Source organism: Phenylobacterium sp., from assembly GCF_965229015.1.
In the GTDB taxonomy this organism is placed as follows: Bacteria; Pseudomonadota; Alphaproteobacteria; order Caulobacterales; family Caulobacteraceae; genus Phenylobacterium.
In genome coordinates this window covers 1-222114 of the sequence record NZ_CBDDIM010000001.1, presented here as the reverse complement: position 1 = coordinate 222114, position 222114 = coordinate 1, and the positions used below count along the sequence as shown (strand labels likewise).

At 69.8% G+C, this 222114-nt stretch carries 213 protein-coding genes, 1 tRNA gene and 1 pseudogene (1 of these 215 only partly in view); 85 read left to right on the top strand and 130 right to left on the bottom strand.

All coding sequences use genetic code 11. The features are described 5' to 3' along the window. Positions 1–1268: the 3' portion of an alpha/beta hydrolase family protein gene (locus ACO06I_RS01075; RefSeq protein ID WP_421930789.1), read on the top strand. 1156 nt of this gene lie to the left of the window's left edge; only the last 1268 of its 2424 coding nucleotides appear in the window; its start codon lies beyond the left edge, outside the window; it ends in the stop codon at positions 1266–1268. Here ACO06I_RS01075 and ACO06I_RS01070 read toward each other — a convergent pair. The 3 genes from ACO06I_RS01070 to ACO06I_RS01060 all read right to left on the bottom strand — a co-directional run bounded on the left by ACO06I_RS01070 (position 1234) and on the right by ACO06I_RS01060 (position 4550). After that, a complete protein-coding gene (locus tag ACO06I_RS01070; RefSeq protein WP_421930788.1) occupies positions 1234–3012 on the bottom strand; it encodes an asparagine synthase-related protein in 1779 nt (592 codons plus the stop codon). The two genes, ACO06I_RS01075 and ACO06I_RS01070, sit on opposite strands and share 35 nt — an antisense overlap. Before the next feature lies 1 nt (position 3013). Continuing rightward, positions 3014–3673, bottom strand: a complete 660-nt coding sequence (locus ACO06I_RS01065) for a lasso peptide biosynthesis B2 protein (RefSeq protein WP_421930787.1) — start codon at positions 3671–3673, stop codon at positions 3014–3016. Between the two features lie 229 nt (positions 3674–3902). After that, entirely contained in the window at positions 3903–4550 is a 648-nt protein-coding gene (locus tag ACO06I_RS01060; protein WP_421930786.1) for a GntR family transcriptional regulator, read from the bottom strand. Positions 4551–4870: 320 nt separating this feature from the next. On the opposite strand from ACO06I_RS01060, the gene ACO06I_RS01055 reads away from it, so the two are divergent. Continuing rightward, positions 4871–5344 (top strand): XRE family transcriptional regulator, encoded by a 474-nt coding sequence (locus ACO06I_RS01055; protein WP_421930785.1) that lies wholly within the window; start codon positions 4871–4873, stop codon positions 5342–5344. Between the two features lie 680 nt (positions 5345–6024). Here the strand turns inward: ACO06I_RS01055 and ACO06I_RS01050 are convergent. The 9 genes from ACO06I_RS01050 to ACO06I_RS01010 form a co-directional block, all read right to left on the bottom strand. Then, the gene (locus tag ACO06I_RS01050) at positions 6025–7725 is read right to left on the bottom strand and encodes an aspartyl protease family protein (RefSeq protein ID WP_421930784.1); all 1701 of its coding nucleotides are present in this window, start codon (positions 7723–7725) and stop codon (positions 6025–6027) included. A gap of 134 nt (positions 7726–7859) precedes the next feature. Then, on the bottom strand, positions 7860–8930 hold the full coding sequence (locus tag ACO06I_RS01045) for an alkene reductase (protein WP_421930783.1): 1071 nt from the start codon (positions 8928–8930) through the stop codon (positions 7860–7862). A 102-nt stretch (positions 8931–9032) separates the two neighbouring features. Beyond that, on the bottom strand, positions 9033–10010 hold the full coding sequence (locus ACO06I_RS01040; protein ID WP_421930782.1) for a TerC family protein: 978 nt from the start codon (positions 10008–10010) through the stop codon (positions 9033–9035). 176 nt (positions 10011–10186) lie between these two features. After that, positions 10187–10378, bottom strand: a complete 192-nt coding sequence (locus ACO06I_RS01035; RefSeq protein WP_421930781.1) for a hypothetical protein — start codon at positions 10376–10378, stop codon at positions 10187–10189. Continuing rightward, the gene (locus ACO06I_RS01030; protein WP_421930780.1) at positions 10375–10842 is read right to left on the bottom strand and encodes a tellurite resistance TerB family protein; all 468 of its coding nucleotides are present in this window, start codon (positions 10840–10842) and stop codon (positions 10375–10377) included. Before ACO06I_RS01030 ends, ACO06I_RS01035 begins: the two co-directional genes overlap by 4 nt. Positions 10843–11076: 234 nt before the next feature. Then, the gene (locus ACO06I_RS01025) at positions 11077–11547 is read right to left on the bottom strand and encodes an SRPBCC family protein (protein WP_421930779.1); all 471 of its coding nucleotides are present in this window, start codon (positions 11545–11547) and stop codon (positions 11077–11079) included. Beyond that, a complete protein-coding gene (locus tag ACO06I_RS01020) occupies positions 11544–11882 on the bottom strand; it encodes an ArsR/SmtB family transcription factor (protein WP_421930778.1) in 339 nt (112 codons plus the stop codon). Before ACO06I_RS01020 ends, ACO06I_RS01025 begins: the two co-directional genes overlap by 4 nt. A 125-nt stretch (positions 11883–12007) precedes the next feature. Continuing rightward, positions 12008–12460 (bottom strand): DUF805 domain-containing protein, encoded by a 453-nt coding sequence (locus ACO06I_RS01015; RefSeq protein WP_421930777.1) that lies wholly within the window; start codon positions 12458–12460, stop codon positions 12008–12010. Between the two features lie 30 nt (positions 12461–12490). Continuing rightward, entirely contained in the window at positions 12491–13126 is a 636-nt protein-coding gene (locus ACO06I_RS01010; protein ID WP_421930776.1) for a hypothetical protein, read from the bottom strand. A gap of 305 nt (positions 13127–13431) precedes the next feature. On the opposite strand from ACO06I_RS01010, the gene ACO06I_RS01005 reads away from it, so the two are divergent. After that, positions 13432–14580: a pyridoxal phosphate-dependent aminotransferase gene (locus ACO06I_RS01005; RefSeq protein WP_421930775.1), complete on the top strand. Its 1149-nt coding sequence runs from the start codon at positions 13432–13434 to the stop codon at positions 14578–14580. On the opposite strand, the gene ACO06I_RS01000 is transcribed toward ACO06I_RS01005, so the two are convergent. The 4 genes and pseudogenes from ACO06I_RS01000 to ACO06I_RS00985 form a co-directional block, all read right to left on the bottom strand. Beyond that, positions 14577–15188, bottom strand: coding sequence for a TetR/AcrR family transcriptional regulator (locus ACO06I_RS01000; RefSeq protein WP_421930774.1), 612 nt, complete (start codon positions 15186–15188; stop codon positions 14577–14579). The genes ACO06I_RS01005 and ACO06I_RS01000 overlap by 4 nt on opposite strands. A 2-nt stretch (positions 15189–15190) precedes the next feature. Further along, on the bottom strand, positions 15191–15613 hold the full coding sequence (locus ACO06I_RS00995; protein ID WP_421930773.1) for an ester cyclase: 423 nt from the start codon (positions 15611–15613) through the stop codon (positions 15191–15193). Positions 15614–15740: 127 nt separating this feature from the next. Beyond that, entirely contained in the window at positions 15741–16193 is a 453-nt protein-coding gene (locus ACO06I_RS00990) for a fatty acid desaturase (RefSeq protein ID WP_421930772.1), read from the bottom strand. A gap of 34 nt (positions 16194–16227) precedes the next feature. After that, positions 16228–16554, bottom strand: a pseudogene (locus tag ACO06I_RS00985) (fatty acid desaturase); the annotation flags it as partial. Between ACO06I_RS00985 and ACO06I_RS00980 the strand changes: the two are divergent. After that, a complete protein-coding gene (locus tag ACO06I_RS00980) occupies positions 16553–16717 on the top strand; it encodes a hypothetical protein (RefSeq protein WP_421930771.1) in 165 nt (54 codons plus the stop codon). The pseudogene ACO06I_RS00985 and the gene ACO06I_RS00980 overlap by 2 nt on opposite strands. 207 nt (positions 16718–16924) lie before the next feature. Next, entirely contained in the window at positions 16925–17701 is a 777-nt protein-coding gene (locus ACO06I_RS00975; RefSeq protein WP_421930770.1) for a hypothetical protein, read from the top strand. A 159-nt stretch (positions 17702–17860) separates the two neighbouring features. Here the strand turns inward: ACO06I_RS00975 and ACO06I_RS00970 are convergent, their stop codons facing one another. The 3 genes from ACO06I_RS00970 to ACO06I_RS00960 form a co-directional block, all read right to left on the bottom strand. After that, positions 17861–19066: an acyl-CoA dehydrogenase family protein gene (locus ACO06I_RS00970; RefSeq protein ID WP_421930769.1), complete on the bottom strand. Its 1206-nt coding sequence runs from the start codon at positions 19064–19066 to the stop codon at positions 17861–17863. 149 nt (positions 19067–19215) lie between these two features. Then, complete coding sequence (locus ACO06I_RS00965) at positions 19216–19728, bottom strand: hypothetical protein (protein WP_421930768.1); 513 nt, start codon at positions 19726–19728, stop codon at positions 19216–19218. 340 nt (positions 19729–20068) lie between these two features. After that, a complete protein-coding gene (locus tag ACO06I_RS00960; RefSeq protein ID WP_421930767.1) occupies positions 20069–20671 on the bottom strand; it encodes a carbonic anhydrase in 603 nt (200 codons plus the stop codon). A 170-nt stretch (positions 20672–20841) separates the two neighbouring features. On the opposite strand from ACO06I_RS00960, the gene ACO06I_RS00955 reads away from it, so the two are divergent. Further along, positions 20842–21858, top strand: coding sequence for a radical SAM protein (locus ACO06I_RS00955; RefSeq protein ID WP_421930766.1), 1017 nt, complete (start codon positions 20842–20844; stop codon positions 21856–21858). A gap of 54 nt (positions 21859–21912) precedes the next feature. On the opposite strand, the gene ACO06I_RS00950 is transcribed toward ACO06I_RS00955, so the two are convergent. The 3 genes from ACO06I_RS00950 to ACO06I_RS00940 form a co-directional block, all read right to left on the bottom strand. Then, positions 21913–22305 (bottom strand): GFA family protein, encoded by a 393-nt coding sequence (locus ACO06I_RS00950; RefSeq protein ID WP_421930765.1) that lies wholly within the window; start codon positions 22303–22305, stop codon positions 21913–21915. A 49-nt stretch (positions 22306–22354) separates the two neighbouring features. Beyond that, positions 22355–22750 carry an MAPEG family protein gene (locus ACO06I_RS00945; protein WP_421930764.1) on the bottom strand — a complete coding sequence of 132 codons (396 nt, stop codon included), beginning with the start codon at positions 22748–22750 and terminating at the stop codon, positions 22355–22357. A 70-nt stretch (positions 22751–22820) separates the two neighbouring features. Beyond that, the gene (locus ACO06I_RS00940) at positions 22821–23639 is read right to left on the bottom strand and encodes a polysaccharide deacetylase (protein WP_421930763.1); all 819 of its coding nucleotides are present in this window, start codon (positions 23637–23639) and stop codon (positions 22821–22823) included. A gap of 108 nt (positions 23640–23747) precedes the next feature. Between ACO06I_RS00940 and ACO06I_RS00935 the strand changes: the two genes are divergently transcribed. From ACO06I_RS00935 to ACO06I_RS00915, 5 genes are all read left to right on the top strand, one after another. After that, complete coding sequence (locus ACO06I_RS00935; protein WP_421930762.1) at positions 23748–24296, top strand: RNA polymerase sigma factor; 549 nt, start codon at positions 23748–23750, stop codon at positions 24294–24296. Positions 24297–24408: 112 nt separating this feature from the next. Then, entirely contained in the window at positions 24409–25398 is a 990-nt protein-coding gene (locus ACO06I_RS00930) for a FecR family protein (RefSeq protein WP_421930761.1), read from the top strand. Continuing rightward, the gene (locus tag ACO06I_RS00925; RefSeq protein ID WP_421930760.1) at positions 25334–27838 is read left to right on the top strand and encodes a TonB-dependent receptor; all 2505 of its coding nucleotides are present in this window, start codon (positions 25334–25336) and stop codon (positions 27836–27838) included. Before ACO06I_RS00930 ends, ACO06I_RS00925 begins: the two co-directional genes overlap by 65 nt. Positions 27839–27992: 154 nt before the next feature. Beyond that, complete coding sequence (locus ACO06I_RS00920; RefSeq protein WP_421930759.1) at positions 27993–28841, top strand: glycosyltransferase family 2 protein; 849 nt, start codon at positions 27993–27995, stop codon at positions 28839–28841. Between the two features lie 72 nt (positions 28842–28913). Beyond that, positions 28914–30239, top strand: a complete 1326-nt coding sequence (locus ACO06I_RS00915; RefSeq protein WP_421930758.1) for a PQQ-dependent sugar dehydrogenase — start codon at positions 28914–28916, stop codon at positions 30237–30239. Here ACO06I_RS00915 and ACO06I_RS00910 read toward each other — a convergent pair. The 3 genes from ACO06I_RS00910 to ACO06I_RS00900 all read right to left on the bottom strand — a co-directional run bounded on the left by ACO06I_RS00910 (position 30236) and on the right by ACO06I_RS00900 (position 34367). Then, entirely contained in the window at positions 30236–32305 is a 2070-nt protein-coding gene (locus ACO06I_RS00910) for a TonB-dependent receptor plug domain-containing protein (protein ID WP_421930757.1), read from the bottom strand. The genes ACO06I_RS00915 and ACO06I_RS00910 overlap by 4 nt on opposite strands. Before the next feature lie 121 nt (positions 32306–32426). Then, entirely contained in the window at positions 32427–33125 is a 699-nt protein-coding gene (locus tag ACO06I_RS00905; RefSeq protein WP_421930756.1) for an SDR family NAD(P)-dependent oxidoreductase, read from the bottom strand. 69 nt (positions 33126–33194) lie between these two features. Then, on the bottom strand, positions 33195–34367 hold the full coding sequence (locus tag ACO06I_RS00900; RefSeq protein ID WP_421930754.1) for an acetyl-CoA C-acetyltransferase: 1173 nt from the start codon (positions 34365–34367) through the stop codon (positions 33195–33197). 153 nt (positions 34368–34520) lie between these two features. Here ACO06I_RS00900 and ACO06I_RS00895 point away from each other — a divergent pair, with 153 nt between their 5' ends. Next, positions 34521–35225: an FkbM family methyltransferase gene (locus ACO06I_RS00895; RefSeq protein WP_421930753.1), complete on the top strand. Its 705-nt coding sequence runs from the start codon at positions 34521–34523 to the stop codon at positions 35223–35225. On the opposite strand, the gene ACO06I_RS00890 is transcribed toward ACO06I_RS00895, so the two are convergent. The 7 genes from ACO06I_RS00890 to ACO06I_RS00860 all read right to left on the bottom strand — a co-directional run bounded on the left by ACO06I_RS00890 (position 35222) and on the right by ACO06I_RS00860 (position 41523). Continuing rightward, positions 35222–36139: a hypothetical protein gene (locus ACO06I_RS00890; protein ID WP_421930752.1), complete on the bottom strand. Its 918-nt coding sequence runs from the start codon at positions 36137–36139 to the stop codon at positions 35222–35224. The genes ACO06I_RS00895 and ACO06I_RS00890 overlap by 4 nt on opposite strands. Then, the gene (locus ACO06I_RS00885; RefSeq protein ID WP_421930751.1) at positions 36136–37071 is read right to left on the bottom strand and encodes a glycosyltransferase family 2 protein; all 936 of its coding nucleotides are present in this window, start codon (positions 37069–37071) and stop codon (positions 36136–36138) included. Before ACO06I_RS00885 ends, ACO06I_RS00890 begins: the two co-directional genes overlap by 4 nt. 4 nt (positions 37072–37075) lie before the next feature. Then, entirely contained in the window at positions 37076–38218 is a 1143-nt protein-coding gene (locus tag ACO06I_RS00880; protein ID WP_421930750.1) for a GNAT family N-acetyltransferase, read from the bottom strand. Positions 38219–38362: 144 nt separating this feature from the next. Beyond that, positions 38363–38857 carry a GAF domain-containing protein gene (locus ACO06I_RS00875; protein ID WP_421930749.1) on the bottom strand — a complete coding sequence of 165 codons (495 nt, stop codon included), beginning with the start codon at positions 38855–38857 and terminating at the stop codon, positions 38363–38365. Positions 38858–38876: 19 nt separating this feature from the next. Next, complete coding sequence (locus ACO06I_RS00870; protein ID WP_421930748.1) at positions 38877–39806, bottom strand: response regulator; 930 nt, start codon at positions 39804–39806, stop codon at positions 38877–38879. A gap of 74 nt (positions 39807–39880) precedes the next feature. Next, positions 39881–40618 carry a hypothetical protein gene (locus ACO06I_RS00865; protein ID WP_421930747.1) on the bottom strand — a complete coding sequence of 246 codons (738 nt, stop codon included), beginning with the start codon at positions 40616–40618 and terminating at the stop codon, positions 39881–39883. Continuing rightward, on the bottom strand, positions 40615–41523 hold the full coding sequence (locus ACO06I_RS00860) for an aminotransferase class IV (RefSeq protein ID WP_421930746.1): 909 nt from the start codon (positions 41521–41523) through the stop codon (positions 40615–40617). Before ACO06I_RS00860 ends, ACO06I_RS00865 begins: the two co-directional genes overlap by 4 nt. Before the next feature lie 52 nt (positions 41524–41575). Between ACO06I_RS00860 and ACO06I_RS00855 the strand changes: the two genes are divergently transcribed. Next, positions 41576–42778, top strand: coding sequence for a M24 family metallopeptidase (locus tag ACO06I_RS00855; protein WP_421930745.1), 1203 nt, complete (start codon positions 41576–41578; stop codon positions 42776–42778). Here the strand turns inward: ACO06I_RS00855 and ACO06I_RS00850 are convergent. The 4 genes from ACO06I_RS00850 to ACO06I_RS00835 form a co-directional block, all read right to left on the bottom strand. Then, positions 42775–43500, bottom strand: a complete 726-nt coding sequence (locus ACO06I_RS00850) for a winged helix-turn-helix transcriptional regulator (protein WP_421930744.1) — start codon at positions 43498–43500, stop codon at positions 42775–42777. The two genes, ACO06I_RS00855 and ACO06I_RS00850, sit on opposite strands and share 4 nt — an antisense overlap. A gap of 129 nt (positions 43501–43629) precedes the next feature. Then, complete coding sequence (locus tag ACO06I_RS00845) at positions 43630–46533, bottom strand: TonB-dependent receptor plug domain-containing protein (protein ID WP_421930743.1); 2904 nt, start codon at positions 46531–46533, stop codon at positions 43630–43632. 336 nt (positions 46534–46869) lie between these two features. Then, complete coding sequence (locus tag ACO06I_RS00840; protein ID WP_421930741.1) at positions 46870–48504, bottom strand: carboxylesterase/lipase family protein; 1635 nt, start codon at positions 48502–48504, stop codon at positions 46870–46872. Positions 48505–48533: 29 nt separating this feature from the next. Further along, positions 48534–50192: a carboxylesterase/lipase family protein gene (locus tag ACO06I_RS00835; protein ID WP_421930740.1), complete on the bottom strand. Its 1659-nt coding sequence runs from the start codon at positions 50190–50192 to the stop codon at positions 48534–48536. Between the two features lie 146 nt (positions 50193–50338). On the opposite strand from ACO06I_RS00835, the gene ACO06I_RS00830 reads away from it, so the two are divergent. Together ACO06I_RS00830 and ACO06I_RS00825 are read left to right on the top strand one after the other, a co-directional pair. Further along, the gene (locus ACO06I_RS00830; RefSeq protein ID WP_421930739.1) at positions 50339–50875 is read left to right on the top strand and encodes a GNAT family N-acetyltransferase; all 537 of its coding nucleotides are present in this window, start codon (positions 50339–50341) and stop codon (positions 50873–50875) included. Positions 50876–50981: 106 nt separating this feature from the next. Continuing rightward, positions 50982–52931 (top strand): MATE family efflux transporter, encoded by a 1950-nt coding sequence (locus ACO06I_RS00825; protein WP_421930738.1) that lies wholly within the window; start codon positions 50982–50984, stop codon positions 52929–52931. Here ACO06I_RS00825 and ACO06I_RS00820 read toward each other — a convergent pair. Together ACO06I_RS00820 and ACO06I_RS00815 are read right to left on the bottom strand one after the other, a co-directional pair. Continuing rightward, positions 52873–53793 carry a ThuA domain-containing protein gene (locus ACO06I_RS00820; protein WP_421930737.1) on the bottom strand — a complete coding sequence of 307 codons (921 nt, stop codon included), beginning with the start codon at positions 53791–53793 and terminating at the stop codon, positions 52873–52875. The two genes, ACO06I_RS00825 and ACO06I_RS00820, sit on opposite strands and share 59 nt — an antisense overlap. Positions 53794–53806: 13 nt before the next feature. Further along, entirely contained in the window at positions 53807–55765 is a 1959-nt protein-coding gene (locus tag ACO06I_RS00815) for a pyrroloquinoline quinone-dependent dehydrogenase (RefSeq protein WP_421930736.1), read from the bottom strand. Positions 55766–55896: 131 nt separating this feature from the next. Here ACO06I_RS00815 and ACO06I_RS00810 point away from each other — a divergent pair, with 131 nt between their 5' ends. After that, positions 55897–56343, top strand: a complete 447-nt coding sequence (locus ACO06I_RS00810; RefSeq protein WP_421930735.1) for a type II 3-dehydroquinate dehydratase — start codon at positions 55897–55899, stop codon at positions 56341–56343. A 4-nt stretch (positions 56344–56347) separates the two neighbouring features. Continuing rightward, the gene (locus tag ACO06I_RS00805) at positions 56348–57649 is read left to right on the top strand and encodes an MFS transporter (RefSeq protein WP_421930734.1); all 1302 of its coding nucleotides are present in this window, start codon (positions 56348–56350) and stop codon (positions 57647–57649) included. A 53-nt stretch (positions 57650–57702) separates the two neighbouring features. On the opposite strand, the gene ACO06I_RS00800 is transcribed toward ACO06I_RS00805, so the two are convergent. Further along, positions 57703–58578 (bottom strand): shikimate dehydrogenase, encoded by an 876-nt coding sequence (locus ACO06I_RS00800; RefSeq protein ID WP_421930733.1) that lies wholly within the window; start codon positions 58576–58578, stop codon positions 57703–57705. A gap of 268 nt (positions 58579–58846) precedes the next feature. Between ACO06I_RS00800 and ACO06I_RS00795 the strand changes: the two genes are divergently transcribed. Both ACO06I_RS00795 and ACO06I_RS00790 read left to right on the top strand, forming a co-directional pair. Further along, complete coding sequence (locus ACO06I_RS00795) at positions 58847–59542, top strand: TetR/AcrR family transcriptional regulator (RefSeq protein ID WP_421930732.1); 696 nt, start codon at positions 58847–58849, stop codon at positions 59540–59542. An 88-nt stretch (positions 59543–59630) separates the two neighbouring features. Further along, on the top strand, positions 59631–61520 hold the full coding sequence (locus tag ACO06I_RS00790; protein ID WP_421930731.1) for a bifunctional sugar phosphate isomerase/epimerase/4-hydroxyphenylpyruvate dioxygenase family protein: 1890 nt from the start codon (positions 59631–59633) through the stop codon (positions 61518–61520). Here the strand turns inward: ACO06I_RS00790 and ACO06I_RS00785 are convergent. Beyond that, positions 61517–61798 (bottom strand): helix-turn-helix domain-containing protein, encoded by a 282-nt coding sequence (locus ACO06I_RS00785; protein WP_421930730.1) that lies wholly within the window; start codon positions 61796–61798, stop codon positions 61517–61519. The two genes, ACO06I_RS00790 and ACO06I_RS00785, sit on opposite strands and share 4 nt — an antisense overlap. Before the next feature lie 136 nt (positions 61799–61934). Here ACO06I_RS00785 and ACO06I_RS00780 point away from each other — a divergent pair, with 136 nt between their 5' ends. Beyond that, a complete protein-coding gene (locus tag ACO06I_RS00780; protein WP_421930729.1) occupies positions 61935–62945 on the top strand; it encodes an alpha/beta fold hydrolase in 1011 nt (336 codons plus the stop codon). Between the two features lie 4 nt (positions 62946–62949). Here the strand turns inward: ACO06I_RS00780 and ACO06I_RS00775 are convergent, their stop codons facing one another. The 4 genes from ACO06I_RS00775 to ACO06I_RS00760 all read right to left on the bottom strand — a co-directional run bounded on the left by ACO06I_RS00775 (position 62950) and on the right by ACO06I_RS00760 (position 67693). After that, positions 62950–63894 (bottom strand): retroviral-like aspartic protease family protein, encoded by a 945-nt coding sequence (locus ACO06I_RS00775; protein ID WP_421930728.1) that lies wholly within the window; start codon positions 63892–63894, stop codon positions 62950–62952. Positions 63895–63896: 2 nt separating this feature from the next. After that, positions 63897–65030, bottom strand: a complete 1134-nt coding sequence (locus ACO06I_RS00770; protein WP_421930727.1) for a zinc-binding dehydrogenase — start codon at positions 65028–65030, stop codon at positions 63897–63899. A gap of 99 nt (positions 65031–65129) precedes the next feature. Further along, positions 65130–66074, bottom strand: coding sequence for an alginate O-acetyltransferase AlgX-related protein (locus ACO06I_RS00765; protein ID WP_421930726.1), 945 nt, complete (start codon positions 66072–66074; stop codon positions 65130–65132). Next, positions 66071–67693 carry a GMC family oxidoreductase gene (locus ACO06I_RS00760; RefSeq protein ID WP_421930725.1) on the bottom strand — a complete coding sequence of 541 codons (1623 nt, stop codon included), beginning with the start codon at positions 67691–67693 and terminating at the stop codon, positions 66071–66073. Before ACO06I_RS00760 ends, ACO06I_RS00765 begins: the two co-directional genes overlap by 4 nt. A gap of 172 nt (positions 67694–67865) precedes the next feature. Between ACO06I_RS00760 and ACO06I_RS00755 the strand changes: the two genes are divergently transcribed. Then, entirely contained in the window at positions 67866–68567 is a 702-nt protein-coding gene (locus ACO06I_RS00755; RefSeq protein WP_421930724.1) for an alternative oxidase, read from the top strand. 34 nt (positions 68568–68601) lie between these two features. Here the strand turns inward: ACO06I_RS00755 and ACO06I_RS00750 are convergent, their stop codons facing one another. The 6 genes from ACO06I_RS00750 to ACO06I_RS00725 form a co-directional block, all read right to left on the bottom strand. Continuing rightward, positions 68602–69018: a group III truncated hemoglobin gene (locus ACO06I_RS00750; protein WP_421930723.1), complete on the bottom strand. Its 417-nt coding sequence runs from the start codon at positions 69016–69018 to the stop codon at positions 68602–68604. Beyond that, a complete protein-coding gene (locus ACO06I_RS00745) occupies positions 69015–70022 on the bottom strand; it encodes a zinc-dependent alcohol dehydrogenase family protein (protein ID WP_421930722.1) in 1008 nt (335 codons plus the stop codon). The genes ACO06I_RS00750 and ACO06I_RS00745 overlap by 4 nt, the downstream gene beginning before the upstream one ends. A 9-nt stretch (positions 70023–70031) precedes the next feature. Continuing rightward, a complete protein-coding gene (locus ACO06I_RS00740) occupies positions 70032–72560 on the bottom strand; it encodes a cation-translocating P-type ATPase (protein WP_421930721.1) in 2529 nt (842 codons plus the stop codon). A 3-nt stretch (positions 72561–72563) separates the two neighbouring features. Next, on the bottom strand, positions 72564–73721 hold the full coding sequence (locus ACO06I_RS00735) for a site-2 protease family protein (RefSeq protein WP_421930720.1): 1158 nt from the start codon (positions 73719–73721) through the stop codon (positions 72564–72566). A gap of 83 nt (positions 73722–73804) precedes the next feature. Beyond that, the gene (locus ACO06I_RS00730; protein WP_421930719.1) at positions 73805–73960 is read right to left on the bottom strand and encodes a hypothetical protein; all 156 of its coding nucleotides are present in this window, start codon (positions 73958–73960) and stop codon (positions 73805–73807) included. 26 nt (positions 73961–73986) lie between these two features. Beyond that, positions 73987–74691, bottom strand: coding sequence for a phosphoribosyltransferase (locus ACO06I_RS00725; RefSeq protein WP_421930718.1), 705 nt, complete (start codon positions 74689–74691; stop codon positions 73987–73989). 59 nt (positions 74692–74750) lie between these two features. Here ACO06I_RS00725 and ACO06I_RS00720 point away from each other — a divergent pair, with 59 nt between their 5' ends. Further along, positions 74751–76247 carry an AAA family ATPase gene (locus tag ACO06I_RS00720; RefSeq protein ID WP_421930717.1) on the top strand — a complete coding sequence of 499 codons (1497 nt, stop codon included), beginning with the start codon at positions 74751–74753 and terminating at the stop codon, positions 76245–76247. Between the two features lies 1 nt (position 76248). On the opposite strand, the gene ACO06I_RS00715 is transcribed toward ACO06I_RS00720, so the two are convergent. Next, complete coding sequence (locus ACO06I_RS00715) at positions 76249–76860, bottom strand: TetR/AcrR family transcriptional regulator (protein WP_421930716.1); 612 nt, start codon at positions 76858–76860, stop codon at positions 76249–76251. A gap of 147 nt (positions 76861–77007) precedes the next feature. Then, a complete protein-coding gene (locus ACO06I_RS00710; RefSeq protein WP_421930715.1) occupies positions 77008–77397 on the bottom strand; it encodes a hypothetical protein in 390 nt (129 codons plus the stop codon). A 226-nt stretch (positions 77398–77623) separates the two neighbouring features. Here ACO06I_RS00710 and ACO06I_RS00705 point away from each other — a divergent pair, with 226 nt between their 5' ends. The 5 genes from ACO06I_RS00705 (at position 77624) to ACO06I_RS00685 (ending at position 82733) form a co-directional block, all read left to right on the top strand. Beyond that, entirely contained in the window at positions 77624–78994 is a 1371-nt protein-coding gene (locus ACO06I_RS00705; protein ID WP_421930714.1) for an FAD-binding oxidoreductase, read from the top strand. 107 nt (positions 78995–79101) lie between these two features. Continuing rightward, complete coding sequence (ubiT, locus tag ACO06I_RS00700) at positions 79102–79626, top strand: ubiquinone anaerobic biosynthesis accessory factor UbiT (RefSeq protein WP_421930713.1); 525 nt, start codon at positions 79102–79104, stop codon at positions 79624–79626. Between the two features lies 1 nt (position 79627). Next, positions 79628–80620 carry a ubiquinone anaerobic biosynthesis protein UbiU gene (gene ubiU, locus ACO06I_RS00695; RefSeq protein ID WP_421930712.1) on the top strand — a complete coding sequence of 331 codons (993 nt, stop codon included), beginning with the start codon at positions 79628–79630 and terminating at the stop codon, positions 80618–80620. After that, complete coding sequence (gene ubiV / locus ACO06I_RS00690) at positions 80617–81525, top strand: ubiquinone anaerobic biosynthesis protein UbiV (RefSeq protein ID WP_421930711.1); 909 nt, start codon at positions 80617–80619, stop codon at positions 81523–81525. The genes ubiU and ubiV overlap by 4 nt, the downstream gene beginning before the upstream one ends. Continuing rightward, positions 81522–82733 carry an NAD(P)/FAD-dependent oxidoreductase gene (locus tag ACO06I_RS00685; protein WP_421930710.1) on the top strand — a complete coding sequence of 404 codons (1212 nt, stop codon included), beginning with the start codon at positions 81522–81524 and terminating at the stop codon, positions 82731–82733. Before ubiV ends, ACO06I_RS00685 begins: the two co-directional genes overlap by 4 nt. Here the strand turns inward: ACO06I_RS00685 and ACO06I_RS00680 are convergent. From ACO06I_RS00680 to ACO06I_RS00630, 11 genes are read right to left on the bottom strand one after another with little or no spacing between them, the layout of a single operon-like run. After that, complete coding sequence (locus ACO06I_RS00680) at positions 82669–83271, bottom strand: molybdenum cofactor guanylyltransferase (RefSeq protein WP_421930709.1); 603 nt, start codon at positions 83269–83271, stop codon at positions 82669–82671. The two genes, ACO06I_RS00685 and ACO06I_RS00680, sit on opposite strands and share 65 nt — an antisense overlap. Next, positions 83268–83933 (bottom strand): carbonic anhydrase, encoded by a 666-nt coding sequence (locus tag ACO06I_RS00675; RefSeq protein WP_421930708.1) that lies wholly within the window; start codon positions 83931–83933, stop codon positions 83268–83270. The genes ACO06I_RS00680 and ACO06I_RS00675 overlap by 4 nt, the downstream gene beginning before the upstream one ends. Continuing rightward, a complete protein-coding gene (locus ACO06I_RS00670; RefSeq protein ID WP_421930707.1) occupies positions 83930–84478 on the bottom strand; it encodes a hemerythrin domain-containing protein in 549 nt (182 codons plus the stop codon). The genes ACO06I_RS00675 and ACO06I_RS00670 overlap by 4 nt, the downstream gene beginning before the upstream one ends. Positions 84479–84501: 23 nt before the next feature. Further along, positions 84502–85689, bottom strand: a complete 1188-nt coding sequence (locus ACO06I_RS00665) for a hypothetical protein (protein ID WP_421930706.1) — start codon at positions 85687–85689, stop codon at positions 84502–84504. Positions 85690–85692: 3 nt separating this feature from the next. After that, positions 85693–86817: a peptidylprolyl isomerase gene (locus ACO06I_RS00660; RefSeq protein ID WP_421930705.1), complete on the bottom strand. Its 1125-nt coding sequence runs from the start codon at positions 86815–86817 to the stop codon at positions 85693–85695. Between the two features lie 5 nt (positions 86818–86822). Continuing rightward, positions 86823–87626, bottom strand: coding sequence for a respiratory nitrate reductase subunit gamma (gene narI, locus ACO06I_RS00655; RefSeq protein ID WP_421930704.1), 804 nt, complete (start codon positions 87624–87626; stop codon positions 86823–86825). 13 nt (positions 87627–87639) lie between these two features. After that, positions 87640–88347 (bottom strand): nitrate reductase molybdenum cofactor assembly chaperone, encoded by a 708-nt coding sequence (gene narJ, locus ACO06I_RS00650; RefSeq protein WP_421930703.1) that lies wholly within the window; start codon positions 88345–88347, stop codon positions 87640–87642. A 3-nt stretch (positions 88348–88350) separates the two neighbouring features. Beyond that, entirely contained in the window at positions 88351–89874 is a 1524-nt protein-coding gene (gene narH / locus ACO06I_RS00645) for a nitrate reductase subunit beta (RefSeq protein WP_421930702.1), read from the bottom strand. Beyond that, entirely contained in the window at positions 89871–93602 is a 3732-nt protein-coding gene (locus ACO06I_RS00640; protein ID WP_421930701.1) for a nitrate reductase subunit alpha, read from the bottom strand. Before ACO06I_RS00640 ends, narH begins: the two co-directional genes overlap by 4 nt. Continuing rightward, positions 93599–95023 carry an MFS transporter gene (locus tag ACO06I_RS00635; protein WP_421930700.1) on the bottom strand — a complete coding sequence of 475 codons (1425 nt, stop codon included), beginning with the start codon at positions 95021–95023 and terminating at the stop codon, positions 93599–93601. The genes ACO06I_RS00640 and ACO06I_RS00635 overlap by 4 nt, the downstream gene beginning before the upstream one ends. After that, entirely contained in the window at positions 95023–96414 is a 1392-nt protein-coding gene (locus tag ACO06I_RS00630; RefSeq protein WP_421930699.1) for an MFS transporter, read from the bottom strand. Before ACO06I_RS00630 ends, ACO06I_RS00635 begins: the two co-directional genes overlap by 1 nt. 315 nt (positions 96415–96729) lie before the next feature. Here ACO06I_RS00630 and ACO06I_RS00625 point away from each other — a divergent pair, with 315 nt between their 5' ends. Further along, positions 96730–97488: a cyclic nucleotide-binding domain-containing protein gene (locus ACO06I_RS00625; RefSeq protein WP_421933583.1), complete on the top strand. Its 759-nt coding sequence runs from the start codon at positions 96730–96732 to the stop codon at positions 97486–97488. Between the two features lie 106 nt (positions 97489–97594). On the opposite strand, the gene moaA is transcribed toward ACO06I_RS00625, so the two are convergent. The 3 genes from moaA to ACO06I_RS00610 all read right to left on the bottom strand — a co-directional run bounded on the left by moaA (position 97595) and on the right by ACO06I_RS00610 (position 102287). Beyond that, positions 97595–98584 (bottom strand): GTP 3',8-cyclase MoaA, encoded by a 990-nt coding sequence (moaA, locus tag ACO06I_RS00620; protein ID WP_421930698.1) that lies wholly within the window; start codon positions 98582–98584, stop codon positions 97595–97597. Positions 98585–98781: 197 nt separating this feature from the next. After that, complete coding sequence (locus ACO06I_RS00615) at positions 98782–99981, bottom strand: NnrS family protein (protein ID WP_421930697.1); 1200 nt, start codon at positions 99979–99981, stop codon at positions 98782–98784. A gap of 89 nt (positions 99982–100070) precedes the next feature. Then, complete coding sequence (locus tag ACO06I_RS00610) at positions 100071–102287, bottom strand: adenosylcobalamin-dependent ribonucleoside-diphosphate reductase (RefSeq protein WP_421930696.1); 2217 nt, start codon at positions 102285–102287, stop codon at positions 100071–100073. A gap of 185 nt (positions 102288–102472) precedes the next feature. On the opposite strand from ACO06I_RS00610, the gene ACO06I_RS00605 reads away from it, so the two are divergent. Next, positions 102473–103081 carry a hemerythrin domain-containing protein gene (locus tag ACO06I_RS00605; RefSeq protein ID WP_421930695.1) on the top strand — a complete coding sequence of 203 codons (609 nt, stop codon included), beginning with the start codon at positions 102473–102475 and terminating at the stop codon, positions 103079–103081. 9 nt (positions 103082–103090) lie between these two features. On the opposite strand, the gene ACO06I_RS00600 is transcribed toward ACO06I_RS00605, so the two are convergent. The 9 genes from ACO06I_RS00600 to ACO06I_RS00560 form a co-directional block, all read right to left on the bottom strand. Next, the gene (locus ACO06I_RS00600) at positions 103091–104278 is read right to left on the bottom strand and encodes a molybdopterin molybdotransferase MoeA (RefSeq protein ID WP_421930694.1); all 1188 of its coding nucleotides are present in this window, start codon (positions 104276–104278) and stop codon (positions 103091–103093) included. Further along, the gene (gene moaB, locus ACO06I_RS00595; RefSeq protein WP_421930693.1) at positions 104275–104814 is read right to left on the bottom strand and encodes a molybdenum cofactor biosynthesis protein B; all 540 of its coding nucleotides are present in this window, start codon (positions 104812–104814) and stop codon (positions 104275–104277) included. Before moaB ends, ACO06I_RS00600 begins: the two co-directional genes overlap by 4 nt. A gap of 27 nt (positions 104815–104841) precedes the next feature. Beyond that, the gene (locus ACO06I_RS00590; RefSeq protein ID WP_421930692.1) at positions 104842–106131 is read right to left on the bottom strand and encodes an acyl-CoA dehydrogenase family protein; all 1290 of its coding nucleotides are present in this window, start codon (positions 106129–106131) and stop codon (positions 104842–104844) included. Positions 106132–106272: 141 nt separating this feature from the next. After that, positions 106273–106440 carry a hypothetical protein gene (locus tag ACO06I_RS00585; protein WP_421930691.1) on the bottom strand — a complete coding sequence of 56 codons (168 nt, stop codon included), beginning with the start codon at positions 106438–106440 and terminating at the stop codon, positions 106273–106275. Positions 106441–106481: 41 nt separating this feature from the next. Continuing rightward, entirely contained in the window at positions 106482–107138 is a 657-nt protein-coding gene (locus ACO06I_RS00580; protein ID WP_421930690.1) for a tetratricopeptide repeat protein, read from the bottom strand. Positions 107139–107152: 14 nt separating this feature from the next. After that, positions 107153–107908 (bottom strand): SDR family oxidoreductase, encoded by a 756-nt coding sequence (locus ACO06I_RS00575; RefSeq protein WP_421930689.1) that lies wholly within the window; start codon positions 107906–107908, stop codon positions 107153–107155. Beyond that, positions 107898–108569 carry a TenA family transcriptional regulator gene (locus ACO06I_RS00570; RefSeq protein ID WP_421930688.1) on the bottom strand — a complete coding sequence of 224 codons (672 nt, stop codon included), beginning with the start codon at positions 108567–108569 and terminating at the stop codon, positions 107898–107900. The genes ACO06I_RS00575 and ACO06I_RS00570 overlap by 11 nt, the downstream gene beginning before the upstream one ends. Positions 108570–108579: 10 nt before the next feature. Further along, entirely contained in the window at positions 108580–110025 is a 1446-nt protein-coding gene (locus ACO06I_RS00565; protein ID WP_421930687.1) for an AMP-binding protein, read from the bottom strand. After that, entirely contained in the window at positions 110025–110741 is a 717-nt protein-coding gene (locus ACO06I_RS00560) for a thermostable hemolysin (RefSeq protein ID WP_421930686.1), read from the bottom strand. Before ACO06I_RS00560 ends, ACO06I_RS00565 begins: the two co-directional genes overlap by 1 nt. A 184-nt stretch (positions 110742–110925) precedes the next feature. On the opposite strand from ACO06I_RS00560, the gene ACO06I_RS00555 reads away from it, so the two are divergent. From ACO06I_RS00555 to ACO06I_RS00545, 3 genes are all read left to right on the top strand, one after another. Beyond that, positions 110926–111441 carry an RNA polymerase sigma factor gene (locus ACO06I_RS00555; protein ID WP_421930685.1) on the top strand — a complete coding sequence of 172 codons (516 nt, stop codon included), beginning with the start codon at positions 110926–110928 and terminating at the stop codon, positions 111439–111441. 88 nt (positions 111442–111529) lie between these two features. Then, entirely contained in the window at positions 111530–112513 is a 984-nt protein-coding gene (locus ACO06I_RS00550) for a FecR family protein (RefSeq protein ID WP_421930684.1), read from the top strand. A 54-nt stretch (positions 112514–112567) separates the two neighbouring features. Then, positions 112568–114961 (top strand): TonB-dependent receptor domain-containing protein, encoded by a 2394-nt coding sequence (locus ACO06I_RS00545; protein ID WP_421930683.1) that lies wholly within the window; start codon positions 112568–112570, stop codon positions 114959–114961. Between the two features lie 6 nt (positions 114962–114967). On the opposite strand, the gene ACO06I_RS00540 is transcribed toward ACO06I_RS00545, so the two are convergent. Genes ACO06I_RS00540 through ACO06I_RS00525 form a run of 4 tightly spaced genes read right to left on the bottom strand, consistent with a single transcriptional unit; the run spans position 114968 to position 118279 of the window. Further along, the gene (locus ACO06I_RS00540) at positions 114968–115420 is read right to left on the bottom strand and encodes an OsmC family protein (protein ID WP_421930682.1); all 453 of its coding nucleotides are present in this window, start codon (positions 115418–115420) and stop codon (positions 114968–114970) included. After that, positions 115413–115532 (bottom strand): cytochrome bd-I oxidase subunit CydX, encoded by a 120-nt coding sequence (gene cydX / locus ACO06I_RS00535; RefSeq protein ID WP_421930681.1) that lies wholly within the window; start codon positions 115530–115532, stop codon positions 115413–115415. The genes ACO06I_RS00540 and cydX overlap by 8 nt, the downstream gene beginning before the upstream one ends. Positions 115533–115549: 17 nt before the next feature. Beyond that, positions 115550–116698, bottom strand: coding sequence for a cytochrome d ubiquinol oxidase subunit II (cydB, locus tag ACO06I_RS00530; protein WP_421930680.1), 1149 nt, complete (start codon positions 116696–116698; stop codon positions 115550–115552). A 12-nt stretch (positions 116699–116710) separates the two neighbouring features. After that, positions 116711–118279 carry a cytochrome ubiquinol oxidase subunit I gene (locus ACO06I_RS00525; RefSeq protein ID WP_421930679.1) on the bottom strand — a complete coding sequence of 523 codons (1569 nt, stop codon included), beginning with the start codon at positions 118277–118279 and terminating at the stop codon, positions 116711–116713. Between the two features lie 189 nt (positions 118280–118468). Here ACO06I_RS00525 and ACO06I_RS00520 point away from each other — a divergent pair, with 189 nt between their 5' ends. Together ACO06I_RS00520 and ACO06I_RS00515 are read left to right on the top strand one after the other, a co-directional pair. After that, entirely contained in the window at positions 118469–119998 is a 1530-nt protein-coding gene (locus tag ACO06I_RS00520; RefSeq protein ID WP_421930678.1) for an ATP-binding cassette domain-containing protein, read from the top strand. Next, positions 119995–121587 (top strand): amino acid ABC transporter ATP-binding/permease protein, encoded by a 1593-nt coding sequence (locus tag ACO06I_RS00515; RefSeq protein WP_421930677.1) that lies wholly within the window; start codon positions 119995–119997, stop codon positions 121585–121587. The genes ACO06I_RS00520 and ACO06I_RS00515 overlap by 4 nt, the downstream gene beginning before the upstream one ends. Here ACO06I_RS00515 and phnN read toward each other — a convergent pair. Both phnN and ACO06I_RS00505 read right to left on the bottom strand, forming a co-directional pair. After that, positions 121568–122149: a phosphonate metabolism protein/1,5-bisphosphokinase (PRPP-forming) PhnN gene (phnN, locus tag ACO06I_RS00510; RefSeq protein WP_421930676.1), complete on the bottom strand. Its 582-nt coding sequence runs from the start codon at positions 122147–122149 to the stop codon at positions 121568–121570. The two genes, ACO06I_RS00515 and phnN, sit on opposite strands and share 20 nt — an antisense overlap. Before the next feature lie 76 nt (positions 122150–122225). Then, a tRNA-Ile gene (locus tag ACO06I_RS00505) sits at positions 122226–122301 on the bottom strand. 145 nt (positions 122302–122446) lie between these two features. Here ACO06I_RS00505 and ACO06I_RS00500 point away from each other — a divergent pair. Further along, positions 122447–123184: an SIMPL domain-containing protein gene (locus tag ACO06I_RS00500; protein WP_421930675.1), complete on the top strand. Its 738-nt coding sequence runs from the start codon at positions 122447–122449 to the stop codon at positions 123182–123184. A gap of 52 nt (positions 123185–123236) precedes the next feature. On the opposite strand, the gene ACO06I_RS00495 is transcribed toward ACO06I_RS00500, so the two are convergent. Then, on the bottom strand, positions 123237–123698 hold the full coding sequence (locus tag ACO06I_RS00495) for a hypothetical protein (protein WP_421930674.1): 462 nt from the start codon (positions 123696–123698) through the stop codon (positions 123237–123239). Then, positions 123698–124054: an aspartate 1-decarboxylase gene (panD, locus tag ACO06I_RS00490; RefSeq protein ID WP_421930673.1), complete on the bottom strand. Its 357-nt coding sequence runs from the start codon at positions 124052–124054 to the stop codon at positions 123698–123700. Before panD ends, ACO06I_RS00495 begins: the two co-directional genes overlap by 1 nt. Before the next feature lie 270 nt (positions 124055–124324). Here panD and ACO06I_RS00485 point away from each other — a divergent pair, with 270 nt between their 5' ends. Continuing rightward, a complete protein-coding gene (locus ACO06I_RS00485) occupies positions 124325–124993 on the top strand; it encodes a hypothetical protein (protein ID WP_421930672.1) in 669 nt (222 codons plus the stop codon). Beyond that, entirely contained in the window at positions 124994–125914 is a 921-nt protein-coding gene (locus ACO06I_RS00480) for a peptidoglycan DD-metalloendopeptidase family protein (RefSeq protein ID WP_421930671.1), read from the top strand. Positions 125915–126109: 195 nt separating this feature from the next. Here the strand turns inward: ACO06I_RS00480 and ACO06I_RS00475 are convergent, their stop codons facing one another. From ACO06I_RS00475 to ACO06I_RS00460, 4 genes are all read right to left on the bottom strand, one after another. Continuing rightward, positions 126110–126682: a chloramphenicol phosphotransferase CPT family protein gene (locus ACO06I_RS00475; protein WP_421930670.1), complete on the bottom strand. Its 573-nt coding sequence runs from the start codon at positions 126680–126682 to the stop codon at positions 126110–126112. Positions 126683–126714: 32 nt separating this feature from the next. Next, positions 126715–127155: a hypothetical protein gene (locus ACO06I_RS00470; RefSeq protein ID WP_421930669.1), complete on the bottom strand. Its 441-nt coding sequence runs from the start codon at positions 127153–127155 to the stop codon at positions 126715–126717. A gap of 200 nt (positions 127156–127355) precedes the next feature. After that, positions 127356–128240, bottom strand: a complete 885-nt coding sequence (locus tag ACO06I_RS00465) for an alpha/beta hydrolase (RefSeq protein ID WP_421930668.1) — start codon at positions 128238–128240, stop codon at positions 127356–127358. 80 nt (positions 128241–128320) lie between these two features. Then, positions 128321–128677 (bottom strand): hypothetical protein, encoded by a 357-nt coding sequence (locus ACO06I_RS00460; protein WP_421930667.1) that lies wholly within the window; start codon positions 128675–128677, stop codon positions 128321–128323. A gap of 102 nt (positions 128678–128779) precedes the next feature. Between ACO06I_RS00460 and ACO06I_RS00455 the strand changes: the two genes are divergently transcribed. Continuing rightward, positions 128780–130030 carry a serine hydrolase domain-containing protein gene (locus ACO06I_RS00455; RefSeq protein ID WP_421930666.1) on the top strand — a complete coding sequence of 417 codons (1251 nt, stop codon included), beginning with the start codon at positions 128780–128782 and terminating at the stop codon, positions 130028–130030. Positions 130031–130032: 2 nt separating this feature from the next. Here the strand turns inward: ACO06I_RS00455 and ACO06I_RS00450 are convergent, their stop codons facing one another. Next, positions 130033–130395 (bottom strand): hypothetical protein, encoded by a 363-nt coding sequence (locus ACO06I_RS00450; RefSeq protein WP_421930665.1) that lies wholly within the window; start codon positions 130393–130395, stop codon positions 130033–130035. Between the two features lie 197 nt (positions 130396–130592). Between ACO06I_RS00450 and ACO06I_RS00445 the strand changes: the two genes are divergently transcribed. From ACO06I_RS00445 to ACO06I_RS00435, 3 genes are all read left to right on the top strand, one after another. Next, on the top strand, positions 130593–130814 hold the full coding sequence (locus ACO06I_RS00445; protein ID WP_421930664.1) for a flagellar basal body rod C-terminal domain-containing protein: 222 nt from the start codon (positions 130593–130595) through the stop codon (positions 130812–130814). A 127-nt stretch (positions 130815–130941) separates the two neighbouring features. Continuing rightward, positions 130942–131208, top strand: coding sequence for a hypothetical protein (locus tag ACO06I_RS00440; RefSeq protein ID WP_421930663.1), 267 nt, complete (start codon positions 130942–130944; stop codon positions 131206–131208). Between the two features lie 32 nt (positions 131209–131240). After that, a complete protein-coding gene (locus ACO06I_RS00435; RefSeq protein ID WP_421930662.1) occupies positions 131241–131861 on the top strand; it encodes a TIGR02466 family protein in 621 nt (206 codons plus the stop codon). Positions 131862–131970: 109 nt separating this feature from the next. On the opposite strand, the gene ACO06I_RS00430 is transcribed toward ACO06I_RS00435, so the two are convergent. Then, positions 131971–133605: a M28 family metallopeptidase gene (locus ACO06I_RS00430; protein ID WP_421930661.1), complete on the bottom strand. Its 1635-nt coding sequence runs from the start codon at positions 133603–133605 to the stop codon at positions 131971–131973. Between the two features lie 134 nt (positions 133606–133739). Between ACO06I_RS00430 and ACO06I_RS00425 the strand changes: the two genes are divergently transcribed. Beyond that, positions 133740–134555 (top strand): RMD1 family protein, encoded by an 816-nt coding sequence (locus ACO06I_RS00425; RefSeq protein ID WP_421930660.1) that lies wholly within the window; start codon positions 133740–133742, stop codon positions 134553–134555. Positions 134556–134622: 67 nt separating this feature from the next. Here ACO06I_RS00425 and rpoD read toward each other — a convergent pair whose 3' ends face one another. The 7 genes from rpoD to ACO06I_RS00390 all read right to left on the bottom strand — a co-directional run bounded on the left by rpoD (position 134623) and on the right by ACO06I_RS00390 (position 141619). Next, positions 134623–136581 (bottom strand): RNA polymerase sigma factor RpoD, encoded by a 1959-nt coding sequence (rpoD, locus tag ACO06I_RS00420; protein WP_421930659.1) that lies wholly within the window; start codon positions 136579–136581, stop codon positions 134623–134625. Positions 136582–136683: 102 nt separating this feature from the next. After that, complete coding sequence (gene dnaG, locus ACO06I_RS00415) at positions 136684–138561, bottom strand: DNA primase (protein WP_421930658.1); 1878 nt, start codon at positions 138559–138561, stop codon at positions 136684–136686. Positions 138562–138590: 29 nt separating this feature from the next. Next, positions 138591–139001 (bottom strand): DUF805 domain-containing protein, encoded by a 411-nt coding sequence (locus ACO06I_RS00410; protein WP_421930657.1) that lies wholly within the window; start codon positions 138999–139001, stop codon positions 138591–138593. 50 nt (positions 139002–139051) lie between these two features. Next, the gene (gene sigJ, locus ACO06I_RS00405) at positions 139052–139924 is read right to left on the bottom strand and encodes an RNA polymerase sigma factor SigJ (RefSeq protein ID WP_421930656.1); all 873 of its coding nucleotides are present in this window, start codon (positions 139922–139924) and stop codon (positions 139052–139054) included. A 3-nt stretch (positions 139925–139927) separates the two neighbouring features. Next, positions 139928–140476 carry a hypothetical protein gene (locus ACO06I_RS00400; RefSeq protein WP_421930655.1) on the bottom strand — a complete coding sequence of 183 codons (549 nt, stop codon included), beginning with the start codon at positions 140474–140476 and terminating at the stop codon, positions 139928–139930. Between the two features lies 1 nt (position 140477). Further along, entirely contained in the window at positions 140478–140861 is a 384-nt protein-coding gene (locus ACO06I_RS00395; RefSeq protein WP_421930654.1) for a hypothetical protein, read from the bottom strand. Between the two features lie 59 nt (positions 140862–140920). Continuing rightward, positions 140921–141619, bottom strand: a complete 699-nt coding sequence (locus ACO06I_RS00390) for an HAD family hydrolase (RefSeq protein WP_421930653.1) — start codon at positions 141617–141619, stop codon at positions 140921–140923. A gap of 194 nt (positions 141620–141813) precedes the next feature. On the opposite strand from ACO06I_RS00390, the gene ACO06I_RS00385 reads away from it, so the two are divergent. Continuing rightward, positions 141814–142956, top strand: a complete 1143-nt coding sequence (locus ACO06I_RS00385; RefSeq protein WP_421930652.1) for a response regulator — start codon at positions 141814–141816, stop codon at positions 142954–142956. On the opposite strand, the gene ACO06I_RS00380 is transcribed toward ACO06I_RS00385, so the two are convergent. Both ACO06I_RS00380 and ACO06I_RS00375 read right to left on the bottom strand, forming a co-directional pair. After that, positions 142953–143186, bottom strand: a complete 234-nt coding sequence (locus tag ACO06I_RS00380) for a DUF1272 domain-containing protein (RefSeq protein WP_421930651.1) — start codon at positions 143184–143186, stop codon at positions 142953–142955. The two genes, ACO06I_RS00385 and ACO06I_RS00380, sit on opposite strands and share 4 nt — an antisense overlap. Positions 143187–143265: 79 nt before the next feature. Beyond that, positions 143266–143700: a DUF1330 domain-containing protein gene (locus tag ACO06I_RS00375; protein WP_421930650.1), complete on the bottom strand. Its 435-nt coding sequence runs from the start codon at positions 143698–143700 to the stop codon at positions 143266–143268. A gap of 137 nt (positions 143701–143837) precedes the next feature. On the opposite strand from ACO06I_RS00375, the gene carA reads away from it, so the two are divergent. After that, positions 143838–145007 carry a glutamine-hydrolyzing carbamoyl-phosphate synthase small subunit gene (gene carA, locus ACO06I_RS00370; RefSeq protein WP_421930649.1) on the top strand — a complete coding sequence of 390 codons (1170 nt, stop codon included), beginning with the start codon at positions 143838–143840 and terminating at the stop codon, positions 145005–145007. A 2-nt stretch (positions 145008–145009) separates the two neighbouring features. Here the strand turns inward: carA and ACO06I_RS00365 are convergent, their stop codons facing one another. The 5 genes from ACO06I_RS00365 to ACO06I_RS00345 all read right to left on the bottom strand — a co-directional run bounded on the left by ACO06I_RS00365 (position 145010) and on the right by ACO06I_RS00345 (position 151444). Then, complete coding sequence (locus ACO06I_RS00365) at positions 145010–145729, bottom strand: anti-sigma factor (RefSeq protein WP_421930648.1); 720 nt, start codon at positions 145727–145729, stop codon at positions 145010–145012. Next, on the bottom strand, positions 145726–146280 hold the full coding sequence (locus ACO06I_RS00360; protein ID WP_421930647.1) for a sigma-70 family RNA polymerase sigma factor: 555 nt from the start codon (positions 146278–146280) through the stop codon (positions 145726–145728). Before ACO06I_RS00360 ends, ACO06I_RS00365 begins: the two co-directional genes overlap by 4 nt. 23 nt (positions 146281–146303) lie before the next feature. Beyond that, positions 146304–147806, bottom strand: a complete 1503-nt coding sequence (locus ACO06I_RS00355) for a tetratricopeptide repeat protein (protein WP_421930646.1) — start codon at positions 147804–147806, stop codon at positions 146304–146306. A 115-nt stretch (positions 147807–147921) separates the two neighbouring features. Then, positions 147922–150849, bottom strand: a complete 2928-nt coding sequence (locus ACO06I_RS00350) for a TonB-dependent receptor domain-containing protein (RefSeq protein WP_421930645.1) — start codon at positions 150847–150849, stop codon at positions 147922–147924. A 172-nt stretch (positions 150850–151021) separates the two neighbouring features. Beyond that, entirely contained in the window at positions 151022–151444 is a 423-nt protein-coding gene (locus ACO06I_RS00345) for a cupin domain-containing protein (protein WP_421930644.1), read from the bottom strand. 248 nt (positions 151445–151692) lie between these two features. On the opposite strand from ACO06I_RS00345, the gene ACO06I_RS00340 reads away from it, so the two are divergent. Both ACO06I_RS00340 and carB read left to right on the top strand, forming a co-directional pair. Beyond that, entirely contained in the window at positions 151693–151899 is a 207-nt protein-coding gene (locus ACO06I_RS00340; protein ID WP_421930643.1) for a cold-shock protein, read from the top strand. Between the two features lie 218 nt (positions 151900–152117). Then, positions 152118–155408, top strand: coding sequence for a carbamoyl-phosphate synthase large subunit (gene carB / locus ACO06I_RS00335; protein WP_421930642.1), 3291 nt, complete (start codon positions 152118–152120; stop codon positions 155406–155408). Positions 155409–155412: 4 nt separating this feature from the next. Here carB and ACO06I_RS00330 read toward each other — a convergent pair whose 3' ends face one another. Continuing rightward, positions 155413–156750, bottom strand: a complete 1338-nt coding sequence (locus ACO06I_RS00330; RefSeq protein ID WP_421930641.1) for an NRAMP family divalent metal transporter — start codon at positions 156748–156750, stop codon at positions 155413–155415. Positions 156751–156978: 228 nt separating this feature from the next. Between ACO06I_RS00330 and ACO06I_RS00325 the strand changes: the two genes are divergently transcribed. Beyond that, positions 156979–157158 carry a hypothetical protein gene (locus tag ACO06I_RS00325; protein ID WP_421930640.1) on the top strand — a complete coding sequence of 60 codons (180 nt, stop codon included), beginning with the start codon at positions 156979–156981 and terminating at the stop codon, positions 157156–157158. A gap of 37 nt (positions 157159–157195) precedes the next feature. Here ACO06I_RS00325 and ACO06I_RS00320 read toward each other — a convergent pair whose 3' ends face one another. Then, complete coding sequence (locus tag ACO06I_RS00320) at positions 157196–157714, bottom strand: GNAT family N-acetyltransferase (RefSeq protein WP_421930639.1); 519 nt, start codon at positions 157712–157714, stop codon at positions 157196–157198. A gap of 101 nt (positions 157715–157815) precedes the next feature. Here ACO06I_RS00320 and ACO06I_RS00315 point away from each other — a divergent pair, with 101 nt between their 5' ends. Then, complete coding sequence (locus ACO06I_RS00315) at positions 157816–158616, top strand: SDR family NAD(P)-dependent oxidoreductase (protein ID WP_421930638.1); 801 nt, start codon at positions 157816–157818, stop codon at positions 158614–158616. 10 nt (positions 158617–158626) lie between these two features. Beyond that, on the top strand, positions 158627–159127 hold the full coding sequence (locus tag ACO06I_RS00310) for an AAA family ATPase (protein ID WP_421930637.1): 501 nt from the start codon (positions 158627–158629) through the stop codon (positions 159125–159127). 6 nt (positions 159128–159133) lie between these two features. Here the strand turns inward: ACO06I_RS00310 and ACO06I_RS00305 are convergent, their stop codons facing one another. Further along, entirely contained in the window at positions 159134–159766 is a 633-nt protein-coding gene (locus ACO06I_RS00305; protein WP_421930636.1) for a glutathione S-transferase family protein, read from the bottom strand. A gap of 227 nt (positions 159767–159993) precedes the next feature. Here ACO06I_RS00305 and greA point away from each other — a divergent pair, with 227 nt between their 5' ends. The 6 genes from greA to ACO06I_RS00275 all read left to right on the top strand — a co-directional run bounded on the left by greA (position 159994) and on the right by ACO06I_RS00275 (position 165370). Continuing rightward, positions 159994–160467, top strand: coding sequence for a transcription elongation factor GreA (gene greA / locus ACO06I_RS00300; protein WP_421930635.1), 474 nt, complete (start codon positions 159994–159996; stop codon positions 160465–160467). Between the two features lie 87 nt (positions 160468–160554). Then, positions 160555–161547, top strand: coding sequence for a mitochondrial fission ELM1 family protein (locus ACO06I_RS00295; protein WP_421930634.1), 993 nt, complete (start codon positions 160555–160557; stop codon positions 161545–161547). Further along, on the top strand, positions 161544–162005 hold the full coding sequence (locus ACO06I_RS00290; protein WP_421930633.1) for a GNAT family N-acetyltransferase: 462 nt from the start codon (positions 161544–161546) through the stop codon (positions 162003–162005). Before ACO06I_RS00295 ends, ACO06I_RS00290 begins: the two co-directional genes overlap by 4 nt. 105 nt (positions 162006–162110) lie before the next feature. Continuing rightward, positions 162111–162875 carry an SDR family oxidoreductase gene (locus ACO06I_RS00285; protein WP_421930632.1) on the top strand — a complete coding sequence of 255 codons (765 nt, stop codon included), beginning with the start codon at positions 162111–162113 and terminating at the stop codon, positions 162873–162875. Positions 162876–162941: 66 nt separating this feature from the next. After that, positions 162942–164009 (top strand): UDP-2,4-diacetamido-2,4,6-trideoxy-beta-L-altropyranose hydrolase, encoded by a 1068-nt coding sequence (gene pseG, locus ACO06I_RS00280; protein ID WP_421930631.1) that lies wholly within the window; start codon positions 162942–162944, stop codon positions 164007–164009. Between the two features lie 74 nt (positions 164010–164083). Then, a complete protein-coding gene (locus ACO06I_RS00275) occupies positions 164084–165370 on the top strand; it encodes a flagellin modification protein FlmF (RefSeq protein WP_421930630.1) in 1287 nt (428 codons plus the stop codon). On the opposite strand, the gene pseI is transcribed toward ACO06I_RS00275, so the two are convergent. From pseI to ACO06I_RS00260, 3 genes are all read right to left on the bottom strand, one after another. Further along, positions 165367–166422 carry a pseudaminic acid synthase gene (gene pseI, locus ACO06I_RS00270; RefSeq protein ID WP_421930629.1) on the bottom strand — a complete coding sequence of 352 codons (1056 nt, stop codon included), beginning with the start codon at positions 166420–166422 and terminating at the stop codon, positions 165367–165369. The genes ACO06I_RS00275 and pseI overlap by 4 nt on opposite strands. Positions 166423–166495: 73 nt before the next feature. Continuing rightward, positions 166496–167707 (bottom strand): calcium-binding protein, encoded by a 1212-nt coding sequence (locus tag ACO06I_RS00265; RefSeq protein ID WP_421930628.1) that lies wholly within the window; start codon positions 167705–167707, stop codon positions 166496–166498. 100 nt (positions 167708–167807) lie between these two features. Then, positions 167808–169331 carry an MFS transporter gene (locus tag ACO06I_RS00260; protein ID WP_421930627.1) on the bottom strand — a complete coding sequence of 508 codons (1524 nt, stop codon included), beginning with the start codon at positions 169329–169331 and terminating at the stop codon, positions 167808–167810. Between the two features lie 197 nt (positions 169332–169528). On the opposite strand from ACO06I_RS00260, the gene trxB reads away from it, so the two are divergent. Continuing rightward, entirely contained in the window at positions 169529–170539 is a 1011-nt protein-coding gene (trxB, locus tag ACO06I_RS00255) for a thioredoxin-disulfide reductase (RefSeq protein ID WP_421930626.1), read from the top strand. A gap of 64 nt (positions 170540–170603) precedes the next feature. Further along, positions 170604–171902 carry a UDP-N-acetylglucosamine 1-carboxyvinyltransferase gene (locus ACO06I_RS00250; protein WP_421930625.1) on the top strand — a complete coding sequence of 433 codons (1299 nt, stop codon included), beginning with the start codon at positions 170604–170606 and terminating at the stop codon, positions 171900–171902. A 6-nt stretch (positions 171903–171908) separates the two neighbouring features. Here ACO06I_RS00250 and ACO06I_RS00245 read toward each other — a convergent pair whose 3' ends face one another. Further along, positions 171909–172100, bottom strand: coding sequence for a YgaP family membrane protein (locus ACO06I_RS00245; protein WP_421930624.1), 192 nt, complete (start codon positions 172098–172100; stop codon positions 171909–171911). 156 nt (positions 172101–172256) lie between these two features. Between ACO06I_RS00245 and ACO06I_RS00240 the strand changes: the two genes are divergently transcribed. Both ACO06I_RS00240 and ACO06I_RS00235 read left to right on the top strand, forming a co-directional pair. Continuing rightward, entirely contained in the window at positions 172257–173084 is an 828-nt protein-coding gene (locus ACO06I_RS00240; protein ID WP_421930623.1) for an AraC family transcriptional regulator, read from the top strand. Between the two features lie 17 nt (positions 173085–173101). Then, entirely contained in the window at positions 173102–173584 is a 483-nt protein-coding gene (locus tag ACO06I_RS00235) for a GNAT family N-acetyltransferase (RefSeq protein WP_421930622.1), read from the top strand. Positions 173585–173587: 3 nt separating this feature from the next. Here the strand turns inward: ACO06I_RS00235 and ACO06I_RS00230 are convergent, their stop codons facing one another. Next, positions 173588–174748, bottom strand: a complete 1161-nt coding sequence (locus ACO06I_RS00230) for a cell wall hydrolase (protein ID WP_421930621.1) — start codon at positions 174746–174748, stop codon at positions 173588–173590. 168 nt (positions 174749–174916) lie between these two features. Here ACO06I_RS00230 and ACO06I_RS00225 point away from each other — a divergent pair, with 168 nt between their 5' ends. The 6 genes from ACO06I_RS00225 to ACO06I_RS00200 all read left to right on the top strand — a co-directional run bounded on the left by ACO06I_RS00225 (position 174917) and on the right by ACO06I_RS00200 (position 182227). Next, the gene (locus tag ACO06I_RS00225; RefSeq protein ID WP_421930620.1) at positions 174917–177295 is read left to right on the top strand and encodes a PAS domain-containing protein; all 2379 of its coding nucleotides are present in this window, start codon (positions 174917–174919) and stop codon (positions 177293–177295) included. 155 nt (positions 177296–177450) lie between these two features. Continuing rightward, positions 177451–178533: a quinolinate synthase NadA gene (gene nadA, locus ACO06I_RS00220; protein ID WP_421930619.1), complete on the top strand. Its 1083-nt coding sequence runs from the start codon at positions 177451–177453 to the stop codon at positions 178531–178533. Position 178534: 1 nt separating this feature from the next. Next, positions 178535–180061, top strand: a complete 1527-nt coding sequence (locus ACO06I_RS00215; protein ID WP_421930618.1) for an L-aspartate oxidase — start codon at positions 178535–178537, stop codon at positions 180059–180061. Continuing rightward, positions 180058–180903, top strand: coding sequence for a carboxylating nicotinate-nucleotide diphosphorylase (nadC, locus tag ACO06I_RS00210; RefSeq protein ID WP_421930617.1), 846 nt, complete (start codon positions 180058–180060; stop codon positions 180901–180903). Before ACO06I_RS00215 ends, nadC begins: the two co-directional genes overlap by 4 nt. A 59-nt stretch (positions 180904–180962) precedes the next feature. After that, positions 180963–181160, top strand: coding sequence for a hypothetical protein (locus tag ACO06I_RS00205; RefSeq protein ID WP_421930616.1), 198 nt, complete (start codon positions 180963–180965; stop codon positions 181158–181160). An 83-nt stretch (positions 181161–181243) separates the two neighbouring features. Further along, positions 181244–182227: an NADP-dependent oxidoreductase gene (locus tag ACO06I_RS00200; protein WP_421930615.1), complete on the top strand. Its 984-nt coding sequence runs from the start codon at positions 181244–181246 to the stop codon at positions 182225–182227. Positions 182228–182251: 24 nt separating this feature from the next. Here ACO06I_RS00200 and ACO06I_RS00195 read toward each other — a convergent pair whose 3' ends face one another. Continuing rightward, positions 182252–182887, bottom strand: a complete 636-nt coding sequence (locus ACO06I_RS00195; RefSeq protein WP_421930614.1) for a TetR/AcrR family transcriptional regulator — start codon at positions 182885–182887, stop codon at positions 182252–182254. Positions 182888–182997: 110 nt separating this feature from the next. Here ACO06I_RS00195 and ACO06I_RS00190 point away from each other — a divergent pair, with 110 nt between their 5' ends. The 3 genes from ACO06I_RS00190 to ACO06I_RS00180 are packed head-to-tail and all read left to right on the top strand — an operon-like array spanning position 182998 to position 187164. Then, on the top strand, positions 182998–184461 hold the full coding sequence (locus tag ACO06I_RS00190; protein WP_421930613.1) for an efflux transporter outer membrane subunit: 1464 nt from the start codon (positions 182998–183000) through the stop codon (positions 184459–184461). 38 nt (positions 184462–184499) lie between these two features. After that, positions 184500–185612 (top strand): HlyD family efflux transporter periplasmic adaptor subunit, encoded by a 1113-nt coding sequence (locus ACO06I_RS00185; protein ID WP_421930612.1) that lies wholly within the window; start codon positions 184500–184502, stop codon positions 185610–185612. Between the two features lie 13 nt (positions 185613–185625). Next, the gene (locus ACO06I_RS00180) at positions 185626–187164 is read left to right on the top strand and encodes a DHA2 family efflux MFS transporter permease subunit (protein WP_421930611.1); all 1539 of its coding nucleotides are present in this window, start codon (positions 185626–185628) and stop codon (positions 187162–187164) included. On the opposite strand, the gene ACO06I_RS00175 is transcribed toward ACO06I_RS00180, so the two are convergent. After that, positions 187161–187853: a DJ-1/PfpI family protein gene (locus tag ACO06I_RS00175; protein ID WP_421930610.1), complete on the bottom strand. Its 693-nt coding sequence runs from the start codon at positions 187851–187853 to the stop codon at positions 187161–187163. The two genes, ACO06I_RS00180 and ACO06I_RS00175, sit on opposite strands and share 4 nt — an antisense overlap. Before the next feature lie 84 nt (positions 187854–187937). Between ACO06I_RS00175 and ACO06I_RS00170 the strand changes: the two genes are divergently transcribed. Then, positions 187938–188876 (top strand): GlxA family transcriptional regulator, encoded by a 939-nt coding sequence (locus ACO06I_RS00170; protein ID WP_421930609.1) that lies wholly within the window; start codon positions 187938–187940, stop codon positions 188874–188876. Here the strand turns inward: ACO06I_RS00170 and ACO06I_RS00165 are convergent. Together ACO06I_RS00165 and ACO06I_RS00160 are read right to left on the bottom strand one after the other, a co-directional pair. Continuing rightward, positions 188873–189430 (bottom strand): DUF1003 domain-containing protein, encoded by a 558-nt coding sequence (locus tag ACO06I_RS00165; protein WP_421930608.1) that lies wholly within the window; start codon positions 189428–189430, stop codon positions 188873–188875. The genes ACO06I_RS00170 and ACO06I_RS00165 overlap by 4 nt on opposite strands. A 115-nt stretch (positions 189431–189545) precedes the next feature. Next, positions 189546–190628 (bottom strand): cell wall hydrolase, encoded by a 1083-nt coding sequence (locus ACO06I_RS00160; protein ID WP_421930607.1) that lies wholly within the window; start codon positions 190626–190628, stop codon positions 189546–189548. 337 nt (positions 190629–190965) lie between these two features. Here ACO06I_RS00160 and ACO06I_RS00155 point away from each other — a divergent pair, with 337 nt between their 5' ends. From ACO06I_RS00155 to ACO06I_RS00140, 4 genes are all read left to right on the top strand, one after another. Next, entirely contained in the window at positions 190966–191148 is a 183-nt protein-coding gene (locus ACO06I_RS00155) for a hypothetical protein (RefSeq protein ID WP_421930606.1), read from the top strand. A gap of 186 nt (positions 191149–191334) precedes the next feature. Then, the gene (locus ACO06I_RS00150; RefSeq protein ID WP_421930605.1) at positions 191335–191733 is read left to right on the top strand and encodes a hypothetical protein; all 399 of its coding nucleotides are present in this window, start codon (positions 191335–191337) and stop codon (positions 191731–191733) included. A 179-nt stretch (positions 191734–191912) separates the two neighbouring features. Beyond that, the gene (locus tag ACO06I_RS00145) at positions 191913–192284 is read left to right on the top strand and encodes a hypothetical protein (protein ID WP_421930604.1); all 372 of its coding nucleotides are present in this window, start codon (positions 191913–191915) and stop codon (positions 192282–192284) included. A 238-nt stretch (positions 192285–192522) separates the two neighbouring features. Further along, complete coding sequence (locus ACO06I_RS00140) at positions 192523–193011, top strand: hypothetical protein (RefSeq protein WP_421930603.1); 489 nt, start codon at positions 192523–192525, stop codon at positions 193009–193011. Here the strand turns inward: ACO06I_RS00140 and ACO06I_RS00135 are convergent. The 4 genes from ACO06I_RS00135 to ACO06I_RS00120 form a co-directional block, all read right to left on the bottom strand. Further along, a complete protein-coding gene (locus tag ACO06I_RS00135) occupies positions 193008–195212 on the bottom strand; it encodes a CHASE2 domain-containing protein (protein WP_421930602.1) in 2205 nt (734 codons plus the stop codon). The genes ACO06I_RS00140 and ACO06I_RS00135 overlap by 4 nt on opposite strands. A 3-nt stretch (positions 195213–195215) precedes the next feature. After that, positions 195216–196523, bottom strand: a complete 1308-nt coding sequence (locus ACO06I_RS00130) for a FecR domain-containing protein (protein WP_421930601.1) — start codon at positions 196521–196523, stop codon at positions 195216–195218. After that, a complete protein-coding gene (locus tag ACO06I_RS00125; protein WP_421930600.1) occupies positions 196520–197227 on the bottom strand; it encodes a response regulator transcription factor in 708 nt (235 codons plus the stop codon). The genes ACO06I_RS00130 and ACO06I_RS00125 overlap by 4 nt, the downstream gene beginning before the upstream one ends. Positions 197228–197318: 91 nt before the next feature. Then, positions 197319–198191, bottom strand: a complete 873-nt coding sequence (locus tag ACO06I_RS00120; protein ID WP_421930599.1) for an alpha/beta fold hydrolase — start codon at positions 198189–198191, stop codon at positions 197319–197321. A gap of 161 nt (positions 198192–198352) precedes the next feature. Between ACO06I_RS00120 and ACO06I_RS00115 the strand changes: the two genes are divergently transcribed. Continuing rightward, on the top strand, positions 198353–198940 hold the full coding sequence (locus ACO06I_RS00115) for a thioredoxin domain-containing protein (RefSeq protein WP_421930598.1): 588 nt from the start codon (positions 198353–198355) through the stop codon (positions 198938–198940). Between the two features lie 2 nt (positions 198941–198942). On the opposite strand, the gene ACO06I_RS00110 is transcribed toward ACO06I_RS00115, so the two are convergent. Then, entirely contained in the window at positions 198943–199533 is a 591-nt protein-coding gene (locus ACO06I_RS00110; protein WP_421930597.1) for a TetR/AcrR family transcriptional regulator, read from the bottom strand. 57 nt (positions 199534–199590) lie between these two features. On the opposite strand from ACO06I_RS00110, the gene ACO06I_RS00105 reads away from it, so the two are divergent. From ACO06I_RS00105 to uvrB, 3 genes are all read left to right on the top strand, one after another. Next, positions 199591–200583, top strand: a complete 993-nt coding sequence (locus ACO06I_RS00105) for an alpha/beta fold hydrolase (protein WP_421930596.1) — start codon at positions 199591–199593, stop codon at positions 200581–200583. Further along, positions 200580–201632 (top strand): alpha/beta fold hydrolase, encoded by a 1053-nt coding sequence (locus ACO06I_RS00100; RefSeq protein WP_421930595.1) that lies wholly within the window; start codon positions 200580–200582, stop codon positions 201630–201632. The genes ACO06I_RS00105 and ACO06I_RS00100 overlap by 4 nt, the downstream gene beginning before the upstream one ends. A gap of 321 nt (positions 201633–201953) precedes the next feature. Beyond that, the gene (uvrB, locus tag ACO06I_RS00095; RefSeq protein WP_421930594.1) at positions 201954–204206 is read left to right on the top strand and encodes an excinuclease ABC subunit UvrB; all 2253 of its coding nucleotides are present in this window, start codon (positions 201954–201956) and stop codon (positions 204204–204206) included. Here the strand turns inward: uvrB and ACO06I_RS00090 are convergent, their stop codons facing one another. Beyond that, complete coding sequence (locus ACO06I_RS00090; RefSeq protein ID WP_421930593.1) at positions 204207–206663, bottom strand: SIR2 family protein; 2457 nt, start codon at positions 206661–206663, stop codon at positions 204207–204209. 283 nt (positions 206664–206946) lie between these two features. On the opposite strand from ACO06I_RS00090, the gene ACO06I_RS00085 reads away from it, so the two are divergent. Continuing rightward, positions 206947–207462 (top strand): hypothetical protein, encoded by a 516-nt coding sequence (locus ACO06I_RS00085; protein WP_421930592.1) that lies wholly within the window; start codon positions 206947–206949, stop codon positions 207460–207462. Positions 207463–207516: 54 nt separating this feature from the next. Next, complete coding sequence (locus ACO06I_RS00080; RefSeq protein ID WP_421930591.1) at positions 207517–207705, top strand: type II toxin-antitoxin system VapB family antitoxin; 189 nt, start codon at positions 207517–207519, stop codon at positions 207703–207705. A 9-nt stretch (positions 207706–207714) separates the two neighbouring features. On the opposite strand, the gene ACO06I_RS00075 is transcribed toward ACO06I_RS00080, so the two are convergent. The 3 genes from ACO06I_RS00075 to ACO06I_RS00065 form a co-directional block, all read right to left on the bottom strand. Further along, on the bottom strand, positions 207715–208596 hold the full coding sequence (locus tag ACO06I_RS00075; protein WP_421930590.1) for an alpha/beta hydrolase family protein: 882 nt from the start codon (positions 208594–208596) through the stop codon (positions 207715–207717). Positions 208597–208785: 189 nt separating this feature from the next. Then, positions 208786–209160 carry a hypothetical protein gene (locus tag ACO06I_RS00070; RefSeq protein ID WP_421930589.1) on the bottom strand — a complete coding sequence of 125 codons (375 nt, stop codon included), beginning with the start codon at positions 209158–209160 and terminating at the stop codon, positions 208786–208788. Between the two features lie 229 nt (positions 209161–209389). Then, positions 209390–210796, bottom strand: a complete 1407-nt coding sequence (locus ACO06I_RS00065) for an aldehyde dehydrogenase family protein (RefSeq protein WP_421930588.1) — start codon at positions 210794–210796, stop codon at positions 209390–209392. 237 nt (positions 210797–211033) lie between these two features. Between ACO06I_RS00065 and ACO06I_RS00060 the strand changes: the two genes are divergently transcribed. The 3 genes from ACO06I_RS00060 to ACO06I_RS00050 all read left to right on the top strand — a co-directional run bounded on the left by ACO06I_RS00060 (position 211034) and on the right by ACO06I_RS00050 (position 211933). Beyond that, the gene (locus ACO06I_RS00060; protein ID WP_421930587.1) at positions 211034–211303 is read left to right on the top strand and encodes a hypothetical protein; all 270 of its coding nucleotides are present in this window, start codon (positions 211034–211036) and stop codon (positions 211301–211303) included. 55 nt (positions 211304–211358) lie between these two features. Further along, positions 211359–211703 (top strand): hypothetical protein, encoded by a 345-nt coding sequence (locus tag ACO06I_RS00055; RefSeq protein WP_421930586.1) that lies wholly within the window; start codon positions 211359–211361, stop codon positions 211701–211703. An 86-nt stretch (positions 211704–211789) separates the two neighbouring features. Further along, positions 211790–211933 carry a hypothetical protein gene (locus ACO06I_RS00050; RefSeq protein ID WP_421930585.1) on the top strand — a complete coding sequence of 48 codons (144 nt, stop codon included), beginning with the start codon at positions 211790–211792 and terminating at the stop codon, positions 211931–211933. Here ACO06I_RS00050 and ACO06I_RS00045 read toward each other — a convergent pair. Both ACO06I_RS00045 and ACO06I_RS00040 read right to left on the bottom strand, forming a co-directional pair. Then, positions 211930–214341 carry an ATP-binding protein gene (locus tag ACO06I_RS00045; protein WP_421930584.1) on the bottom strand — a complete coding sequence of 804 codons (2412 nt, stop codon included), beginning with the start codon at positions 214339–214341 and terminating at the stop codon, positions 211930–211932. The two genes, ACO06I_RS00050 and ACO06I_RS00045, sit on opposite strands and share 4 nt — an antisense overlap. 214 nt (positions 214342–214555) lie before the next feature. Next, positions 214556–214822, bottom strand: coding sequence for a GNAT family N-acetyltransferase (locus tag ACO06I_RS00040; RefSeq protein ID WP_421930583.1), 267 nt, complete (start codon positions 214820–214822; stop codon positions 214556–214558). Positions 214823–214896: 74 nt separating this feature from the next. On the opposite strand from ACO06I_RS00040, the gene ACO06I_RS00035 reads away from it, so the two are divergent. Continuing rightward, positions 214897–215460, top strand: a complete 564-nt coding sequence (locus ACO06I_RS00035) for a DUF3617 domain-containing protein (RefSeq protein WP_421930582.1) — start codon at positions 214897–214899, stop codon at positions 215458–215460. 9 nt (positions 215461–215469) lie between these two features. Here ACO06I_RS00035 and ACO06I_RS00030 read toward each other — a convergent pair whose 3' ends face one another. Then, positions 215470–216660 (bottom strand): acetyl-CoA C-acyltransferase, encoded by a 1191-nt coding sequence (locus ACO06I_RS00030; RefSeq protein ID WP_421930581.1) that lies wholly within the window; start codon positions 216658–216660, stop codon positions 215470–215472. 42 nt (positions 216661–216702) lie between these two features. Then, positions 216703–217869: a tRNA 2-thiouridine(34) synthase MnmA gene (gene mnmA / locus ACO06I_RS00025; RefSeq protein WP_421930580.1), complete on the bottom strand. Its 1167-nt coding sequence runs from the start codon at positions 217867–217869 to the stop codon at positions 216703–216705. 212 nt (positions 217870–218081) lie between these two features. Between mnmA and ACO06I_RS00020 the strand changes: the two genes are divergently transcribed. Continuing rightward, positions 218082–218267 (top strand): hypothetical protein, encoded by a 186-nt coding sequence (locus ACO06I_RS00020; RefSeq protein ID WP_421930579.1) that lies wholly within the window; start codon positions 218082–218084, stop codon positions 218265–218267. Positions 218268–218283: 16 nt separating this feature from the next. Here ACO06I_RS00020 and ACO06I_RS00015 read toward each other — a convergent pair whose 3' ends face one another. Together ACO06I_RS00015 and flgK are read right to left on the bottom strand one after the other, a co-directional pair. After that, entirely contained in the window at positions 218284–219213 is a 930-nt protein-coding gene (locus ACO06I_RS00015) for a flagellin (RefSeq protein WP_421930578.1), read from the bottom strand. A gap of 16 nt (positions 219214–219229) precedes the next feature. Further along, on the bottom strand, positions 219230–221311 hold the full coding sequence (flgK, locus tag ACO06I_RS00010) for a flagellar hook-associated protein FlgK (protein ID WP_421930577.1): 2082 nt from the start codon (positions 221309–221311) through the stop codon (positions 219230–219232). Between the two features lie 409 nt (positions 221312–221720). Here flgK and ACO06I_RS00005 point away from each other — a divergent pair. Beyond that, positions 221721–222114, top strand: a 394-nt coding sequence (locus tag ACO06I_RS00005) for a hypothetical protein (protein WP_421930576.1), incomplete at its 3' end; no start/stop codon positions are given.

Here is a 222114-nt window from a genome sequence, read left to right as displayed (position 1 = left end):
ACCTGACGGCCCGCTTCCCGACCCCGCCGCGGCAGATCGCGGCGCGCGCCACGGCGGGCCTGTGGTTCGAGGGCGTGGATGGGGTTTGGGGCGTGGCGCCGGCCGGCCACTCAGTACGCTTCACGCAGCGGGCGGGTATCAGCCTGCTCCGCGCCGGGACCTTCGGCCAAGGACAACGCTTCGACGTCAACGCGCCACCGCCCGCGAGCGCCGTCGCGGTCATCGACCGCACCCAGTCCGAGGTACGGGTATCGCCGGGGCTGGACCTGCTGGCTCCCGGATCGGTGTCGGTGACCGACCCTACCGAGACGCTCGAAGTCGTGTCGCCGCACGGGGTGGTGACGCGTCGCCGCGACGCGAGCGGATACGATCGGTTCGCGTTTGTTGGCGATGACGGAAGGCACACCGCTCTGCTCAACATCAATCCGCAGCTCCAAACCTTCGACTTCGCAACGGTTTCGCCGGTCCGGCACGCGGGAGGGGCCGGCCAGCCAGTCGTTGGTTGGCTCTATCTGCCGGCTGGCCATAGGCCAGGCGTGCGCTTGCCGTTGGTGGTGATCCCCTATCCCGGCGACGCCTATACGAGGCCACCCAGTTCAGGCGAACCGGGCTGGTTTGGCCCGTTCCCCAACATCCAGGTCTTGGCCGCCCAAGGCTACGCGGTCCTGGTCCCCAGCCTGCCCCGCGCCCCCGGCGAAGAGCCGGCCAGCGGTTTGACCGGTCAGATTCTTGACACCGTGGACGCCGCGATCGCCGGGGGCGACATCGACCCCAAACGCGTGGCGCTCTGGGGACACAGCTTTGGCGGATTTGCCGCCCTGGTTGCCGCCACTCAGACGGATCGCTTCATGGCGATCATCGCATCAGCCGGAACGTCCGACATGCTGAGCCAATGGGCCGGGGTCGATCCGGCCCGGCGGTTCCGGCCCAGTGACGGCGTTGGCGGTTTCGGCTCGATGCGCTGGAGCGAGAGCGGCCAGGGTGCCATGGCCGCGCCGCCTTGGCGCGAACCCGACCGCTACCTGCGCAATAGCCCGCTGTTCGCAGCGGACAAGGTCAACACGCCGGTGCTGCTGATCCACGGCGACCAGGATGAAAACCCGGTCGGTCAGTCCGAGGAGATGTTCTATGCGCTCTGGCGGCAGAACAAGGACGCCCAGTTGCTGATATACTGGGGCGAACATCACACCCCCACCAGCCCCGGCAACCTGCGCGACCTCTATGGACGGGTCTTCAAATGGCTGCGGATGACGATGCCCCCAACCTGAGCCGGGAAATCCGATTTTCCCAGTTGCGCACCCAGGACTCCAGGAAGGCTGCATAGCGAAGAGCCGCATAGCCGCCATCCCAGACTAACCGCTCGGGGACGAGAATCTGGTCCAGCAACTCGCGGTCCACCAAGCCCTCGGCCGCCAGCCGCCCCTCCATCAGGTGCTCACGCAGGCCCGCCAGACCGGCGGCCAGTCGCCGGCCATAGGGTGCGGTCAGGTCGCCCTTCGACCAGCGGGACACGACGGCAGCCGGCAGGCGATCGGCGAAGACCTGACGCGCCAGGGCGCGATCGCGTACGCCCAAGGTCAGGGTGCCCGCCGAGACGGCCAGGCAGTGCTCGATCAATGGCTGCGAGAGCAAGGGATGGACGACATCGACGGCGCGGGCGCGTCGGCAATCACCAAAATAGATGCTGCAGCCGATCAGTTCGCGGGCTTGCAGACGCTTTGCCGGCGGCAGGCCCTCCAGGCCTTCATGCCAAGGATGCTCGCTCCGCCAGGACGGATCGATGGGCTTGATGAAAGCCGACGCGCCCGGCGCCTCAACATCATGCCCACGCCCGGCGCGCCGCATGGCGGCAAGCACCGACCAGACCGACACCTTGCGCCAGCGCGCGACGGTAAGAACGTGGGACGAGACATAGGCCCGCGGCCCCAGGGTGCGCAGGGCGTCGACCGCGACCTTGAGCGTCGGGAGCTGGAAAAAGAGGACGTCCCCGCCCTGCCCGGTCAGCATCATCTCCGCGCCGTCGGCTTCGCAGCGGGCCACCACGTCGCGATCATAGCCGGGGTCCAGACCGCAAAGCGACGGGCGGTGCGCGGTTGCGGCCGGCCCAAAATCGAAGGGATCGAAGGCTTCGTCAGAAGTGGGCGCCTCTGTGAGTCTCACCTCCAGTCGTTCGGCGATCGCGCGCGCATAGGCGCGCTCGTCACCCCAGGGCTCCGGTCCAAAGTAGTTCAGCCAGGTCCGCGGCTGCGCGCCAGACGTCTGGTGCAGCGCCGCCGCGACGATGGCGGAATCCAGCCCTCCCGAGACTTCGGTCAGCAGCGGCCGGCCCTGACCGGCATAGGCCGCCACACAGAGATCGACAGCCTTTCGCAGACCCGAGGCGGCGGCATCAGGGTCGATGATCGGGTTGGCTGCAAAATCCGCGGGCCGCCAGAGTGTGGTCATCCTCCCCTCGTGGCGGAGCACGCCGGGGGCGACGCTCTCCACTCCCGTCAGGGCCAGACGACCGCCGACGTCGCCAGCATCGGCAAGCAGCTCCGCGAGACGTTCCCAATCCAGGGCGAGCTGTGGCATCGCCTCCGCCGGCAGATCTTCCGGCAGATGCGAGGCGGCGAACCGCACCGGTCCGATCACCCAGGTAATGCAATCTAAGGCGCCGGACGGATCGCGAAACATGGCGGGAGAATTTCGCGGCCCCGGCAGCAGGGCCACATATCGCCCCCAGTACCCGCGCACCAGCAGGCGCGAGAGTTCGGTCGGGGCGATGTCGGGCAAGTCGCGCAGGCCGCCGGCGGGGAGAACGGCGCTGGAGTGGTTGCGGAATAGGTCGCCGACCACCAGTCCTTCACCGTCTGCCAGGGCGCGCACCGGCACGCCCGGCGATGTGGCCACCCGCCACGGCCCGCCGTCATCGGTGACCGGCCAACCAAGGGCCTGGACCACTCGGTCCCACAGAGCAGTCCCGACCCTGTCAGCCGCAACGGGCCAATGAGCGGCGAGGAAGGCGCGCATCTCAGACCACCAGGATCGGCGTGTAGCCCGCCACGTGATCGAGATGGTCGTCGAGCACCAGGTCCCCGGCCTGCAGCCAGCAATGCGCCTCGAACGGCCACGTCCGCACGCCGAAGGCCCAGACAGCATCCAGGCCCGCGTGGCGAAGCAGATTCAGCAAAAGGAAGCTGCGGTAGAGGCAGACGCCCTGGAACGGCGCCCAGGGCAGCAAGGCCCGGAACACGCCGACCTGATGCGCAAGCGCATGAACGTCGGCCGCACCTTGTACCGGGCGCCTCCGACGCGCCGTTGCGATCAGATGCGCAAAGCTGCGACCATGATAGTGCGCGGCGACATCAATGAGCGCCTGTCCCATGTGCCAGACATCTTGACCCGACGCGTGCCCGGCTTCGATGGACAAACCTTGGGCGGGGCGGGGAAGGACCGGACGTGGCTGCGCCGCAAATCCAGGGGCTATCCAGCCAGCCTCAGCCAGGCCTTCGGCAAAGATGATATCGGAAATCTCAAGGGCGAAATGCTCGCCTACGTCCTGGACCAATCCGCCTCCGCCAGGGATGCAGGCATAGCGTCCGGCCGCCACGTCGAGAAGCACGAGGTCATCGCCGCAGACGGCGACGTGACCGTCAGGGGCGAGCCGCCAGGAGGAAAGGGAACTGCGCATGGCAGGCGATCTGGCGCCGGCTTGCGCCGGCGCCAGCCGCGTTCAGCCGGCCGGGTTATAGGGCCGTTCGTCCAACTCGTTCTTGGTGCCGGACTGTTGACCGCGGGTCAGCACCTTGGCGGCGCCGAGGCGGATGAGCTTCAGGGTCTTGGACATGGAAGTCTCCGTTCCTGTTTTTGAGACCGCCTCATAGGCGGCTTCCCAAGGAGGTTCCCGGCCTGCCGCATATTCAAACTATATCCGGAATATATCCTCGGGGGCGGGGTGAGCGGAGGGCCTTTACCAGTTCCGAGGCGGCTTGCCGCCGTGGCTCGTAATAGGCGCCCAACAGCTCCGCCAAGCCTGCCTGGTCGCCAACTCTCAGGCGGTCCGTCATTTTGGCCACAAGCGCCAAGTCTTGCAGGCCGACCCGGACCTCCACGCGCCCGATAGGCGCCAGACGCTCAGCGATCCTCTGATAGGCGATGCTCAGCGTGTCGTTGCGCGCCCTCCCCACCAAGCATGCAAACAGGCGGAGAGCCGCGTCACCGACCTGAAGCTCAAGTCCATCCTCCCCGGCGCCGAGATCCTCAGAGCTTTCGACCGGGCGCCAAGGCGCCGCGAGCGCCGCGCTCACATAGAGCCGATGCAGATCGAACATCTCGACGAGTCGCTCGCTATCCAGGTGCGGACTGAAAAACCCCTGACCCCGACGTTCCTCGGCCAGGCCCTCCCCCGCCAGATGAGCCAGAGCTTCGCGAACTGGCGTCTGGCTCAGCTTCAATTCCCGAGCAAGCTCGGTGATGGACAGCGACGCGCCGGGCCCGTGTTGACCGGTGATCAGCTGGCGCCTGATCGCGGCCAGGGCTGAACCAAAGGGATCGCGTCTCTGCGGCACGACAACTCCAGCGGCCACAACCTATTGTCGCGGCTTTGTGAGTAAATTTCAGACATGACGCAATCTCGATCCGCTGTACTTCCAATAGTTTTCAGATTTTCGCAAAGTATTTCGTGCTCTTCCGCTAAATCATTACGCTATTCCCGCAAATTGTTTGCGGACCTTCGATCCAACTCAACTGCACCGAAACTCACCCATCTCTCGCAACCTTGGCCCCATGCGGATCACACCCTTGCGTCAAGCCTCACCTTCCTGCACACCACGTCTTTCGGCACGTCAAAGTTGTTTCTCGCCGGTGTGTCTGCATGACCCGAACCTCCGTGAGCGCTTCGAAATCATCGAACGGGTTGGCCTCGGCCCTACGAGCCATCCGCCGTCACCGCCAGAGGCGGCCCGGCGATCTCGCAGAAGCCCTGCGCCTGCCGCGGCGATCGTACGAGCACTTTGAAGCCGGCGCCGGCCGCCTCAACCCCGATCGCGTGCAGGCCTTCGCCGAGGCGACCCAGTCCGACGCCTATGCGATTTTCGCCAGCCTTTGGATCGCCTCGCCGGAGTTCGCCGTTCGCTGCGCCGACAACAAGCTGATGACGATCCTGATTATGGCCTTGCAGGACTTCGACGCCGCCGCGGGAGACGATCTCGCCCGCCTGGACGCGCGCACCCTGATCACTGCCTTCGACACGCTCTTTCAGACGCTCACCGCCGAAGCCCAACGGCGAAATGTGACCACGGACACCGAGATCGTCGAGCGTCTTCGCCGACTTGCTCCTTCGCCGAAATCGACCGACGAGTAGGTGCGTCAGCCTGGGTCGGCTGTTCCCGGCTGGTCCAGGTGCTCGCGGGTCACGCGATGCGCAACACCCCTTCGGGCCGGAACGCTCCAGCGGGTTACCGGTCCGCCGCTACGGTCGCGAGGATCTGGCGGCCTTTCTCTTGGAAGCCTTCGAGGTTGTCGAAAGTTTCGAGTTCGACCACGTGACCGCGCAGCAGAACATCCAGCGCTTCCATGTCGGCCGGCTACGGAGGCGTTCGGCGCCGACGTAGATCTTTCGTCTCCCGCCGGAGCGCGCCGTTCACCGGAAGGCGGACTCAGCCGCCTGAGAATGCTGTCGAGCGCTTCACTGTGAGCCTGCGCATGACTCTCGAATACGCGCCCGAGCGTGGGCACTGCGGCGCTCTCGAAAAGTAAGAAACTTGGGCGGATCTTCGATCGTCACCGGAGACAAAACACAACGCGCGCGGGCTGTGGCGAGCGAACGGATACTAAAGGAAACGAGAAAATCGGTGCACCATATTTGCACTCAATGACTTATAACTAATTGTTTTATTTAGATTATCCGTCCAGTCCATCATCGGGGCCACGGACAGGCGGTGGGAGGACGGAGACGGCAAGAGGTGACGGGCTCTGGGGTTGGGGCGGCGCAGGCGGGCTCTTACGCGATCGCGACGGATTTTTCCCGGTTTTTCGGCGCCCTCAGCCGCCGGAGGCCACCACCGGATCGGTCAGGCCGTAACGCTTGCCCGCCTTGGCGAGGTCCGGCGACAGGGCCAGGGCCGCGGCGATGTCGCCAGCGCCGGCCGCCGTCGCCCCGGCCTTCTGCCTGGCCAGGCCCCGGCCATAGAGCGACCAGGCCGACTTCGGCTGCAGCTTCAGCGCCGCGTCATAGTCGGCGATGGCCTCCTGCAACTCGCCGCGCCGCAGATGCACCAGGCCGCGGCTGTCGAGCACCGCGGAGTTGCGCAGGCCCTGCTTGATCGCCGCGTTGCAGTCGCTCAGGGCCAGGTCCAGCTGCCGGCCCCACAGGGCGCGGGTCCAGCAGCGGGCGTTATAGGCCTCCGCCAGCCGGTCGTGCTTGGGCAGGGCCGCGGCGATCCAGGCGTCGTAGTGGACCAGGGCAGGCTCGAACAGGTCGGCGCGCTGATAGGCGGCGGCCACCCGCAGGCGGATGGCGTCCTTCGGCGCGGTCTTGGCGGCGGCCTCCAGGTCGGCCCGCGCCCGCTCGGTGTCGCCGCCGGCCAGCAGCAGCTCGCCCCGCAGCACCCGGCTCGGTCCGTCCTCGGGCTTCAGCTTCAGGGCCTGATCCAGGTCGCCCATGGCGGGGATCGGCTGCTGGGCGCCCAACCGGGCGAGGGCGCGGTCGTAATAGTGTTGCGCCACCGTCGGCTCCAGCTTGATGGCCGCCGTCAGGTCGGCGATGGCGGCGGGGAAGTCGCGACGCGCGCTGTAGGCGGCCGCGCGGCGGCCGAACCCCGCGGCGTCGGTGGGCTCGCCGTCCACGGCCTTGGCCGGCGGGGCCGCCGCGGCGACCACCGGCGTCTCCCGGTCCAGCTTGAACACCGGACCGCCGTTATAGGTGAAGTAGAGCCGCCGCCGGGTCCGCGAGATGTAGATGCGGTGGGACAGGAAGAAGTCGGCCCCGATCAGCATGTCGGCGCCGTCCAGGGTGATGTCGCCGACCCGCAGCCGGGTGTTGTGGACCTGCTCCTCGCCGATCACGAAGCTGTCCACCGGAGAGATCCAGGATTCCACCCCCCGCCGCCCCAGGCCGTAGCCGATCCCCGCGCCGCGCACCGCCTCGTCGTCCCGCGAGATCCCCGCCCGCTCGGCCGCCGAGAGCTTGAGGACGGAGGTGGAGGCGCCGGTGTCGAACAGCACCCGGATCGGCTTGCCGTTGACGCTGGCCGAGGCCGTGATGTGCGGCTCGGCCAGGGTCGTGGGCGCGAGGACCAGGGCCGAGGCCACCTTGCCGCCCGCCCAATAGGCCAGGTTGGCCTTGTCGGGGCAGTCCTTGGGCTTGAACAGCCGGATGACCCCGTTGGCCAGGTCATATTCCACGTCGGCGGCGCCCAGGATGTTCTGGCCCAGCAGGCCGGCGGCCTCGTCGGACACGTCGCGGCCGCCCACCAGGAAGTCGACATTCTTCAAGGGAACCTCGGCCAGGGTGAAATCCTTGGCCGTGTAGATCTGGACCGAGGCGGCGCCGTTGACGCCGCGCACCAGCAGGCCGGGCGGCGTCGTGCCGCGCTTCAGGCCGAACCGCGCCGCGGCGCTCTCGCTCATCAGGCTGTAGAAAGCCCCGCTGTCGGCCATGAACAGGGCGTCCTGGCCGTTGACCTTGGCCGACACCATGGGCCGCAGCCCCCTCATCTTGACCGGCAGCTCTGCGATCTTCATCAGCGAACAGCCCGGCGCGGCCTGCGCGCCCGTCCCCAAGCCCCAGAGAGCCACCGCAAGCAGCAAGATCACTCTACCCATGGCGGCAGAGTAGACCGAAGCTTCGCCACACGGGAAGCCCCCGGAACGGCGCCTCAGCCGACGGGGGCCAGCTCCGCCAGGGACGGGTAGTCGGTGTAGCCCTCCGCGCCGGGCGAATAGAAGGTCTCGGGGATCCACTTGTTCAGGGGCGCGTCGGTGCGCAGGCGCTCCACCAGGTCGGGATTGGCCAGATAGGCCTTGCCCCAGGCCACGGCGTCGGCCCAGCCGGCGTCGAGGGCGGCCTGGGCGCTCTGCTTGGTGAACCTCTCGTTGGCGATATAGACCCCGCCGAACGCCTTCTTGAGTTGCGGCCCCAGGCTGTCGGGGCCCTCGGCTTCACGGGCGCAGAGGAAGGCCAGCTTGCGCCGGCCCAGCTCGGTGGCGACGTGGGTGAAGGTGGCCGCCAGGTCGCTGTCGCCCATGCTGTGGGCGTCGCCGCGGGGCGCCAGGTGCATGCCCACGCGGTCAGAGCCCCAGACCGAGACGGCGGCGTCGGCGCATTCCAGCATCAGCCGGGCGCGGTTGGCGATGGAGCCGCCGTACTGGTCGGTGCGCTGGTTGGAGCCGTCCTGCAGGAACTGGTCGAGCAGGTAGCCATTGGCGCCGTGCAACTCCACCCCGTCGAAGCCGGCCTTCTGGGCGTTCTGCGCGCCCAGGCGGAAGGCCTCGACCACGTCCTGAACCTCGTTGGTCTCGAGGGCGCGCGGGGTCGGATAGGGCCGTTCGGGGCGAAGCAGGCTGACATGGCCCTTGGCGGCGATGGCGCTGGGCCCCACCGGCGCGCGACCGTCGAGGAAGCTCGGATCGGAGATCCGGCCCACATGCCAGATCTGCATGAAGATGCGGCCACCGGCGGCGTGGACCGCCTCGGTCACCTGCAGCCAGGCCTGGGTCTGCTCGGCCGACCATATCCCCGGGACGCCGGCATAACCGACCCCCATGGGATCCACCGGCACGCCTTCGGAGATGATCAGGCCGGCGGTGGCGCGCTGCTCGTAATACTTCGCCATCAGGGGGTTGGGGATGCGGCTGTCGCCCGCCCGGCTGCGGGTCAGGGGCGCCATGATCACCCGGTTGGGCAGGGTCAGGTCGCCGATGACGAGCGGATCGAAGAGCGAGGGCATGGGCGGTCCTTGGACTGGCGCGCGGATTGGCGGCTCTCCCACATAGGGGGGCCGACACCGCCTGCCCAGGGGACGACGCCGCTTTCGCCGCGCGCCCTCGCATCAGGCGACGTCAGCCGCCGGCCGCCGGGTGCGCCAGACGGAATAGCCGATCCCCCCCGCCAGCAGGGCCGCGGTGACCCCCAGCGACACCGGCGCCGGGAACTTCTCCCACCCCATGGCCTCGGCCACGAAGACCTTGCCGCCGATGAACACCAGCAGGGCGGCCAGGGCCTGCTTCAGATAGGCGAAGCGATCCACCACCGCGGCCAGGGCGAAGTAGAGCGCCCGCAGGCCCAGGATGGCGAAGATGTTGGAGGTGTAGACGAGGTAGGGGTCGGTGGTGATGGCGAAGATCGCCGGCACCGAGTCGACGGCGAAGATCAGGTCCGCCAGTTCGATGATCACCAGAACCATCAGCAGCGGGGTGGCGAACAGCACCTGCCGCCCGCCCGGCCCCGGCTCGCGCACCACGAAACGTGAGCCACGGAAGCCGTCGGTCAGGCGCAGATGGGAGGCGGCCCAGCGATAGACGAGATTGTCGCGCGGATCCTTGGCCTCGCCCTTGGCCAGGAACATCTTGGCGCCCATCAGGATCAGGAAGCCCGCGAACACCAGCAGGGCCCAATCGAACCGCGCCACAAGGGCCGCGCCGAACCCAATCATCAGGCCCCGCAGCAGGATCACCCCCAGCACGCCCCAGAACAGCACCCGATGCTGATAGGCCGTGGGCACGGCGAAGGCGGCGAAGATGCTGGCGATGACGAACACATTGTCCAGGGCCAGGCTCTTCTCCACGAGGAAGCCGGTCAGGTACTCGACCCCGGCCTGGCTCCCCAGCTCCGCCCAGACCCAGACCCCGAAGCCCAGGCCCAACAAGATGTAGCCCGCCGACAGGGCGAGGCTCTCGCGTACCCCGATCGTCCTCTGTTTCCGGTGCAGCACGCCCAGGTCCAGCACCAGCAGGACCGTGACGACGGCGGCGAAGATCAGCCACATCCAGAGCGGCTTGCCCAGCAAGGGCGAGAGAAGCGTGTCCAAGATCGTGTTCCCCGGAACAGGGGCGCGCAGCGCGCCCCAAGGCGGTCCGACATCACGATCAGCACGATCGTCAGAGGGGCCCGGTCCGCTCAAGGATTGATGGGTCGCCGGCGCATGTCGCCACGCGCCGGCGTAAGGAAGTCGTGTCGGCCCGCGGTGGCCCTAGCTCGTCCGCCTCAGACGCGGATGTCCAGGGTGTGGCCGGTGGCCCGGCGCGGCGCCAGGTTGGAGGCCAGCGGCGCGGGCCCCTCCACCGGCCGATCGGTGGGGGAACTGGCGTGGGAGGCCGCCAAGGTGCTGGCCTGGGCCAGGACCAGGGGCTCCAGCCGTCGCCACATCACCGGAGTCGCAAAGGTCGAGACCCTCATCGCCGGCCCCTGGCGGCCACCAGGTCGAAGGCGTCGGCATCCAGGTCCAGGAGATCGCAGATCCGCAGGATCGCCGCCCGCTCCTCGGCGTCGAAGCCCCCGTCGGCGGCGGCGATCGAGCACGCCGCGGCCACCAGCAGGTAGGCGGGACCGGGCCGCCCGCGCAGCCGCAAGATCGCCGCCTCGGCCACCGTCTCACCATCGTCGGGATCCCGGTCGAAGCGATCGATCAGGGCCTCGAAGGCCTGCACCGCCTCATCCACACCGAACAGTCCCAGGGCTGGAAGGCCCTGGACCCGGACCACTAGGCGCCGTCGTTCCTCGGCGGTCACCCAGCCGTCGGCATGGGCCACCAGGGCGCAGGCCCCCACCAGGGCGTCCAGTTGCAGCTTGTCGCCCGGGGTCCAGGCCTCGGTCTTCAGGCTGGCGCTCGTGGGCCGCCTGTTGGAGAGTTTGTGGGACATGTCGCATACCTCCTCTGTTGAGAGGATGCGCCCGGCGCCGGGGGCTGGAGATGGACCCGGCATCGGGCGCACCCGATGCGGTCCGACATCACGATCACGGCGATCGTCAGAGGGGCCCGGCCCGCGCCAGGGATATGGGACGGCGTGCGACGGTCTCAAGTCCCGCGGCGATGATTTCTGCAAATGGGTGGGATCGTATTCTCAGGTCGGCCTCGACTGACCCGCGGCGGCGCGTCAACCGCCGCCGACGCGCGACGCCAGGTCGGCCACCAGGTCTTCCAGCTGGTCCAGCCCGGAATTGGTGCCCGCCTCGAAGCCGCCGCCGATATGCATCTTCGCCATCTCGTCGGTGGCGAACACCGTGTGCATGGTCAGCCTGGTCTTCCCGCTCTCCAGCTCGTCGAAGGTGACAGTGACCACCATCATCTTCTCGAAGTTGAAGCCGTTGTCGTAGACGATCCTCCGGTCCGGAACGATCTCCAGATAGGTCCCGCCGAAGGGCTCGTTCTGCACCCCGCTGGGCCCGGTCATGGCGAACTTGAACGTGCCGCCCACCCGAAAGTCGATCTCGGCCAGGGTCACGGGCCAGCCCACGGGGCCGAACCACTTCATGATGTGCTCGGGCCGGGAATAGGCCTCGAACAGCAGGGACGCCGGGGCGTCGATCACGCGGGTGAGGGTGATCTCGCGGTCGGCTTGGCTCATGACGGCTCTCCCTTGGCCTGAAGGTCTTTCACGTAGGCTTCGAGCTGATCGAGGCTCTCGTCCCAGAACCGGCGGTAATCGCCGATCCAGCGGGCGGCCTCGGCCAGCGGCTTGGCGTTCAGCCGAACCGGCCGGAACTGGGCGTTGCGGCCCCGCGACACGAGGCCCGCGCCCTCCAGGACCTTGAGATGCTTGGAGATGGTGGGCTGCGCCAGGCCGAAGGGCGCGACCAGCTCATTCACCGTCGCCTCCCCGTCGGCCAGACGCGCCAGGATCGCCCGCCGCGTCGGGTCGGCGAGCGCGCCGAATACGAGGTCCATCTGGGCCATCTGCATATATCGCCATCCATCTATATTGCCGGATCGCTATTCAATGGATCGGTCGGCGTCAAGGACCTTCGATGGGATCGGAGAACCGAGGCGGCAGCGATTTGGCCTGGGTGGGTCTCAGGCGCGCGACATCAGGGTTCCGCCGCACGAGAGCTGGACGGGGCCAGTTCAGGACCGAACTGGTTTTCCCCCGCCTGTCCCCGCCTGGCGATCAGCATCAGAAACAGGCCCAGGACGGCGCCGACCGCCAGGATCTCCAGACCGAGCCGCACCCGGTCGTCAGGGATGTGACCCATCGCGATCCGGAACAATTTGACCGCGAACCCCAGGGCGAACAGCCAGCCCGCGCTGAACCCCAGATCATGCAGCCGTCGGGCGATGGCTGGAATGATCAGACCAAAGGGCGCCACGAAAAGAAAGAAGGTGGCGAGCATCCAGCCCAGGTTCTTGATCCCGTTCGGGGCGAAGGTCTCAAGGGTGAAGCCCAACAACAAGACCCAGGCGAGAAGCGGCAAGCACACCAGATTGAATTCCCGGCGGCCGCTCCGGCCCTCGAGGCTGAACCATCTCATGAGCCCCATCATGTCCAATCTCCCGGGGCGACGGTCACCTGCTCAGCGCCGATCATCCTCAGCCGCCTCCTTCGCCGCCACGGCGGGATGGCCAACCGCCGATCCTGTTCCAACCTTCGACCAGGCTGGCGTGCCATACCAATATCTCTGCGCCGGGTTGAACCGGGGTTTGCCGCGGTAAGGGCCGTGAATGCGGCCATGCACCTCCGGGCTCGGCATGGGCTTGATGTTCCAAGGCTGGTTCTTGATGGCGTCGGGGACATACTTTCCCAGGCCTTCATTCCGCGAGATGGCCCAGTGGTGGCCGGGTTGGCCGGGCTTCAGATAGCCCTGCTTCCCCATCCAGGGGCGGACAACCTCCTTCCATGCATAGGGCGCCTTCTTGGCCGTGCCCCGCGCGACGTATAGCCCGCCCTTGGCGACGCCCTTGGTCAGGGAGCCGGCCAGGAAGAGGTCCGACACCGCCAGGGCGCCGTTCAACCCCGCACCGACCAGGTCGCCGTCCTCATAGTCCGCCAAGGCCTCGCGACCAGAGCCCCATACGGGGATGAGCGACTCCAGTTCACCGGGATGACCGAACCGGCCACCATCTCTCGGTCGCTCAGCCGGCTCACCCGCCGCTCGCGCATTGTTGGCGCGCTGTCGGCGGATCATTTCGTCGTAGTCTTCGTCCTTCACGTCGGAAACCGAACGCGGCTCCCCACTTGGCATACGCGCCATGCAAACTCACCTTTCCTGACCTGGAAACGCCAATCCCCACACGCAATCGGGCCTCAGGCGCCGATCTGTTCCGCGCCACAACCCTAGCCTGCAAGCTCCACCTTGTAAAGAACAAAACCGGAACTTTGCGCGTTACCGGCGGTGGACGCCCAACAAGCGGGCAGGCGGGTGTGCCGTCACGCCCTGGGAGGCGGCTCCCATTGCCATCTCACCTCTCCCGCCTAGGGTCGTGAGACGACGGCCAAGGGATCGGGGACTTCAGCATGACCGCGCGCACCGAGCTTTCCGACGAGGCCCTCTCCGACCTCACCCGCCGCGGATATTCCCGGCGCGGCATCGGCAAGGTGCTCAGCCTGTTCGCGGTCGCCCCGGCCCTGGGCTCGGCCCTGGCCGCGCCCGCCGTCGCCCAGGAGGCCAAGGGCATGGTGATGATCGGCGCCAACGAGTGCTGGACCGGGCCGCTCGCGCCCGGCGCGGCGGCGGCGGCCGCGGCCATCGCCACCGGCAACCGCTACACCGGCGCCCAGCGCGAGGCCTTCGCCAAGGCGGTGGCCTCGGTGGAGGGCGTGCCCCCAAGCCACGTCATGGCCTGGCCAGGCTCCAGCGATCCCATGGCCCGGATCATCGTCACCTATTGCTCGCCGACCCGGGGCCTGGTGGTCGCCAACCCCACCTTCGAGCTGGCCGAGAGCGTCGCCCGCTACATGGGGGTCAAGGTGGCCAAGGTCCCGCTGAAGGCCGACTACGGCCATGACGTGAAGGCCATGCTGGCGGCCGATCCCAACGCCGGGGTCTACTACATCTGCACCCCCAACAATCCGAGCGCGACCCTCACCAGCCTGCCCGACGTGGAGTGGCTGATCGCCAACAAGCCGGCCGGCTCCATCGTCCTGCTGGACGAGGCCTATATCCACTTCTCGGAGGCGAGGCCCGGCGCCTATCTGGCGGCCCAGGACAAGGAGGTGATCGTCCTGCGCACCTTCTCCAAGCTGTTCGGCATGGCCGGCATGCGCCTGGGGGCGACCATCGCGCGGCCCGACCTGATGGCCAAGACCATGCGCTATGACGGGCTGATGGCCAGCTACGCCCTGCCCAACCCGTCCCTGGTCTGCGGCACGGCCAGCCTGACGGAGGCCGGGCTGATCAAGGCGCGGCGCGACGAGATGATCGCCGTCCGCTCAAAGACCCTGGCCCTGCTGGACAAGCGCGGGATCGAGCACCTGCCCGCCGAGGCCAACTTCTTCATGGTGGACTGGAAGAAGCCGGCCAAGGAGGTCCAGGCCGCCTTCGCCAGGGAGAGCATCGCCATCGGTCGCTCCTGGCCCATCTGGCCCACCCGCTCGCGCATCACCGTCGGCTCCGCCACCGAGATGGCCGCCTTCGACGCCGCCGTGGTGAAGCTGAACCTCTAGGCGTCCTTGCGCCGCGCCGCGGCCACCAGGGCCTCGATAGCCCAGGACTTCACGGCCTGGGCCTCGGCGTCGTCGACCCGCAGGACGTCCTTGAACACCACCATGGCCTCGGTGCCGACGATGAGGGCCAGGGCCGCCTCCAGCCGGGCCAGGGCCGTAGGGTCGAACTGGTCCCGGGCCGGCGCCAGGGCCGCCTGGATCAGGGGGGTGCGGCGGTTCTGGCGGGCCGGGGTGTCGGCGTCGCTCTCCCGCAGGGAACGCTCCAGGGCGTTGATCAGCATCATCCGCAACGGCCCCTCATTGGCCGCCATCATCTGGTGCAGGGCCTGGTTGACCCGCTCGACGCGGGCCTCCGGCCCCTCCCCCTCCGCGCCTCGGAACAGCACCTCCGGCTCGGGGGTGGCGACGTCGAGAGCCGCTTCGAGCAGCAGGGCCTCCACCCCGGGGAAATAGCGGTAGGCCGTCGCCCGCGAGACCTGGGCCTCGGCGGCGATCTCCTCCAGGTCTGGCTTGCGGCCCGCGGCCATCAGCCGGGCGGCGGCCTGCAGCAGGTCCTTGCGGGTGCGGTTGCGCTGGTTGGGGCGGCCGGTCTTGGCGGGGGCGGCCATCCTCAGCCCTGCGGCAGTTGCTGGAGGATGGCGCCCATGTCGAGCCAGACGTTCTCGCGCTTGATGTCGCCGCTCCCGGCGAACTCGATCACGTGCAACAGACGGAAGGCCAGCGGACGGCCCCGCCCCTCCAGGCCGAAGGGCCGCCCCACCGCCCGGCCGGACCACAGGGATTCGTCCACCAGGAAGTCCTCGCCATAGAGCCGCTTGAGGACCTTGACCTGTCCGTCGGCGAGGTCGCCGAACAGGCCCTCATAGAAGGGCCGCGCACCCTCCGGCCCGTGGGTCGGGCCGGTCGGGGAGCCGACGATGTCGTGCTCGACGTCGGGCGCCAGGGTGGAGAGCACCCCCTCCACGTCGTCGGCCGCCTCGAAGGCGAAGTGTTCGTCGATCTTCCGATCCATCTCCTGACGGGTCAGCGCCATCTCTCGTGCTCCTTGCTGGGCGTTGGTGCGGCGACCTCTAATGAGACTTCCGTCTCATTGCAAGATTACAATCTCGACAGATGGCGCGAAGGGATCCGCACCGCCTGCCCAGCAGGACGCGACGGCTCTAGGCGGCGCGCGCGGCGCGGTCGGCGCGGGCCAGCTGACGGAAGGAGATCAGCCGCTCGCTGGCCTCGTCCCACAGCGACAGCGGTATGGCCTTCAGGCTCTGGGGCACGCTCAGGCGGCTGACCGCGCTGAGTTCCGGATGGTCCCGCAGCACGGCGGGCAGCCGGTAGAAGGGGATGCGGCTGGCGATGTGGTGCACGTGATGCACCCCGATATTGGCGGTCATCCAGCGCAGGGGCGCGGGCAGGTGATAGTGCGAGGCGCCCCTCAGCGCCGCCTCGGTCAGGTCCCACTCGCCGCGGCGGGCCCAGTAGGTGCCCTCGAACTGGTGCTGCACATAGAACAGCCAGACCCCGATGGAGGCGGCGATCACCAGGGTCGGCAGGTTCACCAGCAGGGGCCTGCCAGCCGGCCAGCAGGCCCACCACCAGCAGGAAGGCGGCGATGGCAAGGTTGGTGCCCATGGCGCTGAGCCAGGGCCGCCAGCCGCCCTTCATCAGGCCGCTGGGCAGGCGCTGCTCCAACAGGAAGACATAGGCCGGCCCGACCCCGAACAGCACCACCGGGTGGCGATAGAGGCGATAGCCCAGCCGGCGCCAGAACGGCAGGGCGCGGTACTCGGCCACGGTCAGGGTCATGATGTCCCCCAGGCCCCTGCGGTCGAGGTCGCCGGAGGTGGCGTGGTGGATGGCGTGGGTCTGGCGCCAGCAGTCGTAGGGGGTCACGGTCAGCACCCCGATCACCCGCCCGATCCAGTCGTTGGCCGCCCGATTTCGGAAGAAGGACCGGTGGCTGCAGTCATGCTGCACCATGAACAGCCGCACCAGGAACGCCGCCGCCGGGGCGGCCAGCAATAGGGCCAGCCACCAGAGTCCGAAGGCCGCCGCCACCCAGGCGCCGCCCCAGATCGCCGCCAGGGGCACGGCGCTCAGGAGGATTTCGAGGATGGAGCGGGCGGCGCTGGGCTGCTGGTAGGCCGCCAGGCGCTTGCGCCAGGGGCGCGTGTCGGGGGTCGGCAAGGGGCGGGGTCTCGCAAAGTATGAGCCCCGACATAGCACGCCGATTAAGTCGGAATGACGAACGACCTCGTGATCAGGCGCCGTCCGCCGCCGTGCGCCGGGGGGTCTATTCAGCCTATCCGATTGGTCTAGGATGTCGCCATTCAGGGTTGGGGGACATCCTATGGATTGGGGCTTGGTATGGGCGGCGGCCGGCGTCGTGCTCGCCGCCCTTTCTGCGCTCATCGCGCTTATTCGCTGGTGGCAAGAGCGCGAGGCTAAGAAGGGCCGAGCAAGTGAGTTCACTATCGAAGGCAGCAGTTGGGTGTTCGAGCGAGGCTTGAGCTACGAAGGCCTGCTTCAGCGGCTCATCGGCCTTGATCATGCTGCGCTGGCGGGTTTGGGTGACAAGACCGAAGGCTCAGCAGAGCAATGGGCGCCGGTGTTTGAAAAAAGCCCGGAAACCTGGGGCCTCGTCGTGTTCAGGGGCAGCTTCATCGTCGGATATTGGTCGCTTTTCTCGATCTCTCAGAAGCTGGTGGGCGCACTCAAGCGTGGCCAATTGTATGATTCAAAGATTGTCAGCCAGGAGGTTCGGCAAGTCAGCGAACCCGGGCCACACTCGCTGTACTTCGTTATGATTGCTCGGCATCCGGACTTCAGCCGAGCAGGCGGGGAAATCTTCCGCCTAATGATGCGATCCATGGCGCAGGCGATGGCCTCACTACGGAAGGACCGCGTACATATCGACGCGATCTATGCGAACGCGACCTCCGCTGAAGGCGAAAGCCTATGTCGCACGCTGGGATTGGAAGCCTTTTCAACCTCAGTGCAAGGCGGCCAAGTCTACAAGATCGAGAAGTTCGATCTCCTGGAGCAAAGGCTAGCGCGGCTTGGGCGCCTTGCCGGGCCAAGAGCGCCCAAGGAGCTAACCGAGGCGGAATTCGCGACGACCCCGTGAACTCGCGGGTGGCAGCGTACCAGATCGTCTAACGCCCGACTGAATGGCCGGGATCGGGGTCGCCGGTCAGGCTGGGCAGCTCCCTGCTCAGCGCTTCCTTGCGGCCTTTCCCCCAAGGGCGCGCCGAACGCCGCCCCCCGCCAAGCCGTGCGTAATCCGTCAGGTTGACTGGGTGGTGTCGGGCAGGTTGAGGATGCGCTTGGAGATGATGTTGTTCTGGATCTCGAAGGAGCCGCCATAGATCGACATGGCCTTGCCTGACAGCCAGCCGCGCACGGTCTCGATCTCCTCACTGGTGAAGTCGTCGCCGGCCCAGCCGAGGCCCTGGTGGCCCATGATCTCCAGGGTCAGCTCGGCCCGGGTCTGGGAGACAGCCGTGGCGGAGTTCTTCAGCACCGAGGCGCCGTTGGTGGCCCCCGAGGCCTCCTTGGACTCCGCCATCACCCGGGCCAGGGTCAGGCCGTGGATCTTGCTGTCCATCAGGTGGCGGGTCAGGCGGGTGCGCAGGTCGCTGTCGGCCAGGCGTCCGGCGGCGTCAATGCCGACATAGCGTTTGGCGATGTCCTGCAGGGGCGTGGCCCGACCGCCGTTGGAGGCGCCGGTCTGGCTGGCGCGCTCGTGCTGCAGCAGGCGCTTGCCCACGGTCCAACCGCCGTTCAGCGGGCCCAGCAGTCCGTCCTTCTCGGCGCGCGCGTCGGTGAAGAAGGTCTCGCAGAAGGGCGAGGCCCCGGCGATCAGGGCGATGGGCCGCGGATCGATGGCCTTCTGGTGCATGTCGATCAGCATGAAACTGATCCCCTCATGCTTCTTGGCCGAGAAGTCGGTGCGCACCAGCGCCCCGCACCAGTCTGAGTACTGGGCCCCGCTGGTCCACGTCTTCTGGCCGTTGATGACGTAGTGGTCGCCGGCGTCCTCGCACCTCATCTGCAGGGAGGCCAGGTCCGACCCGGCGCCGGGCTCGGAATAGCCGACGCACCACTGGACCTCTCCACGCACGATGGGCGGGATGTGCTGCTTCTTCTGGGCCTCGGTGCCGTAGTCCAGGATCGTCGGGCCGATCATGGTCACGCCCATCCCGAACATCAGCGGATTGAAGGCGCCGATCTTGCCCATCTCCTGGCTCAGGACTCGGGCCTGTTGCGGCGACAGACCGCCGCCGCCGTATTCCGTCGGCCAGGTCGGCGTGGCCCAGCCCTTCAGGCCGATGGCCTTGCGCCAGGCCTTGAGCTCTGCGTGGGTAGTCGTCACCTCGGTGGCGGCAAGGAAGGCCTTGCCCTTCAGCGAAGCCGGGAAGTTGGCCTCCAGCCAGGCGCGCGCCTCGCCGCGGAATTCCTCGACCTCAAGGTCGCTTCCGAAATCGGCCATGTCGGTTCCTCCCGTGGGTCTCAGTTGACCCCAGTCTAAGCCTCGTGGCGGACAGGCCAAGTGTGACGTGGCGGCAGGGGCGCGCCCAAAGGAAAACCGCCGGCGCTGGGGACAGCGCCGGCGGTTCGAAGGCTCGGAAGTCTCTGATCCTAGCGCGAGGCGACCTGGGTCGGACGCTCGGCCTGGGCCAGCTGGCGCAGCTGGAACTTCGCCGAGCGCACCGCGCCGGAGACGCAGGCGCGATAGTCGGGGGCCGAGTCGTTGGTGGCCTTGCAGACGGTGTCGGCCGCGGCGTTGATGTCGGCCTCGATCTGGGCGGGCGAGCGGCCCACCAGGGCGACGCGGACGCTGGCGACGGCGGCGCGGCCGTCTTCCAGCTTGGCGGTGCGGGTCGGGGTCTCGGCCGCCGCACGCTTGCGGGTGATGGCGTTGAACTGGGCGTTGGCCTTGCGCATCGAGGTCGTCACGCAATCGCCGGCGCTCGCGCCGCACACGGTGGCGGCGGCGTCGCGGATCTCGGCGCGGACCTGGGCGTCGGTCTTGCCCACCAGCGAGATGCGGACGGTCTGGACGTCCACATGCGAGGCGTCGGCGGCCAGGGCGGGGGAGATGCCGAAGGCGGAGACGGTGGCGGCGAGGGCGAGAGCGGCGAACTTGTTCATGAGAATTCTTCCCGACTGAATTTGTGTTTTGTTTAGGTTGAAACTTGCGAGGCGGGTTTTCTCACTTCGGACTTAAAGTCGAGTTCATCTTCACGGTGAATAGGGGCTTAATTGCATCTGTATTTCGTTATACTCTAGTTAGACTTTGGACGCTGCGTGGATTGACCTGCGCGTCGCTCAGGACGACGCGGAATGAGACCCCGCGTCCTTAATCCCGCCCCAGGCGTGAAGGCGCCCGCCGGCCATCGGCGCGATGAATACAGGCATGGGCGGGCGCGGGCGGCTCGGCGTGGCCGGCTCCGCCCCGCGGGAATTGGCCGGCGCGGCGGCTAGACCGCGGCTAGTCTTCGCAGTGGGCGCCCACCGACACGTTGAGGTCGGTCAGCAGGCCGTTTTCCAGGGAATAGACCAGGCCGTGCACGCACAGGCTCTGGCCGCGGGCCCAGGCGTCCTGCACGAAGACGTCGGTGGCCACGTTCTGCACCTGGCGGATGACGTTCAACTCGCACAGGCGGTCCAGCCGCTCACTCTGGGTGCCGAGCTTGTCCAGTTCGCAGCGGTGCGCCTCATGGACCTCGCGGATGGGGTGCAGCCAGTGATCCACCAGTCCGCGCCTCTGGCCGTCCACCGCCGCGGCCACGCCGCCGCAGCCATAGTGGCCCACCACCATGATGTGCTTGACCTTCAGCACATCGACGGCGAACTGCAGCACCGAGAGGTAGTTGGCGTCCTGCGGCGGGGCCAGGTTGGCGACGTTGCGGTGTACGAAGAGTTCGCCGGGATCGAGATCGACGATCTCGTTGGCCGGGACCCGGCTGTCGGAACATCCGATCCACAGATAGTCCGGCGCCTGCTGGCCCTTCAGCCGCTTGAAGAAGCCCGGATCGGCCGCAACCTTGCGGGCGGCCCAGGCCATGTTGTTCGCCTTCAGGTCATCGAGCATGGCCCGCGCCATACCCCCGCGCGGGCGCCGCCGCAACCCCCGGCCCAGGTAGCATTTGAGACCGGCGTCTTATCGAATGAAGGCGCTTCGAATTTGATTTGCATCGACTAGCTTTTCAGAGCTGGCTGCCAGTCGGCGGGCGAGGCGGGCCCCAACTATCGGGGACCGATATGCGATTGCAGCACGTGGCGGCGTATCTTCAACTGGAGAGTCGCAAGACATTCCGCCGGCTTTCGGGCGAAGTCGGGCGGGCCTTGCTATCTCCCCAGCAGATCAAGGATCTGAACGAGCGGCATAATTTCCGATTCACGCGGGAAGATCTGCTCGACGCCGACGGTTCCCCGAAGAAGATCAAGGATGCCTACCTGGGGCTACGTTCACGCTGCAACAGCACCTGCGGCTTCTGTCTGGCAAACCTCAAGACCGACACGAGGCCGGATGTCGCCATGACCATGGTCACATTCCGCCGGATCGTGGACGAACTCAAAGCGATGGGAAGCGACGGCTATCTCAACTTCCACTGCATGAGCGAGCCGCTGCTGCATCCTCAGATCGTTGAATTCGTTAGCATCGCCTCGGAGGAGCTTCCGGCGATGACGACCCGCATTCTGACCAACGGCAAGAAGCTGACGGTCGGAATGGCGCGGCGCCTGGCCGATACCGGGGTCAAGAAGGTTCAAGTCTCGACCTACCTCGAGCGCCTCACCGACCCCTTACCGAAGAACCTCCAGACCATACTGGCGGAGGTCGATCGATATCGTTCGGATACCGATCCCTGGTTTGCCAGTTGGCAGTGGGGCGAAACCCATTTCCAGATCGAGAGGCAACAGGAGACGGCTGTTCGCGAGAACCTCGGCGGTCACTCACCCAATGCTGCGGAGGTGCGCGGGCAGTATTGGGGCTTCTGCGAGTTCCCGTTCCGGGCCGTCGCCATCAATCCCGAAGGCAAGATAGCGAAATGCCCCTGGGATTTCGGCTTCTCTGACGCCATCGGTGACTTGGCCAGTGGACCGATTGACAGCCAGTGGCGCAACGGGCCCCTGCAGGCCGTTCGAGAAAAGCTCAGCAGTGGCGTCCGCGATGGGCTGACCCAATGCACGTCGTGCAACTTCAACGGCGGCTGCCGGCGGAACACGAGACGAACGTTCATGCAGCGAGTCGCCGCGCACCTTGTGCCAACCCACTAGAGTCAAACGCAAATCACCGGGCCTAAGAGAGCCCCGGCGCCCTTGCAGCCCGCCTCAATCCGCACGTGGCCCTCGCCACTCGGGCCGCCCCGGTCCGACCACCGACATGCCGACCCCTTCGCTGGCCCGCACCGGCAGGCCGGAGGAATCGAACCCGTCCAGGCAGAAGACATTCACCTCATAGAGATCCGGCGAGGCCCGCTTGCGGTGGAACACATAGATCCCGCAGACCCGGCAGAAATGGTGCCGCGCCCGGTGGGTGTTCCACTCATAGGCGCCGAGCTGATCCTCACCGGATAGGATCGTCAGGGCCTGCGCCGCGACACGCACCATCCGCGCGTTCTTCTTCACGCACAGCGAACAGTCGCAAGCCGTCAGGTGATCGATCTCCGCCTCGAGGACGAAGGTCACGACCCCGCAATGGCAGGAGCCGGCATAGCGGGTCATGCTTGTCTCCGGTCGCGCCTTCCCCAGGCGGAGGACGCGACCACCGCCCCTAGGCCAAGCCGACGAGGGCGGCAAACACCATCACCGTGCCCACCAACCCGACCGCCCAGGCCAAGGGCCGCACCATCGGCACGCCGAGGACGTAGAGGACCGCATGGACGACGCGGGAATAGAAGAAGAGCTGGGCGCCCAGGACCGTGGTCCCGTTCGACACCCCAGCCACCGCGGCGGTCAGGACCAGCGGGGCGAAGATCGTCAGCCCCTCGCGGTGGTTGTCCACCACCCGCTTCATGCGGGCGTGGAAGCCGCTGGGCGGCGGCAGGTCGTCGCGGGAATTGGAGAGCGGCACCGCCCCCTGGGCCCGGATGCCCGCCAGGGTCTGGAGGAAAACCAGTACGAAAAGCAGGCCGACCGCATAGGTCAGCATCGTCAGTTCAACGCTCATGTTTCGCCCCCCGATTCCGGCTTCCTGTCGAAGCTTCACCTTGGAAGCTTCCGCTCCGCGGCTCGGAGCGTCAACCTTCGACGGTCGCCGGCGCGGCGTGGGGCGCGCTGGCCAGTAGATCTGGCAGGCCGCGCCACGTCAGGTCGCCATTGGCCGCCGACCAGGCGAGGAACCGGTCCAGGAACCGCCAGGCCGGCTCGTCATGGTCGAGGTGGTGGGTCAGCAGGCCGATGGGCGCCGACCACAGCCCGGCCTGCCGCCGTTCGACCAGCAGCTCGCGCAGGCGTTCGAGCACCCTGCCCTCCCCCCGGAACCGCGCCCCGCCCCGCCAGCGCAGCAGGTCCATATGGGCGTCGACTCGCGGAACCTTGGCCATCGGCGCGGTCTCGTCCCAGGCCGACCAGCCCAGATAGCCGCAATCGGCCAGGACGGCCGGCAGCTCGGGATGGATGTCGTTCCAGGGGGGCACGAAGACCTGCGCCGCGCCCGGCAGGGCCGCGAGCTTCGTCCATCCCGCCCGCATCTGGGTGGCCACCCGAATCCGCATCCAGGCGTGCGGAAACTCCCCGGCGGCCGGGCCCTCGCGCCGGTTCTGATGGTCGACCCCGTGCTGGACGACGGTGACCAGGGCCTCGCTGCCCAGCCGGGCCGCCAGGGCCGCCAGGTCTCCGTCCGGGATGACCGCCAGGGTCAGGGGCGTGCGGTTGGCGTTGGCGATGGCCAGCAGCCGGTCCAGTTCGGGGGTCGGGGCCCGCGCGTCGTCATCGCGCCACCAGAGCGTCGGCTTGCGCCCGGCCTTCCGCCAGCGGCCCAATTCCTGTTGCAGCAGCATCCAGCGCATGTCGGTCCGAAACCATCCTCCGACCCCGCCCCCGCGATGTCGGCTCATGGCAAAGACGTCGCCCGCCCCGCCCTCCCTCACGGATCGCAGCCGATTGGCCGCATGGCGTCTTGTCGCCCCGGACCGAACCATGCATCTGAAGCAGGATCATCGGCCATGCCGACCGTCTTGGGACAAATCCCGCTGGAAGATCCGAGCGCGCCAGACCTCCTGACCGTCTACCTGGAGAAGCGGGCCAATCTCGTACGCTTCTTCGCCGCGCGTCTCGGCTCCACGGCCCTGGCGGAGGACCTCGCGCAGGACCTCTATCTGAAGGTCGCCGCCCTGGAGCCGGCCGAGCCCATCGCGAGCCCTTCGGCCATGCTGTTCCGGATGGGGTCCAATCTCATGCTCGACCGCCTGCGCAAGGAGCGCCGGACGGTGGTGCGCGACGACGCCTGGATTCGGGTGGGCCGAACATCGATCGGCGGCGAGGACGTGGTGGACGAGCCCGCCGCCGACGAGGCGCTCGCCGCCCGCCAGCGGTTGGCCCAGCTCATCCGCGCCCTGGAGCAACTGCCCCCGCGGATGCGGCGCGCGTTCCAACTTCACAAGCTGGACGGGCTCAGCCAGTCTGACACCGCACGCGCCATGGGAATTTCCACCAGCGCGGTGGAAAAACACATCAGCGGGGCCCTCAAGGCCCTGCTCGCGAGACTGGGATGAGCGGAAAGATTCGCCTGATGCGCTTTTTTCGCCCGTTGAACGGGGGGCGACTCCCGGCGGTGGCGTCAGGATGTCAGGAAGGCAGTTTTACCCGCAGAAGCTGTACGGATCGATGAACCAGTCGTCGCACGAGAATCTCGACGCCGTACGCGACGCAGCCGCCGACTGGCTGATGCGCATGCGGAGGCCCGAGGTCGACGAGACCGACTGGCTGGGCTTCGAAGCCTGGCTGGAGGCCTCGCCCGCCCATCCGGCCGCCTATGACGCCGTCCTGGCTCTCTGGGAAGACCTCGACGCCGCCGCGCCGGGCCTGAAGGCCGCCCTCGATCCCGCCGGCCCGAGCGCCCGATCGCGACGTCCGCCCCCGCCCATGGGCCCGTCGCGGCGCTGGACCCTGGCCGCCGGCCTCGCCGCCGCGGCCCTGGTGGTGACCATCGTCCCGTGGCGTGACCTCGCCACCCCCACCACCATCTACGCCACCGGCAAGGGCGAGCGCCGCACCATCCTCCTGGCCGACGGGACACGCATCGATCTGAACGCGGGCTCGAGGCTCAGCGTCAGGCTCGGCGCCCACGAGCGGCGGGTGGTGATGGAGGACGCCGAGGCGGTGTTCGACGTGGCCAAGGATCCCCAGCGCCCCTTCCTGATCGCCAGCGGCGACCGGACGGTCCGTGTGGTGGGCACCCAGTTCGACGTTCGCCGGCGCGAGGGCCATCTGGCCGTCACCGTGGCCCGGGGCGTGGTGGAGGTCCGGCCCGCCGCCGACGCGGTCGGCGACACCGTCCACCTGACGCCCGGCCGCCGGCTGGACCATGTCGAGGGCTCGGCCGAGTCCCAGGTCAGGGCCGCCGCCGCCGAGGAGGTGTTCAGCTGGCGCAGCGGACGCCTGGTCTACCGCGACCGTCCGTTGCGCGAGGTGGTGGCCGATCTCAACCGCTACGTCGCCACGCCGCTGAAGGTCGCCGACGAGCGCACCGCCCAGCTGAAGTTCTCCGGCGTCCTGATAGTCGACGACGAGGACAGGGTGGTGCAGCGCCTTGTCCTGCTCGCGCCGATCGCTTCCGTTCCAGCCAAAGACGTCATACTGCTTCGCGCGCAGTAACGCGGGTCTCTGGTCGGGGAAATTCGTCATTTCGGGTCGACGTCGCGAAATTCGTTTCGCTCTGACGGGCCTCGTCCTCGCCTCCACCCTGGCGGCGGGGGCGGCTGAAGCCGCGCCGACGCGCTACCAACTCTCCATCGCCGCCAAACCCGCCTCCGAGGCGCTGATCGACCTCGCGCTCCAGGCCGGCATCTCCATCGGCGGTGTCTCGGCCTGCGCCGGACGCGCGCCGCCGATATCCGGAAGGCTGACCCTGCGCGAGGCCCTGATCCGCCTCACGGCGAGCAGACGCTGCGGCTTCGACATCATCGACGCCCAGACGGTGCGCATCCGCCCGGCGCTCACCCGGCCGGCGCGTGAGGTTCCACCGCCCCCCGCCCCGCCGATCCGGTTGGCGCAGCCGGCCCAGGTCTCCGAACTCCTGGTCACCGCCACCAAGCGGGCGGTTCCCCTCGATCGGCTGCCCGCCTCCCTCAGCCTGGTCTCCGCCGATCAGCTGGAGGCCACCGGCGCGATCGACGCGGCCGGCGCCATGCGGCAGGTGGCCGGGGTCACCATGACCAACCTGGGGGCCGGGCGGGACAAGATCCTGTTGCGGGGCCTCTCGGACGGCGCCTTCACCGGCCGCACGCGCTCCACGGTCGGCACCTTCCTCGACAACGTGCCGATCACCTACAACGCCCCGGACCCGGACCTGCGGCTGGCCGACGTCGAGGGCGTCGAGGTGCTGCGGGGCCCCCAGGGCGCGCTCTACGGCGCGGGCTCGCTCAGCGGCGTCTATCGCATCGTCACCCGCCAGCCGGACCTCGACCGGTTCGAGGGCGGCCTCCGCCTGCTGGGCGCCTGGACCCAGTCCGGCTCCCCCAGCCGCGAGGCGGAGGGCGTGATCAACCTGCCGTTGGTGAAGGAGCGGCTGGCCCTGCGGGTGGTGGCCTATCACGAGCTCCAGGGCGGCTATCTGGACGACGTCAACCTGCGCCTGTCGAACGTGGACGAGACGCTGCGGGTCGGGGGCAGGGCCGCCCTGCGGGCCCAGATCACCCCCGACTGGACGGTGACGGTGAGCGGCGCGATCCAGCAACTCGACTCCAACGACACCCAGTACACCACGCCGGGCATGGGCCTGCGCCGGGCCAACCGGGTTCGCGAGACCCACAAGAATGACTTCGGCGAGGCCGCCGTGCGCGTCAGGGGCGCCGGCGCCTGGGGTCAGTTCGAGTCCTCCACCGCCTATGTGCGCCACAGCTTCTCCAGCCTCTACGACGCCTCGGCCGCCCTCTCCCTCTACGGATCCAGCGCCGCGGACCTGGGGGTGTTCGAGGAGGCCACCAAGATCGACATGTTGGTCGAGGACGCGGTCCTCACCTCGCCCGACGAAGGGCGGTTGCAGTGGCTCGCGGGCGCCTACGCCGCCTGGAGCCTGGAACGGAGCCCTTCGGTCCTTCAGGTGCGGGGCGCCACCGGGCCTCGGCCCGTCTATCTGGAACGGCGAACCGACCGCGTCACCACCCTGGCCGTCTATGGCCAGACCTCCCTGGAGCTTGGCGGCGGCTGGACGGTGGCGGCGGGGGCGCGGGTGTTCGACATCGACCTGCGCACCAGCTCCAATGTGCAGTCGCCCCTGGTGGGCCAGACCCGGGCCTTCACCCGTAAGGACCAGTTTCGCGGCTGGTCGCCGCAGGTCACCCTGCAATACGATCTGCCGTCCGGCGGCCTGGTCTACGCCCTGATGTCGGAGGGCAACCGCGCGGGCGGGTTCAACTCCGGCGGCATCTCCGCCCCGGCGCCGTCGCGGCGGACCTACCAGCCCGATCGACTGCAGAACTTCGAGGCCGGCGCCAAGCTGCGCCTGCTGGATCGCCGCCTCGATGTGCGATCGGCGGTGTTCTACGACCTCTGGAACGACATCCAGACCGACCAGTACCTGGGCTCGGGCCTGCCCTTCACCGCCAATGTCGGGGACGGCCGCAACATCGGCCTGGAGATCGAGGCGACGCTGAAGATCACCCCGCACCTCACCGTCCTGGCCAACGCCCTGCTGAACGCGCCCAAGGTGACACGGGTCAATCGCGCCTTCGCCACCCGGGTCCAGAACCGGCTTCCCGGGGTTCCGGACGCCTCCCTCGGCGCCCAGGCGCTCTATGAGCGGCCGCTGCGCGACGGCCTGTCGCTCCTGCTCACCGGCGAGGGCGGCTATGTCGGCCGTTCGCGCCTGACCTTCGACCCCGCCCTGTCGCCGGTCATGGGGGGCTATTTCACCGGCAGGGTCTCGATCCAGCTCAAGGGGCGCGACTGGCGGATCGCGGCCTTCCTCAGCAATCCCGACAACACCGAGGGCGACACCTTCGCCTACGGCAATCCCTTCAGCTTCGGGCAGGTCCGCCAGGTCACGCCGCAGCGCCCTCGGACCCTCAGCATCCTCCTTTCAAAGAGTTTCTGACTCCGCCATCGGCCGGGGGTGAGGGCGTTCGTTGCCGGCGTCGTCATGCCTAGGAGAACGGGTGTTGGAACCGCCTGCGCAGCCGCCCCCTAGGGGCCGCCAGGGGCCATCGCCGTCGAGTGTTCTGTCACGCCGGGGGGCGGAGAGGTTCGTGATGACCAGACTGTCGGCGCTCGTGTGCGTCCACGATGAAGAGGCGCGGCTCGCCGATTGCCTCGGCCGGCTGGACTTCTGCGACGAGATCGTCGTGGTGGCCGACCGTTGCTCCGACCGGTCCGAAGCGATCGCCCTGGAATACGGCGCGCGCCTGGTGAGCGGCAGCTTCCCCCTCGAGGGTCCCCGCAAGGAGGCCGGAGTCGCGGCCTGTTCGGGCCAATGGATCATCGAGATCGACGCCGACGAATGGGTCAGCCCCCAGCTGGCCCAGGAGATCCGCGCCACCGTGGAGACCCTCGTCGCCGGCGACTACTTCCAGATCCCAGTGGACAACTATGTCGGCCATCGGCTGGTGCGCCAGGGCTGGGGCGGGTCCTTCGGCACCTCCTCCGTCGCCCGGCTCTATCGCAACGGCGCCAAGCACTGGAAGAGCCAGCGGGTCCATCCCGGCGTCACCTTCACCGGGGCGCTGGCGGGGTCGCTGAAGACCCCGATCAAGCACGTGGTGGATGACGACATCGGCGACATGATCGATCGCCTCAACCGCTACACCGCCCTGCGCGCCCAGGATCTGGCCGACCTGGGGGAGCCCGGGAGCGTCGGCGACAACGTGTTTCGCGGCGTTCGGCGCTTCTACAAGTGCTTCGTCTCCCGCAAGGGCTATCGCGAGGGCGAGCTCGGCTTCCTGATCGCCCTGATGGCCGCGATCTATCCGGTGCTGTCCTGCCTGCGGGCGCGCGAGATTCTCGCCGTCCGCGCCCTGGGCGCCGAGGACTCGCTGGTGGAACTGCGCCCCGGCGACCTGCGCCGCGCCGCGCCCAGGGCCCGGCATGAAGCCGCGGCCTAGGCTGGCGGTGTGCTAGACTGAACCCGGTTCCCCGCCGCGCATTAGGGCAGCGTGGGGATTTGGGAGACGTCCATGCGTTCGGTTCTATTGGCTTCCGCGATCTCGGCGCTCGGCCTGACGGCCTGCAGCCAGGGCGCAGCCGGCCCCTTCGTGGGCTTCGGACCCAAGCCTGACCTGCCGACACCGACCAAGAGCGTCCTGCCGACGGTCCATGTCGCCAAGTTCGTCGGCTGGCCCAAGGGCGCGGCGCCCGTCGCGCCGCCCGGCTTCGTGGTCACCAAGTTCGCCGACGGCCTCGATCATCCCCGCTGGCTGCTGGTCCTGCCCAATGGCGACGTGCTGGCCGCGGAGTCGGCGTCGGAGCCTGCCAAGCCCCAGGGCTTCCGCGACTGGGTCGCCCAGATGATCCAGAAGCGCGCCGGCGCCCTGGAGGAAAGCCCCAACAAGATCATGCTGCTGCGGGATTCCGACGGCGACGGCGTGGCCGACACCAAGGCGATCTTCGCCCAGGGGCTGAAGCGGCCGTTCGGCATGGCCCTGGTGGGGAACATCCTCTACGTGGCCAACGACGACTCCATCGTCAGCTTCCCCTATGCCGACGGCCAGACCCAGGTCTCGGGCCCGGGCGTGAAGGTCTTCGACCTGCCCGGCGGACCGATCAACCACCACTGGACCAAGACCATCATCGCCAGTCCCGACGGCCAGAAGCTCTACGCCACCGTCGGCTCCAATTCGAACGTCGGCGAGAACGGTATCCCCGCCGAGGCCGGCCGCGCCCAGATCGTCGAGTTCACCCTGCCCGAGGGGCCCAGCCGGCCCTACGCCACCGGCCTGCGCAACCCCAACGGCATGGACTGGGAGCCGGTGACCGGGAAGCTGTGGACCGCGGTCAACGAGCGCGACGAGATCGGCAACGACCTGGTCCCCGACTACATGACCAGCGTCACCCCCGGCGCCTTCTATGGCTGGCCCTACAGCTATTACGGCCAGCACGTGGACGTCCGGGTCAGCCCGCAGCGGCCCGATCTGGTGGCCAAGGCCATCGCGCCCGACTATGCGCTGGGCCCCCACACCGCCTCCCTCGGTCTGACCTTCTACAAGGCCGACGCCTTCCCGGCCGCCTACAAGGGCGGGGTCTTCATCGGCCAGCACGGGTCGTGGAACCGTCGGCCCCTGAACGGCTATCGGGTGGTCTTCATCCCCTTCAAGGACGGCAAGCCCGCGGGCCCGCCCCAGGCCTTCCTGACCGGTTTCCTCAATGCCCAGGGGGAGGCGCAGGGCCGCCCCGTGGGCGTGGCGGTGGACAAGACCGGCGCCCTCCTGGTGGCCGACGACAGCGGCGACGCCGTCTGGCGGGTGGCCAACGCGACCCCGCCGCCGGCCGCGCCGAAGCCCTAGAAGCTCTTGCGCAACCGGATGTTCCAGGTCCGGCCCCAGCGCAGGTCGCGCACGTCGGTATAGGCCAGCGCGCTGCGGTCGCGGGGCCCGGCATAGACCTCGCGGATCCGCTCGGCGCTGCGCTCGGTGAGGTTCATCAGCTCCACACGGAGGCTGAGGTCGGGCCGGGGCTTGTACTCTCCGAACAGGGTGACCCAGGTGTCCAGCTTGCGGGTTTCGATCTCCGACAGGCGGTAGGCGCGGTCGCGCCAGCCATAGGCGTCGTTGGCGTTGGAGCCGCCCTTGTTGACGTCGATCCCCCAGTTGGACTTCAGACGCGGCAGATCCTGGCTGAAGTGAAGGTCCCACTCCATGTGGCGCAGGCCGGAGATCTCGCGGGGCTTCAGGGTCAGGGGATCGGTGACCTCCGACCGCCGCCAGACCGCCTGGGCCTTGAGCTGCGCGGCGGGAATGTGGAACCGCTCCAGGGGCACGCTGAGGCTGGCCTGGATTTCGTCCTTGGTCCCCTCGCCGATATTGCCGGGCGCGTCGGCGACGCTGCCGCCGGGGCCGAAGATGGGCGCCCGGTCGATGACGTCGGTGAGCGCGTAGTGGCGCAGGGTCAGGACGGCGGCCCCGCTCTTCCAGAAGCGCTGCTCCACCGCCGCCTCGGTCACCCAGGCCTGCTGTGGCGACAGGTCGGGATTGCCGGCGATCACCGTGCCGGTGTTGGCCACCGAGGACGGGGCCACGAAGTCGTCGAAGTTGAGCTGCCCCACCTCCCGCTCGAAGCGGAAGCGCAGCTGGGTCGTGGGGCTGACCGACCAGGTCACCGCCAGGCGCGGCTTGGTGAAGGACAGCGACTTCTCCAGGACCAAATCGCCCTCCGACGTGATGGTCGAGCCCTCCTGGCGCAGGCCGGCCTCCACCGATAGCTGGGCGGTGGGCCGCCAGGTGGCGGTGGCGAAGACCTCGCCGCGTTTCTCCGTCACCAGGACGCTGGCGGCCGGCAGCCTGACCTTCACCCCGTTCTGGAAAAGCGTCGTGGTGTTGTCGAGCTTGTTGTAGGCCCCCTCCCCGCCGACTTCCCAGGCGAGGGTCGCGCTCTGGGAAAACCGCAAATGGGTGCGGCCGACGCTCTCGGTGGTCTTGCGGTCGCCCTCGAACTTCCGGACCAGGTTGGCGGCCTCGAAGCGCGACTTGGTGTCGTTGTTGTTCCACTGCTGGAAGGCCACGGCCTCCAGGGCGAGGCGCGGAGTCAGGGCGCGGGTGTAGCGACCGCCGACCTCGGCCTGTAGCCGATCCTGAGTGTCGTATTGGTACTCGCGGCCGCCGGGAAAGCGCAGGCGGTCGGTGATCTCGGCCGAATAGGGATTGAGCATGTAGGCGGCGTTCAGGCGCAGCTTTCCGCCCGCCAGAGGGGTCTCGAAGGCGCCCGTGTTCCAGATCCGCAGACCCTTCCCGTCGGCGTCGACGTCGGAGAGGATCAGGACCGAGCCGTCGGGCGCCCGGCGGATACGGCGGCCGTCGCCCAACTGATCGTCCGGACCATAGCCGAGGACGAAGGCCGCTTCCGCCGCCCGTCCGCCGGCCCAGCGCCACTGGCCCTCCACCCGCGCGCTGCCGAGGGTCCGCCCGTCATAGAGCAGATAGGCGCCGAGCGTGGTCGCGCCGCGGAATCCCGCCGTGGACTTGCGCACCACATTGGCGATCACGGTCCGCCCCTGCATGTCGATGCCCGGCGCGCCGCCGCGGATCAGGTCGACATGGGCCACGGCCGAGGCTGGGATGCGCTTGAGGATCTCGTCCAGGGCGTCGTTCTTCGCCACCGCCGGCTCGCCGTCGATCAGCACGTTGCCGCCCGAGCCCGCCAGGCCGCGAACCACCGTCCCCTTGTCGAAGGAGAAGCCGGGCACCCGGATGACCATGTCATAGGCGGTGGAGGGCGAGGCCTCCGCGAAGAAGCTGGCGGGATAGGCCAGCACCCCGCTCTCGGCCGCCGCCCGCCCGGGCGCCGGCGATGCGGGGACCGAGGGCTCCCCGGCGGCCAGCGCGGCCGCAGCCGCGGCGATCATCAGCATACTCATCGCGCCGCCCCTCCCCAGGAACCAGAAGGTTCTGGCTTACTTCGTAAGCCCTCGCCACCCGCCTTGATGTCGATGGCGCGATTCGATCCGGCGTGCGGCTTTGACGTAACGCGCGCGGCGGTCAGACGCGGCCGGTGACCGGAATGAGCGCGCCCGTGACGGCGCTGGCGGCGTCGGACGCCAGGAACAGGATCACGGCGGCCAGCTCGTCGGGCGTCACCCAACTGGCGAAGTCGGCCTTGGGCATGTCGGCCCGGTTGGTGGGCGTGTCGATGATCGAGGGCAGGACGGCGTTGACCGTCACCTGGCCCTTCAGCTCCTCGGCCAGGCTTTCCGTCAGGCGATGGACGCCCGCCTTGGAGGCGGCGTAGGCGCCCATGCCGGCCCCGGCCTTCACCGCGCCATTGGCGCCGATATTGACGATGCGCCCGGCCGTGCTGGCCTTCAGGTGCGGGATGGCCGCACGGCTGGCGTTGGCGGCGGTCTTGACGTTCATGGCGTAGAGCCGGTCCCAGACCGCCGGATCGCCCTCGGCCAGGGTCTGCCAGGCGAAGCCGCCGGCGACATTGATCAGGGCGTCCAGACCGCCGAACCGGGCGGCGGCCTCATCCAGGGCCGCCTTCGCGCCGGCGGGATCGGTGAGATCGACGCCCGGCAGCGCCAGGGCGTCCGGCCCGCAGGCCTCCAGCAGCCCTTCGGGCGTGGTCTTGGAAAAGTCGATGAGGGCGACCTTGGCCCCCTGCCCGGCAGCGGCCCTGGCGACGGCGGCCCCGAGGATGCCGTAGGCGCCGGTGACGGCGACGATGCGTGGCTGGCTCAAGTCAGTCCCCCATTCAGCGAGGCTTCCTTCTCCCGCACGGGGGGAAGGAAGCCAAGCCGATTGAGCGGACTAGAGGCGTTCGACGATGGTCACATTGGCCATGCCGCCGCCTTCGCACATGGTTTGCAGGCCGTACTTGCCGCCGGTGGATTCCAGGGCGTTCAGCAGGGTGGCCATCAGCTTGGTGCCCGAGGCGCCGAGCGGGTGGCCCAGCGCGATGGCGCCGCCGTTGACGTTGATCTTCTCGCGCGGCACGCCCAGCGACTTCATGTAGGCGACGGGCACCGAGGCGAAGGCTTCGTTGACCTCGAACAGGTCGATGTCGTCGACCGTCATGCCGGCGCGCTTCAGGGCGCGTTCGGTGGCCGGCAGCGGGGCTTCCAGCATGATCACCGGGTCATGACCGAGCAGGCTCATGTGATGGATGCGGGCCAGCGGCTTCACGCCCAGGTCCTTCAGCCCCTTTTCCGAGACGATCATCACGCCGGAGGCGCCGTCGCAGATCTGGCTGGAGGAGGCCGCCGTCAGGACGCCGTCCTCGCGCAGGAGCTTCACGCCCTTGATGCCCTCGAGGCTGGCTTCGAAGCGGATGCCCTCGTCGACGGTGTGCAGGGTCTTGTTACCCTCGGCGTCGGTCACCTCGATGGCGACGATCTCGTTCTTGAAGGCGCCGGCCTGGGTGGCGGCGATGGCGCGCTGGTGGGACTGGAAGCTGAACTCGTCCATCTGATCGCGGCTCAGGCCGTACTTCTTGGCCACCATCTCGGCGCCGACGAACTGGCTGAACTGGATGTTGGGATACTGCTCCTGGATGCCCGGGCTCATATAGGTGCCAAAGCCGTTCTGGGCCGGCAGGGCGGCCGACAAGCCCATGGGCACGCGGGTCATGCTCTCGACGCCGGCGGCGATGACGATGTCCATGGTGCCGCTCATCACGGCCTGGGCCGCGAACTGCAGGGCCTGCTGCGAGGAGCCGCACTGGCGGTCGACGCTGGTGCCCGGGACGCTCTCGGGAAGGCGCGAGGCCAGGACGGCGTTGCGGCCGACATTGATCCCCTGCTCGCCCACCTGGCCGACGCAGCCCATGATCACGTCCTCCACCAGGGCCGGGTCGGCCTTGGTGCGGTCGATGAGATCATTGAGGACATTGGCGGCCAGATCGACCGGATGCCAGTCCTTCAGTTTGCCACCCTTGCGGCCGCCGGCCGTGCGTGAGGCCGCGACGATATAGGCTTCGCCCATGGTTCCGCTCCCTTTGGAATTGCGCGTCTGACGCGTCGACGGGCACTCTAGGCGGGCGCCGTCACGGAAGCCAACCGGGCCCCCGACACGGCTAGATTACAGCGTCGGCGAAATAGGCCACAAGCACCACCACAAGCCCGCGGAGCCGACCCGATGTCCCTGAAGCGCCGTGTCGATTTCCTGGCCCACCTTCTGAAGGCCACGCTCCGCCAGCATCATCGGGAGCTGGTCCCGGTGTTCGGCCCGCACATCCCGGCCCAGGGCGTGGTGATCGATGTCGGCGCCCACGCCGGCCAGTTCTCCAAGCTGTTCGCCCGGATGGCGCCCCAGGGCCAGGTCTACGCCTTCGAGCCCTCGGCCTATGCCCGCTCGATCCTGACGCGATCCCTGGCCTTCAACCGGCTCACCCATGTGAAGGTGATCCCCATGGGCCTGTCCGACGCCCCCGGTGAGCTGATCCTGCACACCCCGATCAAGGCCCGCGGCGGCCTCGGCTTCGGCATCGCCCACTTCGGCGAGGACGGCCAGGATGCTCGCGACACCATGGACCAGGTGGTCGCCCTCACCACCCTGGACGCCTTCGCCCAGGCCGAGGGCCTGACGCGCCTGGACTTCCTGAAGGCCGACGTCGAGGGCTGGGAGGTCAATGTCCTGAAGGGCGGCCTGAAGACCTTGGCGAGGTACAGGCCCGCCCTCTTCCTGGAAGTCTCCGACGCGTCCCTGGCGCGGGCCGGCGCCCACCCCACCGACATCTGGGACATCCTGCGCCCCATGGGCTACCGCGCCCTCAAGGCCCCGGACTTCGTGGCGGTGGACGGCTATGCCGGGGTCGAGGACTACCTGTTCGTGGCCGACTAGACCGGCAGCAAGGCCCCCAGCCGCTCGCCGTCCAGCCTGAAGCTGGTGGGCAAGACGCGCGGGTTGGGCTTCTGCAGCTTCAGCGCCTTGGCGCCGCGCGCCACCGCCAGCTTGCCCAGGGCGCCGGGGGTGAACCCCTGCTGGATGCGCGGGCGCCGCGCGCCGAGCCGGCGGCGCAGGACGCCGTTGGCGTAGATGACGTTGGCCCGCATCAGGGCCTCGGGCGTCATGAATTCGATGGACAGCGAGACGTTCAGCATCGGGCCGTTCTCGATCCGGTGCGGGGCGTTCTGGGCCCAGGTGACCATCTTGCCGGGCGTCAGGTCATGGACCTCCGCCCCCTTGTCCCATTCGGGATCGAAGGCGAACTGCTCGGCGGTCTCCCGCAGGACGATCTTCTCCAGGGCCTCGTCGCCCACATAGGGGTCGGCCACCGGATAGACCCAGACCCGCTTCTGGCCCCGCAGCTGCCAGAGGGACACCAGGGGCACGTCGAGGTGGTAGAAGACCTGGGCGTTGGCCGAGGAGATCAGCATGCCCAGGTCGTGCTTGAAGGTCCGCAGGCCCGGGACGTGGGCGTGCTTCTCGGCGAAGATCTCGTCCCCCAGCCTGGCATATTCGGGCAGGTGCAGGTTGGTCTGCCGCAGGTTCAGCCAGATGCGCCCCGACTGGGCGGCCTCCAGCAGCCGCGAGCCCGACAGGGTCCCGGCCGTGCCCCGCCGCCAGGTGGTCCAGGCCACGGGGTCCTCGCCCATGGTGAAGACTCCCATCTGGTCGCGCGGATAGCGGTCCAGCAGTTCCTCGAGACCCTCGTCCTTGAACATCGGCCGTTCGTGCAGGCCGTGCTCGAAGGCCAGGTTCGCCTTGGTGAAGGCGGCGCCCTTCTCGGGCGTCCAGTCGGTGATGATGCTCATGTCGGAGCCCTCAGGCCGTAGAAGTGAATCTTGAAGGGACCCCACCACAGGGTCTTGCCCAGGCCGCGGGCCGCGCGGTCCAGGGTGAAGGCGAAGCGCGGACTGCGGACCAGCCATTGCAGGCCCGCCAGCAGGCCGTAGACGCCGGCCTGGGCCACGCCGATGGCCATCCAGCGGGCCACGCCCAGGCGGTCGGGCGGGGTGCTGATGGCGCAGTGGGCCGAGGGCCCCTGCCCGTAGGCGAAGGCCCGCGCGATCGTGTAGTCCAGGGTCAGGCGGCTGGGCACGGGATCTTCCCAGACCCAGGCCTCCGGCGCCCAGGCGAACCGCGCGCCCCTGGCCTTCATGCCGCCGAACAGCAGATCGTCCTCGCCGCCGATATGGTTGCGGATGGCCGAGAAGGGAGCCTTGGGATCGGGCAGGCTGGCGCGCCTCAGCAGGGAGCAGCCGCAGCCGTAATAGTGGTCGATGGGCCCCTCCGCCGGCCCGTCGCCGAGCCGCGAGAAGAACCATTCCAGATAGGCGCGGTGCTTGCCGACCCCGGCCGGGGCGCGGCCCCGGACCGGGCCGAACACCACATCGGCGTCGTGCTTGGCCTGGACCGCCAGCAGGGCGGCCAGCCAGCCGGCCGGCGCCTCCTCGTCGTCGTCCAGGAAGGCGATGAAGTCGCCGCGGGCCGCGGCCATGGCGGCGTTGCGGGCGTTGGCGACGCCGGGCTCGGCCTCGTGGACATAGACCACCGGGAACGGGGCTTCGGCCGCCAGGCTCTCCACCAGGGCCTGGGCCGAGGGAACCTGGTCATTGTCCACCACCACCAGCTCCAGGGTCGCGGGGTCCACCCCGGCCTGGGCGAAGGTCGAACGCGCGGCCGTGGCCAGTCCGTCCAGGCGACGCTGGGTGGGAATGATCAGGCTGACGCGCGGCGCGGGCATGGGATCAGGCGACTTCCATCTCGCCCGAGGCGCGGCGGGTGCGGCTGCCGATGGCCTGGACCACGCCGCGGGCGCGGCCGGCGAAGGACAGTTCCGTGCTGGCGATGATGTCCAGGCGGCGGCGGAGCTTGCCCACCGCGCCCTGGCCATGGGCGCCGGCCAGGCTCCAGGCCTGTTCCGACATCTGAGCCGCGCGGCCGCCGAGATTGGCGGCGGTGGCCACGCCCTCGCCGATGGTGCGGATGGAGAGCGCGTAGGGCCGCTTGTAGTGCTCGTGGCCGGGGCCCAGGTCGTAGGTGGTGAGACCCATCTCGGTCATGGCCGCGATGGCCCGACCCAGGAAGACCTGACCCGGGGACCAGGCGGCCAGCTCCGGATCGGTCGAGGCGATCCACGGATGGTAGACCCCGCCCTGGCGGATGCCGAAGTGGCCCGCCACCAGCCGGTCGCCGGCGTAGAGGGTGACCATCAGGCCCTGGAACGCGCCGTCCTGATGCTCGAACAGCGCCTGCAGCAGGTCCCGCGTCCAGACCGGGTTGAGGAAATCGTGAGCGCCGGTGCGGGCCAGTTGCTCGCGCTTCCAGCGGAGCAGGGTGTCGAAGGCGGCCTGATCGCGGTCCGCGCCCTTGATGGCCAGGGCGCCGACCTCGCGGTCCAGCTTGTGGTCCAGGCGGCGATAGTTCTTGAAGCGCTTGGGGCTGGCGGCGCGCAGGGCCTCCAGATAGGCCTCGGCGGTGGACTCCAGCTCGATGACGAAGCTCTCGCGCTCCGAGGCCACGAAGCCGGAGAAGGCGCGGTTGGGATCGGTCAGGCCGGTGAAGCGGTAGACCGACAGCCCGGCCGCGGCCAGGGCCTCGTCGGCGTCCAGGCCCTGTTCGGAGACCAGGCCGTGATAGTCCGACAGCGGCGCGCCGATGGGCCGCGCGAAGCTTCCGGGGCGGCGGTGATAGGCCAGGAAGCCTGCGGTCCGGCCCGGCCAGCGCCAGACGGTCACCCGGGCGTCGGGCCGCACGGCCCCCACCGCGAGGGCGAAGTCGGGACCCATCAAGGGATTGGCGAATTCGGGACGGCTGGCGCACAGGGCGCGCCAGGTCTCGATATCGGCCTGCGGCAACGCGCTCGGATGGAAGGTCTCGGCGGTCAGCATGGTCTCAAGCCCTAGCTCATCCCGGTTAGGGAAAGGTGGACCGCGCGCTGCAATCCACGTGCCTTGAGACGTGTGCCGTTTCGCGCCAGGCGCGATTTGAACGGGGAGAGGAAAGATGGAAGCCCGCCCGCGTCCCGGCTCCCGCTAGCTGAAGGCGGCCTTCAGAATCGTCTCCAGCCCGGCGGCGTCGACCTCGTCGAAGGCGGCCGGCTCGGTCGCGTCGACGTCGAAGACCGCGATCAGCTCGCCCTGCGCATCGAACACGGGGACCACCACCTCGCTGGCCGAGCGACCGTCGCAGGCGATGTGTCCCGGGAAGGCGTGGACGTCGGGCACAAGCTGGGTCTGGCCGGTCGCCGCCGCGGCCCCGCAAACCCCGCGTCCGTAGGCGATGCGCAGGCAGCCCAGGGAGCCCTGGTACGGGCCCACCACAAGCTCGCGCTCCTTGTCGGGATCGACGACGTAGAAGCCGGTCCAGAAATAGTGGTCGAAGCTGGCGGCGAGCATGGAGGCGATGGTCGCCATCCGCGCGGTGCGGTTCGGCTCGCCGTCCAGCACCGAGGCGATCTCCTGCGCCACGGTCGCGTAGCGCGCGGCCTTGTCGTCGGGCAGGGTCAGGTCGTTGAAGGCTTCGGCCATGGCGGCCTTATATAGCCAGCTAGCCGATCGCCACCAGCCGCCGCGCGCTCTTGCGGCTGACCACGGCCTCCAGATTGCGGCCGATGCGGTCGGCCTCGGTCGGGTCCATCTCGGTCTGCGACAGCAGGTTGCGGATGGCGTCGAAGTGAATCTCGATCACCGCCGGATCGCAGGCGTCGGGCCCGCCCATGGCGTCCACATAGGCGATCATGGACTGCGAAGCCCGCTCCACGGTCTTGTCGCGCACCTGGCGGGCGCGGAAGGTGGTGTGCTGCATGACCCGGTAGATCATCTGCAGGGTGGAGCGATCCACCCCGCCCCGGGCCGAGATCAGGCGGCGCATGGCCTCCAGCTCGACGCTGATGGTCTCGCGGGCCACCTCGCGCTCGACCTCGTCGGCCACCTCGTCGGGATCGCAGGTGCGGCGCAGGGGGCCCGAATAGTTCAGCTCCACCTTCCGGCGGCGGTCGGGGCCGACATAGGCCTCGCTGATGATGAAGGGCCGCGGCCGGCGCAGGACCAGCTGGATGCGCGAGAGGATCGCCGCCGGGGTGAAGGGCTTGATCACGAACTCATTGACCCCGGCCAGGCGGGCGATCTGCACGTCGCGCTCGCTGCGCTGACCGGTCACCATGATCACCGGGACCTCCGGATTGGGCACCAGGGGGTCGGGATAGATGGCCGCGCGGCGGACCGAGCGGACCAGTTCCAGCCCGTCCATCACCGGCATCTTGCAGTCGGTGAAGATCATGTGCGGGCAGCGGTGGCGCAGCAGTTCGCGGGCCCTTTGGCCGTCCGTGGCGGTATAGACCTCCCCGACCCCGCCCGCCCGAAGCACGTCGGTGATCAGACGCAGGGTGTTGGAGTGATCGTCCACGACCAAGACCTTGAGGCCCGACAGATCGTCAGGCGTCAGGTTCGAACTTGGCAGCAGTCGTTGAGAGCTCATTCGCCCCGAAATCCCCACACCTTCGGCGAACATGATCGCTGAGCGTTGAGATCAGGTTTATGGCCAAGCCGATTTCAGAAGGTGAGACGATGGGCCGCCAGGGCCTCGTAGTGGGGCCGCGCCTGGTCGGCGAGACGCCGCAGATCCTCGCCGAGGGCGGGTGGCCGCGCGGCCCCGGGCGGCTCGAAGCCCGTGGAACGCTCCACCGCATCGTACCAGGCCGGCGCCCAGACTCCATCGGTGTCGCGTGGCCCGGCCGGCCAGCTCAGCATTTCACGCCGGAACGGAATGGAGAGCGCATCACACAGCAACGTCAGCATCCGCTCCGGATCGGCCAGCACATCGCGCCCTTCCACCACCGGCGGGGCGCGGCCCAGGCGGTCGGCCTCGCGGTCGAACAGCTCACGCTGCCGCACCACCCCGATGTCGGACAGGGTCACCTCGGCGCGCTTGACCGCGTAGGAGGCCAGGACGGCGGCAGGGTCGCGGATCAGGAAGGCGCTGACGCAGGCGGCCGTCCAGTCCAGGTCGAAGCCCTCCGCCATGTGGTGGGTCATGTGCTTCTGGTAGAAGACCGCCTTCCCGCCCGGCGCGGGGCCGGCCATGGCGGCGGCCACCTCGCGCCAGTCCTGGGGCTGGGACGCCAGGACCTCATCGCGCATCGGGTGGTCCAGACCGGTGACGGCCAGGTAGGCCGCGTAGAAGGGCTCATCCACGACAGCGGTGTCGGGACGGTTCTCGAAGCTGCGCATCATGGCCGTGGAGATGTTGCGCGGCCCCGACCACATGGCGATGCGCACGGGCTCCGTCATGCGACCTGGGCGTCCTTAAGCGCCTCGTAGGCCGCCCGCAGCAACCTCGTCACCGGCCCCGGCAGGGCGGCCGGCAGAACATGGCCATCGATCTCCCGGACCGGGGTCAGGCCGCCGAAGGTGCCGGTGACGAAGGCCTCGTCGGCGTCATAGACATCGTCCAGGACGAAGTCCCCCAGCGTGATGGGAATTCCCTTTGCGCGGCACAGGGCGATGACATTGGCCCGGGTGACGCCGTTGAAGCAGAAGTCGCCGGTGGAGGTCATCACCCGCCCGTCGCGGACGAAGAAGAAGTTGGTGGCGTTGCAGCTGGAGACGAAGCCGCCGGGGTCCAGCATCAGGGCCTCGTCGCAGCCGGCCTCGATGGCCTGCAGCAGGGCGGTGATCAGGTTGAGCCGCGAGTGGGAGTTCAGCCGCATGTCGAACATCTCGGCCGGCGTGCACAGGATGCTCGAGGTGAACAGCGACAGGCCGCGGGTGACGATCTCCGGGCTCGGCGACTTGTACTCCGCCGTGATCACGATGGTCGGCTTGCCCAGCCAGTTGCGCGGGTCCTGGTTGGCGGCGGCCTTCTCGCCCCGGGTGATCATCAGGCGCAGGTGCGCCCCATCGGTCATGCCGTTGCCGTCCAGCAGCTTCCAGATCTCGGCGGTGAGCTGCTCGCGGGTCAGGCCGATGTCCAGGGCGATGGCCTTGAGGCCCGCATAGAGCCGGTCGAGGTGGGCCTCGAGGAACAGCAGCGCGCCCTTGTGCAGGCGCAGGCCCTCCCAGACCCCGTCCCCCAGGACGAAGCCCGCGTCGAACACCGAGACCTTGGCGTCCTCGCGCTTGACGAGATCGCCATTGAGATAGAGGCGCGCCGCCGCGTTGCGCGGATCGACGGCGAAATCCTGACTGCCTGCCATGGCGTGAAGTTGTACGGGTGGAGTTTGAGCAGGGCTAGAGCGGGAGCATCGGATGACCCACGGCATCGGCGGATCGAGCGCGGACGAACAGCTGGCCGACCTCAAGCCCTGGCCCAAGGCGCCGGCCATCGGGCCAGCGGAACGCGCCGCCCGCATCGCGCGGGCCCGGGAGCTCATGCGCCAGATCGGGGTCGACGCCCTGATCATCGGCGCCGGCCCCTCCCTGCGCTACTTCACCGGCGTGGCCTGGAACGCCACCGAGCGACTGGTGGCCCTGGTCCTGCCCCTGACCGGTCCGCTGAAGATGATCTGCCCCCGGTTCGAGCTGGGCTCCCTGCAGGCCGCCCTGCTGGTGGAGGCCGAACTCCTGCTCTGGGAGGAGCATGAAAGTCCTTACAGCCTTGCGGCGACCGCCCTCGCCGGCCTGGGGGCCAAGTCCCTGGCCATCGACCCAGCCCTGCCCTTCTTCGTCTTCAACGGCCTGCGCCTGGCTGCGCCGGACCTCGCCATGCTGGACGGGGCGCCCGTGGTGGACGGCTGCCGGATGATCAAGTCGCCGGCCGAACTGGCCCTGATGTCTCAGGCCAAGGCCATGACCCTGGAGGTCCATCGCCGCGCCGCTCGCATCCTGGGGCCGGGGATCACGACAACCGAGGTCCGGCGGTTCATCGACCAGGCGCACCGGGCGCTGGGCGCCGACGACGGCTCGTCCTTCTGCGCGGTGCAGTTCGGGGTGGCCAGCGCCTATCCCCATGGCCTGCCGGGCGAACAGAGCCTGGCCCAGGACGACCTCGTGCTCATCGACACCGGCTGCAAGGTGCAGGGCTACAACTCCGACATCACGCGGACCTATGTCTTCGGCCAGGCGACCCCGGAACAGGCCCGTGTCTGGGAGATCGAGAAGCGCGCCCAGGCCGCCGCCTTCGCCGCGGTGAAGCCCGGCCTCCCCTGCGAGGAGATCGACGCCGTCGCCCGCCGCATCCTGGCCGCCGAAGGCTTCAGTCCCGACTACGACCTGCCGGGCCTGCCCCACCGCACCGGCCACGGCATCGGTCTCTCGATCCACGAAGCGCCCTATCTCGTCCGCGGCGACAAGACCCCGCTGGCGCCGGGCATGTGCTTTTCCATCGAACCGATGATCGTCATTCCGGAGACCTTCGGCGTGCGGCTGGAGGACCACTTCCACGTCACCCAGGACGGGGCGGCCTGGTTCACCGAGCCGCAGGACAGCCTGGAGGCCCCCTTCGGGCGCTAGCCGCCCAGAGGACGCTCGACCTGGGCGTCCAGCATGTAGCCGCTGCCGCGCAAGGTGCGGATCACGTCGGCCGCGCCGGCGTCCAGCAATCTCTGGCGCAGGCGGCTGACGTGGACGTCGACGGCGCGGTCGAAGACCTGGGCCTCTTCCCCTTGTGTCAGGCGCACCAGTTCGTCGCGGGTCAGCACCGCCCCGGGATGCTCCAGGAAGGCCCGCAACAGCACGAACTGGCCGCTGGTGAGCAGGATGCGCCGGCCCCGGGCGTCGAACAGGGTCTGGCTGGCGACCTCCAGCCGACAGCCGGCGAAAAGGTAGCGCCGCGCGCCCTGCGCCCGCGCCGCCCGCGACCGGGCCCGGCGGCGCAGGATCGCCCGCACCCTGGCCAGCATCTCCCGCGGCGTGCAGGTCTCCTCCACGCAGTCGTCGAAGCCCAGCTCCAGCACCTCGACCCGGCTGAGCGCCGCGTCGGGCGGGCGGCGGACGATCACCGCCGGGCCGTCGGGATGGACGCACCATCCCGCCCGGCCCTCGAGTTCCGCCACGGAGTCGCTGATCACCAGGTCGCAGGCGCTCGCCCGCCAGCGCGGCGCGGTCTCCACCCGATAGCCCTTGCCCGCCAGATAGTCGGCGAGACCCGATGGCGCCGCGGTCTCGACGAGCAGCAGGCGCCCGGCGTCGGCGCCCCGGGGCGGTGTCGGATGCGGCGCCTCGTGCGGGGTCATGGGGGCTCCAAACAGAAAAGGGCGGACCGAAGCCCGCCCAGTCCTAGGGGTGACGACCCCCGTTGGGGGATGGGCCGTCGGGAGTTCCCGTGACGCGACGGCCGAGAGCGCCGCCGCGCCTTCGGGGGATCAGTACTTCAGGCGCGCCCCCACCGTGATCACGCGGCCGATCGGGCTGGAGACGAAGTTGTCGTAGCCAGCCGTGGCGTTGAAGAAGGGCGGGTCCTTGTCGAACAGGTTGGAGGCGTCGACGAAGACCTCGGTCTTGCCCATCCAGTTGTCGCCGGGGATGTCGTACTGGACGTGCAGGTCGAAGGTGTTGTTGGCGTCCACCTTGTCGCCGCCGCCGGTGGGCACGCCAGAGGCGTTGCGGGTCAGCGGGGTTACGGTGGTGCCGCTGTAGTTGCGGTAGGAGCCGGTGTGGTTCCAGTAGACGTTGGCCGACAGGTCGCCGTGCTCCCAGCCCAGGCCGACGCGGGTCTCCAGCTTCACCGACGGGAAGGTGGTGTTGAAGCCGGTGGTGTTGAGCACGTCGAACTTGGCGCCGCCCGTGCCCACCTGCTGACGGAAGCGGGTCTTGTAGGAGCCGATGGCGTCGATGGAGAAGCCGCCCATCGGGGTGTCGAAGTTGTAGCTGGCCGAGACGTCGACGCCGGCCACCCACAGGTTCAGGGCGTTCTGCTGCTGGAAGTTATAGGTGAAGTAGACCGCCGGCGGCAGGGAGCTGGTCTGGGGCAGGCCGGCCGTGGCCGCGGCGATCTGGGCCGGGGTCGCGCCGGCCGGATAGATGGTCAGCAGGTTGTTCAGGCCCGCGGCGTTGACCGCCAGGGCGGCGCTCGGCGCGGTGATCCCGCCTTCGATCTGGGTGTTCCAATAGGTCACCGACAGGCGCAGGCCGGGCACGAAGGCCGGCTGGAAGTCGGCGCCCACGCTCCAGCTCTTGCCGGTCTGGGGCTTCAGGTTCTTGTTGCCGCCGGTGATCTGCACCCCGGTGATGGTGCTGCCCAGTTGGCAGGTGGTGGCGCCGGCCGTGCAGCCGGGGACCCCGGCCAGGGACGGATAGGCCGCGAGCGGCACATTGACCGTCCCCAGGGCGTAGTTGCCGAAGCCGGACTCCCCGGTGATCCCGTTGGCGTCGCCGCGGCTGGTGAGGGCCGGGGCCACGAAGGATTCGGCGTAGTTGGCGCGGAACTTCAGGCCGTCGATGACTTCCCAGTTCACCCCGATCTTGGGGTTCGAGGTCTCGCCGAAGTCGCTGTACTTGTCGTAGCGGCCCGACAGGTTCACATCCAGGCGGCGCACCAGGGGCACGTTCATCTCCGGCCCCACCAGCGGAACCAGAGCCTCCACGAAGGCCGAGTTCACCGAGCGCTCATAGGTGAGGTTGGTGGTGGCCGACCCGGTGGTGGCCGGGCCGATGCCCAGGGGCCGGGTGTTGTCCTGCTTCAGGGTGTAGCGGATCGTCTCGGCGCCGACCGCCACCCGCAGCGGGCCGGCCGGCATGTCGAACAGGGTCCCGTCCAGCTTGAAGGTGGCGTCCTTGATGGTCTGCTTGGCCAGCGAGGTCTGGGTGGAGTCCGTCAGCGCCGCGCGGACCGCCGCCGATGTCAGGTTGGAGCCCAGCGGATGGAAGGGATCCAAGGCGTTGGTCGCCGTCAGGGGCGTGTTCAGGATGATGGTGGAGGTGCCCGGGATCGACGGCGTCGTCGGATTGCCGCCGCCGTTGGTCGTGCCGTTCAGGGCCAGCAGGGCGCAGCTGGTGCACAGGGCGCCGAGGATCTGCTGCCGCGACTGGCTGTTGCCGACGACGCCGCCCAGGGTGGCGCGCCAGTTGTCGTTGATGCGGAATTCCGCGCCGCCGGAGACGTAGAAGGTCTCCTCGCCGGAGTCGGTGTGGGCGCCGGGGCCCAGCAGATCGTCACCCTGGAAGCGCACGGTCTCGGTGGTCGCGGTGCTGCCGGTGGGGAAGACATAGAAGGGGTTGATCTGGCCGCCCTTGCCGCTGCCCGGGCCGAAGATGGTGGCGGTGACGTTGCCCCGCGTGGTCTTGGCCTCGTTGTCACGCTTCGAATAGACCACGTCGCCGGTCAGGCTGAGGCGGTCGCCGACGTCCTGCTGGATCTTCACCAGCATGCTGTGGCGCGTCTCGGCCGGGATCAGGTCGGCGATTCCCGTATAGTCGCAGAAGGCGTTGGCCGGCGCGTTGCTGACGCCCGACGTATAGGGATAGCCGTAGATGGTGCTGGAGCCGGCGGGCTGGATGCTGGCCGGCGCGCAGACGAAACTGGCCAGGTTGCTGCCGCCCTGGCCGCGGTGGTCGGCGTGGGTGTAGTCGCGGTCGCCAGCGCTCAGCGCCGCGCGGTCCGAGTAGCCGTAGCTGGCGAGGACCGAGCCGCCATCCCAGGTCTTGCCGGCCACGAAGGCGGCGCTGGCGGTGTGGTAGTCCTGGCCGAACCCGTACTGGGCCGAGGCCTCGAAGCCGTCGAAGTCGCGGCGGGTGATGAAGTTGATGACCCCGGCGACGGCGTCGGAGCCGTAGACCGACGAGGCGCCGTCCGACAGCACCTCGACCCGTTCCAGGGCCAGGGGCGCGATGATGTTGGGGTCGGCGAGGGCGTGATTGATGCCCGAGAGCGGCAGGCGGTGGCCGTCGATGAGGATCAGGGTGGAGTTGGAGGCGCTGGCCCCCAGGCCGTGAATGGTGGGGGCGTTGGTGCCCGCGCCGTCGGCGCTGCCGAAACCGCCCTGGCCCGCGGCGCCGAGACCGACGACCGACGGCACCGACTTCAGGACCTGCTGGATGGTCTGGGCGCCGGTGGACTGGATCTGGTCCTGGCCGACGGCCACGACGCTCGACCCCACCGGGGCCACCCCGCGGATGCTGGTGCCGGTGACCACGATCTCCTCGACCTGGGTCGGGGCGTCGGCGGCGAAGGCGACGGGCGCCGCCAGCACCGAGACGACGCTCAGCGCCGTGCCGCACATCCACTTCGTCGCGCGGCCGATCCGGCCGTCCTGGCGTTCCATAAGCATACCTGCCTCCCCGTTTGGCGGCCGTCCCGAGTGTCCGGGACTGGCCTTATGATTACGAACTGTCTGGTTCGTTCATTTATTGGACACGGCTCTGCGCGGGCGCGGCCGGACCCCTGGCGGATCAGGCCTCACACGCGCGGTGACGCGCTGATTTCGAAAGTCCGCTCGTTTCCCCTGAGGCGCCCCTATGCCCGCCGACGGCGACCCATGGGGTCCCCGTCACCGGAGCGTGCGAGCCGCTCATCTCTAGTTGCGGGCATGGTACTAACCGGATGGTACATGTCAATAAGAAGACATTTGTTTCGGTCGTGACGCACCGGCCGGCACGCCGCGATCCTAGTCCCGGGCTCGGTTCGCGGCGGGCGCGGCCGGGCCCCCCGACTGGGCCGGATGCGCCGCGAAGAAGCCCAGCCTATCCCGATTGGGCCAGGCGCGGACCGCCACCGAGTCGCCGAACTCCACCAGCTTCTCGCCGCGGGGCTCATAGCGTGGCCACACGAGGCCGCCGCCGTTGGGATCGCCGGTGCGCGCGAACGCCACCAGGGCGTTCGACATCTGCTCGGCGAGCTGCCGGTCATAGGGGGTCCAGACCCGCGTCTGGCGGAATAGATTCAGGGCGTCCTGGGTCTGCAGCCAGTAGGGCACGTCGCCGGTGTGATAGGCGCCGATGGTCGCCGGATCGTGGTCGGCGAAGGTGATCCCCGGCGCATAGGGGTGAACCCGGGAGAACAGGAAGACATAGGCCGGCGCCTTGCCGCTCCCCTGCCCCCGCGCCCAGCTCCACTGGGCCAGGCCTACCGAGGAGTCGCGGCCGGCCTCGGTGGCCACGGCGCGCACCTGGGCGTCGGTCTTCGCCGGATAGAGCTTGAGGAAGGCCTGGGCCTGGTCGCCATAGGACCGGGCGGCCTCGGCCCGGTAGTCGGCGAGGGTGCGCGGTCGGCCGATGGCGCTGAACACCTCGTCATGGGTGAAGCCGATCAGGATCGGAACGTCGTTCTGCTGGCCCTTGGCGAACAGGGCGGCCGGCTTGTCGGGCAGGACATGGCCGTCAACGATGGGGGCGAAGGCCTGGCCCGGAAGCTGACGGGCGGTCTGCAGGATGCGGTCCGAGGGCAGGTCGCGCATCTCGGCCAGGGACCCGACGCCGAGCGCCTTCTGAAGGGCCAGTCCGCTGGCCTCCCCCTGGGCCAGGTCCCCCAGAGACCCGAAGGCGGAGGGGGCGAGCTGGCTGCCGCTCATCCCCACCGCCCGGTGGAACAGCCCCTTTCCCATCGGGCTGGCCTGCAGGTCGGAGACCGACATCGCCCCCGCCGACTGGCCCATGATGGTGACATTGCCCGGGTCGCCGCCGAACCTGGCGATGTTGCGCTGGATCCATTGCAGGGCCGCGAGCTGGTCCATCAGGCCGTAGTCGCCCGAGTGGCCCTGCTCGGCGCTCAGCGTCGGGTGGGCCATGAAGCCGAGGGCGCCCAGGCGATAGGCCAGGCTGACATAGACCACGCCCTTCCGGGCCAGGCTCTCGCCCGCGTAGTTGGCCATGCTGGCCGAGCCGCCGGAGAAGCCGCCGCCATAGATCCAGACCATCACCGGCAGCTTCTCGGCCTTCTGAGGCGGAGCCCAGATGTTGAGATAGAGGCAGTCCTCGCTGGTGGCCTCCTCGCCGAAGTAGTGGTTGATATTGTGGGCCCGCAGGCCCTGCGGGCACTCCGGGGCGAAGCGGTCGGCGTTGAACACCCCGGCCCAGGGCTTGACCGGCGCCGGCGGCCGCCAGCGCAGCTCGCGCACCGGCGGGGCGGCGAAGGGCACGCCGAACCAGGCCCGCACGCCGGAATCCAGAACCTTGCCGGCCAGCCGGCCGCTGTCGATGGCCACCGGCCCTTCCGGGATCGGGCGTTCCACCACCTGGGCCTGGGCGGAGGCGGCGAAGGCCAGGGCGGCGAGCGCCCCGCAAAGACGTGTCGCGAGACGCATGGGGCGCTCCGGTTCGGGGGTTCGAGGGGTCAGTCGCGCGGGCGGCCGGGGACCGGCGCGGGCGGGGCCGGCTGCGGCAGGGTGGCGGCGAAATCCAGACGCTTGCTGTTCATCGGCAGGAGGCGGACGCTGTCGCCGAACTCCATCAGCTTCTCGGACTTCGGCGCCCACTTCGGCCAGGCGAGGTCCGCGGCGCTTGGATCGCCCGAGGTGGCGAAGGCGATGATGGCGTTGGACATCCTGTCCGACAGGGTCCGGTCATAGGCGGTCCATGTGCGGGTCTGGCGGAACAGGTTCAGGCTGTCCTGGGTCTGGAACCAGTAGGGCACATCGGCGGTGTGATAGGCGCCCACCGTCTTGGGATCATGGTCGGCGAAGACCACGCCCGGCGTATAGGGATGCACCCGTGAGAACATGTAGATGTAGACCGGCGCCTTGCCGGTCCTGGCCTGCAGCAGGGCCCAGTTGCGCATGGCCGCCTCCACGGCGGTCTCGCGGGCGGCGTCCCCGCCCACGGCGCGGATCTGGTCGTCGCTCTTGACCGGATAGGCCTTCAGGAAGGCGTCGGCCTTGTCCTTGTAGAGGTCGCGGGTGGCGGCCTCGTAGGCCGCCACCGTCTTGGCCGCCTTCAGCGGGCCGCCGCTCTCGTCGTGGGTGAAGCCCACCATGATCGGCACGTCGTTCTGGGTTCCGTCGGCGAAGATCTCGCGCGGCGACTTGGGCAGGAAATAGCCGTCGACGATCGGCCCCACCCGGATCGAGCCGGCGCAGCCCAGCTGGCAGTCGGCCTGCAGGCTGAGGATGCGGTCGGCGGGAAGCTGGCGCATGGCGTCCAGGGAGGCCGCCCCGAGCGCCTTCTGATAGGCCAGGCCCGTCGCCTCCCCGGCCGCCAGGTCGGAGGTGCGGTTGGAGCCCACGGCGCTGCCGCTCATGGCCACCACATGCTGGAACAGCCCCTTCCCCAGCGGGCTGGCCTGCAGGTAGGAGACCGAGGCCGCCCCGGCCGACTGGCCCATGATGGTGACGTTGTCGGGGTCGCCGCCGAACCTGGCGATATTGGCCTTGATCCACTTCAGCGCCGCCACCTGGTCCAGCAGGGCGTAGTTCCCCGAGGCGTGGTGCGGCGACTCCGCAGTCAGCTCCGGATGGGCCAGGAAGCCCAGGGCGCCGACCCGGTAGTTGAGGTTGACGAAGACCACGCCCTTCCTGGCCATCGCCTCCCCGTCATAGTTGGCCATGCCGGCCGAGCCGATGGTGAAGCCGCCGCCATAGATCCAGACCAGCACCGGGGCCTTGGCCGGCGCCTTGGCGGCCGGCGGGGTCCAGATGTTCAGATAGAGGCAGTCCTCGCTGGTGGCCTCCTCCCCGAAGTAGTGGTTCAGGTTGTGGGCGCGCAGGACTTGGATGCACTCCGGGCTCTTGCGGTCGGCGTTGTAGACCCCCTTCCAGGGCGCCACGGGCTGCGGCTCGCGCCAGCGCAGCTCGCGCACCGGCGGCTTGGCGTAGGGCACGCCCAGATAGGCGCGGACGTCGGAGGCCAGGGTCTTGCCCGCCACCAGGCCGCCCTCGGTGGCCACAGGCTCGCCGGCCGGCCGCTCCACGACCTGGGCGCTCGCCGCCCCGCTGAGGGCCAGGACCGCAAGGGCGCCCAGGGTCAAGCGGCGCGCATGGTCGATCACGGATGTCATCGTCGTTTCCTCACCCCGCGGCGCGTCTTCTGGCGCCGTCATCTCTGGACTCACATTTCAAACTAACCAGTTCGTTAGTCAACGACGAAGACGCCCGCCCGAGCTTGGACTTGCGACGGCGCGCGACCCGTGACTTTAGGGTTCGCATGCCGCTCCAGCCCGCCGCCGAACAAGACCTGCCCGCCGTCGTCGCCCTGGTGAACTCCGCCTATCGCGGCGAGACCTCCCGCCAGGGCTGGACCACCGAGGCCGACTATCTGACGGGCCAGCGCACCGATCTTGCGACCCTGACCCGCGACCTGGCCGCCCAGCCGCAGGCCGCCCTGATGGTCTGGCGCGACGATCCCGACGCCCCGATCCTGGGCACGGTCTGGCTGGAGCCCGCCGAGCCCGGGGTCTGGTACCTGGGCATGCTCACCGTCCGCCCCGACCTCCAGGCGCGGCGCCTGGGCCGAACCCTGCTGCACGCCGCCGAGGCCTTCGCCGAGCGCCGTGGCGCCCGCCGCATCCGGATGACCGTGGTCAATGTCCGCGACACCCTGATCGGCTGGTACGCCCGCCGCGGCTACGATCCCACCGGCGAGACCCGCCCCTTCCCCTATGGCGACCAGAGGTTCGGCCAGCCCCTGCGGGACGACCTCGAATTCGTGGTGCTGGAAAAGGCCCTGCCGCCGTCGACTTGAATGAAACTGCATTCATAGTTGTACTGATATCATTCGTTCGTGGAGAGATGGCGTCCGATGCTGGCGCTCAGGGCCGCCGTGGCCCGAAGCGCAGGAACTCGCAGCCATGTCCTTCCCCCCTCGCCCCGGCCGCGCCGTATCAGTCGTCCGCCTCGCCGCGCCACTGACGGCGCTCTTCCTCATCCAGAACGCGGTGCAGCTGTTCGCCGTGGCCAGGGTGGGACAGCAGGGCGACGGCGCCCTCGCGGGCCTGGGGGTGGGGAGCGCGGTCTTCGGCCTGCTCCTGGCCCTGCTGTTCGGCTTCGACACCGGGGTCCAGGCGGTGGTGGCCCGCAAGACCGGCGCCGGCCAAACCGCCCAGGCGGGGCAGGCCCTGACCGACGGCCTGGCGGTCTCGGTTCCGATCGGCCTGCTGCTGGCCCTGGTCGCCGCGGGGCTGGGTCCCCACGCCGTCGGCCTGCTGCTGAAGGATCCGGCGGCCGCCTCGGCGGGCGCCGCCTATCTGCGCGCCGCCGCCCCCTCGATCCTGTTCCTCAGCCTGACCATTCCGGCGAACGCCTACTGGATCGCCTCGGGCAGGCCGGCCATCGCCTTCCTGGTGACCTGCCTCGTCGCCCCCCTGCAGATCGCCATCACCTGGCCGCTGGTCTCGGCGGAAGGCGCCGGGGGCGCGGGCCTGGCCAGTTCGCTGGCCGCCCTGGCGGGACTGGCGATCCAGGCCGCCCTGATCCTGCGCCTGAGGCCGGTTCCCGGCTTCCTGCGGCGCGGGCCGGACGCCGCCGGCGTGGCCGCCATCCTGCGGATCGGCTGGCCGGTGAGCGCCCAGCAGAGCCTGCTGCAGTTCGGCCTGATGCTGGCCTTCGCCATCGTCTCCCAGCTCGGCGTCGCCCAGGCGGCGGTGCTGAACGTCCTGGCCTCCCTGACGATGGCGCCGATCCAGATGGCGACGGGGCTGGGGGTCGCCGCCGGCGCCCTGGTGGGCCAGGCGCTCGGCCGAGGCGATCCTCAGGACGCCACGCGCTGGGGTTGGCAGGTGTCCATCGGTGGCGCGCTGACGATGCTCCCCCTGGGCCTGCTGGCCGCCCTGGCGCCGCGCGCCGTGCTGGGCGTCTTCCTGACCGAGCCCACGACCCTGGAGCTGGCCGTCTGGCCGGTCCAGGTGCTGGGACTGGGGGTCGCGATCGACGCCGTCGGCCGCATCCTGGGCTTCGCCCTGCGCGGCGCCGGCGCCACCAAGTCCGCCACCATCATTCCCTTCGTCGTCCAGTGGCTGGCCCAGCTGCCGCTGATGTGGTGGGTCGGCGTCAAGCTGGGCTACGGGCTGAACGGCGTCGTGGCCGTGCAGTTCAGCCTGGCCCTGGTGGAGGCCGTCGCCCTGGCGCTGATCTGGCGCGGCGGGGGATGGACGCGGGTGCGCATCGCGAGCCTGCCGGCCGAAGACGTCGCCCCCGCCACGCCGCGAGCCGGCGGCCCGATGGCCCGCATCGCCATCCTGGGGGGCGCGGGCTCGGGCAAATCCACCCTGGCGCGCGGGCTCGGCGAACGGATGGGCCTGCCGGTGATCCACCTGGACCGGCTGGTCTATGGCCCGGGCTGGACGCACCGGGAGACCGGCGAGGTTCGGGCCGACCTGGCGCGCGCCCTGGCCTCCGGACGCTGGATCGTGGACGGAACCTATCCCGACCTCGGCGACCTGATCCTGCCGCAGGCCGACCTGGTGCTCTGGATCGACCAGCCGGCCTGGCGGCGGCTGTTCCGGGCCTGGCGCAAGACCGTGGTCCATCGCGGCCGGAGCCGGAGCGACCGCCCGGACGGCTGCGAGGAGGCCTTCGGCCTGGGCTACGCCCTGGCCATCCTCCGCGTCGGGCGCTGGACCCCGCAGGTGTCGCAGGCCCTGCACAGTGTCGCGCGGGGGCCGGTGGTCCGGCTGAGGGGGGACCGCGACGTGGCCGACTTCCTCGCCGCCATCGCCCCGTCCCGGCCGGTCGCGCGCGGCCCTATTTCGGCAGCGGGTGCGGCCTCACTGGGGCGTCGGTCTCCCGCAGCACCCACTTGATGGCCTCCAGGTACATGGTCTGGGCGCGGGGGTCGTCCCAGGCCGCGTCCGGATGCCCGATCGTCGAGGAGAACACCCGGCCCTTGCCGTAGGTCTTGACCCAGGCGACCGGGAAATCGCCGTCCGTGCGGTGGACCCGCCTGTTGGTCAGGTCCAGCTTGCTGGCGTCGAGGCGGGCCAGGACATCGACCTTCTCCCGCGAATAGGGGGTCATGTACTGGTACATCTCGTCCTTGAAGGTGAAGCTCCTCGGCAGGTGCTTCATGGCCGGGAAGTCGGGCTCCTCGACGATCACCGGGGCGTCGAAGATCCCCCAGGGATGGTCGTCGAAATAGCCCCCCACCATCTCCCCGTACTCCGGCCACTTGCTGGCCGTGGCGGTGGCGGTGTGGACGGCGACGAAGCCCTTGCCGTCCTCGTGAACGAAGGCCAGCAGATCGGCCTTCTGGCCGTCGGAGAGGTCGAGGTCGCCGTTGGTGTAGAAGACCACGGCGTCGAAATAGTCGAGGTTGCGACCCGGCGCCTGGCGCCGGCCGCCCTTGGCGTAGTCGCCGGTCCCCCAGGTCTCGCCCTTGGTCACCCACTGGGTGTCGGTGCGCAGGAAGGCCACATAGGCCCCGCTCTTGCGGCCCAGCTGCTCCAGGGTGGCCATGGCGTGGCTGACGGAGTCGTGGGCGATCTGGTTGCCGGTGTGCAGGTCGCCGATGATCAGGACCTTCTTCTGCCCGGCATAGGGGTCGCGCCACGGCGGGCGGGCGCCCGGGGCGGCGGCGGCGGGAACTCCGGCCGGGGGCTGGGCGGCGGCCGGCAGGGCCAGTCCGAGGAGGGCGATGGCGGCCAGCGCCGCGAACCGGTGGATCATGGCGTTTCTCGCTCTAGGGCAGGACGAAGACATTGAGGGCGTCGCTGGTGATCGGGCTGTCGAGGAAGCTGCCCCCCGTGGCCACCACCGCCACATACTGGCGGCCGTCCTTGCCCTGATAGGTGATGGGGGTGGCGTGGGCCGAGGCGTCCAGCTTGACGGTCCACAGTTCGGCGCCCGTCCTGGCGTCGAAGGCGCGGAAACGGCTGTCGTCGGTGGCCCCGATGAACACCAGGCCCGAGGCGGTGGCGATGGCCCCCCCGATATTGGGCCGCCCGGTCTTGGCCACCTCCGGCGGCAGGTTGTCGCTGACCCCCAGCGTGCTCTGCCAGGCGATCTCCCCGGTGTTGACGTCGATGGCGGTGAGGGTCCCCCACGGCGGCTTCTGGCACATCAGCTTCTTGTCGCGGTCGGAGAACCGGCCGGAGCTGTCGCCCTGGGTGCTGAGCGTCCCGTCGGGGGTCTTGGTGAGCTGCTCCACCTGGCCCAGATTGTTGGCGTTGACGAAGAAGTAGCCCAGGGCCGGGTTGAAGGCCCCGCCCCCCCAGTTGGCGCCGCCCTGGCGGCCGGGGAAGTTGATGGTGGGGGTGTTGAAGCCAAGCGGCAGGTAGGGTCCGCCGAACCGCATCTTGTTGGAGACCACGAAGTCGCGGCAGAAGGCCTCCAGCTCCGGGGTCACCGTGGCGATGTCGTCGAGGGAGAAGGTCTGCCGCGCGAAGGGCGGCGGCTTCACCGGGAAGGGCTGGGTGGGCGAGGCCACCTCGCCCGGCACGTCGCTCTTGGGAACCGGGCGCTCCTCGACATCGTAGAGCGGCCTGCCGGTCAGGCGGTCGAGCAGGAAGAACATCCCCGACTTCGACACCACCCCCACGGCCGGGATAGTCTTGCCGCCGCGCTTCAGCTCGATCAGGGCCGGCGGGGCCTGGCTGTCCAGGTCCCAGATGTCGTGGTGCACCACCTGGAAGTGCCACAGGCGTTTGCCGGTGTTGGCGTCCACGGCCACGATGGTGCTGGAGAACAGGTTGGCCCCCAGACGGTCGCCGCCGAAGCGGTCCCAGGTCGGCGCGGCCACCGGCATGAACAGCATGCCGCGGGCGACATCCACGGTCATGAAGCCCCAGACATTGGCCCCCGAGCGGCCGTCGCCGCTGTCCGCGGCCCAGGTGTCCCGGCCGAACTCGCCCTTGCGCGGGATGGTGTGGAAGGTCCAGGCGAGCTTGCCGGTGCGGACGTCCCAGGCGCGCACGTCGCCCGCCGCCCCCATGGCCGGGAACTCCTGGGTCGCCGAGCCGGTGATCACCAGGTTCTTGTAGACGATGGGGGGCGAGGTCAGGCCGTACTGGCCGCCGGTATAGCCCTGCATGATCTCCGGGGTCTTGAGGTCCACCACCCCCTTGTCGCCGAACCCCGCCACCGGCTGGCCGGTGGCCGCATCGAGAGCGAGGAGCCGCCCGTCACGGGTGGCGAACAGGATCTCCGGGGGCGCCTTGCCGTCGCCGGGCCAGTACTCGACCCCACGCAGGGACGGCTGGCCGGGACCGGCCACGTCATAGGACCAGATCTGCCTTCCGGTCTCCGGCTCCAGGGCCACGACCTTGCCGTAGGGGTTGGTGACGTACATGACCCCGCCCACCACCAGGGGCGTGGCCTGGGACGAGGGCTGGCGGTTGAACCGGCCGCGGCCTCGGGGCGCGCCGACCCCCTCGGCCGCGCGCTGGGCGTCCGAGGCGCCGGCCGGCGCGGGCGCGGCGGCCGGCGTCGCCGGCTTCATGTGATAGGTCCAGGCGGGCGTCAGCTTGGCCACATTGGCCGGGGTGATCTGGGTCAGGGGCGAATAGCGCATCCCCCCCGCGTCATGGCCGTAGGTGGGCCAGTCGGTCTGGGCCCGGGCCCCCTGCCCGCTCAGGCCGGCCGCGGCGAGCGCCAGGACGGCGAGCGCTGCGCGGGCTTTGACAAGTCTCGTTGCGCCCATGATGTTTCTCCCCAGGCCTTCGACGAGGCTTGGAGTCATATTGTACGAACTGGTATGTTCATACAACTGCGAAGCGGCTATCAAGGTCGCGCAAGCCGCGCATAAGCTGCGGCGGTCGGGGAGCGAAACAGATGTCGAAGACCGTCCATGTCCTCAACGGGCCCAATCTCGACCTGCTGGGCGAGCGGGAGCCGGCGATCTACGGGCATGAGACCCTGGCCGACGTCGAGGCCCAGTGCCGCGCCGCCGCCGCGCGCCATGGCTTGGAGCTGGTCTTCGCCCAGACCAACGCCGAACACGTGATGATCGAGCAGCTCCATGCGGCCCGGAAATCGGCGGGCGTGGTCTATAACCCGGCCGCCTTCTGCTACAGTTCGGTGCCCATCCTGGACGCCCTGAAGATGTGCGACTGCCCCCTGGTGGAGGTCCACATCAGCAACATCCACCGCCGCGAGGCCGAGTGGCGGTCCAAGTCGATCATGACCGCGGTCTCCACCGGCATGATCACCGGCCTGGGCGTCCACGGCTATGTCCTGGGGGTCGAGCACATCGCCTATCTGATCGCCAGGAAGGGTTGAGACCATGACCGCCTCCAGCCCCTCGGCGACCCGGCCGCGCGCCAGCCGCGCCCGCCTGGTGATCCTGGCCCTGCTGACCCTGGGCACCATGATCAACTACCTGGACCGGACGGTCATCAGCGTGGCCGCCCCCCTGATGACCAAGGAGCTGGGCCTGAGCGCCGCGGTCATGGGGATCGTCTTCTCGGCCTTCTCCTGGACCTACGCCGCGGCCCAGATTCCCGGGGGGGTGTTCCTCGACAGGGTCGGCGTGCGCCTGACCTATTTCCTGTCCATCACCCTGTGGTCGGGCTTCACCATGCTGCAGGGCCTGGTCACCGGCCTGCCCAGCCTGATCCTCTATCGCCTGGGCCTGGGCGTCGCCGAGGCGCCCTGCTTCCCCTCCAACAGCCGGATCCTCTCCACCTGGTTCCCGCAGCAGGAGCGGGCGCGGGCCACCGGGGTCTATTCGGTGGGCCAGTACTTCGGCCTGGCCTTCCTCAGCCCCGTGCTCTTCTGGATCAGCGGCGCCTTCGGCTGGCGGGCCCTGTTCCTGATCGTCGGCGCCATCGGCATCGTCTTCGGCCTGATCTGGTTCGTCAGCTATCGCGACCCCCACGACAGCAAGTCGGCCAACCAGGCCGAGCTGGACTACATCGCCGCCGGCGGCGGCCTGGCCCCCAAGGGCGAGAGGACCAAATTCGCCTGGAGCCACATCGGCTTCCTGCTCAGGCAGCGCCAGATCGTCGGCGCCTCCATCGGCCAGTTCGCCGGCAACTCGACCCTGGTCTTCTTCCTCACCTGGTTCCCCACCTACCTGGCCACCGAACGGCACATGGGTTGGCTGAAGGTGGGGATCTACGCCGTCCTGCCCTTCATCGCCGCCTCGGTGGGCGTGGTGGTGGGCGGGCTGATCTCCGACATCCTGCTGAAGCGGACAGGCTCGGCCAACCTGGCGCGCAAGCTGCCGATCATCTCGGGGCTCCTGCTGGCCTCGACCATCGTGGTGGCCAACTTCGTCTCCTCCGACAAGCTGGTGATCGCGGTGATGAGCGTGGCCTTCTTCGGCCAGGGCATGGTCAATCTGGGCTGGACCCTGATCACCGACGTGGCGCCCAAGAAGCTGATCGGCCTCACCGGCGGGGTGTTCAACCTCTGCGCCAACCTGGCCGGGATCATCACGCCGATCGTGGTGGGCTTCATCGTCGCGGCCACCGGCTCGTTCTTCTACGCCCTGGCCTTCATCGGCGTGATCGCCCTGATCGGGGCGCTGTCCTACATCTTCGTGGTGGGGGACGTCCGCCGGGTCGAGTTCGAGGGGGAATAGGCGGCGCCTTGCCCGACCATCCCGACCGGGCCCGCGGCGACCTTCGGAGGCGCCTAGTCCGCCACCGCCGACAGCGGGCGGGCGCGGGCGAAGCTGGCCAGCATGCGTTCGGCGTCCGGGGTCACCCCGGTGAACAGGCGGAAAGCCTCGGCGGCCTGGAACACCACCATGCCGCCGCCGTCGCAGGTGCGGCAGCCGATGGCGCGGGCGGCCTTCAGGAGTTCGGTCTCCAGGGGCACATAGACCACCTCCGAGACCCACATCTCCGGGCGCAGCAGGCTCCTGGAGAGCGGCAGGCCGGGATACTGCGCCATGCCGATGGGGGTGGCGTTGATGAGACCCGTGGCCTGGCCGACGGCCGCGGCGACGTCCTCCACCACCGACACACGGCCGCCGCCGAAGCTACGGCCCAGGGCCTCGGCCAGATGGCCCGCGCGGTCGCGGTCCAGGTCGAAGATCGCCAGGGTCTCGGCGCCCAGGGTCAGGGTGGCGTAGGCCACCGCCGCCCCGGCCCCGCCGGCGCCCAGCTGCACCACGCGGCCCATATCGGCGCCGGGCAGGCCGCGGCGGAAGCTCTCGGCGAACCCCCACCAGTCGGTGTTGTGGCCGATGCGCTCGCCGTCCCGGAACACGACCGTGTTCACCGCGCCCAGGGCCTGGGTCTCGGCCGGCAGGCGGTCCAGCAGGGCGATGACGTCCTGCTTGCAGGGATGGGTGACATTGACCCCCAGGAAGCCGCGGCCCTGGGCGTGGTCCAGCAGGGCTGCCAGGCCGCCCTCCACCGGCGGCCGGTCCAGGTCGAGGATCTCGTAGGCGAGGTCGAGTCCGAGGGCCCGCGCCTCCTCCATGTGCAGGAAGGGGCTCTTGGAGCCCTGAATCCCCTGGCCGATCAGGCCGGTCAGCAGTTTCGTGGGCTGGGCGTCCGCCATTCCATCAATCCGTTCGGACCGGACCACGGCGGACGCGGCGTCGCGCGCCGGCCTGTTTCCCGTCCCCAAGCCCTTCCTCCGAAGCTCTCGCGCAAACTATTATACGATCCAGTTCGTACAACAAGCGTGTAGGCTGCTTCCTCTCGCCATCGGACGCCTGGCCCCCGGGCTCCGGGATGTGGAGCCGCCGATTGGGGAAGCTCCCGGTTGCGTGATCCGACCGGCGCGATAAGTAGACGGGGATCACTGGGATCTGGGAATGGACGACATGGCGCGTGATTCGGTGAAACGCCGCGGCGAGAGCGCCAAGCCCGCCCCGCCCAAAGCCGAGGCTCCGCGGGAAAAGACCCGCACCAACGATCCCGACCGCACCCGCGCCAACATCATCGCCGTCGCCACCCACGAGTTCTCGGAAAAGGGGCTCTCCGGCGCGCGGATCGACGAGATCGCCGAGCGGACCCACACCTCCAAGCGAATGATCTACTACTACTTCGAGAGCAAGGAGGGCCTGTACCGGGCCGTGCTCGAGGACTGCTACCGCCGCATCCGCACCATCGAGAGCACCCTGGACCTCAAGACCAAGCCGCCCCTGGAGGCGCTGGCCCAACTGGTCCGCTTCACCTTTGACTACCAGCTCGCCAACCCGGACTTCATCCGCATGGTGATGGTGGAGAACATCCACCACGGCGAGCACATCGCCCAGTTGCCCAGCCTGCAGACCACCAATCTCGACGCCATCGACTCCCTGCGCGACATCGTCGCCCGGGGCGTGGCGGAGGGTGTGATGCGCAAGGACATCGACCCCATCGACCTGCACATGTCGATCAGCGCCCTGTGCTTCTTCAACGTCGGCAACCGCCACACCTTCTCGACCATCTTCAAGGTGGACATGACCACCCCCGCCGCCTCCGCCGCGCGGCGGGAGTCGGTGACGGACATGATCCTCCGTTCGGTGGCCCCGTAGCGCCGCCCCAGTTTGACGTACTAACTGGTTAGTTTTAGCCTGACGCCTCATCCGTGCGCGGCCCGCGCCGGAGTCGGAGGCCTGCGTCTTGCGCCATTCCATCGCCACCGTGTCCATGAGCGGCGGCCTGCAGGAAAAGCTGCTGGCCATCGCCGCGGCCAAGTTCGACGCCGTCGAGATCTTCGAGAACGACCTGCTGTTCTTCGACGGCGAGGCGCGTGATGTTCGCCGCCTGGCCGACCAGCTGGGCCTGAAGATCGCCCTCTTCCAGCCCTTCCGCGACTTCGAGGCGGTCTCCGACGACATCTTCAAGCGCAACCTCGATCGGGCCGAGCGCAAGTTCGACCTGATGGGGGAGCTGGACACCCAGCTCATGCTGGTCTGCTCCAACGTCTCCCCGGCCGCCATGGACGACGACGCGCGGGCCGCCGCCCAGCTCGCCGAACTGGCCGAGCGCGCCGCCCGGCGCGGCCTGCGGATCGGCTATGAAGCTCTGGCCTGGGGCGCCCATGTAAAGACCTATGGCGATGTCTGGCGCATCGTGAAGCAGGCCGACCACTCCCACCTCGGCGTCATCCTCGACAGCTTCCACACCCTGGCCCTGGGCGACGATCCCGCCGGCATCGCCGACATCCCCGGCGAGAAGATCTTCTTCGTCCAGCTGGCCGACGCGCCGAAGCTGAACATGGACGTGCTGTCCTGGAGCCGCCATTTCCGCTGCTTCCCGGGCCAAGGCGAGTTCGATGTGGCCGGCTTCACGGCCCAGGCCATCGCCGCGGGCTATACCGGCCCCCTCTCGCTCGAGATCTTCAACGACGAGTTCCGCGCCTCCCCGGCCTCCCAGACCGCCCGGGACGGCATGCGCGCCCTGCTCTATCTCGAGGAACAGATCCGCGGGCGGCGGGCGGAGCTGGAGCCGGCCCAGGTCCGCGGCCTGAAGCGCGTCGACCTCATCGATCCCCCCGCCCCGCCGGTCATCTCCGGCGTCGCCTTCCTGGAATTCGCCGTCGACCATGGGGCCCGCGACGACCTGGCCACCTGGCTGACCGGACTGGGCTTCTCCAAGGTCGGGCGGCACCGCACCAAGGACGTCACCCTCTATCGCCAGGGGGAGATGGCCATCGCGCTCAACGCCGAGAGCGAGAGCTTCGCCCACGCCTACTACCTGCTGCACGGCGCCTCGGTCTGCGCCATCGGCCTGCGGGTGGACGACCGCGAGAGCCTGCTCACCCGCGCCGAACTGTTCGGCTGCAAGCGCTTCGAGGAACGGGTGGGACCCCACGAGATCCCCATGCCCGCAGTCCGCGCCCCCGACGGCAGCCTGGTCTATCTGGTGGACGCCGGCTTCGATCCCGCCGCCGACTTCACCCGCGAGCGGGAGGACGGGCGCGGCGAGGGCAATATCTCGGTCGTCGACCATGTGGCCCAGGCGGTGCCCGCCGACCAGTTCGACTCCTGGCTGCTCTACTACCGCGCGGTCTTCGGCCTGCAGCCCCAGGAGAGCTGGGTCCTGCCCGACCCCTATGGCCTGGTCCGCAGCCGGGCCCTCACCAATCCCGGCCGCACCGTGCGCCTGCCCCTGAGCTTCTCCGAGAGCAGCCGCACCATCGTCGCCCGCTCACTCACCACCTTCGCCGGCGCCGGGGTCAATCAGGTGGCCTTCCTCACCGATGACATCTTCGCGGCGGTCTCCAGGATGCGCGCCAAGGGGGTGGCCCTGCTGCCGATCCCGGCCAACTATTACGACGACCTGGCCGCCCGCCTGGGGCTGGACGACGACTTCATCCACCGCCTGCAGGACCACGACGTGCTCTATGACCGCGACGCCAGGGGCGCGGAGTTCCTGCACGTCTACACCCAGATGTTCCAGGACCGCTTCTTCTTCGAGGTGGTGCAGCGGGTCGGCGCCTATGACGACTACGGCGCCGTCAACGCCCCGGTGCGCATGGCCGCCCAAGGCCGCGCCAGCGCGCGCTAGGCCCCCGCCTTGGCCAGGTCGTCCAGCCGGGCCGAGAGCCGCTCGAACAGCTCCACCGGCTCCACCCCCACCGAGCGGGCGACCTTGTAGAATTCCAGGGTGTCGATGCGCCGCTGGCCCGTCTCGATCATGCAGACGTGGCTGGCGGTCTTGCCGATCCTCGCCCCCAGGCCGCGCTGGCTGACGCCGGCCGCCTGCCGGGCCTCCACCAGGATCTCACGCAGCAGCTGGTACTCCTCGCTGAACACGGGATTGGCCCGCCGAGTGCTGAATCCCATCACCGCCTCCTCGCCCCACGTCGCGATATTCGTTTGTACTACATACTAATATCACCACCGCGCCAAGACTGCCATGATTGACATGTACGAACTAGTACGTTTTAGCTGAGGGCAAGAAGACGAGGGGATGGAAACCATGGGCCGCCAAGGTCTCGCGACGATTATGGGCGGGCTCGCCCTCAGCCTCAGCCTGGCCGGATCGGCCCTCTCGCAGGTGGTGCCCCGCACGGAGATCTATCCGCCGCACAACGCCAGCTTCCCCGCCGGCGTCACAGGCCTACCTGACCTGATGTACCAGACCATCCCCGGCTACCGGCCGATGAAGCTGGACCTCTACCTGCCGGCGACGCCGGGACCCAAGCCCCTGGTGATCTATGTCCACGGCGGCGGCTGGACCGGCGGCACCCAGCGGCTGGCGGGCACCTTCGACTCCTGGCCGGCCATCCTGGCCAGGCTCGCGGCCCGCGGCTATGTGGTGGCCAGCGTCAGCTACCGGCTGAGCGGCGAGGCCCGCTTCCCCGCCGCCATCCAGGACGTGAAGGCCTCCATCCGCTGGCTGCGCGCCAACGCCGCCAAGTACGACATCGATCCCAGCCGCGTGCTGCTGTGGGGCGGCTCGGCGGGCGGCCAGCTCGTGGCGCTGGCGGGAACCTCCTGCGGCGTGGCGACCCTAAGCCCCCTGCCCAACGAGGGCTCCGTCGAAGCCGGCACGGTGCGTGGCGGAAGCGCCTCCGACTGCGTCCAGGGCGTGGTGGATTTCTACGGAATCTCCGACCTGGCGGCCATGGACGCCGGCGTGCCCGTCAACGCCCCGCTGACCACCGCGGGCCAGTATCTCGGCTGCCAGACCGCCCTGTGCGCCCCCAGCCTCGTGGCCTCGGCGAGCCCCATCACCTATGTCGACGCCAAGGACCCGCCGTTCCTGCTGGTCCATGGGACCAGGGACCGCACCGTCCCCTACGCCCAGTCGGAATTGCTGGCCGCGGCCCTGCGCGCCAAGGGCGTGCCCGTCGAACTGGCGCCAATTCCCGGGGCCGACCACAGCTTCGTCATGGGCTCGCCGGAGAAGAACGCCGCGGTGAACGACCAGGTCCTGGCCAAGGTCTTCGCCTTCATCGACGCCACCATCGGCAAGCCCGCGAAATAGCCGCTCAGCCGATCTCGAAGGTCACGGTCGAGCGTCCGAAATCCAGGGACACCACCGTGAAGGCGGCCAGCAGGTCCATGCCCAGCACCAGGGCCGGCTTGTTGGCCAGACCCCACAGCCCGAACACCGGCAGGTCGGCGAACACCACCGGGACATTGCCCAGCTGCACGCCCCCCAGCCGCAGAAACGGCAGGTAGAGCATGTCGCCGACGAAGGTCTCGCCGGTCACCGAGATCATGGTGACCTTCTCCAGCTTGCCCTCCAGCCGCTTGTCCAGCATCGCCCGCAGGGTCGGATTGCCGATGGAGAGCTGGGCCCCGGAATCGATCATCGCATTGATGGACTTCTGGCCGAGGTCGGCGTCGACGATGGTCAGCTGACCGATCCGCTTGCGAGCGGCCACCACCACCCGGTCCGGCGTGCTGGTGTCGCGGCGCGAGGCGGTGATCGAGACCTGCTTGCGCTTCATGTCCAGGATCAGCCTCTGGCCCTTCAGCCAGTCCACCGCCAGCAGTCCGTCGATGTCGGTGCCCACGAAGGGCAGGACCGGGACCTTCACCCGCCGCTGGGCCCGGCTGCCCACCTGCAGGCGGTCGACCAGCACGCTGTTGCGCGACCGGCGGCCCATGATGGTGTTGACCACCACCTTGCCCCCGTCCGGCAGGGTCAGGACCTTGGCCAGCTCGGTGGAGATGCAGGAGCGGTTGGCGCCGGTGTCCACCATGAAGGCGAAGGGCCCCTGACCGTTGATCGTCACCGGCACGGTGATCCGCGCGAACGCGTCCTTGCCGCTGGCGACCTGGGTCGGCTCCACCGTGGCCTGATCGTCGTCGACGACCGGCGGCTCGGGGGGCGTCTGGGCGGCGGCCAGGCCGCCCGTCAGCAACAGCGCCCCGGCCCCGCCGATCGCCGAGGCGGCGTCCCGTCGAGTCAGGCGGGGCGCGCCCAAGACTAGAGGCCCTTGCTCGGATTGATCAGGTACTTCTCGCCGGTGGCGCGGCGGTTGTAGGCGGCGATGATCTCGGGGTTCAGGGCCTCGGCGAGGGAGATCTCGTGGGAATAGTGGCTGGCGAAGGTGGTCTTCAGTTCGTCCAGAACCCGCTGGCGCAGCTTGGCGCCCGCCTCGGCCCCGATCTTCATCAGGAACGGGGTCAGCAGCCAGCCCCCCAGGCCCCAGGACATGCCGAAGGCGCGGCTGAGTTCGGTGGGCGCCGTGTTGAGCCCGCCATAGATGTAGACCTGCTTGTAGGTCGTTGAACCGTAACGGCTATAGGTCTTGGCGGTCATGTTGGCCGCCACCTCCATGCCGTTCAGGATCTGCCCGGCCAGCTTGCCGCCGCCGATGGCGTCGAAGGCGAGCGTCGCGCCGGTGGCCACCAGGGCCTTGACCAGCTCCTCCTGGAAGTCGGGCCGGCTGGAGTCGACGATGTGCTTGGCGCCGATGTCCTTGAGGATCTTCACCTGCTCGGGGCTGCGGACGATGTTCACCAGCTCCACCCCGTCCTTGAGGCAGACCTTGTTGAGCATCTGGCCGAGATTGGAGGCCGCCGCGGTGTGGACCAGGGCGGTGTGCCCCTCCCGGCGCATGGTCTCCACCATGCCCAGCGCCGTCAGCGGATTGACGAAGCACGAGGCGCCGTCGGCGGCGGTCGCGCCCGGCGGCAGGACCAGGACATCGGCGGCCTTCAGCAGGCGGTACTGGGCGTACATCGCCCCGCCCAGCATGGCGACGGTCTTGCCCAACAGGTGCTGGGCGTTGGCGCCGGCCTTGATCACCTCGCCCGCGCCCTCGTTGCCCACCGGCATGGATTCATCGGCTCGGGCCGCCATGGCGCGCATGAAGGCCGGCGGGATGGGGGCGGTGACCACCGGGCGATCCGGCGCGCCGGCCACCTTGGCCTGGGTGATGTCGGCGGGGCCCAGCAGGAGGCCCAGGTCCGACGGATTGATCGGCGAGGCCTGGACGCGGACCAGGATCTCGTCGGGGCCGGGATCGGGAATGGAGACGGTCGCCAGGGACAGCTCCAGTTCGCCGCTGGACTTCACCAGGGAGCGCAGCTCCAGCCCTTGAGTTTCGTTCGCCATCCTGGATCTCCCAATGTGTTGTTGAGATCATATAGCGCCGCTTTCGCCGCTTCCCACCCTTCCCGTTGCGCGCGGGCGATGTGAGGCGTCCGGCGAGCTCTAGCTCTGGGCCAGGGTGGTGATGAATCGCTCGGCGCATTCCCAGAGCACGAGATCGGCCCGCTGTTCGTCCACCACCGCCCAGTCCACCGACTTCGACCACAGGAACACGACCCGGCCGAAGACCGCCGAAAGCGCGTAGGCCAGGCCCATGTTGTAGGCGTAGCTGTCGCCGAAGAGCACCAGCCGGCGGGGATCGGGCGCCTTTGGATTGTCGATGACATAGAAGTTGCCGACGTGCTGGCCGGTGCGCTCCAGCAGCCGGTTGTCCTCCACGACCTGCCCGCTCGGCGCCAGGACCAGCATATCCTCCTCCGGAGGCGGGTCGAAGAAGTGCTCGGTGAGGTCATGGAAGCCACGCCGGCGCCGGACCGCCAAGCCCACGTCGCGGAGACGCGCCTTGGCTCCCATGGTCTCGAGCGCCAGCTCGGCCGCGGCGCAGCAGCCGGAGACCGTCCAATGGGAGTCATGGCGGAAGAAGACCGGCGCCGTGGCCTGCGCCGCCCGCAGGGCCGCCTCTGGATAGAGCAGCCGCGCCTCCGGCGTCAGGGCCGCCTGCAGCAGCCGGAGCGGTCGCCCGTCCCGCTTGTCTTCGCTGGCCAGCCACCGCTTCTCGGGCAGCAGCACCTGCTTCTCGGGCGCCACCAGGTTCCAGAGCTGCACGCCCCGTGCCCGAGCCTGGGCCTGGCGCGCGGCGAAAACGTTCCGCCAGTCGGTCCACCAGGACTCGTGGACCCCGAGCTCGCCCCGATACTGACGCTCCCAGCGGTTGGACCCGTTGGCGATGAACAGGAACCCCTCATGGCCGGTGATCGCCACCAGGCTCGGCGAGGTGATCTCCGGCTTCAGCAGGCTGGCTGGATGACCCGGACCCGCCAGCCGGTCGTGCTCGGCGTCGATGCGATGGATCTCGTCCAGGGACAGGGTCTCGACCGGGTTCGTCATGACGGCTCGGCGCCTCGTCCGGCGTCCTCGATCATCATCCTGGCGGCCTTCTCGGCGATCATCATGGTGGGCGAGTTGGTGTTGCCCGAGGTTATAGTCGGCATCACCGAGGCGTCCGCGACCCGCAGGCCGGCCACCCCGCGCACCCGCAGCCGAGCGTCGGTCACCGCCGCAGGGTCGCTCTCCAGCCCCATCTTCGCCGTCCCTACGGGGTGGAAGATCGTCGTCCCCAGGGCTCGGGCCGCGGCCAGAAGGTCGGCGGCGGAGCTGGCCTCCGCCCCCGGCCGCCGCTCGACGGGCGAGAACCGCGCCAGGGGCGGCTGCGCCATGATCTGGCGCACCAGCTTCATGGCGTCCACCGCCACCCGCTCGTCCTGCGGGGTGGACAGGTAGTTGGGCTGGATCAGGGGCGCGGCGCGGGGATCGGCGCTGGCGGCGTGGATCGAGCCCCGGCTGGCGGGACGCAGGTTGCAGACGCTGACCGTGATCGCCGGGGCCACGTGCAGGGCCTCGCCGAACCTGTCGAGGGATAGGGGCTGGACATGGAACTGCAGGTTCGGCGTCGCCTGGTCCGTTGAGGACCTGGCGAAGGCGCCGAGCTGGGACGGCGCCATGGACATCGGCCCCTTGCGGAACAGGGCGTATTCCGCCGCCATCAGCGGCCTGCGCCACCAGGAGGCGTAGAGCTCGTTCATGGTCGGCACGCCGGTGACGCCGTAATAGGGCCGGATCTGCAGGTGGTCCTGCAGGTTCTCCCCGACGCCCGGCAGGTGCGCCTGGGTCTCGATCCCCAGGGCCGCCAGCCGCCCCCCGTCACCGATCCCCGACAGCTCCAGCAACTGCGGCGTGCCCACAGCCCCGGCCGCCAGCACCACCTCGCCGTCGGCGCGGGCCTCGAAGCTCTCCGCCCCCTGCGTCCAGGCGACGCCCACCGCGCGGCCGTCCTCGATGAGCACGCGCGTGACCTGGGCGCCGGTCACCAGCCGGAGGTTGGGCCGGTTCAGGATCGGCTTGAGGAATCCGCTGGCCGCGCTCCACCGGCGGCCGGCCCGCTGATTCACCTGGAAATAGCCGCAGCCGAAATTGTCACCGGCGTTGAAGTCGCCCACCTGCGGGATTCCCGCCATCTCGGCGGCCTGGGCGAAGGCGTCCAGCACGGCCCAGCGCATGCGCGGGTGCTCGACGCGCCATTCCCCGCCGCTGCGATGGTGGTCGCCGGAGGGGGCGATGTGGTCCTCCTGGTCCAGGAACAGCGGCAGGACATCGTCCCAGCCCCAGCCCGCAAGTCCCATCTGCCGCCAGCCGTCATAGTCTGCGGCCTGGCCGCGCATGTAGATCATCGCGTTGATGGCCGAGGAGCCGCCGATCACCTTGCCCCGCGGATAGGCCAGCTTGCGGCCGTCGAGGCCGGGAATGGCCTGGGTCTCGAACATCCAGTCGGCGCGCGGATTGCCGATGGAGAAGAGGTAGCCCACCGGGATGTGGAACCAGATCCAGTCGTCCTTGCCCCCGGCCTCCAGCACCAGGACCCGGCGGCGCGGATCGGCCGACAGCCGGTTGGCCAGGACGCAGCCGGCCGATCCGCCGCCGACGATGATGTAGTCGAAATGATCGGCCATGAGGTCTCCGCCCCTGCCCTCGCCGGGCTTCGCGGTCCCAGATATCCGCCCCCGCCCGCCGCTGGCTAGGCGAAACAGGCTTGGCCTAGGTAGCAGCCCTTAGGGGAAGGCGCCGAATTTCGCGGGCGATGGGACCGGCCTATCCAGGGGCCAGTTCGAAATGGAGTTTCCGATGTCCACCGCCAATGCGCCCCTGGTCGATCTCAGCGTCCACTACCAGCCGAGCGGCCTGTCCGACCGCTTCGCCCTGGGGGTCACCAAGTTCCTGCGCCTGTTCGCCGACACCTTCTTCGCCAAGCGCTACGGCCACCGGGCCGTGGTCCTGGAGACGGTCGCCGCCGTGCCGGGCATGGTGGGCGCCACCCTCAACCACCTGAAGTGCCTGCGCCGGATGGAGGACGACCGCGGCTGGATCCGCACCCTGATGGACGAGGCCGAGAACGAGCGCATGCACCTGATGACCTTCATCGAGGTCTGCAAGCCCACCGCCTTCGAGCGCTTCATGGTCATCGCCGCCCAGTGGGTCTTCTACCTGTTCTTCTTCGGCCTCTACATCGTCGCGCCGAAGACCGCGCACCGGCTGGTGGGTTATTTCGAGGAAGAGGCGGTGATCAGCTACACCCACTACCTCGCCGAGATCGACCAGGGCCGCTCGCCCAATGTCCCGGCCCCGGCCATCGCCATCCGCTACTGGGACCTGCCGGCCGACGCCACCCTGCGCGACGTGGTCCTGGTGGTCCGCGCCGACGAGGCCCATCACCGCGACGTCAATCACGGCTTCGCCAACGACCTCGTGGGTCTGCCGCTCGGCGCGGTGGCCCCCTGCCCGCCCCACGTGGAGCTGACCCCCAACTGGCGCAAGGCCGCCGCCTGAAGCTCTCCTGACCCTGACGCCGGGCCTGACGCGATCAGGTCCGGCGTTGGGATTCCACGCCCATGAGCAGACTCTGGGCGATGATCTCGGACTTGGCGCGGAACAGGGCCGCGGCCTGTGGCGGACAGGTCTCCTCGGCCGTCTGCTGGAAGAGGTGCAGCCAGCGGGCGAAGTGGCCGCGGCGGATGTCCGGCAGGGCCATGTGGGCCGACATCGGCGTGCCCTTGAACCGCCCGGTCATCAGCATCACCGACGACCAGAAGTCGCACAGCCGCGCCAGGTGTTCGTCCCAGCGATCGCCGATGGCGGCGTCGAAGATCGGCCCCAGCACCGCGTCGCGGCGGACCTTGGCGTAGAAGGCGTGGACCAGCCGATGGATCATCGCCTCGTCGATCCCCACCGGCGTCCCCGGCACCAGGCGCTGGCGGCGGGCGATGTCCTCCGGAGTCATGAACCTTCCTCCCGTGGGACCAGCACGGCGGCGCCGGTGAAGGCGCCGGTCCTCAGATCCTCCAACGCCTGGTTCGCCCGGTCGAGACCATAGGTGGTCACGTGCGCACGCACCCCGGCGCGGACGGCCCAGGGCAGGTAGTCCAGTCCGTCCTGGCGGGTGAGGTTGGCCACCGAGACCACCTGCCGCTCCTCCCAGAGCAGGGCGTAGGGGAAGCTCGGGATGTCGCTCATGTGAATGCCGCCGCAGACCACGATCCCGCCCTTGCGCACGGCGGCCAGCGCGGTCGGCACCAGGGTGCCGATGGGGGCGAAGATGATGGCGGCGTCCAGGGGTTCGGGCGGCGACGCCTCGGACCCCCCCGCCCAGACACAGCCGACTTCGCGCGCCAGGCCCTGGGCCGCGGCGTCGCCGGCCCGGGTGAAGGCGTAGGCCGACTGGCCCTCGAACACCGCCAACTGCGCCAGCAGGTGCGCCGCCGCGCCGAAGCCGTAGAGGCCCAGGGTCTTCACCGGCCGAGGGCGGCAGGCCATTCGCCAGGCCCGGAAGCCGATCAGGCCGGCGCAGAGCAGCGGCGCGGCCTCGGTGTCCGACAGGCCCTCGGGGATGGGGAAGCAGAAGTCGGCGCGGGCGATCATGGTGTCGGCATAGCCGCCGTCGCGGGTCCAGCCGTTGAACCCCGGCGTGTCGCAGAGATTCTCCTGGCCCTCGCGGCAGTAGCGGCAGACGCCGCAGGTCTCCCCCAGCCAAGCCGCCCCCATCCTCTGGCCCACCGCCACGCCGGCGACTCCGGAACCGAGGGCGTCGACGATCCCCACCACCTCATGGCCCGGGATGATCGGGGTCCGCCGCCGCGGCAGGTCGCCGTCCACCACGTGCAGGTCGGTGCGGCACACCCCGCAAGCCTTCACCCGCAACCGGACCTCGCCCTGGCCCGGCTCGGGATCGGGACGCGTCTCCGGCGCCAGGACGGGGCGGTCGGCGGCAAGCGACATGGCGAACATGGGAGGCTCCTAGGCGAGAGTCTGGGCCGAACGGCCCCAGGGCGCCAGGCGCCGCAGGAGTCGCGTCAGGCCGAACCATCCGCCCCCGACCAGGCCCGCCAGGATGGCGACGGCGAGCACGCCGGGCCCCGGCGTCGAGATCCGGAAGATCGACTCCAGCAGCGGCACGAACAGCACTGCCCCCAGCACGGCCACCGCCGTGGCGGTGATCGCCCAGAAGGCCAGCCGGTGGCGGTCGAACAGGCGAACCCCCGCCGAGGCCGAGTCCGACAGGGCCAGGACCAGGTTGGCCAGGATCAGGGCCGCGAAGGCCGCCGCCCGGGCTTGGGGCTCGGTCGCCGCCTGCAGGGCCCAGGCATAGACCCCCAGCACGGCGGCCAGCACGATCAAACCCTGCAGCACCGCCAGCCCGATCTCCCGCGGGCCGAACAGGGTCTCCGACGCCTTGCGCGGCCGCCGCCGCATCGCGCCGGACTCGCTGGGCTCGGCCTCGAAGACCATGGAGCAGACCGGATCGACCACCAGCTCCAGCAGCACCACGTGCATGGGGAACAGCATGGGCGGCAGGCCCATCAGGATCGGCAGCAGGGCCAGGCCCGCGATCGGCACATGGATGGCGGTGACATAGGTCAGCGCCTTGCGCAGGTTGGCGAATATCCGCCGGCCCAGCCGCACCCCGCCGATGATCGAGGCGAAGCTGTCGTCCAGCAGCACCAGGTCGGCGGCCTCGCGGGCCACGTCCGTGCCGCGACGTCCCATGGCGATGCCGATATGGGCGGTCTCCAGGGCCGGGGCGTCGTTCACCCCGTCGCCGGTCATGGCGACGATCTCGCCGTCGGCCTTGAAGGCCTCCACCAGCTGCAGCTTCTGTTCGGGCGCGACGCGGGCGAAGACCCGGACGTCGCGGATCCGCCGCGCCAGGTCGGCGGGGTTCAGGGCCGCGATCTCCGCGCCGGTCACCACGCCGGCCCGGGTGTCGATCCCGGCCTGGCGGGCGATCTCCAGGGCGGTGGCCGGATGGTCGCCGGTGATCATGGCGACCGAGATGCCGGCGCCGCGGGCCTCCGCCAGGGCGGCGGGAACGTCGGCGCGCAGGGGATCCTGGAAACCCAGCAGGCCCTCGAAGACCCACGTCGCCTCTTCCGGGGTCTCGGGAAACTCTCCGGCCGCGCGGCACGAGGCGGCGGCCAGGACCCGCAGCCCCTCGGCGGCGAGGTCGTCCAGCACCTTGTGCAGCCGCGCGCCCTGGGAGGCCGACAGCCGGCAGAGCTTGAAGATCGCCTCGGGGGCGCCCTTGGCGGCCGCCATCTGGCCGCCCTCGCCCGACCAGACCTGGATGACCGCCAGACGCTCCGGACGCAGGGGCCAGGTGCGCAGGGGCTCTTGATGCGGCCCCGCGATGGCCGGCGAATGCAGCTCGAGGATCGCCCGGTCCATGGGGTCGGCGGACCGGGACGCCGAGGCCAGGGCCGCGGCCTCCAGCAGGGCGGCGACCGCCGGGACCGATCCGCGGCCCACCTTGTGTTCCGTCCCGTCGACCCAGAGGCGGCCGAGCCGCATGCGGTTCTCGGTCAGGGTGCCGGTCTTGTCGACGCAGAGCAGGGTCGCCCCGCCCAGGGCCTCGATGACGGCGGCCCGCCGCACCAGCACGTTGTGCCGCGCCAGGCGCCAGGCGCCCATGGCCAGGAACACCGCCAGCACCATCGGGAATTCTTCGGGGATCAGGGCGATCGAGACGGTGATCCCGGCCAGGGCGCCCTCCACCCAGTCGCCGCGGATCAGGCCGTAGACCACCACCAGCACGGCGCAGAAGGCCAGCGCCACCAGGCCCAGCAGGCCCACCAGCCGGCCGGCGGTGCGCTGCAGGGGTGTCGGCTCGTCGGTGATTCCGGCCAGGGAGGCGCCGATACGTCCCAGGGCGGTCTGGACACCGGTGCGCGCCACCTCCGCCGCGCCGTGACCGCGAACGATGAGGGTCCCCGCGAAGAGGAAGGCTCCGCCCTCGCCCCCCGGCGCCGGATAGGGCTCGACGGCCGTGGCGGCGGCGTCCGGCGACTTGGCCACCGGGACCGACTCCCCGGTCAGGGTGGACTCATCGACGCTGAGGATGTCGCCGCGCAGCAGCAGGGCGTCGGCCGCCAGCCGGTCCCCCTCGCCCACCAGGACCAGGTCGCCGGGAACCAGGTCGCGGGCCGGGATCTTGCGTTCGATCCCGCCGCGCACGACCCGCGCCTCGGGCTCGGCCAGCTCCCGCAGCGCCGCCAGGGCCCGCTCGCTGCGGGCCTCCTGGAAGATCACCAGGCCGATGGCGATGCAGGCGCCGCCGGTAAGGAACAGGCCCTCCCCCAGATCCCCCAGCACCAGGTAGAGGACCGAGGCGCCCAGCAACAGCAGGAACATCGGCTCGCGCAGGGCGCCCAGCAGGATGGTGAAGATCCCGCGGCTCTTGGCCCGATAGAGCTCATTGGGTCCGAACCGGAGCAGCCGATGGGCGGCCTCGGCCTCGTCCAGGCCCGATCGTCGCCCATCGTCCGACATGAGCTAGCCTTCGCTCCGCCGGCCCGCGCCACGTTCGAACTGCGCCGCCAATTCCAGCCGCTCTAGCAGGTCGCGCAGGGTGATGACCCCCACCACCCGGTCGTGATCGAGCACCAGCAGCCGGCTGCGGCTTTCCAGGGTCATGCGGTCCAGCACGGCGTGGGCGTCGTCGATCGAGCGGGCGGTGGAGACGCAGTCCAGGGGCGTGCAGACCTCCGACAGGGTCGCCTTCGACCAGCGGTCGCGGGGTGTCTTCAAGATGTTCTCCGCCTCCACCACGCCGATCGTCGTCCCACCCTTGGCCACGGGATACATCCCGTGTTGTCCCGCATAGAGCCGCCGGGCCACATAGTCGTCCACCGTCATGTCGCCCGAGAGGATCTCCAGGGTGTCGTCCATCAGTTCGCCCACCGGATAGCCCTTCAGCAGGCGCCGGGCGTGCAGGTCGAAGGCCGAGGCCTTGGCGGCGGTTCGCAGGAACATCCCGATCAGGGCCCACCAGATGCCGCCGGCCACCTGGCCGGTCAGGGCCAGGCCGACGCCCGCCAGGATCAGCAGCAGGGCCATGCCCTCCCCCACCCGCGCGGCGATGCGCGTGGCCCGGTCGGCGTCCCGCGTGGCCATCCACAGCAGGGCGCGCAGCACCCGGCCGCCGTCCATTGGGAAGGCCGGCGCGAGGTTGAACACCGCCAGGACCAGATTGACGGTGGCGAGATAGCCGAGCGAGCCGGCGATCTCGGGCCCGGAATCCTTGGCCGCCTCCGCCAGGGCCCCGAACACCAGGGCCAGGAGCAGGCTGAGGGCCGGCCCCGCCAAAGCCATCAGCAGCTCGGCCCGCGGCGCGGTCGGCTCCTGGCGCAGCTCGGCGACCCCGCCGAACATGAACAGGGTGATGCGGTCCACCGAGAGCCCGAAGGCGCGCCCCACCAGGCTGTGGGCCATCTCGTGCAGGATCAGCGACACCGCCAGCCCAACCACGACGACCACCGCCATGGTCCAGTAGGAGGCTCGGGGCAGGCCCTCATAGATCTGCGGGAACGACCCCGCCGCCAGCGACCAGGCCAGGAGCAGGGCGATGATCAGCCAGCTCGGCTGCACCCGGATCTGAATTCCGAACAGCCGCGGACCGCCGCTGTGGCGCGCGATCTCTGCATCGGCCATGAGAAGGTCTCCCCAATTGCGGGGAGCATCCTGCTCCGCCCGTTCGCCCCCGTCCTTGACAGGGCTCAAGGGATGACGGGCGCTCAGAGGCCGAAGGGATAGATGTCCGGCGCCCCCTCCGGCGGGGCACCGGCCAGCGGGGTCACCGCCCCGGTTTCCTCGAACCAGGCGAAGGCCTCGAACTGCCGGGGACCCTGGACTCCGTGGTGGAACTGGCCCTCGCCTGGTTCTCCGAGCACCTCGGCGCGGAGGTTCGAACCCGCGCCTAGGTCGTCCCGCCGAAGGTGGCGGCGCGGGCCAGCAGGTCCAGCACCTCCTGGTCGTCGAGCTGGTGGAAGTCGGCATAGAACCGCCCGACGCCCCAGAATGGCGTGGGCTCGGCCAGGCAGACCAGTTCATCGACCTCCTCGCGCATCGTCGCGGCGGTGTCGGGAGGCGCCACGGGCACCGCCAGGATCACCCGCGCCGCGCCCTGGGCCCGCAGGCCCTGGATCGCCGCCCGCGCCGTGGCCCCGGTGGCCAGGCCGTCGTCGACGATGATGGCGGTCTTGCCCTTGGGGTCGGGCCGCGCCCTGTGGCCGAAATAGAGCCTGCGGCGACGTTCGATCTCGATCAGCTCCTTGGCCTTTTCACAGGCCAGATATCTGGGGGTGGCGCCGGTGACGCGCATCACCTCCTCGTTCACCACCATCCTGGGATCATCGCCGTCCACCACCGCGGCCACCGCCAACTCCGGCTGGCCAGGGGCGCCGATCTTGCGCACCAGGGCCAGGTCCAGGGGCGCGTTCAGCGCCTCGGCGATTTCGAAGGCCACCGGGGCGCCGCCGCGCGGCAGGGCGTAGACGATCACCTCGCCCAGGTGGCGCACCGCCAGTTTCTCGGCGAGCCAGCGCCCCGCTTCGGCGCGATCTGTGAAAAGAGCCGTCATGAAGCCAAGTTGGGCGCCGCCGTGACGGAGCGCCTTGATCATGATCAAGGTTCGAGATTGGTGCGCACCTGATCGTCGCCGCGCACCGGAGCGCCGTCGCCATGCCAAAGGACATCGACCAGCAGGCGGTCGTCCGCGCCCTGGAGAGCGGCGCGGCCACCGGCCAGGGCCCGCTCAAGCGCATCGACACCCACATGTCCCACCTCTTCCTGGGGGAGAACCGCGTCTACAAGCTCAAGCAGAACCGCCGCCACCCCTTCGCCGACATGTCGACGGTGGAGGCTCGCCGCCAGTCCTGCGAAGCCGAGCTCGCCATCAACAAGGCCCTGGCCCCCGACCTCTACGAGGCGGTGCTGCCCGTGGTCCGCGCCGCCGACGGCGCGATCCGGGTCGGCGGCGAGGGCGAGGTGGTGGACTGGGTGGTGACCATGCGGCGGTTTCCCGATGGCGCCCTGCTCGACGAGATCGCCCGGGCCGGCCGCCTGACCCCGGAGCTGGTCCACGAGGCGGCCGAGCAGGTGGCCGCCTTCCACGCGCGCCTGCCCCACCGGACCGACGCCGGCCACGCCGCCGACTATCGCAGGATCCTCGAGGGCCTGCGCCGGACAGAGGCCGAGGGGGCGGCCGCCCTGGGCCTCCAGCCCGGATCGGAGGCCCTGTTCGCCGCCCTGGAGCAGGAGCTGGCCCGCCAGTCGCCCCGGATCGAGGCGCGACGCGAGGCCGGCTGGGTGCGGCGCGGCCACGGCGACCTGCACCTGCGCAACATCTGCGTCTATCAGGGCCGGGTGACCCCCTTCGACGCCCTGGAGTTCGACCCGGTCCTGGCCACCGGCGACGTCCTCTATGACGTGGCCTTCCTGTTCATGGACCTGCGGGCCAGGGGCCTGGACGACCTCGCCAACGCCGCCATGAACCGCTACTGGGACGCCGCCGGCCAGGCGGAGGACGCGCTGGCGCTGCTGCCGCTGTTCATGGCCCTGCGCGCCACCATTCGCATGGCCGTGGCGGTGGAGGCCGGCGACCTCACCGACTCCGCGCGCTACCGCCAACTGGGGCTGGAGCTCCTGGCGCCCGCCCGCGCGCGGCTGATGGCCATCGGCGGGCTCTCGGGAACCGGGAAGTCGACCCTCGCCCGCGCGCTCGCCCCGCGCCTGCCCGGTCCCTGCGGCGCGCGCCTGCTGCGCACCGACCTCCTGCGCAAGGCCCTGGCCGGGGTGCGGCCCACCGAACGGCTCTCCGAGGCCGCATACCGCCAGGTCGGCCGGGCCAATGTCTATCAGGTGCTGGCGCGGCGGGCCCGCGAGGCCCTGGCCGCCGGCGGCTCGGTGATCGCCGACGCCACCTACCGCGAGGACGCGCCCCGCGCCGAGATCGAGGCGGCCGGGGGTGGCCATCCCTTCACCGGCCTCTGGCTCCAGGCGCCGACCGCGGTGCGGGTGGCGCGGGTGGCCGGCCGCCGGGGCGACGCCTCCGACGCCACCCCCGAGATCGCCGCGGCCCAGGTCGAGCCCCAGCATCTCAGCCCCGACTGGCGGGTGCTGGACGCCAGCCCGGGGGTCGAGGCCCTGGTCGCGGAAATCCTGGCCGCCCAGGTCTAGGCTAGGCCGCCGAGAGCAGGCCGTCCGGCGCCAGCACGGCGCGCTTCAGGAGATCCAGCAGGCGATGCGCGCCGTCATGCTGGGTTCCGCCCCGGGCCATGCCCTCCAGCAGGCGGAGGCTGACGCCATAGAGCCCGTCATCCTCGAGCGCCGGGGGCGGGCGGCGTTCCTTGGCGATGGCGAGCCGGCCGCGCAGGGCGGCGTCGGTGCGCGCACAGCATTCGAGCTCGGCGATGGCGACGAAGGGGGTTTCCTGCAGCAGGGCCCAGTAGGCCTCGATCGCCAAGGTGGGATGGTCGTCGAGGGACCCGCCGATCACCGCCGCCACCCGCTCGGCCTTCAGCCGGTGGAGGTGATCGACGAGGGCGTCGGCCAGGGAGTCCTGATCGGGGAAATGGTAGTTGATCGCCGTGCGGACGAGGCCCGCGGCCTGGGCGATCCGCTGGTGGGTCGCGGCGTGATAGCCCTCGTCGGCGACGACGGCCATGGCGGCGTCGAGAATCCGCCGGCGGGTGGCGTCCCCCTTGCTGGAACGCCGGACGGCCCTGACCGCGCGCCTAGGCTGCGCGGTCAGGGTCGCGCGCGGTCGCGGGCGTTGCTGTTCGATCCACATCCTGCTTCAGGCTCCGAGATGTGCGCCGAGGCGACCGTGGCTAGGAGAACCGCGGGGCCCTCAGTGGGGCCGAAGACTCCGCGGCCCGAACCCGGCCGATCGGCGCGCGCAACCCTCGCCGACCAGCCGGGTGGCCCCCGGTGAGGATTATCGCGCCGAGAGCACGATCCTCGTCGAAAGTTGGGCGAACTCGCCGCCGGCCAGGCGGTTCTGCTTCACGATGGCGCGGTAGCGCGTCATGGCCTTGTCGGCCGAGGCGGTGCTGCACCAGTCGATGTAGAAGGCCTCCAGCTCATGATTGAGGAAGGCGTTGCGGCAGACGCGGCCCGCGGCCTGGCGGACCTCGTGGCGGACGACGATGACGTCCTTGCCGCGAATGCTGATGGCCTCGCTGGTGGGCGCTCGGCTGACGTTGACGCTGGACAGCTCCTGGGCCTGGGCGGCGGGCGCGGTGGCGAGGATCGCGGCGCTGGCCAGGAAGGTGGACGCCAGGGCGGCGAGGCGGCGGGTGGGGGTGGTGGTGCGGTTGGCAGGCATGTGGGCCTCCTTTGATGACACCCCAAGGCTAAGCCAGACTTCGCCCGGGACCTTTGCCGGCCATCAACGGCGGCCTTGATGTCTGCCGGGGGGTGCGACAGCCCAGGTTCGCCACCCGCCGCCGCATGTCGCACCCCCGCCCCAGGAGAGGCGCGCCGGTTTGATCCCGATCATTCGGACCTGGCCCAGGCGAGCGGAGACTGCCGCCCAAACTCCCGGAGGCGGAATGGATAGCTTGCTGGCCGACCTTGAGGCGCTGCTGGGCGCCGACCACGTGCTGACCGGCGCGGCGGCGACCGCCTGGGCCTTCAGCCCCTGGACCCGGCTGGGGGCGCCGCGGGCGATCCTGCGGCCCGCGAGCACGCGGGAGGTCTCCGGGATCCTGCGCCTGGCCCACGCCGCCGGCGCCGCCGTGGTCCCCTGGGGCGGACGCACCGGCCTGGTGGACGGGGCCTTCGCCGAGGGCGCCCTGGCCCTCAGCCTCGACCGCATGGCCGCCATCGAGGAGATCGACCCGGTCGGCGCCACCATGACCGTCCAGGCCGGCTGCGTGCTGGAGACCGCCTGCGCGGCGGCGACCGCGCAGGACCTGTTCCTGCCGGTGGACCTCGGCGCGCGGGGCTCGGCCACCATCGGCGGGGTGGTCTCCACCAACGCCGGCGGCAACCGGGTGCTGCGCTACGGCATGACGCGGGAGTCGGTCCTGGGGCTGGAGGCGGTGCTGGCGGACGGGACCGTGATCTCCTCCCTCAACCACCTGATCAAGAACAACGCCGGCTATGATCTCAAGCAGCTGTTCATCGGTTCGGAGGGCACCCTGGGGATCGTGACCCGGGCGGTGTTCCGCCTGCGGCCCCGGCCGGTGTCGCAAGAGACCGCCTGGCTGGCGGTGGACCGGTTCGAGGCCCTGTCGCCCCTGCTGCGGTCCCTGGAGTCCTCCCTCGCCGGCTCGCTGTCGGCCTTCGAGGTGATGTGGCCGGCCTTCTATGACCTGGTCACCACGCCGCCGGCGGCGGGCCGCCCCATCCTGCCCTCGGGCCATGCCTACTATGTGCTGGTGGAGGCCCTGGGCCCGGACCTGGCCCACGACGCCGCGCGGTTCGAACAGGTGCTGACCGACGCCCTGGAGAACGGGCTGGTCTCCGACGCGGCCATCGCCAAGTCCCAGGCCGAGCGGGACAGCATGTGGGCCCTGCGGGACGACGTGGCCCAGACCGCGCGCAACGGCCCGATCATCACCTTCGACGTCAGCCTGCCGATCGCGGCGATGGAGGCCTATGTCGCCGAGGTGCGCGGGACCCTGGCCGCTCGCTGGCCCCAGGCGGGAATGACCGTCTTCGGCCACCTGGGCGACGGCAACCTGCACCTGATCATCGGCGTCGCCGAGCCAAGCGCCCGTTCCGAGATCGAGGAGATGGTCTATGGGCCGCTGCGCGCCCGGGCCGGGTCGATCTCCGCCGAGCACGGCGTCGGCCTGCAGAAGCGCCCCTACCTCGCCTATTCCCGCAATCCCGAGGAGCTGGCCCTGATGCGCACGCTGAAGACGGCCCTCGATCCGAAGGGCGTCCTCAATCCCGGCAAGGTCATCCCGGCTTGATGATCGGCAAAGCCTGACTTGAGCAAGTTCCGCGGGTGCGGCGGCGATCGCCCCGTTCCCCACGCCGCAGGGCGTGACGCAGGTTGGCGCCTGAAGAGGTTCCAGTCATGCGTACGAGACATAGGCCCCGGCCCCCCCGCCCGGGCGACCCCGGCGAGGTGCTGATGGCCCTGCGGCCGCCGGCCGAGTGGATGCTGAGCGGCGCCCTGCGCCGGCTGGCGAGGCGGCGGCCCGAGGTCTTCGAGCGGCTGGGCGTCTTTGGCGACGCCGCCTTCCTGATCGCCCCCGACGGCTCGCCGGTGGCCTTCCGGCTGGCGCCCCAGGGCGCCTGCGCCGGCGTCCAGGTGCGCCGGCGTGACGACCGCTCGCCCTGCGCGGCCCGGATCGAGGGGCCGCTCGGCGCCCTGCTGGGGCTGTTCGACGGCTCCCTGGACGCCGACTCCGCCTTCTTCTCGCGGGCCATCCGGGTGAGCGGCGACATCGAGGCGGTGATGGCCCTGCACAACACCCTGGAGGCCGCTGAACTGACCCTGGCCGACCTGCTGGGCCTGTCGGGATCGGCCAGCGACCTGGCCAACGCCGCCGTCCGCTTCGTCCGCCAGGCGGCGGCCGCCAAAGCCGCGTGGGCCTGAGATGGGAACGATCGAACTCGTCTGTCCCGCCGGCTCCCCGGCCATGCTGCACGCGGCCATCGAGGCCGGTGCCGACAGTGTCTATTGCGGCCTGCGCGACGAGACCAACGCGCGCAACTTCCCCGGCCTGAACTTCTCCCCCGCCGAGCTGAAGGAAGCCGTCGTCTGGGCGCGCGAGCGCGGCGCCAAGGTGCTGGTGGCGGTCAACACCTTCGCCCGCGCCGGCGACGTCGACGCCTGGCGGGCCTCCGTGGACAGCGCCGCGGCGGCCGGCGCCGACGCCATCATCGTCGCCGACCTTGGGGTGCTGGCCTACGCCCACGCCCAGCATCCCGGCCTGAGGCTGCACCTCTCCGTCCAGGCGGCCGCCGGCACCGCCGAGGCCATCGGCTTCTACGCCCAGGCCTATGGCGTGAAGCGGGTGGTCCTGCCCCGCGTCCTGTCGGCGCCCGAGATCGCCGCCCTGGTGCGCGAGACCGATGTGGAGGTGGAGGCCTTCGTCTATGGGGGACTGTGCGTGATGGCCGAGGGACGCTGCGCCCTTTCCTCCTACGTCACCGGCAAGTCCCCCAACCTCTCCGGGGTCTGCTCCCCGCCGGACGCCGTCTCCCTGGAGGAGACCGACGGCCTGCTGACCCCGCGCCTCGGGGGCTTCATGATCGACCAGGTCGCGCCGGGCGCGGCGGCCGGATACCCGACCCTCTGCAAGGGCCGCTTCGAGGCCGAGGGGACCGCGTCCCACCTGTTCGAGGACCCCACCAGCCTCAACGCCATGGCCCTGCTGGCCGAACTGCGGACCGCCGGGGTGCGGGCGGTGAAGATCGAGGGGCGCCAGCGGGGCAAGGCCTATGTGGCCCGGGTGGCCGCGGCGTTCCGGGCCGCCCTCGACGCCCTGGACCGCGGCGAGACCACCGCCCCCTATGAGGCGCGCCTGACGGGGCTGGCCGAGGGCGGGCGGGAGACGGCCGGCGCCTACCGGAAGACCTGGCGATGAGCGGCGCGCCGATCGAGATCGCCCTGGGGCCGCTGCTGTTCAACTGGCCGGCGGAGCGCATCGCCGACTTCTACGCCGCCGTCGCCGAGGAGAGCGATCTCGACCGCGTCTATCTGGGCGAGGTGGTCTGCGGCAAGCGCGAGCCCTTCATCTCCGGACCCCTGGCCGAGGCCGCCGATCGCCTGACCCGGGCCGGCAAGACCGTGGTCTGGTCGACCCTGGCCCTGCCGGCGACGCCCCGCGACCGGCGCGGGATCGCCCAGATGGCCGCCGGCGAGGGCCTGGTGGAGATCAACGACGTCTCGGCCCTGGCCCACCGCCCCTTCGGAGCCCCCTTCGTGGCCGGCCCCCTGCTCAACATCTACAACGAGGCCGCCGCCCGCGAGCTGATGGCCCGCGGCTGCGTGCGCCTGTGCCCCAATGTCGAGCTGTCGCTCCCGGTCATCGGCCGCATGGCGAAGGCCTGTCCGGCGCTGGAGATCGAGCTCTTCGCCTATGGCCGCCTGCCGCTCGCCCTGTCGGGGCGCTGCTATCACGCCCGCGTCCAGGGCCTGCACAAGGACTCCTGCCAGCTGGTCTGCGACCGCGATCCCGACGGCCTGGCGGTGCGGACCCTGGAGGGCCAGGACTTCCTGGCCGTGAATGGGGTCCAGACCCTGTCCCATGGGGTGCAGGTGGCCGATCTGCCGGTCGCCGACCTCCGCGCGGCCGGGATCGGGGCCCTGCGCCTGTCGCCCCACACCGGGGACATGCTCAAGGTCATCGCGGCCTTCCGCGGCTTCAGCCAGGGGCGGCTCTCGCCCCAGGACCTGGCCGCCCAGGTGCGGGAAGCCGGGCCGCCGGGGCCCCTGGTCAATGGCTATCTGCACGGCCGCGCGGGCGTCGACTGGGCGCCGGCGTCATGACCGCCTGTCCCTCGCGCCAGGTTTTCGACCTGGTGGTGCTGGGGGGCGGCATCGCCGGCGCCGCCCTGGCCGCCCAGTTGGCGGGCGACCTGCGGGTGGCCCTGGTGGAGCGGGAACCGCAGCTCGGCTACCACACCACCGGCCGCTCCGCGGCCATGTACATCCCCTCCTACGGCGGCCCCGCGGTCCAGCCCCTCACCGCCGCCAGCCGGGACTTCTTCGAGGACCCGCCATGCGGTTTCGCTGGGCGACTGTTGAGCCCGCGGCCGGTGCTGCATATCGCCCGCGCCGACCAGGTCGAGCGCCTGGAGGCCTTCGCGCGCAAGGCCGCCGGCGTGAGCCTGCGCCGGCTGGGCCGCGAAGGCGCCCTGAGCCGGGCGCCCATCCTGCGGCCGCAGGCGGTCCAGTCCGCCCTGCTGGAGACCGGGGCGGGAGATCTGGACGTGGCGCGGCTGCATGGGGGCATGGCGCGCCGGGCCCGGGAGGCCGGCGCCGTCATCCTGGCCGACGCCGGGAGGCCCGACATCGCGTGGGACGGATCGCGATGGCGGGTGCGGACCCGCCAGGCCAACCTCATCGCCCCGACCCTGGTCAACGCCACCGGCGCCTGGGCCGACGAGACCGCGCGCGACGCCGGCCTCGCCCCCAAGGGCCTGTCGCCGCTGCTGAGGACCGCCATCCTGGTGGACGCCCCCCGGGAGCTCGGCTTCCACGACTGGCCGGTGGTGAAGGACATCGACGAGCGGTTCTACTTCCGTCCCTTCGGCGGACGCCTGCTGATCACCCCGGCCGACGAGACCCCGAGCCCGCCCTGCGACGCGGCCCCTGACGAGTTGGACATCGCCTGCGCCATGATGCGCTTCCATGACGCCGCCGATCACCCGGTGACGCGGATCCACCACCGCTGGGCGGGCCTGCGCACCTTTGCGCCCGACCGCGCCCCGGTGATCGGGTGGTCGGAGACGGCGCCGGGGTTCTTCTGGCTGGCGGGGCTGGGGGGCTTCGGCATCCAGACCGCCCCGGCCGTGGCCCGGCTCGCCAGCGCCCTGGTCCGGGGCCGTCGCGCGCCCCAGGACCTGGCCGACCATGGCGTGGTCCCGGCGACCTACGATCCCGGCCGTCTCGGCGAGGCGGCCGACCCGGTCATCCCGCCAGGGCGAGGTCCGCCGGTGATGGCTGATGGGCCGCCAGGTCTTCCAGCGTATTGAGGTTCACGAAGGGGTCGGGACCGGCCGCGTCCCAGGCCACCTCCCGCAGACCCACGACCTGGGCGAAGCCCCTCAGGGACGAGCGTCCCGTGGCCAGATAGGTCGCCAGGCGATCGCGCGCCGAGACGCGCCACAGGCCGCAGACCGGATGCAGGCGGCCGCCGCTCACCGGCAGGACCGCGGCGACGCCAGGCTCCAGGGCCCGCGCCAGCCGGTCGCTGAGATCGGCTGGCAGATAGGGCATGTCGCAGGCCAGGGTCTGGACCCAGAGCGCCCCGTGGCGGCGGCCGAAGTCCAGGGCCGAGGCCAGACCCGCCAGGGGCCCGCCGATGTCCGGCGGATCGAACAGCAGGGGGACAGGGGCCCCCTGCCCCGCCTGGCCGGCGTCCCGCACGGCGACGGCCACGTGGGGCGCATAACCCGCGGCCAGCTCCAGGGCGCGATCCAGCAGCGGCCGCCCGCCCCAGGCGCGCAGGGGCTTGCCGCCCCCCATCCGGCGACCCTCGCCCCCGGCCAGCACCACGGCGACACCGGTCATGATCTTGTCCTGGCGGGCTTGCGGCGCGGATCGGCCCCGGCGGGAGCCCCGATCAGGGCCCGGGCCTGGTGCAGGTCGCCGACGGTGGTCTCCAGGTCCCGCAGCAGGCCGTCATGGACGGAATAGATCCAGCCGTGCACCGTCAGGGGCTGGCCGCGCCGCCAGGCGTCATGCACCAGGGGATTGCCGGCCAGGCTGATCACCTGTTCCACCACGTTTCGCTCGCACAGATGGTTCACCCGGGTCTCGACATCGAGGATGGCGTCGAGCTCCCCGGCATGGCGCCAGAACAGGCTGCGCACCGGCTGCAGCCAGTGGTCCACCAGGCCGTGACGCTCGCCGCTCAGGGCGGTCCGCACCCCGCCGCAGCCATAGTGGCCGCAGACGATCACGTGCCGCACCTTGAGGATCTCCAGGGCGTACTGCAGCACCGAGAGGAAGTTGGCGTCCTGGGCCGGGGCGAGGTTGGCGAGGTTGCGGTGCACGAAGAGTTCGCCAGGCGCCAGGCCCGTCAGGTCATGGGCCGGCAGGTGGCTGTCGGCGCAGCCGATCCACAGGTAGTCCGGCGCCTCCTGGGCCGCCAGGTCGGGAAAGAAGTCCCGGTCGTCGCGCGCCCTGGCCGCCGCCCAGGCCAGGTTGCGGCGGAACAGGGCCTGGGTCACGCGTCGGGCTCGTGGAGGACGCGCCCGCGGCGCGCGGCCAGCCGCCGCCCCAGGGTCGCCAAGTCGTCGGCGTCCAGCCGCAGCCGGGCGATGGGCAGGATGACGGCGTTCTCCAGCCCCAGGTGCCGGCGCTCCTGGCTGGCGAACTCCGAAAGGATCTTGCGCCGGCTCGGATCCAAGCCGGGCGCGCACTCCTTCAACAGGCAGGCCTTGAGCAGGTCGCTCACCTGGCTGGCCTTGGCCACGTCGGCGCGGTGCTCGGCCGAGAGCATGCCCAGCACCCCCTCGACCTCGTCCTCCGGCAGGCAGCGGCGGCGCAGCAGGGGGAAGAAGTCCTCCTCCTCGTCGATGACGTGCAGGGACAGGTCGTGGCCCAGGAAGGCCACCACCTTGCCGATCTTGTCGCCGTCGAACACCGTGGCCGCGCAGACCTCGTCGATCATCTGGCAGAGCTGCCGGTGGCGATAGTGTTCGGCGAAGAACCAGTCGAGAGGCTCGGCGAGCAGCTCCAAGGGAACCTCCTCGATTTCGGTCGTTTGTTTCACCACCGCCTCCTCTCGACCTTGGGTCAGAGCTTGAATTCGAGCGTCAGCCAGATCTTCGTCCGATCGGGGAAGGCGGGCCGGTCGCCCTGGAAGGCGGCCGCCTTCAGCTCGGCGCCGATCTTCGGGGTCAGGGGCATGGAGATCGAGGCGTCCAGCTCCTGGCCGAGCCCGGCGCCGCCGCCGGACTCGTCGAACTGGTGCAGCGCCGCCTGAATCTTCACCGGCTTGCCGCGCGGGCCCTTGAGCACCGAACTGCCCGTCAGGCTCAGGTCACGCACCCCGTTGGCCGGGGTGGTGAGGAAGACGTCGGCCCACCCCTGATAGGCGTGCAGGGTGGCCAGCGGCGTCGAGAACCCACGGCGGCCGTCGCCGTCCAGCTGCTCGAAGCCGAGGGCCACGGCGTTGGTCTTGGTCTTCAGTCCCGCCGACAGGGCGATGTAGTCCAGGTCGAAGCTGGTGGGGCTGTTGCGATAATCGGTCTGGCGCGCGTACTCGGCCTCATAGGTGGCGCTGAGGCCGGCCTTCAGCGGCCGGGCGCCGGTCAGCCGCGCGCCCCAGGTGGCGCTCGACTGGGTCGGCGCATTGGCGAAGTCCAGCAGGTAGCCATAGGCCGAGACCTGGCCGAGGCCGGTCTTGGCGTCCACCTGGGCCAGGTGGGAGTCGCTGCGCCAGTTCCCCTGCGGGTGGTCCTCGCCGAAGATCCGGTGGACCTTGTCGATATAGGCGTAGGTGACGCTGACCTTGGGAGACGGCCGGTAGACCAGCTTGACGGCGTCGAAGGTCTGCTCGTTCTGGCGGAAGCCGACATTGCCCACGAAGCGGGCGTTGGCGAGGATCAGGCGCTGACGCCCGATGACCGCCTCGCCCTGGGTCCCCGTCCAGGACACCTGGGCCCGGTTCAGCTCGGTGGTCTCCGGATCGGTCACCAGGGGATAGGCGGTCTTGCCGTTGGTGCTGCTGTTGTAGCGGTCGGACAGGGCGGTGACGTTCTCCCCCTCCACCAGGGCCTTGAAGCCATGGAAGGCGGGGGTCTCGTAGCCCAGCCGGGTGCGCAGGGTGACCGCCTGGGCGTCCTTGGAAAATCCGTCCTGGGACACGGTCTCATGGCGCAGCCGCGACTCCAGGATCAGGCCCTTGGGCGCTTCGGCCGCGCAGGCCAGGGACGGGGCGGCCAGGGCCGCCAGGCCCAGGAGGCCGGGAAGAAGACGCATGACTCAGACTCTCCGAACGATGGTGTAGGTGCGCGCCTTGGGCGTCAGCTTGGTTCTCAGCAGGGAGGCCATGGCCGCGATGGCCGGGTCCTTGGCGCCCTGGGCGGCCGAGATCAGGTGGGTCCAGCTCTCGTCCCCGGCGTTGTCGACGAAATGGGCCACCGCGCGGCGCACGAAGGCCGGGACATCGAGGTTGTCGGCCAGGGCCGCGGCCCGCACGCGCCCGGCCAGCTCCGGGTCGGTGGCGTCGAGCCAGGCCTCGAGCTCGTCGGCCGAGCCGCCCTGGGACAGCAGTTCGCCCAGCGACAGGGAGCCGGTGGCGAACCGGCCGTCGCGGCTAAGGCTGAAGGCCACGCCCTGGGCGCGGGCGCGGTCGGCCAGGTCGGAGACGTAGCGGGTCGCCGCGGCGGTCCAGGCGCGGCTCTCCAGGTGGAGGGCGATCTTGTCCTCCACATAGTCGAAGGGCAGCTCGCGCCCCTCGATCCGGCGTTCCAGCTTCAGGATGTGCCAGCCGAAGCGCGAGGCGACCGGGCGCGGGAAGATGTCCCCGGCCTGCAGGCCGCCGAGCGCGCGCTCGATCTCGCCCACGACGTCGCCGGGACCCAGCTGGCCGAGGGAGCCGCCGACCTTGCCCGAGGGGCAGTCCGACAGGGTCTTGGCCAGGTGGGCGAACTGCGACGGCTGCGCCAGGCAGCGATCCAGGACGCCCTGGGCGGTCTGGCGCGCCTTCTCGAGGGCCTCGGCGCCCTCGCCCTTGGGCTCGATGAGGATGTGGGCGGCCTCCAGCAGGGGCGGGCTGGTGAAGTGCGCGCGCTGGGTGTCGTAGACCCGGCGGCATTCGGCCTCGCTGGGAGATTCGATTTCGATCTCCGCGTCGAGGACGGCCCGGATCAGGGCCTCCTCATTGGTTTCCTCCCGCCCGGCCTCGTCCTTGATGGGGTTCGGCGTCAGGCCCAACTCGTCGGCCCGGTGCAGCAGCAGGGCCTTGACCGCCAGCGCCTTGCCGGCGGCGGCGCGGGCCTCGGCGGCCGACAGGCTGGGATGGTTCTGCACCTCCTCGGCGATGAGGAACTCGGGGATCTCGACCCCTTCGACGACGACGGTGGCGATCGCGGCTGTGGCGGTCATGGGGGCTACTCCGCGGCCTTGAGGGGCGCGGGCCGGACCGCCTGGCTCGTCGAATGGACAGCGGCGGGCTGGACGCCCGGCTTGGTCGCATAGACCGGGGCGCCCTTGTCGCGGCGATGCGGCAGAGGACGGCGGGTGCGGACCAGCTGCCAGCCCCGGCGATTCAGGTACCAGATCGGCGCCGAGAGCATGTGCACCAAGCGGGTGAAGGGGAAGACCAGCAGGATGGTCATGCCCAGCACCAGGTGCGCCTTGAAGATCGGATGGACGTCGGCGACGTAGTCGGCGACCCCCGGCTGGAGGGTGAAGACCCCCTGGGCCCACATCATGAACTTGACCATCTCGTGCCCGTCCAGGTGGCCGAGGGACACCGGGATGGTGGCCAGGCCGAGGCTGAGCTGGAGCATCAGCAGGATCAGGATGGCGGTGTCGCCGAAGCTGGAATTGTGGCGGATGCGCGGGTCGAACAGCCGGCGATGCAGCAGGATCAGGCCGCCGACCAGGCACAGGGCCCCGGCGAAGCCGCCGGCGACGATGGCCAGCAGTTGCTTGGCGCTGTGCGGCACCCCCAGGGCGTCGAATACCCAGATGGGGGTCAGCAGACCCACGAAGTGGCCGCCGAAGATCATCAGCACCCCGACGTGGAACAGGACCGAGCCCAGCACCAGTTGCTTGCGCCGCAGGAGCTGCGATGAGCCCGAGCGCCAGGTGTATTGCTCGCGGTCGAAGCGGATGACCGATCCGAGGGCCAGGACGGTCAGGGCGATGTAGGGATAGACGCCGAACAGGATCTGATTGAGCAGTTGCATCTCAGGGGGCTCCTCAGGCCGTCGCGCCGGCGCGGCGTGAGGCGCGCGGCGGTTCGGCGTTCATGGCCTCGACCAGGGCGCTGGCCTTGGGGCAGTCGGAGTCGGACGGGCCGAAGGTGACGGCGGTCTCGGCCCAGGCCTTGTCGAGGGCCTCCAGGTCGTTGGGGTTCTCCTCGGGCTCGCTGAGCAGGGCCGCCAGCACGCCCGGATCGGCTTGGGTGTCGGCCAGGCGGGCCAGGGCCCCGAACACCGCGCGATAGGCGCTGCCGCGGGTCTTGAGCCGTTCGCCCATGGCCTCCAGCACATGGCTGGCCTCGCCCAGCAGGGACGCGGCCTGCGGTTCGGACAGGGTCGAGAGGAATTCCAGGAACACCGGCAGGAAGTCCGGCAGTTCGTTGGCCGCCAGGTCGAGACCCTGGGCCCGATAGAGCTCCAGCAGGGCCACCATGGCCTCGCCGCGGTCGCGGCTCTCGCCGTGCACGTGCTCATAGAGGTTGAGGGAGAGCGACCGCGTGCGGTCGAACAGCTCGGTATAGCGCTCCTGCAGGTCGTAGATGTCGTCCTCGGTGATCTCCACCACCAGCTTGCGCAGGGCCTGGACCAGGGTCTTGTTCAGCATGCCCTCGGCCTCGATCACCGCGAGCGCCTCGGGGGCGAAGGTCTGCAGATCGCGGTTGGGATAGGTGAGCAGCAGTGCGAGCGCCTTGTAGGTGCGGGCCATGTCTCAGACCTCCATGGGGGTTTTGGCGCGCGAGCGCTTGTTGGGACCAAACAGGCCCAGCTCCGTGCGGCCGCCGGAGCAGCCGTTGCCGAAGGAGAAGCCGCAGCCGCCGCGCATGTCGTAGGCGTCCTCGGCGGTCTCGCGGTGAGCCGAGGGGATGACGAAGCGGTCTTCGTAGTTGGCGATCGCCAGGTAGCGGTACATGGAGTCGATCTCCGCCGCCGTCAGGCCGACCCGTTCGGCCAGGGCGTGATCGATCACCCCCTCCACCGTCTTGGCCCGCATGTAGCCGCGCATGGCCAGCATGCGTTCCAGGGCCAGTTGCACCGGCGCTTCCTTGCCGGCGGTCAGCAGGTTGGCGAGGTACTTGATCGGGATCCGCAGCGAGTGGACGTCGGGCATGTCGCCGTCCATCTCCAGGGCGCCGGCGGCCACGGCCGACTGGATCGGCGACAGCGGCGGCACGTACCAGACCATGGGCAGGGTCCGGTATTCCGGGTGCAGCGGGAAGGCGATCTTCCAGTCGATGGCCATCTTGTAGACGGGGCTCTTGCGGGCCGCGTCCAGCCAGGCCTCCGGCACGCCGTCGGCGCGCGCCTGGGCGATCACCGCCGGATCGCTGGGATCCAGGAAGACGTCGAGCTGGGCCTGGTAGAGGTCCTGCTCATCGGGGGTCGAGGCCGCGGCCTCGATGCGGTCGGCGTCGTAGAGCAGGACGCCGAGATAGCGGATGCGGCCGACGCAGGTTTCCGAGCACACGGTCGGCTGGCCGACCTCGATGCGCGGGAAGCAGAAGGTGCACTTCTCCGACTTTCCGGATTCCCAGTTGTAGTAGATCTTCTTGTAGGGGCAGGCCGAGACGCACATGCGCCAGCCGCGGCACTTGTCCTGGTCGATCAGGACGATGCCGTCCTCCTCGCGCTTGTAGATGGCGCCCGAGGGGCAGGCCGCGACGCAGGTCGGGTTCAGGCAGTGCTCGCACAGCCTGGGCAGGTACATCATGAAGGTGTTTTCGAAGGCGCCGTAGATCTCCTTCTCGACGCCCGCGAAGTTGTAGTCCGCCGAACGCTTGGAGAACTCGCCGCCGAGAATCTCCTCCCAGTTGGGGCCGCGCTCGATCTTCTCCATCCGCTGGCCGGTGATCTTCGACCGCGGCCGGGCGGTGGGGAAGGCCTTCATCTCCGGCGCCGTCTGCAGGTGGGCGTAGTCGAAGTCGAAGGGCTCGTAATAGTCGTCGATCTCCGGCAGGTCCGGGTTGGCGAAGATCTTCGCCAGGATCCGCCACTTGGCCCCCATCTTCGGCTCGATCTTGCCGTTGGCCTTGCGGGTCCAGCCGCCGTTCCAGCGCTTCTGGTTCTCCCAGTCGCGGGGGAAGCCGACGCCGGGCTTGGTCTCGACGTTGTTGAACCAGGCGTATTCAACGCCCTCGCGGTTGGTCCAGACGTTCTTGCAGGTGACCGAGCAGGTGTGACACCCGATGCACTTGTCGAGGTTCAGCACCATGCCGATTTGCGCGCGAACCTTCATTGGGCGAAATCCTTGGCGTTGAGAGGTTCTTCCAACCAGTCGACCTTGGTCATCTTGCGCAGGACCACGAACTCATCGCGGTTCGAGCCGACCGTGCCGTAGTAGTTGAAGCCGTAGGCGAGCTGGGCGTAGCCGCCGATCATGTGGGTCGGCTTGAGGACCGTGCGGGTCACCGAGTTGTGGATGCCGCCGCGCTTGCCGGTGATCTGGGATCCCGGCGTGTTCACGATCTTTTCCTGGGCGTGATACATGAAGGTGGTGCCTTCGCGGATCCGCTGGGAGACCACCACCCGGGCGGTGAGCGCCCCGTTGGCGTTGAAGGCCTCCACCCAGTCGTTGTCCACCAGGCCGACCTTCTTGGCGTCGGTCTCGGAGACCCAGATGACCGGTCCGCCCCGGTTGAGGGTCAGCATCATCAGGTTGTCGGAATAGGTGGAGTGGATGCCCCACTTCTGGTGCGGGGTGATGAAGTTGAGGACGATCTCCTTCTCGCCGTTGGGCTTGAGGCCCTTGACGTAGGTGGTCTTCAGATCGATCGGGGGCCGGTAGACGCAGAGCGCCTCCCCGAAGGCCCGCATCCACAGGTGATCCTGGTAGAGCTGCTGGCGGCCGGTCAGGGTCCGCCACGGGATCAGCTCGTGGACGTTGGTGTAGCCGGCCGTGTAGCAGACCTTCTCGCTCTCGATGCCCGACCAGGTCGGCGAGGTGATGATCTTGCGCGGCTGGGCCAGCAGGTCGCGGAAGCGGATCTTCTCGTCTTCCTTGGGCAGGGCCAGGTGGGTGTGTTCGCGCCCGGTCTGCTTTTCGAGGGCTTCCCAGGCCTTGACCGCCACTTCGCCGTTGGTCTCCGGCGCCAGCATCAGGATGGTCTCGCACGCGTCGATGTCGGTATCGATCCGCGCCAGGCCCTGGGTCTGGCCCTCCTCCAGCACCGCCCCGTTCAGGGCGGTCAGCAGGTCGACCTCATGGTCGGTCTTCCAGCCGATCCCCTTGCCGCCGTTGCCGCTGGCCTTGAGCAGCGGACCAAGGGCGGTGAAGCGCTTGTAGGTGTTGGGATAGTCCCGCTCGACCACGGTGATCTGCGGCATGGTCTTGCCGGGGATCGCCTCGCATTCGCCCTTGGACCAGTCGCGGACGTCGAAGGGCTGGGCCAGTTCGGCGGCGCTGTCGTGCTGGATGGGGGTGAGGACCACGTCCTGCTCGACCCCCAGGACCTCCGGGGCGACATCGGAGAAGGTCTTGGCGATCGCCTTGAAGATCTCCCAGTCCGACTTCGACTCCCAGGCCGGATCCACCGCCGCCGACAGCGGGTGGATGAAGGGGTGCATGTCGGAGGTGTTGAGGTCGTTCTTCTCGTACCAGGTGGCCGTCGGCAGGACGATGTCGGAATAGACCGCCGTGGTGGACATCCGGAAGTCGAGGGTGACCAGCAGGTCGAGCTTTCCCTCCGGCGCCTCGTCATGCCAGACGACCTCGTTGGGCTTGCGCCGACCGTCCTCGCCCAGGTCCTTGCCCTGGACGCCGTGGGAGGCGCCCAGCAGGTGCTTGAGGAAGTACTCGTGGCCCTTGCCCGAGGAGCCCAGCAGGTTGGAGCGCCACACGAACATGTTGCGCGGCCAGTTGGCCGGATCGTCGGGGTCCATGCAGGACATCTTCAGATCGCCGCTCTTGAGCTGGTCGAGGGCGTAGGCCTTGGCGTCCTGACCGGCCGCCGCGGCGGCCTTGGCCACCTCCAGGGGGTTGGTCTGCAGGGCGGGCGCCGAGGGCAGCCAGCCCATCCGCTCGGCCTTGGCGTTGAAGTCGATCATCGCCCCGTCCCACACGCCCTCCGGCGCGGTGGGGGAGAGGATCTCGCTCATCTCCACCGTCTCGTACCGCCACTGGTCGGAGTGGGCGTAGAAGAAGGAGGTGGAGTTCTGCTGGCGGGGCGGCTTCACCCAGTCGGTGGCGAAGGCCAGCGGCGCCCAGCCGGTCTGCGGCCGCAGCTTCTCCTGACCCACATAGTGGGCCCAGCCGCCGCCGGACTGACCGACGCAACCGCACATGACCAGCATGTTGATGGCCGCGCGGTAGTTCATGTCCATGTGGAACCAGTGGTTCATGGCCGCGCCGATGATCACCATCGACTTGCCATTGGTCTTCTCGGCGTTGCCGGCGAAGCCACGGGCCACGGCGATGATCTGGTCGCGGGGCACCGATGTGATCGCCTCGGCCCAGGCCGGGGAATAGGGCTCCACCTCGTCGTAGCTGGCGGGCATGTGGTCGCCGCCGAAGCCCTGGTCGACGCCGTAATTGGCCAGGAACAGGTCGTAGACGCAGGCCACCAGGGTCTCGCCCTCGGGCAGCATCATGCGCTTGACCGGCACGTTGCGGACCAGGACCTCGGGGTGGTCGGTCATGGCGAAGCCGTTGGTGGCCGCGCCGCCGAAATAGGGGAAGCGCACCGCGGCGACCTCGTCGTGGACGCCCTTGAGGCCCAGGCGCAGGGTGGTCTCGCGACCCGCCCCGTCCTTCTCTTCAAGGTTCCACTTGCCGTCCTCGCCCCAGCGGAAGCCGATGGAGCCGTTGGGGACGATGACCTCGCCGGTGGTTTCGTCGAGAGCGACGGTCTTCCAGTCGGGGTTGTTGGTCTCGCCCAGCGCCTTGTCGAACTCGGCGGCGCGCAGCAGGCGCTCGGGCACATAGGCGCCGTCCTGCGGCACAAGGCGCACCAGCATCGGCAGGTCCGAGTACTTCCGCAGGTAGTCGCGGAAATAGGGCACCTGGCGGTCGATGTGGAACTCCTTGAGGATCACGTGGCCGAAGGCCATGCCCAGGGCGGCGTCGGTCCCCTGCTTCACGGGCAGCCACAGGTCGGAGAACTTCGAGGCCTCCGAATAGTCGGGGCAGATCACCACCGACTTGGCGCCGCGGTAGCGGGCCTCGGTATAGAAGTGGGCGTCCGGAGTGCGGGTCTGGGGGACGTTGGAGCCCCAGAGGATCATGAACCCGGAATTGAACCAGTCGGCGCTCTCGGCCACGTCGGTCTGTTCGCCCCAGGTCTGGGGCGAGGCTGGCGGCAGGTCGCAGTACCAGTCGTAGAAGGATCCGCAGACCCCGCCGAGCAGCTGCAGGTAACGGGCGCCGGCGGCGTAGGAGACCATGGACATGGCCGGGATCGGCGAGAAGCCGAAGATCCGGTCGGGGCCCCATTCCTTGATGGTGTAGGCGTTGGCCGCGGCGATGATCTCGGTGACCTCGTCCCAGGTCGCGCGGATGAAGCCCCCTGCCCCACGCATCGTGACGTAGGAGGCGCGTTGGGTCGGGTCCTGCTGGATCGAGGCCCAGGCGGCCACCGGGCTGCGGGTGGCGCGCGCGGCGCGCCACAGCTTCAGCAGGCGTGAGCGGATCAGCGGGTATTTCACCCGGTTGGCGGAATAGAGGTACCAGCTGTAGCTGGCGCCCCGGGCGCAGCCCCGCGGCTCATGGTTGGGCAGCTCGGGCCGGGTGCGCGGATAGTCGGTCTGCTGGGTCTCCCAGGTGACGATCCCGCCCTTGACGTAGATCTTCCAGGAGCAGGAGCCCGTGCAGTTCACCCCGTGGGTGGAGCGCACGACCTTGTCGTGCTGCCAGCGGCGCCGGTAGGCCTCCTCCCACTTGCGGTCCTCGTCGGTGAGGACGCCGTGGCCTTCGGAGAACAGCTCGGTCTTGCGGGCGAAGAAGGTGAGGCGATCAAGGGTATGGCTCATGCCACGATTTCCATCTTCGAAGGGGTGTGGGGTGCGTGCAGCAGCGAGGACTTGCGGGCGTAGAAGGCCCAGTTCACCGCGACGCAGCTGAGGTAGAAGGCCAGGAAGACCAGCAGGGCGGCGCTCGGCCCGCCGGTGGCCTTCATCGCATCGCCGAAGGCCAGCGGGATGAAGAAGCCGCCGAAGGCGCCGATGGCCGAGCTGAAGCCGACGATGGCCGCCGATTCCATGTCCGCGGCCTTGAGGCGCGCGGCCGGATCAGCCTGCGGCAGCAGCCGGGGCATGTCGGCCCGGACGATCGCCGGGATCATCTGGAAGGTCGAGGCGTTGCCGACCCCGGTCCAGAAGAACAGCCACATGAAGCTGGCGAAGAAGATCGGGAAGGAGGGCGCCGCGCCGAAGCCGCCGACGCTGTGCATCACCGACAGGACCCCGAGGGCCAGGGCGATGAAGACCCAGTGGGTGACGTTGTGGCCGCCGAACTTGTCGGAGATCCAGCCGGTGAGCGCCCGTGAGGCCGCGCCGACCAGCGGACCCAGGAAGACCAGCTGCATGGCGTGGGTCCCGGGGAACAGGGTCTTCATCAGCAGCGGGAAGGCCGCCGAGAAGCCGATGAACGAGCCGAAGGTGCCCAGGTAGAGCCAGCAGATGACCCAGTTGTGCTTGCGCTTGAAGACCACCGACTGCTCGGCGAAGGAGGCCCGCGCCGAGGCGATGTCGTTCATGCCGAACCAGGCCAGGCTGCCGGCCACCAGGATGAAGGGGACCCAGACGAAGCCGGCGTTCTGCAGCCAGATGGTCGAGGCGACCCCGTTGTCCATCGCCGTCTGCGGCGCGCCCACCAGGGGCATGAACATCCCCAGTCCGATCACCACCGGCACCAGGAACTGCATGACGCTGACGCCGAGGTTGCCGAAGCCGGCGTTGAGGGCCAGCGCGTTACCCTTCTCGGCCTTGGGGTAGAAGAAGGAGATGTTGGACATCGAGGAGGCGAAGTTGCCGCCCCCCAGCCCGCAGAGCAGGGCCAGGACCACGAACACCTCATAGGGGGTGGTGGGATCCTGCACCGCCATGCCGATGCCGATCGCCGGGATCAGCAGCGACAGGGTGGTGAGCGTCGTCCACAGCCGGCCGCCGAGGATCGGGACCATGAAGCTGTAGAAGATCCGCAGGGTCGCGCCCGACAGGGCCGGCAGAGCGGTGAGCCAGAAGAGCTGCTCGGTCGTGAACTTGAAGCCCACCAGTTTCAGCTTGGCCACCACCATCGACCAGACCATCCAGACCGAGAAGGCCAGGAGCAGGTTGGGGATCGAAATCCAGAGATTTCGCCGGGCGATCGCCTTGCCGGCCCCCGACCAGAAGGCCGGATCTTCGGGGCGCCAGTCGGTCAGGACGTGACGGGCGGGTTTGCGGGAAGCCATCAAGGCGCTCCTCTTGCTGGGGTCGCCGCGCGAGCGCGGGCGGGCGCACCGGAGGCCGGGCGCGGTTGAAGGTCGGCGTGCAGGGACGCCATCTCGGGAAATTCGGGCAGCTCACCCAGCTGCGGGGCGCCGGCGTGCTCCATCCGGCGGATGGCGAAGTGCATCCAGGTCAGGGCGCTGGCCACCAGGACGAACAGCAGCATGAAGCAGCTGGTCCAGACCCCGGTCAGGTCGTTGAGCGCCCCGAAGGCGATCGGCAGGACGAAGCCGCCGAGGCCGCCCACCATGCCCACCAGGCCGCCCACCGAACCGATGGTGCCGGGATAGTAGACCGGGATGTGCTTGTAGACCGCGGCCTTGCCCAGGCTCATGGCGAAGCCGAGGCAGAACAGCAGGATGATGAAGGGAAGCAGGCCCGTGGCCAGGCGGAAGGCGATCGGCCCATGGACCCCGTCCACCACATAGCTGGTGGGCGGATAGGACAGCAGGAAGGTGGCCACCACGCTGATGCTGAAGGTGATGTACATCACCTTGCGCGCGCCGATCTTGTCGGAGAGCCAGCCGCCGAACACCCGGAACAGCGACCCGGGGATCGAATAGGCCGCCGCCAGCATGCCGGCCGTGCGGATATCCAGGTGATAGACCGCCACCAGATAGTGGGGCAGCCAGAGCGCCAGGGCCACGAAGGCGCCGAAGACGAAGAAGTAATAGAGGGCGAAGCGCCAGACCTGCAGCTTCATCAGCGGGGCGAACTGCATCGCCGCGGCCACCGGCTTGGCGCCGGTCCGGCGGCGTTCCACAAGTTCGGGATCGTCGCGGGTCAGCAGGAAGTAGACGACCGCGATCACGGCCAGGGCCACGGCCCACGCCTGGGCGACCGTCTGCCACCCGTAGGCGATCATCACGAAGGGTGCGGCGAACTTGGTCACCGCGGCGCCGACATTGCCGGCCCCGAAGATGCCGAGCGCGGTGCCCTGCTTTTCCTTGGGGAAGAACTTGGAGACATAGGCCACGCCGACCGCGAAGGAGCCGCCCGCCATGCCGACCCCGAGGGCCGCCAGCAGGAACTGCGGATAGGTCTGGGCGTGGGAGAGCAGGAAGGTGGCCAGGGCCGCCGACAGCATCACCACCAGGTTCACCACCCGGCCGCCGTACTGATCGGCCCAGACCCCCAGGACGACGCGCACCAGCGAGCCGGTGAGGATGGGCGTGCCGGCCAGCAGGCCGAACTCGGCCTCGGTGAGGCCGAGGTTCTGCTTAATCTGCACCCCGATGATCGAGAAGATCGTCCACACCGCGAAACAGGCGGTGAAGGAGAAGGTGCTCATCCAGAGCGCCATGCCGGCGCCCGGGGCGTTCTCTGCGATGGGCGGTGTGACTGCGACGCTCAACTTGTCCCCCGACCTCTTTGCTGCGGGACCAGACGCCCTCGCTTCGGCCAAGTGTATGGAGCGGGCGGCGACGCTTTGGATTGACGATCATCAAATCCAGCCGCCGATGTTGCTAGGTTTATCGGCGTCTCAGCAGGAATAGCGGACGCAGTTTACGTACGTAATTGACCCGATTACTTTTGTTGGTGGCGGCGATTGACGGACATCAAGCGGCCCCGGCGGCCGCGACCCATTGGCGCCGCTTGATCTAGGTCAAGGCCAGACTCGCCTGCGAAGCCGAAGTGAGGTTGACGCAAGGGGACCATACGAATGTCGATGCGAGTCGTGGACGTGGAGCGCGTAAAGGGCTTGTCCCTGTTCTCCGGTGTCTCGGACGAGACCTTCAGCGCCGTGACGGCGGGCGCCTTCCTCCAGAAGTTCCCCGCGGGCACCACCCTTCTGCACGAGGGCGATCCGGTCGATTTCCTCTATGTCCTGCTCGACGGTCTCGTTGAGCTGGAGGGGACCTGGAACGACAAGGAGACCACCCTCGCGGTCCTGCGCCCGGTCTCCACCTTCATCTTCGCCGCTGTCGCCCTGGACGCCGACGCCCTGATGAGCGCGCGCACCGTCGAGCGGTCCGACATCCTGATGCTCTCGGGCGAGGCCCTGCGCCGCGCCATGCAGACCGACCCGCGCTTCAGCTACGCCGCCACCCTGGAGCTCGCCGGCTGCTATCGCGGCCTGGTGCGGTCGCTGAAGAACCAGAAGCTGCGCGGCGGGGCCGAGCGCCTGGCCAACTACCTGATCACCCAGAAGGTGCGCCAGGGCGGGGCGGAGACCTTCACCCTGCCCCACGAGAAGCGCCTGCTGGCCTCCCTGCTGGGCATGACGCCGGAGAACCTGTCGCGCGCCTTCGCCACCCTCACCGGCTACGGCGTGGTGGTGAACGGACCCGAGGTCACCATCGCCCGGCCCGTGGTGCTGGAGCGCCTGGCCAAGCCCGATCCGCTGATCGACAACCACCAGCCGCCCAGCGCCACGCCCATCGGCAAGGCCGAGCGGGAGCTCTGGCCCGCCAGCCGCGCGGGCTAGAGCATTTTCCGATAAGTGTGAAACGGCTATCGGATCGAAAAATGCTCTAACCTTTTGAATTAGCGACCTTTCCAATCTGATTGAAGCAATCAGATCGGAAAGGGCTCTAGCCGCCGAACTGCGCCAGGTTGCGGGTGTCCCCGGCCTGGCCGCTGGCCAGATCGTGACCCAGGGGCTTGCCGGTCAGGGCCCGGGCGACCCGCGCCGCCAGCAAGTCCGAAGCCCCCTCCCCCGCATCGGCCGCCAGCAGGTCGCGCAGGTTCACGCCGCCCTGTCCGAACAGGCACAGGCGCAGCAGGCCCTGGGCCGTGACCCGCAGGCGATTGCAGCCGTCGCAGAACCCGGCGCCATAGGGGGCGATCAGGCCGATCCGGCCGGCGAAGTCCGGATGCTCGTACTCCGTGGCCGGGCCGTCGTCGGAGGCCCGGGGGCGGGCGCTCCAGCCCTCCTGCGCCAGCCAGGTCTTCAGGCGTTCGCCGCTCACATGCTGGTCGGTGAAATAGGCGGCGTTGTCGGCGGTGCGCATCAACTCGATGAAGCGGACGGCCACGGGACGGCGGCGGACGAATTCGGCGAAATCGGCGAAACCGTTCTCCAGGCTGTCGCGGAGCAGGACCGCGTTGACCTTCACCGTCGGGACGCCGATGGCCAGGGCCCGGTCCAGGCCGGCCACCACCTGATCGAGGCGGTCGTGGCCCGTCAGGCGGGCGAAGGCCTGGCGATCCAGGGCGTCGATGGAGACGTTGAGATTGGTCAGGCCCGCGGCGCGCCAGGCGGCGACGTGGCGCTCCAGGTTCCAGCCATTGGTGGTCATGGCGACCTTGGCGATCCCGGGAACCGCGGCCACCCGGGCGATGATCTGGCCGATATCCTTGCGCACGGTGGGTTCGCCCCCCGTGAGCCGCACCTTCCCGATCCCCAGCCTCTGGAAGGTGGAGACCAGGACGCCGATCTCGTCGACGCCGAGGAAGGCGGGCCCGGCGGTCTTCCGGTAGCCGTCGGGCAGGCAGTAGGTGCAGCGGAAATTGCACACCTCGGTCACCGAGAGGCGAAGGTAGCGGAAGCGGCGGCCGAACCCGTCGATCAGGGGGTCCATGGGACAGGTTCCTCACGGGACAGAAGAGGCGCCGGTCTCCCGGCGCCCCAAGACCCGGCGGATCGCCGGTGTCGACGTCACCCAAGCCGACGCCGGAGGGAGGAATGGCGTCGCGCACGACGGGCGGATCGAGGGTGAGCCTAGGGGCCCCCGCGCGCGCGGGGTATGACGGCTGACGGCGGGGGCCTTGATTTCGGTTAAGCCGGGCTTGGCCTGGCCTTGCCGCGCGGCCTGACGGGCCATCCCAGCAGCATCGGCCCATAGGCCAGGGCGAAGCCGCCGAAGGCCGCGCTCCACAGGACGCCGGAGGTCGCCAGCAGCACCGTGCTGCCGGGTCCGCCGAAGCCGGCGCAGACCCGCACCAGGGCCGCGGCGTTGACCAGCAGATAGATGGCGAGCGTCCAGCCGTCGGCGACCCGGGGGCGGCCGCTGTGGCCACGGGTGGCCCGGGTCATCATGGCCAGGGTCATGACCCCGACCGCGCCCGCCGTCAGGGCGTGGACCCCGGCTGTGCGCGGCACGATGTCGGGCGCCAGGATGGTGAGGCCGATCAGGATCAGGCCGACCCCGAGCCAGGCATAGCCAAGGTGGAGCACCCAGACCAGGGGCTCGGTCAGGGTCCTGAGGCCCTGCCAGCGCGCCAGGCGGGCCAGGGCCGCGAGGCCGGACGCCGTCAGCAGCGCGCCGGCCAATGGGGCTTCGGGGGCCGCCACCCAGGCGGCGGCGGCCAGGCCGGTGAGAATCAGGGCGGCCATGTCGGCGCGGTCGGCGGGGGCCGGCATCGGACCCGGCGCGCGCTGGGTCAGCCAGTTGCGGGTGAAGCTGGGGGTGACCCGCCCGCCGATCAGGGCGATCAGCAAGGCGATGGCGCCGAGCGCGGCCCGCTGGCCGACCGCCTCCGGCGCCAGGGCCCCCAGATGGAAGGCGATATTGGCGCAGGCCAGCACGGTGACCAGGCCGCAGACGGCCAGGTTGCGCCAGTTGCGCCCGGCCAGGACCTCGCGCCAGATCACGCCGGCGAACACCACCAGGAAGGCGCTGTCGATCACGCTGGCCCAGACCCCGAGTTCGGTGGCCGCCAGCATGGCCAGGCGTCCGGCCAGCCACAGGGACGACAGGGCCACGAGCGGGACGCCCATCACCGGCAGGCGGCCGGTCCAGTTGGGCACGGCGGTCAGCAGGAAGCCGGCGACGATGCCGGCCAGCACCCCGAACAGCATCTCGTGGATATGCCACTCGCGGGTGAGGGCGGCCCAGGGCAGGTGGCCGGTGAAGGACAGCAGCCAGAGGGGAACGGCCAGCGCCGCCCAGATCGAGGCGGCGAGGAAGAAGGGGCGGAAGCCGTAGCTGAAGAGCTTGGGCCCCCGGTAGGCGCGCCGATCGGCGGCGGTGGCCATGGGGCGACTCCAGTCGTCTAGAGGACAGGTCCTCCTTCTAGACCTGTCCTGCCCCACCGCCCTTGTCGGACATCAAGCGCGGACGCTTCTCATGCGCATTTGGAGTAACCGCAGCCGAAACAGGTGTCGCAGCCCTCCTTGCGCACCAGTTCGAACCCGCCGCATTGGGGGCAGCAGGCCTTGCCGGCGGTGTGCGCGTGGGGGGCCGCGGCGGCGTGAGCCGGGGCCGCGGCGGCCTCGATCCTCAGGTGGCGCTCGATCACCCCGCCGATGGCGGCGGGCAGCGAGGGCACGTAGCGGCCGTCGATCCAGCCGCCGCCGCTGGGATCGAACACCGCCTTCAGCTCCTCGGCGACGAAGGCCACGTCCCCGCCCCGGCGGAACACCGCCGAGATCATCCGCGTCAGGCCCAGGGTCCAGGCGTAGTGCTCCATGTTCTTCGAATTGACGAAGATCTCGAAGGGCCGCGGCCCCGCCCCGGTGTCGGCGTCGTTGATGGTCACATAGACGGCGTGCGCGCTCTGCGGCCATTTGATCTTGTAGGTGGCGCCCTGCAGGACGTCGGGCCGTGGCGACAGCTTGGGTTCGGCCGGCGCGGCCGTCTCCGGGGTCGGCGCCACCGACAGCACCGAGCCGGTGACCGCGTTGGGCCGGTAGGTGGTCAGGCCCTTGCAGCCCAGGCGGTAGCCTTCCAGGTAGATGTCCGAGAAGTCGGCGAAGGCGATGTCCTCCGGGCAGTTCACGGTCTTGGAGATCGAACTGTCGATGCAGGCCTGGGCCGCGGCCTGCATCCGCAGGTGGTCGGCCGGGGTCAGGTCCTGGGCGCTGACGAACAGTTCGGCCGGCGGCGCGGCCTCGCCCTTCAGTCCGCGCCAGACGGTGAGCGCGTAGTCCTCCACCTGCTCCTCGCGCGAGGAGCCGTCCGGCTGGCGCACCTTGCGGGTATAGGCATAGGCGAAGACCGGCTCGACGCCGGAGGAGACATTGCCCGCCAGCAGCGAGGTCGTGCCGGTGGGCGCGATGGAGGTCAGGCAACCGTTGCGCAGCCCGTGTTCGGCGATCAGGGCGCGGGTCTCCTCGTCGAGGTCCCGCAGGTTGGGGCGGTCCAGGATCTGCGGGTCGTAGAGCGGGAAGCAACCCTTCTCGGCGGCCAGTTCGGCCGAGGCGCGATAGGCCTCGCGCTTGATCACGCCGAGCCAGCGCTGAGTCAGGGCCACGGCCTCGTCACCGCCGTAGCGGGCGCCGCAGAACAGCAGGGCGTCGGCCAGGCCGGTGACGCCGATGCCGATCCGCCGCTTGGCCCGCGCCTCGGCCGCCTGGGCCTCCAGGGGGAAGCGGGAGATGTCGATGACATTGTCCAGCATGCGGACGGCGGTGCGCGTCAGTCCCCCCAACCGCGCCGCGTTCAGTTCGGCCCCGTCGGAGAAGGGCGCCTCCACCAGCCGGGCCAGGTTCAGGGATCCCAGCAGGCAGGCGCCATAGGCGGGCAGCATCTGCTCGCCGCAGGGATTGCTGGCCAGGATCTCCTCGCAATAGGCCAGGTTGTTGTTGGCGTTGACCCGGTCGATGAAGATCACGCCGGGCTCGGCGGCGTCATAGGTGGCGGTCATCAGCCGCGCCCAGAGGTCGGCGGCCCGCACATTGCGATGGACCTTGCCGTCGAACACCAGCGGCCATTCGGCGTCCGCCGCCAGGGCCTGCATGAAGGCGTCGGTGACCAGGACCGAGAGGTTGAAGTTGCGCAGGCGGCCGGGTTCGCGCTTGGCGTCGATGAAGGCCTCGATGTCGGGGTGGTCGATGCGCAGGCACCCCATCATCGCCCCGCGGCGCTGCCCGGCCGAGAGGATGGTTCGGCACATGGAGTCCCACACGTCCATGAAGCTCAGCGGCCCGGAGGCGTCGGCGCCGACGCCGCGGACCAGGGCGCCGCTGGGCCGCACGGAGGAGAAGTCCATTCCGACCCCGCCCCCCTGCTGCAGGGTGACGGCGGCCTCGCGGACATGCTCGAAGATGGCGCCCAGATCGTCCGGGATCTTCCCCATGACGAAGCAGTTGAACAGGGTGACCGACCGCTGGGTGCCGGCCCCGGCCAGGATGCGGCCGGCCGGCAGGAACCTGTAGTCGGTGAGCGCGTCCATCACCTCGGCGCGGAAGGCCTCGCGGCGCTCGGGCGCCTCGGGTTCGCTCACCGCGCGGGCGACGCGCGCCCAGGTCTCGGCGAGGCTGGCGTCTCCGCCCCCGCCGTGCGGGGCGAAGCGGTACTTGCTGGACCAGATTTCTCCGGCGAGGGGATTGTCGAAGGCCATGGCGGTCTCTCTGCGTGGGGAGAGCGAGGCTGGCCGATTCCCTGCGGCGTCCGGGTCGCGCAACGGGTGTCGCAGGCCGCGAAATCGGCCAGGCCTCGACTTGGCGAAAATCAAGCCGGCGTCCGGCCCCATTCAAGGCGCTCGCGACGAGGGCGGCCTAGTCTGACCTCATTGAGGAGACCGCCATGATCCCGATCCCCACCCCTGGACTCAATCTCTGGGCCCGCGAGATGGTCAAACGATCGCCGGAGGCCAACGACATCTTCCGCGTCCAGGGCCCCCTGACCACGGTGGAGAAACTCGAGCGGGACCTGACCCTGGCGCCCAGGGGCGACAAGGCTGGCGACCGCGCGGCCGCCAAGCTGATCGACCACATCCTGGAGCGCTATCACGAGACCCATCGCCAGGAGTTCCCCAAGGCCATCGACCTGGCCCGCACGGTCGAGCGGGTCCACGCCAACGATCCCGACTGCCCCCGGGGCCTCGCCGACCACCTGGCGATCATGGCCGACGACCTGGAGGGCCACCAGCGCAAGGAGGAGAACATCCTCTTCCCCACCATGCTGGCCGGCTCCTGCGGCGTGCTGCGCTTCCCCATCTCGCGCATGATGTCCGAGCATGACGACGTCTATGAGCAGCTGGCCCGCCTGGCCGCCCTGACCAAGGACTTCACCCCGCCCCAGGGCGCCTGCCAGACCTGGCGCGCCCTTTCCCAGGCCTGCAAGAAGCTCGATCGAGACCTGCGCGAGCACATGCGCCTGGAGAACGACGTCCTCTTCCCCCACTTCCTGTAGCCGGGGTCCTCAGAAATCGAGAACCTCGACCTGGTCCCCCGTCGCCGCGGCGGAGTCGCCGGGCCGTCGGCGAATGAGCAGGTCGGCCAGGGCCAGGGCCTTCTGTGACGAGGAGTCTTGATCCGACAGCGGCGCCACTCCGGCCGCGACGCTCCGCGCCCGCAGGAAGGTTTCCCGATCGCCGCACGCCTCCAGTGTCTCGGCCAAGGGCGCCCGGCGCCAGGCCAGGGCGCGGTCGGGATCCTGGCCGCCCAGACCGGCGATCAGCGGCGCCAGCAGCAGGCGCGCCGTCACCAGGGCCGCGGTGGGATTGCCCGGCAGGCCGACCACCAGCTTGCCCTCGGCCCGCCCCAGCCAGACAGGCTTCCCGGGCTTGATGGCCACCTTGGCGAACACGCAGTCGAGGCCGAACGGCGCGAACATCGCCTTGGCGTAGTCGCGCTGACCGACCGAGGCGCCGCCGGTCACCACCACCAGGTCGGCGGCTTCGAGGGCCGCGCCCGCGGCCGCCTGCAGGGCCGGCAGGTCGTCCCCCAGCCGCCGGCGGCCGATCACCTCCCCGCCCCAGGCGCGCACCAGGGCGGCCAGGCCGAAGGAGACGCTCTCGGGGATCGACGCCCCGTCGCCCGGTCCATGCCCGGGCTCATGCAATTCGTCGCCGGTGCTGAGGATCATCACCCTGGGCCGGGCCACCACCTCCAGTTCGGACAGATCGGCGGCGGCCGCAGCGATCAGCCGTTGCGGGGTGAGCCGCAGGCCCGCGGCCAGCAATTCGTCACCCGCCCGGAAATCGCAGCCGGCGGCGCGGACGTGCCGCCCGCCGCAGGGCGCCTGGGGGAAGAAGGCCACCTCGCCCTCGTCGCGCACCGATTCCTGCATCACCACCCGGTCGGTTCCGGCCGGCGCCGGCGCCCCGGTGAAGATGCGCACGCAGGCGCCGGGCGCGAGAGGATGCTCGAAGCCCCGGCCCGCATAGGCCGCGCCCATCACCGGCAGGCGGATTGGGCCGTGGGACAGATCGGCCTCGCGCACGGCGTATCCGTCCATGGCCGAGACGGCGACGGCCGGGGACGACCGCTGCGCCAGGACGGGAGCGGCGAGGACCCGGCCGTCGGCCTGGTCGAGCCCGACGCGCTCACGGGCCAGGGGCCGGGCCAGCCCGGAGACCAGGGCCGTGGCGTCGTCGAAGGCGATCAATTGCAGACGCCCCGATAGCGGGGGATCTGGCCCACCAGGGAACAGGGGCGGAAGCGGCTGTCGAATTCCTCGGCCAGCACCAGGTCCCAGGCGTCCTTGCAGGCGCCGGTGGAGCCGGGGACGCAGAAGATGAAGGTCTCGCCGATCTGGCCGGCCAGGGCGCGCGACTGCAGGGTCGAGACCCCCACCGTGCCGCGGCTGGCCTGGTGGAAGACCACCGAGAAGCCGTCCATGGTCCGGTCCAGCAGGGGTTGAACCGCCTCCGGCGTCACGTCGCGCGGCGAGAAGCCGGTGCCGCCGGTGGTCAGGATGACGTCCACCTCGGCCGCCGCCGCCCAGGCGCGGACCTGGGCCGCGATGGCCTCGACCTCGTCGGTCACGATGGCGCGGCCCGCCAGGACGTGACCCGCGCTCGTCAGCCGGTCCACCAGCAGGCCGCCCGAGGTGTCGGTGACCTCCGTCCGGGTGTCGGAGATGGTCAGGACCGCGATGTTCAGCGGATGGAAGGGCAGCCGTTCGTCGATGCCGGTCTTCATGGGGTGTCGGGTTCCAGGATTGTGGGTCTAGGCCGGGGTCGGGACTTGCCCGGCGTCCAGGGGCGCGCCCTCACGCCAGGCCCGCAGGCGGGCGCCGTGGCGGCCCATCTCCAATTTGGCGATGGCCCGCTTGTGCACCTCGTCGGGCCCGTCGGCGATCCGCAGGGCGCGCATGCCGGCATAGGCCCGGGCCAGGCCGAAGTCCTCCGACAGCCCCGCCCCGCCGTGGGCCTGCATGGCGTCGTCCAGCACCTTCAGGGCGGTGCGCGGCGCGGCCACCTTGATCATGGCGATCTCGAGCTGGGCGGCCTTGTTGCCCACCTTGTCCATCATGTCGGCGGCCTTCAGGCACAGCAGCCGGGTCATCTCGATCTCCAGCCGCGCCTCTCCGATGCGCTCCTCCCAGACCGACTGGTCGGCCAGGCGCTTGCCGAAGGCCACGCGCGACAGCAGGCGGTCGACCATCTTCTCCAGGGCGACCTCGGTGGCGCCCAGCGCGCGCATGCAGTGGTGGATGCGGCCGGGGCCCAGGCGGCCCTGGGCGATCTCGAAGCCGCGTCCCTCCCCCAGGATCAGGTTCTCGACAGGCACGCGGACGTCGCGCAGCATCACCTCGGCGTGGCCGTGGGGGGCGTCGTCATAGCCGAAGACCGGCAGCATGCGCACCACCTCGAAGCCCGGCGCGTCGGTGGGGATCAGGATCTGGGACTGCTGGGAGTGGCGGGCGCCTTCGGGGTCGGTCTTGCCCATCAGGATGGCGATCTTGCAGCGCGGATCGCCGATGCCCGAGGACCACCACTTGCGGCCGTTGATGACATAACTGTCGCCGTCGCGGCGGATCGAGGTCTGGATGTTGGTGGCGTCCGAGGAGGCCACGTCGGGCTCGGTCATCAGGAAGGCCGAGCGGATCTCGCCGTCCATCAGGGGTCGCAGCCACTCAGCCTTCTGCCGGGCCGAGCCGTACTGGCGAAGCACCTCCATGTTGCCGGTGTCCGGCGCCGAGCAGTTGAACACCTCCGAGGCGAAGCCGACCCGGCCCATCTCCTCGGCGCACAGCGCGTATTCGAGGTTGCTGAGGCCCGGCCCCTTGTAGTCCTCCTCATCCTCCTCCGAAGGATTCAGGAACAGGTTCCACAGCCCCTCGGAGAAGGCCCGCGCCTTCAGCTCCTCGACGATGGGGATGACGCTCCAGCGGGCGGCGCCCTCGCGGTCGGTCTGCTTCTGATAGACCGGGATGGCGGGATAGACGTGGTCGGCCATGAAGGTCCGCACGCGGTCGCGCCACATGGTCTCACGTTCGGAAAGGCCAAAGTCCATGGGCAGGCTCCATCAAGATCGATGGCAAGCCTTAGGCCGCGCGCGCCTGACACGCCTTGATGGCGGTCAACCCGCTCGCCGACCATGATCACCCCCGCGCCGGGGCGAGACGGCGCGGGCGTCGTCTCGCCCCTCCAGGCGTCAGGCGTTGGTGTCGAGGATGGTCCCCTGGCCCTTGGGCGGGGTCGCCTTCGGGGCGGGCTTCTGCGCGTCGTCGGCGTCGTGGTCGTTGCGGATCTCCGGCCCGCTCGGCTCGGCGGCTTCAGGCGTCTTGGGCGGGGTCACGGGCCCGATGCTGGAAATGCTCATGATGTGATCCTTCAGGTTGGGAAGAGACGACGGGTGAGGCGTCAGGACTTGAGCTTCTGGCGCGCCTTGGCCAGGAGGGCCGAGGCCTCGGCGCGGCGGCCGCGGTCGGCGAGCTCCCGGCCCGGGCGCGGCGGGGCGGCGAGCGCGCGGTCCAGTGCCTTGACCGCGCCCGCGGCGTCGCCCTGGCGCAGCAGGAAGTCCCCCTGGAAGTAGTTGGGATCGATGCCGGTCGGATTGGCCGCCAGGGCCTTGGCCAGGTAGGTCCGGGCCTTGGCGGGATCGCCGAACCCGATGGGGAAGCCCGGCACCTGAGCGTAGAGGGAGCCCAGGGTCGTGTAGACCGAGCCGTCGCCGAGGGCGGCGGGATTGATCCTCTCGGCCTTCTGCAGCAGATCCCGCGCGCTCTTGGCCAGGGCCAGGCCGCCAAGCCCGCCCTTGGCGCCGGCCTCCGTGGCCTGGGCGATGGCCTCCCAGACCAGGGGCTCGGCGCGGTTGGGATACTGCCGGGCCAGCGCTTCGGCCTGGCCGGCCAGGCGATCGGCCTCCGCGGCCCGGGCGGCGCTGTCGCGGACCTCGTAGTTCACGTGAGCCCAGCTGTGGGCCAGGCCGTCGACGCGTCCCTCGAAGCCGGCGGGCTCGGCCGCCGCCGCCGCGCTGGCGGTCAGGGACAGGGCGAGGAGATAGGGGGCGAGTTTCATGGGGTCTCCGGGGATCAGCGGGCGAACAGGGTGGCGGCCTTGCGGTCGTTGGCCGACAGGGCGCGGTCCACCAGGCCGGGGAAAATGGCGTTGAGGCGGACGAACAGGCTCTCGGGGAAGCCGAAATAGACATCGCGGCGCCGCGCCCCGATGGCGTCGACGATGCGGGCGGCGATCAGCTTGGGCTCGTCCATGTTCATGTGGGTGAGCTTGGCGAAGGCCATGACCTCGGCGGAGTTGAGCGCGGTGCGCACCGCGCGCGGCGCCACATAGGTCACCGCCACCCCGGTCCCCGCCAGCTCCCGCCTCAGGGCCTGGCTGAAGCCCCGCAGTCCGGCCTTGGCGCTGGAATAGGTGACGAAGTGGGCGAAATTGATGGACCCGAACACCGAGCCGACATTGACGATCTGCCCCTGCCCGCGGGCCTTCATGGCCGGCAGCACGGCCTGGGTCAGGCGCACCGGGGCCACCAGATTGACCATGTAGCTGGCCAGCAGGTGGCTGGGGGACTGCCGCTCCAGGGGGCCGAAGTGCTGGATGCCCGCCAGGTTGACGACGATGTCCCAGGCCTTGCCTGACACCGCTGCGGCGGCGGCCTCCAGGCCCTCGGGCGTCGAGAGGTCGGCCTTCAGGTAGCCCACCGCCTGGGTGGGGGCGACCCGGTCCAGCACCGTGACCCGCGCGCCCTGCGCGGTGAGCTGGGCGCTGATCAGCGCCCCCAGTCCGCCCGCCCCGCCGGTGAGCAGGATCTCCTTGTCCCTAAACGGCATGGGCCAGCTCCCGGTCGTGGGGAATGGCGCGGAACACCGCGGCGAAGCGATCGAAAATCCCCTTGGCCACCTCGATGATCGCGGCCTGGTCGGCGGGGTCGTCCACCCGGTCCATCAGCCTCTGGAAGAAGACCAGGTGCTCCTGGTCCAGGGCGCCATGGGAGGTGAGATAGCTGAAGCACTCCGGCCCCAGATTCAGGCTCTTGGCGACGGCCGAGGCGCCCTGGGTGGCGAGCTGGACGCTGGTCCCCTCCAGCACCAGGACCATGCCGAAGAAGCCCATCGGATTGACCCGGGCGATGTAGTCGTAGGCGTAGTCCACCATGGCCTGGGTGGCCGGGCGCGGCGGCCCTCGGCGCACGGCCTCGGCGTCGCCGCCGCAGTGGCGGATGTCGTTGAGGATCCAGGCCTCGTGGCCGGTCTCCTCGGCGATGTACTCGTCCAGGGCGTCGCGGAAGTCGGCATGGGCGTCGTCGAGCCCCGCCTTGGCCGACTGCATCAGGGGCACGGTGTGACAGACGTGGTGATAGGCCTCGGTGAGATAGGCGATGTAGGTCTCGCGCGAGATCTTGCCGGCCAGGCCGTCCTGGATCTGCGGCACGGCGGCCAGGGTCGCCTGGCCCTCCAGGGTTTCGGTGATCAGTCTCTCGAAGAAGGTCACGTTGGCGTTCCTACGGTTGGGCTTCGACAAAGGGGTGGGCGAGCAGCACCGCGCGGCGGGGCCGGCCGTTGCCGGTCAGCTCCCCGGCGGCGGGATCGAAGGGGGCGCGGACCTGCCAGCGGCCGATCTGGGCGTAGGCGGGCAGGTTGCGGTTGGCGCGCTGGACGGCGGCCTCGAGGTCGGCGGCCGCCATGTCGGGGGCCAGCGGCACCAGCAGGGCGCCCAGCTGCGCCTGGCCCTCGCCGAACACGATGGCCTGGCGGATCTCGGCCTGGGCCAGGAGTTCGCTCTCCACCCATTCCGGCGCGATGTTGCGGCCATAGGCGTTGATGATGGTGTTGGCCCGGCGCCCGTCGATGTGCAGGAAGCCGTCGGCGTCGATCCGGCCCAGGTCGCCGGTGCGCACCGGACCCAGGGCGGGCGGGCCGCCGGCATAGCCGAGGAAGGGCCGCGGGCTGACGATGATCTCGCCCTCGGCGTCGATCTCGACGGTCAGGTGCGGCAGGGGCCGTCCCGCCGCCCCCGTCTGGTGGGCGGAGGGCGTGTTGAGGGTCACCACCGAGGCGCACTCGCTGAGCCCGTAGCCCTCATAGACCGGCAGGCCGAGGGCCTGGGCCTGGGCCAGCAGTTGCGGCGCGACCTTGGCGCCGCCGACCGCGACCAGGTTGAGGTTGGGGAACCGCGCGCCGGTGAAGCTCATCACCATCAGCAGGGCGCGCAGCAGTTCGGGCACCAGGATCAGGCTGGTGGCCCCCTCCCCCGCGATCGCCGCGGTGAGGCGGGCCAGGTCCGGGCGGAAAGGATTGTCCAGGCCGAGCGCGGCGGGCGGCAGGACGTGGTAGCGGCCGCCGCCGATCAGGGTGGCGTAGAGGCCCGCCACGTTCTCCAGCAGGATGGAGAGCGGCAGCAGGGGCAGGTGCAACCCCGCATAGTCGGCGCCGATCATCTGCACCAGGGAAGCCGCCACCGCCTCCATCTGGGCCCGCGACAGGCAGACTCCCTTGGGCTGGCCGGTGGAGCCGGAGGTGTAGGTGATCTTGGCGGTCCCGGCAGGCAGGCGCGGGGCGCCGCCGGCCAGGGGCGTCGCCGTCAGGTCGATCCCGGCGATCCGGAGTTGGGCGCCGGCGTCCTCGGCGGAGATCAGCAGGCCTGCGCCGGAGTCGGCGACGGCGTGGTCGCGCTGGGCCGGGGTGAAGAAGCCGGGGATCGGCAGGCTGGGCCAGCCCAGCCGGACCAGGGCCAGGTCGAGGATCACCCAGGCCGGGCCGTTCTCCAGCACCACGGCCACCGGCGCGTCGGGCGCCTTGAGGTGGGCCAGCCCCGCGAGCTGCGCGGCGGCCTCATCGACGGCCAGGGCGAGCTCGGCATAGGTGAAGGCCTGATCGAGGCCGCTCAGCGCCACGGCCTCGGGCTTGGCTTCGGCATGGGCCGCGATGGCCCCCAGGACCCGGCTCATCACGCGTCTCCCCGCCAGGCCGGGTGCAGGCGGGGGATGATGTCGGCCTCGGCGATGGGATCGGCCGTCAGCATCTGGGCGAGCGCCGGCAGGGCCGGGGCGATGGCGCCGGCCAGGACCTCGGGATCGCGGCTGTAATAGACGCCCCAGTCGGCGGCGCCGCCGCCCAGCCGGGCGGGCTCGGCGCGGGTCAGGGGCTGGGTGGCGAAGCCGACGCGGGCGAAGCTGCGGCGCAGCTGCCGCGTGGCGGTGGCCACCGCGTGGGTGCAGCCGCGCTGGTCCAGGTGGCGGGCCAAGGCCAGGAAGAGAAAGAGCGAGGCGCCGGGACTTTCCGAGGCCAGGTTGCCGATCTCGGCGACGGCGGCGCGGTCGGCGGCGACCGCCAGCCTGGTGGTCAGCGCGGCCTCCACCGGCTCGTCCAGATACTGCTCGAGGAACAGGGGACCAAGGCTGGCGAACCGGAAGCCGACGGCGGCGAGGATGGTCCCCTGCCGGTCCTGCACGCTCATCAGGGTCGGATAGTGGTTGCGGATCCTGCCCTGGAAGGCGCGGTCATAGGCCGCCTCCAGGAAGGCCTCGACCCGCAGCCGCTCGGGGGCCAGCAGGTGGTGGATCGAGATCACCCGCGGCTCCACCGAGGTGAAGCGCCTCACCCGCTCGGCGTCGAATTGCAGGCGGCCCTGCAGGGCCCCGTCATCGACCATCATCACTTCCATCGCGGCTCGTCTCCGGTCCGTGTGAGCGCCCCAAGGCCCTTCAACCGGTAACGACGACGCGCCTTCCCGACCGCCTCAAAGGTTTTGGATTGCGCGGCGCGGCGGCATGGGGAACATCGCCGCCGCACGCTGGATTCCCTGGCGCGCGCCCCGGCCCCCTCGGGCCGAAGGATGTCAGCCCGCCTTGGCCGATCGCGATCCCCTGCTGGCCGTCTACCTGGAGCGGCGCGCCGAGCTGGTGCGCTATTTCCGCGTCCGGCTGCGCTCGGAGGAAGCCGCCGAGGACCTGGTGCAGGACATCTACCTGAAGATCTCCGGCCGCCCGCCGGAGGACATCGGCAATCCCGCCGCCTATCTCTACCGGTTGGGCTCCAACCTGATGCTGGACAAGATCAAGCAGGCCCGGCGCGCCGGCCATCGCGACGCGGCCTGGCGCGATGTCCACACCAGCGCGGCCGGCGGCGAGGATATCTCCGAGACCCCGCCCGCCGACGAGGCGCTCGCCGCCCGCCAGCGCCTCGACCAGATCATCGAGACCGTCAATGAATTGCCGCCCCAGGTGCGGGAGGCCTTCCGCCTGCACAAGCTGGAGGGGCTCAGCCACGCGGAGACCGCCGCGGCCATGAAGATCTCCCGCTCCAGCGTGGAGAAACACATCATGGCCAGCCTCAAGCGCATCCTGGCCAAGGTGGGACGATGAGGACGAAGATTAATTGGAGGCGCCTGGGGGTTTGTGGCGTCTTTGGGGCGAGACCCATGATGACCCGCACCACAAACCCGATGCCGAAATGAGTCCGCGCGACGACCAGAGCGCGACGGACGCCCTGCGCGACGAGGCGCTGGCCTGGCTCGTGCGTGTGCAGTCCGACGCCGCCACCGGCGAGGACTGGTCGGCCCTGACCGACTGGCTGGAGGCCTCCGAACAGCATCAGGCCGCCTTCGAGGCCGTCGAGGCCCTGGCCGCCGAGGTTTCCGACCAGGCCGCCCAGATCGCCCCGCGCCTGGCGCCGTCCACCGGCGAGGTGCTCGCCTTCCGGCCCCGGCCGGCCGCGCCGCGCCGCGGGGGGGTCATCGCCGCCCTGGCCGCGGCCGCCGCCGTCCTGGTGGTCTCGCCGCTGGCCTGGCGCGCCTATCAGGGTCCGGCGACCACCTATGAAACCGGCGTCGGCCAGACCCGCGAGATCGCCCTGGCCGACGGCAGCCACATCCGTCTGAACGGCGGCTCCAGGCTGACCGTGCGCCTGGGCTGGCGCGCCCGGCGGGTCGAGATGGCCCAGGCCGAGGCGACCTTCGACGTCGCCAAGGACCCGTCCCGCCCCTTCCTGATCTCAGTGGGCGATCAGCAGGTTCGGGTCGTGGGCACCGAGTTCAACATCCGCCACGACGGCAAGACCGTGGTGGTCAGCGTCCGCCGCGGTGTGGTGGTGGTTCGCCAACCCGCCCTGGGCCCCGCCCCCGTGGCGCGGCTGACCGTCGGCCAGGCCCTGCGCCACGTCGAGGGGACCCGCGCTTCGCAACTGAGCACCGTGGCCCCGGACGCCGCCTTCGCCTGGACGGAGGGACGCCTGGTCTGCGAGGATCAGCCGCTGTCGGAGATCGTCGCGGCGCTCAACCGGCGCTACCCGACCCCGATCCGGGTGTCGGAGGCGGCCGGCCGGCGGCGGTTCTCCGGGGTGCTCGACCTCGGCGACCAGGGGCTGCTGGTGGATCGGCTTTCGCGCTACATGTCGCTGTCGGTGCATCGCACCGGCGGGGAAATCACTCTACGCTGACGTCCCGGCTCCGTTTCGAGGGCGTTCGACTTGCCGTCTGTTCCGTGGCGCCCGATGGCGTTGGTCCTGAGCCTGACAGCCGGTCTCGCGGTCTCGGGCGCCGCTGTCGCCGCACCACGGGTCATCGACTTCCAGATCCCGCCCAAGCCCCTCTCGGCCGCCCTGGTGGACATGGCGATCCAGGCGCGGGTCTCCATCAGCACCCGCCGGGCCGCCGACTGTCGCCAGGCCCCCCGCGCGCTGACCGGGCGCTACACGCTCGAGGCGGGCCTGACCCGCCTGCTGGCCGGAACCGGCTGCGGCTACCGGCTGATCGACGCCGGCGCCGTGGAGATCGTCCGCCTGCCGCCCCCGGCCCCGCCCCGGCCGGCGCCCGCCCCGGCCGCGGCCCCGGAAGACGCCGATCTCTCTGAGCTGATCGTGGTGGCGACCCGGCGCCCCACCCGCGCCGACCGCCTGGCCTATCCGGTCAGCGCCCTGGACGAACAGACCCTGGACGCCCTGGGCGTCCGCGACGCCACGGACCTGGCCCTGACGACGCCCGCCATGACGGTGACCAACCTCGGGCCCGGACGCGACAAGATCCTGCTGCGCGGCCTGTCCGACGGCCCCCTGACCGGCCGCACCCAGTCCATGGTGGGGCTGTATCTCGACGACGTCCGGCTCACCTACAACGCCCCCGACCCCGACCTGAGGCTGACCGACATGGCCCAGGTGGAGGTGCTGCGGGGTCCCCAGGGCGCCCTCTATGGCGCGGGGTCCCTCGGCGGGGTCCTGCACCTGGTGACCGCCGCGCCCGATCCCGGCCGGCGCGCGGCCTGGGCCTCGGCCAGCGCCGGCGCGACCCGGGGCGGCGATCCGTCGGGCGTGCTGGAGGGGATGCTCAACCTGCCCCTGGCCGGGGGCCTTGGCGCGGCGCGGCTGACCGCCTATCGCGAGGTCCAGGGCGGCTATATCGAGGACGCCGGCCTGGGGCTCAGCAACGTCAACCGCTCGGTGCGCGCCGGCCTGCGGCTGACGGGCCGGCTTGATTTCGGCGACCGCTGGACCGTGACCGGCGGGGTGGTGACCCAGACCATCAATTCCGACGACACCCAGTACGCCCTGGCGAGCGAGGCCGCCTACACCCGGCGCAACCAGGTGCGCGAGCCGCATGACAACGACTTCGCCGAGATCCATCTGAACCTCGGCGGCCGCTTCGAATGGGGCGAGGTTCACGCCTCCACCGCCGTGGTCCGCCATCAGGTGTCGAGCCGCTACGACGCCACCGCAGCGCCGCCGCTCCCCATGCCCCCCGGCCCCACCGCCTTCGACGACGAGAACGACATCACCAGCCTGGTGGCCGAGGCCACCGTGGCCTCGCGCGCCGAGGCGGCCAATCCCTGGCTGGCCGGCGCCTTCCTGGCCCGCACCCGCCAGGACATCGGCCTGAGCCTCTCCAGCGTCGGCGGCGCGGCCCTGACCGGCTTCGAGGAGGCTCGCCGCGACCGTCTCGACGAGGCCGCCGTCTTCGGACAGGCCGACGTGCCCTTGAGTCCGTCGATCCGCCTCACCCTGGGCGGGCGGCTGTTCACCTCCGACAGCCGGGTGACGAGCGCGATCGCCGCGCCCCTGGCCGGAACCGCCACGGCCTTCACCGGCCGGTTCAAGCGCACCGGCTTCGCGCCGAAGGTGGTGATCTCCTACGCGCGCTCTCCGACGATGCTGATCTATGTCCAGGCGGCGGAAGGCTACCGGGTGGGGGGGATCAACACCACCGGCGCGCCGGGGCAGGTCTTCAACGTCTCAAGCGGGTCCCAGCCCTACCGAGCCTATCAGGGCGACGAACTCTGGAGCTTCGAGGCCGGCGGCCGGTTCAGCCTGCTGCAGGATCGCCTGACGGTGCGGGCGGCGGTCTTCGAGGCCTTCTGGAGCAACATCCAGAGCGACCAGCTGCTGCCCTCGGCCCTCCCCTTCACCGCCAATATCGGCGACGGCCGCAACCGGGGGATCGAGGTGGAGGCCGCCTATCATGACGGCCCGCTGGTCCTGCGCGGGGAGATCCTGCTCAACAGCCCCGAGCTCGACCACGCCAATCCGGCCTTCCCGGCCCGCGCCGACCTGGGCCTGGCCGGCGCCCCGGAGGTCTCCGCCGGGGTCTCGGCCCACTATGCCTGGCCCCTGCAAGGCGGGCGCAGTTTCGAGCTCGACGGACGCTACAGCTATGTCGGGGTTTCGCGGCTGACCTTCGACGCGGCCACCTCGCCGAAGATGGGCGACTACGCCACGGGCCGGCTCAGCGCCAGCCTGGTGGCCGACCCCTGGCGGCTGACCCTGGCGGTCGACAATCCCACCGACTCCCGGGGCGACACCTTCGCCTACGGAAACCCCTTCACCCTGAGGACTTCGCGCCAGCTCACCCCGCTGCGGCCCCGCACCCTCTCGGTGACCCTGAAGGTCGCCTACTGAGCGGTCCTAGGCGGTCGCCTCGCCCGCGGGCGCCTGGTCGGCCAGGCGCGACCGGATCATCGCGCCGCCGGCCAGGGTCCGGCTGACGGGACAGCGGTCGGCGATCTCCAGCAGCCGCGCGCGTTCCTCCGCCGAGAGTTCCCCCTCCAGGCGGATCTCGCGGTCGAAGATGTCCTTCGGCGCGCCGGCGGTGGCGCGGGCGGCGTGGGTGACCCGCACCTCGACCCACTCCAGGGGCCAGCCCTTGCGGCCGGCATAGAGGCGAAGGGTCATGGTGGTGCAGGCGCCCAGCCCCGCCATCACCAGCTCGAAGGGATCGGGCCCGGCGTTTCCGCCGCCGGCGGACTCCGGCTCATCGGCCAGCAGGCGGTGGGGGCCGATGGCGATCTCCGCGCCAAAGGGCCTGGGGCCGGTGTCGGAGACGACGACGATCCTCGCCGCCGGTTCGCCCTCACTCATCGTCGCGGCCGTCGTCGCCGGAATCGACGAGATGGAACTCGTGCCAGATGCCGTTGAGAATCCCGAAGGCGACGGCCAGGCCCAGTCCGAGCACCCAGGTGAAGTACCACATGGTCGAGGCTCCTTGTCTCAGTAGAGGTCGGGATTGGTGGTGAGGTCGCCGACCGAGGCGCGGCCGAACATCACCTTGTAGGCCCAGGCGGTATAGGCCAGCACGATGGGCAGGAAGACCACGGTGACCACCAGCATGATGAACAGGGTCATGTGGCTGGACGACGCGTTCCACACCGTCAGGCTGGACCTGGGATCGATGCTGCTGGGCAGGATGAAGGGGAACATCGACAGCCCGACGGTGGAGATGATGCCCAGGGCCGAGAGCGAGGATCCCGCGAAGGCCGGCGTCTCGCGGCCGGCGCGGATGCCCACCAGGGCCAGGATCGCGCCCAGGAAGCCGAGCGCCGGAGCCGTCCACATCCAGGGATAGGTCGCGAAGTTGGTGAGCCAGCCGCCCGGCTGGGCGAGCGCCCCGGCGCGCAGTGGATTGGAGGGGCCCGCCGGATCGACGACGCCGTCCAGCCGGAAGCCCAGGCCACCGAACGCCACGAAGGCGTAGCCCACGGCGAACAGGACGAACGCCGCCAGGGCGGCGACCTGGCCGAAGGTCCGCGCCCGGTCGCGCACCGGGCCATGCTCGGCCTTGATGGTCAGCCAGGCCGCGCCATGGGTCACCAGCATGGCCACCGACAACAGGCCGCAGACCAGGGTGAAGGGGGTGAAGAGCCCGAAGAAGGTCCCCTCATAGGTGGCGCGGAGGTCGCCATCGAGGCGGAAGGGCACGCCCTGCAGGACATTGCCCACCGCCACGCCGAACACCAGGGTCGGCACGAAGCCGCCGATGAACAGCGCCCAGTCCCAGGTGGCGCGCCAGGTCTTCGAGGGCCGCTTGGAGCGATACTTGAAGCCGACCGGCCGCAGGATCAGGGCCGCCAGCACCGCGAACATCGCCAGGTAGAAGCCCGAGAAGCTCACCGCATAGACGAAGGGCCAGGCGGCGAAGATCGCCCCGCCCCCCAGGATGAACCACACCTGGTTGCCTTCCCAGGTGGCGCCAATGGTGTTGATCACCATCCGCCGTTCGCCGTCGTTGCGGGCCACGAAGGGCAGCAGGGCGGCGACGCCGAGGTCGAAGCCGTCGGTCAGGGCGAAGCCGATCAGCAGCACGCCCATCAGGCCCCACCAGATGACCCGCAGCGTCTCATAGTCGAGGGGGATGTTCATCGTCAGGGATCCTTATTCGGCCGGGGCCAGACGGATGGGAGGCGCCTCGCCATGCTCCGGCTGGTCATGGTGCGCGTAGGGCCCGCGCCGGATGGTCCGCACGATCAGCCCGACCTCGACGACGGCCAGGGTTCCGTAGAGCAGGGTGAAGCCGACGATGGTGGTCCAGAGCTGGGCCACGGTCAGGCTTGAGACCCCCAGGAAGGTCGGCAGCACGCCCTCCACGGCCCAGGGCTGGCGGCCCAGTTCGGCCAGCAGCCACCCGGCCTCCACCCCGATCCAGGGCAGGGGCATGATCGCCACGGCGGTCCACAGCATCCACCGGGTTTCCAGCCTGCGCATCGTCACCAGCACGAAGGCCGCGGCGAACACCGCGATCTGCAGGAAGCCGATGCCGGCCATGATGCGGAACACCCAGAACATCACCGGCACGTTGGGCACCGTGTCCCAGGCCGCCTTCTGGATGGTGGCCCGGTCGGCGGTGCGCGGATCGGCGACATAGCGTTTCAGCAGCAGGCCATAGCCCAGGTCGCGGCGATTGAGCTCGAAGTCGGCGCGGGCGGCCGGGTCGGCGGGATTGGCCTTCAGCCGCTCCAGGGCGTCATAGGCCTTGATGCCGCTCTCGACCCGGGTCTCGGCGACGGCCACCAGGGGCAGGATGCCGGCCACGGGCCGGTCCAGGCTGCGGGTGGAGATCAGGCCCAGGACATAGGGGATCTTGATCTCGGCCTTGGTGGTGCGGGTCGCCATGTCCGGAATGCCGAAGGCCGTCAGCCCCGCCGGCGCCGGCTCGGTCTCCCACATGGCCTCAAGGGCGGCGAGCTTCATTTTCTGGTTGTCGGTCAGGGCGTAGCCGCTCTCGTCGCCCAGGACGACGACGGACAGGGAGGCGGCCAGGCCGAAGGAGGCGGCCACCGCGAAGGAGCGCTTGGCCACCCGCGGCCACTTGCCCTGCAGCAGCATGATGGCCGAGACGCCGAGCACGAAGACCGCGGCGGTGACGTAGCCGGCGCTGACCGTATGGACGAACTTGGCCTGGGCCACGGGGTTGAACAGCACCTCGCGGAAGCTGGTCACCTCCATGCGCATGGTGTCGGGGTTGAAGGCCGCGCCGACCGGGTTCTGCATCCAGCCGTTGGCGATCAGGATCCACAGGGCCGAAAGGTTGGAGCCCAGGGCGACCATGAAGGTGACGAACAGGTGGCCTTGTTTCGAAAGCCTCTCCCAGCCGAAGAACATCAGGCCGACGAAGGTGGCCTCCAGGAAGAAGGCCATCAGGCCCTCGATCGCCAGGGGCGCGCCGAAGATGTCCCCGACATAGTGGGAGTAGTAGGACCAGTTGGTCCCGAACTCGAACTCCATGGTCAGGCCGGTGGCGACGCCGAGCACGAAATTGATGCCGAAGATGGTCGCCCAGAATCGCGTGATGGTCCGCCAGATCGGCCGACCGGTCATGACATAGATGCTCTCCATGATGACCAGCAGGAACGACAGGCCGAGCGTGAGCGGCACGAAGAGAAAGTGGTACATCGCCGTCAAGGCGAACTGCAGCCGAGAGAGCTCGACGACACCCATATCCATGACTCAATCCTTCAGCTTGGCCGCACCTAGCGCCTGCCAGCTTCGCAATGCAACATCATCATATGCTAAGATACGCAACTATGTATCTGTAGCCCGATGAACGCCGCCGACTCTGACGCCGATCGTCACTTTCTCAAAGCCCTCGGTCGCGCCGCACATAGGCGCTCTCCCGTCCTGACCGCATTGACGATGATCAATGCCGCGGGCGCGGCGGGCTTCGCCTTCGCCCTGACCGGGATCCTGACCGGCGAGACGCTCGCGCCGGCCTTGGCGGGCCTCGTGGCGGCCCAGGCGGCGCGCGCCCTGGCGGGATGGGGCACGAGCCGGGTCGCCGCCCGCCACGCCTTGCGGGTCAAGACGCGGCTGCGTCGCGAGGCCCTGTCCGTCGCCCTGGGGCGCGGGCGGGGCGACGCCTCCTCGGTGGGAGAAGCCGCCGGCGCCGTCGTCGATGAGATCGAGTCCCTCGACGGCTATTTCAGCCTGTTCCAGCCCGCCGCGCTGGACGCCCGCATCGGCCCGCTGGTGATCGCCGGCGCGGTGGTCCTGGCCAGCCCGGTTTCGGCGGCGATATTGCTGGCCACCCTGGTTCCCTTCGCGGCGATCATGGCCCTGGCCGGCGGCGCGGCGGGCGCCGAGGCGACCCGCCAGTTCGAGGCCCTGGCCAGGCTCTCGGGCCACTTCGTCGACCGGGTCCGGGCCCTGCCGGTGGTGCTCGCCTTCCAGGCCGAGGCGCGGGAGACCGCCAGGGTCGCCCAGGCCGCCCAGGAGGTCAGCCAACGCACCCTGGGGGTGCTGCGGATCGCCTTCATCTCGACGGCCGCCCTGGAGTTCTTCGCCGCCCTGGCCGTGGCCCTGGTGGCGGTCTATTGCGGCTTCTCCCTGCTGGGCCTGCTGCCGTTCAAGGTTCCGGAGAGCCTCGACTTCCGGCACGCCTTCTTCGCCCTGGCCCTGGCCCCGGAATTCTACGCGCCCCTGCGCCGGCTCGCCGCCGCCTATCACGAGAAGCAGCTCGGCGAGGCCGCCGCGGCGCGCCTGCGACCGTTGCTGGCGGGGGGCCCGCCCGCGCCGATCACGCCCCTTGGCCTGGACGCCGCGCCGGAGGTGCGGCTGCGCGACCTCACCCTGAGGTTCGGCGATCTCGTCATCGGCCCGCTCGACGCCGTCGCCCCGGCCGGCGCCCTGACCGCCCTTGTCGGTCCCACGGGATCGGGAAAGTCCTCCGTCCTGGCGGCGATCCTGGGTCTCTCACCCCTGGAGGCCGGGTCCGTCGAGGTCGGGCCGCTGCGGCTGGCCGACACCGGCGGCTTCGCCGGCCTCGCCGCCTGGGCCGGGCAGGCGCCGGCCTTCCTGCCGGGCACGATCACCGAAAACCTGATGGCCGCCGCCCCTAGCGTCACGGCCGAGGCGGCCCTGGCCATGGCCGATCGGGTCGGCCTGACGCCGGCCCTGGCCCGTCGCGACCTGGCCGCCGACACCCGGCTGGACGAGCGCGGCTCCGGCCTCTCGGGCGGGGAGCGCCGGCGGCTGGCCCTGGCGCGCGCCCTGCTCAAGCCCGCGCCCCTGCTGCTGCTGGACGAACCCACGGCCGATCTCGATCCGGTGGCCGAGGCCGAGATCGTGGCCCTGATCCGCGCGGCGGCGCGGGGGCGCACGATCATCGTCGCCACCCACTCCGAGGTTCTCGCCGCCGCCGCCGACCATGTCGTGAGGCTGCCGTGAGCGGCCCCTCCCCCATCGGCGACTTCCTCGCCCGGCAGGTGCGCCTGCGCCGCGGCGACCTGCTGATCGCCGGCCTGGCGGGCGCGGCGACCGCGGCGGCGACCACCCTGTTGCTGGGCCTCTCGGGCTGGTTTCTCGCCGGCGCGGCCCTGGCGGGCGCGGCGGGCCCCGCCGCCGTCCAGGCCTTCAACTACCTGTTGCCCAGCGCGGGCCTTCGGGGCCTGGCGATCCTCCGAACCGCGGGGCGTTATGGGGAGCGGCTGTTTGGTCATCGCGCCGCCTTCCGCGCCCTGGCCGCCCTGCGCCCGGCCCTGTTCGCGGGCCTGGCGGCGTCGCCTCCGCAGCAGTCCCTAACCCTGTCGACCGGGGAAGCCTCGGCCCGGCTGGTGCAGGACGTCAACGCCATCGAGACCCTGTTCGTGCGCCGCTCGGCGCCCTGGGCCGCGACCGCGGCGGCCGGGGCGGCGGCGGCGGTCATGGGCCTGGCCTCCATCTGGGCCTCGGTGGCCTTCCTGGCAGGCCTGGCGCTGCAGCTCGTCCTGGGCCGCCGGCTGGCCGACCACCTGACCCGCGTCGCCGGCCGAGACCAGCTGCGCGCCGCGGGGCGGCTCAAGGATGGCCTCGGCGCCTATCTGCTGGCCGCGCCGGAGCTGCGCTGCTTCGACCTGACCGACCGGGCGGTGGAGGCGCTGATGGTCCACGACACCGATCTGGGGCGCGCCAACCTGGCCCGCAGCGACGCCGAGTCCCTCCTGGGGCTTGGCCAGGCGGCGCTGACCGCCCTGACGGTGGTCTCCGTGGCGGCGCTGTCGGCGGGCGCCCCCCTCCCCCTGGCGGCCCTGGCGGTGCTCGCCGCCCTCGCCGGCCTGGAGGGGGTGACGGCCCTGCTGCGGGCCGCCCAGCAGCAGGGCGCCTATCGGGAGGCGATCTCCCGTCTGGATGCGCTCCTCGTCGACGCCGGCCCGCCGCGCGGCGCCCCGCCAGCCGACGCAGACGTTGAGATCGACGGCCACCGGCTGGCCCCCGGCGACCGCCTCGCCATCGTCGGCCCCTCCGGCGGCGGCAAGACGAGGACCCTCGAGGCCCTGGTGGGCCTGCGCGACGCGCCGCCGGGACGGATCCTCATCGGCGCGCGTCCCCTGGAGGCCGAGGCCACGGGATGGGCGCGCGCCCTGTTCGCCTATGCGCCGCAGGACGCCCGCCTGCTAACCGGCACGGTGGCGGAGAACCTGCGCCTGGCCGCGCCCGACGCCGAAGAGGCCGCCCTGTGGGAAGTGCTGGCCGACGCGCAGCTGGACGCCCGGGTGCGGCGCCTGCCCAAGGGCCTGCAGACCTGGATCGGCGATGGCGGTGAGGTCCTGTCGGGCGGCGAACGACGACGCCTCTCCCTGGCGCGGGCCTACCTGCGGCCCGCGCCGTGGCTCCTGCTCGACGAGCCGACCGAGGGGCTGGACGCGACGACCGAAACCAAGTTGCTGGCGGCCCTCGAGCGGCGGCTAGGCCGCACCGGCCAGGGCGCCGTGATCGTCAGCCACCGGCTGGCGCCCCTGGCGCTCTGCTCCACCCGGCTCACCCTGGGCGGAGTCTGAGGGCGGCCAGCAGCTGGGCGACGCCCTCGTCCGGGGTCCCATCGTTGCGCACCGTCACCACGTCGGGGCCGGTCACCGCGAAGGACTCGGCCCGGGCGAGGCGCTCGGCGATCTCGGCTGGGCTCTCGCGGCCGCGTCGCGCCAGGCGATCGGCCAGCAGCTTGCGGTCGGCGGTTATGGCGATCACGCGGACGTCGCCGAACCGCGCGCGCGCCTCGTCCAGCACGCTGCGGGAGACATTCACCACCACGCAGCGGCCTGCGGCCAGGTCCTCGAGGATCGCGGACGGCACGCCATAGCCGAGGCCATGGGCGCGCCAGGACAGGGCGTAGCCCCCGGCCGCCTCACGGGCCGCGAAGGCCGCCTCGCTGACGGCGACGTGGTCCTCGCCCCCGGCTTCGGCGGGTCGGTTGATCTCCCGGCGGGGAAAGACGAAACAGCTGTCACCGGCCAGGGCCGCGCGGGCGCCGTCCAGCAGGGTGTCCTTGCCGACGCCGGAAGGGCCGACCACCAGCGCCAGCATCCCGGACTCGCGCCGGGCGGTCGTCGAGGGCGTCGGCAAGGCTCGGGGCTCCAGTTCTTTCAGGAAACCGTCAAAAGACCATCCTGGAGCGCCCGGACCGCCGACGGAAGCTTGCTGGTGGGCCCGGTAGGACTCGAACCTACAACCAGACCGTTATGAGCGGTCGGCTCTAACCATTGAGCTACAGGCCCCTGCAGCGGCCTGCGGGTTACCATGGGCTGCACGTCCATTAAAGCCGCCGTTCAGCTTGGCCTTGTCATCAAGGAACCCAGTCCCGCGTTCATCGTTCGAGTGCGGGGTGGTACAGTCAAGCTCGCACCCCTTTGGGAGATATCGATGAAAACCTTCGTCCGCGCCGGCGCCCTCAGCCTGCTCCTGGCCACCACGGTCGCGGCGCCCGCCGCCCTGGCCCAAGCCGCCCCGCCCGCCGCCGACTCCATGTTCCGGGCCACCACCCTGAACCTGTCGGCCTATGGCGAGACCCGCGTCGCCCCCGACATGGCCACCATCAATCTGGGGGTGAACACCGAGGCCCCGACGGCCGCGGCCGCCATGGCCGCCAACGCCACCCAGATGAACAAGATCTTCGCCGCCCTGCGCCGCGCCGGCATCGCCGACAAGGACATCCAGACCTCCGGCCTGAACCTCAACGCCCAGTACGACTATGTGGAGAACAACCCGCCCCGTCTGCGCGGCTACCAGGCCAGCAACCAGGTGACGGTCTCCGTCCACGACCTGGCCCGCCTCGGCTCGGCCGTCGACGCCACGGTCAACGCCGGGGCCAACCAGGTCAACGGGATCGCCTTTGGCCTGAACGATCCCACCGCGGCGGAGAACGCGGCCCGCGAGGACGCGGTCAAGGCGCTCAGCGACAAGGCCAACCTCTACGCGCGGGCCACCGGCTACCGCGTCGGCCGCCTGGTGACCCTCAGCGAAGGCGGCGGCTACAGCGCGCCCCCGCCGATGCCGGTCATGGCCATGGCGCGGATGGACAAGGCCGAGTCGACCCCCGTGGCCGGCGGCGAACTGCGGGTCCGGGTGGACGTCACCGGGCTCTATGAGCTGACGCGCTAAACCTGATCCTTCCTCCCCCGTTCGCGGGGGAGGAAGACGGGCGCGGGTTTCCCTACTTCTTGATCAGGCCGGCCGCGGCGAAGGCGGCGGCCAGCTTGTCGGCGATCACCACGCCGGGCGGGGTCTTGTCGCCCTCCATGGCCGCGGCGTAGACCAGCTCGTCGTGGGTCTCGACCCCACCGGCGGCCCAGGCCACGGTCCGAGCCCCGTCCGGTGAGCTGTCGCAGCTGATATTGGCCGGCGCCCGGCTCTTGGCGGTGACCTTCAGCAGGGCGTCGACCGTGCGGGTCGCCCCGTTGCAGGCCGGCAGCACCCGGCCGCAGGTGACGTTGGAGCCGAAGCGGTAGACCACCTCGCCGGACCCGGTCTCTCCGATCAGCACGCAGGTGCCGGGGTCGCCGACCCGTTCGTTGACCGCGGCGTCCAGGGCGGCCTTGTCGATACCCTTGGGCGCGCCCGGCGAGCAGGCGGCGAGGCTCAGGCCCGCCGCCGCCAGCAGGACGAGCGCGCGCATCAGGCCGCCTTCTTGATGTCGTTGGCGTCGTCCAGCAGCACGACGGTGGGGGAGTAGTTGCGGGCCTCCTCGGCCGGCAGCAGGCCGTAGGTCACGATGATGACCTTGTCGCCCTTCTGCACCAGGCGAGCGGCCGCGCCATTGACGCCGATGACCTTGGAGCCCCGCGGCGCCTCGATGGCGTAGGTGGTGAAGCGGGCGCCAGTGGTGATGTTGAGCACGTCCACCTGTTCGTGCGGCAAGATGCCCGAGACGTCCAGCAGCTCGCGGTCGATGGCGATGGAGCCTTCGTAGTCCATGTCGGCCTGGGTCACCGTCGCGCGGTGCAGCTTGGCCTTCATCAGGGTGACGAGCATGGCGCTTCCTTACACAAGGCGCGGGCGCACACTGGCGCGAAACCCGCGTCGACAACGGCTGTGCATATAGCCAGCAACCGGCGCCGGTTCAATTGCGGCGGCGCAACAAGCTTGCCCCTAGGTCAAGCAATGACCCCCGCGGCGGTTCAATCAGCGGGAGAATTCGCCAGTCTTTTCGGCGCGATAGGGGGAAAACCGTATTGGGTTGCAACCGAGGGTTAACAGCATGCGTCAAATGCGCCAAGCTTGGCTCTGACGCGGGGGTGGCCAATGCGTAGTCCAAGGATCCGAGCTCTGATCGCGGCCGGCGCCGCGCTGACCTGCGTCACCGCCAGCGCCCAGACCGCGCCGCCATCGACGACCCGGCCCGCCACCACCCGTCCCGCCCTCACCCGCCCGGCCGTTCTGGCCGCGCCCGCGGCCATTGGCCCGGCGGGCCGCCCCCCGAGCCCGGATGGGATCGACTGGCGCGGCGCGGTCGGCGGCCTGCGCCAGAGCGGCAATGCCGGCCCTGGCCTCGGCCGGGGCCTGGACCCGGCGGCGGTGGACAAGACCAAATTGCCGATCCTGCTGCCGGCCGACGCCGACCTGATGGGCGGGGCGCGGATCTATTCCTTCGGCGACTACTATTCGATCACCGCCAATCTGACCGGGGCGCGGGTCTCGCTGACCGGCACGGCGGAGACCACCCCCCTGCCCGCCGGCTCCAAGCTGAACCTGCCCGCCGTCGGACCCGAGCAGCTGGTGGTCCAGCGCACGGTGGACGGCCAGCTCGCCAGCTTCGTCCGCTACGGCGTGCTCTACACCGTCGAGCTGCGCTGCGACGCGCCGTCGGACGCCCGCTGCCGCACCGAAGGCTTCGTGCGCGGCCTGGTGGCCAAGAGCACCGTCGTGGTGATGGGCAAGGCCGCCCGTCAGGCCGCCGGACTGGGGGCCTAGATGCGCGCGCCGCTCATCATCCTGATCCTGATCGTCATCGCGGTCCTGGCCCTGGTGGGCTACAATTCGGGCTGGTTCGGCAGCCCGCCGCCTCCCGGCGCCAACCCGTCCGCCACCCCCGCCGCCTCCGGCGCGACGACGCCGTCAGGCCCGGCCGCCGAGCCCGAGGAACCCGTGGGCGACGGCGGCGTCGAGCAGCTTCCCGACGAGGCCCAGCCCCAACCCGCCGCCGATCCGGTCAAGACCCCCGACGCCCCGTCGGCGGGCAGCTTCGGCCATTTCCCGGCCGGCGACCTGATCCCGAAGTCCGGCTCGGGCTATCTCGACCGCACGGTATGGTCCCCGAACCTCTGCTTCCCCTTCGCCGAGGCCGCCTTCGCCAACTCCCAGGTCTATGGGGCCGGCGGCGGCATGGGTCCGAAGGACAAGCCCAGCCAGTGCGACTCCAGCAATTACAGCCTCCCCTGGCGGGACAATTTTTGTGAGAGCCGCGGCTACGCCAGCCCGCTCTGCGTGTCCGGCAAGGGCCACCAGGGCCAGGACATCCGTCCGGCCACCTGCAAGAAGGACCTTCACTGGGTGGTGGCCGCCGAGGACGGGATCATCACCGACGTCGGGACCTACACCGTCACCCTCACCGGCGCCGCGGCGCCGCACCGGGTCTACCGCTACCTGCACATGCGGATGAACCAGCTGGCGGTGAAGGAAGGCGCGCAGGTGAAGGCCGGCGACAACCTGGGCAAGGCCTCCAACGACTTCGGCGGCACCCCCACCACCATCCACATGCACTTCGAGATCCGCGCCGGCGTCGCCGGGACCTCCACGGACGGCAAGGCTGTGAAGCTGCACACCTTCCTGCCGCCCTATCAGAGCCTGGTGGCGGCCTACGACCGCAAGCGCTCAGGGCAGGCGTGCCACTGAGGGCTCGCGCCTCCGCCGTGGGGAAGACGCCGAGCCTCCCTGCACTTGATCACGTCATCCCGGCCGCAGCGTAGCGGAGAGCCGGGACCCAGGGGCCACAGCCAATCCCCCTGGGTCCCGGGTCTCCCTGCGGTCGCCCGGGATGACGGACGTGTTCCAGTGGCGCACCATCCCCGCTGCACAGGGGAGCCCGCCCTACAGCCCGAACGCGTCGCGGATCATCGCCGCGCACGCCTCCGGGGTCCGCGTGGCGGTGTCGATCTCCAGGTCGTAGGCCTGGCCGCTGTGGACGCGGTCGTGCTGCCAGCGGGCCAGGCCGATGGCGCGGTCGCCGCGGGCCCGCTCCCGCGCCTCCAGCACCTCCAGCGGCGCGAACAGGCCCACGAACCGCACCTCGAACCCCACCAGCGCGGCGCGATAGTCCGCCGCCGCGTCGGGGCCGATCATCACGTCGTCGACGATCAGGCTGTTGCCCTGCCCCGCCATGGCCGCCACGGCGCGGCGCATGCCCGACAGCGCGCGCTCCACCACCGACCCGCTGTGGATGGCCACGGACGGGCGCCCGTCCGCCTCGAGGGTCTCGAACACCAGGCCCTCCGTATGGCCGAACATGGCGGCGGGCAGCATGTCCAGGAAGGCGTCCATGGAGACATGGAGCCACGGTCGGGCGGCGAGCACCTGCAGGGCCCGGGCCGTCGAACTCTTCCCGACACTGCCCACGCCGTTGAGGATGATGACCTGGGCGGGGCGGTTCGAGCTCTTGTCCATGGCCGCGACGGTGGCCGAAGGCGGCCGCGCCTTCAAGCCTGCGGCAGGGGCGCCACGTCCGGCGCCACCCAGCCCCGCCGCGCCGCCACGGAGAACAGCCGGTCCTTGCTCCAGTAGGCCAGCGGCCAGTCGCGGTCGCCCAGGGGCGAGGCCATCAACTGATCCACCACCACATGCAGCGGCTCGGCCGGCGGACGCGTGGCCAGGAAGCGGGCGGCCTCCCCGATCGAGGCCTGGGTGATGGTCTCGTGATAGCCCTCGGTGTCGGAGTTCACCCCGCCGACCGCCTCGTTATAGGCCCGGATCAGGCCGGGCATCCGTTGCGCCGTCTCCGCCTCGCCATGGCGGCGCAGCAGCCATAGGGCCGCGGCGAAGTGGGCCGCGTGGGTCCATTCGCTCTTGGGCAGGGATCGGTCCAGCAGGCCGGCGCCGATGCGCTCGACCGCCGTCTCACCGGCGAAATACTTGGTCATGGGGGTCTCCTTTGGCGAAGGCCCGGACAGCAGGACGCCCCCCGCCGACCGGGCGGGATGGGTGGCTCGTTCGAAGAGGGATCGGGACCTAGCCCGGACCGTTCGCGCGCACCCGCACCGCCTGAAGAAGGCGTTGCTGTTGCTGGGCGCGGGTCAGGGCGGAGGCCATGGCTCCGCTTAGTCGCGCGGGGCCCGCCCTGTCAATCGGCGCCCGGCTTCACCGCGGCGTCCAGGAAGGCGCTCATCTCGGCCAGCACCGGGGCGCGGCCCCTCAAGGGCCGCGACAGGGCCAGCACCATGCCGGCGTGATCGATCCCGGCATAGTGGCGCTCCTCCACCCTCACCCCCGCGCCGCGCAGGGTTCGGGCCAGCGCCTTGGTGTTGCGCGGAAAGACCGTGCGGTCGGCGTCACCGGTGGCCAGGAAGGCCGGTGGGCTGGCGGCGCTGACATAGGTCGCGGGCTGGGTGGCGGCGAGGTCGGCGGCCCCGCCGAAGGTGCGCCTCGTGATCGGCCCGTCCAGGGGCACGAAGTCGTAGGGACCCGACAGGCCCGCCACGGCGCGGATGCGATGGATGTCGACGCCCTGGGCCTTCAGGTAGCGGCCGTCCAGGCCCAGCATCACGGCGTTGTAGGCGCCCGCCGAATGGCCGATCAGCACAATGCGGCTGGGGTCGCCGCCATAGGCGGCGGCGTGGTCCACAGCCCAGCGGATCGCCGCGGCCCCGTCCTCCAGGAAGTGCGGATAGGTCACCTCCGGATAGATCCGGTAGTCGGGGACCACGGTGACATAGCCCTGGGCGGCCAGGGCCTGGCCCACCCAGCGATAGTCCTGCCGTCGCCCGGAATCCCAGGAGCCGCCGTAGAAGAACACGGCCACGGGAGCGCCGGCCTTGGTCCGCCGCGGCGCATAGACGTCCAGCTTCTGTCGCGACAGCGGGCCATAGGCGGTCCCGGCGTTCAGGCGACTGGCGGGATCCTTCGGCGTGAAGGTGGAGAACAGGGTCAGCGGCGAGCAGGCCGCGGTCAGGGCGGCGGTCGCCGCGGCCAGGCCAAGGCGGAGGGGACGACGGATCGAGGGCGGCATCGGGTCCTGATACTGGCGGCGGGAGGGTGCTCGATCCCTTTACGCGCAGGCGGCGACGGCGGACGCAAGCGCGGCCCCCCTCACGGGTTCTCGTCCTCGTCGGACGCATGCATGTGGTGCAGCAGGCGGTGCAGGACCGGCGCCAGGATGATCCCGGCCGTGGCCACCAGGAACAGGCCCGAATAGATCGCATAGCCTCCGGCGAACAGCTTGCCGGCGTCGGTGTCCGGCGCGCTCAGGGGGCCCATGCCCGACAGGATCATCGCGGCCTCGGCGAAGGCGTCGATCCAGGGCTTGGCCTCATAGGTGTGGTAGCCCCACATCCCGCCCGCCAGGGAGCCGGCGATCAGCACCAGGGCGAGGACCACGTTGCGGGCCAGGCGGAAGATGAACACCCAATGCGGCGCCACGGGGTCGCCGACTCGTTCATAGGCCATGGCGGCCCTCCCCTTTTGCTTGACGGCGCCTGCGTCACCCGACGCAATCACGTCACGGAACACGGGGCATCATGACCCCAAGGCCAGCAGGGTGGAATGACGATGGACGGCGATCAGTCTTTGGGCGGCTTCTCCACCGAGGGTCTGGCGCAGATCGCGCCCAACCTGCAGGGCGTCGTGGACGCCGGCGACCTGTCTGGCTTCGTGACCCTGCTCTGGCGCAAGGGCGAGGTGGCCCAGGTCAACACCCTCGGCATGCGCGACATCGCGGGCGGCAAGCCGATGACGCGCGACACCCTGTTCCGCATCGCCTCGATGACCAAGCCGATCACCTCCGTGGCCCTGATGATGCTGGTGGAAGAGGGCAAGGTGAGCCTCGACGACCCCATCACCAAGTGGGCGCCTGAGTTCTCCAACATGAAGGTGCTGAAGTCCGCCACCGGCCCGCTGGACGAGGTCTATGACGCGCCCCGCGACATCACCATCGACGACCTGATGACCCACCGCTCGGGCCTGGCCTACGGCTTCACTTCGGTGGGGCCCATCGCCCACGCCTACGAGAAGGCCCTGGGCTCCCCCATCGGCAATCCTCACGCCCCGGACATCTGGATGGAGCGGCTGGCCGAACTGCCCCTCTCCTATCCGCCGGGCGAGCGCTTCCACTACAGCCACGCCACCGACGTCCTCGGCTTCCTGGTGGGCCGCATCGCCGGGACCGGCTTCCGCGAATTCCTGATGGCGCGGATCCTCGGCCCGCTCGGCATGACCGACACCGACTTCTGGTGCCCGCCGGAGAAGCGCGACCGGATGGCCAAGCTCTACCGGGTCGATCCGGAGACCGACAAGCTGCAGGATGTGTCCTTCGTGCACGAGGACGCGCCGCCGGCCTTCTGCGGTGGCGGCGGCGGCCTGATCTCCACCGCCGACGACTACCTGACCTTCGCGCGCCTGATGCTGAACAAGGGCGAGCTGAACGGGGTGCGGCTGCTGAAGCCCGAGACCGTGGAGCTGATGACCACCAACCGCCTCACCGACGCCCAGCGCGAGATTCCCTTCATGGGCATTCCCTTCTGGATGGGCCAGGGCTTCGGCCTCGGGCTTTCGGTGATCACCGATCCGGAGAAGCAGGCCTGGATGGGCGCCGGCTCCAAGGGGGCCTTCGGCTGGCCCGGCGCCTTCGGCACCTGGTGGCAGGCCGACCCGGCGGAGGACATGGTCATGCTCTACCTGATCCAGAACTCCATGCCCCTCGGCCCCGAGGCCGCCAGCCAGTTGGCCACCGGCCAGCGCATGGGCGGCCGCGTCGCCCTGCCCGTCTTCCAGAAGCTGGTCTACGGGGCGCTGGGGAAATAACCCTAGTTGTTGCTTAGCGGATCCCGCGCGGCGACGCACATCGGGCGGCCCTTATAGAGGTCGCCGATCAGGCTGCCGTCGCGGGCGGCTGCCTTGCGCGCCTTCTCGTAGGCCAGGGTTTCGCCGGGCGCCTTCTGGCCGGGGCCGCAGACCGGCGCGGTCACCCTGACGCCCTGGTGGCAGAGGCAGAAGTCCTCGCGCTTGTCCAACCGGCTGGCGGGGACCTTGCACACCGCCGGCAGGCTCTGGCCGCCGACGTCGAGGCAGATCGTCCGCTCGCTCGGCGGGTTGCTCATCGGCCCCGCCAGGGCTCCGCCGGCGGAGCCCGCCAGGGCCAGGGCCGCGATCATCGACATCCGGATCATCGAACTTTCCTCCACGATTTCGGGAACATACCACACCGCGACCGTGGCGCTTTTCAGGCGGGGCGTCCGGGGTTCCGGAGGCGCGAGGCCCCGAGAGCCCGAGGCCGGCCTACGCAGCCGCCTGATTTCGTTCACCATCTTCGCTGGCGAAAGCTTTACCGCGGGGGGTTCAGGGTAGGGTCCAGGAGGGCTGAATCATGAACCCCATCGCCACGGCCCAGTATGGCCTGTTCGCCGCCACCCGCCGCTTCGAGGCCTCCGCCCAGCGGACGGCGCAGATGGGCGACCCCACCGCCGACGTCGACTACACGAACGAGGTGGTGGAGCAGATCACGGCCAAGCACGAGTTCAGCGCCAACCTGGCGGTGATCCGCACCGCCGACGAGATGACAGGCGACCTGCTGGACATCCTGGCCTGACGGCGAAATCTCTATACCCGAAGTGGATATACTCATCTCGGGTGTGAATATACATAAACGTCTTTGACCATTTCCATGCGCGATGACTTAACCGCGCCGCCTCTACACCGTGCGTGGAGGTTGAGACATGGACCCGATCATCACCGCGCAGTACGGCTTCTTCCTGGCCGTGGAGCAGTTCAACCGGACCTCGCAGACCGCGACGTCCGCGGCCGCGCCTGACATCGCCACCCTGCCCCTGACAGACGGCGCCGGCCCCTCGCCGCTCGGCCGCGCCATCGCCGCCAAGCGGGTCGCCGACCATCACGCCCAGGCCCAGGCCCAGGTCGGACGGCTGGCCGCAGAGATGATGGCCGACCTGCTCCGACTGCAGGCCGGGTCCGGCGAACTTTGACATTGGTCGTGGGGCCGGTTAGCGCCGGTCCCATGTCCATCCGCCCGCTCTTCGTCACCCAGGTCTACGAGGCCACCCTCGCCGCCGAGCGCGGCTTTTCCGAGTTCAACGCCGAGCTCGAGGAGGCCGCCCACATGCTGGCCGACGAGGACCTGGCCGGCCAGGCCTGGTGCCGCGAGCACGCCTATGGCGGCTATACCTCCTACGCTTCTCTGGACGACCTGCCCCAGCGGGCCAGCGTGTTTGGGGCGCTGAAGACCAAGCTCGACAAGCACGCCCAGGCCTACGCCAAGGCCCTGGAGCTCGACCTGGGGCGCGGCCGGCTGCGGATGGACAGCCTGTGGGTCAATATCCTGAAGCCCGACGCGGCCCATTCGGGGCACATCCATCCCCACAGCGTCATCTCTGGCACCGTCTATGTGGCCACCCCCAAGGGCGCCAGCGCCCTGAAGCTGGAGGATCCCCGCCTGCCGCTGATGATGGCGGCCCCGCCCCGTCTGGCCGACGCCGCCGAGACGGCCAGGACCTTCGTCTACCTGCAACCGGAGCCGGGCTCGATCCTGATGTGGGAGAGCTGGCTGCGCCACGAGGTGCCGCCCAACGCCGCCCGCAAGGAGCGGATCTCCATCAGCTTCAACTACGGCTGGCGCTAGACCCTGACCGTTTCAGATGGCCCCATCTGAAACGGCGAGAAGGGTCTAGGTTCAAAACAAGAGAGCACGTCGGGCGGCGGAACCGGTATCCACTTCCGCCTGACGTGCTCTAGGGCTTCCGGCCGAACTTGGTCCCGAAGAAGTCGCCCTTGTTCCAGGCAGGCCGCTCGGCGGCGTCCGTCAGGTCCCGCGTCACCTCATAGTTCAGCCGGGCGAACTTGGCGCCGGCGGTCCAGTTGATGGCCTGGCCCAGGTCGTCGCTGGGCTTGTGGTAACGCTCGGCCAGGAAGGTGCGGAACTCCTTCTCCCCACCATTGGCGAAGCCGGTCATGAAGAAGACCGCCGGCACGCCCACCTCCACGAACCGGTAGTGGTCGGAGCGGGTGAACAGCCCCTCGTCGGGCATGGGGTCGGGGGACAGCGCCACATTCATGGCCGCCGCCGCCCGGCGCACCGCCGGGCCGATGCTGGACCGCTCGGCGCCGAAGGCCACCACATCGGTGAAGTCGTAGGTCAGGATCGGCATGTCGAGATCGACGTCGGCGACGATGCTGGCCAGCGGCACGGTGGGATTGCGCGCGAAGTACTCGGCGCCCACCAAACCCTTCTCCTCCCCGGTGTCGAGCAGGAACAGGATGGTCCGCTTGGGCGGCTGGCCGGAGTCGCGGAACATGCGGGCCACCTCGAGGGTGGTGGCGCTGCCCGCCGCATTGTCCAGGGCGCCGTTGTTGATGGCGTCGCCATTCACGGCTTCGGTCACCCCCAGGTGGTCGAGGTGGGCGCTCAGCACCACCACCTCGTCCTTCAGCTGGGGATCGGCGCCCTCGATCAGGCCCACGACGTTCGAGCTTTCCACCGGCCGGATGGTGGTGGCGAAGGCCGCCTCCAGGGTGAGCGGCAAGGTGAAGCGCGGCGGCTCGGCCGCCTTGGACTGGGCCATCTCGACGATGCGGTTGAGGTCGGCCGGGGCGCCGGCGAACAGCTTCTCGGCGCCCTTGACGCTGATGGCGGCCAGCAGCGGGGCCTTGGGCGCCACGGCGAAGGCGGCGCCGGAGGTCGTGCGCCAGCTCATGCCCCAGCTCTTCCACTGGCGCGCGGCGTTGGCGAAGGGATAGAGCTTCTCGTCGCCGGGCGTGCCGACCTGGACGAAACCCACCGCGCCGCGGGCCTCGGCCAGGGCGCGCTTGGTGCGCCCGCTGGCGTAATAGGCGCGCTCCTCGGTCTGGTAGGAGGGCGGCGCGCCCGAGAGGGCCACGACGATCTTCCCCTTCACGTTGAGGCCGGCATAGTCGTTGCGCCGGTGCTCGGGCGCCACGACGCCGTAGCCGACGAAGACCAGAGGCGCCGACACCCTGGTCTGGGCCGACACCGGATTGCGGCTGACGATGTAGTCCTCGCCGAACACCAGGGGTGTGGCCTTGCCCGCCTTGTCCCGCAGGACGAAGGTCCCCTGGTCGGCGGCCTGGTAGGCCACCATCGGCACGTGCTGGAAATAGGTCCCCTTGTCCCCGCCGGGCTTGAGGCCGAGCTGGGCCATCTGGGAGGCCGCATAGGCCGCGGCGATGTCGTAGCCCGGCGATCCCGCCTCGCGCCCCTGCAGCAGATCGCTGGCCAGGAAGGTGACGTGGGCCCTGATGTTGTCGGCGCTCTTCTGGACCTCGGCCGCGGAGGGCTCGGCGGCCCACGCGTGCGTCGCCGCCAGGGCCAGGGCGCACGCCGCCACCATCACCTTGCCCAGACTCATCGCCGCCTCCCCGCTTGTTGGGGTGAGCTTAGAGGAGCTCCGAGGGGCGGGGGATTAAGTTGCTGTAACGCGGCGCGCCGATGTTACGCCCCAGGGAGGCTTCAACCTTGGCCGCGCATGTGGTGGTGTAGACCATGGACACCGCGCCGCTTCCCACCCCCGCTGGCCTGCAGCCGCTCACCGCGCGGGCGGTGGTGCTGGGCGAACGGATCGACACCGCGGGCCTGGAGCGCCGCGACGCCCTGTCCACCGCCCCGCTATCCTTCCGGGTCGGCCATGGGCTGGTGGTGGTGTTCCGCTACGGGGTGGCGGTGCTGATCGGCCTGGACCCCATCGCCGAGGACGAGGTGCTGCGCGGCATCCGCCCGAGGGTGCAGGGCCACCTGGCGATCCACGAGGAGGAGACCATCCGCCTGGCGGCCCGGGACGACCTGGACGAGGGCGTGCAACCCGATGGGGTGGTGCGCATCGGGGCGCTGTCGCCGGACAAGCTGCTGGTGGTGGCCGACGCCGTGGCCAAGAGCGCCGCCCTGGCCCACGACGAACGCCAGGTCGCCCAGGTGTTCGACACCATCGAGCCCTGGGCCCGGGTCCTGGCCGAACAGGGGCGCAGCCCGAGCGGCCGCCGCGCCATGGTCAAGCTGATCGGCTCGGCCCTGCTGGTGCAGCACCGGGTGGCCGAACGGGTGGCGGTGCGGGAAAAGCCCGACATCCTCTGGGACCGGCCCGACCTGGAACGCCTCTACGCCCGGCTGGAGGACGAATACGAACTGGTGGAGCGGGCCGAGACCCTGGGGCGCAAGCTGGACCTGATCGGCGACACGGTCACGGTGATGACCGACCTCATCGACACACAGCGCTCCCTAAGGCTGGAGGCCATCGTGGTGGGGTTGATCCTGCTGGAGGTGGCGCTGACCCTGTTCCAGATGGTCACCGGCGCGGCGCACTAGCCAGACAGCAAGACGCCCACCCCGGCGGCGGCCAGGATGGGCGTCTGTCGGCCGTTGGCCTGTCGATCTAGCTGTCCAGGAAGCTGCGCAGTTTCCGCGAGCGGCTGGGGTGCTTCAGCTTGCGCAGCGCCTTGGCCTCGATCTGGCGGATGCGTTCGCGGGTCACGCTGAACTGCTGGCCGACTTCCTCAAGGGTGTGGTCGGTGTTCATGCCGATGCCGAAGCGCATGCGCAGGACGCGCTCCTCGCGGGGCGTCAGCGAGGCGAGCACGCGGGTGGTGGTTTCCCGCAGGTTCGACTGGATGGCCGCGTCGATGGGCAGGATCGCGTTCTTGTCCTCGATGAAGTCGCCCAGGTGGCTGTCTTCCTCGTCGCCGATCGGCGTCTCGAGACTGATGGGCTCCTTGGCGATCTTCAGGACCTTGCGGACCTTTTCCAGCGGCATGGCCAGCTTCTCGGCCAGTTCCTCCGGAGTCGGCTCGCGGCCGATCTCGTGCAGCATCTGGCGGCTGGTGCGGACGATCTTGTTGATCGTCTCGATCATGTGCACCGGGATGCGGATCGTACGCGCCTGGTCGGCGATGGAGCGAGTGATCGCCTGACGGATCCACCAGGTGGCGTAGGTGGAGAACTTGTAGCCTCGGCGGTACTCGAACTTGTCGACCGCCTTCATCAAGCCGATGTTGCCTTCCTGAATGAGATCAAGGAATTGCAGGCCGCGATTCGTGTACTTCTTGGCGATGGAGATCACCAGGCGAAGGTTGGCCTCGACCATTTCCTTCTTGGCCTGACGGGCCTCGCGCTCGCCCTTCTGAACGGTCTGGACGATGCGGCGATAGTCGTCGATCGGCACGCCGGTCTCGGTGGCCAGCGCGGCGATCTCGTGGCGGATGTCGCCGATCTGTGACGCGTCATTCTCGACGAACTTGGTCCAGCGCACGCCCAGCGGCTTGACCTGATCCGACCAAGCCGGGTTCAGCTCGGAGCCGAAATAGGCCTTGAGGAACTCGTTGCGGCTGATGCCGTAGCTGTCAGCCAGGCGCAGCAGGCGGCCTTCCAGGCCCATCAGGCGCTTGTTGATGGCGTAGAGCTGCTCGACCAGCGCCTCGATGCGGTTGTTGTTCAGCTTCAGGGTCTTGAGGTGCTGAACGATGGCCAGGCTGGCGGTCTCGTAGGCCTTGCGGTCGGCGTCGGACAGGTCCTCGCCCTTCAGACGCTTGCCCACCAGCTTTTCCTGCAGGGCGCGGAAGGCGTCGAATTCCGAGGCGATGGCGTCCAGGGTCGCCATGACCCCTTCGCGAAGCTCGCCTTCCATGGCGCTGATGGTGGGGCCGGCGCCGTCGTCGAAGTCGTCGTCGTCGTCGCTTTCGCCCTTGGCCACGGCCTCGCCGTCGGCGGTGACCTCGGCTTCGGCCTCCTCGGCCTCTTCCTCCTCGGGCGGCGCGTTGGCCAGGGCCTCGGCGGCGGCGGCGGCGTTGATGCCGTTATAGGTGAGGTCGAGGTCGATGACCTCGCGCAGCAGGATGCGGCCGGTGCCCAGCTCTTCGCGCCAGACCATGATGGCTTCGAAGGTCAGGGCGCTCTCGCACAGACCCCGGATCATGGTGTCGCGGCCGGCTTCGATCCGCTTGGCGATGGCGATCTCGCCCTCGCGCGACAGCAGTTCCACCGAACCCATCTCGCGCAGGTACATGCGGACCGGGTCATCGGTGCGGTCGTAGGCGGCTTCCTTCGGGGTCTCGACGACCGCGGTCTCCTCGCGGACCGCGACCTCGCCGCCCTCAGCGTCTTCCTCGGCCTCGACGACGTTGACGCCCATCTCCGAGAGCATGGCGAGCGTGTCTTCGATGGCCTCGGAGGTGACTTCCTCGCTCGGCAGCACCTTGTTCAGCTCGTCCATCGTGACGTAGCCGCGGGCCTTGGCCTGCTTGATGAACTTCTTGACGCCGGCATCGGTCAGGTCGAGCAGGGGCCCGTCGCCGCCAGTGGTTTCCGTCGGTTCAGCTTCAGCCGTGGTCGTGCTCATCTAGGTCTCCGATTCAGCCGCGACCCTCATGCAAGGGTCGGGCCGAAGATGGTGAATGGCGGTCAAAACAGGATCGCACCCAAGTACGACCCGTCATCCGCCCTAATCGTTCCATTCTCTGATGGCGCGTTTCAGTGCGTCGCGTTCACCCTTCAGGCGCTCGAGGACCTCCATGTCGGAGCGGCCGCGAAGGTTGCCCTTGGCGGATCCGATAGCCTCGTCGAGCGCCGCCAGCCTGGAAAGGCGGGCGAAGGCCTGCGACCACTGCGATCTAGCGGCTTCGAGGGAGACATCCGGTTTCATGAAGGGCGCGCCCGCTTGCGTGGCGGCCCGGTCGATGTCTGTCAGGAGCGCGTTAAACCCGCAAGACGCCAGATGGCGTGTGAGGGTCGCAGAGTCAAGGTGTTCGGCCTCCAGGCGCAGTCGGATGACTTCCTTCGCCAATTCCGAGAGGGCCGGATCGCCGAACCCCTTGGCGGTGAAGGACTCCTCCAGGTGGTCGTCCAGGACCGCCGGATCGTTGAGCGCGTACTGGGCCAGGGCGGCCAGGGTGGGGTCGAGGCGTGAGCCCGTGGCCACCATGTTGCGGGTCTGGGCCAGGGCCGATTGCGGACGCATGGCCTCGTCCTCGGGCTTCCAGAACCGCCCCTTGGTGTAGGGCCTGCGCCCCTGCTGCGGCTGGAAGGCCTGCTGCGGCGGGCGGCCGAAGGCGGCGTCGAACCGCTTCAACAACTCCTCGCGATAGGCCTGTTGCAGGTCCTTGTCGGCGATGGTCGCGGCGATGTGGCGCAGGCGGGCCTTGAAGCCGGCCTTGCGCTCCGGCGTGTCCAGGTTCTCCAGGTCGCGCTCGCGGGCGAACAGGGCCTCGACGAAGGGGATGGTGTCGGCCAGCTGGCCGCGCAGCGCCGCGGGGCCCTGCTCGCGCAGCACCTCGTCGGGGTCCTTGCCGCCCTCCACCACCGCGAACTGGAAGCTCTTGCCGGGCTTGAGGATCGGCAGGGCGCGGTCGATCGCGCGGCTCACCGCCTGGATGCCGGCCCGGTCGCCGTCGAAACAGAGGGTCGGCTCGGCGTGGTGGCGCCACAGCAGCTCCATCTGCTCCTCGGTGAGCGCCGTCCCCATGGGCGCCACGGCGGCGATCCCGGCCCTCTGGCAGGCGATGGCGTCCATATAGCCCTCCACCACGGCCAGCGGCGGGGTCTCGCCGGAGGGGGCGGCGGCCAGGATTTTGCGGCTCTCGGCCAGGCCGTAGAGCAGGTGACCCTTGTGGAAGAGCGAGGTCTCGGGCCCGTTCAGGTACTTGGCGCGGGCCTGGGGATCGAGAGCCCGGCCGCCGAAGGACACCACCCGTCCCCGTGGGTCGGTGATGGGGAAGATGATGCGGTCGCGGAAGCGGTCATAGGGCGAGCCCCCCTCCTCCGGCGCGATCAGCAGCCCGGTCTCCACCAGTTCTCCGGGCAAGGCGCCCTTGGCGATCAGATAGTCCTTCAGGGCCGTCCGGCCGGCGGGGGAATAGCCCAGGCGGAACCGGACCCACTCGCTCTCCGGCAGGCCGCGGCGCTCCAGATAGTCCCGGGCCGCCTTGCCCACCGGGCGCCGCAGCTCGGCCTCGAACCATTGGGCCGCCAGCTCCAGCCAGTCCGACAGGCCCTGGCGCACCTTCTCCTGTTCGGCGGCGCGGGGGTCGACGGCGGGCAGCGGCACCCCGGCCTCGGCCGCCAGGCGCTCCACGGCCTCCACGAAGGACAGCCGCTCGGTTTCCTGCAGGAAGCTGATCAGGTCGCCGGTCTTGCCGGAGGAAAAGTCGAAGAACTGGCCCTTGTCGTCGTTCACATAGAAGGACGGGGTCTTTTCCTTGGTGAAGGGCGACAGCCCCACATATTCGCGCCCCTGCTTCCGCAGCTTCACCGTCTTTCCGATCACATCGGAAGGGCGAAGGCGGGACTTGATCTCGTCCAGGAAACGTTCGTCGAAGCGCACGGCGCAATGATAGCGCCTGAACCGCCCGGCTAGTAGCGGCTGCGTTCCGCGGAAAAGCGGTTAGGGCCTGCGTCACCCCTGGGGATCGCAAGCCAGACTATGAACGCGATCGAGATCAGCCCAACAATGGCGCTCCCAAGCGCGTCGTGCGACGTCGGGGTGCTTGCCTGAAGACCTGCGCGGATATTCTGGAAGGCCTTGATAAAGCCAACCGCCACCCCCAACCCGAAAGGTGACAACCCCCACCAAGCCGACAGGCCCATATCGTGAAGTCGCCGCGCCGCAATCAAGGCGATCCATATGGGAGGCAGCATGACATCGGTGGGATAGCTCGGCGACAAACTCTTCAGGCCGATGAACACCGCCAAGTAGATGCATGTGTAGACAATGTAGGTCTGACGACCGATCCGACCCGCGAAGAACGTCTTCAGCTTATCCATCCCGCGCCCGCCCCCGCCCCCGCCCCCGCCCGAAGCAACCATAGATCGCATCAGACCACTGGCAAGTCAGACCCGAGGTGCCCAAGCTTCTCCGGATTGCGCACCATGTAGATGCCAGCGAGCTTGCCATCCTCGCCGGGCTGGAAGGCCACGGTCATGGGACCGTCCTCGCGGATCAGCACAAGGCCCGGATAGCCGTTGATCCGCACCGAGCGGAAGCTGAGCGGGAAGGTCTCCCCGCCCCGCCAGGCCAGCCCCTCCAGCAGGCGCACGATGTCCTCGCGGCCGATCAGGGGGCGTAGGGCCGCCTTCCGCTTGCCGCCGCCATCGGTGACCATGACCGCGTCCTCCGCCAGCACGGCCGACAGGGCCGCCATGTCGCCCTGGGCGGCGGCGGCCATGAAGGCCGCGGCCAGCTTGGCGGCGTCGGCCTGGCTGACGGTGAAGCGGGGGCGGTTCTCCTTGACGTGGGCCCGGGCCCGGGTGGCCAGCTGGCGCACGGCGGGCTCGGTCTTGCCGAGGGTTTCGGCGACCTCCGCATAGTCCTCGTCGAAGACGTCGTGCAGCAGGAAGACCGCCCGCTCCAGGGGCGACAGCCGTTCCAGGGCCAGCAGGAAGGCCACCGAGACATCCTCGGCCCGCTCCACCGGATCGACGGAGAGATCCTCGATCAGGGGTTCGGGAAGCCAGGGGCCGCGATAGGCCTCGCGCCGGGTCTTGGCGGCCCGCAGGCGGTCGATGCAGAGGCGGCTGGTGGCGCGCACCAGCCAGGCGGCGGGGTCGGCGACATCCTCGCCCGCCCGCGTCCAGCGCAGCCAGGCGTCCTGCACCGCGTCCTCGGCCTCCGCCACCGAACCCAGCATGCGGTAGGCCAGGCGGATCAGTCGGGGGCGCTGGGCTTCGAAGGCGTCGATGTCCGTCATGGATCAGGCCGCGAGCTTGTGGACCACCGGCGCGGCCTCGCCGGCCACCGTGACGCGGGAGCAGGCGCGGCCGTGGCCGAGGGCGTACTTCAGGGTGGGATACATCCGCGCGGTGGTGAGCGCGAGGCCGATGGCCACCAGGCCCTTGTCCCCCCAGCGGCGGACGATCTCGTCCCGCAGCGGATCGGCCGCCGCCATGTCCCGGGCCAGGCTGGCCTGGGCGAAGCGCCAGGCCAGGGCCGCGGTCTCCCCCATGGCCGCCTCGTCGCCGGCCAAGATGGCGCGCAGGATCGCGGGCTTCACCCCGCCGGCGGCGGCCATGTCCACGGAGATCTGGGTGCAGGGGCCGCAGTCCTCCGCCAGGGTCCCGGCGATGCCGGCGGCGGCCAGCGCCGCGGCCGGGGCGGCCTTGCGGTCCACCATCTGGCTGACGAAACCGAACTTCAGGAAGCTCATCGGCGAGGCACGCAACACGTCCCGCATGTAAGAAGCGTCATAGCCCCAGACGCGCTCCATCTTGTCGATCTGGCCTTTCAGCAGGGCTCTCAGCATCTCAAATCTCCTTCGGCTTGCGGACAAGGGCGATCCAGGCCGCCAGCAGGGTCGGCAGGTAGACGCCCGGGAAGTCGCGGATCAGGTCGGGAACGGGGCTGGCCGAGCAACTGGCGTCGAACAGGTGGATTCCAGTGTGCAGCGCCAGGAAGGTCGCTCCGGCCACCAGGGCCGGCCAGCCCTGGACCGGCCGCCATGCGAACCAGGCCAGGCCCAGGGCCGTCACCAGATAGGCCGCGCCGACATCGCGGACGAAGTGCGGATTGAAGGCGCCGGTGCTCGGCACGCCCGGCACGGCGTCATACCACCAGAGCGGCGCCCCCAACTGGAAGAGCGCGTTGGCGCCCAGGATAGCCGCCAGAACCGCGGCGATAAGGCGTGTCATCGAAACCCTCCCGATCAACACCCCTAGGACGGGGCGGACCGGGCGGCTGTGACATCAGGTCAGATCTTCGCGATCCAGGCCGGCAGGTCCTCGATGGAGGCCAGCTCCACGAAGCGCGGATGGTCCACCGGCGCGTCGGCCATCTCGTGGGCCCAGGTCAGGGGATAGGGCACGTGGGCGCCATAGGCCCCTGCCGCGATGGCCGGCAGGATGTCGGAGCGCATGGAATTGCCGCACATCACCGCCTCCGCCGCGCCGGAGCCGTGGCGGGCGAAGACGCGTTCATAGGTGCCGGCGTCCTTCTCGCTGACGATCTCCACGGCGGCGAACAGGTCGCCCAGGCCCGAGGCCGCCAGCTTCTGCTCCTGGTGCAGCAGGTCGCCCTTGGTGATCAGCACCAAACGGTAGCGTTCGGCCAGGGCCGCCAGGCAGCGCTCGACGCCGGGCAAGGGCTCCACCGGCTCGGTCAGCATCTCGCGGCCGGCGGCCAGGATTTCGCGGATCACCGCCGGCGGCGCCTCGCCGTCGGTGAGCTCCATGGCGGTCTCGATCATGGAGAGGGTGAAGCCCTTCACCCCGTAGCCGTAGAGCCGCAGGTTGCGCTTCTCCACCTCGGCCAGCCGGGTCTCGACCTCGGCCGGGTCGGCGACGCCCGCCAGCAGGGCGCTGAACCGGTCGTGGGTCAGGCGGAACAGGGTCTCGTTGTGCCAGAGGGTGTCGTCGGCATCGAGGCCGACGGTGGTGATGGTTGCGGACATGGCCCCTGAATACGCCGCGCCGGGCCGGGAATGGAAGCCGGTCAGCCGCGGGGCGCCGTGGACGCGGGACTGCTCAATCGGCAGGCGCCCGGACGATCCTGCTATCAGGGATGGCGCGGGTCGCACTTTCGCAACCAATTGCGGCTGTGCTGCACCCCGTCGTTTGATTGATTCCTCCCCCGGGGATGTTGTGCATGGTGTTTGCTGGGTTTTCCGGCTGGTTCGGGCGTTTGCTTCGCAGGCTCAGCCGACGTCTCGGCGACCACGCCGTGGCGGCCGCGGAGGCCGACGCCGCCATCGCCCAGGACCGCCTGCGGGAGGCCATCGACCTGCTGCCGGAGGGCGTCGTCTTCCTGGACGCCGAGGGGCGCTACATCCTCTGGAACAAGCGCTACGCCGAGATCTACCACCGCTCGGCCGATCTCTTCCGTCCGGGCGAGCGGCTGTTCGACACCCTGAAGATGGGGGTGGCGCGGGGCGACTATCCTGACGCCATCGGCCGCGAAGACGCCTGGCTGGCCGAACGGCTGGACAAGTTGATGAACCCGTCGGGGGAGCGCCACGAGCAAAGGCTGGCCGACGGCCGCTGGTTGATGATCGAGGAGAAGCGCACCTCCGACGGCGGGGTCATCGGCCTGCGGGTCGACATCACCCAGATGAAGCGCCAGGCCGAGGCCCTGGAGGAGGCCCTGCATCGGGCCGAGGCCGCAAGCCGCGCCAAGACCGAGTTCGTCGCCGACATGAGCCACGAGCTGCGCACGCCGCTGAACGGGGTCATGGGCCTGGGCCAGGCCCTGGCGGCCACCGAACTCACCGGGCAGCAGCAGGCCCTGCTCGGCGACATGCTGGCCTGCGCCCAGGACCTGGACGGCCTGGTGAGCGGGCTGCTGGACTATGGCGACGCCGCCCGCGCCGCCGACGCCGCCCCGCCGGCCCAGGTGCACGGCCACGAGGCGCCCGACGCCCCGCCCCTGCGGGTCCTGGCCGCCGACGACAATCCCACCAACCGCAAGGTGGTGGAGTTGATGCTGGGCGCCGCCGGCGCCGAGGTGGTGAGCGTGGAGAATGGCCAGCAGGCGGTGGACGCGTGGCGCAGCGGCGCCTTCGACGTGGTGCTGATGGACCTGCGCATGCCGGTGATGGACGGGCTGGACGCCATCCGGGCCATCCGCAAGGCCGAGGGGACGGGCCTGCCCCGGGCGCCGATCATCGTCATCAGCGCCAACACCTCCACCGACGATGTCGAGGCCTCGGCCGCCGCCGGCGCCGACCGCCACATCGGCAAGCCCCTGAGGGCCGAAGCCCTGTTCGAGGCGATCTCCGGGGTGCTGGACTAGGTCCTGGGTTTGAACACCCGCTCGGTGGAGGCGGGATACTTCACCAACAGGGAGGCGGGCCGGATCGGCCGGACGGCGAAATTCCCGCCGCAGTTGGGGCAGACCCCGCCGAGCGGTCCATTCACGCAGTCGGCGCAGAAGGTGCACTCGAAGGTGCAGATGCGGGCCTCGGCGCTGTCGGCCGGCAGGTCGCGGTCGCAGGCCTCACAGTTGGGGCGAAGGGCGAGCATGGGGATCTCCAGGGGGTCCGCCAATCATCATGCCTTCGAAGGGGCTTGGCTGAAATGACGTGGTTCCCTCGATTCCAGCCTATTCGCCGAACCCCTCCCCCGGCTCCACCGGTTCCAGCCTGAGCAGACGGGAGTCGGCGACGGCGGCGGTGCGGTGTTTCACGAACTCCCGGTAGTCAGGGTCGCGGACCATGGCCATGAAGGCCTCGGAGCTTGGATATTCGGCGATGAAGGCCAGGTCCCAGGCCTCGTCCTGCGGGCCGGTCACCATGACCTGCGGCTTGCCGGCCCAGACCTGCCGCCCGCCCAGCCGCTTGAAGATCGGCGCGGTGGTCCGCCCGTAGGCGCGATAGGCCTCCAGGCCGGAGATGTCCTTGCCGTGGTCGGGGTGCCCCTCGGGATACTCGGCCCTGGCCTTCACCCGCACCAGGTTCAGCATCTGGATCGGTTGATCGCGCGGCAGGGACTTGAACAGCTCCCAGGCCTGCCGATCCGGGTCGATATGTCCGCTCATCTGAAACCCCGTGCTGGAGGATCGCATTGACCCCGGGTCCGGGACTCACTACCTACGCGCCCGTTTACCCGGCGCAGATGCTATAGCCGGGCGGGCCTCGACGCCCACCCCTTTGCGACAAGATGGAGCCCCGGAACATGAGCGAGCTGCTGCCTGGCGTCACCGGGGTCCTCGTCCTCGCCGATGGAACCGTGCTTCAAGGCTTCGGGGTCGGCGCGACCGGCGAGGCGGTGGGCGAAGTCTGTTTCAACACCGCCATGACCGGCTACCAGGAGATCCTGACGGACCCCTCCTACATGGCCCAGATCGTCGCCTTCACCTTCCCGCACATGGGCAATGTCGGGACCAACGTCGAAGACCTGGAGCAGATGTCGGGGGGCGCCAGCACGGCGGCCCGCGGCGCGATCTTCCGCGACGTCCCCACCGCCCCGGCCAACTGGCGCGCCGACAGCGACCTGGCCGGCTGGATGGCTCGGCGCGGCGTCATCGGCCTGGCCGGTGTCGACACCCGGGCCCTGACCCGGGCGATCCGCGAGAAGGGCATGCCCAACGCTATCATCGCCCACGCGCCGGACGGCAAGTTCGACCTGGAGGCCCTGAAGGCCAAGGCCCGGGCCTGGGGCGGCATCGAGGGCCTGGACCTGGCCAAGGAGGCCTCCTGCCTGCAGCCCTTCGTCTATGAGGAAGGCCTCTATGCCTGGCCCGAGGGCTACGCCAAGCCGTCCGAGACGCCCAAGTACGACGTGGTGGTTCTGGACTACGGGGTGAAGCGCAACATCCTGCGCTCCCTGGTCTCCATCGGCGCCCGCGTCACCGTGGTGCCGGCCTCGACCACCGCCGAGGAGGTCCTCGCCCGCAAGCCCGACGGGGTCCTGCTGTCCAACGGCCCCGGCGACCCGGCGGCCACCGGCGAGTACGCCGTCCCCGAGATCCGCAAGCTGGTGGAGAGCGGCACGCCGGTGTTCGGCATCTGTCTGGGCCACCAGATGATGGCGCTGGCCCTCGGCGCCAAGACGGTGAAGATGGAGCAGGGCCACCACGGGGCCAACCACCCGGTGAAGGACCTGACCACCGGCAAGGTGGAGATCGTCTCCATGAACCACGGCTTCACCGTCGATCGCGACAGCCTGCCCGAGCCGGTGAAGGAGAGCCACGTCTCCCTCTTCGACGGCACCAATGCCGGCCTGGAGTTGCAGGGCCGTCCGGTCTTCTCGGTGCAGCACCACCCCGAAGCCTCCCCCGGCCCCACGGATTCGCTCTACCTCTTCCAGCGCTTCGCCGACCTGATGGACGCCAAGAAGGGCTAGCCCTAGATCTTGGCGAGCTTGCCGATCGCCGCCACCGGGCCTGAGGGACCGTCCGCCTTCGAGCCGCCCGGCGGCTCGACGGAGACGGCGATGGACGCGCCTTCCTTGGCCAGGGCCGAGAGGCCCGAGGGCACCGGCAGGGTCTTCGATGTTCCCGGCTCGATGAGGCCGAGCGAGCGCGCCTTGCCGTCGGCGGGGATCAGCCACAGCTCGTGCACGTGCACCGGGTCGGTCCCCGGGGTCACCAGGGAGGTGACGATCAGCTTCTTGCGCACCGGGTCATAGGCCGCGACGAACAGGTGCTGGCCGCCGCTGGTGTCCAGCCGGGCGTTGAGGAGTTGGGCGAAGTCGGGCTGCGGCGGCGTCACCACCTGCGGCGGCCGCACGGCGAGCACGATCACCGCCACCAGGCTGGCGGCCGCGACGCTCATCCCGCCCATGGCCAGGCCGCGCCACAGCTTCACGCTCGCTCCGGCGTTGTCGTTGGCCGGCAGGGCGCGCTCGATCCGCGGCCACAGGCCCACGGGCGCCGAGACGGAAGGGATGGCGGCCAGCATGGGCGCCAGGCGCTCGCGCCAGGCGTCGACATGGGCGGCGAAGACTGGGTCGCGTGCCATCCGCAGCTCGGCGGCGGCGCGCTCGGCGGCGGTCAGCACGCCCAGCGCGTGCTCCGCGGCCAGGGCCTCGTCCTCGGGCAGGTCGGGGGTCAGGGGCTCGCTCATGACTCGAGGCACCCCTTGAGCTTGGCCAGGCCCCGGCGGATCCAGCTCTTCACCGTGCCCAGCGGCGTCTCCATCCGCGCGGCCAGGGCCTCATAGGTGACGCCGTCGAAAAAGGCGGTGCGGATCACCTTCTCGGTGCGCTCGTCGAGTTCGGACAGGCACCTGCCCAGGGCCTCGCTGGACTGGGCGGCCTCCAGCAGGGCCTCGGCGCGGGGCGCGCCGTCTTCGATCTCCAGCTCCTCCACCTGCTCGGCGTAGGCCAGGGGCCCACGGGCGCGCAGCCGGTCGATGGCGCGGTTGCGCGCGATGGTGGAGATCCACGTCATGACGCTGGCCCGGCCCGCCTCGAAGCGGTCGGCGCGGCGCCAAATCGTGATGTAGACCTCTTGCAGCACGTCTTCGCTCTCATCCCTGTTGGAGAGGATACGAAGGCAGACGCCGAAAAGCTTCGAGGACGTGGCCTGGTAAAGTTGTCGCAGGGCCGCGCGGTCGCCCGCGGCGATCCTCGGCATCAACTCGGTGAGCGGATCGATCGCGGAGGTCGCGGGCAAGGGACGGTCTTTGCTGTGGGAGGTCAGCCCCGAAGCTGCCCCATGCCGTGGTCCGCTGGCAAGGGAGAACGGCGTAACAGGAAATAGTCCCCCCGCACCGGCGCCCCGGCTTCCTGGCGCAGCACGCCGCTGGACTGGTCGACGATCTCGAACAGACCCGCCGCCAGGCCCGATATATAGCCCCGGGCGTGGGTGTAGCGGCCGTTGAGGCGCAGGGAGAAGCTGCCGCCGTCGCCGCCCTCCGTGGAGAAGACGAACCAGCCGCCGGGCTTCAGGGCGCCGGCGGCGGCCTCGAAGACCTCGTCCAGGGCTCCGAGATAGGGCAAGGCGTCGGCCGCGGCGATCAGGTCCCAATGGCCGGGCGTCTGGCGCAGCAGATCGGTGAGATCAGCCACCTCCAGGGCGTCATAGAGCCCCCTCGCCTGCGCCTTGGCCAGCATGCCGGGCGACAGATCCACTCCCGCCAGGGTGCGGGCGTAGGGCCGCAGGACCGGGCCGCACAGGCCGGTGCCGCAGCCGGCGTCCAGCACCTCCAGGGCGCCGTCGGCCGGAATCCTCGAGGCGATCAGGGCCTGCAGGCGGTCGGGGCCCTGATAGCCCAGGCGGCCCACCAGCTTTTCCTCGAAGTCCTCGGCCAGGCCGTCGAAATGCTGCGCCACCAGGGCGGCGGGCTGCCGGGCCACCTTGCGGCCCAGGGCGGCGTCGGCCAGGTGGCGGGCCTCTAGGTTGTCGGGACGCTGGGCCACCCAGGCCTTGGCGACCCGGCCCGCGGCCTGCGGCTCGCCGGCCCAGTCGAGGCACAGCAGGGCGGCCTTGAACAGGACGTCGGCGGGTCCGGCGAGCTTGCCGCAGAGGACGGCGGCCCGGGACATGTCGTCCTCCAGGGCGGCCACCACGAATTTCGACAGCCGCGCCATCTGGGCGATGTCGGCGTCGTCCGGGCAGAGGGCGGCGGCGGCCTCGAGGTCGCGCTCGGCCTCGTGGAAGCGGCCGCACTTGAACAGCGACACCCCCAGGTTGGCGCGCAGCGGGCCGTCCTCGCCGATGATGGCCAGCGTGCGGGCGAAGGCCTCGGCGGCGCCGGCGAAATCGTCGCGGCCGGCGCGGACCATGGCGCGGATCTGCCAGGCGCCGCCGTTGTCGGCCTCCCGCAGTATGGCCGCGTCGCAGGCCGCCTCGGCCTCCTCGAAGCGTTGGGACTGCAGGGCCGCGGCGGCCAGGCTGACCCAGATGGCCGTCTGGGTCGGATCCAGGTGCAGGGAGCGCCGCAGGAACTCGACGGCCTGCTCATGATCGCCCAGCCCCCCAAGCGCCAGGGCCAGGTTGTTCCAGACCATCGGCTGGCGTGGCGCGGCGTCGGCCACGGCCCGGAAGGCTTCGACGGCGGCCTGGAAATCGCCCCGGGCCTGGCGTTCCAGCCCGTAGCGGGTCAGGGCCACGAGGGAGGCCGACGTCCCCGCCCCGGCCTCGGCCTGCGGCGTGGCGGTCTCGGCCGGCGGCCCCAGCTTGCGCGCGAATGCAGACATAGCGATCTCCCCAGCCTGACTCAGTCAGGCCGAAGCTGCGCCCGGCGCATGAAATCATGGTTAACGGCGGCCTAAGGTCTCGCCCCGGCCTGGGTCGGCCGAGGCGAGGTCTTGGCTAGAAGCGGGCCTTCACCCCGGCGAAAACGTAGCGCCCATAGATGTCATAGGCCGCCGTGGTGGAGGTGTTGCCGGTGAGGCCCACGGGGATGTGCTTGTCGAAGGCGTTGTTGATCCCGACATAGACCTCGGTCCCCGCGCCATAGTCGAATTTGTAGCGGGCGATGAAGTCCTGGTACCAGACGGCGTCGACATAGGGCCGGTCGTTGCGCTCCAGGGAGGTGTCCTTGTTGCGCCGGACCTTGTCGATGTACTGGCTCTCCCAGGTCAGGGTCCACGGGCCCTGGCTGTAGGCCACCGAGGAGATGAACGACCAGCGCGGGTTGCCCAGCTCCCCCTCCTGGCGGTCCACCTCGTCGGGGCTGTCGGCGAAGGCGTAGGTGCGCAGCTTCTCGGTGTAGTTGGCGGTGATCGAGCTGTTGATCCGCCCGTCCAGCCGCTTCATCGGCCCCCACCAGTCCTGGCTCCAGTCGCCGATCGCCCGGCTGTAGGTGAGCTGGATGTCATACCCCGCCGTCGTCAGGGCCGCCTGGTTCAGGAAGCTCGACCGGTAGGAGACGATCTGCTTGCTCACCGGATCGCGGATGATCAGGGCGCAGTACTGGGCCGCCAGGGTGGGACCGTCGACGCACTTGTCGGCGGCGTCCTGGGGGTCGAGGAAGCTGATCGCGTCCTCGATCTGGATGTCATAATAGTCGACCGTCAGGGCCAGGCCCGGGGCGAAGCGGGGCTGCAGGATGAAGCCCGCCGTCCAGGTCTCGGCGGTCTCGGGCTTCAGGTTGACGTTGCCGCTCGTGACCCCCGGAAACTGGTTGTCCGTGGCGTCCTGGAAGGTCACCCCGAGCGCCGCGCAGTTGGCCGGGCGGTTGGGATCCACCGCCAGGGACGACGCCTCGCAGGGATCGAAGACGCCGCTGAAGCCCGCCGTCGCCGGCAGGAAGGCCTCGGTGATGTTCGGCGCGCGCACCGCCTTGGAATAGGTGCCGCGGAAGCTGAGGTCGCGGATCGGCGCCCAGGTCCCGCCGATCTTGTAGGCGGTGGCGTCCCCGGCGTGGCTGTACTCGGCCTGCCGCACCGCCCCGGTCAGGGTCAGCTCGTGGAAGAACCGGCGGTCGCGCAGGATGGGGGCGTTGAACTCCAGGAAGGCTTCCTTGACCTCGAAGCCGCCGACGGCGTCGGGCTGCGGCGCCGTCTCGGTGATGCCGCTCTGCACCAGCGGGTCGTTGATGTTGCGGCTCTGCTCCTTGCGCCACTCCAGGCCGCCGGCGAAGGCCAGCGGGCCGCCGGGCAGGTTGAGGAACCGGCTGGTGTCGAAGGTGAAGGTGGCGTCGGCCACCTGCTGGGTGATGGTGTGACTGCGGTCGGCCTCGAAGCTCACATAGTCGATGGCCGCCTGGGAGTTCTGCGCGCCGAACAGGTTGAAGGGCACGCAGGGCCCGCCATACAGCTGGTCGGCCGGCACGGGCGCGTAGCCCGGATACCAGGCCGAGGGCACGTCGCGGCGGCAGCGGATCTGGCCGTTGGCGGGGTCTCTCACCGCGTCGATGGCGGAGTTGAAGTTTCCCGGGATCAGGCCGTTTGTTCCGTGGAAGGCGTTCTTGGTGCGGCCGAAGTTGTAGGAGGTCTCCCACTTCAGGTCGGCGAAGCCCGCGTCCACCTCCCCTTCGAGCTGGCCCACCACGCGGAAGGTCTTGCGGGTGGTTTGATCGTTGCGGCCGCCGATGTCGTAGTTCACCCGGTTCACATAGAAGAACGGCTCGGTGGGGAACCGATCGAGCTGGGCCTGGATGGCGGGGGTGATGAAGGCGTTGTCGGGGTCCAGCCCGTATTCGAAGGTGGTGAAGGACGGGCTGAAGGTGTCCAGGACGTGGGTCTCGACATACTTCACGTCGCCGATGAACCGCAGCTTGTCGCTGAAGTCGTAGCGGAAGGTCGAGGCCGCCCCGAACCGCGCCAGGCGCGGGATCACCACCGCCCCCTCGTCGCTGGATTCGCAGACCGCGCAGGGACCGGCGAAGGAGCCGAAGAACAGGTTGTTGTCTCCGGTCCGCGGCGGAATCGCCGCCGGGTTTCCGGCCGCGTCGAAGCCGGTCACCGGGGTCAGGCTGCCGCCGCCGACGATGTTGCCATAGCGGCTGAAGTACTCGGTCAACACATAGGGCCGGTAGAGGCGGTCGGGTATGCCGTCCTTGGGTCCGGTGTCGGCCGGGTTCTCGATGGTCGCCCAGTCGGCCAGGCCGTCGATGTTCGGGCCGCGCACCCGCTCCTGCTTGTCGCCGAACAGGGTCAGGGTGACGTTGCCGCGGTCGTCGGCGAAGTTCCAGCCGCCGGTGGCCGACAGCGAGTAGTTCTGACCGTAGTTGCCATTGATCGGCGAACCGTACTCGGCGCGGACCTCATAGCCTTCGAAGTGATCCTTCAGGATGATGTTGATCACCCCCGAGACCGCGTCCGAGCCGTAGATGGCCGAGGCGCCGCCGGTCACCACCTCGACCCGGTCCACCAGGGCCGTCGGGATGCTGTTGAGGTCGACGGCGGTGTCGCCCGCGTCGCCGGCCACATGGCGGCGGCCGTTCACCAGGGTCAGGGTCCGCGAGGTGCCCAGCCCCCGCAGGTCGGGGAAGCTCAGCCCCCCGAGATTGGCTCCGGAATCGGAATTGGCCCGCACGGTGCCCGAGGAGGCGAGCGCCGGAAGCTGGGCCAGGACATCCCCCAGGCTGGAGGTGCCGGCGTTCTCGATGGCGATCGAACCGACCGTGGTCACCGGGGTCGGCTGGTCCAGGTTGGGACGCGGAATCCGCGACCCGGTGACCACGACCTCCGACACCGAGACGTCCTCCTGGGCCAGGGCCGGCGTAACCCCCAGGAGCAGCGCGGCCGCGCCCGACAGCAGCGAGGTGGACAGCAGATGTGATTTCAACAGCACGAGGTGACTCCCCTTGATTTGTCAGGGGAAACCACGGACCCGTGGCGACCGCCGCGCGATCGCTTCCCCAACCCAAGGGTGAAACCAGATCAACCCCAGGGCGGGTTCCGCTCGCCTGCAAAGAGAGTCCGCACTGCGGCTTTCATGTCACATTCGTTACAGGCCAGCGGCCCTAGGGCGGCTTGCGGACGATGTTGGCCTGGCCCGGCGGCGCCTGGTCGATGACCAGCAGCCTGGCTGGCTTGCCGTCCAGGGCGACCGCCCGGTGCCACTGGTCGCGGGACTCCACCGCGAACATCCCGGCCCTCAACACCTGGACCGTGCCGGTGTCGAGGTTGGTGACCTCCAGGGCGCCCTCCTGGATGTGGGCGTAGCGCGGGAAGGGATGCTTGTGGGCGGCGATGGCGCCGCCGGCCGGAAGGGTGGTCTCGGTGACCGTGACCTGCATCGGCCCCTGGGGCAGCAGGATCGGCTGGCCCGACATGGTGGTGTCGATCACCGCCACGGGCTTGGCGATCGCGCCGGGCGGGGCCTGAGCGGCGGCCGGCGCGGCCAACAGGGCCAGGGCGGCGGCCAGCGGGAACAGCTTCGTCATGTGCAGTTGGCTCCGAATGGGGCGGCGCGGGCGCGCGTTGCTCTGTCTATCAGGGGCTTGTCAGCAACGCCCGCCCGTCTTGCTTTCAGGCGGCTTTTGCGACAAGATGGAAGGGTCAAACTCGTAGGTTCGGCTGACTTTCGACGTGTCCATGGACGCACCGGACCTGCTTCCGATCCCCCCGAAATTTGATCCTCCGTCCGAGAGCTTCGGGCGCGGGGAATATCTATCCAAGGACGAATATCTCTATGTCTACCGGCACCGTGAAATGGTTCAACGGCACCAAGGGTTATGGCTTCATTCAACCCGATGAGGGCGGCGCGGACGTGTTCGTGCACATCTCCGCCGTTGAACGCGCCGGGCTTCGTTCGCTGAACGAAGGCCAGAAGGTCACCTACGAGCTCGAGCGCGACAAGCGCAGCGGCAAGATGTCTGCGGGCAACCTGCAGGTCTAGCTTCGCTGCGGGCCTCGCGCCCTGACGAAGCCTACAGGAATGGGTCGGCGCTTCCCGCGTCGGCCCATTTTCTTTGGCCGGCGCCGCCGCATCCTCTCGTGGGAGCCCCTGCCCGCTTGCGCAGGCCCGACTCCCTCTCTAAACGGGCGCCTTAACCTACAGATTGAACGGGAACGGCGCGCGGCAACGCGCAGCCGCCCTTACGCGCGGACGCAACGATGCCCAAACGGACAGACATCTCCTCGATCCTGATCATCGGCGCCGGTCCCATCATCATCGGTCAGGCCTGCGAATTCGACTACTCCGGCGTCCAGGCCTGCAAGGCCCTGCGCGCCGAGGGCTACCGCATCGTGCTGGTCAATTCGAACCCGGCCACGATCATGACCGACCCCGATGTGGCCGACGCCACCTATATCGAGCCGATCACCCCGGAGATGGTCGAGAAGATCATCGCCAAGGAGCGCCCCGACGCCCTGCTGCCCACCATGGGCGGCCAGACCGCGCTGAACACCGCCCTGGCCCTCGAAGCCTCCGGCGTGCTGGCCAGGTACGGGGTGGAGATGATCGGGGCCAAGGCCGACGTCATCGACAAGGCCGAGGATCGCCAGAAATTCCGCGACGCCATGGACAAGCTGGGCCTCGAGAGCCCCAAGTCCAAGGCCGCGCATTCCATGGACGAGGCCCTGGAGGGCCTGGAGTTCGTGGGCCTGCCGGCCATCGTCCGCCCGTCCTTCACCCTGGCCGGCACCGGCGGCGGCATCGCCTACAATCTCGAGGAGTTCCACGAGATCGTCGCCCGCGGCCTGGACCTCTCCCCCACCACCGAGGTGCTGATCGAGGAGAGCGTGCTCGGCTGGAAGGAGTACGAGATGGAGGTGGTTCGCGATAAGGCCGACAACTGCATCATCGTCTGCTCCATCGAGAACATCGACCCGATGGGGGTCCATACCGGCGACAGCATCACCGTCGCCCCGGCCCTGACCCTGACCGACAAGGAATACCAGATCATGCGCGCGGCCTCGATCGCCGTGCTGCGGGAGATCGGCGTCGAGACCGGCGGCTCCAACGTCCAGTTCGCGGTCAATCCCGCCGACGGACGGATGGTGGTGATCGAGATGAACCCGCGGGTGTCGCGCTCCTCGGCCCTGGCGTCGAAGGCCACCGGCTTCCCCATCGCCAAGGTCGCCGCCCGCCTGGCCGTGGGCTACACCCTCGACGAGCTGATGAACGAGATCACCGGCGGCGCGACCCCGGCCTCCTTCGAGCCCAGCATCGACTATGTCGTCACCAAGATCCCCCGCTTCGCCTTCGAGAAATATCCGGGCTCCGAGCCCCACCTGACCACCGCCATGAAGTCGGTGGGCGAGGTTATGGCCATTGGCCGCACCTTCGCCGAAAGCCTGCAGAAGGCCCTGCGCGGCCTGGAGACCGGCCTGACCGGCCTGGACGAGATCGACGTCGAGGGCGCCGAGGATCCCGACACCGGCCGCGCCGCCGTCCTGCGCGCGCTGGCGATGCCCACTCCCGACCGCCTGCGGGTCATCGCCCAGGCCTTCCGCCACGGCCTGTCGGTGGAGGAGATCCACGGCGCCTGTTCCTACGAGCCCTGGTTCCTGCGCCAGCTGGAGACCCTGGTGCGCACCGAGGGCCACATCCGGGCCGCCGGCCTGCCCGTCACCGCCCAGGGCTTCCGCGCCCTGAAGGCGCAGGGCTTCTCCGACGCCCGACTGGCCAAGCTCACCAATACCCCCGAGGCCAAGGTCCGCGCCCTGCGCCAGGAGCTGGCCGTCCGGCCGGTCTTCAAGCGCATCGACAGCTGCGCCGGCGAGTTCCGCGCCGCCACGCCCTACATGTATTCGACCTACGAGACCGGCGCCCTTGGCCAGGAGCCCGAGTGCGAGAGCGACCCCACCGACCGCAAGAAGGCCATCATCCTCGGCGGCGGTCCCAACCGGATCGGCCAGGGGATCGAGTTCGACTACTGCTGCTGCCACGCGGCCTTCGCGCTCGCCGACCTCGGCATCGAGTCGATCATGGTCAACTGCAACCCGGAGACGGTGTCGACCGACTACGACACCTCCGACCGGCTGTACTTCGAGCCGCTGACCGCCGAGGACGTGCTGGAGCTGATCGCCGTCGAGCAGCGCAACGGGACCCTGCTGGGGGTCATCGTGCAGTTCGGCGGACAGACCCCGCTGAAGCTGGCCCAGGCCCTGGAAGACGCCGGCATCCCGATCCTCGGCACCAGCCCCGACGCCATCGACCTGGCCGAGGACCGCGAGCGCTTCCAGCAGCTGCTGCACAAGCTGGAGATCGCCCAGCCGATCAACGCCATCGCCCGCAGCCGCGACGAGGCCTTCGCCGGCGCCCACTCGGTGGGCTACCCCATCGTGATCCGTCCCTCCTACGTGCTCGGCGGCCGGGCCATGGAGATCATCCGCGACGACGAGCAGCTCGAGCGCTACGTCAACACCGCCGTGCAGGTGTCCGGCGACAGCCCGGTCCTGATCGACCAGTACCTCAGCCGCGCCACCGAGGTTGACGTCGACGCCATCTGCGACGGCAAGGACGTCTTCGTGGCCGGCGTCATGGAGCACATCGAGGAGGCCGGGGTGCACTCGGGCGACAGCGCCTGCTCCCTGCCCCCCTTCTCGCTGAAGCCCGAGACCATCGCCGAGCTGAAGGCCCAGACCGTGCGCATGGCCCTGGCCCTGAACGTGAAGGGCCTGATGAACGTGCAGTTCGCCATCGAGGAGCCGCACTCGGAGACCCCGCGGATCTTCGTCCTGGAGGTCAACCCTCGCGCCAGCCGCACCGTGCCCTTCGTGGCCAAGACCATCGGCAAGCCGCTGGCCGCCATCGCCGCCAAGGTGATGGCCGGCCGGCCCCTGTCGGAGTTCGACACCAGCGAGCCCCCCTACGACCACATCGCCGTCAAGGAAGCCGTCTTCCCCTTCGCCCGCTTCGCCGGCGTCGACACCATCCTGGGGCCGGAGATGCGCTCCACCGGCGAGGTCATGGGCCTGGACTGGCGTCGCGAAGGCGAGGACCTGGCGCCGGCCTTCGCGCGCGCCTTCGCCAAGGCCCAGCTGGGCGGCGGGGTCACCCTGCCCAAGACCGGCTGTGTGTTCGTCTCGGTGCGCGAGGCCGACAAGCCGTGGATCGTGGAACCGATCCGCCTGCTGCTGGGCCAGGGCTTCCGCGTGCTGGCCACCGGCGGCACCGCGGCCTATCTCGGCGAGCAGGGCCTGACCGTCGAGCATGTGAAGAAGGTGCTGGAGGGCCGTCCCCACATCGTCGACGCCATGAAGAACGGCGAGGTCCAGCTGGTGTTCAACACCACCGAGGGCAAGCAGTCGGTGGCCGACAGCTTCGAGATCCGCCGCACGGCCCTGATGATGAAGACCCCCTACTTCACCACCGCCGCCGGCGCGCTGGCCGCCGCCCAGGCCATCGCCGAGACCGCCAAGGCTCCCCTCGAGGTGCGCCCCCTGCAGAGCTACGCCTGACCGGTTAGAGCGCGCCCGCCATCTGGGCGAACATCACCCCGGCCGCCGCGGCCATGATCGCCACCGCCGCCCAGCCCACCACGCGCTGGACCGGGGTGGCGGTGAAGGCGCCCATGATCGACTTGCGGGTGGCCACCAGCATGATCACCGCCATCAGCGGCACGGCGATCACGCCATTGATCACCGCGCTCCAGAACAGGGCGCGGATCGGGTCCAGGGGCGAATAGTCGAGGATCACCCCGGCCAGGATCGCCACCCCGATCACCCCGTAGAAGCCGTGGGCTTCGCTGAACCGGCTCTCCAGGCTGGCCTTCCAGCCCATGGCCTCCGACAGGGCGTAGGCCGCCGAGGCGGCCAGCACCGGCACCGCCAGCAGGCCGGTGGCGACGATGCCCAGGGCGAACAGGATGAAGGCCAGGTCCCCGGCCATAGGCCGCAGGGCCATGGCCGCCTGGGCCGCCGTCTGGATCTGGGTGATCCCGGCCGCGTGCAGGGTGGCGGCCGTGGCCAGCATCACGAAGAAGCCGATGCCGTTGCCATAGGCCATGCCCAGATAGGTGTCCCAGCCGATCCGCTTGAGCTCGTACTCGGCCTCCTCGGGATGCTCAGTGAGGGGGTGTTCGTTGGGATGAAGGGTGACGTCCTCCACCTCCTCGGCGGTCTGCCAGAAGAACAGGTAGGGGCTGATGGTGGTGCCGAACACCGCCACCACCACCGTGGCCGTCGCCAGGTCGAGCTGGATCTGCGGGGCGATGGTCTGGGCCACGACCTCCGTCCAGGGGATATGGGTCGCGAAGGCCACCGCCACATAGGAGAACAGGGCGAGCGTCATCCACTTCAGGAAGCCCACATAGCGGTGGTAGGGGACGAAGACCTGCAGCAGCAGGGAGAAGGCCGCCAGGCCCAGGGTGTAGACGTGCCGGCCGCCGCCGAACACCAGCTGGGCGGCCTCTCCCATGGCCGCCACGTCGGCGGCGATGTTGAGCACATTGGCCAGCAGCAGCAGGGCCACCACACTGAGCACCACCCAGCGGGGAAAGGCGCCGCCGATATTGGCCGCCAGGCCCCGGCCCGTCACCCGCCCGATCCGGCCGCAGACCGACTGGAAGGCGGCCATGAAGGGATAGGTGAGGAAGGCCGTCCACAGCATGCCCAGGCCGAACTGGGCGCCGGCCTGGCTGTGGGTGGCGATTCCGCCGGGGTCCTCGTCGGCCGCCCCGGTGATCAGTCCGGGACCAAGGGCGGTGAAGGGATTGAACCGCCGCCGGGTCGCCGTGGTGGTCGCCTCCGCCGGGCCTGAAGCCGGAGCCCTGCGCGCGTTCTCGCCCTTGTCGATGTCCATGCCTCGACATCTCATAGTCCGCGCCCGCTACACAACAGCTTGACCAGAGGCCGCGACAATTGACCGAACGCGGTTTGGGGAGCACGCTCCGGTTGTCGCCTTGCTTCGGCAGGCGCGAAGGGCGTGCTTCCGGCGGCCCCTGATGACTGACCGGACTAAGCCCTAGAGGGCGCCTGTCGCAGTCTGGCGTGAGGACTTGTTCCTCCAACAGAATGCGAGGGAAACGCCATGTCAGAAGACCTCAAGACCGGCGAAGGCGCCGTCCATCACCACAAGAACCGGCACCTCTATGAACGTTTCGAGGGGCTGATCGGCGTGTTGATGGTCGCCGCGGTCGTCGTGCTGGCCATCGGGCTGATCTACGGCGTCATGACCACCGGCGACTCGACGCCCGCCTGGATGCGCTAGAGCCAACCGGCGGCCTGGTCTGGCCGCGGGACGCCCTTCAGAGCGTCCGCGCCAGCACCGGGTCGTCGTAGACCCTGGCGCCGACCTTGAACTTGCGCACGCCCACCTCCACGAAACCCTGGCGGGCGTAGAAGGCTATTGCGCGCTCATTTTCGCGATAGACTCCCAACAGCATGCGGCCAAATCCCGCCGCCCGGGCGCTCTCCAGCGCCGCCGCCAACAGCCGCCCGCCCAGACCCGAGCCGTGGAACCTGTGCAGCAGGTAGATCCGCTTCAGCTCGACATCGCCGGCCTCCGAGGGCGTCGGCAGGTCCGGCGGGCAGAGCACGGCGTAGCCCACCGGCGCCTGCCCCTCCGCCATCTCCGCGATCCACAGCCGATGGTCGGGCCTGGCCAGGGCCCGGGCGTAAAAGGCCTCCCCATGCTCCGTGGCGCAGTGGTCGAGGATGTCGGCCACCGGCAGGGTCCCGGCATAGGTCTCTAGGAAGGTGGCCTGCCCCACCAGGGCGAGCGCCGCGGCGTCGCCGGGGCCGCAGGGCCGGATCGTGATGCTCATGCTCGCGCATCTAGCACGGCTGACGCTGCGTGATGCTGGCGAAGACCCCGGCCCTGCGCTAGGCGTCAGGCAAGTTCGAACAACAGGTCTGGGGAAACGACATGGCGGGACGCGTTTCAGGCAAGGTGGCGCTGATCACCGGCGGGGCGAGCGGCATCGGGCGCGGTTGCGCCGAGCGGCTGGCCGAGGAAGGCGCGACGGTCGTCATCACCGACCTGCAGGACGACAAGGGCGCGGAACTGGCTGCGGCCATCACCGCCAAGGGCGGCAAGGCTCAGTATCATCACCACGACGTCACCTCCGAGGAGGCCTGGATGAAGGTGGCCGCGGCCATCAAGGCCGACCACGGCCGGCTCGACATCCTGGTCAACAACGCCGGCATCGGCATCTCCGGCTCGGTGCTGGACATGGCCCTCAGCGACTTCCAGCGCCAGGTGGCGATCAATCTCGATGGCGTCTTCCTGGGCGTGAAGCACTCGATCCCGGTGATGCGCCTCAGCGGCCAGGGGGGCTCGATCATCAACATGTCCTCGGTGGCCGGCCTCAAGGGCTCGGCGATCCTGGCCGGCTACTGCGCCACCAAGGGCGGCGTGCGCCTGTTCACCAAGGCCGTGGCCATGGAATGCGCCGGCGCCAAGGACGGCATCCGGGTCAATTCCGTCCATCCCGGCATCATCGAGACCCCGATCTGGGACTCCATCGTCGGCACCGGCGAGCCCGGCGACAACGCCCGTCCGCCCCGCCCCATCGTGCTGGACGCCATGAGCCAGGACGCGGTGCCGCTGGGGGTGAAGGGCTATCCCCTGGACATCGCCAACGGCGTCCTCTGGCTGGCCTCCGATGAGAGCCGCTATGTCACCGGCGCCGAATTGGTCATCGACGGCGGCCTCTCCGTGAAGTAACCGGCGGCCCATGACCGCCACCCTGCACGTGATCTTCGGCCCCTCGGGCGCCGGCAAGTCCACCTACGCCCAGCAGCTCGCCCGCCGCGAGCCGGCGATCTGCTTCGCCATCGACGAGTGGATGGCCCGGCTGTTTGCCGCCGACATGCCCGAGCCGTTGGAGTTCGAGTGGATGATGAGCCGGGTCGAGCGTTGCGAGGCGCAGATCTGGTCGGTGGCCGCGGCCGCCATGGCCGCCGGGACCTCGGTGGTCCTGGACCTTGGCCTGATGCGCAGGTCGGACCGGGCGCGGGTCGCCGAGATCGCGGAGGCCTGCGAACTGCCGATCCAGTTCCACTTCGTCACCGCCGCCCCGGAGGTCCGCCGCGCGCGGGTGCTGGAGCGCAACGAGGTGCGCGGCGAGACCTTCGCCATCGAGGTCAGCCCCGACATGTTCGACTTCATCGAAGGCGTCTACGAGGCGCCCGAGGCCGAGGAGCTGAGGGGCGCCATCGTCTCGGAGAGCGCCTGACGGCGCTCAGCGCATCGGCGGGAACAGGTGGGCCGGCCAGGTGGCGTCGGCGGCCCGGTGATAGGCCTCCCGGTGGGTCAGGCGGGCGTTGTAGTCCAGCAGCACCGGATGCTCCGGCAGCTCCTTGCGATAGAGCGAGGTGGAGATCACCGAGCCCAGCATGACGTCGGCGGCCGAGAACCGGTCCCCCAGCAGGTAGTTTCGGCCCTTCAGGCTCTCGGTCAGGACGTGGACGACGTCCTCATAGTCGCCAAAGCCGGTCTCGCGGCCGGGCAGGTCGATGTGCTTGCCGTGCAGCACCAGCAGCGGCTCCAGCACCGCCGTCGAATAGACCATCCACTTCAGATAGGCGCCGCGTTCGACCTCGTCGATCTTGGGCGCCAGGGTCCCGTAGCCGTAGCGGTCGGCCAGATAGAGGCAGATGGCCGGGTTCTCGCTCACCACCACCTTGCCGTCGGTGATGGTGGGCACCTTTCCCGACGGATTGAGCTTCAGGTACTCGGGCTTCTTCTGGTCGCCCTTGGCGATGTCGACGGTCTGGACCTGGAAGGCGACGCCCAGCTCCTCCAGCAACCAGTAGGCCGTGAAGGCCCGGCTGGCGGGCGAGTGGTAGAGGGTGATCCCTCGCTTGGCGGCCATGACGTGTCGTCTTTCGTTGCAGCGCCAATCTAGGCGCCCCGCCCGACGGGCGCCACCGCGCCCGGCCGTTTGCGCCCCGGTTCTGCGACGCAAATCCGGCCGCGGGGATTATGCTGCATTGCACCCCTTGAGTTTTCACACCCTGGCTTCTATCCTCTATCCCCCCGGTCGCCTGCGCCCGCGGCCGGAACACAAACCCAAGGGCGAACCCGAGTCACCTATCTGCCATGGAAAAAGTCCCGATGACCGCCGAGGGCTATCAAGCCCTCGACGAAGACCTGAAGCGTTTGAAAACCCTGGAGCGACCAGCAGTGATCGCGGCCATCTCGGAAGCTCGCCAGCATGGTGACCTCTCGGAAAACGCCGAATACCACGCTGCGAAGGAGCGCCAAGGCTGGATTGAAGGCCAAATCGCCGACATTGAAGATCGGATGGCCCGCGCACAGGTCATCGACGTGTCCAAACTTTCCGGCACTCAGGTAAAGTTCGGCGCCACGGTCTCCGTCGTCGACGAGGACACCGAGGACGAGGCTCGCTACCAGATCGTTGGCGAGCATGAGGCCGACGTGAAGTCGGGCAAGATCTCCATCGCCTCTCCGATCGCGCGCGCGATGATCGGCAAGGAGATGGGCGATGTCGTCGAGGTCAACACCCCCGGCGGCACCAAGGCCTACGAGATCCTCAAGGTCGAGTGGGTCTAGCTAGGTCTTAGCTGAGACAAAAAGGTCGTTATGGTGAAGCTGGCGAGAGTCAGCTTCCCGACTCGCGCCTGAACACGGAACCTGCGCTTGGCGAAATCCCCCGACACGCCGCCGCTCGTCATCTGGGCCGTCTCCGACGGGCGCGCCGGGATGGAAAGCCAGGTCGTGGGCCTGGCCAACGCCATCGCGGCCAAGCGCAAGGCGCAGGTGGTGGTCAAGCGCGTCGCCTGGAAGGGCCGCATCGGCCGTCTGCCCTGGTGGCTGAACCCCTTCCCGCTGCGGGCCCTCAAGCCCGAGAGCGGGATCGCCCCGCCGTGGCCCGACATCTGGCTGGCCGCCGGCCGCGCCACCCTGCCGCTCTCCATTCGCCTCAAGGCCTGGTCGAAGAACACCACCCTCGTGGTTCAGACCCAGGACCCGCGGATGCCCACCGGCCTGTTCGACCTGGTGATCCCGCCCAAGCATGACCGGCTGCAGGGGGAGAACGTCTTTCCCATCACCGGCTCCCCCAACGGGATCAACGCCAAGCGCCTGAAGGCCGAACTCGCCCGCTTCAAGAAGCTGATCGATCCCCTGCCCCGGCCCCGGGTGGCCGTGGTGATCGGCGGCAAGTCCAAGGCCCACAACCTGTCGGTGGAGCGCGCCGCGGCCATCGCCCACGAGATCGAGCTGCCGATCGCCCAGGAGGGCGGCTCGGTGATGGTCACCTTCTCCCGCCGCACCCCGGACGCCGCCCGCGCCCTGCTGACCGCGCGGCTGAAGCACATGCCGGGCGTGATCTGGGATGGCGAGGGCGAGAACCCCTATTTCGCCTTCCTGGCGGCGGCCGACTACATCCTGGTGACCGAGGATTCCACCAACATGGCCACCGACGCGGCCTCCACGGGCAAGCCAGTCTTCATCGTCAAGATGGAGGGGGAGAGCCTGAAGTTCCGCCTGTTCCACGAGGATCTGGAACGGCTGGGCGCCGCCCGGCCCTTCGGCGGCGCCTTCCACAAATGGAAATACCCGCCCCTGGCCGAGACCGACCGGGCCGCGGCCGAGGTGCTGCGCCGTTATGACGAGCGGACTCCCGCGTGAGCGTCGAGATCCGCCCCGCGACGCCCGCCGACCTGGCCGCCATCCTGGCCCTGGACCCGGTGGCCCGCCGCGAGGAGCGCCGCCACGATTATGTCAGCCGCGCCGTGGCCGGCGACCGGGGCATGGACGTCCGCGTGCTGGTGCTCGACGACGAGGTCGCCGGCTACGCCATCATGGCCGAGTTCTTCGGCCACCCCTTCCTGGAGCGCATCTACACCGGCGAACGCTTCCTGCGCCGGGGGGTGGCCGGCGCCCTGATGGCCAATATCGAGGCCAACTTCGAGGGCGACCGCATGTTCGTCTCCTGCAACGAGTCCAACGAGGTGATGCGCACCCTGCTGGTGGCCCGCGGCTACCGGGTCTCGGGCATGGTGGAGAACCTGGATCCCGGCGATCCGGAGCTGTTCTTCGTGATCTTCCGCGACGCCCTGGACGCCGCCATCGAGGCCGCCAGCTAAGGTCCGATGCCGGGTCCGGTCGCCGCCAGACCCGGTCTCTACGCCCACCTATGAACACCACCTCGGCGGGCCGCTCCGGCCCGCTCATATCGGAAGGGTGGTCTCATGGCCGTGCTCAGGAACAAGGTCGCCATCGTCACGGGCGCCAGCTCGGGAATTGGGGAAGCCGTGGCCAAGCTTTTCGCCCGAGAAGGCGCCAAGGTCGTGGTCACGGCGCGCCGTGAAGCGGAATTGTCGGCCCTGGTGGAGGAGATCGCCCGTCACGGCGGCGACGCGGTCGCCGTGCCCGGCGACCTCCGCGACGAGGCCCTGGGCCAAGCCCTCGTGGAGACCGCCACCGCCCGGTTCGGCGGTCTGGACATCGCCTTCAACAACGCCGGGGCCATGGGGGAGATGGCTCCCGCGCCGGAGATTTCGGCCGACGGCTGGCGCGCCACCCTGGAGACCAACCTCACCAGCGCCTTCCTCTGCGCCAAGCACCAGATTCCGGCCATGGTCCTGCGCGGCGGCGGTTCGATCATCTTCACCTCCAGCTTCGTCGGCCACACGATCGGCTTTCCCGGCATGGCGGCCTATGCGGCCAGCAAGGCCGGCATGGTCGGACTCACCCAGGTGATCGCCGCGGAATTCGGCGTCCAAGGGATCCGCGCCAACGCCATCCTGCCCGGCGGGACCGACACCGCCGCCGGCCGTGAAGTGGCCAGCACGCCGGAGGCCCGCGCCTTCATCGCCCAGCTGAACGCGCTAAAGCGTCTGGCCGAACCCGAGGAGATCGCCCGCTCGGTCCTCTACCTGGCCTCCGACGCCTCCAGCTTCATGACCGGGTCGGCCATGCTGGTGGACGGAGGTGTCTCGATCAACCGGACCTGATCCTCCACACCTGCGCGCTAGAGCCGCCTTTCCTCCGCCCCGCTTTCGGCCTTCCATGGGCCGCAGATGATTCCCGCCCGCCCCCGCATCCTGTTCGTCGCCAACGCCGGCCCCGAGGTCGGCGGCGGCCACGTCATGCGCTGCATCACCCTGGCCCGGGCCCTCGGGGAGCGGGGCGCCGAGTGCGCCTTTGTCTGCACCTCGGCGGTGGCGGCCCTGCTGGAGGTCTTCGGCCCGGAGCTGCCCCGCGAGGAGGCCACATCCCTCGAGCCGGACGACATCGCCGACGCCTTGACCGGCGTGCGCTTCGACGCGGTGGTCTTCGATCACTACGGCCTGTCGCGCAGCCACCACGAGGCCCTGGCCAAGGGGCGCTCCACCCTGGTGATCGACGACCTGGCCGACCGGCCGCTGGCGGCCAATGTGGTGCTGGACTCCGGCCCGGGCCGCCAGGCCAGCGACTACGCCCTGTTCACCGACCAGAAGACGCGCCTGCTGCTGGGCCCCGAATACGCCCCCGTCCGGCCGGAGTTCGCCCATCTGCGCAACGCCGCCCTGTCGCGGCGCGGAGGCGAGGTGCGCCGCGTGCTGGTGGCGCTCGGCCTCACCGACGTCGGCGGCGTCACCGCCCGGGTGGTGGAGCGCCTGCGGCAGAGGCTGAGCGGCGTGGCCCTGGAGGTGGTGCTGGGGGCCGGTGCGCCGAGCCTGCCCGGGCTGCTGAAGATCGCCAACCGCGACCCGCGCATGACCATCCACGTCGACACCCAGGAGATGGCGCGACTGATCCTCGAGGCCGATATCGCCATCGGGGCGGCGGGCTCCAGCATCTGGGAACGCTGCGTCCTGGGTCTGCCCTCGGCCATCCTGGTCCTGGCCCAGAACCAGCAGGGCGCCGCCGCCGCCCTGGCCGAGCGCGAGGCCGCCCTGGTGATCGACGTCAACGCTGACAATCTGGACGCCCGGATCGACCGGGCCATCGTGCGACTGATGACCGACGCGGACCTGCGCGCCGGGCTGAGCGCCGCCAGCGCCGCCATCTGCGACGGCCTGGGCGCCGGCCGGGCGGCCGAGGCCTTCCTGCAGGTGATCGCCAGCCGCGACAGCCTGCCTCACCCCGAGCCGTCTCAACCTTAACGCTCTTTTCGCAACCGGGGGCGCACGATCCTGGAAACGCGGGGAGGGCGCCGAACGCGCCCCATGACGACGGTATGGACGAACTTGGCTTGATCCGGGGCGCGCAGGCTCCGAGCGTCCGCATCATCGGCGGCGGGCTCACCGGCATACTGGCCGCCTTCGAGGCCCATCGCCTCGGCTGTCGTCGCATCGAACTCCACGAGCGCTTCGACCAGCTCGGCGGAAGCGCCTGGCCCCGCCGCGACCATGGCCTGGAGCTGCGCCCCGAGCGCCTCTATTTCGGCCAGGCCGGCGACCCGGCCCGCGCCCTGCTGGAGGCCAACGGCCTGGCCTTCGAGGATTTCGAGAACCGCTTCGGCTCGGTCAGCCCGGCTCCCGGCGGCGACCTGGTCTTCACCCACGACTTCGAAGGCCCGGCCCTGCGCACCCGAAAGCTGGACCTCGGGCCGGTCACCGGCGACAGCCTGGCCGACAGGATCCGCGCCTATCCCCATGATATCGCCCAGCAACTGACTCGCTATTCGCAGTGGGCCCTGGGCGCCTGGCTCGACGAGGTTTCGGCCGAGGCGGCCATGCCCCTGGGGATCAAGCGCGTCCACGCCACCCAGATCGAGACCTGTGAACTGGCGCGGGCCAAGCGCGCCGACCCGGTCTATGACGGCATGTACGGCATTCCCCGCGCCCTGTGGGGCCGGCTGCAGAACCTGACCGCCAGCCTGCCCGCCGAGGGCTTCCAGACCTTCTTCCAGCGCTGCCGCGCGGCCCTGGAGCGGTTGGGCGTGACGATCCACACCGCCTCGATGGTCTCGCCGCAGCGGGCCTTCGCCGCCCGCGAGGCCGGCGAGCTGGTGGTCTGGGCCGCTGACCCGACCCCGCTGTTCTCGCCGCTGGATCTGGAGCCGCCCAGGCGCCTGGCCAAGAGCCTGGTGAGCTACATCTTCAAGGCCCGCTACGCCGGGCCCCTGCCCTTCCATGTGCGCAATTTCACCGCCGAGGGCGCGGTCTTCCGGATCCACCTCTATGAGTGTCGGGGCCAGGCCCTGCTGAGCGCCGAGTGCGTGGCCGAGGTGTCCGACAGCGACCTGCGCCGCGAGGTTCACCGGCTGATGTCGGGCTTCGGCGGCGCCTCGCTGCACCTGGACGAGACCCTGTCGATCCAGATCGAGCCGCGCTGGGGCCAGCACTCGGTGGACGCCGCGCGCAAGCTGTCGAACCTGCACGGCGCCCTGGCCCGCAGCCAGGGGGCCAGCTTCGTGGCCGGCGCCTGGGAGGCCCAGAATCCGTCGGCCTCCTTGGCGGAGATCTCGGTGTCCCTCGTTCGGGCGCTCGACCTGCAGCAGGCCGAGGCGGTCGCCGCCTAGCCCACCATATCCCAGGCCAGGGGCTCGCCCCGCTTGAGATCGCGAGCGGCGGGCCTGCCCAGCACCTTTTCGAGGTCGGCCGGCGGCAGGCCGTTTCCGGGCCGGATCGAGCGGACATTGGCCCGGCTCAGGACGTCGCCCGCCTTCACGTCGGCGCTGACATAGAGTGAGCGGCGGAACTGGCGGTTGGCCTTTTCCGAGCCCAGCAGGTCGTAGTGGGCGACGCCGAGCGCCATCCAGGCGTCCTTGCAGTCGCGCACCAGGCCCGTGAATTCCGCGGGCTCCAGGCTGAAGGCGGCGTCGGGGCCGCCGTCCGACCTCGCCAGGGTGAAGTGCTTCTCGATCACGCAGGCGCCGAGGGCGATGGCGGCGATGGAGGCCGCGGCCCCATGGGTGTGGTCCGACAGGCCGATGGGGCAGTCGAAGCGCCGGGCCATGTCCGCCACGGTCCGCACATTGGCGTCCTCCAGGGCGGCCGGGTAGCTGGAGACGCAGTGCAGCAGGACCACGCCCGGGGCGCCGGCGGCCAGCGCTGTGTCGCGGGCGGCGGTCATCTCGGCCAGGTTGGCCATGCCCGTGGAGATGATCAGCGGCTTGCCCTTGGCCGCCGCGTAGGCGATCAGCGGCAGGTCGATGGCCTCGAAGGAGGCGATCTTGAAGGCCGGCGCCCCCAGGCTGTCCAGCAGATCCACCGCGGTCTCGTCGAAGGGGCTGGAGAACAGGGTCACCCCCTGCTCGGCGGCGCGGGCGAACAGGGCGGCGTGCCACTCATAGGGGGTCTGGGCCTCCTGATAGAGCTCGTAGAGGCTGCGCCCGTCCCACAGGCCCCCGTGGATTTTGAACTCCGGCCGGTCGACGTCCATGGTGATGGTGTCGGCGGTGTAGGTCTGGATCTTTATGGCGTCGCAGCCGGTGTCGGCGGCCGCGTCGATCATGGTGAGCGCCCGGTCCAGACTGCCGTTGTGGTTCCCCGACAGCTCGCAGATCACATAGGGCTCGCTGTCGGCCCCGATCCTGCGGCCGGCGATCTCGATGTGGGGGGCGTCAGACATGGGGCGACCGGAAAGCTTAGGTCCCTACCTTAGCCCGCCCCGTTGAAGCAGGCGTTAACCACGCGACCCGGCGCTAGCCCAGGGAGATCCAGCCGGAAGGCAGCGCAGAGGCCGTCACGCCGACGAGGACGATGCGATCCGCGCCGCCGAGGTCGATCACCGTGTCGGCGCTCTCCTGACGGACGCTGTAGGGTGGCGCGCCGTCGAGGATCACCCGATCACCCTCGGCGTAGTTGAAGTCGATCACCCGATCGAGGCCGCCGTCGACGAAGGCGTGGAACATGTCGGCCCCCGCGCCGCCCGAGATGGTGTCATCTCCCCGATCGCCCCAGAGCAGGTCGTTCCCACCGCCGCCATCGACACTGTCATTGGCCTGCCCGCCGCGCACCCAGTCATCGCCGTCCCCGCCGAGACAAGTATCGGCGCCGAGATTTCCGTAGACCACGTCTCCACCGGCCTCGCCCACCAGCAGGTCATCGTCCTTGCCGCCGACCACCCAGTCGTCACCCGCCCCCCCGCGCAGGGTGTCGTTCCCCATGTTGCCGTGCATGTCGTCGAAGGCTTCGCCGCCGGTCAGACTGTCATTGCCGGCCTCACCGCGCAGGAGGTTGAAGCCACCGGCCGGCTCCACCCCGTTGACACCCGCGCCCGCAAATAGAATGTCATCCCCGTCTCCCCCCATCAGGGTGTCAGAGCCAAGCCCTCCGCCCAGGGTGTCGGCGGCGGCCGAACCCACCAGGGAATCGTTGCCCTCGCCGCCTTCCAGGCCCTCGATGGAAACGAAGGTGGCGAAGGTTCGCGGGTAGTAGTCGTACAAGGGCCCGCTTCGGCCCCAGCCCTCCGCGCTCTGTGCAAAGCCTAGCGACAGGTCGGCGATCACATTCCCTGCAAAGGGTGACTGGCCGTCGCGTATGGTCCCAAATGATATGGTGTCCCGGCCAGGCCCGCCGTCGATGCGATTCTCGGACGCCCCACCGCTCATCGTCGAGTGGTCGATGATGAAGAAGACGTCGTCGCCCCCACCACCACTTAGCGTGTTGGCGCCCTGCCCTCCAAATATGGCGTCTGTCTGCTCGGTCCCGACGATGCTGTCGTTGCCGATCCAGCCGTGAAGCCAGGCAGCATAGGCTGGGTTGTGGGCGGCGCCGACCACGGTGTCGTTCCCCGCGTCGCCGTAGGCTTCCTGCCCGCCGGACAGACTGTCGTCGCCGCCACCGCCGCGGATGGAGCTATTGTCCGGAGTACCGACCAAGGTGTCGGGCCCGATCGTTCCGATGATCGACATGCGTTAATCCCCCACCTCCGATAGAAAGGGGTGGCCGCAACACGTCAAGAGTGCTCGCCCGCGGCGGCCTGCCACGCCCTCACGATGACGAGAGGCGGTCCTAGGCCGGCTTGGCTCCCGGGACCGCCAGGTCCGAACCGTCGACGCCGCCCTCGGTCTCCACCACGACCGCCCCCAGGGCGGCGACCTCCTCAAGCTTGGCGAGGTTGGCCTCGTGGCCGGCGCGGTCGAGGCGGTAGAACATGATGGCGGCGATGGCCATCAGGGCGAACAGGGCCGTGGCGGGCAGGTACAGCAGGGCCAGGTGGGTCATGACGGCCGGGTCCAGGGTCTCGGGCTTGGCCTTGTCGGGCATGCCCACCCAAAGCAGCAGGAAGCCGGGGATGATGCTGGCCACTGAGCCGGCGATCTTCTGCAGGACGTTGTCGGCCGACAGCAGGAGGCCCTCCGACCGGCGGCCGGTGGCCAGCTGCGACTCCTCCACCACGTCGGCGATCATCGAGGCGGTGAGGATGGCCGCGGCCGTGGCGAAGGCGCCGTAGAGCGTCCGGTCCAGGAGCAGGATGGCGGTCAGCCCGCTGGTGCCGTTCCACGACTGGGGAATGATCCCCAGCAGGCGCAGGCTGATCGGGGTCAGAGTCGTCGCCAGGGCCAGACCCATCAGGATCGCGCAGGCCCGCTTCTTGCCGTACCAGCGCGACAGCAGGGGGGCGAAGACCAGGGCCAGCAGACTGCCCAGCATGGTTCCCCCGACGATGAAGGCCAGGTTCCCCGACCCCATGCCCCACAGGTAGGTCTGGAAGTAGATGTTGAGGCCGTTGCTGAGGCCGGCGCCGACGCCGACGAACAGGGCCGAGAGCGACACCACCAGGAAGTTGCGGTTGGACATGGTGACCAGCATCTCCCTGACCACCGTCAGGATGCTGATGCTGCGCGCCGCGGGCTGGTGCAGGAAGGGGATGAACCTCTGGGTCGCCAGGCAGGCCACCAGGATCGAGAAGATCATCAGTCCCCCCACCACCAGGGCGTAGGGGGCGTAGCCCTCGGGATTGAGCTGACCGCGGATCCTCTCGCCGTTCGGCCCCACCTTGTCCTTGAGGAACACCAGCCAGCCCATGACCGCGGCCGCGCTGCTGGCGAAGATGGCGAAGAAGTAGCGGAAGGTCAGAAGCTGGGTGCGGTCGTGATAGGCCGGCGCCAGTTCCGGGGTCAGGGCCGTGGCCGGCACCTCGTAGAGGCTGATGGTCGCCTTGGCCGCGATGACCATCACGATCATGTAGCCGGTGATCGCCGCGTCGGACCAGCCCTGGGGCGGATGGAACAGGGCCACCAGGGTGACGGCGGCCGGCAGGGCGGCGAAGTACATGAACGGGTGCCGCCGCCCCCACCGGGAGCGCCAGTTGTCGGAAATCTGCCCGATGAAGGGGTCCCAGAGGGCGTCGAAGAAGATGGTGACCGCCAGGCCGATGCTGACCCAGTGCGGCGGCAGGCCGACGATCTGGTTGTAGTAGAGCAGCAGCAGTCCCATGAGCTGGGTCTTCACCCCGAACGCCACGGTGCCGAAGCCGTAGGCCAGCTTGATGGGCAGGGTCAGTTTGGGCCGGCGGGCCGCGACATCGCTCACGAGGCTTCCTCCTTATGCTTGAGCCGATTGCGCCTGAATTCCGCGCCTCGACCAAGTCACGTTCCGGCGCCGCGACCTCCGCAGCTGCCGGCGTTTTGCCGAAGTTGTCCCGGCGTCATGTTGCGGGGATGTTTCTGGCGCGGGCCGATCATCGGCCCCAGGGTGCGCAAAGGCGGAATCTCTCCTACATAGGCGACATGTCCGAGACCAAAGCCCCCCGCTCCGTCCGCTGCCTGATCGTGGGCTCCGGCCCCGCCGGCTACACCGCCGCCGTCTACGCCGCGCGCGCCCTGCTCAAGCCGGTGCTGATCCAGGGCATCCAGCCCGGCGGCCAGCTGACCATCACCACCGAGGTGGAGAACTATCCGGGCTTCGCCGAGGCCATCCAGGGCCCCTGGCTGATGGAGCAGATGCAGGCCCAGGCGCAGCACGTCGGGACCGAGATCATCAACGACATCGTGGTCAGCGCCGACCTGTCGCACCGGCCCTTCCGCCTCACCACCGACAGCGGCGAGACCTGGCTGGCCGAGACCCTGATCATCGCCACCGGCGCCCAGGCCAAGTGGCTGGGCCTGGACAGCGAGCAGAGGTTCCAGGGCTTCGGCGTATCGGCCTGCGCCACCTGCGACGGCTTCTTCTACCGCGGCAAGAACGTGGTGGTCGTAGGCGGCGGCAACACCGCCGTCGAGGAGGCGCTGTTCCTCACCAACTTCGCGGCCAAGGTCACCATCGTCCACCGCAAGGACGAGTTCCGCGCCGAGAAGATCCTGCAGGAGCGCCTGTTCGCCCACCCGAAAATCGAGGTGATCTGGGACTCCTCCGTGGACGAGGTCACAGGCGACACCGACCCCATGGGGGTGACCGGCGTGCGGCTGAGGAACGTCAAGACCGGCGCGACCCGCGAGGTCCCCTGCGACGGGGTGTTCGTGGCCATCGGCCACGCCCCGGCCTCGGAGCTGTTCAAGGGCCAGCTGGAGATGGACGCCGCCGGCTATCTGAAGGTGAAGCCCGGCTCGGCCGCCACCGCCATCAAGGGGGTCTACGCGGCCGGCGACGTCACCGACGACGTCTACCGACAGGCGGTCACCGCCGCCGGCATGGGCTGCATGGCCGCCCTGGAGGCCGTGCGCCTGCTGGCCGAGGAAGACCACGCCCGGGACAACCACCCCATCAGCCATCACGAGGCCGAGCGCATCGGCGTCTGGTGACTTTCCACCCGGCCTGATCTAGTCCGACCCAACACTTCCGCCCGAAAAGACGAGGCCGCCGGCCATGACCAACCTGATCGTGAGAGGCGGACGCGCCCTGCGCGGAACCATCACGCCCTCGGCCAACAAGAACGCGGTGCTGCCGGTCCTGTGCGCCACCCTGCTGACCGACCAGCCCATCGTCCTGCACCGGGTTCCGGACATAACAGATGTCCGCAAGATCCTGGAATTCTTCGGGAAACTTGGCTCCTCCGTCGACATGGATTACGCCACGGGCACGCTCAAGCTGCGGCACGGCGAGGGCCTGAACCCCAAGGAAGCTCACCTGCCGCTGGGCATGCGCTCGACCCTGATGCTGATCCCCGCCCTGCTCTACCGGTTCGGGGCCGCCAGCATCGAGGAGGACGTCACCGGCTGCACCCTCGGCGTCCGCGAGATCGACCCGCATATCGAGGTCTTCGAGAGCTTCGGCGCCCAGATCGACCGCAAGCCCGAGGCGATCTTCATCAAGACGCCCAAGGGCTTCGCCACCACCGACCACTGGCTGGACTACGCCTCGGTCACCACCACCGAGAACTTCATCCTCTGCGCCGCCACCGCCAGGGGCCGCTCACAGATCACCAACGCCGCCTGCGAGCCCCACGTGCAGGAGTTCTGCGGGTTCCTGGCCATGATGGGCGCCAGGCTGGAGGGGGTCGGCGGCTCGCGGATCATCGTCGAGGGGGTGAGCAGCCTGTCGGGGGCGGAGTTCACCTTCGCCGACGACTTCCACGAGGTGGCGACCTTCCTGGCCATGGGCGCCATGACCGGCGGCGACATCGCGGTGAAGAACGGGTCGGTGGACCAGTTCCCCCTGCTGGACCGCACCTTCGCCAAGTTCGGCGTCGAGATCACCCACAAGGACGGCTGGAGCCGCGCCAAGGTCGACGGGACCATGCGGGTGCGCCAGCCCTTCACCGCCAACATCCTGCAGAAGGTGGAGGCCGCGCCCTGGCCCTATGTGCCGGCCGACCTGCTGCCGATCTTCGTGGCGCTCGGCGTGCGGGCCGAGGGCCAGTGCATGTTCTGGAACAAGGTCTATGAGGGCGCGCTGGGCTGGTCCTCGGAACTGGGCAAGTTCGGCGCCCACTCCCTGCTGTGCGACCCCCACCGCCTGATCACCTTCGGCGGCAAGCCCCTGGTGCCCGCCGAGGTGGAGAGCCCCTACATCATCCGGGTCGCCATCGCGCTGTTCATGCTGGCCGCCAGCATCGAGGGCGAGAGCACCATCCTCAACGCCGCCCCCATCCAGCGGGCGCATCCCAAGTTCGTCGAGAACCTCAACGCGCTCGGCGCCGACGTGTCGTGGGTGGCGGGGGATTGATCATCTTCAGCCAGCCCGCCCGCAGGTGTTGATGCGCAACAGGGCGTAGAGGGGACAGTAGCCGACAAGGCCGGTCAGCAGGGGTACGAGGCCGGCATAGCCCCAAGGGGTCTTGGGTCCCACGAAGACCAGGGCCAGGAGGCCCAGGCCGACCACAACGCGCAGGGCGCGGTCGAGACCGCCTTCGTTCGTCTTCACCTTCATCTCCATGCGGAATTGCGGCCCCTTTGCGGGTCGCTTCCACATCAGCATGCCGCCCGGCGTGACGGGGCGCTTTGAGGCGCATCAATCCCCACAGGAGGTCCCCCAAACTCCGCAAGCGCGATCAAGGGTGGCTCGGCTAGGCTCTTCCCCATGAACCGGCCCGTCACCCGCGAGAGCTATGCCCGCCGCCTGAACCGGGTGGCGGAGCACATCTGGGCGCATCTGGACGCGCCCCTGGACCTGGCGCAGTTGGCGGAGGTCGCCTGCCTGTCACCCTTCCATTTCCACCGCATCTATCGCGCCATGATCGGCGAGACCGTCGCCGAGACCGTGAGCCGCCTGCGCCTGCAAAGGGCCTCGATGGAGCTGGCCCGCGGCCAGGCGCCGATCGGGGAGATCGCCGTCCGCGCCGGCTACGCCTCGAACCCGGCCTTCACCCGCGCCTTCCGCGCCGCCTATGACCAGACGCCCGCCGCCTTTCGAGCGGCGCGGCGCCGAAATTCGGGAGCCGACCCCATGACCGTCGAGATCCAGGACCGCCCGCCGATGCGGATCGCCACCGTGCCGCACAAGGGACCGCCGCAGCAGATCGGCCAGGCCTTCGACCGGCTGATGGCCTGGGCCGGACCCAAGGGCGTGGTGATGCCCCCGGCCGTGGGGGTGGCGGTCTATCTGGATGACATGTCGGTGGTTCCGCCCGCCGAACAGCGGGCCCTGGCCGGGATCACGGTCGGGCCGGAGGTGGCCGGCGACGAGACGGTGACGATCCACGAAGTCCCGGCAGGCCGCTATGCGGTTCTGCTCTATCGGGGCCCCTACGCCCAGATCGGCACGGGCTACGAAGAGCTGTTCGGCTGGCTGCCCACCAGCGGCGAGGAGCCGGCCCACGCCCCCTGCGTGGAGGTCAACCTGAACGATCCCCGCAAGACCGCGCCCGCCGACCTTCTGACCGAGCTGTGCCTTCCCCTCAAGGCCTGAAGGCGTAAGCTCCCTCGATGATCCGTCACGCCACCGCCGCCGACCACGCCGCCATCCGCGAGGTCAATGTCGCCGCCTTCGGCCAACCCGACGAGGCCGACCTGATCGAGCGGCTGAGGGCCGATGGCGACAAGGTCTTCGAGTTGGTGGCCGAGGAGGACGGCGCGGTGGTGGGCCACATCCTCTACAGCCGGCTGTGGGCCGACAGCGTGAACCTCTACGCGGCCCTGGCTCCCATGGCGGTGCGCCCCGACCGGCAGAAGTCCGGGGTCGGTTCGCGGCTGGTGAAGGCCTCCCTCGAGACCGCCCGCGAGTTCGGCGCCCACGCGGTCATCGTCCTGGGCCATCCGGACTACTATCCCAGGTTCGGCTTCACCCCTGAGGCGGCCAGGACGGTGAAGGCCCTGTACTCCGGCAGCCCCGCCTTCATGGCCCTGGAGATCGAGGACGGCGCCCTGGCCGAGCCGGTGATGGTGGCCTATCCCGACGCCTTCGGCTGACCCCTATTCGGGCGGCGGGACGGCGAGGGGCGCGGCTGGTGTGGCGACAGGGGCCTCCATGGCGGCCAGGGACTCGTTGATCTTCTTGATCTCTTCCGGGGTCGGCTTGCGGCGCGGGGCGAACAGGGTTCCCAGCACCCGGGTGCGCTCGCCCCCGACGGCCAGGGGATCGACCACATTGTAGGTGCGGACCTCGCCGGCCACCGAGAGGGTCACCGTGCGGCCGGCCGGCACCCCCTGGCCCTCCGGATCGAACAGGCCCTGGGTGCGGGCGTCGAGGCCGCCGAGGATGGCCGGCGACAGATAGGCCTCGCCCCCGGCATAGCGGCCGGTGAAGGCCGGCGGCTCACCCCAGGGACCGGTCCAGCGATAGAAGATGTGGGCCCCGATCTGCTTCATCTTCACCAGGGTCGGCGCCCAGTAGGGGGCGACATAGACGGCGTGATAGTGGGTGGCCGAACCCACGCCCTTGACCACGTAGCCGTTGAGGGCGTGCTGGGCGACGTCCAGGGCCCGAGCCCACAGGCCGGGCTCCGGCGCACGGGCCAAAGCGCCGTCGCAGGTGAAGGTGAACTGGCATCCGGTGGCCCGCGCCGCGCCCTGATAGACCACCCCGCAGACACTCTTGGGATAGGCGGGGTGGCGCAGGCGGTTCAGCACCACCTGGGCCACGGCCTCCTGGCCCAGCTGCGGTTCACGGGCGGATTCGTAATAGACCGCCTGGGCCAGGCACTTCAGGGCCCGGCTCCCGTCCTGGCTGTCGACCGCCAGCTTGAAGGGCTTCATCGGCCGGATCGGCAGGGTGGAGAAGGGCCTCAGCGCATTGATCTCCTCGGCCGCCTGGTCCACCGCCGCGCCGAAGCCGAGGTCGGGCGGGGTTCGCAGATCCAGGCTCGCCCAGCCGACCGGCCGGCCCCAGAGGTCGGGCTGGCGCACCGGATCGTGGCGCCGCGCCAGGGCCAGCATGGCCGGGTCCATGTCGGCGGTCAGGCGCCTGAGCCCCTGCTCGGACAGGCCCTCGGCGACCGTGGCCACGCCCTTCAGCCGGCCGTCGCCGCGCGGCACGTAGTAGGTGGTGGCGCACCCTGCCAGGGCCACGGCGCCCAGGAGGCCGATGGCGCTGGCGCGGCGGTCGAGGCGGGAACGAAGGCTCAGCTTGCGCACTTTTCGGTGTTCGGGTCGGTCAGTCTAGCAGGGAAGGCGGCGGAGATTCGACGGCCAACGGGCGAAACCAGGGAAAGGCTGCGGGACGGGGAATATCCTCAGTTGCGCGCCCCCGCCAGCGGTCCCATGCTCGGGGCAACGAGAACCGGGACCGCGGGATCCTTGGCGATGACGCCCGACGAGTGGCCGTTCCGACTGATCCCGCGACGCCCGCCCGCGTTCCTGGCCGCCCTGGCGCTGAGCATCGCCGCGATGGCCCTGGCCATTGGCGTACGCGGCGTGCTGCTGGGCTGGCCCAACGCCACAGGCCTTTCGACCACCTACTTCCCGGCCTTCATCCTCATCACCCTCTATGGCGGCCAGCGCTGGGGTTGGGCCGGGCTGGCGGCGGCCCTGCTCCTGGGGGCGACGAATCGAGCCAGCCTGCCGGTTGGAATCTCCGAGTCGGGGATTTTCATCATGTTCTTGGTCTCGGGGGGCGTCACGGTCATCGTGGCCAACGCCCTGCGCCAAAGCCTGGTGCGCCTGGAGGCCGCCCGCCGCGACCAGGAGACCACCCAGACGGCCCTGGACCGCAGCGAGGCGCGGCTGCGCCTGGCCCAGGACGCCGGCAGCGTGGGACTGTGGGACTGGGATGTCGCCACCGGCGAGGGGGTCTGGTCCCCGACTCTCTACCGAAATCTCGGTCTCGACCCGGTGCGCGACGCCAATGTCCGCAGCCTGCTGGACATGGTCCATCCCGACGACCGGGAGCGGGTGCGCCAGGTCAATATCGCCGCGGTCAAGGACGGCCGCATGGACCCCATCGAATACCGGGTGATCTGGCCGGACGGCTCGATCCACTGGCTGCTGTCGCGCGGCGAGATGCTGCGGGACGACGACGGCAGGATCGTTCGGGCCGTCGGGGTCAATATCGACGTCACCGAGCGGCGCATGGCCTTCGAGCAGGTGCGCGAGAGCGAGGCCCGCTTCCGGGCCCTGGCCGACAGCGCCCCGGTGCTGCTGTGGATCTCGAAGTCCGACGGCCAGCGGGAGTTCGCCAACCAGGCCTATCTGGACTTCCTGGGCGCGTCTTACGAGGAGGCCCTGAGGTTCGACTGGCGCCAGTGTCTGCACCCTGACGACCTGCCCCGCATCCTGCAGGAGCAGGTGGCCGGCGAGGCGTCGCGCACGCTGTTCAACCTGGAGGCCCGCTACCGGCGCGCCGACGGGGAGCTGCGCTGGATCCGCTCCTTCTCCCAGCCGCGCTACGGCCCCGACGGGGAGTTCATCGGCTTCATCGGCATCGCCTTCGACGTCACCGACGCCAAACGGGCGGAGGCGGACCTCAAGCATATCAATGACCTGCTGGCGGAACGTGTCCAGGCCGCCCTGGCCGAGCGGGACGAGGCCGAGGCCGCCCTGCGCCACGCCCAGAAGCTGGAGGCCGTGGGCCAGCTCACCGGCGGGGTGGCCCACGACTTCAACAACCTGCTGACGGTGATCATCGGCGCCCTGGACCTGATCCAACGCCGCCCGGAGGACGCCGAGCGCCGCGAGCGGATGATCGAGGCGGCCCTGGGCGCCGCGCGGCGCGGCGAGCGCCTGACCGGTCAGCTGCTGGCCTTCTCGCGCCGCCAGGCCCTGAAGCCCGAGGCGGTCCGGGTCGATGACCTGCTGACCAGTTCGGAGCCCCTGCTGCGGCGGGCGGTGGGCGAGGCGGTCAGCCTGATCATGGCCCCGGCCGCCCCCGGCGCCGTGGCCATGGTCGACACCGGACAGTTCGAGGCCGCGGTGATGAACCTGGTGGTCAACGCCCGCGACGCCGTGGCCAGCGGCGGCTCCATCCGGGTGGAGAGCGCCGCCTGCGACCTGGCCGAGGGCGAGGTTTCCGAGATCCCCGCCGGCCGCTACGTCCGGGTGGTCGTGCACGACACCGGGATCGGCATGGACGAGGCCACCATGGCCCGGGTGTTCGACCCCTTCTTCACCACCAAGGAGATCGGCAAGGGCACGGGGCTGGGCCTCTCCCAGGTCTACGGTTTCGCCCGTCAGAGCGGCGGCGGGGTGGCCATCGATTCCGCCCCTGGTAAGGGCGCCTCGGTGCGGCTCTACCTGCCCCGCTCCGAGGTCACGCCGGAGGCGGCCGAACCGGAGGCGGCCGCCACGGCGCGCGGACCGGGCCTCAGGGTGCTGCTGGTGGAGGACGACGCGGAGGTCGGCGACCTGGTGACCGCCATGCTGGAGGACCTGAACCACCAGGTGTTCCGGGCCGACGGCGCCGTGGCCTTCGAGCGGTTCATGGCGCGCGGCCAGGTCTTCGACCTGCTGCTCACCGACCTGATCATGCCTGGGCCCCGTACCGGGGTGGACCTGGCGCACGAAGCCGTGAAGGCGCGGCCCGGCCTACCGGTGATCCTCTCCTCCGGCTATACGGGCGAGACCCTGTCCTCGGCCGACGGCGCGCCCTGGCCCTTGCTGCGCAAGCCCTACTCCGCCGACGACCTGGCCCAGGCCATCGAGGCGATCATGGCCGACCGTCCCCACGCCCTGGCCTCGCGCCCCTGAACAACGCCCCTTGTGATGGGGCGAACACGGGTCTATATGTCTGTCATTGGTTTTGCTCTAATTGAGCATATCCAAGACGCCGAGGAGGCCGAGAGTGTTTCCCGGCGTTTTTTGAGGCGGAAGAAATGCTCACATTGAGCATAAGGAGGACGCCAGTGGCCGACGGTTTCCAGTTCGCGTTCACGCCGGAAGTGGACAAAGCCACCCTGCCCCTGTGGGAAAAGGTGAAGAGCCACGTCACCCCGATGGAGTGGCGTCTGCAGGCTCCGCTGATCGCCGAGATCAACAGGATCAAGCGCGAGAAGAACGCGGTGATCCTGGCCCACAACTACATGACGCCGGAGATCTTCCACGGGGTCGGCGACTATGTCGGCGACAGCCTGGGCCTGGCCAAGGAAGCCGCCAAGTCGCAGGCCAGCATCATCGTCCAGGCCGGCGTGCACTTCATGGCCGAGACCTCCAAGATCCTGTCGCCCGACAAGACCGTTCTGATCCCCGACCTGCGCGCCGGCTGCAGCCTGGCCTCCTCGATCACCGGCGCCGACGTGCGCCTGATCAAGCAGCGCTATCCGGGCCTGCCGGTGGTGACCTATGTGAACACCACCGCCGAGGTGAAGGCCGAGACCGATGTCTGCTGCACGTCGGCCAACGCCGTCCAGGTGGTGGAGCATGTGGCCCGCGAATGGGGCGTCGACCGGGTGATCCTGATCCCCGACGAGTTCCTGGCCCGCAACGTCGCCCGTCAGACCGACATCAAGATCATCGCCTGGAAGGGCCGCTGCGAGGTGCATGAGCGCTTCACCGCCGCCGACATCCTGGAGCTGAAGGCGGCCTATCCCCAGGCGCAGATCCTGGCCCATCCGGAATGCCCGACCGAGGTGCTGGAGGTCTCCGACTTCGCCGGCTCGACCGCGGCCATGAACGACTATGTCCTGACCCGCAAGCCCAAGCAGGTTGTGCTGATCACCGAATGCTCCATGGCCGACAACGTCGCCATCGACGCGGTGGACACCGAGTTCGTGCGGCCCTGCAACCTGTGCCCGCACATGAAGAAGATCACGCTGGAGAACATCTACGAGGCCCTGGTGGAAAACCGCTACGAGGTCACCGTCGATCCGGCGATCGCCGACCGCGCCCGCCTGGCCGTGCAGCGGATGATCGACCTGCCGCCGCCCCTGGTCCCGGCCCGCTACGACCTGGTCAAGGCCCGCCACCACGTGGACGTGGAGCTGATCTGAGGTGGCCGACCGCATCCACCATGACGGCGTCCTGATCGTCGGCGCGGGCCTGGCCGGTCTGTCGGCCGCGCTCTCGGCCGCGCCGCGCAGCGTGCTTCTGCTCACCGGCGCGCCCCTGAACCAGGGCTGCTCCTCGGCCTGGGCCCAGGGCGGCATGGCCGCGGCCCTGTCGGCCGACGACGCCCCGGCCCTGCACGCCGCCGACACCATCGCCGCCGGCGCGGGGCTGGTGGATCCGGCCATGGCCCACCTGCTGGCCAAGGAGGGCCCCGCCGCCGTCCGCCACCTGGCCGACCTCGGCGCCCCGTTCGACCGCGACGCCAGCGGCGCCTTCGCCACCAGCCTGGAGGCCGCCCACTCCCGCAGCCGCGTCGCCCGGGTGAAGGGCGACCAGGCCGGCCGCGCCATCATGGAGGCCGTGGTCCAGACCGCTTTGTCGTCGCGGCATATCGAGGTTCGGGCCGGTATGCGCCTGCGCGGCGTGCTGCATGACCTGGGCGGCCGGATCCGCGGCGTCGTGGCCGAGCAGGCCGGACGCCTGATCGAGATCACCGCGCCCGCCACCCTGTTCGCCACCGGCGGCATCGGCGGCCTCTACGCCGTCACCACCACCCCGGCCGAGCTGCAGGGCGAAGGCCTGGCGCTCGCCGCCCTCGCCGGTGCCACCATCGCCGATCCCGAGTTCGTCCAGTTCCATCCGACGGCCATCGACATCGGCCGCGATCCCGCGCCCCTGGCCACCGAGGCCCTGCGCGGCGAAGGCGCCAAGCTGATCAATTCGGCCGGCGAGCTGTTCATGGCCGCCTACCATCCCGACGCGGAGCTGGCGCCCCGGGACGTGGTGGCCCGCGCCATCCATGCCGAGCTGGCCGCCGGGCGCGGCGCCTTCCTCGACGCCCGCGCCGCCGTGGGCGCCCACTTCCCCGAGGAGTTCCCGGCCGTCTTCGCCGCCTGCCTGTCGGGGGGCATCGATCCGCGGGTCCAGCCGATCCCGGTGGCGCCGGCCTGCCACTACCACATGGGCGGCGTCGTCACCGACGCCAACGGGCAGACCTCGCTCGAGGGCCTGTTCGCCGCCGGCGAGTGCGCGTCGACCGGCGTGCACGGCGCCAACCGCCTGGCCTCCAACTCCCTGCTGGAGGCCGCCGTCTTCGGGACCCGCGCCGGCAAGGCCGCCCGCGAGCAGCGGGAGGTCGCCACCGGCCCCCTGCGCCGCATCCTGACCCCCGAGCTGCCGCCCGAGGCCCTGGCCGCCCTGCGCATCGGCATGAGCCGCGACGCGGGCGTGGTCCGTGACGCCGCGGGCCTGACCAACCTGCTGTCCGAGATCGACGGCTTCGAAGCCGCCCACGGCCGCGCCGGCCCGCTGGTGGCCGCCCGCCTGGTCGCCCAGTGCGCGCTGGACCGCAAGGAGAGCCGCGGCGGCCACTACCGCAGCGACTATCCCGAACCGCTGCCGCCCAAGCGGACCTTCGTCACCCTCGCCGAGGTCGCGGCCAGCGATCCCTTGAGCTTCGCGGCCGAATGATCGAACCCCTTCCCGACCTGCTGATCGAACCCATCGTGCGCCTGGCGCTTGCCGAAGACCTCGGCCGGGCGGGCGACGTCACCGCCCAGGCCTGCATCGACGCCGACGCGGTGATGAGCGTGGTGTTCGCCAACCGCCAGGCCGGCGTGATCTCGGGTCTGGCCTGCGCGCGCCTGGCGATCCTGGCCCTCGATCCCAAGGCCAGCTTCGAGGCCGTGGTGAAGGACGGGGCCCAGGTCGAGGCCGGCGCCGTCCTGGCCAAGGTCACCGGCAATGCCCGCGCCATCCTTTCGGCCGAGCGCACGGCGCTGAACCTGATGGGCCGGCTCTCCGGGGTCGCCTCCCTGACGCGGGCCTATGTGGATCGGATCGACGGCACCGGAGCCCGCATCGTCGACACCCGGAAGACCACCCCGGGCCTGCGCCACCTCGAGAAATACGCCGTGCGCTGCGGCGGCGGGGTCAACCACCGCTTCGGCCTGGATGACGCCATCCTGATCAAGGACAACCACGTCGCGGCCTGCGGCGGGGTGGCCAATGCGCTCAAGCGCGCGCGGGCCTTCGCCGGTCACCTGACCAAGGTGGAGCTGGAGGTCGACAGCCTGGAGCAGCTGCGCGAGGCCCTGCCCCACGGGGCCGACGTCATCATGCTGGACAATTTCAGTCCCGACGACCTGAAGGCCGCCGTGGCCCTGGCCGGCGGCAAGGTGGTCCTAGAGGCCTCGGGCGGGGTGAACCTGCAGACCGTGCGCGCCATCGCCGAGAGCGGAGTCCAGGTGATCAGCGTCGGCGCCCTGACCCACTCCGCGCCGGTGCTCGACATCGGCCTCGACGCCGTCTGAAATCCGGGAACAGGCGGTAGCGTCAATGGGTTCTCCTTCCAGACGAGGAAACCCAGACCATGTCCAAAGCCCCTCCCATCCCGGCCGCACAACAGCCGCGCGGTGGCGCCAAGCCAGATATCGAAGGCGACAGCTCCGATCGTCGCGCCGCCGATCTGCAGACCGGCGACGGGGAGGCGAACCTGCGTGAGCAGGGCGCTCAGGGAAACATCGCCCAGAACGTCGACACCGTGCAGCACAAATCGCGCGGCGACTGAGCGGCTTGAGTTTTTCTGGCATGACCCAAGGTGAGGGTCCGACTAGCGTCCGAACGATTGTTTGAACCATTTCAGGACGCCCCATGACCACCGCCCGCCAGATCCATCTCGTCCGCCGCCCGAACGGCAAGCCCGTCGCCCAGGACTTCGCCCTGGTGGAGGCGCCCGTCGCCGACGCCGGCGAAGGCGAGATCCAGGTCACCGCCCTGCTGATGTCGGTGGACCCCTATATGCGGCCGCGCCTGGACGCCGATCAGGCCCTGGACGCGCCCCTGCTGGGGGGTGGGATCGGCCGGGTCGTGCAGTCCAAGAACCCCAAGTTCAAGGAAGGCGACCTGGTTCGCCACGGCGCGGGCTTCCGCGAGGTCTTCGTCTCCGACGGTCGCGGCGTCTCGGTGCTGCATCCCGATCCCGACCTGCCCCTGACCGTCTACATGCACGCCTTGGGCGGCACCGGCATCACCGCCTATGGCGGCCTGCTGGAGACCGGCGCCCTGAAGGACGGCGAGCAGGTGATGATCTCGACGGCCGCCGGGGCCGTGGGCTCAGTCGCCGCCCAGATCGCCAAGCTCAAGGGCTGCTACGTGGTGGGAACCACCGGATCGGACGACAAGGTGGCCTGGCTGCGCGACGAGGTGGGGCTGGACGCGGTGATCAACTACAAGACCCAGCCGCTGGCCGAGGCGGTGAAGGCCGCCACGCCCAAGGGTATCGACGTCTACTTCGAGAACGTCGGCGGCGCGCACCTGGACGCGGCCCTCCCGCGCATGAACGTGCGCGGCCGCATCCCGGTCTGCGGCATGATCTCGACCTATAACGGCGACGGCGAGGGGGTGAAGAACCTCTTCAACCTGATCTATGGCCGGGTGCGGATGGAAGGCTTCGTGGCCAGCGACTTCCCGCACCTGAACCAGGCCTTCCTGGCCGACATGACCGGCTGGCTGAAGGCCGGGAAGATCAAGTACCAGGAGACCGTGCTGGACGGCTTCGAGCGCGCGCCGGAGGGCCTGATCGGCCTGTTCGAGGGCAAGAACACCGGCAAGATGCTGATCCACATCGCCGACTAGGACAGATCGCGTTCTCCCTTCCCTTCATGGGAAGGGAGGCGCTCGCCTCGGCCCGTAGGCCGCCAGGAAGACGTTCACGGCGGTCTCCACATCCTTGGCGATGCGCTCGGCCGACGGCTCGGGTTCGATGCCCAGCATGCGGCGCAGGTGCATTTCGCCCTTCAGGAGACCGCTCAGCACGTGGGCGGCCTGGAGCGGGTCCGGGGCGTGGATCGAGCCCCGCTCATGGGCCTGGGCCAGATAGGCCGCCAGCCGCGCCGAGCCCTCCTGCGGGCCGGCCTCGTCGAAGCGGCGCGCGAGCTCGGGATTGCGCGGGCCTTCCTCGATCACCAGCTGCATGGTGCGCACCGCCTGGTCCGAGACGATGGCGGTCATCAGTTCGATACCCAGCTTGGTCAGGGTGGTGCGCACGTCGGCGCCGCCGTCGTCCATGACCAGGGCGCTCTGGATCACCGAGCACTGCTCCGTGATGATCGCCGAGAACAGGTCTTCCTTGTTCTTGAAGTAGGCATAGAGGGTCGCCTTCGAGCCGCCGAGTCGCTCGGCGATCATCGACATCGTCGCCGCCGCGAACCCGTGTTCGAAGAACACCTCCCGCGCGGTCTCCAGAATCCGGTCCCGACGCTGGTCGCGGATGCTCTTGGCGATGCCCTGTTTCATAAATCGTACCGTACCGTACAGTTTTGCCTTGACGCAAGTCCTGACGCAGGGGTAAGGCGAAAATATGAACCGTACCGTACGGTTTTGTTCCTGGTTAACGAGCTCCCCCCATGCGTCACCTGTCTCTCCTCCCCAGCCGCGAAGGCGGCGTATGGTCTCGTCGACTGGCGAACGCGGCGAGCGCCGCGGCCCTGACTGCCGCGCTCGCCGCCTGCGCCACCCTGCCCCCGGCCACCCAGCGGGCCACGCCGCTGGCCGCCGAGTCCCTGGCCTCCACACAGACCTTCGCCGCCAATGACAGCGCCTGGCCCGCCGACGGCTGGTGGCGCGCCTACGGCGATGCCCAGCTCAACGGCCTCATCGACGAGGCGCTGGCCCAGTCCCCCGACATCGCCGCCGCCCGCGCCCGCCTCGCCAAGGCCGAAGCCCTGGCGGGCCAGAGCCGCGCGGCGCTCGCCCCCACCCTGGACGCCACCGCCCAGGTCCAGGCCGTCAAGCAGAGCTACAACAACGGCTTCCCCGCCGCCTTCGTCCCCAAGGGCTATGACAACAGCGCCCGGGCCAGCCTGAACCTCGCCTATGACCTCGACCTCTGGGGCGGCAAGCGCGCAGCCCTGGCCGCGGCCGTCGGCCAGGCCCAGGCCGCGGCCATCGACAGCCAGGCCGCCCGCCTGGCCCTGTCGGCCGCCGTGGCCGAGGCCTATGGCGACCTGGCCCAGGCCCATGCCGACCTCGAGGCCGCCCGCGAGGCCCTGCGCATCCGCCAGGAGACCGCCACCCTGATCGACAACCGCCTGGCCAGTCAGCTGGAGAACCGCGGCGCCCTGCTCCGAGCCCAGTCCGGGGTGGCCGCCGCCAGGGGCGACGTCGCCGCCCTGGAGGAATCGGTCGCCCTGACCCGCAACCGCATCGCCGCCCTGCTGGGGGAAGGCCCCGACCGCGGCCTGGCCATTGTTCAGCCGCAGGTGGGCGGCCTGCGGGCCTTCGGCCTGCCCGCCGACGTCCGGGTGGCCCTGGTGGGCCGCCGTCCCGACCTGGCGGCCGCCCGGCTGCGCGCCCAGGCGGCCGGCGAGCGGATCAAGGCCGCCAAGGCCGACTTCTATCCCAACATCCAGCTCTCGGCCTATTTCGGCCGCCAGAGCCTCGGTCTGGACGCCTTCACGATGAAGGGCTCCGACATCGGCGGCATCGGGCCTGCCATCACCCTGCCGATCTTCAACGGCGGCCAGCTCCGCTCCGCCTATGGCGCGGCCGGCGCCGACTACGACGCCGCGGTGGCCGACTACGACGCCACCCTGGTCCAGGCCCTGCGCCAGGTGGCCGACGCCGCCGCCAGCAGCCGCGCGCTGACCGAACGCCTCGCCCAGAGCCGCCAAGCCCTGGAGGCCTCTCGCCAGGCCCACGACATCGCCGTGGCGCGCTATCGCGGCGGGCTATCCACCTATCTCGACGTGCTGACCGCCCAGGACGCCCTGATCGCCAACCAGCGGACCGTGGCCGACCTGCAGACCCGCGCCTTCCTGCTCGACATCGCCCTGACCCGCGCCCTTGGCGGCGGGTTCGCCGCCGCCTGACCGACCTCTCCCCTCCCCCTCTTCAAGGCCTCCCCGCCATGTACGATTCCGAAGACGTTCCCGCCGAAGCCGCCGTCGCCGCTCCGCTCTCCCCCCCGCCCGTTCCGGCCTCCAACCGCCGCCGGCTGTTCGCCCTGCTGGGGGGAACCGTCGTCCTGGGCGCCCTGCTGACCGGCGGCTGGACCGTCGCCGAGGGCGGCAAGCATGTGGAGACCGACAACGCCTATGTGGACGCCGCCACCGCCCAGGTGACGCCCCTCACCGCCGCCGCCGTCGTGGCCGTGCCGGTGATCAACACCCAGGCGGTGAAGGCCGGCCAGCCCCTGGTGGTGCTGGACAGCGCCGATGCTCGGCTGGCCCTGGCCCGCGCCGAGGCCGAACTGGCCCAGGTGCAGCGCCGCGTCGTGGGCTACTACGCCAGCGACGACGCCCTGCGCGCCGAGGTGGCCGCCCGCGCCGCCCAGGTGCAGAGCGCCCGGGCCAACCTGGCCCGCGCCGGCGTCGACTATGACCGCCGCAAGGCCCTGGCCGCCGGCGGGGCCGTCTCCGGGGACGAGCTGACCCAGGCGCAGAATTCCCTGGCCACCGCCCAGGCCGCCGTGGCCGCCGCCGTGGCCCAGGAGCGGGCCGCCGAGGGTCAGAGGGCGGTCAACAGCGCGCTGATCTCCGGGGTCGGCCAGGCCGACAATCCCGAGGTGGCCGCCGCCCGCGCCCGGGTGGAGCAGGCCAGGCTCGACCTCGCCCGCACCGTGATCCGCGCCCCTATCGCCGGCGTCGTCGCCAAGAACGACGTCCAGGTGGGCCAGAGGGTGCAGGTGGGCCAGGCCCTGATGAGCATCGTCCCGGTCGAGCAGGCCTATGTGAACGCCAACTTCAAGGAACAGCAGCTGCGCAAGGTCCGCGTCGGCCAGCCGGTGGAGCTGAAGTCCGACCTCTACGGCGGCGGGGTGAAGTATCGCGGCACGGTGGTGGGGGTCTCCGGCGGCACCGGCTCGGCCTTCGCCCTGATCCCGGCCCAGAACGCCACCGGCAACTGGATCAAGGTCGTGCAGCGCCTGCCCGTCCGCGTCGCCATCGACCCCGCCGATCTCAAGGCTCACCCCTTGCGCGTCGGCATGTCCATGAGCGCCCAGATCACCACCGGCCGCTGAGGCCAGACCCGTCATGGCTCTCGCAACAGTCGCCAACGGCCGCGCCCAGCCCCTGAGCGGCGCGGCCCTCTGGGGCGCCGGCATCCTGCTGGCGCTGGCCAACTTCGTCGCGGTGCTGGACCTCAGCATCGCCAATGTCTCGGTGCCCAACATCTCGGGCGCGCTCGGCGCCTCCACCAGCCAGGGAGTGTGGATCATCACCTCCTACGCGGTGGCCGAGGCCATCACCGTGCCGCTCACCGGCTGGCTGGCCGCCCGGTTCGGGCCGGTGCGCACCTTCGCCACCGCCCTGATCGGGTTCGGGATCGCCTCGGCCCTCTGCGGCCTGGCCCCGTCCCTGGGGCTGCTGGTGTTCTTCCGGGTATTGCAGGGGATCTGCGGCGGGCCGCTGATGGCGCTCTCCCAGACCCTGCTGATGCAGATCTTCCCGCCGGACAAGCGGCCCGCGGCCATGGGTCTGTGGGCCGTCACCACCCTGGTGGCGCCGGTCTGCGGCCCCATCCTCGGCGGCTATCTGTGCGACACCTTCGGCTGGGGCTCGATCTTCCTGGTCAATGTGCCGGTCGCCATCCTGGCCGGGGTGATGGTCTGGCGCACCCTGTCGCGCTACGAGGGCCTCACCCGCCGCGCCCCCTTCGACGGTGTGGGCCTGGCCCTGCTGGTGGTCTGGATCGGGGCCCTGCAGATCCTGCTGGACCTGGGCAAGGAGCGCGACTGGTTCCAGTCGCCCCTGATCGTGGCGCTGGGCCTGGTGGCCCTGGTGGGCTTCGCGGCCTTCATGATCTGGGAGCTCACCGAGAAGAACCCCATCGTGAACCTGAAGGTGTTCCGCCACCGCGGCTTCAGCACCTCGATGATCACCATGTCCCTGGTGATGGGCGCCTTCTTCGCCACCAATGTCCTGACCCCGCTCTGGCTGCAGTCCAACATGGGCTACACCGCCACCTGGGCGGGCTACGTCACCGGCATGATCGGCATCCTGGCCATCTTCAGCGCCCCGATCACCGCCCAGGTCATGGCCCGGGTCGATCCGCGCCGGATCCTGTTCATCGGGGTCTCGTGGCTGGCCTTCACCACCTTCATGCGCAGCCACGGCGAGAGCCAGATGACCTTCGGGCAGATCTCGCTGTGGCTGTTCGTGGCCGGAGCGGCCATGCCGATGTTCTTCCTGCCGGTGACCACCGTGGCGCTCGGCGCGGTCGATCCGGAGGAGACGGCCGACGCCTCGGGCCTGCTCAACTTCATCCGCACCATGTCGGGCGCGGTGGCGACCTCGATCGTCAACACGGTCTGGGAGAACAACGCCACCAGCAACCACGCCGACCTGGTCGCCGCCATGCCCAACGCCCAGGCCACGGTCGACAGCCTGACCCCGTCCATGGGCGCGGCCCAGGCCCTCGGCGCGGTGAACAACCTGGTGGGCTCCCAGGCGGTGATGCTGGCCACCAATCAGCTGTTCCTGGCCTGCGCCGGGGTCTTCGCCCTGGCCGCCGCCCTGGTCTGGCTCACGCCCCGGCCGGCCCGGGAGGTGGACACCAGCGCCGCCCACTAGGTCGCGGCGGTCTCCAGCCGGCGCGCGGCCTCTTCGGCCGCGCCCTGGCGGGACGCCATGGCGCCCGACATCATGCCGCGCACGGCGGCCAGGATCTCCGGCGGCGCGGTCTCCGGACTGCCGGCGTTGAAGGGCGGGTCGGGCTGGTATTCCAGACCGAGCTGGATCGACTGGGCCAGGGTCTCGCCGGCCAGCTCGGCCACCATGGTGAAGGCGAAGTCGAGGCCCGCGGTGACCCCGCCGCCGGTGATGACATTGCCATCGCGCACCACCCGGCCCTCGGTGACGATGACGCCGAAGGGCTTGAGCTGGTCCTTCCAGGCCCAATGGCAGGTGGCGCGCTTGCCCTTCAGCAGGCCCGCGGCCGCCAGGATCAACGAGCCCGTGCAGACGCTGGTGAGGTACTTGGCGCCGGCCGCCAGCCGCTTGATATCGGCCATGAAGGCCTCGTCCAGCATGGCCGCGGTGGTCCCGAAGCCGCCGGGAATGCAGAGCACGTCGCAGGCCTCCACCTTGGACAGGTCGGCCAGGCCCGTGAAGGTCAGCCCATCGGCCTCGATATCGGCGGCGCCGGCCGAGGCGACGATGAGCTTCGCGCCGGGGATGCGCGACATCACCTGGTGCGGGCCGGTGAAGTCGAGGTGGGTGACGCCCGGATAGAGCGGAAAGACGATGGTCGGGTCGGACATGGCGGTGGTTCCCTGGAAGTTGACGAGCTCAGGATCGCAGCCCTAGGGTCTGGCCGAAATGACATTCTTACCTCGGATTCCGCCATGCCCCGCAAGATCGGCTTCCTGATCTTCCCCGACTTCCAGCTGCTGGACGCGGCCGGTCCCCTGGGGGCGTTCGAGATCGCCGGGCGCTATCGGCCCGAGGCCTACAGCCTGAAGGTCATGGCCGCCGATGCCGGCCAGGTGATGAGCTCCTCGGGCGCCGGCATGGGCGCGCAGGCCCTGGACGAGGATCTCGACACCCTGGTGATCTCCGGCGGCATCGGGGCCAGCAAGGCGTCGCGCGATCCCCGCCTGAAGGCCCATATCCAGGCGGTCGCCGCCAAGGCGCGCCGCACGGCCAGCGTCTGTTCGGGCGCCTATCTGCTGGCCGAGGCCGGCCTGCTGGACGGCAAGCGCGCGACCACCCACTGGGCCCGCAGCGCCGAGCTGCAGAAGCGCTATCCCAAGGTCCGGGTGGAGGCCGACCGCATCTTCGTGCGCGAGGGGCCGATCTGGACCTCGGCCGGGATCACGGCGGGGATCGACCTGTCCCTGGCCCTGATCGCCCAGGACCTGGGAGAAGAGGTGGCCCGGCAAACGGCCCAGACCCTGGTGGTCTATCATCGCCGGCCGGGCGGCCAGTCGCAGTTCTCCGCCCTGATCGAGATGGGCGGCCAGGGCGGGCGGTTCTCGGACCTTCTGGACTGGATGCGGGAGCACCTGGCCGAGCCGCTGACCGTCGACCGGCTGGCCGACCGGGCGGCCATGAGCCCGCGCCATTTCGCCCGCGCCTTCGCCGCCGAGACCGGCATGACGCCCGCCAAGGCGGTGGAGCGCCTGCGCCTGGAGACGGCGCGGGAGCGGGTGGAGGCGTCGGCCGATCCCATCGACAGGGTGGCGCTCAGCGTGGGCTTCGGTGATCCCGAGCGCATGCGCCGGGCCTTCCTGCGCGCCTTCGGCCAGCCGCCCCAGGCCCTGAGGCGCGCGGCGCGCGCCTAGGTTTTCGTCTTGGCTATGGCCGCCATCTGGGCCTTCAGCAGGTCCAGGGTCTCGTTCTGGGCCTTGACCAGCTTCACCAGCTCCTCGTTGCGCAGGGCGTCGAGCTTGTCGTGCAGGTGCATGATCTCAAGCTCGGCGCGCAGATTGACCACATAGTCGTGCTCGGCGTTGGCCCGATCGCGGGCCGCGGCGCGGTTCTGGCTCATCATGATCACCGGCGCCTGCAGGGCCGCGATCATCGACATCACCAGGTTGAGGAAGATGAAGGGATAGGGGTCGAAGGCCAATTGCTTGGTGAGGGCGTTCCAGGTCACCCAGGCGATCAGGACGCCGAGGAAGCCGAAGATGAACCGCCAGGAGCCTCCCACCTCGGCGATGGTGTCGGCCAGCCGCTGCCAGAACGTGCGGTCGTCATTGGTGAGCTGAGGGTTGAGGCCGCTGGGGGCCTCGGTGGCGATCAGGTCGATGACGCTGCGCTGGACCGGCGTCAGCTCCTCGTAGCTGCAGCCCAGCAGGGCCTGGGCCAGCTCGGCGTTCCGATCCAAGGCGTTCAACGGCGCACTCCTTCGCTCAGGCTTCCGAGGGCGCGAGCATCATCGCGCGCACGGCCCTGCCGCAAGCGGCAATGCGCTCTTCAGGCGTCGGGAATGCGGCGAAGGCGCCGGGCCGTCAGGAGCTGGCGGCCGAGGAGCTGGTCTTCATGGCGGTCTCGGCGGGCTTGGCGGCCGGGGCGGAGGCTGGCTTGGCCTTGGGCGCCTCGGCCTTGGCCTTGGCGTCCGACGCGGGCGGCGGGGCCTCCGCGGCCTCGGAGGCCTTGACCAACGGGCTGTCGGCGGGACCGGAAACCACCACGGCCGAGGCCAGGCGGAAGTCCGGCGCGCTGGCGACCGAGCTCGCGGCCGGGGTCGGGGCCAGGCTGGCATAGGCCACCGGCGCCTCGTTCAGATCGCGGCCCGCGGCGCGGGAGTCGGCCACATAGGTGGCCGGCGCGGCGCCGCGTCCGAAGCGGTAGAAGACGTGGGTTCCCACCTGGGCGACGCGGATCATGCGGCCGCCCCAGTTGGGGGAGACCCCGGTGGTGTGGAAGTTGGTGGCGTCGCCCACCGAGGCCATGACGGCCCCCGACAGGGCGCGAGCGGCGACCTGCTTGGCGCGGTTCCAGGCGATGGCCTCGCGGCCCCGGCGCATGGAGCCGTCGCAGGCGAAGCTGAACTGGCAGCCGCGCGCCCGGGCCGCGCCCTGGAACACCACGCCGCAGACACTCTTGGGATAGGCCGGGTGGCGGACGCGGTTGAGGACGACCTGGGCCACGGCCTGTTGGCCGGTGGCGGCCTCGCCCCGGGCCTCGAAATAGACCGCCTGGGTCAGGCACTCGAGCTCACGCGAGCTCTCCATGACCCCGGCCATGCGGAAGGGCGCGGCGGCCGGAGCCAGCGGGCCGGCGAAGGCGGCGCGCAGGACCAGGGCCGAGGCCGGGCTGCGGTCGCGCTGTTCGAGGCGGGCGGTGAGGATCGCGGTCTGGCGGTCGCGCTCGGCGCCGCCGGCCACGGTGAAGGGGTCATGACGGCGGGCGACGCGCAGCACGCCGGGATCCATGGCGGCGGCTTCGCGTTGAAGAACGGACTCGGAGAAACCGCCGGCGGCGGCTTCGGCCAGCCGGGCGGCGCGTTGGTGATCGGTGGTCGCGCGGGCCATGCCGCCGGCCAGGTAGGCCGCGCCGAGGGCCAGGCCGACGCCTGAACCCAACAACACAGCGCTGGTCAACGCTCGCCAATCGGCGCGCGCCTGAGGTTTAGCTAGCAAAGGGTGGTTGTCCCGTGTGGCGAGGGCGAAGGCGCCCCCAGACATCGTTGCTGCTAGACGCCCCTGCACTTGCTGGCGGCGTTTCGCGGCGGGCTTGCTCCTTACACGTCGGAAGACAAGCCATGGCGAAGTTGCCGGTGCTTATGACGGCTAGCTTCACGATTCGCAACCCCATATTGCAGCGCAGCATAAATTGCCTGTGGATTTCTTGCCGGGCGCCCCCATCCGGAACCTCCACCGTTGTCCGCCGTTCCTCCGCCCGAGACCCTTCAACCGGAGCCATGTCATGCGGAAAACCTTGAGCCTGATCGCCGTCGCCGGCGTCGCCCTCACCCTGGCGGCCTGCGGCCACAACGTCGAACAACGCGCCGCCACCGGCGCGGCCACCGGCGCCGTCCTGGGCGGCCCCGTCGGCGCCGTCGCCGGCGCGGCGGTCGGCACCGCCGTCAGCAAGTCGGTCGACAAGTAGGACATCCTGGCCCCGCCTCGCGCGGGGCCATAGTCCAACTGCGTCATGCCCGCGGCTGGCCCCTGGCTAGGATCGTATTTCCAAATGCGATTCTGGGGGCCCCGTCGTGGGACACGTCATCTATGCCGTCCTGGCCCTGGCCGTCGTGGTTGCGATCACCGTCCTGGGCGGGCATCCTCTCTGAGCATGAAACGCCGCCTGCCCCTTCTTCTCCTGGCCGGACTCACCGTCTGCGCCTCCGGAGCCCAGGCCGCGCCCGCTTGGCGCGTGCAGCAGGCCTGCGCCCTGAAGCGCTATCTCGGCGCCACCCCGGCTTTCGCCACCGCCTGGGGACGCGACACCTCCCAGGTCTCCTACGGCGGCCGCACCGCCGCCACGGCTTGGCGGGAGGAGCCGGGCCGGGTCAACTACGTCAAGGCCATGGCCTCGGGCCGCGCCTTCGCCGACCGCGCCGCCGACCTGTTGGCCCGCCGCAACCGCATCACCCGCGAGGACGCCCTGCGCGTGATCGGTTCGGACCGCGGCCCCTGGCCGGAGGTGACCGAGGCCAAATGCGACGCCCTGGAGCGGATGGCCTCGCGCTAGCCCCCCGCGGCGCCCGCCAGGGTCGAGCGCCGAGTCCGAGGCGCCCGGCCTTACGGCGGCGATCGGCTGCGGCGGCCAACTGTAAAGCAATGTAAAATCGAAACCCGCACAGGGGTTTCCACGCTCAAGCTCTGCTAGGACTTCGTTAAGGGTAACCCGCAACGCAAGGTCGCACGCAGATGTCGGACACAGACGAAGTCGCCCTGGCGCGGCGTATGAAGTTGGCCAAGACGTGGAACGTCAATCCGCTGGTGGCCGAGATCGTCGAGATTCTGTTGATCTATGGCGGATCGGCCCACCGCAACCTGGTGGCCGAACGGATCGCCATGCGCCGGACCGAGGAACGTATCTCCGACGGCCTGCGGCGCGAGATCTTCGAGGCCTTCGACGCCCACTGCGAGGGCGCGGCCCGGACTGGCCAGCCCAGCCTGATCTTCCTGCCCTTCGGTGAAGGCTCCCACCGGTGGGCCCTGACCCCCGACGTCCAGAGCTTCCTGGAGCGCGGCCCCCTCAACCTGGCCCGGCCGGTCCGGCCGGCCTGTTCGCGATGACCTCGATCCCCGCCTTCGTCAGGCTGGCCTTGCTGGTCGCCGCCTCGGCCTCCGTCTCCGGCCTCGTCCTGGGCCTGGCCCTCTTCCATGCCTGATGTCATGAACCCGCTGCGCCGGCGCCTGCTCCTGGCCTTCGCCCTGGTGGCGAACTTCGCCGCCTGGATCTTCATCCTGCGCGAGGTGCTGCTGCCGCTGGTCTCCGATTGACGCCGCCGCCGCCGGATCGGAGAGTCGCCCGATGGCCGCCAAGATCCTGACCTCCCTCGCCGCCGCGGCCCTGCTGGCCGGATGCGCCACCCCGCCCCAGGCGGTGCGCGCCGGCGACCCCGCCTTCGCCGACGGCAAGACCCTGGCGCTGGCCCCCAGCGCCGCCACGCCAGGGGATCGGGCGCGGCTCGACCAGGCCGGCGCCCTGGCGCTCGACCGCCTCAAGGCCCGCGACGCGCGCCTCGGCGATCCGGCCAGCGCCGACTATCTCCTGCAGGTGACCTTCGCCGCCTTGCCCAAGGGCGTCGGGGTGATGCGCGACAAGGCCGGGGACTGGCTGGCCGATCCGAAGGCGGGCCGGCGTTGGGGTCTGCGCGGCCCGGCCTATGCGCTGAACGTCACGGCCATCGACACCAGGACCGGCAAGGCGGCCTTCTCGGCCACCGCCACCGAGCGCGCCCACGGCGAGCCCGCCGCGGCGGTGGATCGCCTGGTCACCGCGGCCCTCGCCAGACCCTAGGCCATCTCCGGCAGGTCGACGATGAAGTGTGCGCCGCCGCCGGACGCGGTCTCGTAGCGCACCTGGCCGCCGTGGCGCACCACCACCGAGCGCACGAAGGCCAGGCCAAGCCCCGCCCCCGGATCGCCCCCCTGGGGCCGGTCGAAACGCTGGAAGGGCTCGAAGACGGCGGCGGCCTCCTCGGGCGTCAGCCCCGGGCCCTGGTCGGTCACCGAGACCATGATCCGCCCCGCCTCGCGGGTGAGCGCGACGGCGATCCTCGCGCCGGGCGGGCTGTATTTCACCGCGTTCTCGAACAGATTGGCGAAGGCCCGCGCCAGCAGTGAGTGGTCGCCCAGCGTGAAGGCCGGCTCGTCGCAGCCGGCCTGGACGAAGGTCACCTTCTTCTGCTGGGCCTGGGGCCAGAGCTCGTCGGCCATCTCGCAGACCATATCGGCAAGGTCCACCGGCTCGCGGCCGAGGGCGGCGGCCTCGGCCCGGGCGAACTGCACGAAGCCGTCGGCCAGGGCCAGGGTGCGCCGCGCATTGGCGGCGATGCGGCCGACCATGGTGGGCTCCAGCCCCGGAGACTGCTGCAGCAGGGCCAGGATCGAGGTCTGGGGCGAGCGCATGTCGTGGGTCAGCAGCTGCAAAGCCTGCTCGCGCTGGCGCGCAGTGGCCATCAGTTCGGTGGCGTCGGCCAGGCCGATCACCTCCCCGGCCGGCCCCTCCCCCTCGCCCCGGCGCGGGGCGGTGTGCAGCAGCAGGGTGCGGCCGTCCCGCAGGGCCAGGGGCCGTGACTGGGGTCCGGTCAGGTCGCCCGCCTCCAGCGCCACCGGCTCCAGGCGCCGCAGCAGGTCGACCAAGGGGACGCCCACCAGGCCCTCTCCCAGCAGGGCCCGGGCTGGAGCGTTGGCCTGGATGACGACGCCCTGCGCGTCGGTCACCAGGGTGGCGTCCGGCAGGCTGGCGAGGATGTCGTCGGCGAAGCGGCGCAGGGCGTCCATGCGCGAGATGGCGCCGCTGAGCGCCCGGGCCTGGCTGGCGACCACGTCGGCCACCGGGCCGTGGGCGGTGGCGGCCGGCGCCTCCAGGTGGCCGCCGAGCCGCTCGAACTCGGCCTTCAGGAAGTCGCTGGCCATGGCCAGCCGCCGCCAGCCCCAGACCGGGAAGACCAACAGCAGGATGGCCAGGGTCGTCACCGGCGACAGCCACAGGTGCGCCAAGCCGAACAGGCCGACGCTGAGGGCCAGGACGGCCGCGCCCAGGCCGGCGGCGAGGCCGAGGTTCTGGGCAGGCTTGAGGGTCAGGAAGCCGGTCATCAGGGCCCAGAGCGGCAGGATCGCCAGGGCCAGCCGCCAGGGCCGCCCGGCCTCGCCGCGGGTCAGGCCATGGTCGAGCGCGTCCAGGATATTGGCCTGCAGCTCCACCCCCGACATGCCGCCACTGGAGCCCCCCATCGGCGTTTGGAAATGGTCGGTCATGCCCAGCGCCGTGGCGCCCACCAGCACGCGGCGGCCGGTGAAGAAGGCGGCCGGGACCTCGCCCCGCAGCACGCTGCCGAAGCTCACCGTCCGATAGGCGCCCGGGGGGCCGGCGAAGGGGATCATCTCGCCGACGCAGGGGGCCGCCCCGGCCGGGGGCAAGGGCCGGCGCTGGCCCAGCACCACCTCGGCCAGGGGACGCGGCGCCGGCCGGGCGCAGCGTTCGCGGTGGCGCACCACCCCGTCGGGATCGGGCCGGATGATCACCTGGCCGACGCCCTCAGCGGCCACGGCCAGGGGCCCCGCCGGTGGGACCTCCCGCAGGCCCGCGCCGTTGAAACCCTGCTCCACCAGCACCGGCAGGAAGACCGAGCCCAGGTCCGTCATCGCCCTGGCCAGGTCCGCGTCGGCCGGATCGGGCTCGGTGAACAGGACGTCGTAGACCACCGCCCTCGGCGCCATGGGCGCAAGCACCCTCAGCAGCTCGGCGTGCCGGGCGCGCGGCCAGGGCCAGCGGCCAAGCTCGGCCAGGCTGCGGTCGTCGATGGCCACGATGATGAGATCGGGATCGGCGGGGCGGCCATTGAGCAGGGCCAGGGCGTCGTAGACCGCCCCGTCGGCGCGGGCCAGCAGGCCGTTCCAGCTGGCCAGCCCGGCCGCTGCGGTGGCCAGGACCGCCACCAGCAGCCACTCCAGCAGCAGTCGTCGGAAGGCCGGCGATCGCCCGGGCTCCGGCATGGGCTACCGGCCGACGACGAGGTCTTGCAGGCCGCCGACCTTCTCGGTGATCTTGCCGCGGTTCAGACGAGTGGCGATGACCCGCCAATAGTATGCGCCCGGCGGCAGGTCGGTGAGCACCACCTGGGGCGCCTCCAGTCCCGGCTGATCCACCAGGGCGGTGGTGGCCTGCGCCTCGCCGAACAGCTGGAAGCGGTAGGTCCGCACCCCCTGGCCGGTGGCCGTCCACCGGAACAGGTACTGGCGCAGCTTGCCGACCTTTTCCGCCGCGGCCTGGCCGGGCTCCAGGATGTTGAGGTCGCGCTCGAAGGCGTAGTTGGAGGCCGCGCCCTCCAGGCCCTGGGCGTCGATGGCGGTGGCGCGGACGAAATAGGCGCCGTCCGGCACGCCCTCGAAGGTGACCACGGTCTTGTCGGTCCGGGTCTCGGCGAAGGTGTCGATGAAGCCCGCGTCATTGGCCAGTTGCAGGCGATAGGCCACGGCTTCGGCCACCGGTTCGATCTCGAAGGTAACCACCGCGTCCTCCTGGGCCCGGCCGCCATGGGCGAGCCTGGGCGTCGGGGGCAGCGGGGTGGGGGCTCCCACCGCGTCGGGGGTGACCCTGACCCCAAAGGTCTCGGCCACGGCCACCTCGGCGCCGGAACCGCTGACCCCCACCAGGCCCTTCAGCACCTCGGTGGTGGCCTGACCGCCGCCGAGGGCGGCGACCCGGAACTCGGTGCCGCGCACCGCCGACACCGACAGCGGCGTGCGGATCTGGAAGCGGGAATTGGGATTGGCGCCCGGGGTGGCCGAGGTGGAGCTGCGGCCGGTGTCCAGGTCGAAGACCCGCAGCAGGCCGCCGGTCATCGGAACCTCCCGCAACTGGCGCACCCGGGCGCTGGAATTGGAGGGCAGGGTCAGTCGACTCTCGTCGGAGAGCTCGACGGTGAGGAAGCCGTTGGCCTGGGTGCTCAGGGTCATGCCCTCGACGATGGGCAGGCCCACCCGCGGGGTCACCGGCCGGCCGGCCTGCTCGATCCGCACGGCGCCGGAGAAGGCGACCAGCTCGGCGGTGATCGGGACGGTCCGCATGACCCGGTAGGGCACGACCACCGTGGCGCCCGGCTGCAGGCGCCGCGGATTGGGGATGCGGTTCAGGCGCCGCACGGTCTCGTAGTCGCCGGGGCGGGCGAAGTAGCGGCGGCCCAGGTCGTAGAGGTTGTCGCCCTTCTTCACCACATAGCGGGCGTCCGGGGCGGGGGGCGGTCCCTGCTGGGCCAGGGCGGCGCTGGGGACCGCGAGCGCCAGGAGCAGGGCGAGCACCTTCACTGGGCGTCCTCCAGGACCGGTTGGCAGCGCTCCAGCCGGTAACCGAAGCCGTAGACCGTCACAAGCCGGAAGCCGCTGGCCGGCCGCAGGGAGAGCTTGCTGCGCAGGCGCGAGATGTGGGCGTCGAGGGTGCGGGTCTCCAGGTCCGCCCGGTGGCCCCAGACCCGCTCCAGCAAGTAGTCGCGGCTGAGCGCCCGGGACATGTTGCGGAACAGGGTGAGCGCGAGCTGGAACTCCTTGGCGGTGAGCTGCTCGGTCTTGCCGTCGCGGGTAGCGGTCTCGGTGGCTGGATCGAAGGTCCAGCCCTCATGGGTCTCGCCGCTGGTGGGGGGCGAGGTCGGATAGGCCCGCCGCAGCAGGGCGGCCACCCGCGCCAGCAGGATCGAGGGCTCGAAGGGCTTGACCAGATAGTCGTCGGCCCCGGCGTTCAGCCCCGCCACCACGTCGCTCTCCACCGAGCGGCTGGTGACCAACAGGACGGGCGGGGTGGCGGGCAGCAGCTCGGGCAGGCGCTTGAGGACCTCGATGCCGCTCATCTCCGGCATGTTCCAGTCCATGATCAGCAGGTCGAAGGTCTGTCGGCGCAGGTCGGCCAGCAGGGCCGCGGGCTTTTCGTAGACATGGCAGCGATGACCGGCCTGGCGCAGCATGGCGGCCAGCAGGTCGTTGTGGGCCTGGTCATCGTCCAGGACGGCGATGTTCATCCTTGCGCTTCCCACGACACCTTCGACTGGCGGCAAGCTTAACCTTCGCCGGTTCGTCCGGCCCCTGAATTCTCGCCCAGGTTACATTCCTTTACCTTCCAGCCTGCGGCGGATTGTTAAGGGCGACAAAGCGGGCGTAGCCCTCGACATATTCCGCCGGGATGAAGCCGGCCATCATGGCGCTCAGGTGCCCCTTGCCGGGCAGGACCAGGTTGGTGAAGTCCTTGAGCTCCCGGGCCATGCGGTGGGTGCGGGCGTTGGGGCGGTCGTACTCGCCGTTGATGGCCATGACCGGGAAGTCGATCCTCGACAGGTCCAGCTTGGTGAGCGTCGCCATCATGCGGCCGGCCATGTCCTCCATCTTGCGCACCGCGCCCGCGCCGGCCACGGCCTGGACCTTGGCGCGGATCCTGTCGCCGAGGTCGTTGCCCACCTCCTCGCCCTTGGCCTGGCGGCGCGCCTTGACCTGGGCGTTGGCGGCGGCCTCGTCGGGCGCCTCACCGGTGACGTCGGGCGGGACCTTGTCCCTCCACTCGCCGACCTCACTGATCCCAGAGCCCTGGAAGCAGGCGGTGATGAACCGCTCGGGGGCGCGGGCCAGCAGCTGCAGGGTCACCCCGCCGCCCATGGAGTAGCCGGCGATGTGGGCCTTGCCGATCCCCATCTGGTCCATGAACTCCAGCACGTCGTCGGCCATGTTGAAGTGGCTGTGGCGGGCCCCGCCCGACAGGCCGTGGGCCCGCATGTCCAGGGCATAGACGTGGTTGGTCTCGGCCAGCTTGGGGGCGATGCCGTTGGAGAACCAGTTGCCGATGGCGCTGCCGCGGGCCCCATGGATCAGGATCACCGGCACGCCGGCGCCGGCCTCCACATAGTGCAGGCGGGTCCCGTCCCTGACCGTGAAGAAGCCGTCCGGCCAGCGCGGCGGCGGTGCGGCCGGCTCGGCCGCGGTCGTAACCGACATGAAGTGCCCAGGAATGAACGCGACTGAAATGGCTTGGGTGGCGGGCAATGAATCCGCCGGTCCCCACTATGACGGCTCGCGCCCCCCGGCGCCAACGGCCTCGGTTGACAGGCGAGCCCGGCCCGGTGTCCTGGAGCGGTCACAGTTCCAGGAAGCTTTCCGTGCGCCTCCCCCTGCTCGCCCTCCTCCTGCTCACCGCCGCGGCGCCCGCCCCCTACCCCACCGGCGATCTCTCGCTGGGCAAGGCCAAGGCCAGGATCGTGGTGGAGGAGTACGCCTCCCTGAGCTGCACTCACTGCGCCCACTTCAACAACGAGATCTTCCCGGCCTTCAAGGCCAAGTACGTGGACACCGGCAAGGTCCGCTACGTCCTGAAGGAGTTCATCACCGAGCCGGCCAATGTGGCCGCCGTGGGCTTCATCACCGCCCGCTGCGCCGGGGCCGCCAGGTACTTCCAGGTGGTGGAGGGCCTGTTCCGCCGCCAGGCGGAGATCTACGAGACCCGCCAGCTGCGCCCGGTGCTGCTGGACGTGGCCAAGCAGGCCGGCCTCAGCGAGGCCCAGGTCACCGCCTGCGTCAACGACCCGGCCAACCGCGAAGCCCTGGAGACCCGGGTCAGCGAGGGGATCGCCCGCGGCGTGGACGGCACGCCCACCTTCTACGTCAACGGGGTGAAGGTGGAGGCCGGCGTCGGCACGCTGGCCGACCTCGACGCCGCCATCGCCGCGGCGGGGAAGAGCAAGAAGTAGGGCTAACGCACCGCGCCGCGGGCCAGGGCGTCGAAGGCCGCGCGGATCGCCTGTTCGGTCACCGCATCGGGGGTGAGCTGGTGCTGATGCAGGAAACCGAGGCTTAGCGCCTGCAGCGCCGCCACCAGGTCTGCGGCGGGCATGGCCAGGACATCGGCATAGTTGGCCGCCACCGCCGCGGTCAGGGCCGCCAGGCCCTCCGCCTGCAGGGCGGCGGCGCGACGGCGCAGCTCCGGCTCCGCCATCATGTAGATCTGGAACTCGACGATCAGCCGCTCGACGCCCCCCACCCGCGGCAGGGTGGCCACCAGGGCGTCGGCGGTGGCGCGCAGCTGGTCGGCCAGGGTCCCGCCCGCCACATAGGCCGGCTGCAGGGTCAGGGACTGGCTCTCCGCCACCGCGAACATCAGGTCGGCCTTGCCGGCGAAGTTGGCGTAGATCGCGCCCTTGGTCATGCCGGCCCGCGCGGCGATCTCGTCCAGGCTGGCGGCGACGAATCCCTTCTCCAGGACCACCGCGAGGGCCGCGGCGATCAGGCGCTCGCGGGTCTTCTGGCGCTTTTCGCCGGTCTTCGAAGCAGATCCGAGAGGCATGGCTTGCCACATACCATGGGTATTATATACTGCGAGTATATTCTGGAGGGGTGCGCGATGGGGTGGATCGTCAAGGGCGGGCTGGGGCTGGTGGTCGTCGTCGGTGTTGTCCTGGGTCTGGCCCTGGTGGCCGAGAGCCTGGCGCGGCGGCGGGACGCGGCCCTCTATCCGCCGCCGGGGCGGATGATCGCGGTGGACGGCCGGCGGCTGCACATCCGCTGCCTGGGCCAGGGCGCGCCGACGGTGGTGCTGGAGGCCGGGGGCGGCAATCCGGCCATGCTCGCCTTCCCGGTCCAGGACCGGGTCGCCCGGGTCACGCGGGTCTGCGCCTACGACCGGGCCGGACTCGGCTGGAGCGATCCGGCGCCGGACGGGCGCACCTTCGAGGACCGGGCCCGGGAGTTGCACGCCCTGCTGGCGGCGGCGGGCGAGCACGGCCCCTATGTCCTGGCCGGCGAGTCCCTGGGCGGCCTTGTGGCCCGCACCTTCACCCGCCTCTATCCGGACGAGGTGGCGGGCGTCGTGCTGGTGGACGCCGCCGAGGAGCAGTTCTTCTTCGGAAAGCTCGACAAATTCCGTGCTCAGAGCGGCCAGTGGAAGGCCTATGCGCTCGCCGCGCGCCTGGGCCTGACGCGCTGGCTCATCGTCCACCAGCCTGAGAGGGCGGGCCTGCCCGCCGGCATGCCGCTGGACGAACGCCGCCGCTTCGCCGCCCTCTTCAGCCGCCCGGCCTATCTGGCCGCCCTGCCCCAGGAGGTGGAGGCCTATGAGCTGGCCCCGCCGGAGCAGCGGAGGGCGGGCGGGTTCGGCGGCCTGGGGAACCGGCCCCTGGCGGTGATCTCCCACGGCCGGCCCTTCACCGGCCCCCAGGCCTGGATGGAGGACGGCTGGGCGGCCGGCCAGGCGCGGCTGGCGACGCTGTCCACCGACAGCGAAACCCTGATCGCCACCCGCTCCGGCCACGCCATCGCCCAGACCGAGCCCGACCTTGTGGCGCAGACCATCGCGCGTGTGGTGGCTAAGGTGCGGGCCAGGGGGACCCCACCATGACGGCGATGCTCGGCATATTCGGCGCGGTCGCGGGCCTGCTGGCCGCGGCCCTGGTCTACCGCGGCTGGCGCCGGCTGAGCGTGGCGCGGCGGCTGGTGATCCGCACGCCGAACGGGATCGACCAGGCGGGCTTCGTGGAGATCGGCGGCCTGCCGCAGTGGGTCTCGATCCGCGGCGAGGACCGGGCCAACCCGATCCTGCTGGTGGCGCACGGCGGGCCGGGCGGCAGCCTGCTGCCCTTCACCTATCTCGCCTGGCGGTCCTGGGAGCGGGACTTCACCGTCGTCCAGTGGGACCAGCGCGGCGCCGGGCGCACCTTCATCCGCGGCGGGCCGCGGGGCCAGGGCCAGCTCTCCATCGACCGCATGGCGGCCGACGGGATCGAGGTGGCCGAGCACGCCGCGCGCACGCTCGGCCAATCGAAGGTGATCCTGGCCGGCCTCTCCTGGGGCACGATCCTGGGCGTCGAGATGGTCCGGCGCCGCCCCGACCTGTTCCACGCCTATGTGGGCGCGGGCCAGGTGATCGACATCCAGGCCAATGAGGCCGTCGGCTATCAGGGCCTGGCCGACCGCATCGCCAAGGCGGGCGACGCCAAGGCCGCCGCGGCGCTCGCCGCCATCGGCCCGCCGCCCTACGCCGACCTCAAGACCCTGCTGGCGCAGCGCAAGATCCTGCAGCGCTTTCCCCCGGCCAGCGAGAAGGGCGTCATGGGGCGGCTGATGCTGGGCATGCTGTTCCTGCCGGGCCTGTCGCTACGGGCCGCCTGGTTGCACGGCAAGGCGCCCCACTTCGCCGCCGGCCAGCTGGCCCCGGCCCTGATGGCCTACCGCGACTCCGGCGCCCCCTTCGCCGTCCCGGTGGTGTTCATCCAGGGGGAGGAGGACATCCAGACCCCCACCTCCGAGGTGGCCGCCTACTGCGCCGCCATCACCGCGCCGTCCAAACAGATGGTGCTGATCCCGGGCGGCGGCCACATGGCGATGGTGGCGCTGGCCGAGGACTTCCGGCGGGCGCTGGTGACGCACGTGCGGGGGTTGGCGGGGTAGGTTTGCGCGCTCCCCCCGCTAGGACGATCGCATAGGCGCGCGGGCACAGATGCTCCCCCTCTGGGGGAGCTGTCAGCGAAGCTGACTGAGGGGGACTTTGACCCTTGGAGGTCGACGACGTCGATCCCCCTCCGTCAGGTGGCTAAGCCACCTGCCACCTCCCCCACATCGCGCTGGCGCGCTGGGGGAGGATCTGTCGCGCGAGTTCCCGGCTCTCCGCTTCGCTGCGGCCGGGATGACGGCGGGGGGAATCCGCTGCTGACACCTCCTGTCATCAGGGCGCCCTAGCCTTCCGGGGTCATGCACCCTAAATTCGACCTCATGCCCCGTCCCCCGAAGTCCGCCCCGGCCGAAGCGCCCGGCGTCGCCGACATGTCGGCGGTGTTCGACTATGACGAGTCCGCCGGCCCCGTCGTCTGGGTCCCGCACCGTCCCGACCGGCCGCAGAAGTCCGAGGGCGGCCGCCGCTTCAAGCTGGTCTCGGAGTACGAACCCGCCGGCGACCAGCCCACCGCCATCGCCGACCTGGTGGCCGGCCTGGAGGGCAAGGAGCACGACCAGGTGCTGCTGGGCGTCACCGGCTCGGGCAAGACCTTCACCATGGCCAAGGTCATCGAGCAGACCCAGCGCCCGGCCCTGATCCTGGCGCCCAACAAGACCCTGGCCGCCCAGCTCTATTCGGAGATGAAGAGCTTCTTCCCCGAGAACGCGGTGGAGTTCTTCGTCTCCTATTACGACTACTACCAGCCCGAGGCCTATGTGCCGCGTACCGACACCTATATCGAGAAGGACAGCTCGATTAACGAGCAGATCGACCGGATGCGCCACTCGGCCACCCGGGCGATCCTGGAGCGCGACGACGTCATCGTCGTCGCCTCGGTCTCCTGCATCTACGGCATCGGCTCGGTGGAGACCTATTCCACCATGACCATCCAGCTGGAGGTCGGCCAGCGGGTGGACGAGAAGCAGCTGATCGCCGACCTGGTGGCCCTGCAGTTCAAGCGCAATGACGCCAGCTTCGAGCGCGGCGCCTTCCGCCGGCGCGGCGACACCATCGAGATCTTCCCCGCCCACTACGAGGACCGCGCCTGGCGCGTCAGCCTGTTCGGCGACGAGATCGAGGCCATCGTCGAGTTCGACCCGCTGACCGGCCGCAAGACGGCCGATCTGCCCAGCATCAAGCTCTACGCCAACAGCCACCACGTGACCCCGCGCCCGACGCTCCACCAGGCGATGATCTCCATCAAGGCCGAGCTGAAGGAGCGCCTCGACTGGATGATCGCCAACGGCAAGCTGCTGGAGGCCCAGCGGCTGGAGCAGCGCACCACCTTCGACCTGGAGATGATCGGCGCCACCGGCTCCTGCGCCGGGATCGAGAACTACAGCCGCTATCTCTCGGGCCGCCGGCCGGGTGAGCCGCCGCCCACCTTCTTCGAATACATCCCCGACAACGCCCTGCTGTTCGTGGACGAGAGCCACCAGGCGGTGCCCCAGATCGGCGGCATGTACCGGGGCGACTACCGCCGCAAGTTCACCCTGGCCGAATACGGCTTCCGCCTGCCCTCCTGCCTGGACAACCGCCCCCTCAAGTTCGAGGAGTGGAACGCCATGCGGCCCGACACCATCTGCGTCTCGGCCACGCCTGCGGCCTGGGAGCTGGAGCAGTCGGGCGGGGTGTTCGCCGAGCAGGTGATCCGCCCCACCGGCCTGATCGACCCGCCGGTGGAGATCCGCCCGGTGTCCAAGGACAACCACAGCCAGGTGGACGACGTCATCGCCGAGGTGCGCGAGACCACGGCCAAGGGCTACCGCTCCCTGATCACCGTGCTCACCAAGAAGATGGCCGAGGACCTGACCGAGTACATGCACGAGCAGGGCCTGCGGGTCCGCTACATGCACTCCGACATCGACACCATGGAGCGGATCGAGATCATCCGCGACCTGCGCCTGGGCGCCTTCGACGCCCTGATCGGCATCAACCTGTTGCGGGAGGGTCTGGACATCCCCGAGTGCGGCCTCGTCGCCATCCTCGACGCCGACAAGGAGGGCTTCCTGCGCTCCGAAACCTCGCTGATCCAGACCATCGGCCGGGCGGCGCGCAACGTGGACGGCAAGTGCATCCTCTATGCCGACCGCATCACCGGCTCCATGGAACGGGCCATGGCCGAGACCTCACGCCGCCGGGAGAAGCAGGCCGCCTACAACCTCGAGCACGGCATCACGCCCGAGAGCATCAAGTCCTCCATCAAGGACATCCTGGCCTCCCCCTACGAGAAGGACCGGGTCACCGTGCCCGTCGGCGTGGCCGAGGACTCCAAGCCCTTCATGGGCGACAATTTCAAGACCACCCTGCGCGACCTGGAATCCAGGATGCGCCAGGCCGCCGCCGACCTGGAATTCGAGACCGCCGCGCGCCTGCGCGACGAGATCAAGCGCCTGAAGCTGATGGACCTGGAATTCGCCAACGACGCGCTCACGGCGCCGGGGGAGACGGTGGACCGCACCGCGGTGAAGAAGGTGCGCGCCGAGGCGCGGGCCGAGGCGGCGGAGCGGTTCCGGAAGGGGAAGCGGTAATTATGACGCGCCTCTGGGTCGCCGTGACCGAGATCCCGCCGCTGGCCGGTTTCGACCGCCAGGAGTCTTCACGACGAACTCCGTCCATTCCCCGAGGGTTACAAATCTAAAGACTCTCTCTTTTGCCTTCTGCAGGGCAGTAGATGAAATGCGACGCTCAATTTGTTGTAGTCTATCAAAATAGTTTGCCGCGACCTTCCGCGCTTCTTCAGACTTTCCGAACTTAACCAGCACCCCAATATGACCATTCGCTAGCGTAACAATGGGATAATGGTCAACGTCGACCATGTTTCTCGCATCTTGCTCAATCAAAACCTTAACAGCATCTTCGACCATCTCAGCGGTTACCCGATCATAGAATTCGCGCCTGCGCGCCTCACGCAGCTGTAGATCAGCATACGCGTGAACGGCGAACGGGTTATCGGGGTAAGCCTGAATGGACCGACGCAACATCTGAAGCGCTTCGTCATTTCTGTCTAATTTAGACAGATATAGCCCATACTGCAGCCAATAGTGGCCATCCAATTGAAAGTCGACTTCGAATTCTTCGTAGACTGACAATCCAAGCGCCGGCCTCCCTGAAATTCTCGCTCGCCTCAAGACAAAATCGTGATTGATGATAAATCTAAATAAGTGACCGTCTTTACGATTCACATTCTTGATAATTGGAACTTTATACTTCGCATATCCGCGAAGCATCGCAATTACCATTTCTCTTATTGCCGAGAAATCGACTAGTTCATCAAACACATATCTTACATACAACTCGTGCCTTGCAACCAACCGCGAGCTCGAATCAACGCTCACGATGCCATCCAGGGCGGTTAGGGCGGCCCTAAAGCTCCGACGGCACCCGAGCTTCTCGTACACTTCTCTCGCCGTCTCAACATTCACCCCGACTCTCGCCAAAGTCCCCAAACCAACGATCAAGAATAGCGTCTTGGTATCTTGGTCTGGAAGATTGGCGAATTCATCAGCAATAATATCGTTAAATCGCTTTGATTCAGTCGCCTCTCTAAGCGCAATGAGCAGCTGGCTATTTGACTTATTCAACTCCTGTATCTGGGATTGACGGGTCATTTTTACAAACTTCGGCGCAGGGACATACTGTAGAAGTTTCTCGATAAGCGGCTCGTAATCCGCCCGCCCGAACTTCTGATATATGAATGAGACGGAAGCATCCCCCAGATGCCTCTGCATGCGCTCGCGCCATTCACCGAGCCGAGAAGTAGTAACTACTGTTATCTTTCCGGCTTTCAGAGCCTGCAAGTCCTCGGCGAATGTGTCCCCCAAAAGGAAAAGATCCGGCGCAAATAGTATGACACGCTGCTCATGGAGCTTGTCCAACAGAGAGAATGTGGATCGAACAAATCTCACATCTCCTCGGAGTTCATACATCACAACATCACGATGCTCTTTAATGTATTTCAATAACACCTGAAGAGTCGCAGTAGATTTCCCGCTGCCAGCTTGACCCAGTACGGTAAAAAGTCGGTCATGAGAGGCCATCGACGCTTCGAGTGCTGCGTATAAGTCTGTCGTGGCCTCCAACCAGACCGGAACGTCGGAGCCCGCCATCGACCAATCGGCCGTCGTTCCCCTCAGAAATTGGCGCGCGCGGAGCCCCTTTCCGGAAGCCGACAACGCAGCAACCTCTGCCGCAATAGCTTCAACGCGAATGGGCTTTAGTGACCAAGCACTTTGGCGCTCATCAAGAGTGAGCCGCTCCAAGTCCTCGGGCTTGATTTTGATGTCGTGATTGGCAAGCACATCGCTTGGAGAGAGTCCGCTTGGGATTTTGGAAATGAGCCAAGCGACAAATTCATCAAGGGTAGCCTTGATATGTATTACGCCTTGGTTTTTCAGTTTTGACCTTTGAATTTCAGTAAGGTCGTCGGGTATTACAAGGTATGCTCGACCAAGCTCATCGCCCGCATCACGCATCGCGCGATCTAATTCCGCCCGAAGTATTGGCTCGTTGAGGCTCGCGCCTATGAATATGGGATTATGCGCTAGGTAATCTTGCGCGGCCCTACTGTACCATCTGTGCGTTCCGCTGGATAACGCGTGAGCGTAGTCGCTCTCAGACATAATCAAGCCGCGCTCTGGGTGAACTATTTGCCCATGCAGATACACAACATGTAGATACTCTTTTCCCTCGTACTCAGCAACTCTATCTTCTATTCCGTTATAATACCGACGTTTCTGTGGGGATTTTTCACTTATGTTTGAAATGGCACCATCAATGTTCCACGTATAAACTCGCTTCCAGGTGTATCTGAACAGGTTTGCCAGCGAACTAGACGGCTTTACCCCCTTGAATTCTCTTTCATATATTTTTGTTATCTGAGTTTTGGTCAGGTATTCGCTAACGGCCCCCAGAACATCGGTCAGGGACTCGTTTGTGTAATTCTGGGCAGCTTCCCGCGCGATCTCTTTGGCGAGACCGCCGGACATTAGCATAGGGGCCCCGGCTCGATTGAGAGAACCATGTGACGCGCCGGCTCCCAAAACTAACGTCGCTTCCCCTCTGCTCACCAATTGAAGCAGGAATCGTTCGTCTTGTTCTGAAAGCATTTTTCCACCCCAACCGGAAATTGAGGGCGCTAATAGCTCTCCGTCAAGATGTTTAATCTTGCACTGACACTGCCTAGACGCGCCCCTACAACCCCGCCAACCGGTTGATCACCAGCGCCTGAAGCGTCAGCCGCTTGTCCGACCAGCCGTGGTCGGTGGCCACGTGGAAGTCCTGCACCCTGGTCCCGCCGGCGGCGTGGATCGCGGCGATCAGGCGGTCGGTGTCGGGGGCGAGGCCGTCGTCGCGATGCCGCCATTTTCAGGCTTCAGCTTGCATTCAGGTTCGATGGCGCCACCTGACGGGCGCAGCGGGAGCATCACCATGTGGATTGAAGGCGAAGGTCCTCCAAAGCCCTTGTTCATGGCTGTCAGCGCGTTGAATGAAGGCCTGACGGTCGGCCGGCAGGAGCGGGCTGTCGGTGGCGACCGGAAAGCCGCCGTCAAGGTCCTGACCTTCCCCGCCGATCTGCTGCTCAGCTTTCCAGGAAGCGGCTTCGCCAAGCGCGCCCTCGAGGCGGGTGTCGGCAAACTGGTGGACGCCACGCCGAAGGGCGTCCTGGAATTCGTCCTGATCCTAATCGTCTGCTCCAGCCCCATCTGGATCGTGGAACTCGTGAAGCACGGAGTCGCGACCTCGGTCTTCGGGACCGCGATGAGCTTCGCCGAGACGGTGTTCTAGCAAGCAGGCCTCTCTGCGATTGAACTCGCGACGGATCGGCGGGAGGGTCCGACCATGCGCACCACACTCAACCTCGACGATGATCTGCTGGAGCAGGCCCGCGACCTCACCGGCGTGCGGGAAACGTCGGTGCTGATCCGCGTGGCGCTGAAGGCGCTGATCGAGCGGGAGAGCTCGCGTCGGCTCGCGCGGCTGGGGGGCAGCCAGCCGCATCTCGCGCCGATCGCGAGGCGGCGACTGTAAGGCTCGCCCCTACAACCCCGCCAACCAGTTGATCACCAGCGCCTGAAGCGTCAGCCGCTTGTCCGACCAGCCGTGGTCCGTGGCCACGTGGACATCCTGTACCTTGGTCCCACCGGCGGCGTGGATCGCGGCGATCAGGCGCTCGGCGTCGGGGGCCAAGCCGTCGTCGCTGTGGAGGACCAGGAGGCGGGTGGTCTTCAGGCCGGGGCCGAGCGCGTCCAGCCGCCAGGCCTCGCCGCCGGCGATCAGCTCCTCGGCCATGCTCTGGCCCGTGGCGCCGGCCAGGGTCTCGCGGTTGGCGTCCATGGCCGCGGCCAGGGCGGCGGGCGCCGCCTTGCCCGACACGCCGCGCTGCCCCATGTCGGCCGCCGAGATCAGGATGGCGCCCAGCAGGGCCGGGTCCCTGGCGGCGGTTTCTGCCGTCACCCAGCCGCCCATGCTGTGGCCGGCGATGGCGATGCGCCTGGGGTCGACCCCCAGCTTGGCGGCGTTGGCCGGGTCGCGCAGATAGGCCAGGACGAACTTCGTATCGATCAGGGTCTGGCCGAAGCTGAAGGGCCCCGGGCTGCCCCAGGAGCCGCGATAGTTGAAGGTCACCGCGTTCCAGCCGGCGCGGCGCACCGCCTGGGCCAGGTCCAGGTGCTTCTCGTTGCCCGGCAGGCCGTGGAGGATCACCAGGGTCGGGTGCGGCCCCGGCCCCTGGGCCACATAGACCACCCCATTGATCGCCACCCCGCCCACGGGGACGTGGATCACCTCCATGCGGGCCCGGGCCCTGGCGTCCGGGGCGGGCTCGGAGACGACGGCGGGGGGGAGCTTGGTCGAGACCGTCTGGGCGGCGGCGGGGACGGCGGCCAGCGCCAGGACGGCGGCGAGCAGGATCGGGCGCATGGGGCGGGGTCCTTGGGCGGGGATGGGAGGGTGGCGCGCATCCCCCTGAGTGTCATCCCGGTTTCCGCGCAGCGGAAGACCGGGACCCGGAAGCACCGATTTCTCCGGCACGCCCCGCGCGTCTGGGTCCCGGACAAGCGCTACGCGCTTTCCGGGATGACACCGTTGTTGGTGATGATGTCGGGCGTTCTACCGCCGCGTGACCTTCCAGCCGCTCCCGGCCCGCTCCGTGGTCCAGGCGACGCCGTCCCAGTCGGTGAAGTTGAGGATGGTGTCGGGGTGGCCGGCGCCGCCGCCCTTGGGGCTGTGGAAGAAGCGGCCGCCGATCCACTTGGCCGACCAGCAGGACCCGTCCCAGGTGCGGTAGTCCATGTGGTCGTCGGGATGGCCCGCGCCGGTCTCCGGCCGATGGTAGAAGTTGTCGCCGCTCCAGCTCACGCTCCAGCGGGAGCCGTCGCAGGTGGTGTAGGGGATGGCCTCGACCGTCTGGCCCGACTGCGGCTGGGCGTGGGCCGGGGCGGCGAGCGCCAGGAGGGCGATGGCCGCGAGGATTTGTGCGCGCATGGTTGGTCTCCCAGGCTGGAGCTCAACCCTAGCGGTTGTGGAGGCGGGAGCAAGGGCGGCCCTCCCTCCCCTGCTAACCCTTAGGTGTCATCCCGGTTTCCGCGGCACGCGGAAGACCGGGACCCATAGACACCGATCCATCCGGCACGCCCCGCGCGTCTGGGTCCCGGGCAAGCCGCTGCGCGGCTTTCCGGGATGACACTCTAGGGGTGCGGCGTCGGGTGGCGGATCAGGCCTTCGCCATGTTGATCACGTGCATCTGGGTGAACTCGGCCAGGCCCTCTTCCCCGAGCTCGGTGCCCACCCCCGACAGCTTGGCGCCGCCGAAGGGGATGTTGGGGGCGAGGTCGGCGTGCTTGTTGATCCAGACGGTGCCGGTGTCCATGCGGCCGGCCAGGTCCATGGCCTTGTCCAGGTCCTTGCTCCAGATGGAGCCGCCGAGGCCGTAGTCCGAGGCGTTGGCGCGGGCGAGCGCGTCCTCGCCGTCGCGGATCTTGATCACCGGCAGGACCGGGCCGAACTGTTCCTCGTCCACCAGGCGCGTGCCATCGCTGATGTCGCGCACGATGGTGGGGCGGATGAAGTAGCCCTTGCCCTCCGGCCGCCCGCCGCCGGCGATGACTTTGCCCTGGGTCCTGGCCTCGGCGATGATGCCCAGCACCTTCTCGAACTGGGTCTTGTTCTGCAGCGGGCCCATGGTGGTCCCCTGCTCCAGGCCGTCCCCCACCACGGCGGCGTCGGCCAGCTTGGCCAGCTCGTCGCACATGGCGTCGTAGATGCTCTCGTGGACATAGGCCCGCTTGATGGCGATGCAGACCTGGCCGGAGTTCTGGAAGGCGCCGGCGAAGATCTTGCCCGCCGTCTCCTTGGGGTCGTTGCCCTCCAGGACGATGGCCGCGTCATTGCCCCCCAGCTCCAGGGTGACGCGCTTCAGCGCCTCGGCGGCCCCGGCCATCACCTTCTTGCCGGTCTCGGTGGAGCCGGTGAAGGAGACCTTGCGGATGTCGGGGTGGGCGGTGATGGCCCCGCCCAGGTCGTTGGCGTCGGCGATGACGTTGAGCACGCCGGGCGGCAGGATGTCCTTCACCAGCTCGGCGATGCGCAGGGTCGAGAGCGGCGTGGTGGCCGCGGGCTTGAGGATCACCGTGTTGCCGGCCAGCAGGGCGGCCGGGACCTTGAAGGCCATCAGGATCAGCGGGAAGTTCCAAGGCACGATGGCCGCAACCACCCCCAGCGGGCGGCGCCGCGAGACCACGCGGCGGGCGTCGCTGTCCTCGATCACCTTCTCGGGCAGGTCCAGGCTGGCGAAGTAGCGGAAGAAGGCCGAGGCGCCGAACACCTCGCCCATGGCGTCGGCCAGCGGCTTGCCCTGTTCCTGGGTCAGCAGGCGGGCGAGGTTCTGCAGATCCCCCTGGATGGCGTCGGCCATGGCGACCAGGGCCTTGCGCCGTTCGGCGATGGGGGTGTCGCGCCAGGCGGGGAAGGCGCGCTTGGCGGCGGCCACGGCCTGGTCCAGCTGGGCCTTGGAGGCCCGGGCGCAGACCGCCAGCTCGGTCTCGGTGGCCGGATTGATCACCGACATGGTGGAGTCGCCGTCCACCAGCTGGCCGTCGATGAGGAGCTTGAACGGGCCCATGGAAACCTCCCAGATTGTGATTGGGCCGAAAGATGCGCCGGTGACGCTAGGCCAATCAAGGGGCCGGCGGGCCTGTTGCGCGAAAGCCTCACCTGCCCAGTCTGGGCGCCACCGCCCTGGAACCGCGGCCCAGGTCGGTGCGTAGACTCCGCCATTGGGGGAGCGCCGGTTGTGGCGGTCCGAGGATGGATCGATGCGACGGCGCTCCTCACCGCCTCTTTGCTGGGGATAGCAAACATGTCGCCGTCGCTTTCCGTCGTTTCCGAGCTTCCGCGTTCCGAGGCCCTCTCCCACCGGGTCCGCCGCCTGCAGGTGGAGGCCCGCGGCCTGGCCCGTGAGCACATCGCCGCCCTGGTGGCCGCCCTGCACGAGGTCGAGGTGCTGGCCGGCGAGATCGCCGACGGCGGCGAGGCCTATCCCGCAGGGGTGCGGGAGATCTCCCGGCGCCTGGCCGAGGAGCTAGAGACCAAGGTCGCCACCATCGAGGCCATCACCTCGCGCAACTGATCTGGCGCCGCTTCTGCACATCGCTCCCCGAACGTCCCGGTTTGGAGCGAAAACCATGGTCAGTCGTGTCGCGCGTACCCGTCCCCGCCTTGTGGAAGCCGAGGCCATGAACGTCGTGGCCCTGCAGGCGCCAGCGCCGGCGCCGGTCAAGAAGGTCCCCGAGCCCAAGCCCGAGACCCTGGCCGAGCAGATCCGCCGGCTGCAGTCGGAGGCCAAGGCCCTGGCCCGCGGCCACGTGGACGCCCTGAAGGACGCCCTGCTGGAGGTCGAGCGCCTGGCCGCCGAGATCGGCGAGGGCGGCGACGTCTATCCCAACGGCGTGCGCGAACTGGCCCGCCGCTTCGCCAGCGAGACCGACACCAAGGTCCAGGCCCTGATGGCGATCGTCGCGCGCTCCTGAGCGCATCCAATTTCCAGGTCCTGCGTTAGGCGTCTTGCTGTTCGTAGGGCCGCCCTCCCCGGCGGCCGAGCTGGGGTTTTGAACCGATGTCCGACACCTATTCGCGCGTGCTGATCGCCGCCTTCGCCGCCGCCGTCATGACCGTGGTCGCCATGGCCGGCACCATGGTCGCCGCCTCCCAGCCCGTGGCCTTCGGCCAGGGCCTCAGTCAGTCCTCCCAGGGGCGTTAGACCCGCTCCAGGGTCCGTTCCAGGGCCGCGAACAGCAGGGCCGCCTCCAGGGGCTTGGGGACGAAGTCGTCCATTCCCGCGCCGTAGTATTCCGCCACCTGGTGGGCCATGGCGTTGGCCGTCAGCGCCACGATCGGGGTGCGCGGCCGGCCCAGCCTGGTCTCCTCCTCGCGGATCGCCCGCGCCGCGGTGGGGCCGTCCATCACCGGCATCTGCACGTCCATCAGGATCACGTCCCAGGCGCCCGCGCGCCAGGCCTCCAGGGCCTGGGCCCCGTCGGCCACCATCACCGGCTCTATGCCCGCCTGGTGCAGCAGGGTCTGGAGCACCAACTGGTTGATGATGTTGTCCTCGGCCGCCAGCACCCGCAGGGGCGGCAGCTCCTCCTGGGCGGGCGGGGCCTCGGCCGCGGCGTGGGCCTGGATCGATCCCGTCGGGGCGGGCGCCATGGGCAGGCGGGCGATGAAGGTGGTCCCCTCCCCCTCCACGCTGACCGCCCCGATCGCCCCGCCCATCAGGTCGCAGAGCTCCCGGCAGATGGCCAGGCCCAGCCCTGTGCCGCCGTAGCGCCGGGTGGTGGAGGCGTCGGCCTGCTCGAACTTGCGGAACAGCCGGTCGAGCTGGTCGGGGGTCATGCCGACCCCGGTGTCGGAGACCTCGACGCAGAGGTCGCCGCCGTCCCGGGACAGCCGCACCCGGACCTCTCCCGACGGGGTGAACTTGAGCGCGTTGGAGACCAGGTTGTAGATCACCTGGCGCAGGCGGGTGGAGTCGCCGAGATAGGCGCCGCGCGCCTGCGGCTCCACCACCAGGTTGAAGGACAGACCCTTCTTGTTGGCGATGGCGGTGAAGGCCGCGTGCGCGCCGAGCGCCAGCTCCTCCAGATCGAAGGGCGCCACCTCCAGCTCCAGCTTGCCGGCCTCGATCTTGGACAGGTCCAGCACGTCGTTGAGGATGGCCAGCAGGGTCTCCCCGGACTGGCGCACCACGTCCAGCCGGTCGCGCTGCACCGGCGACAGCTCGTCGCGCGCCATGGCCTGGGCCATCCCCAGCACCCCGTTCAGGGGCGTGCGGATCTCGTGGCTCATGGTGGCCAGGAAGGTGGACTTGGCGCGGTTGGCGGCCTCGGCCTCCTCCTTGGCCTGAACCAGGGCGGCCTCGGCCTGCTTGCGGGCGGTGATGTTCTGCAGGGCGCCCAGCAGCCGCAGGGGCTGCCCGGCCTCGTCACGCACCAGCTTCACGGTGCAGGCGACCCAGACCTCCTTCCCATCCTCGCGGGCGACACGGTATTCGGGGAAGTAGGGCTCGTCCCGCTCCACCGCCCGCGCCCAGGGCTCGGCGATCAGGGCCCGGTCCTCGGGATGGATGGTCTGGCTGGTGTCGGCGGCCAGATCCTCGAAGGTCAGGGCGCGGCCGAAGATCTCGGTCATGCCCTCGCCCTGCACCAGGGTGCGGTTCTGGTAGTCCAGCTCCCAGACGTGCAGCTCGGCGATCTGGGCGGCCACCTGCAGGCGCTGCTCGGAGCGCTCGGCGGTCTCCACCGCGCGGACCAGGTCGGTCACCTCGAGGGCGGCGCAGACCACGCCGCCGATCTCGCCGGCCTCGTCCCGCCAGGGGGTCATCTCCACCTGCGCCCAGGTCACCCGACCGTCGGGACGGGCGATGCGGACCTGGGGCGCGCGCATGGTCTCGCCGGCGACGCAGCGTTCATGGGCGCCCCGCAGGCGTTGGAAGAGGGCTTGGTCGAACTCGCCGATGGCCCGGCCCAGGATGTCGGGCGCCTCCAGGCCGCTCTCCTGCAGGAAGCGGCGGCTGACCTGGATGAGCCGCATGTCCCGGTCGGTCATCATGATGGCGGCCGGCGCGGCCTCCACCATCGCCCGGAGGTGGGCCTGGCTCTGCCGCAGGGCGGCCTTGCCCTGCAACAGCATCTGCTGGGCGCGGGCCTGCTCGCAGGCGTCGGCGACGACGCCGGCCAGGTTGTCGAGATTGGCGGCCAGGGCCGGGTCCTGGGGCCGGGGCTCGGTCCCGACGACGGCCAGGACACCGATCACCTCGCCATCGGACAGCCGCACGGGGGCGCCGACGCAGAAGCGGTAGTGGGGCGGACCGCTCACCAGGGGATAGGTCGCCATCTCAGGATCCAACAAGGCGTCCTCGACCCAGACCGTCTTCCCGGTGGCCCGGACGCGGTCCCCCAGCGGGTCGGCGGCGGGGTTTCGTCCCTCGCGGTCGTGGCTGCGCCAGACGCCGCCGTCGCGGGCGATCACCAGGCTGACCCCGACCTTGCCGAACAGGGCGTTGGCCAGCTCCCGGGCGCGGGTGAATACGGGCTCGTCGCCGGTCATGCCGAACGGCGGTCCGACCGGATTCGACGGGCTGAAGGCGGGGCTGGGGAACTCGGACATGGACGAAACCTGGGTAGGACCTGTCGCCTAGCCTAGGTCGTACGGTCGACATGGGGGGCGCGGAGCCCCTCTTGCGGCGATTCGCCTCAACGTCCGGGTTGCGTCTCCCAGGCCGTGAAACCAGGCGTGGCCGAATGCACGCGGCGGTGGTCGGGCGGGGAAACAGGCGCGGAATCCGGGTGGAAAATCGGCCCCCAGCCCTCCGCGCGACGCCCTAGCCCACCAGGTCGCCGAACTCCTTGCTGCGGCGCAGCCAGGCGGCGGCGTAGCCGCAGATCGGCGTGATCTTCAGGCCCTTGGCCCGGACATCGGCGCTGAGCGCGGCCATCAGGCGGCCGGCGGCGCCGGTCCCCCGCAGGGCCGGCGGACTCTCCACGTGGTCGAGATAGAGGCGATCCCCGCTCAGACGATAGTCGGCCCAGGAGGTCTGGCCCTGTTCGTCCATCTCGTAGCGGTCGCCGGTGTCGCGTAGGTCGGTCATGGCGCGATCATAACCCCCTCGCCCGCGAGATCGATCCCCGTTAGCGTTCGCGAATGCGTGAGCGGGAGAGAGCGATGCGTTGGACTGTCGGGTTGGCCGCGGTGGCCGTGCTGGGACTGAGCGCCTGCAGCAAGCCGGCCGAGAAGACGGATGAGCAGGCCGCCGCGCCGGCCTTCCAGCCGTCCCAGACCCCGCCCAAGCGCAAGCCGGGACTCTGGGAGCAGCGGGTCTCCACGGGCGACTTCGTGCAGGTCACCCGCATCTGCCTGGACGAGACCACCGACCAGAAAATCAGCTTCTGGGGCGCCCAGGCGACCCGGGACATGTGCGAGAAGAACCTCTTCTCGGCCCGGGTGGGCGGCGGCTACCAGTTCAGCTCGGTCTGCGACATGGGCTCGGGCGGCAAGACCACCACCAGCGGCACGGCCACCGGCGACTTCAATTCCAAGTACCTGGTCCAGGCCGAGAGCTCGACCGTCGGCGCCGCCGCGCCGCAGATGAACGGCCTGCGCAAGCTGACCATCGAGGCGGCCTGGCAGGGCGCCTGTCCCGAGGGCTTCAAGCCCGGCGACATGGCCCTCCCCGGCGGCATGAAGATCAACATGCTGGACATGGCGGCGCCGCCGAAGGCGCCGTAGCCCGCCCCCTTAGACCAGCTCCACCGCCACGGCCGTGGCCTCGCCGCCGCCGATGCAGAGGCTGGCGACCCCGCGCTTGCCGCCGCGGGCTTCCAGGGCCGAGAGCAGGGTGGCCAGGATGCGGGCGCCGCTGGCCCCGATGGGGTGGCCCAGCGCGCAGGCGCCGCCGTTGACGTTCAGCTTGGCGCGATCGAGGCCCAGCTCCTGCTCGGCGATCATGGCGACGACGGCGAAGGCCTCGTTGACCTCCCAGAGGTCGACATCGGCCACCGACCAGCCGGCCTTCTTCAGCACCTTGCGCATGGCGGGCACGGGCGCGGTGGTGAACAGGCCCGGCTCATGGGCGTGGGCGGCGTGACCCGCCACCCGGGCGACGATCTTCAGCCCCAGCCGCCGCGCCACCGACTCCCGGGTCATCACCAGGGCCGCGGCCCCGTCGCTGATGGAGCTGGAATTGGCCGCGGTGATGGCGCCGTCCTTGGCGAAGGCGGGCTTCAGGGTGGGGATCTTGCCCGGGTCGGCCTTCATCGGCTGCTCGTCGGCCTCGATCAGCACCGCGCCCTTGCGGCTGACCACCTCCACCGGGACGATCTCGCGGGCGAAGGCGCCGGTCTCGGTGGCGCGTTTGGCCCGCGCCAGGCTCTCGATGGCGTAGTCATCCATGGCCTGGCGGGTGAACTGGTAGGTCTTGGCCGACTCCTCGGCGAAGGACCCCATCAGGCGGCCGGGTTCGTAGGCGTCCTCCAGCCCGTCCAGGTACATGGAGTCCGACACCACGTCGTGGCCGATGCGGGCGCCGCCGCGGTGCTTGGCCAGCAGGTAAGGCGCGTTGGACATGCTCTCCATGCCGCCGGCGATGATGATGTCCGCCGACCCGGCTGCGAGCGCATCGTGGGCCAGCATCGCGGCCTGCATGCCCGAGCCGCACATCTTGTTGACCGTCGTGGCCTCCACCGACAGCGGCAGGCCGCCGCCCAGGCCCGCCTGGCGCGCCGGCGCCTGGCCCAGGCCCGCGGGCAGGACGCAGCCCATGATGATCTGCTCCACGGCCTGGGGATCGACCCCGGCCCGCTCCACCGCCGCGCGGACGGCGGCGGCGCCCAGGGCGGTGGCCTTGACGGGGGAGAGGTCGCCCTGGAAGCCGCCCATGGGCGTGCGGGCGTAGGCGGCGATGACGACGGGATCGGAGGCTTGGGTCATGGGAGGCATATAACCCTCCCTCCGCTTCATGGGGAGAGGCGCTTAGACCCCGAAGGTCTTGTCGATGAAGCCGCCGCCCAGAACGCGGTCGGGAAGCTCGGGGTCATAGAGCACGCAGGCCTGGCCCGGCGAGACGCCGTGCTCGGGCGCGTCGAACACCACGCTGACCGCCCCGTCCCTCAGGGACAGATGGGCCGGCAGGGGCTCGGCGGTGGAGCGCACCCGCGCGAGCACCGGCAGTCCCGCCTGGCAGGCGGCCTCGATGGTGGCCTGGTCGCCCAGCCAATTGGTTTCCTTGAGCACGCAGCCCGCGGTCAGCAGGGCCTCGCGCGGCCCGACGATCACCCGGCGGGCGTCGGCGTCGATCTTCACCACGAACAGGGGATCGCCCACCGCGACGTTGAGGCCGCGGCGCTGGCCGATGGTGTAACGGGTGACCCCCTCGTGGCGGCCCAGGACCCGGCCGTCCAGGTGCACGATATCCCCCGGCTCCGCGCCGTGCGGGCGCAGGCGGTCGATCACCGTGGTGTAGCGGCCCTCGGGGACGAAGCAGATGTCCTGGCTGTCGGGCTTCTCGGCGATGGCCAGGCCCAACTCGGCGGCGGCGCGGCGCACCTCGCTCTTGGGCAGGGCGCCGAGCGGGAAGCGCAGATAGTCCAGCTGCTCGGCGGTGGTGGCGAACAGGAAATAACTCTGATCGCGCGCGGGGTCCGCGGCGCGGCGCAGCTGCGCCCCGGCCGGTCCCAGCTCGCGGCGGACATAGTGGCCGGTGGCCATGGCCGCGGCGCCCAGGTCACGGGCGGTGTCCAGCAGGTCGCGGAACTTCACCGTCTGATTGCAGCGGATGCAGGGGACCGGCGTCTCCCCGCGCAGGTAGGCGTCGGCGAACTCCTCGATCACCTGCTCCTTGAAGCGGCTCTCATAGTCGAGGACGTAGTGCGGGATGCCGATGGCCTCGGCGGCCGAGCGGGCGTCGTGGATGTCCTGGCCGGCGCAGCAGGCGCCCTTCTTCTGGATCGCCGCCCCGTGGTCGTAGAGCTGTAGGGTCACCCCCACCACGTCATAACCCGCGCGGGCCAGCAGGGCGGCGGTGACGGTGGAGTCCACGCCGCCGGACATGGCGGCCACCACCCGGGCGCCCACCGGCAGGCCGACGGCGGCGCGAGCGGCTTCCACGGCATGGTCGGCGAAAAGGGCGGGCGCGTTCATGGGCCCTATGTAGCGGGTCGCACAGGGTTTTGCGAGATCGCGACCTGCTCGCAAGTGTCGGCAAGGCCAACCCAAGTCATCGCGAAAGGGTGATATCGCGCCAGAGGCGAGTGGTGTAGGATAGGTTAATTACGCGAAGTAACCGCCGGGTTGCGGCGATCGGCGGAGACTTCGGTTAGAACCAGCCCCGCCTCGCATATGGGGGAGTCCCCATGAAGCAGTATCGCTTGTACGTCCTGAATCCCGAGGAACGCGTCGCGGCGACCCGCGAAGCGCCCTTCCCGGACGACATCACGGCCTTGAAGGAGGCCACCGAGATGCGCGCCGACCAGTACGCCGTCGAGGTGTGGATGGGCGAACGGCTGGTGGGCCGGGTGGGCGGAGAGTTCTCCCTCTAGAGCCCGCGGGACGGCCCTACTTCAGCACGTTCAGCAGCGACGAATTCTGCAGTGACAGGAAGACCTGCGCGGCCGCCTGCACAGCGACGCCCGCCTGTTGAAGCGCCGTGGCCGCCTCCGCCGGATCGGCGTCGGTGATGTCGCCGATCATGCCGGCCAGACTGTTCTGACGGTTGTTCAGGTCGTTCTTCACCGAGGTCACCCGGGTCTGGACCATGCCGTTCTTGGCGGTGTTGTTGATCAGGTCCTTGCCGACGGAATCCCAGTTGGCCAGGACACCCTCCAGATAGATGCGCTGGTTGTCGGTCAGGTTGCCCTGGAAGGGGCCGTCGGGGCCCTCCTCGAAGGCCTGGAAGTCCTTGAACGCGGTCAGCAGGTTGGTCCCCAGCTTGTCGGCCAGCAGGCCGGTGCTGACGGTGGTGGAGTCGTCGACCTTGGCCTCGGTGACGAACTGGTCGTTGTGGAAGAAGTCGGAGATCACCGTGGCCGGGACGGTCAGGTCGCTGAGCGAGGTGGCCGACACCGGCAGGGTGTCGATCTGGCCGCCGGCGAAGACGTACTTGCCGCCATAGCGGGCGTTCAGGCCGTCGACGGCGTTGCGGAAGAAGCCCTGCACGTCCTGGATCAGGGTGTCGGCCCGGCCGCTGGCCAGGGCCTGGGCGATGGTCTCGCGGGTGCCGGCGGCGGAGTTCGAGACCTGGTTGAGGGCGAAGTCCTGGGTCGTCAGCTTGTCGGTGATCAGCTTGTTCTGCTCGAGATATCCCGAGATGCGCGCGTCGATGGACTTCATCGCCGTCAGCATCTCGGCGCTGCGCGAGAAGGCCTTGAGGTCCGATCCCTTCTTCTGGGTGGCCACCCGGTTGCCCGCCTCCATCTGCCGCTGCTGGGCGGACTGGATGTTGGCGAGGACGGCGCTGTAATTGCCTGTGGTCGAGACGCGATTCATATGATTTCGCCTGGGCTCAGATCATGTTGGTCAGGACGTCGAACAGTTCCTTGGCCGCCTGGATCATGCGGGCCGAGGCGTTGAACGCCTGTTGATAGGTGGTGAGGCGCACGAGTTCCTCGTCGAGATTGACCCCTTCCACCGACTGGCGGCGGGCGGTGGCCTCGGTGGCCACGGAATCAGCCGACTGCTTGCGGGTGTCGGCGGCCTGGGCGCGGCGGCCGATCGAGCCGCCGAACTCCGCGGCGTAGCGCGAGACGGTCATGTTCACCGCCCCAAGCTCGCCCGCAGCGCTGAAGGCGGTGGTGACGTCGCCGGCGGCGGCCAGGCTCAGGGCGCCACGGCCGTCCCCGGGGCGCAGGGAGGAGGCCGGCGGGGCGATCGTCAGGTCGAGCTTGCCCAGCGCCAGCTTCATCGGATTGGCGTTCAGGCCCGCATCCACACTGAAGCGTCCGGCGCGCGGCGAACGTTCGCCGGTCCCCAGGCCGAAGAGCTGGCTGATGGAGACCCCGCCGATGCCGTGCTGGGTCTGGTCCTTGGTGACCGAGACCTGGATGTCCAGGGTGCTGTTGCTGTCGAAGGACATCTTGCCGTTCGCGTCCAGGCTGAAGGCGCCGTAGAGCCCGACCCCCGAGGCGCTGGAGTTCATGGCGTTCAGCAGGTCCTGCATGGTGCCGGCCGGCGGCACGGTGATGCTGATGTCGCGGATCGGGCGGCCGTCGGCCTGGGCCAGGCTGAGCGTGATGACGTCGCCCGGGTTGAAGCCGTGCTGATCGGTGACCTTCAGGCCGGTGTCGTAGTTGGTGACCCCGGTCGAGCGGATCATGTCGTTGAGGCCGAAGAAGTGGGAGAAGGCCCGGCCGGCCTTCATCGAGGTCCCCTCGTCGATGGCGATCCCCAGGCCCGCCCCCGCCGTCAGGCTGAGCTTGCCGTTGACGAAGTCGGCGGTGGCCGCGCCCCCGAAGGCGGCGTTGAGGTCGGCCTTGAAGTCCCCGCTGAACGGACTGCCGTTCATGGTCTGGGCGTCGAAATCGATGGCCACCGTGCTCTGGACGACGCCATTGGTGTCGACGATGGCGATGGTGCTCTGGCCGGTGAAGCCGGCGACGGCGGTAGGCAGGTCCAGGCCGGTGTCGCGGCCGGTCATGACGTTGGGCGCCGGCACCGAGGAGTTGGCGTTGTGAGCGGCGTTGATCTGCTCGGTCATCCGGCTGACGAACTCGCCGAGCTGGTCGGCCAGGCCCGGCAGGGTGTCGTCGCGCAGGTCCATCAGGCCGCGCAGGTCGCCGCTGGAGATGGTGATCGGCTGCACCTGGCCGACCCCGCCCGTGGGCTCAATGGCGATATAGGAGGTGGTGGTGTCGGTGCGGTTGTAGCTGAGCTTGGCGGCGGCGTCCCCGGCCAGCATGAAGCCCTCCGCGGAGCGGATGGTGACCCCGCCCTGGTTCCGCTGCTGGATCTGCACGTTCATCAGGGTGGAGAGCTCGTCGATGAGCTGGCTCTGGATATTGGCCGAGCCGGAGGCGTCGGCGTTGGCCAGGTTGGCGCGGCTGATGTCGGAGTTCAGGCGGTTGATCTGCTCCAGCAGGTCGTTGGCGCGGTCGATGTCGGCCTTCGCCTGGGCGTCCACCGTCTTGCCCAGCTCATTGATGTGGGTGGTGATGCGGCTGGCCTCGCTCAGGAAGTCGCCGACATTGCCGATGGCCTGGCTGCGCAGCAGGCTGGAGGATGGGTCATCGGCGGCCGCGGAAAAGGCCGAATAGATGCTGTCCATGCGCGAGAAGAAGAAGTTGTTGCTCGACGGGTCGCCGAACAGGCTCTGGGCGTTGTCCAGATAGTCCGACACCGTGCCCCAGCGCGCGGCGTCCGAGGTGGCCGACAGGGTCGCGAGCTGCAGATACTGGTCAGTGATCCGTTTGACGCCGGAAATCTCGACGCCCATCCCCATGCCGCCGACCACCAGGGGCTTCTGGTCGATGGTCTTGCGGACGTAGCCGGGCGTGTTGACGTTGGCGATGTTGTCCGAGGTCGTGCGCAGCCCACCCTGAGCGGCCTGCAGGCCGGAGGCGGCGGTCTTGAGGGCGACAGTCAGGGACATCTTAAGGCTCCGCCCGGCAAAGGCTGACGCACGACCCGGCCAAATCTGCCGGTAGTCTGGTGAACGCTCGCGCGTAGGGCCGGAATTTCATCAGCATTTTCAATGTGGTCCCTTTGGGGTCCCGATCAGCTCGGATTCAGGGGCGCAAGACCGGCGCCAGTTTGCGGCGACGGTGATCGGCGGCGTCGGTCGGGGGGCGGCAGGGACGACCTATCGACCCCCGGCGGCCCGGCAAAAAGCGCCGCCGGGCCGCCGGGGAAGCCGGCGTCGACCGCACCCTTTATCTCGCTATTTCAATATCTTGACGGCCATTCCCCGGAGTGGCGCGGAGGTTGCTGGGAAGGATGCGAACGAACGCGGCGCAGCAGGCGCCTCCCTCAAGAACGTCCTACCGGACAGCCGGGACTCCATGACCGCGTCGCCCATCAACGCTCCGTCCGCCCTCAACGCCGTCGCCGCCCCCGGCGCCGCGCAGGGCCTGTTCGGCGCGAGCCAGGCCGCCGCGGCCCAGGGGCCTCTGGCGGGCTTCGACGCCCTGCTCGCCGCCTTCTTCGGCGGCCAGGGCCAGGCCGAACCGGGCGTGGCCGCCACCCTGGGCGCGGCCAAGACCCAGGACGGGACCAAGATCGCTGTCGTCGGCGGCGCCGACGCCGACGCCAAGGAGAAGGACGCCGCTGACGGGGCCGAAGCCCTCGACACGCCGGCGCTCTCCACCGACGCCCAGGTCCTGGCCGCCCTGCTGGCCCAGCCCATTCCCCTCACCCCCGCGCCGGCCGCCGGCGAAGCGGCCCCGGTTGAGGCCG

Bases quoted from the DNA above. Each gene is read 5' to 3' on its own strand.
- ACO06I_RS01070 (WP_421930788.1), bottom strand. From the start codon at position 3,012: ATGCGCGCCTTCCTCGCCGCTCATTGGCCCGTTGCGGCTGACAGGGTC.
- ACO06I_RS01065 (WP_421930787.1), bottom strand. From the start codon at position 3,673: ATGCGCAGTTCCCTTTCCTCCTGGCGGCTCGCCCCTGACGGTCACGTC.
- ACO06I_RS01050 (WP_421930784.1), bottom strand. From the start codon at position 7,725: ATGAAGATCGCAGAGCTGCCGGTCAAGATGAGGGGGCTGCGGCCCATG.
- ACO06I_RS01045 (WP_421930783.1), bottom strand. From the start codon at position 8,930: ATGCCCTCGCTCTTCGATCCGCTCGTCATCGGCGACCTGACCCTGCCC.
- ACO06I_RS01035 (WP_421930781.1), bottom strand. From the start codon at position 10,378: ATGAGGGTCTCGACCTTTGCGACTCCGGTGATGTGGCGACGGCTGGAG.
- ACO06I_RS01030 (WP_421930780.1), bottom strand. From the start codon at position 10,842: ATGTCCCACAAACTCTCCAACAGGCGGCCCACGAGCGCCAGCCTGAAG.
- ACO06I_RS01025 (WP_421930779.1), bottom strand. From the start codon at position 11,547: ATGAGCCAAGCCGACCGCGAGATCACCCTCACCCGCGTGATCGACGCC.
- ACO06I_RS01020 (WP_421930778.1), bottom strand. From the start codon at position 11,882: ATGCAGATGGCCCAGATGGACCTCGTATTCGGCGCGCTCGCCGACCCG.
- ACO06I_RS01015 (WP_421930777.1), bottom strand. From the start codon at position 12,460: ATGATGGGGCTCATGAGATGGTTCAGCCTCGAGGGCCGGAGCGGCCGC.
- ACO06I_RS01005 (WP_421930775.1), top strand. From the start codon at position 13,432: ATGACCGCGCGCACCGAGCTTTCCGACGAGGCCCTCTCCGACCTCACC.
- ACO06I_RS01000 (WP_421930774.1), bottom strand. From the start codon at position 15,188: ATGGCCGCCCCCGCCAAGACCGGCCGCCCCAACCAGCGCAACCGCACC.
- ACO06I_RS00995 (WP_421930773.1), bottom strand. From the start codon at position 15,613: ATGGCGCTGACCCGTCAGGAGATGGATCGGAAGATCGACGAACACTTC.
- ACO06I_RS00980 (WP_421930771.1), top strand. From the start codon at position 16,553: ATGAACAGCCGCACCAGGAACGCCGCCGCCGGGGCGGCCAGCAATAGG.
- ACO06I_RS00975 (WP_421930770.1), top strand. From the start codon at position 16,925: ATGGATTGGGGCTTGGTATGGGCGGCGGCCGGCGTCGTGCTCGCCGCC.
- ACO06I_RS00970 (WP_421930769.1), bottom strand. From the start codon at position 19,066: ATGGCCGATTTCGGAAGCGACCTTGAGGTCGAGGAATTCCGCGGCGAG.
- ACO06I_RS00965 (WP_421930768.1), bottom strand. From the start codon at position 19,728: ATGAACAAGTTCGCCGCTCTCGCCCTCGCCGCCACCGTCTCCGCCTTC.
- ACO06I_RS00960 (WP_421930767.1), bottom strand. From the start codon at position 20,671: ATGCTCGATGACCTGAAGGCGAACAACATGGCCTGGGCCGCCCGCAAG.
- ACO06I_RS00955 (WP_421930766.1), top strand. From the start codon at position 20,842: ATGCGATTGCAGCACGTGGCGGCGTATCTTCAACTGGAGAGTCGCAAG.
- ACO06I_RS00950 (WP_421930765.1), bottom strand. From the start codon at position 22,305: ATGACCCGCTATGCCGGCTCCTGCCATTGCGGGGTCGTGACCTTCGTC.
- ACO06I_RS00945 (WP_421930764.1), bottom strand. From the start codon at position 22,750: ATGAGCGTTGAACTGACGATGCTGACCTATGCGGTCGGCCTGCTTTTC.
- ACO06I_RS00940 (WP_421930763.1), bottom strand. From the start codon at position 23,639: ATGAGCCGACATCGCGGGGGCGGGGTCGGAGGATGGTTTCGGACCGAC.
- ACO06I_RS00935 (WP_421930762.1), top strand. From the start codon at position 23,748: ATGCCGACCGTCTTGGGACAAATCCCGCTGGAAGATCCGAGCGCGCCA.
- ACO06I_RS00930 (WP_421930761.1), top strand. From the start codon at position 24,409: ATGAACCAGTCGTCGCACGAGAATCTCGACGCCGTACGCGACGCAGCC.
- ACO06I_RS00920 (WP_421930759.1), top strand. From the start codon at position 27,993: ATGACCAGACTGTCGGCGCTCGTGTGCGTCCACGATGAAGAGGCGCGG.
- ACO06I_RS00915 (WP_421930758.1), top strand. From the start codon at position 28,914: ATGCGTTCGGTTCTATTGGCTTCCGCGATCTCGGCGCTCGGCCTGACG.
- ACO06I_RS00910 (WP_421930757.1), bottom strand. From the start codon at position 32,305: ATGAGTATGCTGATGATCGCCGCGGCTGCGGCCGCGCTGGCCGCCGGG.
- ACO06I_RS00900 (WP_421930754.1), bottom strand. From the start codon at position 34,367: ATGGGCGAAGCCTATATCGTCGCGGCCTCACGCACGGCCGGCGGCCGC.
- ACO06I_RS00895 (WP_421930753.1), top strand. From the start codon at position 34,521: ATGTCCCTGAAGCGCCGTGTCGATTTCCTGGCCCACCTTCTGAAGGCC.
- ACO06I_RS00890 (WP_421930752.1), bottom strand. From the start codon at position 36,139: ATGAGCATCATCACCGACTGGACGCCCGAGAAGGGCGCCGCCTTCACC.
- ACO06I_RS00885 (WP_421930751.1), bottom strand. From the start codon at position 37,071: ATGCCCGCGCCGCGCGTCAGCCTGATCATTCCCACCCAGCGTCGCCTG.
- ACO06I_RS00880 (WP_421930750.1), bottom strand. From the start codon at position 38,218: ATGCTGACCGCCGAGACCTTCCATCCGAGCGCGTTGCCGCAGGCCGAT.
- ACO06I_RS00875 (WP_421930749.1), bottom strand. From the start codon at position 38,857: ATGGCCGAAGCCTTCAACGACCTGACCCTGCCCGACGACAAGGCCGCG.
- ACO06I_RS00870 (WP_421930748.1), bottom strand. From the start codon at position 39,806: ATGAGCTCTCAACGACTGCTGCCAAGTTCGAACCTGACGCCTGACGAT.
- ACO06I_RS00865 (WP_421930747.1), bottom strand. From the start codon at position 40,618: ATGACGGAGCCCGTGCGCATCGCCATGTGGTCGGGGCCGCGCAACATC.
- ACO06I_RS00860 (WP_421930746.1), bottom strand. From the start codon at position 41,523: ATGGCAGGCAGTCAGGATTTCGCCGTCGATCCGCGCAACGCGGCGGCG.
- ACO06I_RS00855 (WP_421930745.1), top strand. From the start codon at position 41,576: ATGACCCACGGCATCGGCGGATCGAGCGCGGACGAACAGCTGGCCGAC.
- ACO06I_RS00850 (WP_421930744.1), bottom strand. From the start codon at position 43,500: ATGACCCCGCACGAGGCGCCGCATCCGACACCGCCCCGGGGCGCCGAC.
- ACO06I_RS00845 (WP_421930743.1), bottom strand. From the start codon at position 46,533: ATGCTTATGGAACGCCAGGACGGCCGGATCGGCCGCGCGACGAAGTGG.
- ACO06I_RS00840 (WP_421930741.1), bottom strand. From the start codon at position 48,504: ATGCGTCTCGCGACACGTCTTTGCGGGGCGCTCGCCGCCCTGGCCTTC.
- ACO06I_RS00835 (WP_421930740.1), bottom strand. From the start codon at position 50,192: ATGACATCCGTGATCGACCATGCGCGCCGCTTGACCCTGGGCGCCCTT.
- ACO06I_RS00830 (WP_421930739.1), top strand. From the start codon at position 50,339: ATGCCGCTCCAGCCCGCCGCCGAACAAGACCTGCCCGCCGTCGTCGCC.
- ACO06I_RS00825 (WP_421930738.1), top strand. From the start codon at position 50,982: ATGTCCTTCCCCCCTCGCCCCGGCCGCGCCGTATCAGTCGTCCGCCTC.
- ACO06I_RS00820 (WP_421930737.1), bottom strand. From the start codon at position 53,793: ATGATCCACCGGTTCGCGGCGCTGGCCGCCATCGCCCTCCTCGGACTG.
- ACO06I_RS00815 (WP_421930736.1), bottom strand. From the start codon at position 55,765: ATGGGCGCAACGAGACTTGTCAAAGCCCGCGCAGCGCTCGCCGTCCTG.
- ACO06I_RS00810 (WP_421930735.1), top strand. From the start codon at position 55,897: ATGTCGAAGACCGTCCATGTCCTCAACGGGCCCAATCTCGACCTGCTG.
- ACO06I_RS00805 (WP_421930734.1), top strand. From the start codon at position 56,348: ATGACCGCCTCCAGCCCCTCGGCGACCCGGCCGCGCGCCAGCCGCGCC.
- ACO06I_RS00800 (WP_421930733.1), bottom strand. From the start codon at position 58,578: ATGGCGGACGCCCAGCCCACGAAACTGCTGACCGGCCTGATCGGCCAG.
- ACO06I_RS00795 (WP_421930732.1), top strand. From the start codon at position 58,847: ATGGCGCGTGATTCGGTGAAACGCCGCGGCGAGAGCGCCAAGCCCGCC.
- ACO06I_RS00785 (WP_421930730.1), bottom strand. From the start codon at position 61,798: ATGGGATTCAGCACTCGGCGGGCCAATCCCGTGTTCAGCGAGGAGTAC.
- ACO06I_RS00780 (WP_421930729.1), top strand. From the start codon at position 61,935: ATGGGCCGCCAAGGTCTCGCGACGATTATGGGCGGGCTCGCCCTCAGC.
- ACO06I_RS00770 (WP_421930727.1), bottom strand. From the start codon at position 65,030: ATGGCGAACGAAACTCAAGGGCTGGAGCTGCGCTCCCTGGTGAAGTCC.
- ACO06I_RS00765 (WP_421930726.1), bottom strand. From the start codon at position 66,074: ATGACGAACCCGGTCGAGACCCTGTCCCTGGACGAGATCCATCGCATC.
- ACO06I_RS00760 (WP_421930725.1), bottom strand. From the start codon at position 67,693: ATGGCCGATCATTTCGACTACATCATCGTCGGCGGCGGATCGGCCGGC.
- ACO06I_RS00755 (WP_421930724.1), top strand. From the start codon at position 67,866: ATGTCCACCGCCAATGCGCCCCTGGTCGATCTCAGCGTCCACTACCAG.
- ACO06I_RS00750 (WP_421930723.1), bottom strand. From the start codon at position 69,018: ATGACTCCGGAGGACATCGCCCGCCGCCAGCGCCTGGTGCCGGGGACG.
- ACO06I_RS00745 (WP_421930722.1), bottom strand. From the start codon at position 70,022: ATGTTCGCCATGTCGCTTGCCGCCGACCGCCCCGTCCTGGCGCCGGAG.
- ACO06I_RS00740 (WP_421930721.1), bottom strand. From the start codon at position 72,560: ATGTCGGACGATGGGCGACGATCGGGCCTGGACGAGGCCGAGGCCGCC.
- ACO06I_RS00735 (WP_421930720.1), bottom strand. From the start codon at position 73,721: ATGGCCGATGCAGAGATCGCGCGCCACAGCGGCGGTCCGCGGCTGTTC.
- ACO06I_RS00725 (WP_421930718.1), bottom strand. From the start codon at position 74,691: ATGATCAAGGCGCTCCGTCACGGCGGCGCCCAACTTGGCTTCATGACG.
- ACO06I_RS00720 (WP_421930717.1), top strand. From the start codon at position 74,751: ATGCCAAAGGACATCGACCAGCAGGCGGTCGTCCGCGCCCTGGAGAGC.
- ACO06I_RS00715 (WP_421930716.1), bottom strand. From the start codon at position 76,860: ATGTGGATCGAACAGCAACGCCCGCGACCGCGCGCGACCCTGACCGCG.
- ACO06I_RS00710 (WP_421930715.1), bottom strand. From the start codon at position 77,397: ATGCCTGCCAACCGCACCACCACCCCCACCCGCCGCCTCGCCGCCCTG.
- ACO06I_RS00705 (WP_421930714.1), top strand. From the start codon at position 77,624: ATGGATAGCTTGCTGGCCGACCTTGAGGCGCTGCTGGGCGCCGACCAC.
- ubiT (WP_421930713.1), top strand. From the start codon at position 79,102: ATGCGTACGAGACATAGGCCCCGGCCCCCCCGCCCGGGCGACCCCGGC.
- ubiU (WP_421930712.1), top strand. From the start codon at position 79,628: ATGGGAACGATCGAACTCGTCTGTCCCGCCGGCTCCCCGGCCATGCTG.
- ubiV (WP_421930711.1), top strand. From the start codon at position 80,617: ATGAGCGGCGCGCCGATCGAGATCGCCCTGGGGCCGCTGCTGTTCAAC.
- ACO06I_RS00685 (WP_421930710.1), top strand. From the start codon at position 81,522: ATGACCGCCTGTCCCTCGCGCCAGGTTTTCGACCTGGTGGTGCTGGGG.
- ACO06I_RS00680 (WP_421930709.1), bottom strand. From the start codon at position 83,271: ATGACCGGTGTCGCCGTGGTGCTGGCCGGGGGCGAGGGTCGCCGGATG.
- ACO06I_RS00665 (WP_421930706.1), bottom strand. From the start codon at position 85,689: ATGCGTCTTCTTCCCGGCCTCCTGGGCCTGGCGGCCCTGGCCGCCCCG.
- ACO06I_RS00660 (WP_421930705.1), bottom strand. From the start codon at position 86,817: ATGACCGCCACAGCCGCGATCGCCACCGTCGTCGTCGAAGGGGTCGAG.
- narI (WP_421930704.1), bottom strand. From the start codon at position 87,626: ATGCAACTGCTCAATCAGATCCTGTTCGGCGTCTATCCCTACATCGCC.
- narJ (WP_421930703.1), bottom strand. From the start codon at position 88,347: ATGGCCCGCACCTACAAGGCGCTCGCACTGCTGCTCACCTATCCCAAC.
- narH (WP_421930702.1), bottom strand. From the start codon at position 89,874: ATGAAGGTTCGCGCGCAAATCGGCATGGTGCTGAACCTCGACAAGTGC.
- ACO06I_RS00640 (WP_421930701.1), bottom strand. From the start codon at position 93,602: ATGAGCCATACCCTTGATCGCCTCACCTTCTTCGCCCGCAAGACCGAG.
- ACO06I_RS00635 (WP_421930700.1), bottom strand. From the start codon at position 95,023: ATGGCTTCCCGCAAACCCGCCCGTCACGTCCTGACCGACTGGCGCCCC.
- ACO06I_RS00625 (WP_421933583.1), top strand. From the start codon at position 96,730: ATGCGAGTCGTGGACGTGGAGCGCGTAAAGGGCTTGTCCCTGTTCTCC.
- moaA (WP_421930698.1), bottom strand. From the start codon at position 98,584: ATGGACCCCCTGATCGACGGGTTCGGCCGCCGCTTCCGCTACCTTCGC.
- ACO06I_RS00615 (WP_421930697.1), bottom strand. From the start codon at position 99,981: ATGGCCACCGCCGCCGATCGGCGCGCCTACCGGGGGCCCAAGCTCTTC.
- ACO06I_RS00610 (WP_421930696.1), bottom strand. From the start codon at position 102,287: ATGGCCTTCGACAATCCCCTCGCCGGAGAAATCTGGTCCAGCAAGTAC.
- ACO06I_RS00605 (WP_421930695.1), top strand. From the start codon at position 102,473: ATGATCCCGATCCCCACCCCTGGACTCAATCTCTGGGCCCGCGAGATG.
- moaB (WP_421930693.1), bottom strand. From the start codon at position 104,814: ATGAAGACCGGCATCGACGAACGGCTGCCCTTCCATCCGCTGAACATC.
- ACO06I_RS00590 (WP_421930692.1), bottom strand. From the start codon at position 106,131: ATGGACTTTGGCCTTTCCGAACGTGAGACCATGTGGCGCGACCGCGTG.
- ACO06I_RS00585 (WP_421930691.1), bottom strand. From the start codon at position 106,440: ATGAGCATTTCCAGCATCGGGCCCGTGACCCCGCCCAAGACGCCTGAA.
- ACO06I_RS00580 (WP_421930690.1), bottom strand. From the start codon at position 107,138: ATGAAACTCGCCCCCTATCTCCTCGCCCTGTCCCTGACCGCCAGCGCG.
- ACO06I_RS00575 (WP_421930689.1), bottom strand. From the start codon at position 107,908: ATGCCGTTTAGGGACAAGGAGATCCTGCTCACCGGCGGGGCGGGCGGA.
- ACO06I_RS00565 (WP_421930687.1), bottom strand. From the start codon at position 110,025: ATGAGCCGGGTCCTGGGGGCCATCGCGGCCCATGCCGAAGCCAAGCCC.
- ACO06I_RS00560 (WP_421930686.1), bottom strand. From the start codon at position 110,741: ATGGAAGTGATGATGGTCGATGACGGGGCCCTGCAGGGCCGCCTGCAA.
- ACO06I_RS00550 (WP_421930684.1), top strand. From the start codon at position 111,530: ATGAGTCCGCGCGACGACCAGAGCGCGACGGACGCCCTGCGCGACGAG.
- ACO06I_RS00545 (WP_421930683.1), top strand. From the start codon at position 112,568: ATGGCGTTGGTCCTGAGCCTGACAGCCGGTCTCGCGGTCTCGGGCGCC.
- ACO06I_RS00540 (WP_421930682.1), bottom strand. From the start codon at position 115,420: ATGAGTGAGGGCGAACCGGCGGCGAGGATCGTCGTCGTCTCCGACACC.
- cydX (WP_421930681.1), bottom strand. From the start codon at position 115,532: ATGTGGTACTTCACCTGGGTGCTCGGACTGGGCCTGGCCGTCGCCTTC.
- cydB (WP_421930680.1), bottom strand. From the start codon at position 116,698: ATGAACATCCCCCTCGACTATGAGACGCTGCGGGTCATCTGGTGGGGC.
- ACO06I_RS00525 (WP_421930679.1), bottom strand. From the start codon at position 118,279: ATGGATATGGGTGTCGTCGAGCTCTCTCGGCTGCAGTTCGCCTTGACG.
- ACO06I_RS00520 (WP_421930678.1), top strand. From the start codon at position 118,469: ATGATCAATGCCGCGGGCGCGGCGGGCTTCGCCTTCGCCCTGACCGGG.
- ACO06I_RS00500 (WP_421930675.1), top strand. From the start codon at position 122,447: ATGAAAACCTTCGTCCGCGCCGGCGCCCTCAGCCTGCTCCTGGCCACC.
- ACO06I_RS00495 (WP_421930674.1), bottom strand. From the start codon at position 123,698: ATGCGCGCGCTCGTCCTGCTGGCGGCGGCGGGCCTGAGCCTCGCCGCC.
- panD (WP_421930673.1), bottom strand. From the start codon at position 124,054: ATGCTCGTCACCCTGATGAAGGCCAAGCTGCACCGCGCGACGGTGACC.
- ACO06I_RS00485 (WP_421930672.1), top strand. From the start codon at position 124,325: ATGCGTAGTCCAAGGATCCGAGCTCTGATCGCGGCCGGCGCCGCGCTG.
- ACO06I_RS00480 (WP_421930671.1), top strand. From the start codon at position 124,994: ATGCGCGCGCCGCTCATCATCCTGATCCTGATCGTCATCGCGGTCCTG.
- ACO06I_RS00475 (WP_421930670.1), bottom strand. From the start codon at position 126,682: ATGGACAAGAGCTCGAACCGCCCCGCCCAGGTCATCATCCTCAACGGC.
- ACO06I_RS00470 (WP_421930669.1), bottom strand. From the start codon at position 127,155: ATGACCAAGTATTTCGCCGGTGAGACGGCGGTCGAGCGCATCGGCGCC.
- ACO06I_RS00465 (WP_421930668.1), bottom strand. From the start codon at position 128,240: ATGCCGCCCTCGATCCGTCGTCCCCTCCGCCTTGGCCTGGCCGCGGCG.
- ACO06I_RS00460 (WP_421930667.1), bottom strand. From the start codon at position 128,677: ATGGCCTATGAACGAGTCGGCGACCCCGTGGCGCCGCATTGGGTGTTC.
- ACO06I_RS00455 (WP_421930666.1), top strand. From the start codon at position 128,780: ATGGACGGCGATCAGTCTTTGGGCGGCTTCTCCACCGAGGGTCTGGCG.
- ACO06I_RS00450 (WP_421930665.1), bottom strand. From the start codon at position 130,395: ATGATCCGGATGTCGATGATCGCGGCCCTGGCCCTGGCGGGCTCCGCC.
- ACO06I_RS00445 (WP_421930664.1), top strand. From the start codon at position 130,593: ATGAACCCCATCGCCACGGCCCAGTATGGCCTGTTCGCCGCCACCCGC.
- ACO06I_RS00440 (WP_421930663.1), top strand. From the start codon at position 130,942: ATGGACCCGATCATCACCGCGCAGTACGGCTTCTTCCTGGCCGTGGAG.
- ACO06I_RS00435 (WP_421930662.1), top strand. From the start codon at position 131,241: ATGTCCATCCGCCCGCTCTTCGTCACCCAGGTCTACGAGGCCACCCTC.
- ACO06I_RS00430 (WP_421930661.1), bottom strand. From the start codon at position 133,605: ATGAGTCTGGGCAAGGTGATGGTGGCGGCGTGCGCCCTGGCCCTGGCG.
- ACO06I_RS00425 (WP_421930660.1), top strand. From the start codon at position 133,740: ATGGACACCGCGCCGCTTCCCACCCCCGCTGGCCTGCAGCCGCTCACC.
- rpoD (WP_421930659.1), bottom strand. From the start codon at position 136,581: ATGAGCACGACCACGGCTGAAGCTGAACCGACGGAAACCACTGGCGGC.
- ACO06I_RS00410 (WP_421930657.1), bottom strand. From the start codon at position 139,001: ATGGATAAGCTGAAGACGTTCTTCGCGGGTCGGATCGGTCGTCAGACC.
- sigJ (WP_421930656.1), bottom strand. From the start codon at position 139,924: ATGACGGACATCGACGCCTTCGAAGCCCAGCGCCCCCGACTGATCCGC.
- ACO06I_RS00400 (WP_421930655.1), bottom strand. From the start codon at position 140,476: ATGCTGAGAGCCCTGCTGAAAGGCCAGATCGACAAGATGGAGCGCGTC.
- ACO06I_RS00395 (WP_421930654.1), bottom strand. From the start codon at position 140,861: ATGACACGCCTTATCGCCGCGGTTCTGGCGGCTATCCTGGGCGCCAAC.
- ACO06I_RS00390 (WP_421930653.1), bottom strand. From the start codon at position 141,619: ATGTCCGCAACCATCACCACCGTCGGCCTCGATGCCGACGACACCCTC.
- ACO06I_RS00385 (WP_421930652.1), top strand. From the start codon at position 141,814: ATGGTGTTTGCTGGGTTTTCCGGCTGGTTCGGGCGTTTGCTTCGCAGG.
- ACO06I_RS00380 (WP_421930651.1), bottom strand. From the start codon at position 143,186: ATGCTCGCCCTTCGCCCCAACTGTGAGGCCTGCGACCGCGACCTGCCG.
- ACO06I_RS00375 (WP_421930650.1), bottom strand. From the start codon at position 143,700: ATGAGCGGACATATCGACCCGGATCGGCAGGCCTGGGAGCTGTTCAAG.
- carA (WP_421930649.1), top strand. From the start codon at position 143,838: ATGAGCGAGCTGCTGCCTGGCGTCACCGGGGTCCTCGTCCTCGCCGAT.
- ACO06I_RS00365 (WP_421930648.1), bottom strand. From the start codon at position 145,729: ATGAGCGAGCCCCTGACCCCCGACCTGCCCGAGGACGAGGCCCTGGCC.
- ACO06I_RS00355 (WP_421930646.1), bottom strand. From the start codon at position 147,806: ATGTCTGCATTCGCGCGCAAGCTGGGGCCGCCGGCCGAGACCGCCACG.
- ACO06I_RS00345 (WP_421930644.1), bottom strand. From the start codon at position 151,444: ATGACGAAGCTGTTCCCGCTGGCCGCCGCCCTGGCCCTGTTGGCCGCG.
- ACO06I_RS00340 (WP_421930643.1), top strand. From the start codon at position 151,693: ATGTCTACCGGCACCGTGAAATGGTTCAACGGCACCAAGGGTTATGGC.
- carB (WP_421930642.1), top strand. From the start codon at position 152,118: ATGCCCAAACGGACAGACATCTCCTCGATCCTGATCATCGGCGCCGGT.
- ACO06I_RS00330 (WP_421930641.1), bottom strand. From the start codon at position 156,750: ATGGACATCGACAAGGGCGAGAACGCGCGCAGGGCTCCGGCTTCAGGC.
- ACO06I_RS00325 (WP_421930640.1), top strand. From the start codon at position 156,979: ATGTCAGAAGACCTCAAGACCGGCGAAGGCGCCGTCCATCACCACAAG.
- ACO06I_RS00320 (WP_421930639.1), bottom strand. From the start codon at position 157,714: ATGAGCATCACGATCCGGCCCTGCGGCCCCGGCGACGCCGCGGCGCTC.
- ACO06I_RS00315 (WP_421930638.1), top strand. From the start codon at position 157,816: ATGGCGGGACGCGTTTCAGGCAAGGTGGCGCTGATCACCGGCGGGGCG.
- ACO06I_RS00310 (WP_421930637.1), top strand. From the start codon at position 158,627: ATGACCGCCACCCTGCACGTGATCTTCGGCCCCTCGGGCGCCGGCAAG.
- ACO06I_RS00305 (WP_421930636.1), bottom strand. From the start codon at position 159,766: ATGGCCGCCAAGCGAGGGATCACCCTCTACCACTCGCCCGCCAGCCGG.
- greA (WP_421930635.1), top strand. From the start codon at position 159,994: ATGGAAAAAGTCCCGATGACCGCCGAGGGCTATCAAGCCCTCGACGAA.
- ACO06I_RS00285 (WP_421930632.1), top strand. From the start codon at position 162,111: ATGGCCGTGCTCAGGAACAAGGTCGCCATCGTCACGGGCGCCAGCTCG.
- pseG (WP_421930631.1), top strand. From the start codon at position 162,942: ATGATTCCCGCCCGCCCCCGCATCCTGTTCGTCGCCAACGCCGGCCCC.
- ACO06I_RS00275 (WP_421930630.1), top strand. From the start codon at position 164,084: ATGGACGAACTTGGCTTGATCCGGGGCGCGCAGGCTCCGAGCGTCCGC.
- pseI (WP_421930629.1), bottom strand. From the start codon at position 166,422: ATGTCTGACGCCCCCCACATCGAGATCGCCGGCCGCAGGATCGGGGCC.
- ACO06I_RS00265 (WP_421930628.1), bottom strand. From the start codon at position 167,707: ATGTCGATCATCGGAACGATCGGGCCCGACACCTTGGTCGGTACTCCG.
- trxB (WP_421930626.1), top strand. From the start codon at position 169,529: ATGTCCGAGACCAAAGCCCCCCGCTCCGTCCGCTGCCTGATCGTGGGC.
- ACO06I_RS00250 (WP_421930625.1), top strand. From the start codon at position 170,604: ATGACCAACCTGATCGTGAGAGGCGGACGCGCCCTGCGCGGAACCATC.
- ACO06I_RS00240 (WP_421930623.1), top strand. From the start codon at position 172,257: ATGAACCGGCCCGTCACCCGCGAGAGCTATGCCCGCCGCCTGAACCGG.
- ACO06I_RS00235 (WP_421930622.1), top strand. From the start codon at position 173,102: ATGATCCGTCACGCCACCGCCGCCGACCACGCCGCCATCCGCGAGGTC.
- ACO06I_RS00225 (WP_421930620.1), top strand. From the start codon at position 174,917: ATGACGCCCGACGAGTGGCCGTTCCGACTGATCCCGCGACGCCCGCCC.
- nadC (WP_421930617.1), top strand. From the start codon at position 180,058: ATGATCGAACCCCTTCCCGACCTGCTGATCGAACCCATCGTGCGCCTG.
- ACO06I_RS00205 (WP_421930616.1), top strand. From the start codon at position 180,963: ATGTCCAAAGCCCCTCCCATCCCGGCCGCACAACAGCCGCGCGGTGGC.
- ACO06I_RS00200 (WP_421930615.1), top strand. From the start codon at position 181,244: ATGACCACCGCCCGCCAGATCCATCTCGTCCGCCGCCCGAACGGCAAG.
- ACO06I_RS00195 (WP_421930614.1), bottom strand. From the start codon at position 182,887: ATGAAACAGGGCATCGCCAAGAGCATCCGCGACCAGCGTCGGGACCGG.
- ACO06I_RS00190 (WP_421930613.1), top strand. From the start codon at position 182,998: ATGCGTCACCTGTCTCTCCTCCCCAGCCGCGAAGGCGGCGTATGGTCT.
- ACO06I_RS00185 (WP_421930612.1), top strand. From the start codon at position 184,500: ATGTACGATTCCGAAGACGTTCCCGCCGAAGCCGCCGTCGCCGCTCCG.
- ACO06I_RS00180 (WP_421930611.1), top strand. From the start codon at position 185,626: ATGGCTCTCGCAACAGTCGCCAACGGCCGCGCCCAGCCCCTGAGCGGC.
- ACO06I_RS00175 (WP_421930610.1), bottom strand. From the start codon at position 187,853: ATGTCCGACCCGACCATCGTCTTTCCGCTCTATCCGGGCGTCACCCAC.
- ACO06I_RS00170 (WP_421930609.1), top strand. From the start codon at position 187,938: ATGCCCCGCAAGATCGGCTTCCTGATCTTCCCCGACTTCCAGCTGCTG.
- ACO06I_RS00155 (WP_421930606.1), top strand. From the start codon at position 190,966: ATGCGGAAAACCTTGAGCCTGATCGCCGTCGCCGGCGTCGCCCTCACC.
- ACO06I_RS00150 (WP_421930605.1), top strand. From the start codon at position 191,335: ATGAAACGCCGCCTGCCCCTTCTTCTCCTGGCCGGACTCACCGTCTGC.
- ACO06I_RS00145 (WP_421930604.1), top strand. From the start codon at position 191,913: ATGTCGGACACAGACGAAGTCGCCCTGGCGCGGCGTATGAAGTTGGCC.
- ACO06I_RS00140 (WP_421930603.1), top strand. From the start codon at position 192,523: ATGGCCGCCAAGATCCTGACCTCCCTCGCCGCCGCGGCCCTGCTGGCC.
- ACO06I_RS00135 (WP_421930602.1), bottom strand. From the start codon at position 195,212: ATGCCGGAGCCCGGGCGATCGCCGGCCTTCCGACGACTGCTGCTGGAG.
- ACO06I_RS00125 (WP_421930600.1), bottom strand. From the start codon at position 197,227: ATGAACATCGCCGTCCTGGACGATGACCAGGCCCACAACGACCTGCTG.
- ACO06I_RS00120 (WP_421930599.1), bottom strand. From the start codon at position 198,191: ATGTCGGTTACGACCGCGGCCGAGCCGGCCGCACCGCCGCCGCGCTGG.
- ACO06I_RS00110 (WP_421930597.1), bottom strand. From the start codon at position 199,533: ATGCCTCTCGGATCTGCTTCGAAGACCGGCGAAAAGCGCCAGAAGACC.
- ACO06I_RS00105 (WP_421930596.1), top strand. From the start codon at position 199,591: ATGGGGTGGATCGTCAAGGGCGGGCTGGGGCTGGTGGTCGTCGTCGGT.
- ACO06I_RS00100 (WP_421930595.1), top strand. From the start codon at position 200,580: ATGACGGCGATGCTCGGCATATTCGGCGCGGTCGCGGGCCTGCTGGCC.
- uvrB (WP_421930594.1), top strand. From the start codon at position 201,954: ATGCCCCGTCCCCCGAAGTCCGCCCCGGCCGAAGCGCCCGGCGTCGCC.
- ACO06I_RS00090 (WP_421930593.1), bottom strand. From the start codon at position 206,663: ATGTCCGGCGGTCTCGCCAAAGAGATCGCGCGGGAAGCTGCCCAGAAT.
- ACO06I_RS00080 (WP_421930591.1), top strand. From the start codon at position 207,517: ATGCGCACCACACTCAACCTCGACGATGATCTGCTGGAGCAGGCCCGC.
- ACO06I_RS00075 (WP_421930590.1), bottom strand. From the start codon at position 208,596: ATGCGCCCGATCCTGCTCGCCGCCGTCCTGGCGCTGGCCGCCGTCCCC.
- ACO06I_RS00070 (WP_421930589.1), bottom strand. From the start codon at position 209,160: ATGCGCGCACAAATCCTCGCGGCCATCGCCCTCCTGGCGCTCGCCGCC.
- ACO06I_RS00065 (WP_421930588.1), bottom strand. From the start codon at position 210,796: ATGGGCCCGTTCAAGCTCCTCATCGACGGCCAGCTGGTGGACGGCGAC.
- ACO06I_RS00060 (WP_421930587.1), top strand. From the start codon at position 211,034: ATGTCGCCGTCGCTTTCCGTCGTTTCCGAGCTTCCGCGTTCCGAGGCC.
- ACO06I_RS00055 (WP_421930586.1), top strand. From the start codon at position 211,359: ATGGTCAGTCGTGTCGCGCGTACCCGTCCCCGCCTTGTGGAAGCCGAG.
- ACO06I_RS00050 (WP_421930585.1), top strand. From the start codon at position 211,790: ATGTCCGACACCTATTCGCGCGTGCTGATCGCCGCCTTCGCCGCCGCC.
- ACO06I_RS00045 (WP_421930584.1), bottom strand. From the start codon at position 214,341: ATGTCCGAGTTCCCCAGCCCCGCCTTCAGCCCGTCGAATCCGGTCGGA.
- ACO06I_RS00040 (WP_421930583.1), bottom strand. From the start codon at position 214,822: ATGACCGACCTACGCGACACCGGCGACCGCTACGAGATGGACGAACAG.
- ACO06I_RS00035 (WP_421930582.1), top strand. From the start codon at position 214,897: ATGCGTTGGACTGTCGGGTTGGCCGCGGTGGCCGTGCTGGGACTGAGC.
- ACO06I_RS00030 (WP_421930581.1), bottom strand. From the start codon at position 216,660: ATGACCCAAGCCTCCGATCCCGTCGTCATCGCCGCCTACGCCCGCACG.
- mnmA (WP_421930580.1), bottom strand. From the start codon at position 217,869: ATGAACGCGCCCGCCCTTTTCGCCGACCATGCCGTGGAAGCCGCTCGC.
- ACO06I_RS00020 (WP_421930579.1), top strand. From the start codon at position 218,082: ATGAAGCAGTATCGCTTGTACGTCCTGAATCCCGAGGAACGCGTCGCG.
- ACO06I_RS00015 (WP_421930578.1), bottom strand. From the start codon at position 219,213: ATGAATCGCGTCTCGACCACAGGCAATTACAGCGCCGTCCTCGCCAAC.
- flgK (WP_421930577.1), bottom strand. From the start codon at position 221,311: ATGTCCCTGACTGTCGCCCTCAAGACCGCCGCCTCCGGCCTGCAGGCC.